The organism is Paenibacillus sp. RUD330 (genome assembly GCF_002243345.2).
Lineage (GTDB): Bacteria > Bacillota > Bacilli > Paenibacillales > Paenibacillaceae > Paenibacillus_O.
Genome location: NZ_CP022655.2, coordinates 4,287,717 through 4,487,500, shown reverse-complemented (window position 1 = coordinate 4,487,500; position 199,784 = coordinate 4,287,717). Strand labels below are relative to the sequence as shown.

Annotated in this window: 167 protein-coding genes, 5 tRNA genes and 4 pseudogenes (2 of these 176 cut by a window edge); 130 read left to right on the top strand and 46 right to left on the bottom strand. The window is 60.3% G+C overall.

Annotated elements, in window-relative coordinates; translation table 11 throughout:
- From CIC07_RS20560 to CIC07_RS20545, 3 genes are all read left to right on the top strand, one after another.
- Nucleotides 1-1,523, top strand: the 3' portion of a protein-coding gene (locus CIC07_RS20560; RefSeq protein WP_076356690.1) for a glycosyl hydrolase family 18 protein. It extends 388 nt beyond the left edge of the window; the window shows 1,523 of its 1,911 coding nt (coding positions 389-1,911); its start codon lies off the left edge, out of view; it ends in the stop codon at nt 1,521-1,523.
- A 137-nt stretch (nt 1,524-1,660) separates the two neighbouring features.
- Nucleotides 1,661-4,021 (top strand): glycosyl hydrolase family 18 protein, encoded by a 2,361-nt coding sequence (locus tag CIC07_RS25230; RefSeq protein WP_094248210.1) that lies wholly within the window; start codon nt 1,661-1,663, stop codon nt 4,019-4,021.
- Between the two features lie 293 nt (nt 4,022-4,314).
- On the top strand, nt 4,315-5,211 hold the full coding sequence (locus CIC07_RS20545) for an NAD-dependent epimerase/dehydratase family protein (RefSeq protein WP_076353380.1): 897 nt from the start codon (nt 4,315-4,317) through the stop codon (nt 5,209-5,211).
- A 65-nt stretch (nt 5,212-5,276) separates the two neighbouring features.
- On the opposite strand, the gene CIC07_RS20540 is transcribed toward CIC07_RS20545, so the two are convergent.
- On the bottom strand, nt 5,277-6,593 hold the full coding sequence (locus CIC07_RS20540) for an MFS transporter (protein WP_076353382.1): 1,317 nt from the start codon (nt 6,591-6,593) through the stop codon (nt 5,277-5,279).
- A 155-nt stretch (nt 6,594-6,748) separates the two neighbouring features.
- On the opposite strand from CIC07_RS20540, the gene CIC07_RS20535 reads away from it, so the two are divergent.
- Nucleotides 6,749-7,609, top strand: coding sequence for a YitT family protein (locus CIC07_RS20535; protein ID WP_076353384.1), 861 nt, complete (start codon nt 6,749-6,751; stop codon nt 7,607-7,609).
- A 73-nt stretch (nt 7,610-7,682) separates the two neighbouring features.
- Nucleotides 7,683-8,867: an SPL family radical SAM protein gene (locus CIC07_RS20530; protein ID WP_076353386.1), complete on the top strand. Its 1,185-nt coding sequence runs from the start codon at nt 7,683-7,685 to the stop codon at nt 8,865-8,867.
- A 3-nt stretch (nt 8,868-8,870) separates the two neighbouring features.
- Here the strand turns inward: CIC07_RS20530 and CIC07_RS20525 are convergent, their stop codons facing one another.
- A complete protein-coding gene (locus CIC07_RS20525) occupies nt 8,871-9,113 on the bottom strand; it encodes a YczO family protein (protein ID WP_076353388.1) in 243 nt (80 codons plus the stop codon).
- A 132-nt stretch (nt 9,114-9,245) separates the two neighbouring features.
- Here CIC07_RS20525 and CIC07_RS20520 point away from each other — a divergent pair, with 132 nt between their 5' ends.
- From CIC07_RS20520 to msrB, 11 genes are all read left to right on the top strand, one after another.
- The gene (locus CIC07_RS20520) at nt 9,246-10,181 is read left to right on the top strand and encodes a helix-turn-helix transcriptional regulator (RefSeq protein WP_076353390.1); all 936 of its coding nucleotides are present in this window, start codon (nt 9,246-9,248) and stop codon (nt 10,179-10,181) included.
- Nucleotides 10,182-10,502: 321 nt separating this feature from the next.
- Nucleotides 10,503-10,952, top strand: a complete 450-nt coding sequence (locus CIC07_RS20515) for a MarR family winged helix-turn-helix transcriptional regulator (RefSeq protein ID WP_076353392.1) — start codon at nt 10,503-10,505, stop codon at nt 10,950-10,952.
- A gap of 22 nt (nt 10,953-10,974) precedes the next feature.
- Nucleotides 10,975-14,169 (top strand): efflux RND transporter permease subunit, encoded by a 3,195-nt coding sequence (locus tag CIC07_RS20510; protein WP_076353394.1) that lies wholly within the window; start codon nt 10,975-10,977, stop codon nt 14,167-14,169.
- Nucleotides 14,170-14,409: 240 nt separating this feature from the next.
- Nucleotides 14,410-15,414 (top strand): aldose 1-epimerase, encoded by a 1,005-nt coding sequence (locus tag CIC07_RS20505; protein WP_076353396.1) that lies wholly within the window; start codon nt 14,410-14,412, stop codon nt 15,412-15,414.
- A 102-nt stretch (nt 15,415-15,516) separates the two neighbouring features.
- Nucleotides 15,517-16,302, top strand: a complete 786-nt coding sequence (locus CIC07_RS20500; protein ID WP_076353398.1) for an SDR family NAD(P)-dependent oxidoreductase — start codon at nt 15,517-15,519, stop codon at nt 16,300-16,302.
- Between the two features lie 99 nt (nt 16,303-16,401).
- On the top strand, nt 16,402-19,182 hold the full coding sequence (locus CIC07_RS20495; protein ID WP_139334396.1) for a CHASE3 domain-containing protein: 2,781 nt from the start codon (nt 16,402-16,404) through the stop codon (nt 19,180-19,182).
- A gap of 65 nt (nt 19,183-19,247) precedes the next feature.
- Nucleotides 19,248-19,580: a LapA family protein gene (locus CIC07_RS20490; RefSeq protein WP_076353400.1), complete on the top strand. Its 333-nt coding sequence runs from the start codon at nt 19,248-19,250 to the stop codon at nt 19,578-19,580.
- Between the two features lie 80 nt (nt 19,581-19,660).
- Nucleotides 19,661-21,118 (top strand): nicotinate phosphoribosyltransferase, encoded by a 1,458-nt coding sequence (locus CIC07_RS20485; protein WP_076353402.1) that lies wholly within the window; start codon nt 19,661-19,663, stop codon nt 21,116-21,118.
- Nucleotides 21,090-22,229, top strand: coding sequence for an alpha/beta hydrolase (locus tag CIC07_RS20480; RefSeq protein WP_094248208.1), 1,140 nt, complete (start codon nt 21,090-21,092; stop codon nt 22,227-22,229). Before CIC07_RS20485 ends, CIC07_RS20480 begins: the two co-directional genes overlap by 29 nt.
- Nucleotides 22,226-22,435: a hypothetical protein gene (locus CIC07_RS20475; protein WP_076353406.1), complete on the top strand. Its 210-nt coding sequence runs from the start codon at nt 22,226-22,228 to the stop codon at nt 22,433-22,435. Before CIC07_RS20480 ends, CIC07_RS20475 begins: the two co-directional genes overlap by 4 nt.
- 114 nt (nt 22,436-22,549) lie before the next feature.
- Entirely contained in the window at nt 22,550-23,506 is a 957-nt protein-coding gene (gene msrB / locus CIC07_RS20470; RefSeq protein WP_076353408.1) for a peptide-methionine (R)-S-oxide reductase MsrB, read from the top strand.
- 95 nt (nt 23,507-23,601) lie between these two features.
- Here the strand turns inward: msrB and CIC07_RS20465 are convergent, their stop codons facing one another.
- The gene (locus CIC07_RS20465; protein WP_076353410.1) at nt 23,602-24,183 is read right to left on the bottom strand and encodes a TetR/AcrR family transcriptional regulator; all 582 of its coding nucleotides are present in this window, start codon (nt 24,181-24,183) and stop codon (nt 23,602-23,604) included.
- Between the two features lie 336 nt (nt 24,184-24,519).
- Here CIC07_RS20465 and CIC07_RS20460 point away from each other — a divergent pair, with 336 nt between their 5' ends.
- Both CIC07_RS20460 and CIC07_RS20455 read left to right on the top strand, forming a co-directional pair.
- Complete coding sequence (locus CIC07_RS20460; protein ID WP_076353412.1) at nt 24,520-26,793, top strand: YhgE/Pip family protein; 2,274 nt, start codon at nt 24,520-24,522, stop codon at nt 26,791-26,793.
- A gap of 345 nt (nt 26,794-27,138) precedes the next feature.
- Nucleotides 27,139-30,813: an S-layer homology domain-containing protein gene (locus CIC07_RS20455; protein ID WP_076353414.1), complete on the top strand. Its 3,675-nt coding sequence runs from the start codon at nt 27,139-27,141 to the stop codon at nt 30,811-30,813.
- Between the two features lie 188 nt (nt 30,814-31,001).
- On the opposite strand, the gene CIC07_RS20450 is transcribed toward CIC07_RS20455, so the two are convergent.
- Nucleotides 31,002-31,919, bottom strand: coding sequence for a LysR family transcriptional regulator (locus CIC07_RS20450; RefSeq protein WP_076353417.1), 918 nt, complete (start codon nt 31,917-31,919; stop codon nt 31,002-31,004).
- A gap of 15 nt (nt 31,920-31,934) precedes the next feature.
- Nucleotides 31,935-32,129: a hypothetical protein gene (locus tag CIC07_RS20445; protein ID WP_076353419.1), complete on the bottom strand. Its 195-nt coding sequence runs from the start codon at nt 32,127-32,129 to the stop codon at nt 31,935-31,937.
- Nucleotides 32,130-32,389: 260 nt separating this feature from the next.
- On the opposite strand from CIC07_RS20445, the gene CIC07_RS20440 reads away from it, so the two are divergent.
- The 4 genes from CIC07_RS20440 (at nt 32,390) to nrdF (ending at nt 37,182) form a co-directional block, all read left to right on the top strand.
- Nucleotides 32,390-33,043 carry a TVP38/TMEM64 family protein gene (locus tag CIC07_RS20440; RefSeq protein ID WP_076353421.1) on the top strand — a complete coding sequence of 218 codons (654 nt, stop codon included), beginning with the start codon at nt 32,390-32,392 and terminating at the stop codon, nt 33,041-33,043.
- A gap of 582 nt (nt 33,044-33,625) precedes the next feature.
- A complete protein-coding gene (gene nrdI / locus CIC07_RS20435; protein ID WP_048747172.1) occupies nt 33,626-33,985 on the top strand; it encodes a class Ib ribonucleoside-diphosphate reductase assembly flavoprotein NrdI in 360 nt (119 codons plus the stop codon).
- Nucleotides 33,972-36,056, top strand: a complete 2,085-nt coding sequence (gene nrdE / locus CIC07_RS20430) for a class 1b ribonucleoside-diphosphate reductase subunit alpha (RefSeq protein WP_076353423.1) — start codon at nt 33,972-33,974, stop codon at nt 36,054-36,056. The genes nrdI and nrdE overlap by 14 nt, the downstream gene beginning before the upstream one ends.
- A 169-nt stretch (nt 36,057-36,225) precedes the next feature.
- Entirely contained in the window at nt 36,226-37,182 is a 957-nt protein-coding gene (nrdF, locus tag CIC07_RS20425; RefSeq protein ID WP_076356694.1) for a class 1b ribonucleoside-diphosphate reductase subunit beta, read from the top strand.
- Nucleotides 37,183-37,507: 325 nt separating this feature from the next.
- Here the strand turns inward: nrdF and CIC07_RS25515 are convergent, their stop codons facing one another.
- Together CIC07_RS25515 and metE are read right to left on the bottom strand one after the other, a co-directional pair.
- Nucleotides 37,508-37,825 (bottom strand): hypothetical protein, encoded by a 318-nt coding sequence (locus CIC07_RS25515; RefSeq protein WP_021880059.1) that lies wholly within the window; start codon nt 37,823-37,825, stop codon nt 37,508-37,510.
- Nucleotides 37,826-38,066: 241 nt separating this feature from the next.
- Nucleotides 38,067-40,397: a 5-methyltetrahydropteroyltriglutamate--homocysteine S-methyltransferase gene (gene metE / locus CIC07_RS20415; RefSeq protein ID WP_076353425.1), complete on the bottom strand. Its 2,331-nt coding sequence runs from the start codon at nt 40,395-40,397 to the stop codon at nt 38,067-38,069.
- 135 nt (nt 40,398-40,532) lie between these two features.
- On the opposite strand from metE, the gene CIC07_RS20410 reads away from it, so the two are divergent.
- The 19 genes from CIC07_RS20410 to CIC07_RS20320 all read left to right on the top strand — a co-directional run bounded on the left by CIC07_RS20410 (nt 40,533) and on the right by CIC07_RS20320 (nt 62,075).
- Nucleotides 40,533-40,736, top strand: coding sequence for a hypothetical protein (locus CIC07_RS20410; protein ID WP_147441736.1), 204 nt, complete (start codon nt 40,533-40,535; stop codon nt 40,734-40,736).
- A gap of 111 nt (nt 40,737-40,847) precedes the next feature.
- Nucleotides 40,848-42,458, top strand: a complete 1,611-nt coding sequence (locus CIC07_RS20405; RefSeq protein ID WP_076353427.1) for a PucR family transcriptional regulator — start codon at nt 40,848-40,850, stop codon at nt 42,456-42,458.
- A 104-nt stretch (nt 42,459-42,562) separates the two neighbouring features.
- Nucleotides 42,563-43,654, top strand: coding sequence for an XdhC family protein (locus CIC07_RS20400; protein WP_076353429.1), 1,092 nt, complete (start codon nt 42,563-42,565; stop codon nt 43,652-43,654).
- The gene (locus CIC07_RS20395; RefSeq protein ID WP_083687852.1) at nt 43,651-44,376 is read left to right on the top strand and encodes a nucleotidyltransferase family protein; all 726 of its coding nucleotides are present in this window, start codon (nt 43,651-43,653) and stop codon (nt 44,374-44,376) included. Before CIC07_RS20400 ends, CIC07_RS20395 begins: the two co-directional genes overlap by 4 nt.
- Before the next feature lie 325 nt (nt 44,377-44,701).
- The gene (locus tag CIC07_RS20390; protein ID WP_076353431.1) at nt 44,702-45,844 is read left to right on the top strand and encodes a BMP family ABC transporter substrate-binding protein; all 1,143 of its coding nucleotides are present in this window, start codon (nt 44,702-44,704) and stop codon (nt 45,842-45,844) included.
- A 105-nt stretch (nt 45,845-45,949) separates the two neighbouring features.
- Complete coding sequence (locus CIC07_RS20385; protein WP_076353433.1) at nt 45,950-47,536, top strand: ABC transporter ATP-binding protein; 1,587 nt, start codon at nt 45,950-45,952, stop codon at nt 47,534-47,536.
- On the top strand, nt 47,533-48,948 hold the full coding sequence (locus tag CIC07_RS20380) for an ABC transporter permease (RefSeq protein WP_234992850.1): 1,416 nt from the start codon (nt 47,533-47,535) through the stop codon (nt 48,946-48,948). Before CIC07_RS20385 ends, CIC07_RS20380 begins: the two co-directional genes overlap by 4 nt.
- Nucleotides 48,949-48,973: 25 nt before the next feature.
- Complete coding sequence (locus CIC07_RS20375; RefSeq protein ID WP_076353435.1) at nt 48,974-49,903, top strand: ABC transporter permease; 930 nt, start codon at nt 48,974-48,976, stop codon at nt 49,901-49,903.
- A gap of 89 nt (nt 49,904-49,992) precedes the next feature.
- Entirely contained in the window at nt 49,993-50,898 is a 906-nt protein-coding gene (locus CIC07_RS20370; protein ID WP_076353437.1) for an FAD binding domain-containing protein, read from the top strand.
- A 310-nt stretch (nt 50,899-51,208) separates the two neighbouring features.
- On the top strand, nt 51,209-53,524 hold the full coding sequence (gene pucD / locus CIC07_RS20365) for a xanthine dehydrogenase subunit D (RefSeq protein WP_076353439.1): 2,316 nt from the start codon (nt 51,209-51,211) through the stop codon (nt 53,522-53,524).
- Nucleotides 53,514-54,158 carry a (2Fe-2S)-binding protein gene (locus CIC07_RS20360; RefSeq protein ID WP_442953330.1) on the top strand — a complete coding sequence of 215 codons (645 nt, stop codon included), beginning with the start codon at nt 53,514-53,516 and terminating at the stop codon, nt 54,156-54,158. The genes pucD and CIC07_RS20360 overlap by 11 nt, the downstream gene beginning before the upstream one ends.
- A gap of 60 nt (nt 54,159-54,218) precedes the next feature.
- Nucleotides 54,219-54,701 carry a nucleoside deaminase gene (locus CIC07_RS20355; RefSeq protein ID WP_076353441.1) on the top strand — a complete coding sequence of 161 codons (483 nt, stop codon included), beginning with the start codon at nt 54,219-54,221 and terminating at the stop codon, nt 54,699-54,701.
- The gene (gene uraD / locus CIC07_RS20350; protein WP_234992851.1) at nt 54,698-55,204 is read left to right on the top strand and encodes a 2-oxo-4-hydroxy-4-carboxy-5-ureidoimidazoline decarboxylase; all 507 of its coding nucleotides are present in this window, start codon (nt 54,698-54,700) and stop codon (nt 55,202-55,204) included. Before CIC07_RS20355 ends, uraD begins: the two co-directional genes overlap by 4 nt.
- Nucleotides 55,205-55,268: 64 nt before the next feature.
- Nucleotides 55,269-55,655 carry a hydroxyisourate hydrolase gene (gene uraH / locus CIC07_RS20345; protein WP_076353443.1) on the top strand — a complete coding sequence of 129 codons (387 nt, stop codon included), beginning with the start codon at nt 55,269-55,271 and terminating at the stop codon, nt 55,653-55,655.
- Nucleotides 55,656-55,688: 33 nt separating this feature from the next.
- Nucleotides 55,689-57,089, top strand: a complete 1,401-nt coding sequence (gene allB / locus CIC07_RS20340; RefSeq protein WP_076353445.1) for an allantoinase AllB — start codon at nt 55,689-55,691, stop codon at nt 57,087-57,089.
- 23 nt (nt 57,090-57,112) lie between these two features.
- Entirely contained in the window at nt 57,113-58,561 is a 1,449-nt protein-coding gene (locus CIC07_RS20335) for a Zn-dependent hydrolase (RefSeq protein ID WP_157741951.1), read from the top strand.
- Complete coding sequence (locus tag CIC07_RS20330; RefSeq protein WP_076353447.1) at nt 58,558-59,898, top strand: pyridoxal-phosphate-dependent aminotransferase family protein; 1,341 nt, start codon at nt 58,558-58,560, stop codon at nt 59,896-59,898. Before CIC07_RS20335 ends, CIC07_RS20330 begins: the two co-directional genes overlap by 4 nt.
- Complete coding sequence (gene ggt / locus CIC07_RS20325) at nt 59,895-61,490, top strand: gamma-glutamyltransferase (RefSeq protein ID WP_076353448.1); 1,596 nt, start codon at nt 59,895-59,897, stop codon at nt 61,488-61,490. The genes CIC07_RS20330 and ggt overlap by 4 nt, the downstream gene beginning before the upstream one ends.
- A 36-nt stretch (nt 61,491-61,526) precedes the next feature.
- Nucleotides 61,527-62,075: a chromate transporter gene (locus tag CIC07_RS20320; RefSeq protein WP_076353450.1), complete on the top strand. Its 549-nt coding sequence runs from the start codon at nt 61,527-61,529 to the stop codon at nt 62,073-62,075.
- A 204-nt stretch (nt 62,076-62,279) separates the two neighbouring features.
- Here the strand turns inward: CIC07_RS20320 and CIC07_RS20315 are convergent, their stop codons facing one another.
- Nucleotides 62,280-65,408, bottom strand: coding sequence for a carbohydrate binding domain-containing protein (locus CIC07_RS20315; RefSeq protein WP_076353452.1), 3,129 nt, complete (start codon nt 65,406-65,408; stop codon nt 62,280-62,282).
- On the bottom strand, nt 65,405-65,695 hold the full coding sequence (locus tag CIC07_RS20310; protein WP_076353454.1) for a hypothetical protein: 291 nt from the start codon (nt 65,693-65,695) through the stop codon (nt 65,405-65,407). Before CIC07_RS20310 ends, CIC07_RS20315 begins: the two co-directional genes overlap by 4 nt.
- 350 nt (nt 65,696-66,045) lie before the next feature.
- Between CIC07_RS20310 and CIC07_RS20305 the strand changes: the two genes are divergently transcribed.
- A complete protein-coding gene (locus tag CIC07_RS20305) occupies nt 66,046-67,305 on the top strand; it encodes a PAS domain-containing hybrid sensor histidine kinase/response regulator (protein ID WP_076353458.1) in 1,260 nt (419 codons plus the stop codon).
- Between the two features lie 96 nt (nt 67,306-67,401).
- Complete coding sequence (locus CIC07_RS20300) at nt 67,402-67,998, top strand: NADPH-dependent FMN reductase (protein ID WP_076353460.1); 597 nt, start codon at nt 67,402-67,404, stop codon at nt 67,996-67,998.
- Nucleotides 67,999-68,226: 228 nt separating this feature from the next.
- Here the strand turns inward: CIC07_RS20300 and CIC07_RS20295 are convergent, their stop codons facing one another.
- On the bottom strand, nt 68,227-69,291 hold the full coding sequence (locus CIC07_RS20295; RefSeq protein WP_076356706.1) for a LacI family DNA-binding transcriptional regulator: 1,065 nt from the start codon (nt 69,289-69,291) through the stop codon (nt 68,227-68,229).
- Between the two features lie 113 nt (nt 69,292-69,404).
- Between CIC07_RS20295 and CIC07_RS20290 the strand changes: the two genes are divergently transcribed.
- The 7 genes from CIC07_RS20290 to CIC07_RS20260 all read left to right on the top strand — a co-directional run bounded on the left by CIC07_RS20290 (nt 69,405) and on the right by CIC07_RS20260 (nt 75,283).
- Nucleotides 69,405-69,740 (top strand): UxaA family hydrolase, encoded by a 336-nt coding sequence (locus CIC07_RS20290; RefSeq protein WP_234992852.1) that lies wholly within the window; start codon nt 69,405-69,407, stop codon nt 69,738-69,740.
- Entirely contained in the window at nt 69,737-70,900 is a 1,164-nt protein-coding gene (locus CIC07_RS20285; RefSeq protein ID WP_076353462.1) for a UxaA family hydrolase, read from the top strand. The genes CIC07_RS20290 and CIC07_RS20285 overlap by 4 nt, the downstream gene beginning before the upstream one ends.
- Before the next feature lie 115 nt (nt 70,901-71,015).
- Nucleotides 71,016-72,227 carry a Gfo/Idh/MocA family protein gene (locus tag CIC07_RS20280; RefSeq protein ID WP_076353464.1) on the top strand — a complete coding sequence of 404 codons (1,212 nt, stop codon included), beginning with the start codon at nt 71,016-71,018 and terminating at the stop codon, nt 72,225-72,227.
- On the top strand, nt 72,227-72,658 hold the full coding sequence (locus tag CIC07_RS20275) for an RbsD/FucU family protein (RefSeq protein ID WP_076353466.1): 432 nt from the start codon (nt 72,227-72,229) through the stop codon (nt 72,656-72,658). Before CIC07_RS20280 ends, CIC07_RS20275 begins: the two co-directional genes overlap by 1 nt.
- A complete protein-coding gene (locus tag CIC07_RS20270) occupies nt 72,655-73,491 on the top strand; it encodes an amidohydrolase family protein (protein ID WP_076353468.1) in 837 nt (278 codons plus the stop codon). The genes CIC07_RS20275 and CIC07_RS20270 overlap by 4 nt, the downstream gene beginning before the upstream one ends.
- A 31-nt stretch (nt 73,492-73,522) precedes the next feature.
- Nucleotides 73,523-74,296 (top strand): SDR family NAD(P)-dependent oxidoreductase, encoded by a 774-nt coding sequence (locus tag CIC07_RS20265; protein ID WP_076353469.1) that lies wholly within the window; start codon nt 73,523-73,525, stop codon nt 74,294-74,296.
- A gap of 84 nt (nt 74,297-74,380) precedes the next feature.
- Entirely contained in the window at nt 74,381-75,283 is a 903-nt protein-coding gene (locus CIC07_RS20260) for a fumarylacetoacetate hydrolase family protein (RefSeq protein ID WP_076353470.1), read from the top strand.
- An 86-nt stretch (nt 75,284-75,369) separates the two neighbouring features.
- On the opposite strand, the gene CIC07_RS20255 is transcribed toward CIC07_RS20260, so the two are convergent.
- Entirely contained in the window at nt 75,370-76,323 is a 954-nt protein-coding gene (locus tag CIC07_RS20255) for a D-2-hydroxyacid dehydrogenase (RefSeq protein WP_076353471.1), read from the bottom strand.
- Between the two features lie 565 nt (nt 76,324-76,888).
- Between CIC07_RS20255 and thrS the strand changes: the two genes are divergently transcribed.
- The 5 genes from thrS to CIC07_RS20230 all read left to right on the top strand — a co-directional run bounded on the left by thrS (nt 76,889) and on the right by CIC07_RS20230 (nt 84,411).
- Entirely contained in the window at nt 76,889-78,823 is a 1,935-nt protein-coding gene (thrS, locus tag CIC07_RS20250) for a threonine--tRNA ligase (RefSeq protein ID WP_076353474.1), read from the top strand.
- Nucleotides 78,813-79,076 carry a cyclase family protein gene (locus CIC07_RS20245; protein ID WP_083688035.1) on the top strand — a complete coding sequence of 88 codons (264 nt, stop codon included), beginning with the start codon at nt 78,813-78,815 and terminating at the stop codon, nt 79,074-79,076. Before thrS ends, CIC07_RS20245 begins: the two co-directional genes overlap by 11 nt.
- 426 nt (nt 79,077-79,502) lie before the next feature.
- The gene (locus CIC07_RS20240; protein WP_076353476.1) at nt 79,503-79,688 is read left to right on the top strand and encodes a hypothetical protein; all 186 of its coding nucleotides are present in this window, start codon (nt 79,503-79,505) and stop codon (nt 79,686-79,688) included.
- A 481-nt stretch (nt 79,689-80,169) separates the two neighbouring features.
- The gene (locus tag CIC07_RS20235; protein ID WP_083687855.1) at nt 80,170-83,628 is read left to right on the top strand and encodes a galactose-binding domain-containing protein; all 3,459 of its coding nucleotides are present in this window, start codon (nt 80,170-80,172) and stop codon (nt 83,626-83,628) included.
- A 297-nt stretch (nt 83,629-83,925) separates the two neighbouring features.
- Entirely contained in the window at nt 83,926-84,411 is a 486-nt protein-coding gene (locus CIC07_RS20230) for a DinB family protein (protein WP_076353478.1), read from the top strand.
- 205 nt (nt 84,412-84,616) lie between these two features.
- On the opposite strand, the gene CIC07_RS20225 is transcribed toward CIC07_RS20230, so the two are convergent.
- Nucleotides 84,617-85,831: an MFS transporter gene (locus CIC07_RS20225; protein ID WP_076353480.1), complete on the bottom strand. Its 1,215-nt coding sequence runs from the start codon at nt 85,829-85,831 to the stop codon at nt 84,617-84,619.
- Nucleotides 85,832-85,954: 123 nt separating this feature from the next.
- On the bottom strand, nt 85,955-86,746 hold the full coding sequence (locus CIC07_RS20220; protein WP_076353482.1) for a TrmB family transcriptional regulator: 792 nt from the start codon (nt 86,744-86,746) through the stop codon (nt 85,955-85,957).
- A gap of 281 nt (nt 86,747-87,027) precedes the next feature.
- On the opposite strand from CIC07_RS20220, the gene CIC07_RS20215 reads away from it, so the two are divergent.
- The 3 genes from CIC07_RS20215 (at nt 87,028) to CIC07_RS20205 (ending at nt 90,020) form a co-directional block, all read left to right on the top strand.
- Nucleotides 87,028-89,031 (top strand): Na+/H+ antiporter, encoded by a 2,004-nt coding sequence (locus CIC07_RS20215; protein WP_076353484.1) that lies wholly within the window; start codon nt 87,028-87,030, stop codon nt 89,029-89,031.
- A 153-nt stretch (nt 89,032-89,184) separates the two neighbouring features.
- Nucleotides 89,185-89,721 carry a GNAT family N-acetyltransferase gene (locus CIC07_RS20210; protein ID WP_234992853.1) on the top strand — a complete coding sequence of 179 codons (537 nt, stop codon included), beginning with the start codon at nt 89,185-89,187 and terminating at the stop codon, nt 89,719-89,721.
- Nucleotides 89,722-89,762: 41 nt separating this feature from the next.
- Entirely contained in the window at nt 89,763-90,020 is a 258-nt protein-coding gene (locus tag CIC07_RS20205) for a DUF2164 domain-containing protein (protein WP_076356712.1), read from the top strand.
- A 151-nt stretch (nt 90,021-90,171) separates the two neighbouring features.
- Here the strand turns inward: CIC07_RS20205 and speD are convergent, their stop codons facing one another.
- From speD to CIC07_RS20180, 5 genes and pseudogenes are all read right to left on the bottom strand, one after another.
- Nucleotides 90,172-90,978 (bottom strand): adenosylmethionine decarboxylase, encoded by an 807-nt coding sequence (gene speD, locus CIC07_RS20200; RefSeq protein ID WP_076353488.1) that lies wholly within the window; start codon nt 90,976-90,978, stop codon nt 90,172-90,174.
- A gap of 296 nt (nt 90,979-91,274) precedes the next feature.
- The gene (locus CIC07_RS20195) at nt 91,275-91,994 is read right to left on the bottom strand and encodes an ABC transporter permease (RefSeq protein ID WP_076353490.1); all 720 of its coding nucleotides are present in this window, start codon (nt 91,992-91,994) and stop codon (nt 91,275-91,277) included.
- Nucleotides 91,994-92,869, bottom strand: coding sequence for a glycine betaine ABC transporter substrate-binding protein (locus CIC07_RS20190; protein WP_076356714.1), 876 nt, complete (start codon nt 92,867-92,869; stop codon nt 91,994-91,996). Before CIC07_RS20190 ends, CIC07_RS20195 begins: the two co-directional genes overlap by 1 nt.
- Before the next feature lie 254 nt (nt 92,870-93,123).
- Nucleotides 93,124-93,783: an ABC transporter permease gene (locus tag CIC07_RS20185; RefSeq protein WP_076353492.1), complete on the bottom strand. Its 660-nt coding sequence runs from the start codon at nt 93,781-93,783 to the stop codon at nt 93,124-93,126.
- A 293-nt stretch (nt 93,784-94,076) separates the two neighbouring features.
- Nucleotides 94,077-95,246 (bottom strand): annotated as a pseudogene (locus CIC07_RS20180) (betaine/proline/choline family ABC transporter ATP-binding protein); the annotation flags it as partial.
- 230 nt (nt 95,247-95,476) lie between these two features.
- Between CIC07_RS20180 and CIC07_RS20175 the strand changes: the two are divergent.
- Genes CIC07_RS20175 through trhA form a run of 4 tightly spaced genes read left to right on the top strand, consistent with a single transcriptional unit; the run spans nt 95,477 to nt 97,992 of the window.
- A complete protein-coding gene (locus CIC07_RS20175) occupies nt 95,477-96,202 on the top strand; it encodes an alpha/beta hydrolase family protein (protein ID WP_076353496.1) in 726 nt (241 codons plus the stop codon).
- Between the two features lie 31 nt (nt 96,203-96,233).
- Nucleotides 96,234-96,971, top strand: coding sequence for a pirin family protein (locus tag CIC07_RS20170; protein ID WP_076353498.1), 738 nt, complete (start codon nt 96,234-96,236; stop codon nt 96,969-96,971).
- Complete coding sequence (locus tag CIC07_RS20165; protein WP_076353500.1) at nt 96,968-97,291, top strand: hypothetical protein; 324 nt, start codon at nt 96,968-96,970, stop codon at nt 97,289-97,291. Before CIC07_RS20170 ends, CIC07_RS20165 begins: the two co-directional genes overlap by 4 nt.
- 53 nt (nt 97,292-97,344) lie before the next feature.
- Complete coding sequence (gene trhA / locus CIC07_RS20160; protein ID WP_076353502.1) at nt 97,345-97,992, top strand: PAQR family membrane homeostasis protein TrhA; 648 nt, start codon at nt 97,345-97,347, stop codon at nt 97,990-97,992.
- 116 nt (nt 97,993-98,108) lie between these two features.
- Here the strand turns inward: trhA and CIC07_RS20155 are convergent, their stop codons facing one another.
- On the bottom strand, nt 98,109-98,750 hold the full coding sequence (locus CIC07_RS20155) for a GntR family transcriptional regulator (protein WP_076353504.1): 642 nt from the start codon (nt 98,748-98,750) through the stop codon (nt 98,109-98,111).
- Nucleotides 98,751-99,144: 394 nt separating this feature from the next.
- On the opposite strand from CIC07_RS20155, the gene CIC07_RS20150 reads away from it, so the two are divergent.
- The 7 genes from CIC07_RS20150 (at nt 99,145) to CIC07_RS20120 (ending at nt 109,165) form a co-directional block, all read left to right on the top strand.
- Complete coding sequence (locus CIC07_RS20150) at nt 99,145-100,389, top strand: ornithine--oxo-acid transaminase (RefSeq protein ID WP_076353506.1); 1,245 nt, start codon at nt 99,145-99,147, stop codon at nt 100,387-100,389.
- Nucleotides 100,361-101,305: an arginase gene (gene rocF, locus CIC07_RS20145; protein ID WP_234992854.1), complete on the top strand. Its 945-nt coding sequence runs from the start codon at nt 100,361-100,363 to the stop codon at nt 101,303-101,305. The genes CIC07_RS20150 and rocF overlap by 29 nt, the downstream gene beginning before the upstream one ends.
- Nucleotides 101,306-101,567: 262 nt before the next feature.
- A complete protein-coding gene (locus tag CIC07_RS20140; RefSeq protein ID WP_076353508.1) occupies nt 101,568-105,977 on the top strand; it encodes a M20/M25/M40 family metallo-hydrolase in 4,410 nt (1,469 codons plus the stop codon).
- A 305-nt stretch (nt 105,978-106,282) separates the two neighbouring features.
- Nucleotides 106,283-107,113, top strand: coding sequence for an ABC transporter substrate-binding protein (locus CIC07_RS20135; protein WP_076353510.1), 831 nt, complete (start codon nt 106,283-106,285; stop codon nt 107,111-107,113).
- Nucleotides 107,114-107,134: 21 nt separating this feature from the next.
- Complete coding sequence (locus CIC07_RS20130; protein WP_076353512.1) at nt 107,135-107,788, top strand: amino acid ABC transporter permease; 654 nt, start codon at nt 107,135-107,137, stop codon at nt 107,786-107,788.
- A complete protein-coding gene (locus CIC07_RS20125; RefSeq protein WP_076353514.1) occupies nt 107,785-108,507 on the top strand; it encodes an amino acid ABC transporter ATP-binding protein in 723 nt (240 codons plus the stop codon). The genes CIC07_RS20130 and CIC07_RS20125 overlap by 4 nt, the downstream gene beginning before the upstream one ends.
- Before the next feature lie 226 nt (nt 108,508-108,733).
- The gene (locus CIC07_RS20120) at nt 108,734-109,165 is read left to right on the top strand and encodes a hypothetical protein (protein WP_076353516.1); all 432 of its coding nucleotides are present in this window, start codon (nt 108,734-108,736) and stop codon (nt 109,163-109,165) included.
- 91 nt (nt 109,166-109,256) lie between these two features.
- Here the strand turns inward: CIC07_RS20120 and CIC07_RS20115 are convergent, their stop codons facing one another.
- Complete coding sequence (locus CIC07_RS20115; RefSeq protein ID WP_076353518.1) at nt 109,257-109,787, bottom strand: DinB family protein; 531 nt, start codon at nt 109,785-109,787, stop codon at nt 109,257-109,259.
- A gap of 255 nt (nt 109,788-110,042) precedes the next feature.
- Here CIC07_RS20115 and CIC07_RS20110 point away from each other — a divergent pair, with 255 nt between their 5' ends.
- A complete protein-coding gene (locus CIC07_RS20110) occupies nt 110,043-112,001 on the top strand; it encodes a stalk domain-containing protein (protein WP_076353520.1) in 1,959 nt (652 codons plus the stop codon).
- A 320-nt stretch (nt 112,002-112,321) separates the two neighbouring features.
- Here the strand turns inward: CIC07_RS20110 and CIC07_RS20105 are convergent, their stop codons facing one another.
- From CIC07_RS20105 to CIC07_RS20090, 4 genes are all read right to left on the bottom strand, one after another.
- Entirely contained in the window at nt 112,322-112,690 is a 369-nt protein-coding gene (locus CIC07_RS20105; RefSeq protein WP_094248205.1) for a helix-turn-helix domain-containing protein, read from the bottom strand.
- 162 nt (nt 112,691-112,852) lie between these two features.
- Nucleotides 112,853-113,683: a lipase family protein gene (locus CIC07_RS20100; protein WP_234992855.1), complete on the bottom strand. Its 831-nt coding sequence runs from the start codon at nt 113,681-113,683 to the stop codon at nt 112,853-112,855.
- A 154-nt stretch (nt 113,684-113,837) separates the two neighbouring features.
- Nucleotides 113,838-115,487: a bifunctional ADP-dependent NAD(P)H-hydrate dehydratase/NAD(P)H-hydrate epimerase gene (locus CIC07_RS20095; RefSeq protein ID WP_076353524.1), complete on the bottom strand. Its 1,650-nt coding sequence runs from the start codon at nt 115,485-115,487 to the stop codon at nt 113,838-113,840.
- A gap of 198 nt (nt 115,488-115,685) precedes the next feature.
- Nucleotides 115,686-115,850, bottom strand: coding sequence for a DUF1328 domain-containing protein (locus CIC07_RS20090; protein ID WP_048746322.1), 165 nt, complete (start codon nt 115,848-115,850; stop codon nt 115,686-115,688).
- A gap of 377 nt (nt 115,851-116,227) precedes the next feature.
- On the opposite strand from CIC07_RS20090, the gene CIC07_RS20085 reads away from it, so the two are divergent.
- Nucleotides 116,228-116,824, top strand: a complete 597-nt coding sequence (locus CIC07_RS20085) for a DUF948 domain-containing protein (RefSeq protein ID WP_076353526.1) — start codon at nt 116,228-116,230, stop codon at nt 116,822-116,824.
- Nucleotides 116,825-116,959: 135 nt separating this feature from the next.
- Nucleotides 116,960-118,117, top strand: a complete 1,158-nt coding sequence (locus CIC07_RS20080; protein ID WP_076353528.1) for a PP2C family protein-serine/threonine phosphatase — start codon at nt 116,960-116,962, stop codon at nt 118,115-118,117.
- Nucleotides 118,118-118,196: 79 nt separating this feature from the next.
- Here CIC07_RS20080 and CIC07_RS20075 read toward each other — a convergent pair whose 3' ends face one another.
- The 7 genes from CIC07_RS20075 to CIC07_RS20045 all read right to left on the bottom strand — a co-directional run bounded on the left by CIC07_RS20075 (nt 118,197) and on the right by CIC07_RS20045 (nt 122,412).
- Complete coding sequence (locus CIC07_RS20075) at nt 118,197-118,406, bottom strand: hypothetical protein (RefSeq protein WP_076353530.1); 210 nt, start codon at nt 118,404-118,406, stop codon at nt 118,197-118,199.
- Nucleotides 118,393-118,749, bottom strand: coding sequence for a YxlC family protein (locus CIC07_RS20070; protein ID WP_076353532.1), 357 nt, complete (start codon nt 118,747-118,749; stop codon nt 118,393-118,395). Before CIC07_RS20070 ends, CIC07_RS20075 begins: the two co-directional genes overlap by 14 nt.
- The gene (locus CIC07_RS20065) at nt 118,736-119,293 is read right to left on the bottom strand and encodes a sigma-70 family RNA polymerase sigma factor (RefSeq protein ID WP_076353534.1); all 558 of its coding nucleotides are present in this window, start codon (nt 119,291-119,293) and stop codon (nt 118,736-118,738) included. The genes CIC07_RS20070 and CIC07_RS20065 overlap by 14 nt, the downstream gene beginning before the upstream one ends.
- Nucleotides 119,294-119,437: 144 nt before the next feature.
- Nucleotides 119,438-120,664, bottom strand: a complete 1,227-nt coding sequence (locus CIC07_RS20060) for a magnesium transporter CorA family protein (RefSeq protein ID WP_076353536.1) — start codon at nt 120,662-120,664, stop codon at nt 119,438-119,440.
- A gap of 149 nt (nt 120,665-120,813) precedes the next feature.
- The gene (locus CIC07_RS20055; RefSeq protein ID WP_094248204.1) at nt 120,814-121,596 is read right to left on the bottom strand and encodes a sigma-70 family RNA polymerase sigma factor; all 783 of its coding nucleotides are present in this window, start codon (nt 121,594-121,596) and stop codon (nt 120,814-120,816) included.
- Entirely contained in the window at nt 121,593-122,054 is a 462-nt protein-coding gene (gene rsbW / locus CIC07_RS20050; RefSeq protein WP_076353538.1) for an anti-sigma B factor RsbW, read from the bottom strand. Before rsbW ends, CIC07_RS20055 begins: the two co-directional genes overlap by 4 nt.
- A 37-nt stretch (nt 122,055-122,091) precedes the next feature.
- Nucleotides 122,092-122,412 carry an STAS domain-containing protein gene (locus CIC07_RS20045; RefSeq protein WP_021880239.1) on the bottom strand — a complete coding sequence of 107 codons (321 nt, stop codon included), beginning with the start codon at nt 122,410-122,412 and terminating at the stop codon, nt 122,092-122,094.
- Between the two features lie 200 nt (nt 122,413-122,612).
- On the opposite strand from CIC07_RS20045, the gene CIC07_RS20040 reads away from it, so the two are divergent.
- The 3 genes from CIC07_RS20040 (at nt 122,613) to CIC07_RS20030 (ending at nt 125,238) form a co-directional block, all read left to right on the top strand.
- A complete protein-coding gene (locus CIC07_RS20040; protein WP_021880240.1) occupies nt 122,613-122,768 on the top strand; it encodes a hypothetical protein in 156 nt (51 codons plus the stop codon).
- Nucleotides 122,769-122,869: 101 nt separating this feature from the next.
- Nucleotides 122,870-123,412, top strand: coding sequence for a general stress protein (locus CIC07_RS20035; RefSeq protein WP_076353540.1), 543 nt, complete (start codon nt 122,870-122,872; stop codon nt 123,410-123,412).
- A gap of 275 nt (nt 123,413-123,687) precedes the next feature.
- Entirely contained in the window at nt 123,688-125,238 is a 1,551-nt protein-coding gene (locus CIC07_RS20030; protein WP_076353544.1) for a DHA2 family efflux MFS transporter permease subunit, read from the top strand.
- A 55-nt stretch (nt 125,239-125,293) separates the two neighbouring features.
- Here the strand turns inward: CIC07_RS20030 and CIC07_RS20025 are convergent, their stop codons facing one another.
- The 4 genes and pseudogenes from CIC07_RS20025 to CIC07_RS25890 form a co-directional block, all read right to left on the bottom strand.
- A complete protein-coding gene (locus CIC07_RS20025; RefSeq protein WP_076353546.1) occupies nt 125,294-126,517 on the bottom strand; it encodes an NAD(P)/FAD-dependent oxidoreductase in 1,224 nt (407 codons plus the stop codon).
- Nucleotides 126,518-126,625: 108 nt separating this feature from the next.
- The gene (locus CIC07_RS20020) at nt 126,626-126,826 is read right to left on the bottom strand and encodes a hypothetical protein (protein WP_094248202.1); all 201 of its coding nucleotides are present in this window, start codon (nt 126,824-126,826) and stop codon (nt 126,626-126,628) included.
- 14 nt (nt 126,827-126,840) lie between these two features.
- Nucleotides 126,841-127,233: pseudogene (locus CIC07_RS20015) on the bottom strand (hypothetical protein); the annotation flags it as partial.
- Nucleotides 127,207-127,332 (bottom strand): annotated as a pseudogene (locus tag CIC07_RS25890) (YtxH domain-containing protein); the annotation flags it as partial. The pseudogenes CIC07_RS20015 and CIC07_RS25890, both read right to left, overlap by 27 nt.
- Nucleotides 127,333-127,594: 262 nt before the next feature.
- On the opposite strand from CIC07_RS25890, the gene CIC07_RS20010 reads away from it, so the two are divergent.
- Complete coding sequence (locus CIC07_RS20010) at nt 127,595-128,659, top strand: asparaginase (RefSeq protein WP_157741950.1); 1,065 nt, start codon at nt 127,595-127,597, stop codon at nt 128,657-128,659.
- A 77-nt stretch (nt 128,660-128,736) separates the two neighbouring features.
- Here the strand turns inward: CIC07_RS20010 and CIC07_RS20005 are convergent, their stop codons facing one another.
- Complete coding sequence (locus CIC07_RS20005) at nt 128,737-129,603, bottom strand: AraC family transcriptional regulator (RefSeq protein WP_076353552.1); 867 nt, start codon at nt 129,601-129,603, stop codon at nt 128,737-128,739.
- Nucleotides 129,604-130,229: 626 nt separating this feature from the next.
- Here CIC07_RS20005 and CIC07_RS20000 point away from each other — a divergent pair.
- The 5 genes from CIC07_RS20000 (at nt 130,230) to CIC07_RS19980 (ending at nt 141,026) form a co-directional block, all read left to right on the top strand.
- On the top strand, nt 130,230-135,647 hold the full coding sequence (locus CIC07_RS20000) for a S8 family serine peptidase (protein WP_076353554.1): 5,418 nt from the start codon (nt 130,230-130,232) through the stop codon (nt 135,645-135,647).
- Between the two features lie 610 nt (nt 135,648-136,257).
- Nucleotides 136,258-137,439: a galactokinase gene (locus tag CIC07_RS19995; protein ID WP_076353556.1), complete on the top strand. Its 1,182-nt coding sequence runs from the start codon at nt 136,258-136,260 to the stop codon at nt 137,437-137,439.
- A gap of 131 nt (nt 137,440-137,570) precedes the next feature.
- Complete coding sequence (gene galE / locus CIC07_RS19990; protein ID WP_076353558.1) at nt 137,571-138,557, top strand: UDP-glucose 4-epimerase GalE; 987 nt, start codon at nt 137,571-137,573, stop codon at nt 138,555-138,557.
- Nucleotides 138,558-138,601: 44 nt separating this feature from the next.
- Complete coding sequence (locus CIC07_RS19985) at nt 138,602-140,260, top strand: UDP-glucose--hexose-1-phosphate uridylyltransferase (protein WP_076353560.1); 1,659 nt, start codon at nt 138,602-138,604, stop codon at nt 140,258-140,260.
- Between the two features lie 313 nt (nt 140,261-140,573).
- Nucleotides 140,574-141,026 (top strand): hypothetical protein, encoded by a 453-nt coding sequence (locus CIC07_RS19980; protein ID WP_076353562.1) that lies wholly within the window; start codon nt 140,574-140,576, stop codon nt 141,024-141,026.
- 81 nt (nt 141,027-141,107) lie between these two features.
- Here the strand turns inward: CIC07_RS19980 and CIC07_RS19975 are convergent, their stop codons facing one another.
- Nucleotides 141,108-141,338, bottom strand: a complete 231-nt coding sequence (locus CIC07_RS19975; RefSeq protein WP_076353564.1) for a DUF1128 domain-containing protein — start codon at nt 141,336-141,338, stop codon at nt 141,108-141,110.
- A 153-nt stretch (nt 141,339-141,491) separates the two neighbouring features.
- Between CIC07_RS19975 and yyaC the strand changes: the two genes are divergently transcribed.
- From yyaC to CIC07_RS19935, 8 genes are all read left to right on the top strand, one after another.
- Nucleotides 141,492-142,127, top strand: a complete 636-nt coding sequence (yyaC, locus tag CIC07_RS19970) for a spore protease YyaC (protein WP_076353566.1) — start codon at nt 141,492-141,494, stop codon at nt 142,125-142,127.
- 124 nt (nt 142,128-142,251) lie between these two features.
- Nucleotides 142,252-143,085, top strand: a complete 834-nt coding sequence (locus tag CIC07_RS19965) for an alpha/beta fold hydrolase (protein ID WP_076353568.1) — start codon at nt 142,252-142,254, stop codon at nt 143,083-143,085.
- A gap of 42 nt (nt 143,086-143,127) precedes the next feature.
- Nucleotides 143,128-143,766, top strand: a complete 639-nt coding sequence (locus CIC07_RS19960) for a DUF6483 family protein (protein ID WP_076353570.1) — start codon at nt 143,128-143,130, stop codon at nt 143,764-143,766.
- A 145-nt stretch (nt 143,767-143,911) separates the two neighbouring features.
- On the top strand, nt 143,912-145,123 hold the full coding sequence (locus CIC07_RS19955) for a class I SAM-dependent methyltransferase (RefSeq protein ID WP_083687859.1): 1,212 nt from the start codon (nt 143,912-143,914) through the stop codon (nt 145,121-145,123).
- Nucleotides 145,124-145,352: 229 nt separating this feature from the next.
- Complete coding sequence (locus CIC07_RS19950) at nt 145,353-146,960, top strand: histidine kinase N-terminal 7TM domain-containing diguanylate cyclase (RefSeq protein WP_234992856.1); 1,608 nt, start codon at nt 145,353-145,355, stop codon at nt 146,958-146,960.
- Between the two features lie 133 nt (nt 146,961-147,093).
- Nucleotides 147,094-148,176, top strand: coding sequence for an HD-GYP domain-containing protein (locus CIC07_RS19945; protein ID WP_076353572.1), 1,083 nt, complete (start codon nt 147,094-147,096; stop codon nt 148,174-148,176).
- Nucleotides 148,177-148,216: 40 nt separating this feature from the next.
- Nucleotides 148,217-149,104, top strand: a complete 888-nt coding sequence (locus CIC07_RS19940) for a hypothetical protein (RefSeq protein ID WP_076353574.1) — start codon at nt 148,217-148,219, stop codon at nt 149,102-149,104.
- A gap of 219 nt (nt 149,105-149,323) precedes the next feature.
- Nucleotides 149,324-151,585: an O-antigen ligase family protein gene (locus CIC07_RS19935; protein ID WP_165895354.1), complete on the top strand. Its 2,262-nt coding sequence runs from the start codon at nt 149,324-149,326 to the stop codon at nt 151,583-151,585.
- Between the two features lie 216 nt (nt 151,586-151,801).
- Here CIC07_RS19935 and CIC07_RS19930 read toward each other — a convergent pair whose 3' ends face one another.
- Both CIC07_RS19930 and CIC07_RS19925 read right to left on the bottom strand, forming a co-directional pair.
- Nucleotides 151,802-152,116 carry a dehydrogenase gene (locus CIC07_RS19930; RefSeq protein ID WP_076353578.1) on the bottom strand — a complete coding sequence of 105 codons (315 nt, stop codon included), beginning with the start codon at nt 152,114-152,116 and terminating at the stop codon, nt 151,802-151,804.
- A 199-nt stretch (nt 152,117-152,315) separates the two neighbouring features.
- On the bottom strand, nt 152,316-152,771 hold the full coding sequence (locus tag CIC07_RS19925) for a cupredoxin domain-containing protein (RefSeq protein WP_076353580.1): 456 nt from the start codon (nt 152,769-152,771) through the stop codon (nt 152,316-152,318).
- Between the two features lie 165 nt (nt 152,772-152,936).
- On the opposite strand from CIC07_RS19925, the gene uptA reads away from it, so the two are divergent.
- From uptA to CIC07_RS19905, 4 genes are all read left to right on the top strand, one after another.
- Complete coding sequence (uptA, locus tag CIC07_RS19920; protein WP_076353582.1) at nt 152,937-153,545, top strand: undecaprenyl phosphate transporter UptA; 609 nt, start codon at nt 152,937-152,939, stop codon at nt 153,543-153,545.
- 88 nt (nt 153,546-153,633) lie between these two features.
- Nucleotides 153,634-154,200 carry a thioredoxin family protein gene (locus CIC07_RS19915; RefSeq protein ID WP_076353584.1) on the top strand — a complete coding sequence of 189 codons (567 nt, stop codon included), beginning with the start codon at nt 153,634-153,636 and terminating at the stop codon, nt 154,198-154,200.
- An 8-nt stretch (nt 154,201-154,208) separates the two neighbouring features.
- Nucleotides 154,209-154,844: an MBL fold metallo-hydrolase gene (locus tag CIC07_RS19910; RefSeq protein ID WP_076356726.1), complete on the top strand. Its 636-nt coding sequence runs from the start codon at nt 154,209-154,211 to the stop codon at nt 154,842-154,844.
- Nucleotides 154,845-155,027: 183 nt separating this feature from the next.
- The gene (locus CIC07_RS19905; protein WP_076356728.1) at nt 155,028-157,211 is read left to right on the top strand and encodes a Tex family protein; all 2,184 of its coding nucleotides are present in this window, start codon (nt 155,028-155,030) and stop codon (nt 157,209-157,211) included.
- Nucleotides 157,212-157,492: 281 nt separating this feature from the next.
- Here CIC07_RS19905 and cmpA read toward each other — a convergent pair whose 3' ends face one another.
- Entirely contained in the window at nt 157,493-157,627 is a 135-nt protein-coding gene (cmpA, locus tag CIC07_RS19900; RefSeq protein WP_094248199.1) for a cortex morphogenetic protein CmpA, read from the bottom strand.
- Between the two features lie 115 nt (nt 157,628-157,742).
- Nucleotides 157,743-158,096 (bottom strand): hydrolase/acyltransferase, encoded by a 354-nt coding sequence (locus CIC07_RS19895; protein ID WP_076353586.1) that lies wholly within the window; start codon nt 158,094-158,096, stop codon nt 157,743-157,745.
- 104 nt (nt 158,097-158,200) lie between these two features.
- On the opposite strand from CIC07_RS19895, the gene CIC07_RS19890 reads away from it, so the two are divergent.
- The 6 genes from CIC07_RS19890 to CIC07_RS19865 all read left to right on the top strand — a co-directional run bounded on the left by CIC07_RS19890 (nt 158,201) and on the right by CIC07_RS19865 (nt 159,334).
- A complete protein-coding gene (locus tag CIC07_RS19890) occupies nt 158,201-158,680 on the top strand; it encodes a SprT family protein (RefSeq protein ID WP_076353588.1) in 480 nt (159 codons plus the stop codon).
- A 33-nt stretch (nt 158,681-158,713) separates the two neighbouring features.
- A tRNA-Asn gene (locus CIC07_RS19885) sits at nt 158,714-158,789 on the top strand.
- Nucleotides 158,790-158,792: 3 nt separating this feature from the next.
- Nucleotides 158,793-158,883 (top strand) — tRNA-Ser (locus CIC07_RS19880).
- A 182-nt stretch (nt 158,884-159,065) separates the two neighbouring features.
- Nucleotides 159,066-159,140: transfer RNA gene (locus CIC07_RS19875), tRNA-Glu, on the top strand.
- 5 nt (nt 159,141-159,145) lie between these two features.
- Nucleotides 159,146-159,221: transfer RNA gene (locus CIC07_RS19870), tRNA-Lys, on the top strand.
- Between the two features lie 27 nt (nt 159,222-159,248).
- Nucleotides 159,249-159,334, top strand: a tRNA-Leu gene (locus CIC07_RS19865).
- A gap of 200 nt (nt 159,335-159,534) precedes the next feature.
- On the opposite strand, the gene CIC07_RS25510 is transcribed toward CIC07_RS19865, so the two are convergent.
- Entirely contained in the window at nt 159,535-159,963 is a 429-nt protein-coding gene (locus CIC07_RS25510) for a DUF4183 domain-containing protein (protein ID WP_076356730.1), read from the bottom strand.
- A gap of 198 nt (nt 159,964-160,161) precedes the next feature.
- A pseudogene (locus CIC07_RS25885) lies at nt 160,162-160,431 on the bottom strand (hypothetical protein); the annotation flags it as partial.
- 321 nt (nt 160,432-160,752) lie between these two features.
- Between CIC07_RS25885 and CIC07_RS19855 the strand changes: the two are divergent.
- The 12 genes from CIC07_RS19855 (at nt 160,753) to CIC07_RS19795 (ending at nt 175,628) form a co-directional block, all read left to right on the top strand.
- The gene (locus CIC07_RS19855) at nt 160,753-161,703 is read left to right on the top strand and encodes an ABC transporter permease (protein WP_076353590.1); all 951 of its coding nucleotides are present in this window, start codon (nt 160,753-160,755) and stop codon (nt 161,701-161,703) included.
- 39 nt (nt 161,704-161,742) lie between these two features.
- Nucleotides 161,743-162,636 (top strand): carbohydrate ABC transporter permease, encoded by an 894-nt coding sequence (locus CIC07_RS19850; protein ID WP_076356732.1) that lies wholly within the window; start codon nt 161,743-161,745, stop codon nt 162,634-162,636.
- Nucleotides 162,637-162,733: 97 nt separating this feature from the next.
- Nucleotides 162,734-164,446 (top strand): extracellular solute-binding protein, encoded by a 1,713-nt coding sequence (locus CIC07_RS19845; RefSeq protein ID WP_442953331.1) that lies wholly within the window; start codon nt 162,734-162,736, stop codon nt 164,444-164,446.
- A 199-nt stretch (nt 164,447-164,645) separates the two neighbouring features.
- Nucleotides 164,646-165,566 carry a response regulator transcription factor gene (locus CIC07_RS25225; protein ID WP_234992857.1) on the top strand — a complete coding sequence of 307 codons (921 nt, stop codon included), beginning with the start codon at nt 164,646-164,648 and terminating at the stop codon, nt 165,564-165,566.
- Nucleotides 165,563-167,380, top strand: coding sequence for a sensor histidine kinase (locus CIC07_RS19830; protein ID WP_076353594.1), 1,818 nt, complete (start codon nt 165,563-165,565; stop codon nt 167,378-167,380). The genes CIC07_RS25225 and CIC07_RS19830 overlap by 4 nt, the downstream gene beginning before the upstream one ends.
- 72 nt (nt 167,381-167,452) lie before the next feature.
- Nucleotides 167,453-168,523, top strand: coding sequence for a M42 family metallopeptidase (locus CIC07_RS19825; RefSeq protein ID WP_076353596.1), 1,071 nt, complete (start codon nt 167,453-167,455; stop codon nt 168,521-168,523).
- A 498-nt stretch (nt 168,524-169,021) separates the two neighbouring features.
- On the top strand, nt 169,022-170,788 hold the full coding sequence (locus CIC07_RS19820; protein ID WP_327205359.1) for an ABC transporter substrate-binding protein: 1,767 nt from the start codon (nt 169,022-169,024) through the stop codon (nt 170,786-170,788).
- A gap of 224 nt (nt 170,789-171,012) precedes the next feature.
- Nucleotides 171,013-171,978 carry an ABC transporter permease gene (locus CIC07_RS19815; protein ID WP_076353598.1) on the top strand — a complete coding sequence of 322 codons (966 nt, stop codon included), beginning with the start codon at nt 171,013-171,015 and terminating at the stop codon, nt 171,976-171,978.
- Complete coding sequence (locus CIC07_RS19810) at nt 171,978-172,955, top strand: ABC transporter permease (RefSeq protein ID WP_076353600.1); 978 nt, start codon at nt 171,978-171,980, stop codon at nt 172,953-172,955. The genes CIC07_RS19815 and CIC07_RS19810 overlap by 1 nt, the downstream gene beginning before the upstream one ends.
- Nucleotides 172,922-173,959 carry an ABC transporter ATP-binding protein gene (locus tag CIC07_RS19805; protein ID WP_076353602.1) on the top strand — a complete coding sequence of 346 codons (1,038 nt, stop codon included), beginning with the start codon at nt 172,922-172,924 and terminating at the stop codon, nt 173,957-173,959. Before CIC07_RS19810 ends, CIC07_RS19805 begins: the two co-directional genes overlap by 34 nt.
- Nucleotides 173,956-174,984, top strand: coding sequence for an ABC transporter ATP-binding protein (locus tag CIC07_RS19800; protein WP_076353604.1), 1,029 nt, complete (start codon nt 173,956-173,958; stop codon nt 174,982-174,984). The genes CIC07_RS19805 and CIC07_RS19800 overlap by 4 nt, the downstream gene beginning before the upstream one ends.
- Nucleotides 174,985-175,226: 242 nt before the next feature.
- The gene (locus CIC07_RS19795; protein WP_200801142.1) at nt 175,227-175,628 is read left to right on the top strand and encodes a DUF2500 domain-containing protein; all 402 of its coding nucleotides are present in this window, start codon (nt 175,227-175,229) and stop codon (nt 175,626-175,628) included.
- Nucleotides 175,629-176,565: 937 nt separating this feature from the next.
- On the opposite strand, the gene lplA is transcribed toward CIC07_RS19795, so the two are convergent.
- The 3 genes from lplA to CIC07_RS19780 all read right to left on the bottom strand — a co-directional run bounded on the left by lplA (nt 176,566) and on the right by CIC07_RS19780 (nt 179,109).
- A complete protein-coding gene (gene lplA / locus CIC07_RS19790; RefSeq protein WP_076353606.1) occupies nt 176,566-177,552 on the bottom strand; it encodes a lipoate--protein ligase in 987 nt (328 codons plus the stop codon).
- A 110-nt stretch (nt 177,553-177,662) separates the two neighbouring features.
- A complete protein-coding gene (locus CIC07_RS19785; protein WP_021879285.1) occupies nt 177,663-177,893 on the bottom strand; it encodes a hypothetical protein in 231 nt (76 codons plus the stop codon).
- 322 nt (nt 177,894-178,215) lie between these two features.
- Nucleotides 178,216-179,109, bottom strand: coding sequence for a phosphatidylinositol-specific phospholipase C/glycerophosphodiester phosphodiesterase family protein (locus CIC07_RS19780; protein ID WP_076353608.1), 894 nt, complete (start codon nt 179,107-179,109; stop codon nt 178,216-178,218).
- 280 nt (nt 179,110-179,389) lie between these two features.
- On the opposite strand from CIC07_RS19780, the gene CIC07_RS19775 reads away from it, so the two are divergent.
- The 19 genes from CIC07_RS19775 to CIC07_RS19685 form a co-directional block, all read left to right on the top strand.
- Entirely contained in the window at nt 179,390-179,800 is a 411-nt protein-coding gene (locus CIC07_RS19775) for a GtrA family protein (protein WP_157741949.1), read from the top strand.
- A 552-nt stretch (nt 179,801-180,352) separates the two neighbouring features.
- The gene (locus tag CIC07_RS19770) at nt 180,353-180,754 is read left to right on the top strand and encodes a hypothetical protein (RefSeq protein WP_076353612.1); all 402 of its coding nucleotides are present in this window, start codon (nt 180,353-180,355) and stop codon (nt 180,752-180,754) included.
- Between the two features lie 148 nt (nt 180,755-180,902).
- Nucleotides 180,903-181,679, top strand: a complete 777-nt coding sequence (locus CIC07_RS19765) for a YveK family protein (RefSeq protein ID WP_076353614.1) — start codon at nt 180,903-180,905, stop codon at nt 181,677-181,679.
- Nucleotides 181,660-182,355, top strand: coding sequence for a CpsD/CapB family tyrosine-protein kinase (locus CIC07_RS19760; protein ID WP_076353616.1), 696 nt, complete (start codon nt 181,660-181,662; stop codon nt 182,353-182,355). The genes CIC07_RS19765 and CIC07_RS19760 overlap by 20 nt, the downstream gene beginning before the upstream one ends.
- 664 nt (nt 182,356-183,019) lie before the next feature.
- Nucleotides 183,020-183,934, top strand: coding sequence for a UTP--glucose-1-phosphate uridylyltransferase GalU (gene galU / locus CIC07_RS19755; protein WP_076353618.1), 915 nt, complete (start codon nt 183,020-183,022; stop codon nt 183,932-183,934).
- 44 nt (nt 183,935-183,978) lie between these two features.
- Nucleotides 183,979-184,878 (top strand): glycosyltransferase family 2 protein, encoded by a 900-nt coding sequence (locus CIC07_RS19750; protein WP_076353620.1) that lies wholly within the window; start codon nt 183,979-183,981, stop codon nt 184,876-184,878.
- A 78-nt stretch (nt 184,879-184,956) separates the two neighbouring features.
- Nucleotides 184,957-186,366, top strand: a complete 1,410-nt coding sequence (locus CIC07_RS19745) for an oligosaccharide flippase family protein (RefSeq protein ID WP_307721816.1) — start codon at nt 184,957-184,959, stop codon at nt 186,364-186,366.
- Complete coding sequence (locus tag CIC07_RS19740) at nt 186,363-187,322, top strand: polysaccharide pyruvyl transferase family protein (protein ID WP_076353622.1); 960 nt, start codon at nt 186,363-186,365, stop codon at nt 187,320-187,322. The genes CIC07_RS19745 and CIC07_RS19740 overlap by 4 nt, the downstream gene beginning before the upstream one ends.
- A gap of 47 nt (nt 187,323-187,369) precedes the next feature.
- Nucleotides 187,370-188,041, top strand: a complete 672-nt coding sequence (locus CIC07_RS19735) for a sugar transferase (protein WP_076353624.1) — start codon at nt 187,370-187,372, stop codon at nt 188,039-188,041.
- Between the two features lie 26 nt (nt 188,042-188,067).
- Nucleotides 188,068-189,006, top strand: a complete 939-nt coding sequence (locus CIC07_RS19730) for a GDP-L-fucose synthase family protein (RefSeq protein ID WP_076353626.1) — start codon at nt 188,068-188,070, stop codon at nt 189,004-189,006.
- A 204-nt stretch (nt 189,007-189,210) separates the two neighbouring features.
- Complete coding sequence (gene gmd / locus CIC07_RS19725) at nt 189,211-190,206, top strand: GDP-mannose 4,6-dehydratase (protein ID WP_076353628.1); 996 nt, start codon at nt 189,211-189,213, stop codon at nt 190,204-190,206.
- An 8-nt stretch (nt 190,207-190,214) separates the two neighbouring features.
- Complete coding sequence (locus CIC07_RS19720) at nt 190,215-191,612, top strand: hypothetical protein (protein ID WP_076353630.1); 1,398 nt, start codon at nt 190,215-190,217, stop codon at nt 191,610-191,612.
- Nucleotides 191,609-192,757, top strand: coding sequence for a glycosyltransferase family 4 protein (locus tag CIC07_RS19715; protein WP_076353632.1), 1,149 nt, complete (start codon nt 191,609-191,611; stop codon nt 192,755-192,757). Before CIC07_RS19720 ends, CIC07_RS19715 begins: the two co-directional genes overlap by 4 nt.
- Nucleotides 192,758-192,773: 16 nt before the next feature.
- Complete coding sequence (locus CIC07_RS19710; RefSeq protein WP_076353634.1) at nt 192,774-193,994, top strand: glycosyltransferase; 1,221 nt, start codon at nt 192,774-192,776, stop codon at nt 193,992-193,994.
- Nucleotides 193,991-194,632: a WcaF family extracellular polysaccharide biosynthesis acetyltransferase gene (locus tag CIC07_RS19705; RefSeq protein ID WP_083687862.1), complete on the top strand. Its 642-nt coding sequence runs from the start codon at nt 193,991-193,993 to the stop codon at nt 194,630-194,632. Before CIC07_RS19710 ends, CIC07_RS19705 begins: the two co-directional genes overlap by 4 nt.
- Nucleotides 194,633-194,700: 68 nt before the next feature.
- A complete protein-coding gene (locus CIC07_RS19700; protein ID WP_076353636.1) occupies nt 194,701-196,059 on the top strand; it encodes a glycosyltransferase family 4 protein in 1,359 nt (452 codons plus the stop codon).
- Between the two features lie 106 nt (nt 196,060-196,165).
- Nucleotides 196,166-197,536: a sugar phosphate nucleotidyltransferase gene (locus tag CIC07_RS19695; protein WP_076353638.1), complete on the top strand. Its 1,371-nt coding sequence runs from the start codon at nt 196,166-196,168 to the stop codon at nt 197,534-197,536.
- Nucleotides 197,537-197,605: 69 nt separating this feature from the next.
- A complete protein-coding gene (locus CIC07_RS19690; RefSeq protein WP_076353640.1) occupies nt 197,606-198,817 on the top strand; it encodes a glycosyltransferase family protein in 1,212 nt (403 codons plus the stop codon).
- Between the two features lie 32 nt (nt 198,818-198,849).
- On the top strand, nt 198,850-199,784 hold the 5' portion of the coding sequence (locus tag CIC07_RS19685; protein WP_076353642.1) for a UDP-glucose dehydrogenase family protein. 409 nt of this gene lie beyond the right edge of the window; the window shows 935 of its 1,344 coding nt (coding positions 1-935); it begins with the start codon at nt 198,850-198,852; the stop codon falls past the right edge of the window.

The following is a 199,784-nucleotide window of genomic DNA, read 5'->3' as shown; positions in this document are numbered from 1 at the left end:
ACGACCCGATCAAGGGCAATTTGAAGCAGCTGTGGAAGCTGAAGGACAAAAACCCGAATCTGAAGACGGTCATCTCCGTGGGCGGCTGGACATGGTCGAACCGCTTCTCCGATGTCGCCGCTACCGCTGCTACGCGTGAAGTGTTTGCGAACTCCTCGGTCGATTTCATCCGGAAATACAAAATGGACGGGGTCGACCTCGATTGGGAGTATCCGGTCAGCGGCGGCCTCGCCGGCAACAGCTACCGTCCGGAAGACAAGCAGAACTACGTTCTGCTGCTGCAGAAGATCCGCGAGAAGCTGGACGCGGCAGGCAAGACAGACGGCAAGCAGTACCTGCTTACGATCGCATCCGGTGCGGGTCCTTCCTACATCCAGAACAATGATCTCAAAGGAATTGCCAATACCGTCGACTGGATCAATATCATGACCTACGATTTCAACGGCAGCTGGAATACGACGAGCGGCCACAACGCTCCGTTGTATTACGATCCGGCAGCAGCCGGCACGGGGCTGACCGATCCCCAGAACTTCAACATCGACAAAGCGGTTACGACGTATCTGGCGAGCGGAGTTCCAGCCAGCAAGCTTGTTCTCGGCACGCCGTTCTACGGCCGCGGATGGGGAGGATGCCCGTCTGCCGGCAACGGCCAGTATCAGAAGTGCGCCGGCATCTCTTCGACAGGCACATGGGAAAAAGGCAGCTACGACTTCTATGATCTTGAAGCCAACTACATCAACAAGAACGGCTATACCCGCTACTGGAACGATCAAGCCAAAGTGCCTTATCTCTACAATCCTTCCAACCAAACGTTCATCAGCTATGATGATGTCCAGTCCATGGGCTACAAGACGGACTACCTGAAGTCGAAGGGCCTTGCAGGCGCCATGTTCTGGGAAACGAGCGGCGACCGCAACAAAACGCTGCTGAACAAGCTGAACACGGATCTAGGTTCCGGCTTCACGCCGACTCCGACACCAAGCGCAACGCCGACTCCATCGGCGACACCGACTCCGTCTGCTACACCAACGCCTAGCGCAACACCGGCCCCGACGCCAACCCCAACCCCTACACCGACCCCGGGCCAATGCTCGGCGGCGGCATGGGTGGCCACGACGGCTTACACGGGCGGCCAGCGCGCTTCCTACAATGGCGTTCTCTATGAAGCCAAATGGTGGACCCAAGGCGATCGCCCCGATCTGAGCGGAGCGGACGGCCCTTGGAAATCGGTCGGAGCCTGCGGCACCGCTTCTCCAACGCCGACTGCGACCCCGACGCCGGCTCCTACGGCAACGCCAACGCCGACAGCGACACCGAAGCCATCGGCAACCCCGACGCCAAGCGCGACCCCGACACCTGCTCCTTCCGCTACTCCCGGAGCCAACGCCTGGAAAGCGGGAGTGGCTTACAAAGCCGGTGATGTCGTCACTTACGGGGGCAAGTCCTATACCTGCCTTCAGCCTCATACGTCCCTGACGGGCTGGGAGCCGTCGACGACTCCTGCCCTCTGGAAGCTGAACTAAGGCCGGCTCCAACCCCGATATCGATCCCGGCGCTCCTGTCCTGCGATAACATCCATGCCTGATTTTGGCTGGCGTGGCGGCAGGGGCGCTTTTTTCCATGCCTGAGCATCGACCATGAACTCTCTGGAGGAACGCGCATGAAAGCAAAAGCAAATCGGAAAGCGATAGGCCAAGCCCGTATTTTGGCCGCGTTGATGAGTCTCGTCGTCCTGCTCCCGCTCTACTCCAGCGCAGCGGGCATCTATTCGCCGATCGCCAAGGCTGCCGGAGGAGCTCCTGCCGATCCCGCTCCCGCACCCGATCATCCCCGCAAAATCGTCGCTTATTTCCCTGAATGGGGCGATCAGGAAAACAAGGGTTTCTACACGGTCGACAAAATACCGTGGGATAAAATCACCCATATCAACTATGCCTTCGCCAAGGTCAACACGCAGACGAACAAAATCGACTTCATGGACCGCAAAGCCGCTATCGAAAAGGATTATCCCGGCCAGCTTGCCAACCTGTCCTTCAAAGGGCATTTCAACCAGCTGGTCAAATACAAGCAGCTGTACCCCGACGTCCGCACGCTGATCTCGGTCGGAGGCTGGTCAGGCTCGGGCGGATTCTATGGGATGGCCAATTCCGAAGCCGGGCGCGAGACATTCGCGAGCAGCGTCGTCGACTTCCTGCGCACGTACCGATTCAACGGCGTCGACATCGACTGGGAGTACCCGTCGGGAACCGGGCAATCCGGCAATCCGATCGATTCCTCCGTTGCGGAGCCGCTGCGCAAGGTGAACTACGACAACTACGTCCTTCTTATGAAAAAGCTTCGCGAGAAGCTGGATGCGGCAGGGGCTCAGGACAACCAGAAATACGATCTGACTATCGCGGCAACGGCCTCCTCCTGGATCCTTGGCGGGATGAAGCTGGGCGAAGCGAATCCATACCTCGACTGGGCGAACCTGATGACGTACGACTTCCATGGAGCTTGGAACGGCTATGTCGGTCCCCACTCGGCGTTGTATCCCGATTCGCGCGATACGGAGACGGCCGCCCTTGGGACGCCGGTATTGAATACGGACTGGGCCGTGCGGTATTATCTCGGAACGCTGCCGCCCGAGAAGATCGTCGTCGGCGTCCCTTATTACTCCCGAGGCTGGAAAAATGTGAACGGCGGCATCAACAATACCGGGCTGTGGGGCAGCGCCGCGACAACCGGAGGCGGCGCCGACGGGGATTACGGCATCTGGAACGATCCGGCACCGGAGCAGCCTGCAGGCGCCAACCCGATCTGGCATATCCTCAATCTGCTCAAGGATCCTGCGAACAGGCGCTATTTTGACTCCGTGACAAAAACGCCCTACCTCTATAATGCGGACAAGAAGATTTTCCTCTCCTATGAGGATACGGAGTCGCTCGGCTACAAGCTCGACTACATCAAGGAAAAAGGGCTGGGCGGCATGATGTTCTGGGAGCTGACGGGCGATTATTCCCAGCAGGCCGACGGCACGTACACGTACGGCAATTCTCTGACCAGCTTCGCCTACGATAAGCTGAAGACGGCATCGCCTCCGGGTGGGGCGGCCAAGCCGCAATTGCCGACCCCGAAAAATTTCACCATCGGCTTCAGCGGCAACTACGACCATCCGAACTATACCTACTCGTTGAAAATAACGAACACCACAGGCGCGGATATCGCTGGAGGCTGGAAGCTGGAGTTCGATCTGCCGACGACGACGTCCCTCACTTCCGCTTGGGGAGCCGGATCGGTGGAACAGCTATCTGCGGGCTGGGATTTCAACCGGTACCGGATTACAGGTACGGCGACACAGACGATTGCGAATGGCGCGACGCTGGATATACCCGGCATGATGAAGCTGGCGTTCTCCGGAGGACCGCAGCGGGTGACGCTGAACGGAAGCTCCTCGCAGCAGGAGTACGACAAGCTTTATGGAGGCGCGCCGACGCCAACGCCTAGCGTCATGCCGACGCCTAGCGCAACGCCGAAACCATCCGCCACGCCGGCTCCGACTCCATCGGCGACGGCTTCACCTACCGCGACGCCGACGCCAAGTCCAACCCCGTCCCCATCTCCGGGAGCATGCTCCGCAGCAGCATGGATATCCACGACCGCCTATACCGGGGGGCAACGGGCATCATACAATGGCGTCCTGTATGAAGCTAAATGGTGGACCCAGGGCGATCGCCCTGACTTGAGCGGAGCCAACGGTCCTTGGAAATCGGTTGGAGCCTGCGGAACGGCAACGCCGACCCCGGCACCGACGGCAACGCCGACCCCGGCGCCGACGGCAACGCCGACCCCGGCGCCGACGGCAACGCCGACCCCGGCACCGACGGCAACGCCTGGCGTCTATGCATGGAAGGCAGGCGTAGCGTATAAAGCAGGCGATATCGTGGCCTACGGCGGCAAGAGCTACACTTGCCTCCAGCCGCACACCTCCCTGACCGGCTGGGAGCCGTCCACGACTCCTGCCTTGTGGAAGCTGAACTGATTCCGGACAAAGCATAGCCGATTCCAGCGCTTTTACCGTGCAGCCTAATCCCCTCCGAAGAGGGAGGCGCGGTAAAGGCGCTTTTTCTGCAAGAGGGAGGCACGGCGGCGCTTCCCATCCCGAAAGGGGGATGCCCGGCTGGGTTGCTGTTCATCCTTTGAAAACAGGACCCGGAATCAACCGCTTAAGTAAGGGGGCAGAGCTTTCTTGCCAGGGACATGCAGGTATTGGGGCAGGTTTTCAGCCTGAGGCGGCGAAGTCTAGAGGATAGAACATCCAAGGAGGATCGAGCCATGAACATACTTGTGCTGGGCGGAACGCGGTTTGTAGGCAAGAGGCTGGTCAATCTTTTGCTGGAGGAAGGCCATGAAGTGACGATCGGCACGAGGGGGAAAACGGATGCGTCCTTTATTCGTCCGGTGGAGCATCTGGTGCTGGACCGCGAGGACAAGGCTTCGCTTGCCGCCGCGGCGGATGGCCGTGCGTGGGATGTCGTCTATGATCAGATCTGCTATTCGCCGGAGGATGCGGCCCTTGCGGTCGAGGTATTCGCAGGCAAAACGAAGCGCTATATCGAGGTATCCACTTTATCCGTATACGAAGAATCGCCGGAAAGGCTTGCGGAAACCGCATGGATGCCGGCAGGCTATCCGGTCACGGGCGGCAGCCGGCATACGCTGAGCTACGGGGAAGGCAAGCGGCAGGCCGAGGCCGTCCTGTGGGAGCAAGACCGATTCGAAGCGGTCATGGTCCGGTTTCCGATTATACTGGGGCCGGACGATTATACGAAGCGCCTGCACTTCCACGTCGACAAGGTGCTCGGCGGGGAACCGATCGGAGTGCCGTCCCCGGAAGCGAGAATCTCGTTCGTGCATTCCGCCGAAGCGGCGGCGTTCCTGTGCTGGCTCAAGGACAGCTCCTTGACCGGACCGGTCAACTGCTGCTCGAACGGGGATATATCCATCCGGGAGGTCATCGGCCTCGTGGAGAAGGCGGCCGGCAAAACGGCCGTCATCCGGGAGCAGTCGGCGGATGAACAGAAATCCCCTTTCGGCATCGGGGAGTCCTGGCACATGGACAACTCCCTCGCTGCTGCGGCGGGCTTCGAGTTCTACAGCCTTGAGCAATGGCTGCCCGAGCTTGCGGAACAGCTCGCTGCCGAGGCGGAGGCTGCTCCTGCCGGAAACTGATCGGCTGTACGGCGAGGCAGCTGTGACATCCATGCCGGTCCGGCATCCATGAAAGAAGAGATAGCCTAGAAGCCGCTCCCTGCCGGAGCGGCCTTTCTGTTCTTGAGATGGCGGAGCAGGAGGGCTGCCGCGAAGGCGCAGAGCAGCGCGCACAAGCCGATGAACAGGAAGCCGGCCTGCATGCCGCGCATCTCCCCGCTGCCGGAGCTGCCGAACAGACGTCCGAAGCCGTCGGTGATGGCTCCGATCAGGAGGTTGCCGGCAACGCTTGCAAATCCGAGCATCGTCACCGTAAAGGTGATGGCCGCATCGCTCCGGCCTGCGTAGCGGACAGCCAGAAACGCCATGACTGTCGGATAGATCGGAGCGATGCCGGCTCCTGCGAGAGCGAACAGCCAGGCTCCCGGCTCCCCCGCGAATACGGCCGCGACGGTGCAAAGACCGGAAAACAGGGAGAAAATGAGAATGGAGCGGATAAGGCCGATCCGGTCGGTAAGAGGGCCAAGCACGAGCCGAGCCGCAGTGAAGCAGACGAAGAAGCCCGAGAGCATCGCGGAAGCGGCCGTCCCGTCCCAGCGGTAGGCTTTTTCCAGAAAGGCGGGAAGCCAGCCTCCGAAAGCCATCTCGGCCACGACTCCCGCGGAGAGGATGGCAACGATAAACCAGGCCACGGGATCTTTCGCGTACTGGCGCACCGAGAGGCCCACAGCTGGTGCGGGATCGCCAGGCTCCGCCTCTTGCTTGCCGGCGGAAGAACGATCTTCGGAGCTTTCCTTGCCGGGGAAGCGTGCGAGCAAAGCCGGGATGGCAGGCAGGATCGAGAGGGCCATGACGAGGGCATACATTCCTCCCCACCCGAGCGGACCGCCGTCTCCAGGACGGAAAGCCATCAAATACGCGGCGGCCAGAGGCGCGGCCATGGAGCTGAGACCGTAAAAGAAATGCGCGAGATTCATCATCGTCCCTGCGTTGCGGGTGAAGATCCGCGCCCCAAGCAAGGACAGGACGATCTCGAGGGCGCCGTTGCCGATGTAGAGGAAGAAGTAGGCGGCGGACAGCGAAAAAAAGCCCGAGGAGGCCCAGATGAACAGCCCGGATACGGCCATCGCCCCGAAGCTGGCGACCGTCGTCGCGCGCATGCCGAGCTTGCGCACAAGCAAGCCGGTGAAGGAGCAGGCGATCAAATAACCGAGGGAATTGAAGGCCAGCAGCAGGCCAACCTGGAATTCGCTGATCCGCAGGTCGGCTTGCATGCGCGGTATGGCGGGGCCTTTAATGTTTTCCGATAGGCCGAAGATGAGATAGCCGGCGAAAACGACGGCGAGCAGCAAAAAAGAATTCCATGAAAACGAGCCGGCTCGCCCGCGCAAAGCATTCAACATCGGTGCCGCACCTCCGGAACTGGCATCCGGTAAGGCCGGACACTTTTCGTACCAATGTATCACACCGTTCGAGGGCCGACAATAACGGGCTTGCTCCGCCGTTTCGGGGGAAGAATGAGAGGATGAGAACATTCAGGCGGAGAGGAATTCACGTCATGAAAAGCACATCCTGGGTAAAGCATGCGAAAAACATAGCCGCCATCCTGGCCGGCTCCGCCCTCATGGGGTTCGGAATCAATGAAATCAATCTGGCGAACGGCTTGGCGGAAGGAGGGATCACGGGCATTGCCCTGATTCTCAACTACGTGCTCGGCTGGAGCCCCGGCTGGTCAAGCCTCATCATTAACGTCCCTATCTTTTTGCTGGGCTGGAGATACATGGGGCGAACCAGTTTTATTTATGCCGTGATCGGCTCGCTCAGCCTCTCGCTGTTCCTCATCCTGTTCGAACCGTTCAGGCTGCCGCTTAAAGACCTGCTGCTGGCTTCCCTATATGCGGGGGCTATCGTCGGAGCGGGGCTGGGCATCGTATTCCGGTACGGGGGCATGACCGACGGGGTCGACGTCCTGGCGATGCTGTGCCGTCGATCGTTCGGCTGGAGCCTCGGAAGGACGATTTTCGTCACCGATGCGGCCGTTGTGGTGCTCTCGTTGATATATCTGGACCTGACAAGAGCCATGTACACGCTGATCGCCATGCTGGTCGGAGCGAGACTCATCGATCTCGTCCAGGAAGGCTCCCATTCGGCCAAGGCAGCGATCATCATTTCCCGGAAGCCGGAGCTGATCTCACGCGAGATTCTGCGCGAGCTCCGCCGGGGAGCGACGTTCCTCGACGGGAGAGGCGCATTCAGCAACAGGCGCGCCGAAGTGATTTACTGTGTCGTCAGCCGCAAGGAGACAGGCCGTCTGAAGAGGCTCGTGCATGAAGCCGATCCCGGCGCCTTTGTCACGTTCAGCGATGTGCACGAGGTCGTCGGCAAAGGCTGGCAGGAGCGGAATGAATCGGACGGCTAGCATTGCCAGACGCTCAACCCTATGATATAGTATAGCTATATGGGAACAAACGTTCTTGTCTGGAGGTAAGCTCATGTGCGCGAAGCGATTGGAGACGGTCGTCGTCAAGCAGGCGATGACCCGGGTCAAGGAAGAGAAGATGCCGTTCGGCTGGTCGATCAATCCATACCGCGGCTGCGCCCATGGCTGCAGCTTCTGTTATGCGAGAGCGTTTCAATCGTTCATCGGTCTTGGAAGCGACGAGTTCCAGGATCATATTCTCGTCAAGGACAATGCCGCCGAGGCGCTTCGCAAGCAGCTGCACAATATGGCTGCTTCCCGGCGCTTCGACCTGCAGGAGCTGGCGAGGGACATCGGCCATATCGCGATCGGCACGGCTACGGATCCTTATCAGCCTGCCGAGAGCAGCCGGCAGGTGACGCGGGAGTGCCTCAAGGTGCTTGCCCGCTATCGAGTGCCGGTATCGATCACGACCCGATCGCCGCTGGTTCTGCGGGATATGGACATCCTGGGCGACCTGAATCTGCTCTCGGTCAACATCAGCCTGAATACTCTCGACGATGAGCTCATCCGGTTCCTGGAGCCCGGCGCGCCGCTGCCGCGGCAGCGGCTGCAGGCTCTGGCCGAGCTCCGAAATGCAGGCTTTCCGGCCGGCGTGTTCGCGGCTCCGATCCTTCCGCTTCTGACCGACTCCCGTCCCCGGCTCGACGAGCTCATGGGAGCGGTCAAGGAGGCCGGAGCGGGTTATATGATGACTTCCTTGCTGCGCCTGACGCCGGACGTCAAGAGCTGGTACTATGGAATGCTTCAGCGGTACGATGCCTCCCTGCTTCCGGCTTACGACCGGATTTTTGCCGGAGCCTATGCGAGCCGCGACTATGCGGAGCGGATTCAGGACATCGTCTCGGAGCTCAGGGTATGGCACGGAATTCCGGAGGACCGATTCTATAGGGAAAGCGCGGGAAGCGTGCGGGAGAACGGAATGGGAACGACTGATGCCATGCTTGCCGTTCCTAGGCCTGAGGGGAGAGCCGTGCCTGTTGGTTCATGGGCCGAGTCCGCGAAGGAAGGGATATCGAAGCTGAATGCAGGGGCTGAGCTTTCTCCGGCAGCAGCGGATGGATATGCGGGGCAACGCCCTCTTTCCGAAGAACCCGGCTTGGCGGGCAAGCTGGCCCGCCTCAGGGAAAACCCCGGCGCGGGATGCACGCCGGGGACGGAGATCGAAGTATTGGAGCAGATGTCTCTCCCTTTCTGAGGCTTAGAAGCCGGTATGATATTTACGGGCGCTGGATGAATCGTTTTTGGTCTTGGTCTTGTCCTTCTCGTCCTGCTGCTCGATCGTCTGGTCTTCCACCGGAATGGAATCCACGTTCATCTGGGATGGATCTCCATCCATCAGGCTTTCCTTCTCCGTCGGCAGCTGCTCCGGATTGTCCCGGTGCTGGATGCTGGAGCCTCCAGGCTGATGGTCAAGCTTTTTCTTAGATGGTTCCGTCATCATGATCACCTCGTTGGATAGGTTGTACTTCTTTACCCGGCCGGACCCGGAAGTGAACCTGGACGATGCCATGACGAAGGGCGGCAGCCTGCAGTCGGCGGCATTCCAAGGATTGAATGCAAGGAGGGAACTCGGTTGAAGCTGGAAAGATTGCTCGGCATCACGATGCTGCTGCTCGGACGCAGGCGCGTCGGGGCTCAGGAGCTTGCCGAGCGCTTCGAAGTGTCGCTGCGCACCATATACCGCGACCTGGAAACGCTGAATATGGCCGGCATCCCCGTCATTTCCTATCCGGGCCTCTCGGGAGGCTACGAGATTATGGAGAGGTATCGTCTGGAGCGGCAATATTTGAGCTGCGATGAGCTGCAATCCATCGTGACAGCGCTGCGCGGAGTCGGGTCAGCCTTGAGCGGAGAGCAGCTTTCTTCGCTGATCGACAAGGTGATCGCCTTGGTGGAGCGATCCGGAAACGGTAGCGGGAGCTCCTCCGGCGAGCGGGTGTTGATCGATCTGCATCCGTGGAAGGAGAAGGAACGTCATCAAGCCATGCTGAGAACCATCCATGAAGCGCTGGATGGATGCAGGCTGCTGAGCATCGTCTATCTCGACTGGCAGGGAACGAGCAGCGAACGGACGGTGGAGCCGGTCGGACTTGCGCTGAAGGGTTATGTTTGGTATTTGCACGCTTATTGCCTGAAGCGCGGCGATTATCGAACCTTCCGCCTCAACCGCATGGAGCAGCTGGATCTCCTGCCGGAGACGTTCACCCGCCGCGATGTCGGTCTGCGAGAGCTAGACAAGCGCATGGCGATTCAAGGCAGCCTCAAAATTGATCTGAAGCTGCTGTTCCACCCCTCGGTCAAGACGAGAGTGCTCGATGATTACGACCGGAGCTTCATTGTCATCCGGGATGACGGCTGGCTGGAGGTCGCGGATCGAGAAGAACAGGGCTACTGGCTCTATTCGCGGCTGCTCAGCTATGGCCCTCATGTCAAGGTCGTCGATCCTCCCTATGTTGCCCGCAAGCTCATGGATCAGGCCGCGGAAATCCAAGCGTTGTACGAAGCCTGATGGACGTCCTGAACTTGGCTGGAACGGCCGATACGGCGCAAGCTGCCTACTAGCGGTGACGCGAGCCGCCTTGCTTGAATGAAGCGAGCCGCAATGCAGGTATAATGCGAGACGCAATGCAGTCATGAAGCGAGCCGCAATGCAGGTAGGATGCGAGCCGCCATGCAGTCATGAAGCGAGCCGTATTGCAGGTATGATGCGAGACGCCATGCAGGTATGACTCAAGCCGCCTTGTCTGTTGACAGGGCGGTTTTTGTCATGATAAAGTTCGATTATCAAACTATTTCAACATCGAACTTGTACAAGAAAGGAGGACTGGCGATGAGGGAAGAGCTGCTGCCGGACATCATCAAGCGGTACGAGGCCGCGAGCTTTGTCGTGACGAGGCGTTTCAACGCCTTGATCCAGGAGAAGCTTCCGGAGGATATGACAAGGGAGCAATTCGGCATTGTCCGTTATTTGAACTCGCGCGGAGAGTCGGGCGGGGGCTGCACTTCAACGGAGCTGGCGGACGCTTTTTGCGTGGGCAAAAGCACGATTACTTCCTTGATTACGCGGCTGGTCGACAAGGAATTGATCCAGCGCCATCCAGACGGCAAGGACCGCAGAGTCACGTATCTGTCGCTCACAGACAAAGGAATTCGGACAGCGAAGGAAACCGACCGGATCATCAAAGAAACTCTCGGACGTTATATCCAGGCATTCGAGGACGATGAAGCGCTGCAGTTCATTGAAACGTTCGAGTTTCTGGCCGACAAACTAAAGACTTGATAACCGGAGGGGAATCATTACTGTGAGAACGATATTGAAATGGCGCTGGGCCATATTGATTGTTTGGATCGCGGCTGCAGCCGGATTGATGCTGTCCGCTCCGGACATGCAGCAGCTCGTCAGGGACAAGGGCCAGATCACCGTCCCGGACGGCTATTCCTCGTCGATGGCTTCCAAGCTGATCAAGGAGAAGAACGCCCAGTCCTCCGGCGCGTCCAAAAAGGATGAGCTGTCGGCCGTCCTGGTGTTCCACCGTGCCGAAGGGCTGAGCGCCGACGATAAATCCGCCATCCGTTCGGGGCTCGACGCCATGAAGCATTCGGGCGGCAAGGAGGGAATCGTGTCGGTCACAGGTCCCTTCGACCAGAAGGAGCTTGAGGACCAGCTCATCTCCAAGGACGGCAAAACGATGCTTGCCCTCGTAGGCATCCAGAAAAACGGCCGTGAAGCCGTCGATCTGCAGGATGCGCTGTACAAGGCGGCTTCCGGCATCAAGACGGAGCATTATTACACTTCCGAATGGATGATCAACGAGGATCAGGTCAAAAGCTCGATGGAGGGCTTGGCCAAGACCGAGTACATCACCGTCATTTTCATCCTTGTCATTCTGTTCATCGTATTCCGTTCGGTCGTAGCGCCGTTCGTGCCTTTGCTTGCCGTCGGCCTGAGCTATCTGCTGTCGCAGTCGGTCGTGTCGTTCCTCGTCCAATACGCGGACTTCCCGCTCTCGAACTTCACCCAGATCTTCATGGTGGCGATCATGTTCGGCATCGGAACGGATTACTGCATCCTGCTGATCAGCCGGTACAAGGAAGAGCTGTCCCATGGACTGGACCGCACGGAAGCGATATTGGCCACGTACCGCACAGCCGGGCGCACGGTGCTGATCTCGGGGGCAGCGGTTCTGGTCGGCTTCGCGTCGATCGGCTTCTCCACCTTCGTGCTGTACCGCTCGGCGGTTGCTGTCGCCGTCGGGGTCGCCGTGCTTCTTATCGCGCTTGTCACGCTGGTTCCGTTTTTCATGGCGGTGCTCGGCAATGCGCTGTTCTGGCCGGCAAGAGGTTCCCTCGAGCATAAAGAAAGCCGCATGTGGGATCGCATGGGCCGCTTCTCCCTGCGCAAGCCGATATGGGCTCTCGTTATCCTCGCTATCTTCATCGTGCCCTTCATGGCCGCATACAAAAATACGATTTCCTTCAACTCGCTGCAGGAAATCGGGGATGATTACCGTTCCGTCAAGGCGTTCAATCTGATCTCCGACAGTTTCGGTCCCGGAGATTCGATGCCCTCGACCGTCATCCTGAAGGCGGATAAAAGCTTCGACAGCAAGGAAGGCCTGGCTGTCGTCGAGCAGATCAGTCGGGAGCTGTCGAAAGTGGAAGGCGTCAAGCTCGTACGCAGCGCCACCCGGCCTGCCGGATCTCCGCTGGAAGACCTCGAGGTATCCAAGCAAGCCGATACGCTTGGCGGCGGCATCGGGCAGAGCACGGATGGGCTCGACAAAATCGGCAAAGGGCTGCAGGAAGCCAGCACCAGCCTCGCGGACAACGCACCGAAGCTGAAGCAGGCTGCCGACGGTGCCGGCGAGCTCGTCACCGGCACCGCCAAGCTGCAGGACGGAGTCGAGCAGCTTGGGCAAGGCCTCGAGCGTATCCGCAAAGGGCTTGTGGACGGGGCGGCCGGCGCCAAGGAACTGAGCGCCGGACTTGCGCAAGCGCAGCATAGCGCCGAGCAGCTGGCGGCGGCAAGCGACAAGCTGCTGGCAGGCTACAAGCAGGTCGGAGGCGGATTGGCGCAGCTGTCTTCCGCTTACGGAGACGCCGCCGCCAGCCAGAAAGAGCTGGCCCAAGGACTTGCCGGATTGGAGCAGGCCTTCCAGGCGCTCGGCGACAAGTATCCGGAGCTGGCGGCCGACGCTCAGTTCCAGGGAGCGATGCAATCGCTCGGCCAGCTGTCCGGCGGAGCTTCACAGCTGTCCGGCGGACTGGAGAAGCTCAATGTCCAGCTGAACTCGGCTGCCAAAGGCATTGCGGATGCCAATGCCGGCTTGTCGCAGGCGGCAGCCGGTCAAGCGGCGCTTGGCGACGGCCTGAAGAAGCTGGCCGCGGGACTGGCATCGCTGCAGCAGGGAATTTCCCAAGCAGCAGCCGGCCAAGGCGAGGTCATCGGCCGCCTGCCGGAGGTGACGAGCGGCTTCAGCTCCCTGCAGGAAGGACAGAAGCAGCTGCAGACCGGCTTTGCCGATCTCGACAAGCAGCTGGGGCAGCTTACCGGCGGGCTTGACCAGAGTGTCGACGGCATCAGCCAAGTATCGAACGGGCTTGGCGAAGCACGGACTTATCTGGATGAGCTGTCGGCACAGCCGGATTCGGGCCTCAGCGGCTGGAACCTGCCGGAGCAGGCTCTTGCCGATGCGGACTTCAAGAAGGCTCTTGAAACCTACTTGTCTCCTGAAGGCAACATGACGACTCTCGATGTCGTATTCTCGACGAATCCGTATGAAGAAGCCACGCTCAATAAGATCCCGGATGTGAACGCGGCCGTGGAGCGCGGCCTGAAAGGAACCGGCTACGAAGGCTCCACGTATGCGGTCGGAGGCATCACGAGCACCCAGCATGATCTCAATACGATCTCGGACGAGGATTATTCCCGCACCGTCATGCTGATGCTGATCGGCATATCCATCATTCTCATCCTTCTGTTCCGCTCGATCGTCATTCCGGCTTACATCATGGCCTCGCTGCTCATTACGTACTATACGTCGATGGCGATCGCCGAGGTCGTCTTCGCCCGGATTCTCGGTTATGACGGAATCAGCTGGGCCGTGCCGTTCTTCAGCTTCGTCCTGCTCATTGCGCTCGGCGTCGACTACAGCATCTTCCTGCTCGACCGCTTCCGCGAATACAAGCATCTGGCTCCCAAGGAAGGCATTCTGCGCGCCATGCGGAACATGGGATCGGTCATTCTGTCCGCCGCCGTCATTCTCGGGGGAACGTTCGCGGCGATGCTGCCTTCCGGGGTGATGTCGCTCATGCAGATCGCCACGATCGTCTTGTGCGGACTGGTCCTGTACGCATTCCTCATGCTTCCGCTCTTCATTCCGGTCATGGTCAGGACGTTCGGAGCGGCGAATTGGTGGCCGTTCATGCAGCAGCGCGAGAAAAGCGCGGATCATGGCTCCGAGGTGCAAGGGGAGCCGTTCATGGCGGACCGGTAGCAAGCTGCAAGGCGTAAAGAGCAGCCAGTGAAGCCTCGCTTCGCTGGCTGCTTTTTTCCCTCTGCATGCGCCTTCCTTCCTGTCGAATGCCGGGTGCCGGAACCGCCGGCGTCAAGCGGCGGAATCGACGGCGCCAAGCTTTTGCTTGCAGGGCGAGAAGCTTGTCAATTCGTATAGAACAGGTCGAAAAAAATATGGTACTCTAGTAGAAGCGGAATTTAGAGAGGAGCGGATATCCATATGAGCAGCGCGAGCAGTGCGTTTGAGGGCATCTATCAGGGACAAAAGGCGATTTATCTGCGGGCGGGAGCCTACGAAGCGGTCATGCTTCCCGAAATCGGAGGCAATCTGGTTGCCTTCCGTGATCTGGTCAACGGATACCGGTTCCTGCGCGAGCCGGCCCATGAGGACATGCAGAAGTTTCGGGAAAATTCCATCGTCTGGGGAATTCCGGTGCTTTTCCCGCCCAACCGGTACGAGGACGGCAAGTTCCCTTGGAACGGCAGAATCTATCAGCTTCCCATCAACGAGCCGGCAACGGACAACCATCTGCACGGATTCCTCTATCAAACCCCTTGGGAAGTAGATAGCTTCGGCCACAAGGGCGACGAGAGCTTCGTGACGGTGTCGGTAAAGGTCGACGAGGACCATCCCGCCTACCGCCGGCTGCCTTTCAACTATACGGTGCGCCTGCACTATTCTCTCGGACCGGACGGCCTGTCCCAACGGGTCACGCTCCGCAACGACGGAAGCGAATCGATGCCTTGCCTGCTGGCGTTCCATACGACGCTCAACGCGCCGTTCTCGCCGGGGAGCAAAGCGCAGGACTGCAAGCTCAAGCTGACGATCGGCGAGCGCTGGGAAATGAGCCCGAGGATGCTGCCTACCGGCTCCTTCATGCCACTGAGCACCGAAGAAGAGAGCATGAAGGAAGATGGAGTCGATCCGTTCTGGACGGCGTTGGACCACCATTACACGGCGATTCCCCAGAATGGCCGCAACCGGATGGAGCTGACCGACACGAAGCGCGGCGTCACGCTCGTCTACGATGTCGGAACGTCCTACAAGCAGTGGATGCTGTACAACAATCAGGGCCGGGGAGAGTTCTTCTGTCCGGAGCCGCAAGTGAACCTCGTCAATGCTCCCAACATGAGCCTTCCAGCCGAAGAGATGGGGCTGTTCGGACTGGAGCCGGGCGAGATTTGGGAAGAGCGAGCCCGCTTCTACGTCAAGGTAGGCCGCTGAGCCGCACAGCCGATCGGGACGACAGGACGCGACATTGACGTCGATTTCCCGGGAAATGTGAGAGCCGATCGGATGCATTGCTATCATCGAAGGAGGTTGGCCATGGATCTCAAGCTGAGCGGAAAACATGCGGTCATTACGGGAGGCAGCAAAGGCATCGGATACGCCGCTGCGCTCACGCTGGCGCGGGAAGGCGCCCATGTCGCCCTGATCGCCCGTACGATAGAGGATCTCGAAGCGGCGGCGGAACGGATTCGGGAGGAGACAGGGGCCGGCGTCCTGACGGCGGCCTGCGATGTTTCCGATGCCGATGGAGTCAAACAGGCCGTCACGGCCATCGCGGAGAAATGGGGCGGAAAAATCGACATTCTTGTCAACAATGCGGGAACGTCTGCGGCAGCCCCGTTCGAGGAGGTCGGCTTCGAGAGCTGGGAGGCCGATATCGGCCTGAAGCTGATGGGAGCCGTCCATATGACACGCGAAGCGCTGCCTTTCATGAAGCAGGCCGGCTGCGGCGCCATCGTCAACGTGACGGCGATCGGAGGAAAGTCGCCCGCGGCGGCTTCGCTTCCTTCCTCGGTGACCAGAGCGGCTGGAATCGCGCTCACCAAAGCGATGAGCCGGGATCTCGCAGCCGACGGCATCCGCGTCAACGCGGTCTGCATCGGCATGATCCGCAGCGATCAGATCGAACGGAAGTGGAGAAGCGACGCTCCCGAGCTCAGCTGGGAGGAGTATGCCCGGGATCCGCGCCATGCCGTTCCGCTCGGACGGATCGGAGATGCCCGGGAGGCAGCGGACGCCATCGTCTTCCTCGTTTCCGACGCGGCTTCCTATATAACGGGGACGGCGCTGAATATCGACGGAGGCAAATCGCCCGTGACCTGATTCCGGAGGACGATTCCGACATCCGTCTCGAACATAGAGGGATAAATCCGGCGCAGGGCCAGCTTGTCGCCTTCGCCGGCCAGAACAGGGGATAGAAAGTTGTCGAGCCAATCGAAGCGGAGAATTACGATCAGAACCAAGATTATCGCCGGTTACGCCGTCATTCTGTTATGCCTGGCGGTTTCGATTCTTGTCGTCTTCACCCAGCTGGACAAGGTCCAGCAAGAGACGAACTACATTACGAGCCATGATATCGAAGTCCATAATCTAACGAACAAAATCGAAAAAAACATGCTGGACATGGAGACGGGGCAGCGGGGATTCATTGTCACCGGCGAGGATAATTACCTGGTGCCGTACCGGAATGGATTTTCGGAATGGCAACTCAATTATGACAGCTTGATGGCGCTTATCTCGGACAATCCCCTGCAGATGCAAACCTTGGAATCGATCCGCACGGTCATCGAGGAATGGCTGGCTATTACGATGCCTGTCATCGACTCCAAGCAAAACGGGGATGAAGAGGCGGTCAGGAAATTCTATGTCATCGACCGCGGCAAGCAGGACATGGACAAGCTCCGGGGAATGTTCGAGGGATTCCGCGGAACGGAGAAAACCCTTACCGCCAAGCGGCTGGCCAATTTGGAGGAAGGAAACAGCATGCTTCGCACGACGCTGCTGTCTCTGCTCGGACTGTCCATTCTCCTGTCGGCTCTGATCGGCTGGCTGCTGTCGCGCTCCATCGTCCGCACGATCCGGAATGTGACGGATTGCCTGGAGGGCATGTCCGGGGAAAGCGAGCAGAGCGCAGCCGACCTTTCGATCCGGGTGCCGGTCTCGACCTCGGATGAAGTGGCCGATCTTGCCGCCGAGACGAACAAGCTGCTGGAGAAGCTCGAAGGCGAGAGCTGGATTCAGCGCTACAGCGTGGAACTAAGCTCCCGTCTGCAAGGCGCGGAGCATCTGAACGAGACGGCCGACATGGTGATCCGCTACATAACGGAGGCACTGAAGGCGCCTTATGGAGCGCTGTATATCTCCGATCCGCAGCTTTCCCGAGCCAAGCTGACGCTTGCCGCGTCCGTCTCGGGCAGCGGATCGGCTCTGGAGGGAGCGGCCGCCTCCTTCGGCTTCGGAGAAGGGCTTGTCGGACGCGCGGCTGCCGAAAAGCTCAAACGGGGCTACACCGTGCCGGAGACGTATATTCGGATCTCCTCCGGACTGGGCAGCGCTCCGCCTTCCCATTTGCTGCTGATTCCGGTCCTGTTCGAAGGAAAGACGCTGGGCGTGCTGGAGCTGGCATCCTTCAAGCCTTTCGAGCACCATCTGGAGACGTTCGCGGAGAAAGCGGCCGACATGCTGGGCAGCGCCCTCAACAGGCTGTTCACGCAAATGCAGATCCAGAGCCTCCTTCGCGAGTCCCAGGCGATGACGGAGGAGCTGCAGGTTCAGACGGAAGAGCTCCAGACCCAGCAGGAGGAGCTGACCGTATCCAACGAGCAGCTTGGACGGCAGTTCGTGCTGTCGGAGGAGAAGAACGACGAGCTGAGCCAAATCCAGGAGGAGCTGAAGCAGTATTCCGAGCGGCTGGAGCAGACTTCGCGCTACAAAAGCGAGTTTCTGGGCAACATGTCCCATGAGCTGCGTACGCCGCTCAACAGCATGCTGATCCTGTCGGAAATGCTGGCCGAGAATCCGGCCGGAAATCTGTCCGAGAAGGAAGAGGAATTCGCCCGCGTCATCCATTCCGCCGGGGAGGATCTGCTGGATCTCATCAACGACATCCTTGATCTGACGAAGATTGAGGCGGGACGCATGGATCTGCATGTGGATGCCATCAACATGTCGGAGCTGCCGGAGAGCGTCTTCTCCGGATTTTCCGGCATTGCCCACAAGCATCAGCTGGACTTCAAGATGAACTGCGGCGAGGATGTCCCTGCGACGCTGTACACGGATGAGAGGAAGCTGCGGCAAATTCTCAAAAACCTTCTTTCCAACGCCTTCAAGTTCACCCCTCAGGGAGGAGTGTCTCTGGAAATTGCGCTCGTCCCCGCTGCAGAAGCCGGGAAGCTGCTTCCGGAAGCGGAAGGGGAGAAGATCGTCTCCTTCAAGATCAGCGACACCGGAATCGGAATCGATCCTTCCAAGCAGGAAGTCATCTTCGACGCCTTCCAGCAGGCCGACGGCACGACGAGCCGCCAATTTGGAGGCACGGGCCTCGGTCTCTCGATTTCCCGCGAGCTCGCCGGATTGCTGCGCGGGCTCATCACGCTCGACAGCAGCCCGGGAGCGGGCAGCACATTCACCTTATATGTTCCATCGCTGTCCTCCTTGGCAAATGACGGCGGCGAAATGAAGAAACCGGCCGAGGCCGGATCGCATTCCTTCCCTGCGACGCCGGAGCGGCGAGGCTCGGAGCCGTCTTCGGCAACGGGAGCAGCCGCCAAGCAGCAGGCTGCCGCGTCATCCGACCGGATCGCCAGCCATCCGGCGCTGGCAGGCCGGCTTATCCTGCTCGTCGATGACGACATCCGCAATGTCTACAGCCTGTCGAATGCCCTGGAGATCGAAGGGGCGGAGGTGCTGACGGCGAACAACGGCGAAGAGGCGCTTCAGCTTCTGGACGAGCGGGAGGATATCGACATCGTCCTGATGGATATGATGATGCCGGTCATGGACGGCTATGAAGCGACGAGGCAGATACGCGAGCATCCCCTGTATCGCGATATTCCCGTCATCGCCCTGACCGCGAAGGCGATGATGCAGGACCGGGATCTATGCCTGGCCGCAGGGGCTTCCGATTACATCAGCAAGCCGATTGCGATCGAGCAGCTGTATTCCCTGATCGAAGTGTGGATGCCGAAGAAAAAAAGGGTTTGAACGGGCATGGCGTCCGGGTAAAAGGGAACAATATCCAATGAAGAGAAGGCATGAGGTGATTTCCGATGAAAACGCAAGGCCTGTTGATATCCGGCTTGGTTTTTGCCTTGCTGATTGCCATATTCGCCGTCATCAACGTCGATCCGGTGCGGGTCAACTTCATGTTCGCGACGACGAGCGCGCCGCTTATCCTGGTCATCCTGATCTCCGCTTTGCTGGGCGGCCTGAGCATTGGGCTTTTCGGAATCATCCGCCAGTACCGGCTCCAAAGGGAGATCAAAGGATTGAAAAGAGAGCTGGATGAATCCCGGGCGCTGCATAGCTCCGACCGGCCCGTCATCCACGATCGGGACCTGCTTGCGGAGCATGACGACGGATTGCTGAAACCCGCTGAATAAATTCCGATGCCCAAAGGCTGCGCCGTTCAAGCGGCGCAGCCTTTGCCATTGGCGAAGCTTGTCCATCTAGGAGGTCAACGATGAACTGCGAGGATTTGACGCTGCATACCGACAAATACCAGGTCAACATGATGTATGCCCACTGGAAGATGGGGACGCACAACCGCAAAGCCGTCTTCGAGATGTATTTCCGCAAGCTGCCCTTCGGCAACGGATTTGCCGTTTTCGCGGGCTTGCAGCGCATTGTCGACTACATCTCCAAGCTGGCTTTCAGCGAAGAGGACCTGGACTATCTCCGCACCCAGGAGGAACGATACGAGGAGGCTTTCCTCGACGAGCTGCGCTCCTTCCGTTTTACGGGCACGCTTGAAGCGGTGCCGGAAGGAACGCTCGTATTTCCGGGAGAGCCGCTGATCCGGGTCGAAGCGAGAATCATGGAAGCCCAGCTCGTGGAGACGGCACTTTTGAATGCGGCCAATTTCCAGACGCTGATCGCGACCAAGGCATCGCGCGTCAAGCAGGCGGCGGGAGACGATACGCTGCTCGAGTTCGGAACCCGGCGCGCCCAGGAAATGGATGCGGCGGTATGGGGAGCGAGAGCGGCTTACATCGCCGGCTTCCATGCCACCAGCAACATGAGAGCCGGCATGATGTTCGGCATGCCGGCAAAGGGAACCCATGCCCATGCCTGGGTACAGGCATTCGACAGCGAGCTGGAAGCCTTCATGAATTACGCCAAAGCGCTCCCGGATGGAGTCACGCTGCTCGTCGATACGTACGATACGCTCAAAAGCGGCGTCCCCAATGCCATCCGGACGGGTGAAGAGCTGCGGAAGGAAGGCAAGGAGCTCCAGGGCATCCGGCTCGACAGCGGCGATCTGGCGGTGCTGTCGAGAGAAGCCAGGCGGATGCTGGACGAAGCCGGATTCCCGGATGTGAAGATCGTCGCCTCCAACGACCTGGACGAGCACATCATCATGAATCTCAAGGCTCAGGGCGCGCGGATCGATACATGGGGCGTCGGCACGCAGCTGATCACGGCTGCGGATCAGCCCTCCCTCGGAGGGGTATACAAGCTCGTCGCCAGAGAGAAGGACGGCCGCTACGAGCCGGTGATCAAAATTTCCGGCAACCTCGATAAAGTGTCCAACCCGGGCGTCAAGGACATTTATCGCCTGATCGATCGCCGAAGCGGCATGGCTGTCGCCGATTTCATGACTTTGCGCGGGGATCCGGCGCCTGCCGAAGGAGCGGTGCTGAAGCTGGTCGATCCGGCCCACCCGTATGTGACGGCAGAGGCGGAGGATTATGTCGCCGTTCCGCTGCTGAATGCCGTCTTCCGGGACGGACGGCTGACGGGTGAGCTGCCCGCATTGGATGAGATTCGGGCTTACCACGCCGGGCAGCTGAAGCTGTTCCGCCAGCCGCATCTGCGCAAGCTGCATCCGGAGCCGTATCCGGTTGCTTTCAGCGAGTCGCTATGGAGCCTGAAGACGGAGATGATCCAGCGTGTCAAGCCAAGAACGGGAGGGCGCTGATTCCGCGAAGCGACCGAACGGCCCCCGCTCGCTGCCGCTCAGGCTGCTGCTGGGCATCGTCCATGCCGGATCCTGGATGACGGGCCTTCCCTTGCCGCGGATGCGCCCTGGCATGAAGCTGTTCATGAAGGGCTTGGATGCCGCCGCAGCCTTGCGGGTGGAGGGCAAGGCTGTCTGGAAGGACATCGCCGTCACAGCCGATGACGGCCGCATCATTCCTGTTCGCCTGTACCGGCCCGAGAGCGCAGGCGAGTCGGACAAGCTCCCGATCGTCTTGTATTTCCATGGCGGCGGTTTCGCTCTTGGCGACCATACCGCCCGGCATCGATACAATCGGGCCTGGTGCGTGCTGAGCGGCTGCATGCTGCTGTCGGTCGGGTACAGGCTGGCGCCGGAGCATCCCTATCCGGCCGGAGTGGAGGATGCCTACGACGTTTTGAAATGGGCCTCGCTCCATGCGTCTCGCTTGGGAGGAGACGGCAGCCGGATCGCCGTAGCCGGCGAGAGCGCTGGCGGCAATATCGCGGCCGTGACGGCTTTGCTGGCCAAGGAGCGCGGAGGGCCGGACATCGCCTGCCAGGCGCTGCTGTATCCGGCGGTCGATCTGACAGGCGGCGCCCGCAGCTCGGCACAGCCTTCGCTGCGGGAAAACGGCAGGCAGTATATGCTGACGCTGCGGCTGCTGCAGCAGTTCGCGTCCGGTTATGCCCCGAAGGAGCATCGAAGCCGGCCAGCCGTGTCTCCGCTGTTGGCGGATACGCTGGAGGGCTTGCCGCCGGCGCTTGTCGTCACGGCGGAGCTGGACCCGTTGCGCGACCAGGGGCATCAGTATGCCGAGCGCCTGCGGCGGGACGGAGTCGCGGTTGAATACCGCTGCTATGCGGGAATGATTCACGATTTTACGGCGATGATGCCGGGCTGGATTCCGGCTGCCGGACATTCGCTGCGGCTGGCGGCAACCTTTGTTCGGCGGGAGCTGGCTGCTGCAGGCGGGAGGATGCCGTTTGATGAAGATCCGGAATGTTCCCCGGGCGAGGAAGAGAGGACGGCGCTCATGGACTACATCTTGAGGGAGCGGAGTCCGGAGCTGATGGTCCAGGAGGAAGGATGAGCGAGATGAACGATGATGTGCGGATGAACACGCTGGAGGAAGAGAACCGGCAGCTGAGGGACCGCCTGTCCCGATGGGAGCAGGAGAAGGCTTCTCTCGAGGCGGAGGTCGCGAGGCTCACGGGGGAGATGCAGCGGCTGCGCCGAAGAATGGGCGGCAGCGGCTCGTCCATGTCGACCAAGCTGCAGGATGCGCTGCGGGAGTAGAGGCTTGGACTTGAAGGGCATGCTTTCGTTATAATAGAAGGAAGAGGACCCAGTATAGAGTCCTTGCAGTATCATTGAAAGCGACAATTACGATACCCCAGGAGGGATTGAGATATGGCAAACGAGCAAGCAGCGACATTCGCCGGAGGCTGTTTCTGGTGCATGGTGTCTCCGTTCGAGGAGCAGCCGGGCATCATCAAGGTCGTCTCCGGCTATACGGGCGGACATAAGGAGAACCCGACTTACGATGAAGTATGCGCGGGCGATACAGGCCATACGGAAGCCGTTCAGATCACTTTCGACGCCGATGTGTTCCCGTACGCCAAGCTTCTGGACATCTATTGGCAGCAGGTCGATCCGACGGATGCGATGGGCCAGTTCGCGGACCGCGGCGACTCGTACCGTCCGGTCATCTTCTATCATAGCGAGGAGCAGCGCAAGCTGGCGGAGGAATCCAAGCGCAGCCTCGAGGAGAGCGGGCGCTTCGACCGTCCGATCGTCGTCACGATCGAGCCTGCGGCAACGTTCTACGATGCGGAGGACTATCATCAGGACTACCACAAGACCCATCCGTTCCGCTACAAGATGTACCGCAAAGGCTCCGGCCGCGACGCCTTCATCAAGGAAAACTGGACGATGAAGAAAAACGAGGACGATCTGCGCACGCGGCTCAACCCGATGCAGTACGAGGTGACCCAGAACAACGGCACGGAGCCCCCGTTCCGCAACGAATTCTGGGATCACAAGGAGGAAGGGATCTACGTCGACATCGTTTCGGGAGAGCCTTTGTTCAGCTCCCTCGACAAGTTCGATTCCGGCTGCGGCTGGCCGAGCTTCACCCGCCCGCTGAGCAAGCAGGGCGTCAACGAGAAGACGGACACGAGCCATTTCATGGTCCGCACCGAGGTCCGCAGCACCCGCGCCGATTCCCATCTGGGCCATGTGTTCGACGACGGTCCGAAGGACCAGGGCGGTCTCCGCTATTGCATCAATTCCGCTGCGCTGCGTTTCATTCCGATGTCGGAGCTGGAGCAGGAAGGCTACGGCGAGTATGTTTCCCTCTTCCGGTAAGGTTTAACCGGCATGCCCAAAACAGCCGCCCGGCGTCATCGCGAGATGATGCCGGGCGGCTGTTCGGCGTTTATTCGGCCAGTTTCAAGTCCGGACTAGCCCTGCGCGGAAACTCCGTTCAGGAAATAGAGCTCGAACATCTTCATGATTTCCTCTTCCTTCATCGGCTGTCCGGACGCGGCCGGCCAGTCGCTGACGAGCGTGATGAACAGCTTGATCAGCACATAGGCGGTAAGCTTGGGATCGCAAGGCTTGATCTCGCCTTTGACGATGGCGTCCTGGACGGCGCCGCTGACAAAGCCGTTCAGCGCTTCTTCGGTCATGCGGATGCCGAAGCCGGCCGCCGCGGTTCCGAATTCCTTCATCTCCAAGGAGAGGCGGACGCTGAGCTCATGCTCGCGGCGGTAGGTGAGCACGTCGAGCAGGCAGCGGTGAAGATTTTCGGCGAACGGCTTGTCCGGATCGATGGCAGCCTCCGCCACCGCGAGGATTTCCTTGATGAAGTTGTTCATGATTTCCTCGAACAGCTGCTCTTTATTATCAAAAAAAGTATAGATCGTTCCTTTACCCACCCGTGCGATTTTGGCGACCTGATCCATTGTAGTGGCCTTGTAGCCGAACATGGCAAAGGATTTGGCTGCGGCGTTGACGACTTCCGTCCTCCGATCGATGGACATGAAAGGGATCGCTCCTTTATATCGGGGTTCCTCAGCCATCACTTCATTGACCGTGGAACTAAAAATGTATTTTGGTCATTCGATACCAATCATAACTTTTCTATACGGAGAACTGCAATGGCCGTTTCGTTTTTATTTGAAGAGACAGCGCTTGCACTGCGGAGGAGCTCTTGCAAGATGCCGGAGGGCGTGTTAAAGTAGGTTTTGACCAACTGACCGAAATTGATTTTTGGTCAGAACTTGGAGGATAGTGCTTCAGTGATCCAGCGGATCCTCGCTGGTTAGCATGCGCAAGCCGACCGAAAAAGATAAACGAAAGATAGGGTGAGGAAAACCATGAAAGCCTTGAACGTCGTCGGCAAAGACCTGAAGGTCATGTTCAAGAAGCCGATGCTCGCGATTTCGTTCATCGCCGTTGCGTTTGTTCCTATTTTGTACAGCGGATTCCTGATCAAGGCGTCGTGGGATCCATACGGCCATCTGGAGAAGCTGCCCGTTGCCGTCGTGAACGAGGACGCCGGAGCGGTGTACAAGGGGAAAACGCTTGACGCAGGACATGATTTCATCGACGAGCTGAAGAAGAACGAGAAATTCAACTGGCAGTTCGTAAGTCCGGCAGAAGCGGAGCAAGGAATGAAGGACAACGAATATTACATGACGATCCGGGTTCCCAAGGACTTTTCCGCGAAAGCGACGACCTTGATGGACGACAATCCGGAGCGGGCCGAGATCGTATTCGAGCCGAACGGCGATTACAACTTCATTGCCGGCCAGATCGGCAACAGCGCGATGAAGGATATCCGAGCCGATCTGAGCTCCGGCATTACGAAGGCTTATACCGAGAGCATGTTCGACCAGGTCAAGGAAATATCGGACGGCTTCTCGGAAGCCAGCAACGGCGCCGGGGAGCTGAAGGACGGAGCCAGCAAGATCGATGACGGAGTGGCGAAGCTTAAGAGCAATCTCGCCAAGCTGGCGGAAGGCACGCAGAAGCTGCAAAGCGGCATGGATCCGCTCAGCCAGGGAGCCGGCAAGCTGAAGGACGGCACGCAGTCGCTCGTCAGCGGCAGCGGAACCCTCGCAAGCGGCCTCGGCCAGCTGCATTCGGCCGGAGGCCAGCTGGAGCAGGGAGCTTCCGCGGCGAAGCAGGGAACCGACAAGCTGGCCGCAGGGCTGCAGCAGTCGGCGGACGGAAGCGCCAAGCTGCAGCAAGGGCTGCAGCAGTCGGCGGACGGAAGCGCCAAGCTGCAGCAGGGCTTGCAGCAGTCGGCGGACGGAAGCGCCAAGCTGGCGGATTCGCTGGCCTCGGCTGAGGAAGCCGGCGCCAAGGTGGCCGGCGGAGCCGAGCAGGTCGCCGCAGGCTGGGAGCAGCTCGTCAAGGCGAATCCCGAGCTTGCGGACAACGAGCAGGTGAAGCAGCTGCTCGCCGCGACACAGCAGCTCGCGCAGGGAAGCAATCAGCTCAGCGCCGCGCAGAAGCAGCTGACTGCAGGCGGCAAGCAGCTGGCTGCCAGCCAGCAGCAGCTGCTTGACGGCGGCAAGTCGCTGAACGGTGCCCAGCAGCAGCTGCTGGCAGGAAGCGCCTCGCTCAGCGCCGCGCAGAAGCAGCTGCTGGCCGGAGCGCAGCAGCTGCAAGCCGGCGCCGGCCACTTGCAGGCGGGCCTGCAGCAGTTCAATGCGAAGCTCGGCGACGCCGTATCCGGCGGAACCAAGCTGGCGAGCGGAGCGAAGGATCTCAGCAGCGGCGCCTCGCAGCTCGCCGGAGGCCTCGGCCAGCTCGCCGGCGGCGTCGGTTCCGTCGCGGACGGAACCGTCAAGCTGGAGAATGGCGCAGGCGAGCTGAAGGACGGCACGACCAAGCTGATCGACGGCTCGGGAGAGCTGCAGACCAAGCTGAAGGAAGGCGCCGACAAAACTTCCGACATCAAGGACGGGCAGCAGACCGTGGACATGTTCGCCGATCCGGTCCAAATCAAGGAAGACGGCTCGCGCAAGATCGAGCTCTACGGCGTGGGCATCGCCCCGTACTTCATCTCGATGGCGCTGTTCGTCGGAGCGCTGTTCTTCACGACCGTCATTTCATCGCGCCATTCGTTCCAGGAGAGCGCGGGCAGGCTCGGACGCTTCATGAGCCGCACATCGGTGTATGTGCTCATGAGCATCAGCCAGTCGGTCGTGGCGACGCTGATCCTGATGTACGGTATGAAGCTGACGATCGCGGATAAGCCCTTGTTCGTCGCTCTCGTTTTTGCCGCAAGCCTTACCTTTACGCTCATCGTTCAGGCTCTCGTCACTTGGGGCGATCAGGTCGGCCGCTATCTGGTCGTCATGCTGATGATTCTGCAGCTCACCTCGAGCGCGGGCACCTTCCCCAAGGAGCTGCTGCCTGAATGGATGCAGGCCGTGAATCCATGGCTGCCGATGTCCCACAGCATCACCGGGCTCAGAGCGGCGATCGGCAGCGGCGACTCATCGGTCATCTACTCGCAAATGGGCTGCCTGGGCATCTACGCGGCGATCGCGCTTGCCCTGACCGCTCTTTACTTCGCGATATCAGGCCGCAAGACATCAAGCATCGACGCGGTGCAGGAACCGGCCGTGCCGGTCTGATCCTTTCGTAATGAATTATGAACTAAAGAGACTGCCCTACCGTCATGACAATGACTGGGGCGGTCTTTTTTTTGTTTTAGCGCAATTGTTCGAGGAGGCATACGCATGCATGAGGCTGAGTGAATGCAGCATGGCGGAATGAGAAGGGCGGCAATCCCACACGGCGAAATGAGAACCAGCTGTAGAATTAATGGGGAAAAGGGGATAATCAGGACTTAAAAAAGGACTTGAAAAAGACTGGGAACACGGATTCGGCAAGCGAAAAATTTCAATTGCCAGGATGTTCAATGGATGGTATAACCTACCTTGGAATCGTTTTTATGCGGATTATATGGAGGAATATGGGTGGGGAACAAGAGAATCGGCATCAGAATTGTGGCTGCAGGACTATCGGGCTTGCTCGCTGCGACGATCGCAGCTCCATCAAGCGGATTCGCCAGCGGGACAAGCGCCGGAACGACAGCAGCGGCATCGGCGCCTTCGGCTTCGAGGGCGAGCGATATCCAGGGGCACTGGGCACAGAGCGAGCTGGAAAAATGGCTGGCGGAAGGCAAGCTGAAAGGGTATGACGACGGAAGCGTGCATCCCAACGATCCGGTCAAGCGCAGCGAGCTCGCCGCTCTGATCAACCGGGCGTTCGGCCTTCAGGGCGCTTCGGCAGCCGGTTTCAAGGATATCAAGCCGGGCAGCTGGGAATATTCCACGGTGGCGACAGCCGTTTACGCCGGTTATGCGGGCGGTTATGAGGACGGCACGTTCCGTCCGTCCGCCAAGGTCACTCGCCAGGAAGCGGCGGTTATGCTGGCGAGCGCATCCGGCAGCAAAGGCGGCGCGGAAGCTCCGGCGGCATTCGCGGATGCGGACAAGCTGGCTTCCTGGAGCCGGGCGGCAGTCGCGTCGCTCGTATCTCAAGGCGTGCTGAACGGCTACAAGGATGGCACGTTCCGTCCTGGAGGCCATCTTACGAGGGCTGAAGCCATCGTCGCGATCGGCAAAGCCGCGCAGGCTGCCGAGGCGGCAAAAGGCACGCTCTACAGCAGCGAAGGCGTCTACGGTCCGCTGGCGGGATCGCGCACGCTCAAAGGAGACGTGTCGGTCACGGCCCCCGGCGTCACGATCCGGAATACCGTTGTCGAAGGAGACCTTGTCCTTGGCGAGGGCATCGGCGAGGGCGACGTCTTCCTTGCCGGAGTCGCCGTCAAGGGAACGACGTATGTGCGCGGAGGCGGCCTTCACTCCGTCCATATCCAGAACGGAACGCTTTCCCGCGTCTTCGTCGAGAAGAAGGGCTCTCCGGTACGGATCGCCGCAAGCGGCGGCACCGTTCTGGATGAGCTGACCTTCCGTTCGACTACGGCAGGCTCGCTTCTTGAACTGAGCGCCGGGACGACGGTCCGCAAGCTTGTTCTGGATGCTCCTATTGAAGCGAGTGGAACAGGCGTTATCAAGGAAGCCCTGCTTGGAACGGGAGCTTCGGCGTCCAAGTTCGAGACGGCGCCTCAAGCCTTGAGCGGAGCCGGTGTCCCAACCCCATCGCCGAGCAGCGCGCCGATCTTTGGCGGGGGAGGCTTCTTCCCGTTCCCGGTGCCCTCAGCGACGCCAGCGCCTACGGCGACTGTTGCGCCGACCCTGAGTCCAGCACCTACGGCGACACCGTCCGTCGCACCTACACTGACGCCAGCGCCGACTATAGCGCCAACGCTGAGCCCTCCGCCAACGGTGGCGCCGACCGTCCAGCCGACGACAACTCCGCCGCCATGGTTTCCCGGGCAGCAGGCCGCTCTTTCTTCCTTGTCCATCAGCGGTTACCCCCTTGCTTGGTGGGGAGACAGCGGCAAGACAGGATTCGATCCGAAAGAGCATGAGTACAAGGTCGTCCTTCCTCTTAGCTATGCAGCCGGACCGCTGCAAGTGAACGCCGCCGCTTCCGGCGATCTGAAGGTGAGCGTAGAAGTTCAGACGGTATATGGAGAAGAGGTAGCTCCCAAGGCGGCTCTGAAAAACGGCTCGTTCACTTATGTTCAAGCTGCGCGCCAAGCCAATTATGTCTATGTCGGCATGGCTGGTCTGGACGGAGAGAGCCTTGGAGGCTATACAATTCTCGTTACCTACGAGCGTACGCTTGCGGAGAAGACGACCGTCAGTCCGGGCTTATTCGACATCAGTGGGCTTAAAGCAGGCGATCGCGTAAGCCTGTTCCTGAATAAATCGGATGAGACGGCATACGATGCACAAGTGGCCACTAACGATTCCGTTTCTCTAAGGGCAAGCACCAGCATGGAAGGAACGGTCTGGCTGAGCCTCAATGGGGGGGAGAAGGAGGCTTGCTCCTACAATTTCTATCCTTTGGAGCCGAACTCCGCCGCTGGTCTGACGGCCTCTCAATTGACCGATGCGGAAATGAAAGACAGACATCTTGACGGCAACTATTCCATCCGGTTGAGCTTTGACGGACAGCCTCTCGGCGTTGCGGGTGCTGTCTACGCGGCAGCCGGCAGCTGGAGAGCCGATCCCGGGCAGCATGCCACCCGCGAGGAGGGCAAACGCTATTTGGCGACGGATGGCGCCCTCCGAAAAATTAATACTCCTTTCACGGAGATTTATTGGGACTGGGGATACGCTCCGAACGATTTTGATACGTACTTCAAGGTCTTTTTCTACGATGCTTCCTATCATGTGGTAGGCTTTGCCGTTGTTCCGCTGCATGTCAAGACGGCAGTCGATCCGGCTGTTGTCAGCGAGATGATCAAACGGATTCCTGTGCCTGTGACATTGGATTTCGAGAGCTTGGTCATCGACGCCCGAGCCGCTTACAACAGGCTCAGTCAAGCGGAGCAGGCTTTGGTGACGAATTCGGCGGACCTGCTCTCCGCCGAAGCTGCGATAGCCAGGCTGAAACAGCCTGAACAGATAGGCGACGTCATCAAAGGCTTGACTGTGGAAGGAATGACGCTCGATAAGCCTTTTGATCCGATGACACAGGTATATGTCGCTTCGGGCGGGATAGCAGGCTCGGCGACTTCCGTAAAGTTCAATTTTGACTTTAATGCAGAAAAAGTTTCAATCCATGCTCAAACGGAAGGCATGGTTCAGGACAAGCAGGTAAAAGCAAAGCTCAACAATGGATCCTTTGAATTTAATTTCGATAGCAGATTCATGAGTACGGTTCGATTTGATGTAAGTTCGAAGACGGGTGATCTCATTAGTTATTCCTTCCTGCTCGCTCCATCTTACCGGCTTGGCTTTACGGCTGCTGGATATTTTTCCGTCATCGGCGCTGGGGCAGATACGGTGGTAAAGGTTTATTCAAGCCCGGAAGCGGTTGAGCCGCTTGTTCAAGGAAGAGGATACAGCGATATAAGAGCGTTCTCGACAAAGCTTTGGAACAGGGATCTCCAAGGGGAGAAAGGAAGCATTTGGGTTTCGATTGCCAAGGATGGGCAAGCCGAATCCCCGAGAATAGAAGCGAAGTACGACTTCACTCCCTTGAATTTCATTCCTGGAAACCAATTCCTGATTGCGACCGACAATCCCAATGGAGACCTGGAAATGATGCAAAATGTGGGATTTTCATTCGTTTCAGCTACTGGATTAAAGGCAAATCCCGCTGCTATGGGCATGAATGTCCGTTATGTTTCGTATATCCAGAGTCCTTTTGAAGGTCAAGGAATAACGGTACAAACGGCCGTTCAAGACGTCTTTTATTCTGATGTCGATAGTTCTCGCGGTATCGTTACCTATAATTCCGACGCCCGCAAGAGAACAATCACGAAAATCGTTGTCATGTACGACGAGAATTTGAACCCCATCGGATTCAACTTCAATGATTATCCGGTCGTCATTCATGTGACGCCTAAAGTAGTCATCACTCTAATCAAGCAAATATCCGTCTTCAACTCGGAAGCTTACTTCGTTGAAATCGCACGGGCTGCCTATGATCTTTTGAACGAGGAGCAAAAGGGCCAGGTTACGAATCTGGCCACGTTGACGGCAGCTGAAGCGGCGTTGAGCCATCCTTAATCGTCATGCAGCGCCGACCAGTCTTCCGGAGTCCGGAATGGCTGGTTATCGAAGCGTAGCCGGCAATCGGTTGATCGCGTTCCAAAGGCAGATATGCACGGGACAAAAAAGACAAGGATGCGGGAAATTCCCGATTCTTGTCTTTTTGCGCTGCTCTCCCGCTTCTGAGATCTCCGCGACGGCAGAGCTCAATGAAGGACCGCCTCGTCCTCGGGAGCTCCTGCCTCTCGGGAGGTCGCGGCCTCAAGCAGCTTGATGAAATGCTGCAAAGCGGGGTTGAGCCATTTGCGCTTATGATACAGATACTGGTTGGACATGGAGATGTCGGGATGGCTGAACGGAAGTTCCTTGAGGATGCCGAGCGCAAGCTCGCGCTCTACCGTGATGCGGGGCAGCAGGCCGACGCCGAGACCGAATCCGACGCACTGCTTGATCGCTTCGAGGCTGCCGAACTCATGATGGATCCGATACTCGATCCCGTGCCGCGCCAGCAGCGCCTCGAAGGCGGAACGGTAGACACAGCCTTGCTCGGTGGCGACGTACGAGAAGTTCTCGAAGCAGGCCAGCCCGCGCTCCGCGTCCTGGAAGATGGGGTGGCAGGGTTCCGCTACGAACACAAGCGGCTCCTCTCTCAGGACGGCGGTATGAAGGCCGTCCTCGCTTACCGGCTTGCCGAGGAACAATCCGATATCCAGGTCGCCGTATCGAACCTTCGGGATGATGCATTCTTCGACAACCGGCCGAACTTGAATGGTGATGTCCGGATAGGCGCGCCGGAACTTCTGGATGACAGGGGGGAGGAAATAGGCGATCATGGACTCAATGGTGCCGATGACGAGGCTGCCCTTCATCTGTCCGGATACGAGCTCCTTGGAGCTGTCGTACAAGGCGAGAATTTCCACGAAACGGTCGAACAGCTGCTCTCCCGCGGAGGTGAGCTTCATATGCCTGCCGTAGCGCTCGAACAGGCTGGCGTTGTACTCCAGCTCCAGCTTCTGGATCTGCTGCGTGACGCTGGACTGGGCATAGCCCAGCTGCTCCGCGGCCTTGGTGAAGCTGTTGCATCGTGCCACCTCGATAAACGTGCGCAAATAATTGAGCTCCATCCTGACACCGCCGTTTCAATTGGGGTTCTTCTTCTGCGCCGTTCTGCCGAGCGCCGGAAGCATGTTCGCGGTGAAGGCCAGCAGGCGGCGGAGCCTGCTCCTGCTCTGCGGGCATGCTTGGGCCGCAAGCAGCTCCCTGTCCAGCATGGTGCTGATTTCCATTTTCTTCTGTTTCGCTAGTGTATCCGCAAAATATTCATGCGACAACATTTACTTTTCCCCCTCGCAGGGCGAGAACGCCATCCGGAATAGATTCAGCGTATCATCATTCCGAGAGGGGGATTCGGCACTCTTTCCGATGTCGGCCATCGTCTCCAACGATGGAAGCGCAATCATGGAATGCCATGGAAAGGCGGCCGTCAGACTGCCATGCATGGCAGAGGATGACTTTGTTTTTGCGCGTGTCATAACGTAAAATGTTAAGTACTATATTAAAGGACCCCTTAATTCGATAAAGAAGCGGTGAGAGCATGTTCGATCGATTGAACGGGTGGATAGACGCCCTGGTCACGTCCAGCGGCCTGGATGGGCCGTATATACTGCTTCTGACGATCCCTTTGGCTATCATTCAAGGGCTGTTCGGCGTCTTTCCCTTTGCTACGATCATCATGCTGCATATCTCGATCCTGGGCATTGCCGGAGGACTCGCGGCCAGCTGGGCCGCAGGCACCGTCTCCGCGCTCGTCGTATACTTGCTGTTCCGCTTTTTCTTCTACGGCAGTGTCCAGCGGCGCTTCCAGGCGCGGATGGACCGCTACGAGCGTTGGCAGGGCAGCCTGGACCAATACGGCGCCTGGCTCGTCATCCTGCTTCGCACGATTCCCATCATGCCGAACAACCTGATTTCGTTCATGTCTGCCGTCGCCCCGGTCAAATTCGGTCCCTATCTGTGGTCGTCCCTCGTCGGAAACCTATCCCATATATGGATGTTCGGCATCATCAGCTCTTCGCTTATTTTTCCCGATGCGGATCTTCGAGTGCTGATTTTGTCGTATTTTATCTTTCTCGGCATTCTCGGCATCGTCTTCCTGGCCAGCAGGGCGGCCAAGAGCCCGCGAGTTCGAAAATGGAGGGGAGAAGGCAAAAAAAATTCTCCGTCCGACAAGCCCGATCTTCCTGTCTAAGCGAGCGGAATCTTGTGGATAATTACCTGAACAAGAGCCCGGGGACACTCTCCCAGGGCTCTTTCGGTTCTTATCAACAGCTGTGAATAAGTCCATTTTCGGAGTGGTGTTTTCAACTTGCAGGCATAAGGGTATATACGTGTCAACGGCTTGACAGCCACAATATATGGTGTTAAATTTAACACCTAGACCTACATATAGCAGTTTGAAGCATGAAGCGGACAAGCTGTCAAGACCCAATATATGCTTCTTCCGGAGACTCCGGAGACGGCCCGGCCACCCCGGGCCATGCTGCGGAGAGGGCCATCGGCAGCGTCGCTGCCGCCGCCCCGAGCGGGAGTCCGGGCCGAGCGATTCGTTTTGCGGGAGGCCGCTTCCGCAGCCAGACACAGACAGGATCAGACAACATGACCATACCGACCGGACACAGCCTGATGGAGCGGCAGCAAGAGCAACAAACTCCAAGCAGGTCCTTTTTATTGTCTTTTCGACAGTAATTTGCAGAGCGGGCCCTCTATAGCCCGTACCGGTTCGAGACACAACATCTAGTCGCCACACATTTTTTCGAAGGAGTGAACCGCCATGCTGATCGCTTACGCCTCGCGCACCGGCAATGTGAAGAGATTCGTCAGCAAGCTGGGATTCCCGGCCGTGAAAATCGACGATTCCACAACCTTGGAGGAGCCGTTCGTCCTCGTGACCTATACGACCGGCTTCGGCCAGGTGCCGCCTGCCGTGGATGCGTTCCTGCAGCGCAGCGGTTCCTACCTTCGAGGCGTGTCGGCCAGCGGCAACCGCAACTGGGGACCGAACTTCGCGGGCAGCGCGGATATGCTGTCCGAGCAATACGAGGTGCCGGTCATTTGCAAATTCGAGCTTTCGGGCACGACGCGGGACGTCGAACAATTCATGCGGGAGGTGCAGCCACTTGCGGCATATTGAGCTGAACAACGAGATTATGAAGCGCGGAGCGGACGGATTCTTCAAGCTGGAGAAGGATCGCGAGGCCGTGGCGGCATTCATGGAAGAAGCGCGGGCGAAGAGCCCTGTCTTCGCAAGCCATAAGGACAAGATCGATTATCTGATCGCGAACGACTATTACGAGAATCTATACAATCATTATACGGAAGAAGAAGCGGTAGCCGTATTCGAGCTGGCGCACAGCCTGGAGTTCGAATTTCCTTCCTATATGGCGGCTTCCAAGTTCTACACGGACTACGCGATGCGCAGCAACGACCGCTCGCAGTTCCTGGAGCATTATCCGGACCGGGTAGCGGTCACGGCTCTGCATCTGGGCCGCGGCGACGCGGAGCTGGCCAAGTCGCTGGCGGTGTCCATGATGGAGCAGCGCCTGCAGCCGGCGACTCCGACCTTCCTCAACGCCGGCAAGAGCCGCCGCGGCGAGATGGTCAGCTGCTTCCTGCTGGAGATGGACGATTCCTTGAACTCCATCAACTACAACCTCTCGACCTGCATGCAGCTGTCGAAGATCGGCGGCGGCGTGGCCGTCAACCTGTCCAAGCTGCGCGGACGCGGCGAGCCGATCAAAGGAGTGGAGGGCGCGGCGAAGGGCATCATGCCGGTGCTCAAGCTGATGGAGGATGCCTTCTCCTATGCCGATCAGATGGGCCAGCGCAAAGGATCGGGAGCGGCCTACTACAACATCTTCGGATGGGACATCATGGAATTCCTCGACAGCAAGAAGATCAACGCGGACGAGAAAACCCGCCTGAAGACGCTGTCGATCGGCCTGATCGTGCCGAACAAGTTCTATAAGCTGGCCGAAGAGAACAAGCCGCTGCATGCTTTCGCTCCCTATTCCGTCTTCAAGGCTTACGGCTCCCATCTCGACGATCTCGACATGGATGAGATGTACGACGAGCTCATGGCCAACCCGGCCGTCAAGAAGAAGCTGATCATGAGCGCCCGCGACATGCTCGTGAAGATTGCCACGATCCAGCTGGAATCCGGCTATCCGTATATCATGAACAAGAGCAACGCGAACCGTAACCATGCCCTCAAGGATATCGGCTCCATCAAGATGTCCAACCTGTGCACGGAGATCTACCAGCTGCAGGAGACGTCCGAGATCGGCGACTTCGGCGAAGCGGACACGATTCGCCGCGACATCAGCTGCAACCTGGCTTCGATGAACATCGCCAACGTGATGCAGCACGGCAAAATCCGGGAAACGGTGCACGAGGGAATTGCCGGCCTGACTTCCGTCAGCGACATGACCCGCGTGTCCAATGCGCCGGGAGTCGTGAAGGCCAATGAAGAGATGCACTCCGTCGGCCTCGGCGCGATGAACCTGCACGGTTATCTGGCGAAGAACAAGATCGCCTACGAGAGCCCGGAAGCCAAAGACTTCGTCCGCACGTTCTTCATGATGATGAATTTCTATTCCATCGAGAAGAGCTCCGACATCGCCGCGGAGAAGAACGAGCGCTTCCGCGACTACGAACGTTCCGAATATGCGAAGGGCACTTACTTCGACCGGTACCTCGCTACCGACTACCGTCCGACAACTGCCCGCGTCAAGGAACTGTTCGAGGGAATGGCGATTCCGTCCCCGGCAGACTGGGCGGAGCTCAAGGAGAAGGTAGCCCGCCAAGGCCTGTATCATGCCTACCGTCTGGCGATCGCGCCGACGCAGAGCATCTCGTACGTGCAGAATGCGACTTCCAGCGTCATGCCGATCGTAGAGCCGATCGAGACCCGCACCTACGCGAACTCGACGACCTACTATCCGATGCCGTTCCTATCGCTGGACAACTTCTTCTATTACAAATCCGCTTATGCGATGGATCAGTTCAAGGTCATCGATCTGATCGCGGAGATCCAGGAGCACATCGACCAAGGCATCTCCGCCGTGCTTCACGTCAACAGCAGCGTGACGACGCGAGAGCTCGCCCGCTACTACCTGTACGCCGCGCACAAAGGGCTCAAGTCGCTCTACTATACCCGCACGAACCGCCTTGGGGTGGAAGAGTGCGTCAGCTGCGCCGTTTGATCTTTCTTTCCATGACCATTTCCGAGAGCCGCATTGATGCGGCTCTCGTTACTTAAGGCCGCCGAGCCGCGATATACAAGGAGGAAACCCCATGAAACCGATCGATCTCGCTACGCAGGATACGCCTTCTGCCTCTGGCCTGAATACGGAAGCCGCCGCTTCGGCTCCGCTGCGCGCCGTCAACTGGAACCGTCCGGACGACGACTACACCGCAACCTTCTGGAGCCAGAACCTCATGCAGTTCTGGACAGATGAGGAGATTCCGCTCTCCGACGACAAGATGAGCTGGATGTACCTGAACGACCAGGAGAGAGACACCTACATGAAGGTGCTCGGAGGCCTCACCCTGCTCGATACCGTTCAGGGAGGAGTCGGCATGCCGAGCCTCGTGGAGCATGTCGACGGCCTGCAGCGCAAGGCGGTGCTCGGATTCATGGGCATGATGGAGCAGATCCATGCGAAATCCTACAGCAGCATCTTCACGACGCTGGCTTCCACGGAAGAGATCGACGCGGTATTCAAATGGGTGGAGAAGCATCCTTTGCTGCAGAAGAAAGCCTCGGTCATCTCGGCTTACTACCGCAACATCGATTCGCCTCGCTCGCTGTACATGGCTATGGCGGCCTCGGTCCTGCTGGAGAGCTACCTGTTCTACAGCGGTTTCTTCTATCCGCTCTATCTGGCCGGTCAAGGCAAGATGACGAGCAGCGGCGAGATCATCGACCTGATTCTGCGCGACGAGAGCATTCATGGCCTTTACGTCGGCGTGCTGGCTCAGGAGGTCCATGCCTCCCTCGGCGAGCAGGAGCAGGCGGAGACGCTGCAGGAGCTGCGGACTCTCCTGACGACGCTGCACGAGAACGAGGACCGCTACACGGATGAGCTGTACAGCGGCATCGGACTTCAGGACGAGGTCAAGACCTTTGTCCGCTACAACGCCAACAAAGCGATGATGAACCTCGGACTCGAGCCGCTCTTCGAGGAAGAGGATGTCAATCCGATCGTGTTCAACGGCATCAGCACCCGTACGAAGCAGCATGACTTCTTCTCCAAGAAGGGCAACGGCTATGTGCGGACCCTCAACGTGGAGCCGCTTCGCGATGAGGACTTCACTTTCAATTTCTAAAATCGGACCGGGCGGTCTTGCAGCTGCGTTCAAGCTGCCTGCCAGCTGCGTTCAAGCTGCCTCCAAGCGCATTGGGGGCAGCTTTTTTTTGTGCGAGAATGCGGCGGCTCGACGAACCGTCCTGCTTGCTTGAGGCTCTGATGGCAGCGAAGCAGGGAGAGACCTCAGGCAGGGAAGGGCTTGCCCATGCGGGAAAAGGCTTATGTCCAAAGAAGCAAGCGGCAGCAGCTCCATAGGCTTGGGCTGTGCTGTAACGAACCCAAAAAAGCTCCAAGCCGATTGCAAGCAATGGCTTGGAGCTTTTTTGGGGGGGCGTGGCCAGCAGTTATTTCAGTTCGATGATTTCATTGATATCCTTGATCTTAAGCGCTTCCGCGATGGAACTGAGATGGTAGATGTTGAGCGTTCCGCGCTGCAGATGGCAGATCTCGGTGATGACATTGGGACGAACCCCGGCCAGGCGGGCGAGAGCGCCTTTGGTGAGTGGTTTGTACAGGCGTTTGGTTTCGCTGCTCAGCTCGGTGTAGGACCGGATGGGGAGAAGCGTGTTGGTCGATTCATCGATGAAATACTGGCGGATCAGCGTTTCCAGATTGCTTTGGATTCGATGCGTGGCTTTGTCATACGTGCTGGTAATGCTCATAGCAAACTCCCTCTCCTGTATATGTAAGTCCATTGACCTAATTAACTCTTATATCGGAAAGAAATCGGGAAATTTGCACTATTTATATCAACATTCGTAAAATTTATTTTTGAATTACCGATTTTATCTTATTCGTTTTGAGAACAAAAAAGAGGCTGTTTTCCATCTCACCTGACGGAGAATGGAAAACAGCCTCTTCATTTGGAGCCGAAAGCATGTCCGCCCAACCAAAAATGGGTGATTATGCCTGCTGCGCTGCCCAGCGGCGGGCGCGAACTTCCCGGGCGGCGGCCACCATATGGGCGAGCGACGCTTCCGTTTCCTCGCGTCCCCGTGTTTTGAGACCGCAATCCGGATTGATCCAGAACAGCTCCGGATCGAGGTTGCGGAGCGAGCGCTCGATCATGGCGGTCATCTCTTCCGTGGAAGGAACCCGAGGGCTATGGATGTCATAGACGCCGAGTCCGATTCCCTTGCCGTACGTGTTCTCCTCGAAGCTGTGGATCAGCTCGCCATGCGAGCGCGACGTTTCGATCGAGATGACGTCGGCGTCCAGATCGCGGATCGTGTCGATGATATCCGAGAATTCGCAGTAGCACATATGCGTATGGATCTGCGTTTCGTCCTGGACTCCCGTCGTGACGAGGCGGAAAGCATCCACAGCCGCTTCGAGCTCTTCGGGCCACAGGCTTTTCTTCAGTGGAAGGCCTTCGCGCAGGGCGGGCTCATCCACCTGGATCATGCCGATGCCTGCCGATTCCAGAGCTTCGACTTCCTTGCGCAGCGCCAGGGCGATCTGGAAGGCGACCTCCGTGCGCGGCAAGTCGTGGCGGACAAACGACCAGTTGAGGATCGTGACCGGACCCGTGAGCATGCCTTTGACCGGATGGCTCGTCAGAGACTGGGCATAGACGGTTTCCTTGACCGTCATCGGCTTCGTCAGCTCGACATCGCCGTAAATGACGGGCGGCTTCACGCAGCGGGAGCCGTAGGATTGAACCCAACCGTTGCGGGTGAAGGCGAAGCCCTCCAGCTTCTCGCCGAAAAATTCGACCATATCCGTACGTTCGAATTCGCCGTGAACGAGCACGTCGATGCCGATATTCTCCTGCACCGAGATCCATTTGGCGATCTCTTCGCGGATGAAGGCCTCATAGGCCGCATCAGGCAGCTCGCCTTTGCGCCAGCGCGCCCGGGCGGAACGGACTTCGGCCGTCTGCGGGAAGCTGCCGATCGTCGTCGTGGGCAGGAAGGGCAGCTGCCATTTCTTCTGCTGGACCGGACGGCGGTCGGAGAAGCTGCTGGAACGGAACGTGCGCGTTGCCGCAAGCCGTTTCGCTTCTTCGCGCACGGCGGCGTTATGGCGCTCCGGCAGGGCTTCGAGAGCTTCAAGCGCCGCGCGGTTGGCGGCCAGGCCGTCCCGGATGCGCTCTAGGCCGGCAAGCTGAGGATTGCCGAGCCCGGCGGTGCCGACGGCGGCTGCAGCGGTCAGAAGCGTCAGCTCCTCCAGCTTCTCATCCGCGCCGGCGAGAGCTCCCCGCAGGCCTTCCGGAAGGCCGGTTTCTCCGCTGAGGCTGACGGGCACATGCAGCAGGCTGCACGAGGGCTGGATATGGAGACGATCGGAAGGGACGACGGAAGCGATCTTCTCCACGAGCGCCAGCGCCTTGGTCAGATCGGTTCTCCAGATGCCGCGTCCGTCGATGACGCCGGCTCCGAGTACGCGTCCGGACGGAAATCCGTCGGAGAGGAGAGCTTGCAGGTTGACGCCGCGGTCATGGACGAAGTCCAGGCCGATGCCGGCTACCGGAAGCGCGGTAAGCGCGGCATAGTCGGCAGGCGCATCGAAGTAGGTCTGCAGCATCAGCTTCAGCTCCGGAGCGGCGGCGGCGAGCTCGCTGTAGATGCTCTCGAGCCGCTTCCAATCCGCCGCTTCCAGCTCGCCCGTGACGGACGGCTCGTCGATCTGCACCCATTCGGCGCCGGCATCGCGAAGCTCAGCGAGCACGCGGCCATAGAGAGGGACCAGCTTGGCGATCCAGCCGTCGAACTCGCCGGCCGTGTAGCCTTTGGACAGCTTGAGGAAAGTGAAGGGACCGATCAGCACCGGCTTGGCTTGCAGGCCGAGCTTTTCCTTCGCTTCGAGGTAAGCCTCCAGCGGGTAGTTGCGCACAAGCTTGGCTTCCGCATGCTGTAGCTCGGGAACGATATAGTGATAGTTTGTATTGAACCACTTTGTCATCTCGCAGGCGGTGGCGTCTTTTCTGCCACGGGCCATGGCGAAATACAGATCGTTCGTCACAGGGCCGCCCTGATAGCCGAAGCGGGCCGGAATAAGGCCGAACATGGCCGACGTGTCGAGCACCCGGTCGTAGAACGTGAAGTCGCCTGCCGGTACGAGGCCGATTCCTGCCTCCGCTTGGCGGCGCAGGCGGCCGATCCGGATTTCCTCCATGCGGGAGAGAAATTCTCCCTCTTCGATTTTGCCGGCCCAAAATGCCTCCAGCGCTTGCTTCCATTCACGCTTGTTCCCGATGTTGGGGTAGCCCAAGCTGCTGCTGATCGCGTTCATTCCGTATCCTCCCGAAAATAAATGTGCGGCGTTCCTGATCTTGCCTTAAACGAAACATAACATGATTGCTCGGATATAGACTAAGGCTTATAAGCTATAGCCAGCCATGCTCTGCGGCTATAGCGAATGGTCTTAATGAGCGAAGCCTGGAGTTCAAGGGAAGGAACCGCAAGGAAAAGGGAAAGAAATCCGAAGGGGAAAGGGGAAAGAAAAACCGAAAGGGAAAGAAACCAAAGGAAAGAAAGCTCGAAGGAAAAAGCTCAAGGGAAAAAGCTCGAAGGAAAAAGCTCGAAGGAAAAGCTAATGATTAAATATGTCAGATTTATGTTAGATATATAGTGGGATGGCGACGGGATAAACAAAAAAGGATTGTTGGATGGGTGATCTCGACTTATAATGATAGATAACCTAACATGTATAAAGATCAAGCCAGCGCGAGGAGGAACCTCAATGCATTTGACCGTCGAAGATGCGCTGTCCGTCTATCCCCTTTCGGAAGGAAAGCTCGTTGCGGGAGCAGCCGGGAAAACCCGCATCGTCAAATCCGTCAATGTCATGGACGCTCCCGATATCTGGGACTGGATCAAGGACGGCGAGATGTTGTTCACGACAGGGTATCTCATCAAGGACGACCCTCAAGGCGGAGCGGGACTGCTGGAGCAGCTGAACCGCAGAGGCTCTTCCGGACTCGGCATCAAGCTGGGCCGATTCTGGGAACGGATTCCGCCTGAGCTTATCCTCATGGCCGACAAGCTTGGCTTTCCCCTCATTCAGCTTCCGTACGAATTCACTTTCTCCGATCAAATGAACGGGCTTTACAGAGCCGAAATGCAGCGGAGCACAAAAGCTCTCCAGGCAGCGATGGAAAAGCAGAAGCGGCTCATGCGCTTCGCCCTCCAAAGCGACCCCATTCTCCAGCTGTTCGAGGAAATCAGCGGAGTTGTCGGCTATCCTCTGGCGGTCGTCAGCGGGGAAGGCAGAGCCCTGTTCAACAACAGCGGCGTTCCCGAAGAAAGCCTTCTGCGGGCATGGCCATGGAAGGGGCGGCATCCCTGGGTGAAAGGGGAAGGCTGGCAATGCTACCGCGTGCCTCTCCAAAGCGGGGGAAAGCCGGCGGGATACGCCTGCTTTGTCACGGGCGAGCCTCTCTTCACGACGCTGGAGGAAGGGCTGTTCCATCAGGCGGCTGAGCTGATCGCCTATCAGATGGAAGCGCGAATTCAGTCCGCGGACAACCGCAGCAGGCAGTACGAGGACCAGATCCGGGCCTGCCTTGCGGGCGCTTTGCCTCCAGCCGAGCTCGCCGCCTACGGAGAGAGCTTCGGCAATCCCGTGCTGAAAGGGGCGTACATCCCGGTTCTGACCTCGCCGGGAGGGACTTCCGACGCTGCCGGGCGCAGCGCCAGAATGGAGAGGATCCGCCAGGAATACGGGAGCCATCCCGTCCTGTCGGCATTAGGGGCTCTTCATCTGGATATGGAAGAGGGCGTCCTGTCGCTGTTTCCCGATGGAGCCGGAGCCGATGAGCTGGCGGAGCATCTCGCGTCCTGCTCCGGCAATCTGCGCAAGTCGGCCGGCTGCGTCGCGCGAGCGGCCATGGGCGGGCGCAGGAGCGGGGAGCAGTCGCTTGCTTCGGCATGGATGGAGCTCAAGGAGACGCTGCGGCTCGCCGCCGAATGGGGAGTGCCGGATCCGGTCGTGCCCTACCGGAGGCTGGAGCTCGCCTATCTGTTCGAGCATTGCCCGAAAGAGAGGATGGCGGCCTTTTGCGACCGGGTGCTGGGCGGATTGCTGCGCAAAGAGCCGGAATACAGGCAGGAGATGCTGCGGACGCTGGAGGTTTACCTCGACAACGACGGCCAGCTGAGCGAGACGGCCAAGAAGCTCTACATCCACCGGAACACGGCTTCCTATCGGATGGATAAGATCAGCGAGCTGCTTGAGGTCGATCTCAAGAAGACGGACGATCTGCTGCGGCTGAAGCTGGCTTTCCAGCTGCGCGGCATGTCGGCGAAAGCGGAGGAGCCGGCTGCTGCGCTGCGAACGGCCGGAAGGAAATAGGGCAGATCCGGCGCTCCTAACGGCCGGCAGGGAATAGAGAGAGGAATAACTGCGGGCGTTCCGCGAGGAACGGCCGTCGGGCAGGACTACGGGGAGGGATGCTCATGGATGCGCATGCGGTGCTTTCATCCTGGGATGGCGAGCGTCCGGCCGTCCTGGCGACGATTGTGGAGGCAAGGGGACATTCCTATCGCAAGCCGGGTGCCTGCATGCTGCTGGGCCGCGGCGGCTGGAAGCGCGGCAGCCTCAGCCCCGGCTGTCTGGAAGCCGATCTAGAGGCGCGGGCCGAGGCTCTGCTCGACATGGGCTCCTCGCCGCCGGAGCCGACGTGGGAAAGGGTGCTGTACGAAATGGAATCGCCCGACGACTTGATGTGGGGCGAGGCGATCGGCTGCGGCGGAACGGTGACGGTCCTCCTGGAAAGGGTGGAAGGGGAGCTGGCCTCCTGCATCCGGAGGGCTGCGGCTCATAACGGCGGGACGGCCTTGCATTTGGAGCGGATGCTGGGCTCGTCAGGACGGGCGATCGAATACCGGCTGCTTGAAGCTTCGAGCTTAGCCGTCGCTGGAATCGAGAGCGACGGAGCCGGACATTATTCCTTTCCGATTCATGCCCGCCCGCGCCTGATCCTCTTCGGGGCCGGAGCGGATTCGCTTCCGGTTGCGCGGCTGGCGGAAGCGGCCGGGTTTCGCCTTGCCGTGGCCGACTGGCGGGAAGAGCTCTGCACGGCGGAGCGGTATCCGGGAGCGCAGCTGGCGCTCGGCACGGCGGATTCCATCCTGCGGGAGCTGAGCGTCGGTCCTGCCGATTATGTGTTCATCTGCAGCCATCAGCTTCAGCGGGATCGGGCGATGCTGGAGCTGCTGTCTCCCTGTCCGCTGCGATATATCGGAATTCTGGGCTCCCGCAAGCGGGTGGCGGCGCTGCTTGACGGCCTGCTGCCCGCAGCTCCCGTCTTCGCGCCGGTCGGTCTCGACATCGGAGCGGACGGTCCGGTGGAAATCGCGGTCAGCGTCGTCGCCGAGCTGATCGCCGTGCGGCGGCTGGCCGAGCGGGAGGCGAAGCCGGCAGCAAGAACCTCCATGCGTCCGAGGCGCATGCTTGTCCCTCTTCCTCGAGACCGCGAGGCGGTTCCGCTCGGAGCGGCGGGAGGAGAAGCAGGCTTCGCCTGCCCGGTTGAGCCTGGAAGGACATGAGGACATCGGGAGAAGAGGCGGAAGATAGGGGAGCTCTTGAGACGAACCGTCCGCTGAAGATAACGGGGATCTGCCTGGCGGCCGGCTTCAGCCGCCGGATGGGATTCCCGAAGCTGCGGCAGCCGCTGCCGGATGGGGAGCCGCTCGGCGCTTCTGCCGTTCGGGCGATGGCGGGCGCGGGGCTGCAGCGGCTGCTTGTCGTCTTGCGGGAGGACGACGATGGCTCCTGGCTGCCGGGAGGGAGCGGCGAAGCGGCCGGCGACGCGGCGGTGGAAATCGTGGCCTGCCGCGACGCCTCGCTCGGCATGGCTCATTCCCTGCGCTGCGGCCTGGCGGCGGCCGATGACGGCGCCTGCGGCGAGCCGCCCGATGCGGTGCTGGTCGCTCTCGCCGACCAGCCGCTCGTCGACGCCGGGCTGCTGGCCAGGCTGGCGGATGTCCTGCTTCGGAATCCGAAGCTCGACTGGGCCGCATGCGCCCTGCAAGGCGTTCCGATGCCGCCGGCGATCATGCGGCGATCCATGTTTCCCGCGCTGGCCGCGCTGGAAGGAGACCGCGGGGCGCGGCAGCTGTTCGCCGGCGCGGGCTTCAGAGGCGAAATGCTCGGGGATGTGGCGGAAAGCAGCCTGTACGATGCCGATACTCCGGAAGATCTGGAGATGATCGCCGGGGCTTGGCTGAATCGCAAGCCGGCGGCGGGCCGGGGCGCGCAGGTTCCATAGCGGATATATAGGGACAGAAGACTCGAATCTCCGTTTCGGAGGTTCGGGTCTTTTTTGCATGAGGAAAGGCCGGATATGGGCAGGACGACCCGATTCGATGGGAGTGTAACATATATATTACATAAAATGAGTCGAAGAGCAGCGCCAAGCATCCTTTTCGTCTCTTGTTCGTGCATCATGCACAATGGAAACCGATACAAACCAGCCTTGATTCCAAATGTATGTAAGGTTAATTGACGCAAACGAATCGCGAATCTTATAGTTGGGATCAGAAAGCCTCTGCCGCGGCCCCGAGCCAGGCAGCCGATCTGAAGGAGGATAAGAGATGAAGAGGGTCATTTCGTTCAAGGCAGCGACGGTCATGTTGATGGCACTTATGCTTGTGACGGCAGGATGCGGGAACAGCTCGAGCTCGAATTCCGGCACGGCGGCAAATGCAGGAACGGCGGAGGGCGGGAGCGCCAAGCCGGCGATCGAGAAGCCTCGGGTCGCCTTTGTCTACATCGGGCCGCCAGGAGACGGAGGCTGGACCTACGAGCATGACAATGGCCGCAAATATATGGAGGAGCAGACCGGCATCAAGGCGGATACCGTCGAGAACGTCCCGGAGAGCGCGGACGCCGAGCGGATCATCACCGAGCTGGCGCAGGACCATGACCTCATCTTCACGACCAGCTTCGGTTATATGGACTACACGCTGAACGTGGCCAAGAAGTTCCCGAACGTGATTTTCGAGCATGCGGCGGGCTATAAAACGGCGGACAACATGGGCACCTACTTCGGACGCAACTATGAAGCCAGCTACCTGTCCGGAATCGCGGCCGGCAAGATGACGAAAAAGAACCTCATCGGCTACGTCGGGGCGTTCCCGATTCCGGAGGTCATCTACAACCTGAACGCCTTTGCCCTCGGAGCGCAAAGCGTCAACCCCGACGCCAAGGTAAGCGTCATCTGGTCCAACACCTGGTACGATCCGACAGCGGAGCGGCAGGCGGCGGTCAGCCTGCTGGACAAAGGCGCGGACGTGCTGCTCGCCTACCAGGATTCCCCGGCTACGATCCAGGCGGCGGCCGAGCGGGGCGCGTTCGCAGGAGGCAACGATTCCGACATGAGCCGGTTTGCGCCGGACAGCTACTTGACCAACCCGACCTGGAACTGGGGGCCGTATTATACGAAGGTCGTCAAGTCCGTCATGGACGGAACGTGGAAGAGCGATTCATACATGGGCGATATCAAGGACGGCATGGTCGGCCTCGCTCCTCTGGGAGCGAAGATTCCGGATGATGTGAAGAAAATGGTCGAGGATGCCAAGGGCAAGCTGCTGGACGGGACACTGGACGTATTCGCAGGCCCGCTCGCCGATCAGTCCGGAGCGGCCAAGGTCGAGCAAGGCAAGTCGCTCAGCCTCGACGAGATTCTCGCCATGGATTGGCTCGTCAAAGGCGTCGACGGAACGATTCCGAAGTAAGGGCAACCGATCATCCGAACCGGAGCAGGCGTGTTCAGATCCCTTGTCCCCAAGGGGTCTGAGCCGTTTTTGCACCCGCGCTTCATACTGAAGGAGGACTGCGAGATGAATGCCATTCCAGCCGTCGATATGCGGGGAATCGTGAAGAGGTTCGGCTCCGTGACCGCCAACGACCATGTGGACTTCCAGGCGGCCAAAGGGGAAATCCATGCGCTGCTCGGGGAGAACGGCGCCGGCAAGAGCACGATGATGTGCATGCTCTCCGGAGTGTACCGCGCTACCGAGGGAGAGATCTGCCTGAGCGGCAAGCCTGCTCGGATCCGCTCGCCCAAGGAAGCCTCCCAGCTCGGGATCGGCATGGTGTTCCAGAACTTCCGCCTCGTGCAGACGCTGACGGCTGCGGAGAACATGGTGCTGGGAGAGAAGGGCCCGCTCTGGAGAGGGCGAGGCTGGCTGAAGCGGAAATCAAGGGAAATCGAGGAGCTTGCCGCTCATTTCGGACTCGGTTTCCCGGTGGACCGGCCGATCTGGCAGCTGTCCGTCGGCGAGCAGCAGCGGGTCGAAATCGTCAAGACGCTGTATCGCGGCGCCGACATCATCATCCTCGACGAGCCGACTTCCGTGCTGACGCCGGGCGAGGCGGAGCAGCTGTTCGCGACGCTGCGGCAGATGCGGGCCGAGGGCAAGACGATCATCATCACGACGCACAAGATGAAGGAGGTCATGAGCGTCGCCGACCGCATCTCGGTCATGCGCAAGGGCAGGATGATCGCCTCGCTCGACAAGGAGGACACGGACGAGCGGGAGCTCGCCCGACTGATGGTCGGCAAGGAGGTCGTGCTGGAGCGCAAGGAACGCGGGGAGGCGGGAACGGAGCCTCTGCTCGCCATCCGCAGGCTCAAGGCGGCCGGACACGGCGGGCGCCAGGCGCTCGACGGACTGGATCTGACGGTGAACCGGGGCGAGATCGTAGGCATTGCCGGCGTTGCGGGCAACGGACAGAAGGAATTGGCCGAGGTGCTCAACGGACTTCAGGAGTGGAAGTCGGGCGAGATCGAGTTCGACGGCAAGAAATGGCGGAACGCCTCGGTGCGGGACACGATTGACGCCGGCATTTCCCATATTCCGGAGAACCGGATGAAGAGCGGCCTTGCGGGCAGCCTGGCGCTGACGGACAACCTGATCGCCAAATCGTACCGGAACGGCGAGCGCTCCTCCCGTCTCGGACTGCTGCGCGGGCGGGCCAACAAAAGCTGGGCGGCGGAGCAGGTGGAGCGCTTCGACGTCCGCACGCCGGACATCGACACCCCCGTCCGGATGCTGTCGGGAGGCAATCAGCAGAAGCTGCTGTTCGCCCGCGAGATATCGAGGGAGCCGAAGCTGCTCGTCGCCGTCCACCCGACGCAGGGACTGGATGTCGGCGCGACGGACAGCGTGCATCGGATGCTCATGGACTTGCGGGAGACGGGAGGCGGCGTGCTGCTGATCTCGGAGGATCTGGATGAGATCCTGCAGCTGTCCGATCGGATTCTCGTCCTCTTCGGCGGCCGGATCATCGGAGAGCTGAAGCATGATGAAGCGGACCGTGCGGTCATCGGCATGCTCATGACAGGCATGGGAGAAGCGGCTGCAGCCGCCGAAGCCGGGCAGGAAGGCAGTCCGGACGGCGACAAGAAGGAGGCGTTGGCATGAGCAGGCTGAAATTCATCGCTGTCGGCGCTTCGGCCGCCGGGGCGGCCATGGCGCAGAGGCACGCTGCGAAGCCGGAGGAACCGGGCAGCGCTTCGGCCGGCGGATCGGATTTGGCGCAGAGGAGGCAAGTGATGCCGGAGGAATCGGGCTCCGCTGCGGCTGCCGGAGCGGCAGCGGAGCGGCGTCGGCAGGAGCAGCCCCCGGCAAGGGGGGCGCAGATGCTGGCTTCCGCCGGGGGAGACATCGTCTATATCCTGGCAGCTCCGATAAAGGCGGCATCGGCGAGCGGATCGGCACAATACGCCGAAGCCCCGCCAGGAAGTCCGAGCGCCTCGGGGGCGCCCGGGACGGATAAGCCGCGCTTTCCGTTCCGGCTGGAGATCGATCCGGCGGGCAAGGGCTCGCCCTGGTGGACGCCGGTCGTCTCCATCCTCATGGGCTTGCTCATTTGCGCCGTCTTCATCGGGGCGAACGGCATGAACCCCGTTACCGTATACGCCAAAATGTTCCGTGGAGCCTTCGGCACCGAATTCGGACTTGCCGAAACGCTCGTCAAAGCGATTCCGCTGCTGCTGTGCGGACTAGGCGTCTCGATCGCCTATCGGATCTCCGTGTGGAACATCGGCGCGGAGGGGCAGTTCCTCGCAGGCGCCATGGGCGCAACCGCGGTTACGATCTACATGCCGGACTTGCCGCTCTGGCTGTCGATTCCGTGCATGCTGGCCGCGGGCATCGCCGCCGGAGCGTTCTGGGGGCTGCTGACCGCCATTCCGCGGACGTATTTCCAGGTCAACGAGCTCATCACTTCGCTCATGCTGAACTATATCGCCCTGCTCGGCCTGAATTACGTCGTCTTCGGTCCGTGGAAGGATCCCAAGGGCTTCAACTTCCCCGGCACGCCGATGTTCGGCGACAACCAGTCGCTGCCGGTGCTGGGCGATTCCCGCCTTCATCTCGGGCTGCTGTTCGCCGTCGGCGCCGTCATCCTGTACGCGGTCATGATCCGCTACACCCGCTGGGGCTACGAGCTCAGGCTGATCGGAGCCAATCCCGACGCGGCGCGGGGAGCGGGCATCAGCATCCGCCGCCATATCCTGATCGTCATGGGCATCAGCGGCGGCCTCGCCGGCATCGCCGGCATGGCGGAGGTGTCGGGAGTCGCCCACCGGCTCATGTACGGCATCTCGCCCGGCTACGGCTATACCGCCATCATCGTCGCCTGGCTCGCCAAGCTTCATCCGGCGGGACTGCTCGTCACCTCGTTCTTTTTCGGCGGCCTCATCGTAGGAGGCTACAGCGTGCAGACGATCGGCATGCCCTCCTCCATCTCTTCCATGATTCAAGGAGCGATCCTGTTCTGTCTCATCGCAGGCGACATGGCGGCCAAGTTCCGAATCCGCCGCACCGCCTGACACCGCGCCGGGAGGCTATCGACCTATGGATTTTCTCATCATGCTGCTTGCAGCCGCCATCGCTTCCGGCACACCGCTGTTGATCGCGACTCTGGGCGGAATTCTGAACGAACGCGCCGGCATCATCCAGCTCGGCACTGAGGGCATCATGCTGATGGGCGCCGTAACCGCCTGCATGCTCTACTTGCGGACGGGGAGCCTTGGCCTGGCGCTGCTGGCGGCAGCCGGCGTCTCGGCGGCGCTTGGCCTGATCCATGCCTTCATGACGGTGTCGCTGCGGGCCAACCATATCGTCACGGGCCTCGCAATGACGCTGTTCGGCACCGGCCTCAGCGCTTACCTCGGCAAGCCGGTCAGCGGCCAGCCGATGCCGGCTCCGGTGCCGAAGGTGAATCTGGCTTTCCTGGACGGCGTGCCGGTGCTAGGCGACTTGTTCGCGCATCTGGATGTGTTCACCTGGGCAAGCTTCGCGCTTGCCGTCCTCTTGCATCTGCTCATCCACCGAACCTCCTGGGGACTGCATTTGCGGGCGATGGGCGACAATCCGGCGACTGCGGACGTCATGGGCATCCGCGTCCAGCTGTCCCGCTACCTGTACGTCACGGCGGGAGCCGTCCTGATCGGGCTGGCCGGAGCGGATCTGCTGCTCGTCTATTCGCCGGTCTGGAACGAAGGCATGACGGCAGGCAGAGGCTGGATCGCCGTGGCGCTCATCATCTTCGCCCGCTGGAATCCGCTGCGCGCCTTGCTGTGCGCCTACTTCTTCGGGGCGCTGGACTCGCTCGGCTTCCGCATCCAGCTGGAGGGCACCGCAATTCCGTCGTATTTCCTGAAAATGATTCCGTACGTCGTCACGATTCTCGTGCTCATGTATCTAGGCTGGCGCAACCGCGGCAAGCCGTCCGGCTCGCCCGAAGCGCTGGGCAGCCCGTACATTCGGGAGCAGCGCCTGTAAGGATATCCAGGACTGAGGGGCCGGGGGTTCGGCCGCGAAAGGCATGCATGGGGCACGGCGTTCATTCCGTGCCGGAAGGAGGAAAAGACATGGCGGTTCAATCCATGCCCGGCATGCAGCCGGCGCTTCTGAAGCCGAAGTCGCTGCAGGAAGCCTGGCTGCTCCGGGCCGGCCGGGGAGCGGCGTCCGTGCCGGTGTCCGGAGGCTCCCTGCTGCGGACGCAGTGGGAAAACGGAGCGCCGCTCCCGCCGTATTTGCTGGACTTGAGAGGAATACCCGGGCTTGCGGACATCGCGGCCGATTCCGAAGGAATCCTTGTCGGCTCGCAGGCTACGCTTGCGGCCGTAAAGCGTTCTGTGCCCATCCGCGAGCGCTGGCCGCTGCTGCATGAGGCTGTCGGCACGATCGGGGGCCCGGGCATCCGCAGCCTCGGCACGCTGGGCGGCAATGCCGCCTCGGCGATCGGGGACTCGCTTCCGGCGCTGCTGGCGCTGGAAGCCGGACTCCTCTGGTATGACGGAGCCGGGCTGGCCGATCAGCCGCTGGATGAATGGCTCGATGAGCGCCGCTCCTCGGCGGAGCCGGAACGGCGGCTGCTGGCCGGAATCCGGCTTCGGCAGAGCCGGGCGGAGCCGCAGGCTGCGGGCGTCTGGCATTGCTGGCGCAAGGTCGGGCGCCGCGAGTCGTTCACTCCGTCGCTCGTCAGCTTCGCCGCGACGGGAACGATGCAACCGGAGCAGGGCGGACAGCCCGCGCTGCGGCTTGCCGCCGGCGGCGGCTCCTGCATCCCGCAGCGGCTTCGCCTTGCGGAGCGGGCCGCTCTCGGCGCCATTGCCGGCGGCGCTGGCGCGGCCGAAGCCGCCGCTGCCGCGCATGCTGCGGCGCTGGCCGAGTTCCTGCCTGCCGGCGACGTCTTCGCGGATGCCGATTACCGGCGGCGGACGGCGGCCAATCTTGCTGCGGCAGCCGTGTGGGAGGCCTGGAGCGGAAGCTGACTTCCGGCTTCAGCCGTAGGTGTGAACGGCGGACGAAGCTGCCGCCCGTACGGAGAGCCTGCAGCCGCAACTGCTGGAGAAGGGATACGGAGAAGAACGGATGTGCTCTGGAGAAGCGGCAGCGTTCGCCTTTGAAGACGGATTTCCCCTTATCAGGGGTGGAAAATCATGAAATCCGTCTTCAACAGCGATCGGAGGAGCCATCCGTTTTCAGAGTTCCAGCTCCGCTCGACAGTCTAGCCATCCGTTTTCGGAGTTCCAGCTCCCGCTCCATAGTCTAGCCATTCGTTTTAAGAAGGAGAGGGACGCGATGATTCTTGACCGTGAGTCCAGCGGAGAGCGCTGGCGGACCCGGCCGGACGGTCCGGACAAGGTGAACGGAAGGCTGACGTATTTGACCGACATGCAGCTTCCGGACGCGCTGTGCGGACGCGTTCTTCGAAGCGCCCATCCCCATGCGGCGATCAAGTCGATCTTCATCGGCAAGGCGCTGGCATTGCCCGGCGTGCATGCGGTGCTTACCCATAAGGACGTGCCGGGCCTGAACCGGTTCGGCATCGCTTTTCCCCATCAGCCCGTGTTCTGCGAGGACCGGGTCCGGTATATCGGGGACGCATTGGCGGCAGTCGCCGCGGACAGCGACGAGCTGGCGGAAGCCGCGCTCGCCCTCATAGAGGTCGACTACGAGCCGCTGCCGGTGCTGAGCGATCCTGCGCAGTCTCTCGAGGAGGACGCCCCGCGCCTGCATGAGGACGGCAATCTGCTGCATCGGACGGAATACAGGACGGGCGATGCGGAGGCGGCTTTTGCCGGATGCCATCATATCGTCGAGAATGTCTATTCCACTCCCCGCCAGATGCATACCTACATGGAAACCGAGGGCGGCCTCTTCATTCCGGAGAAGGATGGCAGGCTGACCGTGTATTCGGCGACTCAGCACGGCCTTATGGACCGGATGCAGCTGGCTCGCATCCTGAATTGGGAGGAGGAGCGGATCCGCGTCGTATCCAGCCCGATCGGCGGCTCCTTCGGAGGCAAGGACGAGCTGAACGTCCAGCCGTACGGCTGCCTGCTCGCGCTGGCGACAGGCCGGCCCGTGCGCCTGCACAATTCCCGCATGGAGTCCGTCCGGGCCGGGCTGAAGCGCCATCCGATGATCATCTCCATGAAGACGGGCATCGGAAAGGACGGCAGGCTGCTGGCCCACCGGGCCCGCATTTTATCCGATACGGGGGCTTACGCCACGCTGGGGGCCGAGGTGCTCAATTTCTCAACCGAGCATGTGATCGGACCTTATCTTCATCCGAACCTCGATGTGGAGGGCTCGGCGGTTTATACGAACAACGGCGTATCCGGGGAATTCCGCGGCTTTGGCGGCAATCAGGCGATCTTCGCCCTGGAGGGGCAGATGGATGAGCTGGCGGAGCTGCATGGAATGGATCCATGGGAGTTCAGGCGCCTCAACATGCGCCGCACGGGGGATCCCGGACCGCTCGGGCAGCCGATCGCGCAGACGGAGGGAGCGCGGCAGGTGTGGGAAGCGTTGGAGCGCAGCCCGCTTTGGAGGCAGCGCCGGCAGACGCTGGAGCGGAAAGATTCAAGCCCACGCAAAAAGCCGTGGATCCGGACCGGCATCGGAGCCGCGATCACGATGCATGGAGCCGGTCTCGGCTACGGCATTCCCGATCCGGCGGGAGGCATTCTGCAGCTTGCTGAGGATGGCGTGATCGAGGCGGTTTTCGGCTACGAGGAATTCGGCCAAGGACTGATCGCCACGCTGCAGGGGATGCTGATCGAGCAGTTCGGGTTCGGGGCCGCAGACGTGCGCATCGTCATCGGAGACACCGACAAGGTTCCGAACAGCGGCTCCAGCACGGCCTCACGCGCGACGAGCATGATGTGGATGGCGCTGCGCAGGCTTCATCCGGAGCTGACGCGGCGCCTCAAGGAAGAGGCATCCGACGCTTCGGGCCTTCGGTCCGAGGAGCTGGAGACCGGCGAGGGAGGAGTCTGCGATCGGCAGGGCGGGCTGGTCCTCTCTTACCGGGAGCTGTCGCAGCGCCTCCGAGCTTCGGGCCGGACGCTGCGCTGCGAGACGACGTTCCATTATCCCGTCACGACGAAAAAGCATGTCGGAGCCCACTTCCTCTACACGTACGCCGCAGTGGCGGCGCGGGTGGAGGTGGACCTGCTGACCGGCCGGGTCAAGGTGACCGACCAGTACCATGCCGTAGCCGCCGGTCCCGTCGCCAATCCGCAAGGCTATCTCGGGCAGATCGAAGGAGGAGCCTCCATGGCGCTAGGCTTCGCGCTGAGCGAGGATGCCGTCATGGAAGAGGGGCGTTACCTGACCCGCAATCTCGATACGTATCTCGTGCCGACGGCGGCGGACAGCGGGCGGTTGACGGTGGAGGCCATCGAGGAGCTGCCCGAGGACGACGCCTACGGTCCCCGCGGAGTCGGGGAAATCGGCTCGGTCGCGCTCGCTCCCGCCATCGCGGCTGCGATCCGGCAAGCGACCGGCATCAGAGCGAGGAAGCTTCCGGTGCAGCCGGAGCTGCTCCAGCGGTCTTTCCAGGGAGAGCTGCAAGCGGAAGCGGAAGGAGGCGAAGCGGATGCTCGATAACAACAGCCCGAGATATCCCGAGGGCGAGGCGAAGCTGGAAATCAAAAGGCATTCGGCAGCGGCTTCAATCCAGGATGAACGGACAGCGGAAGAGAGCGGGCCGCAAGTCCTCTCCATGTCGAAGCCCGCGAAGGAGGGAGACAGCGGGGAGCCGACGTTCGAGCTGAAGTTCCGCCTCAACGGCGAAGAGCGGACGATCGGGACATGGCCCGCCCGCCGCATGCTTGCGGTTCTCCGGGAGGAGCTGGGCCTAACGGGAACCAAGCGCTCCTGCGAGATCGGACGATGCGGAGCCTGCATGGTGCTGCTGGACGGAGAGCCGGTCAACAGCTGCCTGCTGTCGGCCTACCAATGCAGCGGCGCGGATCTGGTGACGATCGAGGGGCTGCAGGGAGAGCGGGCCGGCCGGGTCAAGGCGGCTTTTCTTCAAGAAGGAGGCTTTCAATGCGGCTACTGCACGCCGGGAATGGTCATCTCCGTTTCTTCGCTGCTGGAGCATAATCGCTGCCCGAGCCGGTTGGAGACGGAGGAGGCGCTGGCAGGCAATATTTGCCGCTGCACGGGGTACGGAAGCATATTCCGTGCGGTGTGCAGAGCCTCGGAAGGAATGGCGGAGATGCCGCCCGCCGAATAGGCCGAAGCCGGAAGGGCGGACCGGCCCTATAACGATAGAGAAGTCAGGAGATGAAAAGGAATGGAGCCAAGAGACCATCTGCTTTATTTGCAGCGCGCAGTCGAGGTGTCGAAGCGGGCGAGGGCGGCGGGCAACACGCCGTTCGGTGCGATTCTGGTCGATAAGGAGGGCCGTGTGCTGCTGGAGCAAGGCAACATCGAGATTACGGAGAGCAATTGCACCGGCCATGCGGAAACGACGCTGATGGAGCGGGCCTCCGCCGTCTATGACAGGAAGTTCCTGTGGGACTGCGTCATGTACACGACGGTCGAGCCCTGCGCCATGTGCGCGGGATCGATCTATTGGGGCAATCTCGGAACGGTCGTCTACGGCATCAGCGAGAAGCGGCTGCTGGAAATGACCGGCGACGACGAGCAGAATCCGACGCTCGATCTGCCGTGCCGGGAAGTGTTCGCGGCCGGAAGCAAGCCGGTGACGGTCATCGGCCCGTTCGCCGAAATCGAGGCAGCGGTCGTCGCCGTCCACGAGGGATACTGGTCGTGAGCGCGGAATGGACGCTGGAACAGCTGAACGGATTGCCTGCCGCAGCCTTCGTGGAAGCTCTTGGCGGCATCTTCGAGCATTCTCCCTGGGTAGCCGGGGCAGTGGAGCCGCTGCGGCCGTTCGAATCCGCGGAGGAGCTGCATGCGGCCATGGTGAATGCCGCCCGGAGCGCGCCGGAAGGGAAGGTGCTGGCGCTGCTGCGCTGCCATCCCGATCTCGGCGCGAAGCTGGCGATGAGCGATCTGTCCGTATCGGAGCAGAAGGGAGCGGGGCTGGACAGCCTGAGCGCGGAGGAATACGAGCGGTTCAACTCGCTGAACCGGGACTATATGGGCCGCTTCGACTTTCCGTTCATTTTGGCCGTGCGGGGCAAGAGCAAGGACGACATCCTCTCCTCGCTGGCCGAGCGCGCGGGCAGGGAGCGCGGAGAGGAGCTCGACCAGGCGCTGCGGGAAATCGCGCGCATAACCGGCTTCCGGCTCGCTGATCTGATCTCGGAATGACGGCAGTCCGCCGCGAGAGGGGGAGCAGCCGCGACGAAACAAGGGCGATCGAGGAGGAGCTTGAATGGAAGGCAAATTGACGACCCATGTGCTGGACATGGCCCATGGCGGCCCGGCCGCAGGCATGAAGCTGCAGCTTGCGAGGCTGGAGGGCGCCGGCGGCAAAGGCATCATTCGGGAAAACGCCACGAACGTGGACGGAAGGCTGGATCAGCCTCTGCTCGAGGGCGAAGCGTTGACGCCGGGCATTTACGAGCTGCTGTTTTTCGCAGGCGATTACTTCCGGTCCCTGGAGCGGTCGGCGCAAGGTTTGGAAGAAGGGACTGGAGCGGCCGGGGAGCGGTTTCTGGAGCAGATTCCGATCCGCTTCACCGTGACGGCTTCGGGCGGGAACTACCATGTTCCGCTGCTCGTCGCTCCAGGCGGATACAGCAGCTATAGAGGAAGCTGACGCTATACCATCAAACGAAAAGAGGCGGATGGAATGGGAGAACGCGGATTCCAAAAGATCGTGCGCGGCGGCCTTGTCGTGCTGCCCGGCCATGACGAGCCTCAGCAGGCGGACATCGGCATCTGCGGCGGCAGGATCGCGGCAGTCGGAACCGGGCTGGAGCCGGCCGGAGCGGAAATCATCGACGCCGGGGGCTTGCTGGTCATGCCCGGCGGCATCGACGTCCATGTCCATTTCAACGAGCCGAACATGGGCCACTGGGAAGGGTTTCCGACCGGCTCCGCCGCGCTGACCGCCGGCGGCTTCACCGCGTATGCCGACATGCCGCTGAACGGCTTGCCCGCGACGGTGGACACCGCGGCTCTGGCGCTGAAGGCGGAGGCGGCCGCGGGCAGGTCGGCGGTCGATTACGCCTTCTGGGGAGGGCTTGTGCCCGGCAAGCTGCAGGAGCTCGAGCCGATGGCCGAGGCGGGCGTCGTCGGCTTCAAGGCGTTCGTCTCCAAGCCGGGCGGCGAAGGGGAGGGCCGCTTCGTCGAAGCCGACGACTGGACCTTGTATGAAGGGATGCGCCGGATCGCCTCCTTCGGCGGGGTGCTGGCGCTTCATGCGGAGAACGACAGCATGACGACGGCTCTTGGAGATGCCATGCGGCGCGCAGGACGTACGGGCGCGCTCGATTTTGCGGCGTCGCGGCCGCCGATCGCGGAGCTCGAGGCGGTCAACCGGGCGCTCTTCTACGCCGGCAGGACCGGATGCCGCCTCCATTTCGTGCACATCAGCCATCCCGATTCCGTCGAGCTGATCCACAGCGCCAAGTCGAGCGGGATGGACGTCACGGTGGAGACTTGTCCGCACTATCTGATGCTGACCGTGGAGGATATGGCGAGGCTTGGAGCTGTCGCCAAATGCGCTCCCCCGCTGCGCGGAGCCGAGAGCAGGGACCGTCTGTGGGAGCAGCTTGCCGCGGGCAAGATCGATCTCGTCGCCTCGGATCATTCCCCCTCCCCCTTCGAGCTGAAGGAAGCTCCGGGGCTGAGCTTCTTCGACGGCTGGGGAGGCATCTCCGGCGCCCAGAGCACGATGGAGCTGCTGCTCCATGAAGGCGTGGGGAAAAGGAGGCTGCCTGCCGGACTGGTGGCGAGGGTGCTGTCGCAGGCGCCGGCAGCGCGCTTCGGCTTCGCGGCCAAGGGCGGCATCGTTCCCGGACTCGACGCCGATCTTGCGCTGGTGGACATGGAGCATCGCTATACGCTCGAAAAGAGGCATCTGCAGTACCTGCATCCCCACAGCCCGTACGAGGGCGTGGAATTCGGCTGCAGAGTGGCCGGGACGCTGCTGCGGGGCGAGCTCGCCTATTCCCTGGAAAGCGGCGTCCTGCCGGGAGGCGGGATGAGAGTGCGCGCCGGCCTCGGCAGCTATGCCGGCAAGGCTTGATGGATGGGAAAGGAGGCCGGCTCATGGCCAGGCATAGAGAGGCTGCCGCCGCGGATGGGGCTGCAGCCTGCATGATGGATATTCTGGAGGAGCTGGCCCGGTTCGGAGCTGAAGAGGCCGAGGCGGAACCGCCCAGGATGGAAATGATGGCGGCCGGCGCGGAAGCTCACGCTCCAACGGCTGCTGCGGAGGCTGATTCCGGCGATAGGCCCAGCAACGCGGAAGCCCGGGGAGAGCAGCCGAGCCTAACGGGAGTTCAGCTCGGCGATTCGAGAATAAGGTCCAGCAACGCGGAAGCCCAGCCCGGCGTGACGAGGCTGCTCTACGATGGAGCTTGGCTGGAGGCCCAGCGCCATCTGGAGGCGCGGTTATCCGGCCTCGGCCTGGAGACGCGCTGGGACCGGACCGGCAGCCTGTACGGGCGGCTGCCCGGAAGGGATGGCGGCCGGACGATCCTGACCGGCTCCCATGTGGACACGGTCCGCCGGGGCGGCCGTTACGACGGCGCTTACGGCGTCGCCGCAGGCATCGCCGCGCTGGATGCGCTCAACCGGCTCTACGGACCGCCGCGCCGGACGCTGGAGGTCGTCTCTCTGTGCGAGGAGGAAGGCAGCCGGTTTCCGTTGTCGTACTGGGGATCCGGCAATCTGACCGGACGGTACGCTCCCGCCGATGCGGGCGGATACCGCGACGCGGATGGCGTGACGCTGGAGGAGGCGATGCTTGGCGCCGGCTTCGGCCGGGTGAGCCAGCCGGATCCGCGGCGTCATGACCTGGACGCCTTTGTCGAGCTTCATATCGAGCAAGGCATCGTGCTGGAGCGGACCGGCGGCGATGTCGGCGTCGTGGAGGCGATCGTCGGCCAGCGGCGCTACGCGATGACGCTGGCCGGCGAGGCGAATCACGCCGGGACGACGCCGATGGGGCTGCGGCGCGACGCGCTGGCGGGAGCGGCGGAAATGCTGCTCGCCGCCGAGAAGGCGGCGCGGGCGCATGGCGACCCGCTCGTCGCGACCTGCGGGCGCATAGAGGTGCAGCCCGGTACGGTCAACGTCGTGCCGGGCGAGGCGGTCTTCACGCTGGATGTGCGGCATGACGATGCGGCCGGACTGGACGCCTTTTGCAGCGGGCTGCTCCGCACCTTCGGCGCTATTGCGGACCGCCGCGGCTTGAAGCTGGAATCGACGCTGTGGATGGATGCGGCTCCGGCTCGCATGCATCCCGGCCTTGCGGCCATGCTGGAAGCTTCGGCTGCCGGCCTCGGCCTCGGCAGCCGCCGGATGGCGAGCGGAGCCGGGCATGACGCACAGCTGCTGCAGGGCATCTGTCCGGCCGCGATGCTGTTCGTGCCGAGCCGCGGCGGCATCAGCCATTCCCCGCTGGAATATACGGAGCCCGAGGCGCTGAAGCGGGGGATGGCCGTGTTGATGGACGTATTATACGAGCTTGCTTATGAGGAGAGATTGCCATGAAACGATATGCCGACCTTTCCCCGTCTCCGAGAATCATCATGACGCCTGGACCGGTGGAGGTCGATCCCCGCGTGCTGCGGGCGATGAGCCACGGCATCCTCGGCCAGTTCGATCCGGAGTTCACGGGCCTCATGAACGAGACGATGGAGATGCTGCGGGAGCTGTTCCGCACGACGAACCGCTGGGCTTATCCGGTGGACGGCACGTCCAGATCCGGCATCGAGGCGGTGCTGGCCGCGCTGATTGAGCCGGGAGACCGGGTGCTCGTCCCGATTTTCGGACGGTTCGGCTATTTGCTGCAGGAAATCGCCCAGAGGCTCGGGGCGGAGGTCTATACGATAGAGAAAGAATGGGGCACTGTCTTTGAATCCGATGAAGTGATCGCAGCCATCGAGGAATGCAGGCCGCAGGTCGTGCTGATCGTGCACGGAGAAACGTCGACGGGCCGCGTGCAGCCGCTTGCCGAGATCGGCCGCGCCTGCCGGGAACGGGACATTCTGATCGCCGTGGACGCCGTCGCCACGCTCGGCGGCGTGCCGGTCGAGACCGATGCCTGGTGCCTCGATGCCGTCGTCGGAGGGACGCAGAAATGCCTCTCCGTGCCGTCGGGCTTGGCGCCGGTCACCTATAACGACCGCGCCGAGCGCAAGCTGCTCGCGCGCAAGAGGGTGGAGCGCGGCCTGCAAGCGCCGGCTTCCTGCGCGCCATCCTCGTCAGCGGCATCTGCGCCATCCGCGTCCGCGGCGTCCGCACCAAGCGCAAGCTACGCCACGGCAAGGCGCGCCTTGCCGCTGCCGCCTGCCGAAGCGGAGGGAGGGCGGAGCGTCATCCCCAGCAACTACCTCGATCTCAGCCAGCTGCAGGATTACTGGAGTCCGGCGCGGCTCAACCACCATACCGAGATGACCTCCATGCTGTACGCGCTCCGGGAAGGCTTGCGCCTCGTGCTGGAGGAAGGGCTGGAAGCCCGCTTCGCCCGCCACCGCCTCCATGAAGGAGCGCTCATGGCAGGCCTTGGCGCCATGGGCCACCGCTTCTACGGAGATCCGGCCTGCAAGCTGGCGGTCGTCGCCTGCATCGAGATACCGGACGGCATCGACGGCGAATCGGTGCGGTCCATGCTGCTGGAGCAGTTCGGCATCGAGATCGCGAGCTCCTTCGGTCCGCTCAAGGGCAGGATCTGGCGGATCGGCACGATGGGCTACAGCAGCAGCAAGCGCAACGTTCTGCTGCTGCTCGGCGCGCTGGAGGCGGCGCTGCTGCGCCACGGGGCGGACCTGCCTGCAGGAGCGGCCGTGCAGGCGGCGCTGCGGGCTTACGAGGAGGCGGCGTCATGAAGCCGGTCATGCCGATGGGCTACCAGGGCATGGTGGCGGCTCCGCATTACATCGCGAGCGAGATCGGACGCGACATGATCCGGCGCGGAGGCAGCGCCGCCGATGCGGCGGTAGCGATCAGCGCGTCGCTTGGAGTCGTGTATCCCCATATGACCGGTGTCGGGGGAGACAGTTTTTTCATGCTCCACGATGCGGCGAGCGGCGGGCTGATGGGATACAACGGCAGCGGCCGCGCCGGCAGCGGGCTGCATCCCGGCGTTTATCTCGATGCCGGGGAGAGCGCCATTCCCCCGCGAGGGGTGCGCAGCTCCATCACGGTGCCGGGCATGGTCGACGCCTGGTGGGAGGTATGGCGGCGCAGCGGACGCCTTCCGTGGGAAGAGCTGCTGGAGCCCGCCGTCCAGTATGCAGAGAAGGGCTTCCCGGTCTCTCCGAACCTGCATCGCTGGATGCTGGTCAACAGGAAGGAGCTTGCGGCCTGCGCTCCGCTCGCGGAGATCTACCTCCCTCATGGCATTCTGCTCGGCATCGGCGACCGGCTGATCCAGACGGAGCTTGCCCGCACGCTGCGGGAGCTGCAGGCCGGCGGCCGGGACGCCTTTTATTCCGGCTCCGTCATGCAGAGGATCGCGGAGGGCATGCGGCGCGACGGCGGCCTGCTGACGGAAGGGGACTTCGCCTCCCACCGAGGCGAATGGGTGAAGCCGATCTCCGTCAGCTACCGGGGTTATGACGTTCATCAGATGCCGCCGAACTCGCAGGGGTTCTCGGCGCTCATGATGCTCAACGTGCTGGAGAATACAGATCTGTCGGCCGTGCCGAGGGAATCCGCAGAGTTCTACCATCTGATGGCCGAGACGGTCAAAAAGACGTTCCGCGACCGCGACCGCTATTTGACGGATCCCGACTTCGCGCATATCCCGCTGGAGCGGCTGCTGTCCAAATCCTACGCCAGGCATTTGTATGAGGAAATCGACCGGAGCTTCCCCGCTCCGGCTCCCCATCTGTCTCCGGCGATGGGCCAGGACACCGCGTATGCGGCAGTCGTGGACGGGGAAGGAAACGCGGTATCTTTTATCCAAAGCTTGTATTATGATTTTGGGGCGGCCTACATGCCCGAGGAGACCGGCGTACTCATGCAGAACCGGGGTTCGTTCTTCTCGCTCGATCCGGCGCGTCCCAATGTGCTCGCGCCCGGCAAGCGCTCGTTCCATACGCTGATGCCGGCCATGATCACGCGGGACGGCAAGCCGTACGCCCTCGTCGGAACGCAGGGCGGCGAAGGCCAGCCGCAGACGCAGCTGTCGGTCATCACCGGCCTGCTCGACTACGGCTGCAGCATCCAGGAAGCGCTCGCGCTGCCGCGCTGGATCTACGGCCGGACCTGGGGCTCGGGCAGCGACTCGCTCAAGCTGGAGAACCGCGGCCTGGAGCAGACCGCCCGGACGCTGGAGCAGTGGGGCCACGCGGTCGAGCTCGTCGGAGCCTGGGACGGCGTCACCGGCCAGTCGCAGGGCATCGTCATCAGCGGCGAGGGGCTGCTGACCGGCGCGGCCGATCCAAGAGGGGACGGCCTGGCCATCGGCTGGTAGGCCGGTCGGGTTCAATTTGGAAAGGAAGTTCGTCTTATGATCGCTACGTTATGGAATTTGTTCTACTCCTTCGGCGTCGCCACGCTGCTCGGCTACGGCGGCGGGCCGTCCATCATCCCGATCTACCAGGATCAGGTCGTCAACCGCTACGGCTGGATGAGCTCGGAGGAATTCGGCAAGGCGCTGGCGTTCGGCAACGCGCTGCCGGGGCCAATCGCGACCAAGCTTGCCGGTTACATCGGCTACAAGGTCGGCGGAGTGGCGGGCAGCGCCGTCGCCCTCGTCGCGGTCGTGCTGCCGACGGCGCTTGTCATGGTCGCGCTCTCCGGCATCATGATCAAGCTGAGCGACAATCCCGTCATCAAAGGAATGATCAAGGGCATCCAGCCCGTCATCTTCGTCATGATGGCGATGCTGGCCTATGATTTCTCCAAATTCGCCTTCAAGCCGGCGAACGGGATCGTCAGCTTCCTGCCGTTTATGATCGCGGCCGTCTTTTTCATCATGGTTCAATATCTGAAGCTGAATGCCGTATGGGGCATCCTGCTGTCGCTGGCGGTAGGCGCGCTGTTCCTGCGGGGATAGGCGCTCGTCAGAAAAAAAGGCGGGGCAAGGCAGAATTTCTGCCTTGCCCCGCCTTTTCCTGTAGAGACGAGCCGTCAGCTCCGGAATGTCAACGTCACGCTCGGATCGGCCTGAATTCGGGATCGGGAGCTCCGTTGCCGGATCTGCTTCGCGAGCAGACGCTCCATCGGGATGGCTGAGCGTGCTCGACACATGCCGTGTGCATCACGGTTTGAGATAAGGGCCGTTGTCGCCGATCTTACCCGGAGCCGGATTGCCCGGCAGGTCGAGCACGAACACGCGGAGGTTGCCTTTGCCGGAGACGGAGGCCGTCAACGTCCCGTTGGATACGGCGAGCGACTGTCCCGTTATCGCATCCTTGTAGGTTCCGTTCGGGATTCCGGTGAAGGTAGCGGAGCCGCTGACCGTGACGAGGGCGAAGCTGTCGATTCCGGATGCCGCGTCCGTATACCGCCGCTTGTAGGCCATGGAGCCGCTGACTCCCTCCGTGGAATACTGCCCTTTCTGAAGGGCGGGGATGGCGCGCCGGATCTGGTTCAGCCGCTGGATATGCTTGACGAGCGGATAGCTCAGCGTCTGCGCGACCGTTCCGGTCGCCGAATCGGCCTTGCCGAATGAGGAGGCGCTGACCGAGCCCTCCAGCTTGTCGCCGAAGTAGGCTCTGCGGGTCGTCGACAGCGGACAGGTCGGGCCGCAATCGATCTGCTTGCCGGCCTGGAACTCGATCTCGGAGCCCATATAGAGGGTCGGGATGCCGCGGAACGTCCACATCAGGCTCATGTTCTCCGCCCAAGCATCCGTGCCGCCGGCATAGGCGGTGCTGGACTTGTTCGGACCGAAGTCGTGGCTGTCCACATAGACCATATTGTAGGTGGCGTCGTTGGTCGAATCGTCGGATTCCTTGCCATTGTTGAAGGCGTTCTGCGCTTCGGAGAAGTTCATGTGCATGCGCATGTCGATGATGTTCATGCCGGAGAACTGGCTGTGGTCCGGAGCATGATAGGCATTTCCGTTCAGAAACGCGTTGGAGGACGTCGGTTGATTGCCGGTTCCCAGCTGCTCCTCGTAGTTGTACTGCTCGATGGATGCGGCCGCGTCGTCCGCGCTGTACGTTTTGCGCTCCTTCCAGGTGTAGAACTGTGCCGAGTGGTTGACCGAGCCTCGGTTCCATTTGTCATTGACGAAGGCGCCGACTTCGCCGGCCATATAGAAGTTTTTGCCCTTGTCGCCGAATTGCTGCTGCGAATGCTCCAGGGCGGCGGGCAGAAAGCGGCGGTTCCAGGTTACCCGGGGCACATGGACGGCCGTATCGATGCGGAACCCGTCGACGCCCATGTCGATGAATTTGTTGTAGGCGCCGATGAGATAGTCCTGCACGGGCTTGCTCTCGGTGTTGAAGTCGGCCAGATCCTCATGCAGCCAGCAGCTGCGGGAATCTTCTCCCTCCCAGTTGCCGATCCAGCATTGGTGGTAGTATTCGGCCGGGAACATGCCGGAGGTCGGACTCGGCCATTGGCAGTTGTAGATCGTATATCCTTCCTTGCTTTTATAGGAGGTCGGGGTGCCCCAGTTCAGGCATTTGTTGCCGACCGGCTCGGCCGTGGACCACATATCGCCGTTGTAGGCTTTGGCGGATACGCCTTCCGGCGCGAGCCCGTTGTATTCCTTGCCCGGCACCTTCTCGTCGTAGTACCAGCTCCACTGCGAGTCTCTTACGCCGAACACGGTCGGAGTGAACAGGCCCTTTGCTCCCCAGCGGCTGGAATGGTTGTAGACAACATCCTGAATGATCTTGATGCCTTTGTTGTGGGCGGCATTGATCAGCTCCTGGTAGGAAGCGCCGGGAGACTCGAGACGAGGATCGACGCGGTAGAAATCGTAGCCGTGATAGCCGTGGAAGTCGTAATCCGAGCGGTTGAGCACGACGGGAGTAATCCAGATGGCCGAAAAGCCGAGCGCCTTGATATAGTCCAGCTTGTCCATGAGGCCTTTGAAATCGCCTCTGAACATCGGATCGTTGCCAGCCGCGTTGCCGCTGGACACGTTGAGCTGGCCGCCCATGTTGTTGGAGGAATCGCCGTCGTAGAAGCGGGCCGTCATGACGAAATAAATGGAATCCTCTCTCATGTCGGTTCCGATCGGAGTTCCGCCCGGAGCCGGAGGGGGCGCATCGCCGGTCGTGGCCGACGCGGGAGCGCTGGCGGCGGATTTGTTGGGGGGAGAGGCTAGGTCGAAGGCCTTCACGGTATAGCTGTAAGCCGTTTTGGCTTCCAGGGAGCTGTCCGAGAAGCTTGTGCCCGTCACGACAAACGTTTTGGGGCCGGACGTTCCACCACTACGGACGAGCTCGTAGCCGCCGACGCCGGTGCCGCCGGCATTGTCCGTAGAAGCGCTCCAGGCGATGCGGATCGACAGTCCGGAAGCGGCGGCCGTGACGGACTGCGGCACGGAAGGCGCGGTCGTGTCGGGAGGAGCGGGCGTGCAGGGAACCGGCGCGCCTGCGGTCAACACGCGGTCCTTGATCGTCGTCGTCCCGGCGCCGACGGCGTAGTCGCCGCCGTTGTTGTTGTCCCATGTCCCGGAGCCGTTGTTGAAGGCGGCTTTCATGGAAGCGGACGTTCCGAGGTCGATTTCCTTTTTCCACCATCCATCGCAGGACAGAGCCATCGGGGTGCCCGGAACCGCTGTCCAGCTCCCGCCGCCGACGGCATAGTGGATGTTGACGGCCGTCCATGCAGACGCGGCCTTGTAGTAGACGACGGCTGTTTTGCCAGGAGAAGGGGACGGCGTCGCGGTAGGGCTTGGCGACGGCGTTGCGGTAGGGCTTGGCGACGGTGTCGTGGAAGGAGTCGACGACGGCGTCGTGGAAGGAGTCGACGACGCCGTCGGGGAAGGAGTCGCCGACGATGTCGGACTTGGAGTGGTTGTCGGCGCTGCGCATGGACTTCCGGCGCCGGTCAGCAGCTGGCCGTTCTTCACTTGGTGGACGCCTGCTCCCGCCTTGTAATTGCTTCCGTTGTTGTTGTCCCAGATGCCGGCATTGTTGTTGAAGACGAACTCGAAAGCGCTGGCGGATAAAGTGACTGTCTGCCGCACCCAGTTCGTGCAGCCGGCTTCCATGGCGGTTCCCGGAACCGCGGTCCAAGCGCCGCCGGCGTTATGGTGCAGGTTGGCTTTGCTCCAGCCGGAAGGCAGGTAATAAAAGATTTCGGCGGTCGAAGCTGCCGGCTGGGCATCCGCCGCCGCAGCCGGCGCGGGGAAAGAGCCGGGGCTGAAGACGAGTCCGCACAGCAGGGCAAGAGCCAGCAGCGAGGACCAAAGCGATCGGGTCATTTAAACATCTCTCCTTTTTGGAACGAAAATGAAAAAGCTTGATTTTGGCGAAACCGATGCGAAACAATCCTCTCTCCTTTCGGGAATACAAACGTTTGCATAACAGGCAGTCTCTCTCTGTTGATTACGCTTTCAAGAAGCGGGCGATGAAGTGTGCAAGCGCTACCAAGATCATATTCGCTGCCTTTCTTCTTGTAAAAATAGAAAAAGGCTGAATTTCTCTTTTTTACCTGATTTTCCTTTGCGAAACCGATTTTTAGACGCTCAATCTCTTTGTCACTTCTCATTTCTCGTTCTTATGGCGTTAATGGTTCTTGGGGCAGATAGAATTAAGTCTGGAAGAAGGGGAGAACCGGGGAAGCGTAGGTCTCTATTCTCATGAAAAGAGAGGCGTTCGACAAGGAAGGCCCAGGCGCTGCCAAAACAGGAGGGGATTCATTCCTTCTGGACAAATCAGCTTCGGATCGCCGGGAAGATGCGGCCCGCCGGGAGAACGAAAGCGTCCTTTTTGGAACGGAGATCGCTCCGGATATGACGATCGGGTCTCGTGGCGGCGGGTTCCATGGACTTCCGGTTATGTTCCCATCCGTTAGGTTAATGTCCTGTAACAAATGGAGGACGGAAGGGGGGGCTGGCTGTGAATGAGTGGATCGGCATGTTCTCATGGATGTTCATCCTGGTCATCGTCACGCTGCTGCTGATCAGCTTCAGTCTCTCCCTGGAAAAACGCGCGGCTTGGAGAGAAGCGAGAGGAAGCCGCAGCCGCTACGATTCGATTTTCGAGCATAATCCCGACATGGTCTGCCTGTTCAATCCGGAAGGCGAGCTCATCCGGCTCAATCCAGCCGCCCTCAAGCTGACGGGATACCGATTCGGGGATTTGGCGGGACTTTCGTTCTGGCAGTTGATCCATCCCGATGACGCCATGCGCGCCAGCCGCAGCTTTCTGCGTGCAAGGCAAGGGCAGACCCAGACGGCGGAAGTCAGGATCATTACGAAGGAAGGACGGGAGCTCGAGCTGTCTACGGCGTTCGTGCCGTGGAACGCAGGCTCGGGAGTAGCCGATATTTATACGATTTCCAAGGATCTGACCCCGCGCAACGCGGCCCAGAGGGAGCTGTTAAAGGCGAAAACCGAGGCGGAGGAGGCTTTGAAGATCAAGAGCGAGTTTCTTGCGGTCATGAGCCATGAAATCCGGACGCCGATGAACGGCGTGCTCGGCATGAGCGACCTGCTGCTCGATACGGAGCTCAGCGAGGAGCAGCGGGAGTACGTGCATATCATAAGGGGAAGCGGGGTCAACCTGCTGTCTGTCATCAACGACGTGCTGGATTACTCCAAGATGGAGTCGGGCCATATGGCGCTCGCTTCCGATCCGTTCTCGCTGCGGGACGTCGTGCTGGATTCCATGCAGCTGTACATCGGCAAGATGCGCGAGCGCCAGCTGCAAGCTCTGCTGGAGCTTGATTCCGGACTTCCGGAGATGCTGGTCGGGGATGAGATGAGGCTGCGCCAGATTCTGACCAACCTGATCAGCAATGCGGTGAAATTCACGGAAGAAGGCGGGATTGCGGTCAAGGTCAGGGAGACGGGACGCAGCGGCTCGGAGATTGAGGTGGAGTTCCAGGTCGCGGATACCGGCATCGGCGTGGACGAGGATAAGCTCGATCTGCTGTTCCAGCCGTTCAGGCAGACGGATTCGTCCATCTCAAGGCTGTACGGAGGGACGGGACTTGGTCTTGCCATCTGCAAAAATCTCGTCGAGAGAATGGGCGGCAGCATCTCTCTGAAGCCGCTGGACAAAGGAACGGAAGTCGCGTTTCGAATCAAAGCGGGTTACAGGGACAGCAAAGCGGCAGAAACCGGGCAGGAGGAGAACCGGAAGCAGTCTGTCTGAGTACTATGTAAAGAAATAACTTGAGAAACTAGGGAGTTCGAGTATAATATAAGAAAAAAGCTTCCAGCCTATGGGAGCCGGAGGGATGGAAATAAAATGAATATTGCCGTTATCGCCGGAGGGAACCGGATCAATTCGACGAGCACGCTGCTGCTTCGTTACATGGAGAAGGAGCTGGGCAAGCAGGACATCGAGGTGACGTTCATCGATCTCCACAAGCTGCAGCTTCCGCTGTATTCGGCCGACCAGCCCGGGGTCACGCAGGAGCTGCAGCTTCCGGTCTTCACTTCTCCCGAGACGATCGAGTATTTCGAGAGCAACGTGAGGCAGCTGGTGGCGGCGGCGCAAAACGCCGACGGCATCATCCTCGGCACGCCGGAGTACCACGGTTCCTTCTCCGGTACGCTCAAAAACGGACTGGATTATCTCGGCTCCGCCCAGTTCGAAGGCAAGCCGGTGCTCGTCGCGAGCTCCGCGGCCGGAGCTGTCGGAGTCAGCTCGCTGACGCAGCTGCAGACGGTCGTGCGCAACCTGCACGGCATCAACTGCACGGAATGGGTGTCCATCGGCGGCGACAGCCGCAAATTCGGCGAGGATGGCGAACCCGAGCAGGACAAGGTCAAGCAGCGCGTCCTCTATGCGCTCGAGCATCTGACCCGTCTGGTGCGTCAGCTGAGGCTCTCCGGAGAATAAGCCTCCTGTGCGCGAGCGGCCAGCCTCGCAGCCGAGGCTTGAACGGCGGAGCCGGAGCCTTGCCTCCCGCATGGCCGTTCCTTGCCTCCCCGAGAGGGGTTGGGAACGGACGGGATGCGACCTCGGACGTCGATTGCATTCGGAACGATGACCGGCGGCTATCGCAGCAAAGAACCGCGCTTCTCCTTGATGGAGAGGCGCGGTTCTTTGCGGCTTGGAGCCCAATCGTCATGGGTGGCTGGAACCCGGCGCTCTCCCGGCCGAGGGGGGACCGCTGCAGTCCGCCTGCGAAGGCGGCCCGCTGGATTCCCGTATGATCAGCTCTACGGGCAGCACCTTCGTATGGGGCTCTGTTCCGGCATTCCCTTCGATCCTGGCGATCAGCCTCTCCATGCCGAGGGAGCCGAACCGGTAAGCCGGCTGCGCCGCCACAGTAAGGAACGGATGCAGGGATGAAGCATGGCCGAGATCGTCGAAGCAGACGACCGAGAGATCCTCGGGCACGCGGAGCCCGAGGGAGCGCAGCGACCGGATGATGCCGACGGCGAGGAAGTTGTTGGCCGCCAGCACCGCCGTCGGAGGCTCCGGCTGCCGGAGCAGGCCGTCCAGCGCATGCGGCTGCAGGCCGTCGCGGTAATGCAGATGCAGGATCAGGGAGCTGTCGGCCGGGATGCCGGCTTGCTCCAGCGCCTCCCGGTAGCCTGCCTCGCGGTCACGCACGGTGGAAACGTCGCGGGAGCCGCCGACAAAGGCGATCCGCCGATGTCCCAGCTCCAGCAGATGCCGGACGAGAAGCATGGCCCCCTCGCGGCTTTCCCCGGCGATGCGGTCCGCGGCGATCCCGGGCACTTCGCGGTCCAGCAGGACGTAGGGAATGCCTTGGCGCTCAAGCAGGCGCAGATGATCGCCCGAGCCGTCTCCGGCCGGAGCGAACAAGACGCCGTCCACGCGGGTCGAGAGGATCATGTCGACATAGTCCTTCTCCTTGCCGTAGTCCTCGTCGCTGTTGCCGAGCAGCAGGCGGTAGCCGTAGGTTTTGGCCGTATCCTCGGCTCCTCGGGCGAGCGTCGTATAGAAGGGATTCGTAATATCGGTGATGAGCAGCGACAGGATATGGGTCTTCTGGATGACCAGGCTCCTGGCATTGGAATTCGGCACATAGTGCAGCTCCTCCATGACCCGGCGGACGCGCATGCGCGTCTCGGCGCTGATGCGGCCGCTGTTGTTGATGACCCGGGATACGGTCATGGCGGATACTCCCGCCTCGCGGGCGATGTCGTAAATCGTCGTCACGGTCATTCCTCCTGATAAACCACATTGTAGTCAAGATGGCTGTTGACAGCAAGAAGCGGCGAGATTATGGTAGAGTTATCGGTAACTCAACCTATAAAGGATGTGAATCGAAGTTGGATCATTCCATCAAGCCCGGCGCAAGCGCGATCGTCATGGACGATCGGGACGATGTGGCCACCGCTATCCGGGATCTTCAGGCTGGAGAAGCCATTCCTTATCGGAGAAACGGCGAGACCCTTCAAGTTCTATTGTTGGAAGCGGTTGCATTCGGCCACAAGCTGTCTCTTGCCGCCATACCGGCCGGAGGGGAAGTCCGCAAGTACGGCGATGTGATCGGGAAGGCGACACATCCGATCGAGGCCGGCAGGCATGTCCACGTGCATAACATCGAAGGCATAAGAGGCCGCGGCGACCAGGCTGCGGCAGCTTCGGAGGGGGCTCAGGCATGACGGCGACAATCATGGGGTATCCGCGGGAGAACGGCGACATCGGCATCCGCAATCATCTGCTCATCATTCCGACCGTCATCTGCTCCAACCAGGTATGCAGCCGCATTCAGCAGCTGGTGCCGGGAGCGGTGGCGATTCCGCATCCGCATGGCTGCAGCCAGATCGGAGCCGACAAGGACCGGACGTTCGACGTGCTGGCCGGAACCGGCAAAAATCCCAACGTCGGGGCTGTGCTGATCATCAGCCTCGGCTGCGAGGTCGTCGATCCGCAGGCGCTGGCCGACGCCATCCGGGAGACAGGCAAGCCTGTCGAGTGGTTCGACATCCAAAGCGCAGGCGGCTCCATCAAGGCCATCGAGCATGGAGCGAGGCTGGCCCGCGGCCTGCAGGCCAAGCTGCAGCAGCAGGCCAAGGTGCCCGTCCCGCTCTCCAGGCTCAAGGTAGGCGTCAAATGCGGCGGTTCGGACGCAACGTCCGGCCTCGCTTCGAACCCGGCTCTCGGAGCCGCGGCGGACAGCCTCGTGAAGGAAGGCGGCACGGTCGTCATCGGCGAAACGACGGAGATCATCGGCGCCGAGCATGTGCTCGCCGAGCGCTGCGCCGGAGAAGACACGCGCAGCAGGCTGTATGAGATTGTCGGACGCTTCGAGCGGGAGGTCGAGCGGATGGGAGCAGATATGCGGGGCGGCAATCCGAGTCCGGGCAATATCGCGGGCGGGCTGTCCACGATCGAGGAGAAATCGCTCGGCTGCATCAGCAAATGCGGAACGTCGCCGATTTTGGGCGTCATCGAGTATTCGGAGCGCCTTCCGGAGGGCGGCCTGTATTTCATGGATTCTCCGGGCAACGACATCGAATGCGTATCCGGCATGGCGGCCTCCGGCGCGCATATCGTCTGCTTTACGACCGGACGCGGCACGCCGACCGGCTCGGCGGTCGTTCCCGTCATCAAGATTACCGGCAATGGCCGCACCTTTTCCCTGATGGAGGACAATATGGACGTCGACGTCAGTCCGATGCTCGACGGCACGCTCGATCTGTCCGAAGCCGGGGAGCGGATCTGGCGTGAAATCGTCGAGGTGGCGGACGGCAAGCTGACCAAGGCGGAAATTCTCGGGCATCAGGAGTTCTCGATCAACCGGATCGGACCGAGCCTGTAGGCAGGCTGGAATCTTAAGCAAGCAAGCTTGGTTTTTAGCAGACAGGCGTTGAAAGGAAGAAACCGCAAGTGGCAGGCAAGACAGGCGTTGAAAGGAAGAAAGGTGGCATGGCTGTATGGGCAACAATTCGCTGAGCGCGCTCGATTTGGACTACAAGCCCAAGGTTCCCGGCAACCGAGGCATGGGAATCGCCGTCATCGGAGCGGGAGAGATCGTCGGGGCCTGCCATCTGCCGGCTTACCGGATGGGCGGGCTGAACGTGGTCGGAATCTTCGATCTGCATAGGGGGAAGGCGGAAAAGCTCGCGGCGGAGCATGGGCTGCCCAAAGTGTACCGGTGTCTCGATGAGCTGCTGGAGGATCCTGGAGTCGAGGTCGTGGATATCGCGGTTCCCGCGAAGGCGCAGCCGGCGATCGCCAGACAAGCGGCGCAGGCCGGGCGGCATATGCTTTGCCAGAAGCCGCTGGCCGAGAGCTACGCCGAGGCCGCATCCATCGAGGCGGCTTGCCGCGAAGCCGGCGTGAAGGGTGCGGTCAACCAGCAGATGCGCTGGTCTCCGGGCATCCGGGCGAGCCGCGACATCATCGGCCGCGGCTGGCTCGGCGAGCTGCTGCAGGCGTCGATATCGGTCCGTGTCCGGCAGGACTTCGCGGCTTGGGAGTGGCTGCGCCGCATGCCGACGCTGGAAGTGATGTATCACAGCATCCATTATCTCGATGCGATCCGGTTCCTGTTCGGCAAGCCGGAGTACATTTATGCCGACGGCGCCCGATTCCCCGGGCAGGAGACGATCGGCGAGACGAGGACGATGCTTCACTTGAAGTTTCCCGGCGAGGCGAGAGGGCTTGTCCATGACGACCACAATCATATCGGGGGCGAGGAGGACTGGCATGCGACCTTCCGCTTCGACGGCACGGAGGGCATCATCAAGGGAACGAACGGCTCGCTGTACAATTACCCGACGGGCCGGGAAGACACGCTAAGCTTCCATTCGCGGCGGCTGCATCCCGATTACTGGTTCACGCCTTCCCTGCATGGGAAATGGTTCCCGGATGCGTTTCTGGGGACGATGTGCGAGCTGCTGCGGGCGATCGAGGAAGACCGGGAGCCCGAGAACAGCGTTCGCGACAATTTGGAGACGATGCAGCTTGTTTTCGGGGCTTACCGCTCCATGGCCGAGAATCGTCCGGTAACGCTGCAGGAAATTGCGGAGGAGGCCGTTGATGCCGTGGAGCAGAACACTCCGGAGAGCGTGGAGCAGATTGCTCGGGGGAACGCGGGGAAGATAACTCGGGAGAACGTGGAGCGGGATAGGGAGGAAGACTGATGCTGAAAGGAATCCCACCGATTTTGTCGCCGGAGCTGCTCTCGGTCCTGCGGTCCATGGGACATGGCGACGAGCTGGTGCTCGCCGACGGCAACTTTCCCGCCGCCTCCCATGCAGCCAGGCTCGTGCGGGCGGACGGGCATTCCGTGCCGGAGCTGCTGGAGGCGATCCTGTCGCTGCTGCCGCTCGACGATTACGTCGACAAGCCCGCGGCTGTCATGGCCGTCGTGCCCGGCGATCCCGTCGTCCCGGCCATCTGGGAGCAATATCGGAAGATCTTGAATCGGCATGAGAGCCGGGAAGCCGGCATGGACTGCCTGGACCGGCAGGCGTTCTACGAGCGTGCCCGCAGCGCCTACGCCGTAGTCGCGACGGGCGAGAGCGCCCAGTACGCCAACCTGATTCTGGTCAAAGGGGTCGTCCGTCCATGAAAATCGACGCTCATCAGCATTACTGGAAGCTGCAGCGGGGCGATTACGGCTGGCTTGCGCCTGAGCTTGCGGAGCTGTACCGGGACTTCGGTCCGGAGGAGCTGAAGCCGGCTCTGGAGGCGTCGGGCATCGGACGATCCATAGCGGTGCAGGCGGCACCGACGATCGCCGAGACGGAGTATTTGCTGGCGCTATGCCTGCAGGAAAGCACGCTGGCGGGAGTTGTCGGCTGGGTCGATCTGGAGGACGAGCGTGTCGAGGAGCGGCTGGATTCCCTCCTGTCCTCCGGATACTTGCTCGGAATACGGCCGATGCTCCAGGATTTGCCCGATGACAGGCACATCCTGCGTCCGGCCGTTCTCAAGGGGCTGCAAGCCGTCGCCGATAGAGGGCTGACGCTGGATCTGCTCGTGCGTCCGCGGCATCTGCTCCATGCGGCGGAAATGCTGGATCGGGTCGCCTCCCTGCGCGCGGTTGTCGACCATATCGGCAAGCCGGATATGGAGCGGGGCGACGATCGGGGCGTCTGGGAGGAAGGCATGGCGGCGCTTGCCGCGAACAGCCGGACCGCCTGCAAGCTGTCCGGACTCGTGACGGAGGCGGGCAGCGCATGGAGTCCGGAGCTTATCGCGCCGTATACGGACCGGGCCGTCTCCTTGTTCGGCCCACGGCGGCTCTTGTACGGCAGCGATTGGCCGGTCTGCCTCCCCTTCGCGGGCTATGCGGAGGTGCTGAAGCTTGCGGATAGGCTGCTTCCCAAGCATTGGGGACCATCGGAGAAGGAAGCCGTCATGGGGGGCAATGCCATGGAATGGTATCCCCTCAAGGAATGACAGGATGGACATCGAAAGGAGAATGGAGCTTATGAGATTGGCGGGCAAAATCACCCTCATTACCGGCGCCGGCTCGGGCATCGGACGCTGCACGGCCATGCGGTTCGCGCAGGAGGGAGCAACGGTGATCGTGGCGGACCTGAACGCCGCGGAGGGGGAAGCGGCTGCGGACGAAATCCGGGCGGCGGGAGGCAAGGCGGCGGCATACCCTTGCGACGTCACGGATTCGGACTCGGTCCGGGAGCTGGTCGGGGCTGCGCTCCGGGACCACCGGCGCATCGACGTGCTGTTCAACAATGCGGGCATCAGCGGGGTCGGGGCTCTTCACGAGGTGGAGCCGGATGCGTGGGACCGCGTCATGAACGTGAACATCAAGGGCACTTATTTGCCGAGCAAATACGTGCTGCCCCACATGATGGAGCGGCGCGGCGGAGCCATCATCAACATGAGCTCCTGCGTGGCGGAGATCGGGCTCGCCCGGCGCGCATCGTACGCCGCGACGAAAGGGGCGGTGCTGGCGCTGACCAAGGCGATGCAGGTCGACTACGCCGACTACGGCATTCGCGTCAATGCGCTCCTGCCCGGAACGATCCTCACACCGTTCGTGGAGAAGTATCTGAAGGAATCCTACGACGATCCCGAAGCCGCTCTGGACAGCATCCGCAAGCGGCAGCTTAGCGGGGAGCTCGGCCGTCCCGAGGATGTCGCCGAGGCGGCGCTGTTCCTGGCTTCGGATGAATCGAGGTTCATGATGGGATCGCCGCTTTATATCGACGGCGGCGCCGTTTTCGGCAAGAACGCCTGAGTCGGCAGGCATGCCGTCCGCTCAGGCTGAGCGGAATCGGCAAGCGCCGATGTCCAGTGAAATTGGAAAGGGGAGAATGAAATCATGAAGCTTCTGAATTTCATCAAAGATGGAGCCTATGCCTTGGGAGTCAAGGGACGCCGCGGCGTCCTCGACATCGCGGAGGCGGAGCGGGCTCTGCTCCCGCAGGAAGAGGCGCGGGCTCCGCGCCATATGCAGCAAGTGCTGGCAGGCGGACAGGGAGCCGTGGGCGTCTTGGGCTCTCTGCTCGAGAGGGCGGAGGCGCTGGAGTCCGCCGCATGCTGGCTGGACGAGGACTCCCTGCAGCTCGGTCCTTGCGTGCCGGAGCCGGGCAAGATCATCTGCGTCGGCCTCAATTACCGCAAGCACGCCGAAGAAACGAATGCCGCGATTCCGCTGTACCCGATCCTGTTCAACAAGTTCAACAACGCGGTGGCGGCCCATGGAGAGGACATCCCCTTGCCGCGAGTGTCCGCCGAGGTGGACTACGAGGCGGAGCTCGTCATCGTCATCGGCAGCCGCGCCAAGGATGTCGGCGAGGACGAGGCGCTCGCGAGCGTATTCGGCTACTGCGCGGCGAACGATCTGTCCGCCCGCGACCTGCAGATGCGCACCGCCCAGTGGCTGCTCGGCAAAACCTGCGACAAGTTCGCGCCGATCGGCCCTTATCTCGTGACGGCGGACGAGGTCGGCGATCCGAACGGGCTGGGCATCTCTACCCGTGTGAACGGCGAGACTCGCCAGTCCTCCAACACGTCGGACATGATTTTCAGCTGCGCCGAGATCGTGAGCTACATCTCGCGGCATATGACTCTTGAGCCGGGAGACATCATCCTGACCGGCACGCCGGAAGGCGTCGTGCTGGGGCTGCCGCCGGAGCGGCGGGTCTACCTCCAGCCGGGAGACGTCGTCGAGATCGAGATCGAGAAGCTGGGCGTCCTGCGCAACCGGATGGTCGCCGAATAAGCCGGGAAATCGTCACGAAAAAAAGGCCGCTCCAAGGTGACTTGGAAGCGGCCTCTTGCTGCATGAATCTCGACATCCGGCTTGCCTTAATAGCCCCGTCCGTAGTCCACGATGTTCCGTGCCGGCTTGCCGGCGCGCACATACTCCTTGAGGTTCTCGATGAACAGCGCGGCGATGCGCTCCTTGTAGCGGTCGGTGTCTCCTCCGACATGCGGGGAGATGATGACCTGCTCCAGCTCCCAGAGCGGATGGCCCTGCGGCAGCGGCTCCGGCTCGGTCACGTCAAGTCCGGCGCCGGCGATCGAGCCGGAACGCAGAGCGTCGACGAGGGCGTCCGTATCGACGGATTTCCCGCGTCCGATGTTGATGAATACGGCGGAGTTTTTCATCGCCGCAAACTCCTTCTTGCCGAAGATGTTGTCCGTATCGGGCGTATGCGGCAGCACGTTGACGATGTAATCCGCCCGCTCCAGGACGGAAGCCAGGTCGGAGATGGCATAGGCCTCGTCCATATGCGGAGTCGGCTTGGCCGCGCTGCGGACGCCGATCGTCCCCATGCCGAGCGCCTTGGCGATGCGGCCAAGCTCGGTGCCGATCTCGCCCGCGCCGATGACGGCCAGGGTGCGTCCGTACAGCTCGGTATGGCCGCTGCGCTCCTGCCACTCGCCGCGGGTCTGGGCGCGGATCGACAGATGCAGCTTGCGCGAAAAGGCCAGCATCATGCCGAGCGCCGTCTCCGACATCGGAACGCGATGCACGCCGCTGCCCGTCGTCAGGATGACGCCGGCCCGCTCGAGCTTGTCCAGCGGCATCTTCTCCACGCCGGCAGACCAGGATTGGAGCCATTTCAGGCTGCCTCCCTCGCCGAGCGATTCCTTCTCAACCGCAGGGCTCCAGCCGCAGACAATCTCCGCCTCGCGGAAGAGGGCATCCTCCAGCTCCTTCGGCCGTCCGAATACGATGTTCCAGCCCGGCGCGGCGTCGCGCACCTGCTGTTCGAGGTCTGGCGTGAGTCCGTGCAGGCAAATCATGGTTGGCATAAGGGCTCATCTCCTAACGGGTTTTTGCAGCCGCAGCTGACGGTGGTTCTTATGCTAGTCTATCAACGAATGCGGCCTCAATTCAAACATCGGGCGCGGTCATGCCTTGACTTTGCCGACCCGCCTTTGTAAGATAAACCCTAATCGAATAGAAGACGGCAATGACCGAAGACATGATCTCCGCCGCCGGACGGCACAGAGAGGGAAGCCCAGGCTGCAAGCTTCCCCGGGAACCGGGCGTGGATTACCCCTTCGCAGCCGTCCGCCGAAGCCCGCGCAGCGGGTGGGTAGGCGGCACCGGCCGATCCCCGTTATGGGATTCCATGAGGACTCGCAGCTCCGCACGCAGGGCATTTTTCGCCTTTGCGCCCAGCGTCTGCCTGTCGAACAAGGGTGGAACCACGAGCTGAACGCACTCGTCCCTTTCCAGGGACGGAGGCGTTTTTTTGTTGGGCAAAAAGCGGCAAATCGGCTGCTTTTCCCTTCCTGCGCCAGCGTCCGGCCGCCCCTTGAAGGGCGGTGAACGGCAAGCATGCGTTCCATACTCGGAAAGGGAGGAACAATCGTGGACATCGACATTCGGCTGGCAGACGGAAGCGCAAGGAGGTACCCGCAAGGAACCACAGGCAAAGATATCGCGGAATCGATCGGAGCCGGACTTGCCAAGCGGGCGGTCGCGGCGAGGATCGACGGAAACCTGATGGACCTGGGAGCTCCGGTACAGGACGGCTCGCTCGTCGAGATCGTCACGCTGGACAGCGGGGACGGTCTTGGAGTTTACCGCCACAGCACGGCTCATATCCTGGCCCAGGCGCTCAAGCGGCTGTACGGCGGGGATGCCGTCAAGCTCGGCATCGGGCCCGTCATCGCGGACGGGTTCTACTATGACATCGACATGGAGCGCAGCTTGTCGAGCGATGACCTGGCCTCCATCGAGCGGGAGATGGAAGCCGTCATCCGGGAAGACCTGCCCATCGTACGGAAGGAAATCGGACGGGAAGAAGCGCTGGCCTTTTTCCGGGAGCTGCGGGAGCCGTACAAGGTCCAGCTCATTCAGGATCTTCCGGAGGGTGTCCGCATCACGCTCTACTCCCAGGGCGAATTCACGGATTTGTGCCGCGGTCCGCATCTTCCGTCGACGGGGCTTGTGAAGGCGTTCAAGCTTCAGAGCGTGGCGGGAGCGTACTGGCGCGGGGATTCCGCCGGACCGATGCTGCAGCGCATTTACGGAACGGCTTTCCTCAAGAAGCTGGAGCTGGAGGAGCATCTGCATCTGCTGGAGGAGGCGAAGAAAAGGGATCATCGCAAGCTCGGCAAGGAGCTCGGCTTGTTCATGTTCTCCGAGGAAGCGCCGGGCATGCCTTTTTACCTGCCGAACGGAATGACGATCCGTACGGAGCTGGAGGAATTTGCCCGAGATCTGCAGCGCAAGCGGGATTACGACGAGGTGCGGACGCCGCTCATGATGAACAAGCGCCTGTGGGAGGAATCCGGGCACTGGGACCATTACAAGGACAACATGTATTTCGCGCAGGTGGATGAAGCGGAATTCGCGCTCAAGCCGATGAACTGTCCGGGCCATATGCTGGTGTTCAAAAACAGCCTCCATTCCTATCGCGAGCTGCCGATCCGCATCTCCGAATTCGGCCAGGTGCACCGCCATGAGTTCAGCGGCGCGCTCAGCGGCATGACGCGCGTGCGCACGTTCTGCCAGGACGACGCCCATCTGTTCGTGCGGCCGGATCAGATCGAGAACGAAATCGCGTCGATCATGGAGCTCATCGACTATGTATACACGGTATTCGGCTTCACGTACGAGATCGAGCTGTCGACGCGGCCCGAGGATTCCATGGGCTCGGAGGAGCTGTGGGAGGAGGCGGAGCGTTCCCTGAGGCAGGTGCTGGAGAGCCGCGGCGTGAAGTATCGGCTGAATGAGGGCGATGGCGCCTTTTACGGGCCGAAGATCGACTACCACATCAAGGACGCACTCAAGCGAAGCTGGCAGTGCGGCACGATCCAGCTGGACTTCCAGATGCCGGAGAAGTTCGGCCTGTCCTATGTGGGAGAGGATGGAGGCAAGCATGCGCCGGTCGTCATCCACCGCGCCGTATACGGGTCGATCGACCGGTTCATGGGCATTCTGACGGAGCATTACGAGGGGGCGTTCCCTCTCTGGCTGGCGCCTGTGCAGGTCAAGCTGCTGCCGGTGTCCGACAAGCATCTCGATTACGCGCTGAGGGTTCAAGCACAGCTGCGCGAAGCCGGGATCCGGGTCGAATGCGATGTTCGCACGGAAAAGCTCGGCTACAAGATCCGGGAAGCTCAGCTGCAGAAGATTCCGTATATGCTTGTGCTTGGCGAACAGGAAGCCGCATCCGGCAGCGTGTCTGTGCGAAGGCGCGGGGAAGGCGATCTCGGCTCCATGAGCATGGAGGAGCTGATCCGGAGCATCCGGGCGGAAATCGAGGTCCTGCGGGGAGGAGCGGCGCATGCTGATTGATCTGACCCATGCGGTGCGCCATGAGCTGCCCGTCTATCCGGGCGACCGGGAGACGGTCCTCATCCAGTCCAGCGAGATCGGCCGCGACGGCTGCAACAACCACCTCCTGACGGTCAATATGCATGCGGGCACCCATATCGACGGGCCGATGCATCTGCTCGACGTTCACGATCATCTGAGCGGATATTCACTGGAATCGTTCATCGGGGAAGGCTGCCTGATCGAGGCGGAGGGGCTCGGAACGGAATCCTGATCGCGGAAAATTTGACCGGCTTGGAGAAGCTGCCGGCCAGGGAGCGTTCGAGGTCATCGCTCTTCCGCTCAAAATCGAAGCCGACTCGGCGCCGGCGCGGGTCGTCGCGCGTACGCTTGAATAATAAAGCCTAAAGCAATCGAAGCCCGAATGCCCAGCGATATGCGGCATTCGGGCTTTTATTTATTCTATTTTTCCAAAAATATAGGAAGAGTTGTTACGTGTATACCTAGAAATATGATGTATAAAAAAGGGCATGGACGTTGCTCGATATACTGGACGAATGGAAGGTAGAAGGCGTCCTTCGGCAGAAAGCTGCTCTTCAAGCGCGTCCACGATCCACGAGTGGAAGAAAGAAGCTTAATATGTCGGCAACCCGGTTTATGAAAGGCAATAAGGACGGAAAGCAAATGCGAGAGGACTGCCATGAGTGAAAGCAAGCAGAAAAACCCGGCTATGGACCGGGAGCTGGAGAAAGCCGAAAAGGCTGTTCGAGGCAACGCGAACGCTCATTTTCACTATCGACTTGGCCGAGCTGCGCTCGGATACCCGGTGCGGGCGACGACTTTGCTGCTGATTACCGGCGTTGCGGCCTATTTCCTGTTTCGGTAGACTCAGTAATTCCAAGCTATGCATCGTCCGGCAGCTCTAGGGAAAGCTTCTCTGCTCCGGGATAAGAAAATCAATTCAAACGGCCGCTCGACAGAGCGGCTTTTAAGCATTCGAATGAAAGGTCAGCAAGGTTTCTTTCTCATTTTCCATTCAAACGCAACCCAGTTCCCCCTATGACCGACGAAGCGTTCGTCGCCGCACATTTTTACCTGTTGAGCGAGCCTGCCAGCGTAGAAATGAACATGAGGTCCGTAATTCAGCACATCGCTAAACCGATCGGAGAAGCCCATAATAAATAGGCGAGACCGCTCCGGTGCACAAAGGCTCTAGTCCGAAAGGGGGTAGACAGCCATTCCGGACTGTTATCGCAAAAAACCGCTGCGGGGAGGGTTGAAGGCTGCGGCATGATGCCGCAGAGATTTGTAAGCGTTTACGGCTTGTCTTCTATCATTCTTTCTATTAATAAGGAGGCAATTGACGAATGGCAAAAACGAAACGCGCCTCGATGCTGCTGCTGGCATTGGCGCTGATCTTCGGATCGCTGTCGCTGCGTCCGAATGCGGCCGAGGCGGCGACGAACCTGGCGCTCGGCAAGTCTGTCGCGGCAAGCGGCTACGCGGATGTCTACCAGGCATCGAACATCAACGACGGCAATGCATCGACCTATTGGGAAAGCGTCAACAACGCCTGGCCGCAATGGGTCCGGATCGACCTCGGAAGCTCGCAGAGCGTCGGCCAAGTCGTCCTGAAGCTGCCTTCGGGATGGGAAGCCCGCACGCAGAACATCCTCATCTCCGGCAGCACGAACGATTCTTCTTACACCACGCTCAAAGCGGCTGCGAACTACACCTTCGATCCTGCCAGCGGCAATGCAGTCACCGTCTCGTTCACAGCGGCAAGCGTGCGCTATGTGAAGCTGACCGTCACCTCCAACACGGCTTGGCCGGCGGGCCAATTCTCGGAATTCGAGATCTACGGCGGAACCGCCCCGACACCGACACCAACCCCGACACCGACACCGACACCGACACCGACACCGACACCGACACCGACACCGACACCAACACCGACACCAACACCAACACCAACACCAACACCAACACCAACGGTCACCCCGACCCCGACAGCTACCCCGACCCCGGGTCCCGGCTCGAATCTGGCTCTAGGCAAGCCTATCTCGGCCAACTCGACGGTCTATACCTTCGTGGCGGCCAACGCCAATGACGGCAACACGGCTACTTACTGGGAAGGCGCCGGAGGCTCCTATCCCAACACGCTGACCGTCAGCCTGGGGGCGAATGCAACGCTCAGCTCCGTCGTACTGAAGCTGAACCCGGATTCGTCCTGGGGCAAGCGCACGCAGACGATCCAGGTGATGGGCAAAGCCCAGAATGGAAGCTCGTTCACGAGCCTCGTCGGCGCCAAGGACTATGTCTTCGATCCGGCTTCGGGCAACACGGTGACGATTCCCGTCTCCGGCACGGCGAGCGACGTGCAGCTGGTCTTCACGGCCAACACCGGCTCCTCCGCCGGCCAGGTCGCCGAGTTCCAGGTCATCGGAACGCCGGCTCCCAATCCGGATCTCACCGTAACGAGCCTCTCCTGGACTCCGGCTTCCCCCGTGGAAACGGACTCCGTGACGCTCACCGCAGCCGTCCGCAATATCGGTACGGCATCTTCGGCCGCCACCAAGGTCAACTTCTACCTCGGCAGCGCCTTGGCCGGTACGGCCGATGTGGGCGCGCTTGCAGCAGGCGCTTCCGTCAACGTGCCGCTGAGCATCGGCGCCAAGGATGCGGGCTCCTATCAAGTGACCGCCAAGGTCGACGAGAACAACGCGGTCATTGAACTGAACGAGAACAACAACAGCTTCACGGCCGCTTCGGCGCTTGTTGTCAGCCCCGTTTCGAGCTCCGATCTCATCGCTTCCAGCGTGAGCTGGAGCCCGGGCAACCCGGCTGCCGGCAACACGGTCAGCTTCTCCGTCACCCTCAAAAACCAAGGAACGGCGGCATCCGCGGCAGGCGCTCACGGCATTACGCTGACGCTGTCGGACGCCACGAGCGGCGCTGTGCTGAAAACGCTGACCGGCTCCTACAACGGCACGCTTGCCGCAGGAGCTTCGACGGCTCCGATCAGCCTCGGCACCTGGACGGCCGTGAACGGTAAATATACCGTCAAAACCGTCATCGCCGTCGACGGCAACGAGCTGCCGGTCAAGCAGGCGAACAACACGAGCACGCAATCGTTCTTCGTCGGACGCGGCGCGAACATGCCTTACGACATGTACGAAGCCGAAGACGGCGTGACGGGCGGCGGCGCCTCCGTCGTCGGGCCGAACCGCAACATCGGCGACATCGCCGGCGAAGCTTCCGGCCGCAAGGCGGTTACGCTGAACTCGACCGGCAGCTATGTGCAGTTCACGACCAAGGCCAGCACGAACACGCTCGTCGTGCGCTTCTCCATTCCGGATGCTCCCGGCGGAGGAGGCATCGATTCCACGCTGAACGTCTACGTCAACGGCAGCTTCTCCAAGGCGATCCAGCTGACGAGCAAGTACGCCTGGCTGTACGGCAATGAGACGAACCCGGACAACAGCCCTTCTTCGGGCGCTCCGCGCCATATCTATGACGAAGCCAACATGATGTTCGACACGACGATCCCGGCGGGCAGCACGATCAAGCTGCAGAAGGATGCGGCCAACACGACGAACTACGCGATCGACTTCATCAATCTGGAGCAGGTCGCCCCGATCGCCAACCCGAACCCGGCGAAGTACGTCGTTCCGGCCGGCTTCACGCATCAGGACGTGCAGAACGCGCTGGATAAATTCCGCATGGATACGACGGGAACGCTGGAAGGCGTCTACCTGCCGGCGGGAACGTATTCGACCTCGAACAAATTCCAGGTATACGGCAAGCCGGTCAAAATTGTCGGCGCAGGACCATGGTATACACGCTTCACGGCGCCGGCCGCCCAGGACAATACCGATATCGGCTTCCGCGCCGAGGCGACGGCGAACGGCTCGACCTTCTCCGGCTTCGCCTACTTCGGCAACTATAAGAGCCGCATCGACGGACCGGGCAAGGTGTTCGACTTCTCCAACGTCGCGAACATGACGATCGACAACATCTGGACCGAGCATCAGGTGTGCATGTACTGGGGAGCCAACACCGACTACATGACGATCAAAAATTCCCGCATCCGCAACACCTTCGCCGACGGCATCAACATGACGAACGGCAGCACGAACAATCTCGTCTCCAACATCGAGGCGCGCGCGACGGGCGATGACAGCTTCGCGCTGTTCTCGGCCATCGACGCAGGCGGAGCGGACGAGAAGGACAACATTTTTGAAAACCTGACCTCGATCCTTACTTGGCGCGCGGCAGGCCTGGCTGTGTACGGCGGGTACGGCAACACGTTCCGCAACATCTACATCGCCGACACGCTCTGCTACTCCGGCATCACGATCAGCTCGCTCGACTTCGGCTATCCGATGAACGGCTTCGGCGCTTCGCCGACGACCAACCTGCAGAACATTTCAGTCGTCCGCTCCGGCGGCCATTTCTGGGGACAGCAGGTATTCCCGGCCATCTGGGTATTCTCGGCCTCCAAAGTGTTCCAGGGCATCCGGGTGAGCGATGTGGACATCATCGACCCGACTTATGTCGGCATCATGTTCCAGACGAACTATAGCGGAGGCCAGCCTCAAAACCCGGTCACCGACACGATCTTCACGAACGTCTCGATCTCCGGCGCGCAGAAGAGCGGCGATGCCTACGACGCCAAGTCCGGCGTAGCCATCTGGGCCAATGAAATGCCGGAACCGGGCCAAGGGCCGGCAGTCGGCTCCGTGACGTTCAACAATCTGAAGCTGACGAACAACTTCACGAATATCAAGAACACGACGTCGACGTTCAAGATTAACGTCAACTGAAGCACATCATGAGCCCATCGGGCTCGTGAAAGGTTGGGATTCCGTTCCGCTGAACCTGTCGGATAAGAACGCGGATCGGACCATAGGCCGCCGGAGAGGAATGCTTTCCGGCGGGCTTTTTTTTGCCGTGACAGGCTGAACGATGATCGGCCGGAATTTCCTTGGGCCCGCTCCCTGGCAGGAACGATGGAGAGAATAGCGAATTTAATGGAAAAGTCCCTATCGGCAAGACAGGGGAGCGACATCCGGAGGCTGCCGGCGGACCATGCCGAAGCCCGATGACTGGAGGCGAAGAGCATTCGTAAACTGTTCGAATACAACTGGCAGGTTCGCCGGGATTGGCTGGACTGGTGCAAGACGGTAAACGAGGAAGAGCTGATGAAAAGACGGACCGGCGGCATCGGATTCATTCTTCCGACGCTGTATCACATTGTGGCCGTCGAGTATGGCTGGATTTGCGGCGGAATCCAGGAAAGAGCGGTTGATATTCCTCCGTTCGGAGAAGTGGCGAGCCTTCGGCAACTAACCGAATTCTCCGCCTCCTGCCACGCGGAGCTCGCTCCGTTCGTGCATGATTGGAACGACAGCATGGATGACCGCATCATGATCGACATCACGGATGAAGGAGAGCGTGTTCCCCATACCTACGGCGAGGTGATGCGGCATCTGATCGCCCACGAAATCCATCACGCCGGGCAATTGTCCGTATGGTCGCGGGAGCTAGGAAAAGAGCCGGTTACGGCCAACTTGATCGGCAGAGGGCTGTTCGAAATGCGGGTTTGATCGTACCGACCGGCGCATCCGCATAAAGATTCGATAGCGTCTGCAGCGGCAACAATCGGCGGAAGAGCAAGCCCTGCCGACTACCGGGAAACGAAGCGCTGAATAATCCATTCATGGGAATGAAAAGAACCGGCAAAGAGACGGGCTCGTGAGCCCTTGCTCTTGCCGGTTCTTTTCATTAGTGTTCCATGGATACGGCGGTTGGCTACTTCGATTGGCCGCGCAGCTCCGCATCCTTGGGGAGCAGCAGGGTGAAGATGCCGAGAAGAGGCAGATAAGAGCAGATTCTCATGACCAGGCCGATGCTGGTCGCGTCCGCGATCTCGCCGAGCAAGGCGGAGCCGAGTCCGCCAAGCCCGAAGGCTAGGCCGAAGAACAGGCCGGAGACGAGGCCGATCTTGCCCGGGAGCAGCTCTTGGGCGTAGACGACGATGATCGAGAAGGCGGAGGAAAGCACGAACCCGGCGCATACGCACAGGACAGCCGACCAGAACGGATTCGCATAAGGAAGCATGAGGGAGAATGGAGCGGTTCCCAGGATGGAAAGCCAGATGATGTTGCGGCGGCCGAAGCGGTCTGCAAGCGGTCCGCCGATGAACGTTCCGATTGCGGAAGCGACAAGGAAGGCGAACAGGTACCACTGGGCCGACTGCTTGCCGATGCCGAAATCGTCGATCAGGTAGAGCGAGTAGAAGCTGGTGAAGCTCGACAGGTATACATGCTTGGAGAAGACAAGGAGCACGAGGACGCCGATGGTGAATTTCACCTTTCCCGAAGACAGCTTGGGCATGGCGGCGCTTGCTGCAGCAGCCTTGGGGCGGGGAGCGGCGCTGATGGAGCCGTACCAGCGCGCGACGACGGTCTGGATCGCGATGCCGGCCAGAGCGGCTATCACGAACAGCAGCACTCCTTTCTGGCCAAGCGGAATGAAGATAAGCGCCGTCATGACAGGACCGAGCGCGCTCCCGATATTGCCTCCGACCTGGAAGATCGACTGGGCGAGCCCTCTGCTGGTGCCTGCAGCCAGATAAGCGACGCGCGAGGATTCGGGATGGAAGACAGCCGAGCCGACGCCGATCGCCGTCACGGACAGGAGAATAGCGGCGAAGCTTGGCGCAAGAGAGAGGCCGATCACCCCGATGAGCGTGAAGCAGACGCCGAGCGGCAGGATGTAGGGGCGAGGCTTCTTGTCGGCGAACAGGCCGACGAGCGGCTGCAGGAACGAAGCGGTTATATTCATCATGAATGCGATCAGGCCGATCTGACCGTAGCTGAGCTGCTGCGTCTCGCGAAGGACGGGAAAGAGAGCGGTCACGGTCGACTGCATGGAATCGTTGAGCAAGTGAACCGTGCTGATCATGAATAGAATCGGGAATAGGGTCGCATTCGTCGATAGTTTGCGGGCGACAGCTTGTGACATGGTTTCGGTTCCTCTCCGTTCCAATGGTCTATCATTCAATCTATCTTTCTATTTATCTATCTCTCTGCACTTGCATCGGGCATAACCAGGCACGGTCAGGCTCCATCCCTCGCCGAATTGCCGTCAAGGAATATCCCAGCCATAATCATGGCGGTAGCGGTCAAGCAGCTTCTCATAGTCGGAGCCGTAGGCTTCGGCCAGCTGGGGACCGAAGTCGCGCTCCATGTCCATCATCAGAAGGTCGTGATGGAACGCCTGCAGGAGCATGCCGGATACGGACGGATGATCCGTCTCCAGGGCGGACGGCTTGCCGGGCTCGTTGAAGCTGCCGAGCAGACCGTCCTTCCAGTCGCAGAGGATGTAGAAGCCTCGGGATGTGCCCGGCAGCCACATTTCCATCCGCTTATGGGTGAAGACATGCTTCAGCCCGCTCTCCGCCTTGCCGATCGTAATCACGATCACCGTCTTGCCTCGGCTTTCGGCTTCAGCCAGCATAGGCTCCAATACCGGGAAGTCCTCGCTCCAAATATCGACGACGATGGTGCGGCTCGCCCCGGCGATCAGCCGGCGGATCGCCGTCCGCATATTGCCTTCGCCCGTCCAGCTGTAGAAGCCCGGGGCAGGCGGCTGGGGCTTCAAATCGCGCTCCAGAATGCCGGCATTCTCCTCGAACTCCGAACGCAGCTGGCGGATGACATCCTCGATAGGAATCGCAGCGTACATGGATGTTTCGCCCTCCGATACCCGGCAGATTCCCTTCTCTACGAGCGACCTCAGAGCCGCATAGACATTCGTGCGCGAGACGGACACTCTCTTGGCGACTTCGTAGCCGGACAGGACAGGCTCTTCATGCAGCGCCAGATAACAGCGGGCTTCCAGCTCGGACATGCCGAGCCTCTTGAGTCGATCGATCATCGCAACCTCCTATATGTAGTCGTATTAATGAATACTACTAATTTGAATAAGCTGATTATGCCATTGAATCCAATTTTTCGTCAACAACAAAATGGCCGCCGGCGTCGAACGGCTCCATCCGATTTTTTTTCAGGCAGCTTTCGGTCCAATTCGCAGCATGTCCGTTTTTTTGCTGCCGGCGGACATCGGTTAGGATCAGCCGAAGCACTATGGTAAAGTAATAAGATAACGCACTTCCGCCCTTTAGGGGCAAGACTGTACATAAGGAGCTTGGTTGCCTCATGGAAATCTTCATCATGGTGATGGCGCTGCTGGTCCTGATCGGGGTCTCCAACATCATCAACCGCTTCATTCCGTTCGTCCCGGTGCCGATCATTCAGATCGCGCTCGGCATCGCAGCCGCTTATTTCCCGTGGCTGCATCATGTGCCGCTGAATCCGGAGCTGTTCTTCGTGCTGTTCATCGCGCCGCTGCTGTTCAATGACGGCAAGATCACGCCTCGAGAGGAGCTGTGGAAGCTGCGCTCCTCCATCCTGCTGCTGGCGCTCGGCCTCGTGTTCGCGACCGTGCTCGTGGCCGGGCCGTTCATCCACTGGATGATTCCCGCCATCCCGCTCTCGGCGGCGTTCGCGCTGGCGGCGATCCTGTCCCCGACAGATGCCGTCGCCGTCGGCTCCATCGCGAGCCGGGTCAAGCTGCCGGGCAGCATCCTGCGCCTGCTGGAGGGCGAGGCGCTCATGAACGACGCCTCCGGCCTCGTCGCCTTCAACTTCGCCATCGCGGCGACGGTGACCGGCTACTTCTCGCTGACCAGCGCCGTCGGAAGCTTTTTCGTCATCGCGCTTGGAGGTCTGGCGCTCGGCGCCGCTCTCGGCTTCGCTGTCGTCTGGCTGCGCGTCTGGCTGCGCCGCTGGGGGATGGAGGACGTCACGGTCCATATGCTGATCCTCATCCTGACGCCGTTCGTCATCTATCTCGCGGCGGAGCATCTGCATGTCTCCGGCATCCTGGCGGTCGTGGCCGCAGGCGTCGTCCATGCCATCGAGAGGGACCGGATGGGTCCGTCCACGATCAAGCTCAACGTCGTCTCCGACAGCACCTGGTCGGTCATCATCTTCTGCCTCAACGGCCTTGTGTTCATGCTGCTCGGCCTTGAAATTCCAGAAGTCATCCAGGTGGTCTGGGAGGATCCGAACTACAACAACGGCAAGGTCATCGGGTATATTCTCGCCATTACGGCGCTGCTGCTCCTGCTCCGGATGGCATGGGTATGGGCCAACGAACGCAAGTTCAAGACGTCGCTGCTGACTGCCTTGTCCGGGGTGCGGGGAGCGGTGACGCTGGCGGGCGCGTTCTCCATTCCGCTCTTCCTCGGGGATGGCTCCGTGTTTCCGGAGCGCAACCTGATCCTCTTCATCTGCGCCGGCGTCATCCTGATCACGCTGCTGCTCGCCAGCGTCATGCTGCCGCTGCTGACACGCTCGTCCGAAGACGGCAAGACCAAGGATATGGAGGCGGCGTCCAAGGAAGCGGAGCGCCGCGCGCGCATTCTGGTGCTGGATGCAGGGCTGAGGACTGTGCAAGGGGAAATGCGCGAGGACAACCAGGCGGCGGCTCTTGAGCTGCGCGCCGATTATGTCCAGCGCATCCAGCAGCTGCGGCTCGGCCTCGCTTCGGAGGCGGAATCCAGAAGCGCCGTCGTCGACCTGCGCCTGCACGCTCTCGAGGCGGAGCGCAAGGTTGCCCGCGAATGGCTGGAGGACGGCAGAATCACGCCCGACATGGAGGAGGCCTTCCAGCATTATCTCAACCGCGTCGAGCTTGCCTTGACGAACCGGGTCAAGCTGCTGGCTACGCTGCTCTACGGCTTGTTCCTCCGCCTGTTCACCAAGCGGGGGAGGCACCGCAAGGCCAAGCTGAAGGGAACCCGGAGCAAGGAAGCCTATCTGGAGCTCAAGCAAGCCTCGGTCAAGGCGGCCGGGGAACGGATCAAGGAGCTGGAAGGCCGTTACAGCAAGGATATCGTGCTTGCCATGGTGGCGCATTACCGCGAGCTGGAGCTCCGACTATGCAGCGGCCAAGCCGCGCTCGGCCGCCCGCTGGGCTCCAAGGAAGGACGCAAGGAGCTGGAGCAGAAGGCCGTCCAGGCCGAGCGCAATGAAATCCAGCGCTTGTTCGAGAGCGGGGACATCGACCGGAAGCTTGCAGGCAAGCTGAGGGTTTACGTCAATTACCGGGAAGCAAGCTTGCATGAGAACGACGAAGTGGGGGCTCATGCGCATTAGGCGGATGCGGTTATTCCTGCTCGACATGGGCTGTGCCAGGACACGAGCCTCGTTCGGGCCGGCAACGGAAGAGCGGGAGTCTGGACCGGCAGGGCAGAGGCATTCATGAAAGGGGACTCGAGCCGCATGGACGGAATTCGGGAGCAGAAGCAAATGCGAGAGCAAGTGCAAGAGCAAGTGCAAGAGTCGGAGCCGATCCGGTTTATTCCCATGGACGCCAGCCACTACGACGACTCCATCTCTCTGTGGAAGCGGATGGACGGGCTGGTGCTGAGCGGAGCCGATTCGCGCGAGGCGATCTCGGCCTACTTGGAGCGGAACCCCGGCCTGAGCCTGGTCGCCGCATCCGGAGGCAGAGTCGTCGGCACGCTCATGGCGGGCCATGACGGAAGGCGCGGCTGGCTGTACCACCTGGCCGTAGACCCGGAATTCCGGGGAAGAGGCATAGGCGGCGAGCTCGCGGAGAGATGCCTGCGCGGACTCGGAGAAGCCGGCATCGAGCGTTGTTATCTCATGGTCATGGAGAGCAACGGCGGGGGAGCGGCTTTCTGGACGAAGGCCGGCTGGGAGAAGCGGGACGGCATTCTGCTTTTTTCCAGGGATCCGGAGAAGCCGCCTGCCGGCGCGGACAGATCGGTAGCCTCCGTCTCCAAGGAAGGGAAGAGGGCCGGAAGCAGCTGCAGCTGCTGAGCCTGGCAGGCAAATCCGAACATGGAAGGGCGTGGCGGTTGATGCAGACAACAAAGCTGCCGAAGGAACAGAAGAAGCAGCTCATCGGAGAGCTGCAGCATTATTTCCTCATGGAAAGGGACGAGGAGCTCGGAGAGCTGCCCGCGGAGCTGATGCTGGACTTCATGCTCTCGCTGCTGTCGCCGGTCATCCGCAATCAGGCTGTCGAGGATGCCGTCCGGACCGTGCGCGAGCGGATGGGGGCGCTGGAGGAGGACCTGTACTCCCTTCAGCAAGCGAGCCGGACGGCGCGGAAATGACCCGCAGCTTGGATAGCTACCGTCCGCTTGAAAGGAACGGCGGCTGAAAAACGAAGCTGAACTGAACCGCAGCTGAAAAAGCCGCAATCGGAAAAGAATTCAACAAGCCTGTCCTGCTGCCGGTATATCCAGCGCGGGACAGGCTTGTTTTTCAATACATGTTCTTGCCGTAGAAAATCTCGTCCATCTCGCCCTTGAGCTTCTCGGTGATCTCCTGCTGCTCTTCCCCGCTCAGCTTGTCCTTCGTATAGCCGAACAAGTAGTTGTTGAGATCGAACTGCTTCAGCTTGCACTTCGTGTGGAAGATGTTCTCCTGGTAGACGTTGACGTCGATCATGTGGAACAGGTCCTTCGCCTCGTCCGGAATGTAATTCTGGATGGAGCTGATGTCGTGGTCGATGAACAGCTTATGTCCGGTAATGTCGCGGGTGAAGCCCCGCACCCGGTAGTCCAGCGTCATGATGTCCGTATCGAAGGAGGAGATGAGGTAGGTCAGCGCCTTCAGCGGGCTGATCTCGCCGCAGGTGGACACGTCGATGTCCGCGCGGAATGTGCTGATGCCTTCGTCGGGGTGGAATTCGGGATACGTATGGACGGTGATATGGCTCTTGTCGAGCTGAAGGACGACGTTGGAGGGCATCGGTCCCGGAGATTCGCCGAACGTGCCTTGGGGAACCTGCACGACGGGGCCTTCGGAGACGAGCAGCGTGACGCTGGCGCCCTGCGGCTCGTAATCCTGCTTGGCCGTATTGAGCACATGCGCCCCGATGATATCCGACACATGATGGAGGATATGGTTGAGACGGTCGGAGTTGTACTGCTCGTCAATGTAAGCGAGGTAGGCCTCGCGCTCCTGCTTGTTGCGTGTGTAGCATATATCGTACATGTTGAAGCTCAGCGATTTGGTCAGGTTGTTGAACCCGTGAAGGGCGATGACCTGCTCGTGTGTCAGTTTCATCCGGCAATCCTCTCCTTTGCGCGCCTGTGCCAAGTTATTCGTACTATTACCCCGGCCTGCAAAAGTTTACCCTCGGCCCTTCTTGCCGGTTCCGGGGAGCATAGGGGGAGAAGCGGGAGCGCAGCCAACTACGTCTAGAGCGCCAAGCATGCAAAGGCCGCAAGGCACGCGAAGCAGGCCAAGCCGTTGCCAGATCGGCATGTTGAAGACGAGACGGCTCCCCACCCCAGCTTGCTCCTTCAGCACAGGAGACAGGTTTTTCTCGGCCCAGCCTCAGGTTCGGGGGACAGGCCTTATCAGCCCTGCGCCTTGGGCACGGGCGGCACCGCTTGCTCCGCCTTGCCGCCGCCCCGCCTGCGCGAAGCCCGGTCAGCCGGATCGAACCGCTTCTGCACGTACCCGAGCACGATGTCGGCGACGATGGCGAGCAGGGCGGCAGGAAGCGCTCCGGCATAGATGCGCAGCGAATTCTGGCCGTTGATGCCGGCGTACACTTCGCGGCCGAGGCCGTCGCCGCCGACGAGCGGGGCGATCGTGGCCACTCCGATGGCGATGACGGCCGCGATGCGGATGCCGGTCATCATGTAGGGCAGCGACAGCGGCATGCGCACGCTCCACAGCAGCTGCCAGCGGCTCATGCCGACGCCGCGGCCCGCTTCGAGAAAGCTGCTGCCGACCTGCTGCAGCCCGACATAGGTGTTGCGCACGATCGGGTTGAGGGAGTACAGGAAGAGGCCTGCCATGACGGTCGTGTTGCCCAGACCCATCCAGAGCATGAGCAGGACGAGCATCGCGAGGCTCGGCACGACCTGAAGGATGCCGGTGATCGCCAGAATGATCCGGGCGAGCGGCCTGCTCCTGGTGCAGAGGATGCCGAGCGGCACGCCGGCCGCAAGCGCGAGCAGCACGCCGGCCGCCACCAGCTGCACATGCTGGATGAAATATTCGGACAACAGGCCGCGGTTGCGGTACAGATAGTTCCAGAAGTCGGCAAGCGTCTCTCGCTGCTCCGGCATTATGGAATCAGTCCTTTCTCCTTCAGGTAGGCGAGCGCGACTTCGCGCTCGCTCTTTTTCTCGATGTCGACCTTGTAGTTGAGGCTCACCATCGTGTCCCGGTCCATCGTGCCGAACAGCGGGGCGATCGCTTGCTTGATCTCCGGATGGCGGGCTTCCATGTCCTTGCGCATGACGGCCGACGCATCATAGGGCGGGAAGAAATGCTTGTCGTCCGCCAGCGTGGCCAGATCGAACGCTTTCAGCCGGGCGTCGGTCGAATACGCGAGCACGATGTCGACCTGCTTGTTCTTGACGGCGGAATATACGAGGCTCAGCTCCATCGGATAGGACTTGGCGAAGGAAATGCCGTACGTTTTCTGGAAAGCCGGGTAGCCGTCGCTGACCCGCTCCAGCCAGGAGGTGTCCACGCCGAAGCGCATGGAGGCGGCGTCCGGCTTGATGTCGGATATGGTCTTGTAGCCTTTTTGCTCCGCGACTTCGCGCCGGACGGTGAAGGCATACGTGTTCTCGAAGCCGAGCGGATCCATCCAGTCGAAGCCGAAATACTTGTCGAAGCCTTCCTTGGCTTGGCGCAGCACCTCGGCGCGGTCCTTGGTCGGCTTCACGGGAAAGTGGTTGTTGAAGATCTCGCCGGAATACAGTGTGGCCAGATCGACGTCGCCCCTGTCGAGCGCGCTGAATACGAGCGGGCTGGCCGCCAGGTCGGGAATGACCTTCACCTGCAGATCCGTGCCGCGTTCTATGAGGGCTTTGTACATTTCCGCCAGAATCTTCGTTTCGGTAAAGGTCTGGGCGCCGATCCGCAGGTCCGCCTTGCCCGTGCAGCCCGACGCCGGCAGGAGGAGCGCAAGCAGCAGCGGCAGCGCCGCCATGCGGGCGGCCCTTCCGGAGCATTCCGGCTTCTCCGGCCGGCTTGCCGCCTTCAGGAACGCGGACCGATCCGCCGCCCGCCTCATCGCCTTCAGGAACGCGGACCGATCCGCCGCCTGCCTCATCGCCTTCAGGAACGCGGACCGATCCGCCGCCTGCCTCATCGCTTTCAAGAACTCGGACCAATCCTTTGGCCGGCTTATTGCCGCAAGGCGCGCCATCCAATCCGCGGACATGACTGTCCGATATCTGCTCCTCACGCGGCTGCGCCTCCCCTCAAGCCGAAGCGGCGGGTCAGGGCGCCTTCGATCCAGCCGAGCAGCAGATCGGCTATCAGCGACAGAGCGATCGCACCGAGCGCACCGGCGATGATGAGATAGGGCTGGTTGACGCCCATGCCGGAGACGATGAGCTGGCCGAGGCCGCCGGCTCCGATCAAGGTCGCGAGAGTGGCCCAGCTGATGACGTAGACGGTCGTCAGCCGGATGCCGGACATGATGTACGGCACGGCCAGCGGAAGCTGGACGCGCAGCAGCCGCTGAGCGGACGAATAGCCCATGCCGCGCGCCGATTCCAGCACATGGGGATCGACGCTGCGGAAGCCTTCATAGGTATTGCGGAGCACCGGCATGATGGAGTAGAGCAGCAGCGCCAGCACCGCCGGCTTGACGCCGATGCCCATGAGCGGAATCAGGATGGCGAGCAGCGCTAGGCTCGGAATCGTCTGCAGCAGGTTGGCTGCGAAGAACACAGCGCTGTTCAGCCAGCGAATTCGGTTGTAGACGAGCAGCACGCCGAGCGGCAGTGAGATGGCGCAGCCAAGCAGCACGGCGGCGAGCGAGATGCCCAGATGCTCGCGCAGCGCGGTCAGGATGTCGGGAAAGCGGTCCCGGACAAAAGCAAAGAAACCGCTCATGAAGGATCCTTCCCTTCGTCATCCGAACGCTCCGGCGTCGTCCCTCTACCTTTATCTTTGGCTTCGCCCAAGCTTTCTTGGCGGCGGCTGCGGCTGTCCCACTCCGCATTGCCGCGGGCTCCTGGATCATCCATGTCCCTCTCCGCACTGCCGCGGACTCCTGGGTCTTCCATGTCGCTCTCCGAATCGCCGCGAGCTCCGGGTCCGTCGGAACCGGCGCCGCCGTCCGCAGCGGAACCGCCGTAACCTCTCGTTCCGGTATCCCCGTCCCGCTCCCCGTCGCTTCCATCGCCGAGCGACGGCAGCAGCTCCGCCAAGTGGCGGACGACGCTGCCGCGGGTAATGAGTCCGATGAAGCGTCCGCCCTCGTCCACGACAGCGACGTTATGCAGCCGGTGGCTGGCGAGCAGCTCGACGGCCTGCGCCAGCGGAGTGCCGGACTGGACGACGTAGCGCACGGGCATCATGACGTCGGACACGGTCTTCTCCTCTTCGCCGTACCGGTCCAGAACGTTGTAGATCGACACGCTGCCGAGCAGGCGCCGCTGGCGGTCCACGACGTAAAGGGAATCGACCTTGCGCCGCTCCATCGTCAGAATCGCCTCGGCCAATCCGCGGTTCGGATACGTGACGGCCGGCTGGGTGACCATGACGTCGTTGACGGAAGCGGAAGGGGAATCGATCGCAGCGTTCGCGCCTTCAAGCTGCAGCGCTTCTTCCTGTCCGACACCCGCATCCAGACGCTTCTGCCCGATGAAGGTGCGCACGAAGTCGTTGGCCGGCCGGCGGAGGATCCGATCCGGCGTATCGCTTTGCACGACTTCTCCGTCCTTCATGAGGACGATGCGGTCGGCGATCTTGAGCGCTTCGTCCATGTCGTGCGTGACGAAGATGATCGTTTTGTGCAGCTCCTGCTGGAGCCGCGCCATGTCTTCCTGGAGCTGCTCGCGGCTGAGCGGGTCGAGGGCGCTGAACGGCTCGTCCATGAGGATGACGTCCGGATCGGCCGCCAGCGCGCGGATGACTCCGACCCGCTGCTGCTGGCCGCCGCTCAGCTCCGAAGGATAGCGGTCCCGGTATTGGTCGGGATTAAGGCCGACCATCTCCAGCAGCTCGTCGACGCGGCTCGCGATCCGATCCTTGTTCCAATGCTTGAGGCGGGGAACGGTGGCTACATTGCGCGCGATCGTCATATGAGGGAACAGCCCTACGCTTTGGATGACGTAGCCGATGCTGCGGCGCAGCTCCACGGGATCGATCGAGGCGATGTCCTTGCCGTCGATCGTGATGGAGCCGCTGGTCGGAGCGACAAGGCGGTTGATGAGCCGCATCGTGGTCGATTTCCCGCAGCCGCTCGGTCCGATGAGGACGGTCATTTCGCCTTTGCGGAATTCGAGGTTGATATCTTTGAGGGCATGGAAGCCGTCGTCGTACTTCTTGTTGACATTCTTGATAACAATCATGGCACGCAACCTCCGCCCGATTCCTGAAGTGGTAGTTAAAGTATGGCCTTCCAGCGCCGTTTCATCCGCAGAAATTCCTTGCCGGCGACACTAGGGCCGGCCGGGCCGAAGCCTCCGCATCCGCGGCTGGACACGGTGATTTCGGGCTTCACCCAAGTTGCAGCCGCAGACGTATTGGCGCTGCTTCCCCGGTTAATGCTACAATTTAACTCTAGAGGAGGCGATTTGACGTGGCGTTTTGGCAGCCTTCCAAGTTGACGGTCTATCTGGTCGCCGGCGTCGCGACTTATCCTTCCACGTTTCAGGAATGCAGGCGCATGCTGGATCGGCTCTTTGGCGAGCAGGGCACGGAGGTGTCCATGGAGGTTCTGTTTCCCTATGGCGATTATTCCCGCAAGCTGTGGCGGCAAGTATGGGAGGTCCGGTCGGATCTGACCCGGCTGCTGTTCCCGAGCCGGATCGGAGCCCGCGCTATGATCCGCGATCTCGGGCGCTCCTATGCGGGCGGGCCGGTGCTGCTGCTCGGCCACAGCGGCGGAGGAGTCGCGGCATGCCGGGCCGCGCGGCTGCTGCTGGAGCAAGGCATTCCGGCGGATGACATCCGGGTCGTCCAGATCGGCTCTCCCCGGGTGCCGGTTCCGGATGAGCTGCAGGAGAGCAGCGCGTATTTCTACGCGCTCGACGGCAGAGGCCGGCCGGACGATCCCGTCACGCGGCTCGGGAGCTGGGGAGGCTGGCTGCGGCTGCCTGGCGGAATTCCGGCCTGGAACCGGATGCGCTACGCGCCGGGTTATGTGAAGGGGCTGCCGGTCATCGGCGGGCATACGAACTATTTTCGCCACCAGCTTCCCTATGTGGACGGAGACTCCCGCAGCAATCTCGACAAGACGATCAGCGCCGTGGCGGACTGGTTGAAAGGCGATCTGCCTTCCGTTAAACTGCAAAAAGGTAAGTAAATATATTTCGATTAGAGGAAGGGGCAAGCCCATGTACGAGATTCGCCGCAACGCGGACCGTTCCCATCGCGAGAACGAGTGGCTGAAGAGCAGCCAGAGCTTCAGCTTCGGGGATTATTATGAAGAGAGCAACCGCAGCTTCGGCTCCATGGTCGTGTTCAACGAAGATATCGTCGCCGGCGGCAGAGGCTTCGGCGCCCATCCGCATCGCGAGATGGAGATCGTGTCCATCGTCCTCAGCGGCAGGCTGAAGCACGAAGACAGCTCGGGCGGCAGCGCCGAGACGACCTACGGCGGCGTTCAGCGCATGACGGCCGGGACAGGCATCGTGCATTCGGAGGTCAATCCCGACCCGGACGAGCCGGTCCATTTCCTGCAGATCTGGTTCACTCCTGAGACCAGGAGACTGGAGCCGTCCTACGAGACGAGCTTTTTCGATCCGAAGTCCATTCATGGACAGCTGCTGCCGATCGTCTCCAGGGATGCGGCCGGACCGGGCGCTGCGGGCATCCATCAGGATGTGAACCTGTATCTGAGCGGGCTCGGCGGCGGCCAGGGCATCATCCACTACACGCGCGAAGAGCGCCTGCTGGCACTGTTCGTGCTGGACGGCAGCGTTACCGCGGAAGGCGTCGGCGGCGAGCTGGCCCAAGGCGATATGCTCCGGGCTTCGGCCCTCGACAAGCTGGAGCTGAAGGCGGGCCCGGACGGGACGCGGCTGCTGCTGATCGACATGGCGCCCGTCGGCAAGGGAGGCGATCCGGCATGAGCGGGCGGCTTCTGATCAAGCTGGTCATCGGCCGGACACTTCTCGATACAGGGGCGCATTCCCTTGCGTTCCAGGTGGAGGAGGGCGGCAGGGGATGGATCATCACGGTGTCCAACCTGGCCGCTGCCGACGCGTCCTATATCGGAGACAACATCGACCAGCTGAACTTCTTCCACTTTGTAAGCGACGATTCTTCCGGACTTATCCGCAAGTTCTGGCTGTACGACCTGGACAAGCCTTCATATGTGTACGATCCGGCGATGCAGGAAGCGGTATTCGAGGTGGATTCCAGGGTAGCTTATTCCAACGAGAAGGTGTAACCGCCCAGCAAGCGATTCCATAGGATAGGGAATGAGGAAGGAGGAAGGGCTTCATGGCAAATACGTATACGTATACGCGGCGCGAGGAAGTGGCCAATGCGGTCACGCATGGAATCGGCACGGCGCTGAGCGTCGCGGCACTCGTGCTGCTCATCGTGTTCGCGGCAGAGAAGGGAACGGCGCTGCATGTCGTCAGCTTCACGATCTACGGAGTGGCGATGCTGCTGCTGTATGCGGCTTCGACGCTGGTGCACAGCTTCCGGGAGGGCCGGGCCAAGCAGGTGATGGAGGTGCTGGACCACTCCTTCATCTACGTGTTCATCGCGGGCACTTACACGCCTCTGCTGTTCCACATGGTCGGCGGCAAGCTGGGATGGACGCTGTTCGGCGTCATCTGGGGGATCACGGTATTCGGCGTGCTGTTCAAATCGTTTTTCGTGACGAAGTTCCTGTTCACCTCGACGATCCTGTACATCGCGATGGGATGGCTGATCGTATTTGCCTGGGGTCCTCTCACGGCTCACCTCGCTCCCGGCGGCGTCACCCTGCTCATTGCCGGCGGACTGCTCTACACGGTCGGCACGGTCTTCTATGTATGGCGGGGGTTCCCGTACCATCACGCGGTATGGCATCTGTTCGTGCTGGCCGGCTCGGCCGTGCATTTCTTCGCGATTCTGCTCTACGTGCTTCCGTGGAGCTGATGCCGCCGTGTGCGACACGGCTGCCCGCAGCCGTTCGCAGAGGCAAAACAAAGAGGCTGTCCCGCAAGTCATGAACATGACTGAGGCAGCCTCTTTGTTTTGTCCGGCGCATCCCCCTACAGCATGTCGGAATCGATGATGCGCCAATGGAGGCGCACCGCCTGCTCCAGCTTCTCCGTGTCGCGGCTGCGGAACAGCTCGGCGATCTGGCGGTGCTCGCCGTTGATCTCCTGCAGGAGGGCGGCCAGTCTTTCCTTGTCCTCGCTGGCATAGGATTGGCGGAGGAATCCGTTCTTGAGCGAATCCAGCATCTCGATCAAGGTGGAGTTGCCGCATCTGCGGAGATAGTACTCGTGGAACTGCGCCTGATGCTCATAGTAACGGCTGAAGTCATAGGCATCCAGATCGTCCTGGATCGCCGCGACCAGATCGTCGAGCGCCTCAAGGTCCTTGTCGCTCAAGATATCGACCGCCAGCGTAGCGGCCAGCGAATCCAGCGTCGCGATCAGGAGGGAGTAGTCCTCCTTTTTTTTCTGGTCGAAGGCTTTGACGGTGAAGCCCCGTCGAGGCAGGTAGTCGAGCAGGTTGTCCGAGCTGAGCCGGAACAAAGCCTCGCGGGTAGGCGTCCTGCTGATGTCCAGCTTCTTGCAGATTTCGGCCTCGTTGATCTTGGAGCCGGGAAGCAGCGTTCCTTCCTGGATCCGCTGGGCGATGTACTCATAGACATGATCCTTGAGGGACTGGTATTTCGGCTGCATGCCTTCACTCCTCTATTGAAGCGTTGCTCGTTATCGGTGCATGGATATGCAATTTATTTGTATAAATACTCCATATGACACATATTATCATCGCTTTTAAGCTTCATCAAGGGCATAAAAGGAATAATGATGACAGTTGCATGTTCGGTTTATGCACATATATTCAGCTAATCAAGAAAATCATTGTTGGATTCCAATTTCTATGTTATTATTCCTTTCATACGCGATAAGCGCTTCCATACTTGTATATTGTATACAAATGAAGCGTGTTTTAACCGTCCGGCTCTCTTTTGGCCGGGTGGAGGCAGGGCGCCTGGATGTTTTCCGCATCCGGGATTTTTTATCCGACATATTGTATACAAAATACAATATGCAATTAAAGGAGCGAAAAAACATGCAATCCGCAGAAGCCATCGCTTTATCCGAGCGGCATGCCGCCCGCAACTACCACCCTCTGCCCATCGTCATCGAGAAGGCCTCCGGCGTCTGGGTGCACAGCCCGGAAGGCGAGCGCTACATGGACATGCTGAGCGCTTATTCGGCCCTGAACCATGGCCATCGGCATCCGGCGCTGATCGGGGCGCTGCAGGACCAGGCCGCCAAGGTGACGCTGACTTCCCGGGCCTTCCACAACGACGCGGCGGCCGCGTTCTACGGCAAGCTTGCCGGCTTCACGGGCAAGCCGAGAATCCTGGCCATGAATACGGGCGCCGAGGCGGTGGAGACGGCGCTGAAGGCCGCCCGCCGCTGGGGCTACACCGTCAAGGGAATCCCGGAGGATCAGGCGGAGATCATCGTCTGCGCGGGCAACTTCCATGGAAGAACCCTCGCGATCACCTCTTTCTCTTCGAGCGGGGAATACAAGAGAGGATTCGGCCCCTTCCTGCCGGGCTTCAAGCTCGTTCCTTACGGCGACCTGGAGGCGATGGAGGCGGCGGTCGGGGAGCATACCGCCGCCGTGCTCATCGAGCCGATCCAGGGAGAGGCGGGAATCGTCATTCCTCCGGATGGGTACCTGCGCGGAATCCGGGAGCTGTGCAGCCGCCGAGGCGTGCTCATGATCGCCGACGAGATCCAGACCGGCTTCGGACGCACCGGCAGGCGCTTCGCCTGCGATTGGGAAGAGGTGGAGCCGGACATGTACGTGCTGGGCAAGGCGCTGGGCGGCGGCATCATGCCGATCTCGGCCGTGGCGGCGGATGAAGGCGTGCTCGGGGTGTTCGAGCCGGGCTCGCACGGGTCCACGTTCGGCGGCAACCCGCTTGCCTGCGCGGTCGCCTCCGCAGCGCTGGGCGTGCTGGAGGACGAAGCTCTGGCGGAGCGTTCCGAGCGTCTCGGAGCCTATCTGCTGGAAAGGCTGCAGGCGATCCGGAGTCCCCGCATCCGGGAAATACGCGGCCGGGGGCTGTTCATCGGCATCGAGCTGGACCGTCCCGCGCGGAAGTATTGCGAAGCCTTGATGTCCAAGGGCCTGCTGTGCAAGGAAACGCATGAGACGACGATCCGTCTTGCTCCGCCTCTCGTCATTGCCGAGGAGGAGCTCGACTGGGCGCTCGAAAGACTGGCGGCAGTGCTTGAAGCCGACATCGACCACAAAGGAGACGGTAACGATGATGGACATGACGACCGGCATGAATGAACGGCTGCGGAACGGGCAGCGCAAGATCCAGCTGATTCGGGTGCCTTTCTGGCTGGGCGGGGGCCGTGCGGGCACGGAGCTTGGACCGGAGAGCATCATCGAGGCCGGACTCAAGCGACAGCTGAGGGCGATGGAGCTTGAGCTGGCGGAGGAATGGGAAGTCGACGTGCCGGGAGACGCCGTGGAGCCGGCCCCTTCCGGATGCTTGATGAAGCACAAGGCCGAAGTGGCGGAGATGGCCGGCCTGGTCGGAGAGAAGGTATATCGCAGCGTCAGTTCGGGGGCTTTTCCGCTCGTGCTCGGCGGAGACCACAGCGTCGCCATCGGAACGCTGGCCGGCCTCAGCGGCCATTACGGCAAGCTCGGGGTCATCTGGTTTGATGCGCATGGGGACCTGAACCACGAAGGCACGACACCCTCGGGCAACATGCACGGCATGGCTCTGGCGGCGGCGGTCGGACACGGCTCCTTCACGCTGGCTGACATTCCGGGAGCCGGGCCGCTGATCCGGCCCGGGAATGTCGTTCTCGTCGGCGTCAGGGAGCTGGATCCCGGTGAAAAGGAGTTCATCCGCTCGTCCGGCATGACTTGCTTCACGATGCATGAGATCGACCGGATGGGCATTCATGCGGTCATGGAACAAGCGATCGCCGCCGCCGGAAGGGATGCCGACGGCGTTCACGTCAGCTTCGACCTGGACTGCCTCGATCCGCTGCAGGCTCCGGGAGTGGGGACGCCGGTTCCCGGAGGACTGAGCTACCGGGAAGCCCACTATGCGCTGGAGCTGCTGGCGGAGAGCGGAATCGTCACTTCGTTGGAGCTGGTGGAGGTGAATCCGGTGCTGGATCCTGCGCGGCGGACGGCCAGGGCGGCGGTAGAGCTCGCGGCATCCTTGCTCGGCAAGCGTATTTTATAGACGAAAAGGTTGCGATCCGGGCTGCTGCATGATTATACAGAGCAGCCCTTTGCATAAGGCTTGGTTTTATCGGCTGTTTGGTTGCGGTTTGGTTTATTTCATGACGAAAAATCGCGGAATAAGTCGGTTGCTATCTAGAAATATATCAAATCGTAATAATTAAAAAGATAGATTGAGAGAATAGGATCTCAATGTTATAATTCCTACCATACGTTATACAGTGTTTAGTATATTGTATACATACATAAGGGGGAATGAAATTTTGTCCAGCCGCTTGAAGCTGAACAGAAAGCTGTTGTCTGCCGTTATTGCCGGTTCGATGCTTGCATCGCTGCTGACTCCTGCGGCATCCGCCGCGCTGCCGGGCGCTTATGAGACGGCGGCCGTCCAAACGACTGCCGTAGAAACGAGTGCTCCGCTTGACGGATCTCTTGTGCAGGGAGCGCCGGGGTACGAGGCGTACCGGTACATGCTCAATCTCACGGAAACGATCGGCACGAGGCCGGCCGGTTCCGCCAAAGAAAACGAGGCGCGGGATTATATTCGGGACGAGTTCGCCGCCATGGGATACAGCCCGACCGTCACCGAGTTCGTGTACAACGCCAAGAACGGCGGCAAAAGCTACAATGTCGTCGCCGAAAAGCATGGCGCATCTCCGCGCACGATCATCGTCGGCGCTCATTACGATTCCGTGAAGGCGCCTAGCCGCGGCGCGGACGACAATGCGTCCGGCGTCGCCGTCATGCTTGAGTCTGCTAAAGCGGTATCGCAGCAGACCGTTCCTTATACGATCAAGTTCATCGCATTCGGTTCCGAGGAAGCGGGCCTGCAAGGCTCCAAAGCCTATGCGGCCGCCATGTCGGAGGCCGACAAGGCCAATACTGTCGCGATGATCAACCTGGACAGCCTCGCGGCCGGAGACAACATGTATGTCTACGGATCGGCCGGAAAGGGCGGCTTCGTGCGCGACCAGGCGCTTGCCATCGCCGGCAAGCTCGGGCTGAACCTGCAGACTCAGAACGGAGACAATCCGGAGTATCCGGCCGGAACGACCGGCGACTGGAGCGACCATGCTCCGTTCAAGAGCGCCGGCATTCCTTACGCTTATCTGGAAGCGACCAACTGGGCGCTGGGCGACAAGGACGGCTACACCCAGACCGAGAAGGACGGAGCCATCTGGCATACGGCCAAGGATACGCTGACGTACTTGAACGAGCAGTATCCCGGCAGGGTCGAAGAAAGGCTGAGCACCTTCGCATCCGTGCTGACGAGCCTGCTGCTGGAAATCGAGGAGCCGACCAAGAAGCTGATCTTGAGCAGCGACAAGGCCTCGATCACCGAGAAGCGCACGATTACGGTCGATCTGCCCCTTCCGTCCGGAATTTCAGCGGCGGATGCCGTTGATCTCAATTGGACCTATGGAGGCAAGCCGCTGAGCGACTGGAAGAAATACAACGCGCAGAAGGGCGATTACTCCGGAGCTCCCTTCATTTATCTGGAAGGCGCGCCTGTCGTAAGCGGACGCCATCTGACCGCCAAGATCACGTTCGACCTGCCCTATGACCGCGTCAACGTGTCCGGCAGCCCGTACCGCCAGCTGTATCCGAAGCTGCTCGGGACCAACGAGCTGATGGTGTCAGGCGCGGACGGCGCAGTCGCTTCGGCGCCGATCAAGCTGAACGTCTATGACACCTACCGCACTTATGACGAAATCAAGCCGGAAATCGACCGCATTACGGCCGGCGCGAAGAGCGGCCGCTACATCGAGACCCGGGTGCTCGGCAAGTCCGTCCAGGGCCGCGACATCAACTTCACGATTCTGGCCAAGGACAAGGCGTCCGTCGACCAATATGTGAACGAGACGCTGCCTGCCATGATCGACGATCCCGCCGGGCTGCAGGAGAAGATCCGCAGCGGCAAGCTGACGGACTACAAGGTGCCGGTCTGGATCAACAACATCCATCCGGATGAAGCGCCGGGCGTGGATGCGATCCTGAACTTCTTTGAGGAAATGACCAAGAAGGACACGATCCGGTACGACACGACCGACAGCTCCGGCGCCGCGCGCCAAGTGAGCTTCGACGTGGCGGATGCGCTGGATGATGTCATCTTCCTGCTGAACTACACACAAAATCCGGATGGCCGCTACCTCAATACGAGGGCCAATGCGAACGGCTTCGACCTGAACCGCGACAACTCGTACCAGACGCAGCCGGAGACGCAGATCGTCGCCAGCGAGATCGCCAAGTGGTCGCCGCTGTCGTTCCTGGATTTCCACGGGTTCGTCGGGCAGTTCCTGATCGAGCCGTGCACGCCTCCCCATGACCCGAACATCGATTACGACCTGCTGATCGACAGCATGGTGGAGCAGGCCGATGCCATGGGCCGCGCCGCTGTCGCCAACACGAAGTACGATGTGTACCACATCCCTTATCTGGAAGCCGAGAAAGCGGCCGCAGACCCCAGCTACAAGCCGATCGCCAACGCGACGGGCTGGGACGATGCTTCGCCGGCTTACACAGCCGTATTCGCCATGCACCAGGGCGCTCTCGGCCATACGATCGAGATTCCGGAGCTGAATGAGGATTCGACGACGGCATTGCTGTACACCGCGCTTGCTTCGACGGATTACGTCATGGCGAACAAGCAGAAGCTGTTCCTGAACCAGCTGGAAGTGTACAAGCGCGGCATCGGGAACGTGGACAGCCCGGCTGTCGACAAGTATCTGGTCAATGCCAAGCATGAGTCCATCGGCCGCCCGCGCGTCGAGGGCAAAAGCTTCTTCCCGGAATACTATGTCCTTCCGGTGGACGGGTCCAACCAGAAAAACGCGCTCGAAGCGGTCAACATGGTCAACTACCTGATCCGCAACAGCGTCAAGGTCGAGAAGACGACCGATTACGTCGCCATCGAAGGAAGAACTTATCCTAAGGGCACTTATCTCGTTCCTATGCATCAAGCCAAGCGCAGCTTCGCCAATCTCGTGCTGTACGACGGAATCGATGTGTCCGACTTCAGCGAAATGTATGCCGACATCGTGCAGAGCTTCTCTTATATGAGAGGTTTCGACCGCTACGCGGTCTACGCCGAGAACGCATTCGCAGGCCGAACGGAAGCGGTCGCGGCGGCGGACAAGCCCGTCACGGCGATCAACGGCTCTTATGCCCATTATGTCATCCGCAGCACCAACAACGATGCGATCCGGGCGGTCAACGAGCTGACGGCTGCCGGCAAGGCGGTCACGCTCCTTACGTCTGGAGGGCCGGATTACGAGAAGGGCGACTACCTCGTTTCGTATGCGAACCTCAAGCTCGTCAAGGACAAGTATTCCCTGGTCACCGTTCCTTGGTATTCCGCGAGCTCCGTCCCAAGCGGCAAGCTGCTGAAGTCGGCAGCCGTATCCGCAACCGGGGTTCCGGCATTCGCGCTCAAGGATCTCGGCTTCAAGATCGCGGCCGATCAGGCCGCAGCGGATGTGCTCGTCAATACGTCCGGCAGCAAGGCCTCCATCGAAGCCGGCAAGCCTTTCATCGCATATGGAAGATCGGCGATGAGCACGCTGAAGGGGACGGGACTGCTTCCGGGATTCGATTTCGCGACGACGGGCAGCACCCATGAAGGCCTCATCAAAGCGGTCCTGAACCAGGACAGCGTCATTTCCGCTCCTTATCAGAGCGAGGATTATCTGTACACCCAGTCCGGTTCCTATATCAAATCCGTTCCGGAAGGCGCCGAAATTCTGGCCTCGGCAAGCGCGGCGGAAGACTTCTTCATTGCCGGCTGGTGGCCTGGACATGATGCTGCCAAAGGCAAGGTCATGGGCTTCAAACTGGCCGACAAGGCCTTGAACGTGACCGTCTTCGCCGGCGAGCTGACCAACAAGGCGCATCCTCAGGCTCAATACCGCCTGCTCGCCAATGCCATCTACGCGGCGGCGCCTGCGGCGGCAGCCGCTTCCATGGACGATGGAGACGGAGAGATCCCGGCCACGCCTGCTGCGCCTTGGACGCCGGCGCCGACCGTGGCTCCTACGGCAACGCCTGCACCATCCGCGACACCGGCGCCATCGCCGTCGATTCAGCCATCGGCTTCTCCGACGCCGACGCCTGCGCCGGCTCACAGCTTCCGCGATCTCGAGCCGGTCGGCTCGTGGGCGGGAGATGCGATCGCAGAGCTGTACGCCAAGGGCATCATCAAGGGACTGGATGCAAGCAGCTTCGGTCCTAAAAAGGAAGTCACCCGCGCCGAATTCCTGACGATGCTCGTGCGGGCGCTCAACCTGCCGAGCGGGACGGCGAGCCTGTCGTTCGGCGACGTCAGCCGGAACGCCTGGTACTACGACGCTGTCGCTGCGGCTGTGTCGGCAGGCATCGCCAAAGGCACAGGCGAGGGCAAGTTCGAGCCTGGCCGGGCCATCACGCGGGAAGAAATGGCGATTATGGCGGCCAACGCGCTCAAGCTGGCCGGCAGCATCGTCGCGGCGGATTCGTCTGCGGCGCTTGCAGCCTATAAGGACAGCGGCAAGATCGCTTCCTATGCCCGTTCCTCCGTAGCTCTGCTCAGCGAAAAAGGAATCCTCACGGGAACGGGAGGCGGCGGATTCGAGCCGAAAGGCAAGGCCAACCGCGCTCAGGCTGCCGTCATCATCAGCCGTCTGCTCCACGCGTCCTGACGGATGGAAATGAAAGAGGGAAAGAACGGTTCCGAACCGTTCTTTCCTTGTTCATTTCTTGCTTTTAACCATTTACAGCAAACGTACATGAATAAATATCTTTATTAGTAAACAACTTCATCTTAAAAAAGACGTAAATGGCATCATTTTGAAACTTATGCTTGAAACGTTGTGATTGCTTATTATCGGTGTTATACTGGCTTTCGTAATTATTTATTCGTTTTTTCGCATATTTACTTTTGCTAGCCATCGGAGTGGTTTCAGCCCGCTCCACATCGTATAAAATAGAGGCAGGAGAGATGATGATGAAGAAGGTTTGGACAGTAGCGATTGCGGCCATGCTGGTGCTGACCGCATGCGGCCAGAAGGGCAATGTCGACAGCAATACGGGCGGTGCCGCGAACACGGGCGCAGCCGAGAATACGAATGCGGGCACGGAGCAGAAGACGCTGGTGCTCGGCACGAGCGCGGACTACGCGCCCTATGAGTTCCACAAAACGGTTGACGGCAAGGACGCGATCGTCGGCTTCGACATCGAGATCGCCAAGGAAATCGCCAAGGATATGAACGCGAAGCTGGAAATCAAGGACATGGACTTTGACGGCCTGCTGCTGTCGCTCAATACGGACAAGGTCGATTTCGTCATCTCGGGCATGACGCCGACCGAGGAGCGCGCCAAAGCCGTCGACTTCTCGAAGATCTATTATATGGCCGACCAAGGCGTGCTCGCCAAAAAAGGAAACGAAGGCAGCTTCAACACGCTGGACGATCTGAAGGGCAAAAAGATCGGCGTCCAGAAAGGTTCGATCCAAGAAGGAATCGCCAAGGAAATCGAAGGCGCCAAGCTGACCTCGATCGCCAAGATTCCGGAGCTGATCCTGGAGCTGAATTCGGGCCGCGTCGACGCTCTGATTCTGGAGAAGCCGGTCGCCGACCAGTACGTCAAAGCCCAGGACACGGTCGCGCTTACGAATGTGAAGATCGAGCAGTCCGCCGACGAAGCGGGCTCCGCCATCGCCATCAAGAAAGGTAACCAGGAGCTTGTCGATTCCATCAACAAAACGATCGACCGTCTGAAGGAAAGCGGAGAGATCGACCGCTTCGTCGTCGAAGCGAATGAACTGGTCGGAAAATAAGGAACGGATGGTGCGAATAAAATGAATCTCGATTTTTCCGCACTCAACGGATACTGGTCTTACTTTGTGGACGGAGCCTGGCTTACGCTCCGTCTTTCCGTTTTGGGAGTGCTGTTCGGCACTTTCTTCGGCGTTTTGCTTGCCCTTGTCCGCCTTTCCCGGATCTGGGCGCTCAAATTCCTGGCGGTAACGTACATCGAGATCATCCGCGGAACCCCGATGCTCGTGCAGATTCTGATCATCTACTACGCGCTGCCTACGGTCGGCATCAACCTGCCGGCGTTCGTCGCGGGCGTCGTCGCCTTGACGATCAACAGCGCCGCTTATATGGCGGAAGTGTTCAGGGCGGGCATCCAGGCCATCGACAAAGGGCAGACCGAAGCGGCCCGCTCCCTCGGGATGTCCCGCGGCATGACGATGCGTCTCATCGTGCTGCCGCAGGCTTTCCGCAACATGCTGCCGGCCATCGGCAACGAGCTTATCGTCATCATCAAGGATTCCTCGCTGATTTCGGTCGTCGGCCTCGCCGAGCTGCTGTACAACGCCCGGACGATCCAGGGCGTGACGTTCCGCTCGTTCGAGCCGCTTTTGGTCGCAGGCGGCATCTACTTCATCATGACCTTCACGCTGTCACGCCTGCTTATCTTGCTTGAGAGGAGGATGGGCCAGCGATGATCGAAATTCAAGAGCTCCGCAAGTCGTTCGGCAAGAACGAGGTGCTTAAAGGCATCAGCTCGACCATCAGCAAAGGCGAGGTCGTAGCCGTCATCGGACCGAGCGGCTCCGGCAAGAGCACGTTCCTGCGCTGCCTGAACCGGCTCGAGGAGCCGACGGGCGGCATGATCCGCTTCGAGGGCCGCGATGTGACAGGCGCCCAGAAGGATCTGAACTCCATCCGCCAGAAGATGGGCATGGTGTTCCAGCACTTCAACCTGTTCCCGCATATGTCGGTTCTGGACAACCTGACCGTGTCTCCGCGCAAGGTGAAGGGGCTTGGCAAGGATGAAGCCGAGAAGATCGCGCTGGAGCTGCTGCGCACGGTCGGCCTCGAGGACAAGCGCGATGCCCGTCCCGACAGCCTGTCCGGCGGTCAGAAGCAGCGCATCGCCATTGCTCGCGCGCTCGCCATGCAGCCGGATGTCATGCTCTTCGACGAGCCGACCTCCGCGCTGGATCCCGAGATGGTCGGCGAGGTGCTCGACGTCATGAAGAAGCTCGCCCAGCAGGGCATGACGATGATCATCGTCACCCATGAGATGGGCTTTGCCCGCGAAGTCGCCGACCGCCTGATCTTCATGGACGGCGGTTATATCGTAGAGGAAGGCAATCCCCGCGAGGTGTTTGCGGCACCGCAGCATGAGCGCACGCGCGAATTCCTTTCCAAAGTGCTGTAGAACCTTGAGCCGAACCTTGATAGCCTCCGGGCTTTCAAGGTTTTTTGGCATTCCCGCTCAGCGGGCTGTTCTGAACTCCGCTCCGGCCGCATCAATCCTTTCTTGAAAGGAAGCGCATACAAGGATGCTTGCTTGTGTTAGAATATGGGAAAATCAAGGACATGCTTTATGGGAGGATGGCGGGAGCTCCTGGGGCGATCATCGGATTTCGGAAGGAGTTCATGCCATGGCGGGAAGCGGCGATGAGGCGGGAACTACGGCAAAGAAGTCCTTGGATAGGGAAGGCTCCCATGGCGGCGTGCTGCTGAAGCGTTTCATCCGGGCTGCCGCAGCCCTGGTAGCCGTGGCGGCTGCGGCCGGCTGCGGAGCAGACAGCATGTTCATGTCCCGGCCGGCAATCATCTACATCGAGGAAGCGCCGCTTATGGAAGGAGCCTGTCTGAAGCCGGAAGAGATCCGGCTGGCCGCCTGGAACGCCGTGCCGGAGACGGACAAGCTGACGGCCGTCCGCAGCTGGAAGGAGGCTCCTGTCACGCCGACGGTCGAGAAAGCCGTATGCCGGGTCGATTTCGCGACGGACAATGATCTCATGGAGGGGCCGATCGGCGTATACGTGGATTCCGACCTGAAGATCGTCGGATGGGCGGGACGGGAGTAAGGCGGCGCCGAATGTGGAAGGCGACCGGCGACAACTTGATTCGATGGACGGCTCTGCTTGCGGAGCCGTCCTTTTTGCATTGCCGCGGCCTTTATGAGGAATGCCTCGATGGATCCAGGTTCTGCTTCAGGACCGATTTCAGCTCCTTGATTTGTTCCGCATGCCGCCGCTCATGCAGATGCAGCAGCTCCACCCACTGATCCAAAGGCAAGTCGCCGAACCGGGGATGGTGCACGGCTGCTTCCTTCAAAACGGATTTGTCCTCGACCGAATCCAGCAAGGCCAAAAAATCCGACCTGGCGACGTTCAGTTGCTGGATGATTTGCGGAATTTGAAAGGGACCGTCATCGGGCTCCGAAACCTTGGGGGCTTGATAGTTGACGGAGCGATCGGACACGATTCCGATGGGCCGCCGCTGCGGCCGGGATTGCTGCTTTTGGCGCAGGCCGAATGCAAGAGCTTTTTGAAACAGGATTTCCGTCTTCACCAAATGCTGGCAAATCTGAGCGATGCTCCAAGCATGGTTTTCCGCGGTCTCATTGAACTCGTCTTCGGTCAGGACTGAAATTTCCTGCAGCAGCAGCTCTCTCACAGCGTTCAGACAAGGTTTGCTGTCCTCCATCTCCTATCGCCTCCATAAGCTGACGGTTCTTTCAGCCATTATACATTAAGGTACTAGGACTTGATACTAATATTGGTGGCTGCCTGTCCGGGGAACAACCGGCCGGTTTTCCCCGTCCTACGGCGCGGGTTTTGCATGCAGCCATTGATAAATATCCCAAATTTCGCAACATTTCCATCGGACCTGCGTTTTATTCTAAGTGCGATAAGCGACTCGGCCTTTTTTTACCGATTAGAATCAAAGGAGACCCGATCCATGAAACCGATGAAATGGCTGCTCATGCTTTCCTTGTTATTGCTTCCTGTGTACGGCGGCAGCGCGAATGCCAACCCTCTGGACGGAGCCCAGACGCTCGTTCTGACCAAAAACAGCACCAAAATGATGATCAACGGCGCTCCCTACAACGCGGTGCAGCCGCTTACGATCAGCAAGGACTACTCCTATGCCGCCTTCAGCTCGCTCGCCAAGCTGTACGGCTATCAGGTCTCGTACGATGCCAAGACGAAGGAATCCATCGCGATCAGCGCCAAGGGCGAGATCCGGTTCAAGATGAACACGAAGGATATCCTCGTCAACGGGACGAAATGGACGGGAGAAGCGCCCGCCTACTCCTTGAAAGGCTCGCTCATGATTCCGATCCGCACCTGGGCGCTCATATCCGAGAGCAAGATCGCCTTCTCCGGCAAGACGGTCACGCTGACCTGGCAGCAGTCGACGCCCAGCGCCGCGTTCCAGGTGACGCCGCAGCCGCTGTATGCGGGCGATGCCGTGCAGTATGCGGACCAGTATTCCTCTCCGGCAGGCTTGCCGATGCAAAACGAGGAATGGACCGGACGCCAGGATGTCTTCGCCGCGGCGGGAACGTATACAGTCACAAGGCGGGTCCAGGATTCCGCCGGCGCTTGGAGCGACCCTTACTCGGTCACGGTGCAGGTCCTTCCGGTGAACATGCCGCCGGTGGCGGACTTCTCGACCGACAAGACGGTCTACCGTCAAGGCGAGCAGGTTCAGTTCACGGATCTCAGCACGGACGACAACAACGCGATCGATCCGGCCAAGACGAAATGGACCGGCCGCCAGCTGGGCTATTTCGAGCCGGGAGAAAAAACGATCACGCTGAGCGTGACGGATACGCAAGGCCTCACCTCGACGGTAAGCAAGACGATCACCATAACGGACGAAGAGCTCTACAATGAGACCGAGTTCGGCATGCTGTATACCCCTGTAGGAGAGAAGTACAAGGTGGACGGCGGGGCCGTGCTCAGCATTCCGACGTTGTCTTATGATTTTCAGTCGGAGCCGTCGCGGATGATCCGCAGCAACAGTCCGGAGCTGTGGAAGCAGGAGGGGATCGCGTACGACGACCAGTTCTCCGGAAATATCCGCTTCCTCTTCCACAACAAAAATACGCTCAGCTACAATGTCCGCATGTACCTCGTCGTGACGAATGAAGGCAACATGCCGGCGAGCTTCAGCGTCGGAGCGGTCGGCACCGGAGGACCGGATCCGTCCGAGATCCGCACCGGCAAGCTTTCCACCGTGCGTTACTTGAGTGCGCTGCAGGCCAATGGCGCAGCGGTGACGACACAGGTAAGGCCTGGGCAGTCCGTCAAAGTGCTGCCGCAAATCTCGGAGTCGGCGATCAAGCCGGGAATGGTGTACTCGGCCTACGCGGATGTCGCCGCCGACCAGACGCTGCGCTTCCGCGTCGTCGTTGTCGCGGACGGCAAGGATCCGCTGCAGAACCTGGATTCCATGGACCTGATGCCGGCTGACGGAATCCACACGCGGGGCTCCTTCAACAATACGACGCGCGACATCCAGATCGACGGCGTCCTTGGCACCAAGTCTGAGCGCGTCGTGCTCGGCGACAACGTTCTTGATCCTTATCTGGACGGCTATGACAACACGACCGGAACGCTGCAGTACAATGTCGGCAATTTCGGCGTGCTGTACAAAATGAAGGTTACGCTGGCTCCACGAACGATCGTCTCCCTCAATCCGAGGGGAGGACTGTATGCGGGAGGCTTCCTCGTCAACGGGCAGCTTGTTCCCGTAACGAACAATGACCAGCTGAAAGACCAGAACGAAGCGGCCGTCATCTACCGTTCCGGTAATTCTCAGGAAACGGTGGAGCTTGTCTATATGATCGCATCCGGCAGCAACCTGCCGATCACGATGATGTTCCAGCCGATGCCGGCTGTCAAAGGCTGATCGAGCTGTCGGCTGATCGAGCTGTCGGCTGATCGAGCTGTCGGCTGATCGAGCTGTCGGCTGATCGAGCTGTGAAAGGATGAGCAAAGCTGGATTCAGGTTCATCCAAGGTTTGATCCAATCGTAAAAAACCGTCCGGTTCAGGTTCTCCGGACGGTTTTTTTGGCTTCTTAGGCATATGAAGAGGGGAGCGAACAGCGCCACCAGCTCCGAAGCGGCTGGATGTAGGGGATGCAAGGCTCCCGGCGATTCTCATCTGGCTATGAGACGGCCGCTGGCGTAATGCCTGCCGGCTATTGCCCGGCAAGGCTCCAGCCGGCTTACGTCGATGGCCTGCGTTGCGGCTTGCCGTCTTTCATTTTCAAGGCCATGCGGTAAGCCTCCAGGCTTGCTTGCAGGAAGGCTCCTTCATCGGCAGTCAGCCCCCGGAACCCGGCGGAGAAGGAGCCGGCTGCCGCCTGCAGTCCGAGCAGGTCGTCCGACGGGACCCCGAACAGCCTGCAGAGACGGGCAAGCATACGCAGATCCGGTTCGTTCACGTTGTTCTCGTATTGGGAAACGGTCGATTTGGCGATTCCGAGCATATCGGCCAGCTGCTGCTGCGTCCATTCGCGAACAAGCCGCAGCTCCCGGAGGCGGCCTCCGATAGCCGGCTCCGGAGCGGAGACGGGGTGGTCAGGCTTGGACATGACGCATTCATTCCTCCGATCGAAAAAAGGCGGCCGGAGACGGCCGCTCGCTTTTCTATTGTACCGGAGAACGGGCTGACTTGCGACTGCATCGCGGCTATGGATCGGCCGCTCCGCATCTCTGCTTTTCCGACGGGCGGGGAGATCCGCCCCTTAGCGGGACTATTTCCCGCCTTCGCCCGGCAGGCTCGGAGAAGGACACCAGCCGATCGGATCCATGCACATGGCGTCGACGAATTCGGGCTCCTCCACCGCGAGCGCGCGGAAGTAGCTGCTCAGCACATGGTTCCCCGATATGCCGCCGCCCTTGAAATCAAGCTCGCTGGGATGGCGGACATGCGAGTAGTAATAGATCGTCTTGGTCCGCGGATCCTGATAGACGAGCGGAGGCAGATGGACGACGATATCCTCCTTGTTGGCGATGCGGAAGCTTTGCGGAACCGCCTTGTTGTAAGCGGCGACGAATACCGGATTGCCGACTCTGGGCGCCGCGAACGTATACACGACGGGAGCGGAGAAATCGCCGTTCTCCGCGAGATCGACCGCTGCCAGGGTGGCCAGCGCGCCGCCGAGGCTGTGTCCGGTCACGAACAGCGGATTGCCGGCCGGAACTTGCCGCAGCAGCTCCATGACTTGCGGCCTGGCGCTGCGGTACAGCTCCGTGAATCCGCGATGAGTAGCCCCGCCCTCCGGGATGAGATCGAAGTCCACTTGATCGGCCATGAAATCGGTGACCCATTCCAAGGTGGAACTGGTGCCGCGGAAAGCGAGAATGGAAGCGCGGGCAGACTTTGCGACGAATCCGAACGGCTGGGAATACCCGTTCAAGCCTCCGGCCTGAAACGTGCCGACTAGCTCGTATTCCTCCGGGAGCCGGATCGTTCCCATGCCTTGGAGCTGCATATAAGTCTGCCCGCACATCGCCGCGAGGAACAGGGCGGTGCGTGGATCCATCTCCGGGGAGGCGCTGCTCAGTTTGACCTCTCTGCTCACGCTTCCAACTCCTTTGCCGCTGTATGCTTGTGTATGCAGTATATGCAGACGGTCAAGGATATGCGCCTATGGACGGGGCTTGTGAGCGGAGAATAAGCGAAGGCAGGCTGCCCCGGAATCGAAGCCTGGCAAGAATCCCAATTCTTCTGCAGGCCTACAGATGCTCGATCAGATCTCCGGCGATCAGGGATGCCGGGGATCGGCGCGCGGCTGCGGCGCGGTCTCCCGCCGCACCATGGCGCCAGACCCCTAGAGCGGCCGCGGCTGCCGGGCTCTTCCCTTGGGCGAGAAGACTGCCGATGATGCCTGCGAGCACGTCGCCGGTGCCGCCGGTCGCCATGCCGGCATTGCCGGTCGGATTCACGAAGCAAGTGCCGTCCGGAGCCGCGATGACGGTGCGGACTCCCTTCAGCACAAGCGTGACTCCGTGCTCGAACGCATATCGCCCGGCTGCTTCGATGCGGCTTCGCTGCACTTCTTGCGTAGACCATCCGGTCAGCCGGGCCATCTCGCCGGGATGCGGGGTGAGGACGGCGCCGCCCTGGCGGCGGGGCCAGGAAGCGAAGTCCTTTTCTGCGGCGAGATGGTTCAGCGCATCGGCATCCAGCACGATCGGCAGCGATTCCGGCAGAGCTTGCCACAGCCGGCGCAGCCAGCCGGAAGGAAGCTTGCCGAGGCCGGGGCCGATGACGAGCGAGTCCATCTCCGCCGCTGCGGAAGCGAGCGCATCGGGATCGACATCCTGCCAGCCGCCGCTGCCGCCATCCTCCAGTGACGCCAGCATCAGCTCCGGCCGAAGGCCGATGACGGCTTCCGCCATGCGGTCCGGCAGCGCCCATGTGACGAGTCCGGCTCCCGCACGCAGGGCTGCGGCGGCGCAGAGCAAGCCGGCCCCGCTCATGAGCCTGCTTCCGGCCGCGGTCAGCACATGGCCGTACGTCCCTTTGTTGCTGTCGCCCTCGCGCCGGTCATCGGGCTCCTCCCCCAGCACATTGCGCAGCACAGGCTCCGACAGCATATGGACGGACGGCAAGTCCAAGGCCGCAGGATCGAGAGCGGCGCCGATCGGAGCGACGAGGACGGAGCCGGCCATTCCGGCGCCTGGATATTGAGCAAGGCCGATCTTGGCGAGGCCGAAGGCGACGGTAGCCGAAGCCTGGATGCATGGATCCGACACGGCGCCTGTATCCGGCTCGACGCCGCTCGGCAGATCGGCTGAGACGATCGGCAAGCCGCTGCCGTTCGCTTCGCGGATCAGCGAGGCGACGGGCTCGCGGAGCGGGCCGGAGACCGTACCGGTACCGAGCAGGGCATCCACGATGCCTCCGAACCCGTTCCATTCGATGGCGCCCGGCTCGTACACCCGTTCGTCCGGCTGCAGGGCAGCCGGAAGCTTGTGCAGCAGCCGGCGCTGGCGGACGGCTTCCTCGTCCAGCTGCTCGGGAGGAGCAGAGTAGACGATGCGCACCGGCAAGCCGAGAAGCGCCAGATGCCTGGCTGCCGCCAAGCCGTCGCCGCCGTTGCGGCCCTTGCCCGTCAGGACGGCCCATGGCTGCGCCTCTCCGCTGAGGCGCCGGCTCATCGTATGGTCCCCCGGCCGGCGGCTGGAGCCGCCGCCTATGTCCGGGCTTCCCGGCAAGAGCCGCGCATACGGCCCTTCAAGGTCATGCCCGAGAACGAATCGGCATACCGCCTCGGCCAATGCGCGCCCGGCGTTCTCCATCAGTGCCGCCGCCGTCAGGTGGCCTCCCTCCATCGCTTTTTCTTCCAGGCGCCGCATTTGCTGCGCGGTTGCGAGATTCACCGTTCATCTCCTCCTTCTGATAGGCTGCTGCTTCTACAGCAGTCTTACCCCAGTTCGGATTCCTTCAATAGAAATCCTTGCTCCGGCACGCAAAAAAAGCCTCCGCTTCCCGAAGGAAGCGAAAGCTTTCCAGCGTAGGCTCGTCCGGGATCGGACGGGCTCCGGCTTGCTGCTGCTTATGCCGTTCGCGCTGCCCCGTTAAGGGGTTGTTCTCCGGCCCGTAATGAGCGAGATGACAAACAGGATCAGGAAGATGAAGAAGAGGACCTTGGCGATGCCTGCCGCTGCGCCGACGATGCCGCCGAAACCGAAGATTGCCGCCACGATGGCGATGATAAGGAAAATAACTGCCCATCTTAACATGGGATTCACCGTACCCTTCATAGGTTAGTTTACGGATTCGACAGCCGGCCAGGACTGGATGCCTGCCCTTCTGTCAAACCCGCCGGACGACTGTGCCGTCCGCTGTTGTAGCAGTATTAACCGAGCCTGCAGGGGTCGAAACAACAGAGGGCAAGCCTAAATTTTCCTACATCTAGTACGCGATATGGCGAGAGAGCAGGGCGGGTGGCGCGGCATACGCCTGGAGGCCAGAATGGATATTTTCTTCATAGAGGGAAGGGAAGGAGGCCGCCGCGGATAGGAGAGAGGAAGAAAACGGATTGATTGGATCGGCTGCCTGACGGGTAAAGACGTAAAAATCAAGCGGGCAGTCGCATGACCGCCAAGGAGGAAATGAAATGAGCATGATCTTGGAGATCAGCGTACTGATTATCGCCCTTTCGATCGCCGTTCTCGTCGGATTTCTGGTTCAGACGCTGCGCAAAGCCCAGCATTCGCTGGAAGCGGCAAGCGGAGCGATCCGCGAGGTGCAAGGGGCCGTCAAGGAATGGAAGGGCGATGTGGATGCCCTCGTCGTGAGCGTCAAGGATCTGACCAATCAGGTCAACCACCAGATCGATGCCGTCGATCCGTTGATGGCTTCGGTTCGCGAGGTCGGCAAGACGGTGCATGAAGTGGCGTCGGCCGCGCGGGAGTTCTCCTCCGGCTGGACAAACAAGCTGCGCCGCAAGGCGCATGAGTCGGCCGTCCATGCTCAGCTGGAGGAAGGCGCGGCAAGCGCGGCGGCCGCATCCGAGAAATCTCTTGACGGCGCGGCTGCCGCTTATGCCGGAACGGCGGTCCCGCTGCGGTCCGGCACGCCGGCGACGGGAGAACGCCCGTCCAAGGTTCCCGTTCTTGCGGATGAAACTTCTTCTTCTCCGGCATGGGTAGGCTGGCTGGATGTAGGGATTCAAGCGGCGCGTCTGCTTCGTGCAGGCAAGAGCAAGGCGTAGGCAAGCGGCTGGCCGGCGGAAGGCTTCCGCAACTGGACTTTATCGGCTACATGGGCTACCATTAGGACAGAAAAAAGGCGGCAGGGGGACAAACCTTCCTGCTTTTGCCATGATTTCCGGGGAGATTACATTAACATGCGCATAGTAGTAGTAGACGACAACGCGATGAATATAACGGTCGTTCAGGAAATGCTCAAGCGGGCCGGATACCGGGATATCCGGGCAGCCTCCTCGGGCATGGAGCTGTTCTCGATTCTCGGCTTGTCCGAGACCGGGGAAGAGATGCGCGAAGGCGCGCCTGATCCTGGCGTCGATCTGATCCTTCTGGATATGATGATGCCCCGCATCGACGGCATTGCGGCATGTCTGGCCATTCAGGCATCGGAGCGGCTGCGGGATATTCCGGTCATCATGGTCACGGCCATGGGGGACTCCAAGAAGCTGGCCGAGGCGCTCGATGCCGGAGCGATCGATTACGTCACCAAGCCGATCAACCGGATCGAGCTGCTCGCCCGGATCCGCGTGGCGCTGCGGCTCAAGCAGGAGAAGGATTGGCATAAGGAGCGCGACAGGCGCATCCGGGAGGAGCTTCAGCTCGCGAAGGAAGTGCAGTCGGCCGCATTGCCTGCCCGCCTGGAGGAAAGCGGCATCCGGATCGACGCGCTCTATCAGCCGTCCGAGGAGCTCTCCGGCGACCTCTATGCGTGGAACCGGATCGATGAGAACCGCTACGGCATCGCCGTCATCGATGCGATGGGCCACGGGATCTCCTCCTCTCTCGTCTGCATGTTCATCGCTTCCGTCCTGCGGGACGCGATGGTGACGAGGGTGGAGCCGGTCAGCGTCATGGAGGAGCTCAACCGGCGGGCGCTGCAGCTGCAGTTCGCCGATCAGCTCATCCAGTATTACTTCACGGCTCTCTATCTTGTCGTGGACCTGGCCAGCGGCACCGTCGAGTATGTCAATGCGGGCCACCCGCCGGGCATCCTGGTCCGCTGTGATGCCTCCCTTCCGCAGGAAAGGCTGTCCGGCGGAGGCATGGCGGTCGGAATGTTCGAGGATGTCTCCTTCACCAAGCATGTCCTGAAGCTGCAGCCGGGCGATCAGCTGCTGCTGTTCACCGACGGCCTGCTCGAGCTCGTCACCGGCCCGGAAGAGAGCCGGCTGGATACGCTGCTGGACCATCTGGCCGGCGCGGTGCGCCATACCGGATCGCTGCAGGAGCTGGTGGGCGGAGAAGAAGGACTGGACCGGCCCGATGACTGCTGTCTGGTCCGGATTCAGATCAGCTGACGGCTCATGGCTTCAACTGAAAAAGGCTGCGAGCCTGTCATCCGCGGATGGCGAGCTTGCAGCCTTTTTGGCATCCCGTTCAGCGTTTCTTGATCCACTTGTACCAGACGAAGTAGACGAGAAGGGGAGTAGGGAAATGAAGAAGACCCCAGATTCCCCAAAACCAGCGGTTGCGGCCCCGGCGCCCCGCATCGATGAACAGCCAGGTGCTCTGGGCCAGCAGCAAGGCGAAGAGGAGAATCCAGACATAGATCGAAACATCGCTGATGGATGGGTTATTCCTGCTCATGGGCGGTCGCCTTTCTTCCGGAAGCAAGCTTGAGCACGCAAGCGGCAGCCGCTCCGACGGTAACGAGGAGCTGGGCGGCGAGATAAGGGACGAGCGCGAACGCAGCCGCGCAGAATACAGCCCCCAGCACGAGGGCGGCGACGCCCCAAAACAGGAGGAGATCGCGGAGCAAAGCCTGGCGCTGTCTCGCCTGGACGGTCCGTACAAGCCCCTCCAGCTCGCTCAGTCCGGGATTCCCTTCCTCCGGCAGCTCCCGGTCCATCTGCCGCAGCTCGCGGACAAGCCTCGCTTCGACATCCGCCGACATGTCGTCCGCCGCTTCCTTCCCATCAGATTCCTTCATGGACTTCCAGCTCCTTCCGCAGGCGGGCGAGGCCGTGATGGACGCGCGACTTGGCCGTCCCCGGCGATACGCCTGACATCGTTCCGATTTCTTCGTACGAATAGCCGTAATAATGCTTGAGCAGCACCGCGGCGCGATGTTCCGCCGACAGAGCCTCCAGCGCCTCGAGCAGCTCGATGGACAAGCCGGGACAGGATTGCTGCAATCGCAGCCTTTCGGAATCCCGATACGCCCTCAGCCAGCGGATCCTCCGGTCCTGCTTGCGCCTGTCGTCGAGAAACGCATGGGTCGCTATCTGCAGCAGCCAGGTCGTGAACTTTGCTTCCGCCCGATAGCTCCTGATGCCTTCGATGGCGCGGATGGCCGTTTCCTGAGCGAGATCCTCGGCATGAGGCAGGCTCAGCGTAAGCTTGATCAAGTATTTTTTCAAAAAGGGATAATGCTCGTGAAGCAGCGAAGCCAGCGCATCCGGATTGCCCTTGCGTGCGAGAGCTTCCCGGCTGCCGAGAGGAGTGTCCGCAGCGAGCTTGCTTGAATCCGTCATCTTCGTTCCATCCTGATCCTCCGGCGTTTTTTGGCCCGCATCGGCTTATTTGTTGTCGGCAGTTTAATATTTGTCGCCTGCCGGCGGCGAAACGTTCACCGGGAATCAAAAAAAGAATAAACGCTTTGCATCGCGCAAAGAGGTTTATTCTTCTTCGGATGGAGACCCCGGATAAGGCCGCCGGCTTCGCCCGCCCGCGGAAGGCGCCTTCCGGGACTTGCGGCGTCGGCGGCGCTCGGGAGCCCGTGCGGCCGATCTGGAATTCGGCAAAGCCGAGGAATCGCCAGAAGGAGCCGAAGGGCGGTCGGTGAGCAGATCGCCGGTCCAGCCTTTGTGCCAGAGCCAGGCATAGAGGGCGCAAGTCACGGCGACGACGGCGGCGCACATGATGATGAAGCCCCACTCGGAATTTCTGCCGGGCAGATGGAGAAAGTTCACGCCCCACAAGGTTCCCGCGATGGTGGACGGAACGAACAGGGCGGTGAAGATGGTCAGCGTCTTCATGATGTCGTTGCCGCGGAAGTTCGCGATCGCATCGTCCATGGCGATCAGCGTGTCCATCTCCGACGTGTAATGGGTCAGCAGCGAGTCGATCCGCTCCAGCTTGTAGCTGAGCCGCTGGAAGGAGGCCGACTGCACGATTCCATCCATGAACGCTTCCTTGGCGGCGTCATGCACTTCGCGGACGGGGAGGAACAGATGATTCCAGTGAAGCAGGTCATGGCGACGCTCGAAGATGACGGGCAGCAATGCGGTCCGGTTGCGGTTATGCACCGCATTCTCGAGTCCGGTCAGCCGCCGCTCGAATTCGTCGAGGCCGCTGTGGAACACCTCGAGCGCGGCGCTCAGCAGCACCGCGAAGCCTTCGGGAGCGGTGGCGCAGCGCTCCAGCGAATCGGACCAGGCGGATGTCTGCAGCCGCAGCGGCAGACGCAGATCCTCATGCCAGGTGACGAGGCGCGATTTCTGCAGCCAGAAGTGGAGGGGGCGGGTGTCGCGCCCTTGCTCCGACAGCTGGATCATCAGCGTGCCGGAGAGGATGGAGACGCCGCCGCTCTCCTCCGTGTACGAGACGAGGTTGTGGCGGCGCTCCGAGGCTTCCCGGATCCACGGGCTGCAAAAAGGAAGCTCTCCGCACAGCCTGGCCGTCTGCTCGGCTCGGCCTTCCTCGGCCGCAGCCTCCGCCGCAGCCTCCGCCGCAGCCTCCGCTGCGGCCGAGGGGCCGGAAGGGGGCGCAGCTGTTCGCGACTTGCGGCTTCCGAGAGGAGGAGGAGGCGCTTCATCCGTGCTTCCCGACGCGGCGGAATCCCGCTGCTCCTGAATGATATGCCATTCCCAGCCTGTCGCATAACGGAGCATGCGGTGAATCATCGGCGCGCCTCCTTCCATGATGAATCGATCTTCAACATCATACCCCGAAGAGGTGCGGCTTACAACCGGACTCCGGGCAAGATGAAAAAACCGCATCCGGCAAGCCGGATGCGGCCAGTGAAAGACGATATGAGAACACGAGGCGCGGATCAGGCTTCGTCATAGGCTTGACCGTCTTCCGACAGGAGCCGCTTGAGCTTGTCGATGGCTCTCCTCTGAATGCGCGAGATGCTCATCTGGGAGACGCCAAGGCGATCGGCGATGAGACGCTGCGGAATGCCTTCCTCGAACGCGAGCATCAGCACCTGCTGCTCCTCGGGCTTCAGCTGCTGGAGAGCGGCCTGCAGATCCATCTTCTTGTCGACGGAGTCGAAGTCGTCCGCCTGCGAGCCGATCAGCTCGCCGAGCGTCGTCGTGCTCTCGTCCTCCGATATCGGGGTATCGAGTGAAATATAATGGTACAAGTCGCGGCCGCCGAGTATTTCCAGCGTCTCCTCGGTCGTAAGCTCCATCCGCTCCGCGATCTCTTCTACACGGGGAGACCGCTCCAGGCGTATGGTCAGCTCGTCGATAGCCTGCTGGACGGCAATCCCTTTTTCCTTGATCCGGCGCGGAACCTGAATATACCAGGACTTGTCCCTCAGATAGTTCTTCATATGGCCGATGATGCTTTTCATGGCATAGGGCTCGAACTGCACCCCCATCGAAGCGTCGAACTGGGCGAACAATCGGAGCAGGGCCATCTGGCCTACCTGATACAAGTCTTCGTATAGATCGGGCCGATTCCGCGCGATTTTGCCGGCTGCCATCTTGACCATCGGTTCGTAATGGGTGATAAGCAGCGTAGCCGTATCGTTGTTGGGATTGCTTTGATATTCCAAAATCAAGGCCGTGCCCGCTTGCGGCGATTGGCTAGCCGGGTTCATGGTCATGCCAATTCCCCACTTTTTACCAGACGTTTGGTAAGAACGACCTCCGTCCCGATCTCGCTGCGCACTTCAACCTCATCCATAAGCGCCTGCATCAGGTAGAGGCCGAGTCCTCCCGCCTGAATATCATGGATGGACTTGCCATGCAGAGGTTCAGCCTTCTGAGCGACGGAAGCGGCATCGAAGCTGGCTCCTTCGTCCTTGACGATGATCGACAGCGCATCGGGGGTGCGGACGAAACGGATCTCCATTTCGCCAACTCCGTCCGAGTCCGCATGCCCCGCGTAAGCATAGAGCACAGCGTTGTTGCAGGCTTCGGATACGGCGACCTTCATATCTTCGATTTCTTCATATGTGAAGCCGACTTTGGTCGCGACTCCGTACAAGGTAAGACGAATCAGATCCAGATATTCGGATCTCGCCGGGAGGCGTAGAACAATTCTTTCTTCTGCAGGATTCATATCTTTTTTCGGTCCTTTCTCGGCGCAGGCGGAATTCTTAGGATTTGGTCAAAAAAGGAGTGATTCCGGTCATGTCGAACAGCTTGCGGATACCCGGAGGAATGGCTTCGACCTCGAAGGGTGCGTTCTTGGCATGACGGGCCTTGAGCACGGAGACGAAGATGCCGATTCCCGTACTGTCGATATATTTAAGGTCGCTCAGGTTAAGGATGAGCTCGCGGTCGGTCAGCTCCATAAGGGGAGCCATGGCGGCTCTGAGCTGGGACGCGGAGTCAAGGTCAAGCTCTCCGCTCAGGTAGACGATGCAGCGTCCTTCCTGAGTTTCGGTGCGCAGTTGGAACTTCTCGTTCTGGTTCATAGATCCCTCTCCTGATTAAGTGTCATGACAAAAATGATTTCATTAAATGCTCATACAGGACAATTAACCTGTCCGTGGATGTCTGAAACAGCTTTGAACCGGTTCATCCTGAAATATATTCTTTCCAGCGGCGGTTTTTCCTTCCAGGGGCATGGGTAATGATCCCTAAGCGAAATCGCAAGCGAAGGGAGGAACCGCACATGGATAACCGCAACGTACAGGTCGAAGAGCGGCATGTCGAGCATAAATCGGACTCCAGCATGGTGGCGGCCACATTCATCAAATACGCCGCCTACATCATCATTTTCTTCGGAGTGCTGTACTTCTTGATCCGCTATATCATCCCCATGTTCTGAACCGGTATGCGCCATGACCCGGCGGGGTCCGCATGGGACGGACACCGCGGGGGAATAGTGAGAACAGGTGTTGAAATTCCGAATTGAAGGAGGAAGTCAGAATGAGCAAGACGATCGCTGTTTTCGACAATCAGGAAAATGCCGTCAAGGCGGTTCAGGCGCTCCGCAGTGGAGGATTCGCGCCGGAAGAGATCAAGGTTCTCGGACGCGACCGAGACTCGATCCGCTTCATCGAATCCGATACCGATGTCCATGCCGACGAGCTGCAGGACATCAAGGAAGCACGCCGCAACGACTCGGGAGCTTACCCGCTGGATCGAACGGGCTTTGTCGTCGGCGCCGCGCCGTTCGGCGGCAATACCATTTCCAGCGGCGGAGCGCCGTTTTTTGCCGGAGGATACGTGCTTGCCGACGATGTCATCGGCGGAGATTCGCCGTTCGAGTCGATCTTCAAGGAGCTTGGGCTGAGCGACGGTCTGGCCGAGAAGGCGAGAGACGCCGTCGCCGAAGGCGGAATCGTATTGATCGCCGATCGCAAGGACGGGTCGGACAGCGTCTACGAGGCGGATGGTCCTTCCCAGGATACGCTGGCCGGAGCCGAGACGATCTTCCGTTCCAATGGCGCCACGACGATCCTGACCTAAAGAGCCCTATGAATGCGATGCAGCCGCCTGCGGGCGGCTTTTTTGCGTTCGATCCGATTCGCATTTATATAGAAGAAACAGCCCTTCAGATGCTGTGCGGGGTCAAAAACGAGCCTAAACGGAAGCAGGAGGCCTCTTTTGCGGACAATAGTCCGGTAGGCGGCGGCTCAGCCGGTTTGACGCTCCAAACGTTTTAGAAGTAAAATTTAATTCAATGAGTTAATTTCCGGGACATAGCCTGGATATAGAGAGAAAGCGAGAGTGGTGAAAACCGTATGAGTACCGCAAGTCCAACCGCCGCTGGAGGAGCAGCCGGATTCAAAAGAGCTCCCCTGGTAGCTGCATTGATTATAGGAGCTTTTGTGTCCCTGCTCAACCAGACGCTGATCAATGTCGCCCTGCCGCAAATGTCCGAGGATCTGGGCATCACGACGAACACGGCCCAGTGGCTGACGACGGGCTTCATGCTCGTCAACGGCATCCTCGTTCCGCTCAGCGCCTACTTGGTCGCCCGTTTTTCGACGAGGCTGCTGTTTATTTTATCGATGGTTCTGTTCTGCATCGGCACCGTCGTCTGCGCCGTCGCGGGAGGGTTCCCGGTCCTGCTGACGGGCCGCCTGATCCAGGCCGCCGGCGCCGGCATCCTGATGCCGCTCATGAACGTCGTGTTCCTGACGATCTTCCCGGTCGAGAAGAGGGGCCAGGCAATGGGTATGATGGGCATCGCGATGATTTTCGCGCCTGCCGTCGGCCCGACGCTGTCGGGATGGGTCATCCAGCATTACAGCTGGCCGGTGCTCTTCTACATCGTCCTGCCGATCGCTCTCGTTTCTCTGGTTCTCGGCATTTTCCGCATGCGCAACGTGCTGCCGCAGTCCAAGCCCGTTCTTGACTACTGGGGCGTCGTTCTGTCGACAATCGGCTTCGGCGGCCTTCTGTACGGCTTCAGCGAAGCCGGCACGAAAGGCTGGGACAGCCAGCTCGTCCTCTGGATGCTCATCATCGGGGGCGTCAGCCTGGTGCTGCTCGTATGGCGCCAGCTCGTCATCAAGAACCCGATCCTGGAGTTCCGCGTCTTCAAATTCGATATGTACACGCTGACGACCATCATCAACATTCTCGTGACGATGGCCATGTACGCCGCGATGATCCTGCTTCCGCTGTACCTGCAGAAGATTCTGGGCTTCACGCCGATGAAGGCGGGCCTGCTGCTGCTCCCCGGCGCGATCCTCATGGGCATCATGAGTCCGGTCACCGGCATCATCTTCGATAAAGTCGGAGCCCGCTGGCTGGCGGTCACCGGCCTTGCCATCACGGTCGTGACGACGTTCGAATTCAGCAGGCTGACCGACAACATGAGCTACACACATCTGATCTGGCTGTACACCGCCCGGATGTTCGGCATGTCGATGCTCATGATGCCGATCATGACCGCGGGCTTGAACCAGCTCCCGAGGCGGATGATCGCGTACGGCACGGCGATGTCCAACACCTTGCGCACCGTTGCCGGAGCTCTCGGCACGGCGCTGCTCGTATCGATCATGAGCAGCAGCGCGAAGAGCAAGGGCGCCGAGATGATCACCGCCGCCGGACTTGATCCGAAAGACGCGGCGAACGCCAAAGCGATCCAGCACATCACTCAGGAAGCGACGATCCACGGCATCAACCTCGCCTTCCTGGTGGCGACCTGGATATCCGCGGCCGCGCTGGTGCTGGCGTTCTTCATCCGCAAGACACAGCCGCATGTCGAGGTGACCTCGACCCCGGATAGCTCCGCGAAGCCTGCAGGCTCCGCCCAGACTCCGGCGGCGAGCTCGCAGCAATAAAGAAAAGCAGAAGAAGCCTCCCTTGACCGTTCGCGGGCTAAGGAGGCTTCTTTCGTCATATTCTGCCCGGACGGTCAAGGGCGACAAGATCGGCCAGCGGATGCTCGGAGCCGAGGATGAGATCGCGGAGAATGCATGCCCCCATCATGCTGTATACGGTTCCGTTTCCCCCGTAGCCGAGGCAGTAGTAGACGTTCCTCCAAGCAGGATCGCGGCCGATGAAAGGAAGATTGTCCAGCGATTCTCCGAAAGCCGCGCTCCATTCGTATTCGAGCGTGCTGTCCAGCATGGGAAACATGGAGGCGAGGCGGCGGGACAGCTTGTCCATCCGGCGCAGGCGCTCCTGCTCGTCATGGACGGGAGCGGCCGCCGGCTCGTCCAGGCCGCCGATGACGACTCTCCCCTCGGGAGTCGTGCGGACGTACAGGTAAGGGCGGGCCGTCTCCCAGATCATCATGCGCTCGTGCCAGGCGGAGAACGATGGCTGCACCGGCGTGACTCCGGCAAAGGAGCGGTTGATTTCCGCTTTGAGGAGCTTTCCCCTCAGCTCTTCGGGCTCGTAGCCGACGGCGTAGACGACATGCTCGGCGTCGACGATCGCTCCGGCTGCCGTTTCCAGCCGATGGACTCCATCGGAGCCGGTCGCATGCCGCGCCACCTCGCTCCCTTCATAGACGGCCGCTCCGTGCGCGCACGCTTCTGCGGCAAGGGCATGGACGAGGCGGAAAGGGTTCACTTCCGCATCGCCACGGGTCACGACTGCTCCGGGACCGGAAAAGGGGAAGCGGGACCGGATATCCTCGGGACTCCAGTAATCGACGGAAAAGCCGGCTTCATGCAAGGCTTTGTACTCCGCCTGCACGCCCGCAAGATCCTCTTCCGTGGAAGCGAGGTAGAGGCTGCTGCGGCGGCGGAAGCCGGTGTCCGCCGGAAGCGAGCCTGCCACCAGGGCGAGGCGCTCCACCGAATCCTTGCATGCGCGGTAAAAGCGTACCGCATCCTGCTTGCCGATCTGTTCCATCAGGCGGCAGAGCATGATGTCGTTGGAAAACTGCAGCAGGCCGGTATTGGCCGCGCTGCTTGCTCCGGCTACGGAATCCCTTTCCAGCACGCAGCAAGAGATGCCGCTCCTGGCAAAGAGAAGCCCGCACAACGCGCCGGACATGCCGCCCCCGATGATGGCGGCCTGCACCTTCGCATGGCCCTCAAGGGCGGGATAGGAAGGGACGGCAGCGAGCGTATGCGGCCAGTACAGATTTCCCGCGTGATGGTCTTTCATAGTGGCGCACCTCCCGGCTTAGTATGGAGCGTTCACCCTGAATTCATGAGGGCAAGCCAAAAAGCGGCGCCGTCCATCAATGATGGACGGCGCCGCTGCTTGAGACTATCAATCCTGGGCCGGATCGGGAACGAGCCCATCCTCTTCAAGCTCGGAATTGGTGCGCATCCTTTCCATGTCCTTGCCGAGCCGCTTCATATCCTGCTCGTCCTGAACCATGGAGCCGTTGCGCGCATCCTCGATATCCCGGTGCTTGCTGCCGGCCTGGCCGTCAGGCTGGGGAAATTCCTCCCGGCTGCCTCCGCTCATGGCCATCGGCCTCCTTAGTTGTTGAAGCTGGAGTTGGATTTGGTGATGGAAGGCGTGTCCTTCATCGCCTTGTCATGGTTGTCGGAAGCTTCGCTTTTGATGTTGTCCATATGACGAGCAGTTTCCGAAGCGACCTTCTGCGCATGGTCCTTCACGTCCGTCACGGCGTCCTTCGTTTCTGCGACCGCGGTCGCGGCCGTTTCCTTGATGGCATCCTGCTGGATCAGCGCCGCATCCTTGGCCTTGGCCGCCAGCTCCTGCACCTTGGAGGTGAGGGCGGAAGCCTTCTCTCCGGCCGTGCTTGCGACGCCCTTCGCCTGCTCGGTGAGCATGGCTCCCTGACGCTTGGCGTAATCAGCCGCATCCGAAGATTTGCGGGCGAGATCGGAGCGGAGCTCCTTGCCTGCCTTCGGTGCGAACAGCAGTGCCGCCGCCGCGCCGATCGCGCCGCCGATCAGAAGTCCCTTTGTCATTCCGCCGCTTTTTGCCGTTGTTTCGTTTGCCATATCCGTTCATCTCCTTCAAGTGGTTGTTGTTGAATTTATAAACGTCTGCACGTCCGTTGAAACCTTAATTGCTGGCTGCGGCGGGAGGGTATCTTTGGAAGGAGTGGTGAACGGCCCGCCCGGACTGGTATAATGAATCGTCATGTTGAACGCTGCCGGAGCCGGAAGGTTTGAACCTGCGGATAGCCGGCGGAATATGAAGGTAGGATAACGTCCCGCGGGCAGGCAAATCCGGCCGCGGGGGACGGGAAGGATGCTGAGGATGGAACAACGTAACGAAGCTTTCCGTGACGGCGTGGAGCTGTCGATGACGACGAGAGGGAATTGGAAGGAGAACAGCCATATCGGCCATCTGGCTGCGCGGCATGCGGCCGGCGACCCGGCCGCATGTGCAGGCGATGCCGGGTCGGTCTCCTTCATGCGCTCGACGGCGAAGCCGCTGCAGGCCGCGGCAGGCATCGCGGCGGGCTTGATGGAGCATTACGGGCTCCCTGAAGGCGCGATCGCCTTGATGTCCGCATCGCATCGGGGAGGAGAGCGGCATGTGGAGCTGTTGGAAAAGATGCTGGAGCTGACCGGCGTCCGCGAGGAGCAGCTTGCTTTCCATCCCGATTATCCGCTCGGCCGGAACGAACGGGATGAGGTCATGCGCAGGCAGCTGCCGCCGCGCAAGCTGTACCATACCTGCTCCGGCAAGCATATCGGCCTGCTCGCCTTTTGCCGGATGAACGGCTGGCCTCTGGAAGGATATACGGCTATGGATCATCCGCTGCAGCGGGAGCTGCTCCGCCATATCGCCCTGTTCACGGATCTGGACGAGAGCGCCATCGGACGCGCCGTCGACGGCTGCGGCCTGCCTGTGTTCGTCGTTCCTCTGGAGAGGCTCGCGCTGGCCTATGCCCGGCTGGCGAGTCCCCCCGACGACTGGGCGGATGAGCCGCTCCGTTGCGCCGCCCGGCGGATCTCCGCCGCGATGCTTGCTTATCCCGACCTGGTCGAAGGGCAGGGCAGGCTGGCGAGCGTCCTCCTCGCTTCGGGCATCGTGGCCAAAAGCGGAGCGCAGGGAGTGTTCGCCCTGGCTCTTCCCGAAGCCGGTCTCGGAGTGGCGTTCAAAGTGCTGGACGGCGGAGAGAGCGCATGGCCGGTCATAGCCGCCTCCGTGCTGGAGCAGGCGGCGGATGAGGCGGCCCGCCTTCGCGGCCTCGACGCCGCGAAGCTGACGGAAGCGGCCAGGAAGATCCGCGAAGCCTATCCCGAGGATATGGTCAACGACATGGGCGCGGCGACCGGACGCAGGGAAGCCGTTCTCCGGCTGGAATGGGTCTGAGCGCAGGCAAGCCCTGCCATCCCCCCCAAAAAACGGTCTGGACCTTTTCGGTCCAGACCGTTTTATTTTGCTGCGGGTCAAGGCTCACGCAGGGAATGCCAGACCGACTCCCGGTAATCGGTCGGAGATTCGCCGTGGAAACGGCGGAACTGCCTGGAGAAATACAGGGCATCCTGCAAGCCGACGGACGAGGCGATCTGCTCGACCGTCAAATCCCGCCGTTCTCGAAGCATGCGCCGCCCCTTGTCGATGCGCAGCCGCAGGAGGAACGAAACCGGCGACATGCCGGCATGCTGCTTGAACACCCGGGACAGATAGGCCCGGCTGTAGCCGAACGACTCCGCCATCCCTTCCATGCTGATCGGCTCCGCATACTGAGTGGACAAATACCGGATCATCTGGGAAGCGATGCCCCCGTCGTCGGAGCCTTCGCCGGGCTCCGGCCCCGCATCCCTGCCGCGCGCGGCGGCAAACTCGGCCAGCACGGCATGCAGGCAGGCGACGGCGCCGAGCTGCGCTCCAGCAGGCTGCCGCAGGTAGCGCATGCTCCGCTTGAGCGCAAGCCTCGGCCGGCTGCTGCGCCCCGTATCCGCTGTCGGAGAGGCGATGTCGAACCCGGCGGCCGCGGCGGCATGCGGCGCCCATGGTCCCTGGAAGGCGATCCAGCGGTAGCACCAAGGATCGGCTGAATCGGCTTGATAAGAAACCAGCTGCCCCGGCTCGATGAGGAAGGATTGGCCGGCTTCGAGCCGATGGACGGCGCCGCGGCATAGAAACTCCCCTTTTCCCGACAGCACATGATGAAGCAGATAGAAATCATGCACCTTCGGCCCCAATCGATGTCCGGGCTTCGTCTGGCTCTCTCCTGCGAACAAAACCTCCAGCGGCATCTCCGCGCCTCCTTCGGAAGCGGGAACGACCTTATAGTAAAAGCTCTTCTCCATCCGCCGATTCTCCTTCCCCGTCTCCGATCATGAGCCGCATGCTCTCTAGCGAAAGTGTACCCGAATTCTGCGCCGGGCGCGAGCGATAGAGGACCGGGACGAAGGAGGCATGCCTGCCTGGCCGCTCGCGGAAAGAAGGATGGGCATATCGGCCTTCGGCTTTGCCCGAGATCCCGGCCTTGTCGAATGAAGCCTATGTTCTATTTCCTAGAGGGAGAGGGACTTGGGAATCAATTTTAATTTTAGTAAGAAAATTCCAATAATTTCGATTGTGAATCCGAAAATACGAGACTATACTTGCTTTATTCCAAGACAAGATTCCTTGCCAATCGGCATGATTCGGATAGATCCGCATTTCGCTCGCGCAGCCACCGCAACCGGCCTTGATCCGCCTCCCTCCCGCATTCCCCGCAGACGCTCCCGTTCCAGCGCTGCTTCCTGTCATCGGCTCCCGCAGCTGTCATCCTACTCGTTGCAGCGGCACTGCAGGGTGGGCCAATCCGATCCTTTTGAAGGGGGTGATGAATTCGACCGCCGTCCGGCGGCGGCAGCAGAAACGATGGTCCCATTAAACCAAGTATAGGGAGTGGTTAAGTTTGAATTTTAGAAAGAAAAGCAAGAGACCGATGGCTGTCCTGATGGCCGTCCTGCTCGCCTTTTCGTTTTTGGAGCCGATCCATGCGGCCGGCTCCGCAGCTTCGGACAAGCTTGACCGCAATTCATCCATTCAGAAAGCCGCGGCCGCCAAGGTGGACGGCAAGCTGCTCAAGCAGTTCGGGCAGTCGGAATACGTCACTTATCTCGTCAAAATGAAAGCCCAGGTCGATACGGCATCGGTGTCCAAGCAGGCGCTGCAGAAGGCTTCCCTGCAAAAGGCGACGCTGTCCGCGGCGAAGCTGTCCGCCCGCAGCGCGGTCGTCAGCACGCTTAGGGATACCGCCCTGCAGACCCAATCGGAGCTGGACGACTACTTGGAGAAAGCGCAGAAGAGCGGAAAGGTGAAGAGCTACAAAAGCTACTTCATCGTCAACGCGCTGGCGGTCACGAGCACGAAGGAGGTCATGGAGGAGCTCTCCAGACTTCCGGGCGTCGACAAGGTGCTTCCCGACGAAACCCGTTATCTGCAGAAGACCGAGGTGAAGCCGGACGTGACGGCGCCCGGCGCCGGAGCAGCGGCGCAGCCGGCGGGCGGAGCCAAGACGGCTGCCGCGCCGGGCAGCGTGGAGTGGAACATCGCCCACATCAACGCTCCGCAGGTATGGGCCCAGGGCATCGACGGGACCGGCATCGTCGTCGCCAATCTCGATACGGGCGTGGATTATACCCACCCCGCCCTGCAGCGCAAATGGCGCGGCCTGGACGCATCCGGCGCCGTCGTCCATCCGGAGCTGAGCTGGTACGATCCGCATAGCGGAGCGCAGCTGCCTGCGGACGGCGACGGCCACGGAACCCATACGATGGGGACGATGGTCGGCTCGGAAGCGGACGGCTCCAACCAGATCGGCGTCGCGCCGGGAGCGAAATGGATCGCGGTCCGGATCTTCAATCCGGAGACGACCGACAGCATCATTCTGGACGGGGGCCAATGGCTGCTCGCTCCGGTCGATGCGCAAGGCAATCTGCATCCGGAGCTTGCGCCGGACGTCGTGAACAACTCCTGGGGCGGAGGCGCAGGCATCGACGAGTGGTTCCGGCCGATCGTGCAGGCATGGAGAAGCGCGGGCATCTTCCCCGAATTCTCGGCCGGCAACACGACGCTGACGAACCCGGGCGGACCGGGATCGGTCGCCAATCCGGCGAATTATCCGGAATCGTTCGCGACAGGAGCGACCGACATCTCCGACAACCTGGCCGACTTCTCGCTGCGGGGCCCGTCTCCATACGGCGAGATCAAGCCGGAGGTGTCCGCGCCGGGCGTCAACATCCGCTCCTCGATTCCGGGCGGATATGAAGGAGGCTGGAACGGCACGTCCATGGCGGGACCGCATACGACCGCTCTGGCCGCGCTGCTGCTGCAGGCGAACCATTCCCTGACGGTCGACCAGCTGGAGTCCATCATCATGAATACGGCGACTCCGAGAACGGACAGCGCTTATCCGAACAGTCCCAACAACGGCTACGGGCATGGCGTCATCAACGCGCTTGACGCCGTCGGCTCCGTGCTTCAAGGCATCGGTGCCGTATCCGGCAAAGTCGTGACCGGCGGGGACGACCTGGAGGAGCCCGTACTGGAGCATGTGCCCGTAACGACGGCCTTCACCGGCTTCGACGTTCCGATCACCGCCCATGTCTACGACAATGTGAGCGTGAGCTCGGTCGAAGTATTCGCGCGGGCCAAAGGAACCCAGACGTATGTGTACCTTCCTGCCGAGAGAGTGTCGGGCGATTACAAGGACGGAATCTACTCGGCTTCGATACCGGCGTTCCTCGTGACGAAAGCGGGACTGGACTATTACATCCGGGTCAACGATTACGGCAATAACGGCATTCAATCTCCGGTCTACTCCGTTGAAGTCAGCGACGGCGTGAAGCCTGGCTACGCGCAGGACTTCGAGAGCGGCTGGACGGGCTTCTCCACCGGAGGCGAAGGCCTTCCTTGGCAATGGGGCGTTCCGGTCAGCGGACCGGGCCAAGCCGCTTCGGGGCAGAAGGTCGCCGCGACCAATCTCACGGGCACCTATGCCTCCAATTCCAACTCCTATCTGCTGGCTCCTCCGATCGACCTGACGGACAGCCCGCAGGGCGCCGTCCTGAGCTTCAAGCACTGGTACGACCTGGAGACCAACTATGACAATGGAACCGTCTATATCTCCGCCGCAAGCACGAACAATGAATTCGTGCCGGCCGTTTCCTTCACCGGAGCGAGCGGAGGCTGGAAAACCCAGCACATCGACCTGGCTCCGTACGCAGGCCAGCAGGTTCTGGTCGCCTTCAATCTGTCGAGCGACAATACCCAGAACAAAGCCGGCTGGTATCTCGACGACATCTCCATCGACGGACCGGACAGCCAGGCTCCCGGAGCGCCGACAGGGCTTGCCGGCGAAGCCGACGTGCTCGGCAATGTCCGTCTGACATGGACGCCGCCTGCCGACGAGGACCTCAAGCAATTCGTGGTCTACCGCGCGGAGGAGGGAAGCGCTTCGTTCGAGCGGATAGGCGTCGCGCCGGCGGCTTCCTACACCGATACGGTGACGGCGACGCAAGCGACCTATTCGTATGCCGTAGCGGCCCAGGACTACAGCGGCAATATCGGTCCGAAATCCGATCCTATCACCGTGTCGGTCAGCAGGGCCGGCATCCTGTACGAGGATGACTTCGACGGGGATTCGGATAACGGCTGGACCCATTCCGGCACGAAGGACGAATGGGAACGCGGCATTCCGACGGCTCCGGGACCGTCGGCGGCAGCCTCGTCTCCGAATGTGTGGGGCACGGATCTGGATTCGACCTATGAGTCGAGCGCCGATTACTCGCTCGTTTCGCCGCCGATCGATCTGACCGGGGCCGGCCATGCGTCGCTGACGTTCAATCAATGGTACGAGATCGAGGGCCGCTATGATTTCGGCCTTGTGGAAGCCTCGCGCGATGGAGGCGCCACCTGGACGGAGCTGCTGCGCTTCTCCGACAACACCGCCGGCAAGCAGTGGACGCCGGTCGTCTACAATCTGGATGCTTACGCCGGCTCGACCGTGCAGATCCGGTTCCGGCTCAAGTCGGACAGCAGCGTCGTCAAGGCGGGCTGGTATCTGGACGACTTCCGCATTCTGGATGCGGCGGCCTCCTTGCAGACGCAAGGCGCTGCCCAAGCAGCAGCGATTCCGGGCCGCCAGAAGAACTCGGTCCAAGGCCCGCTTCTGAAAGTCGGCCATACGGACGAAGCCGGCTTCAAGCCGCAGGCGCAGCCTCAAGCTCAGCAGCAGAGCGAACAAGGCAGCATCGGCATTCAGAGCCTTCCGGCGAGCGCGACGGTTACCGTGCTGGAGACGGGGCGCTCGGTCAAGACGGATCCCGCCACCGGCAAGTTCTCCTTCTCCCATGTGGCTGGAAGCTACACGCTGAAAGCCGAGGCGTACGGCTACTATCCGCAAACGAAGCCCGTCGAGATTGCGGACGGCGGGACGGCCAAGGCCAGCTTCAGCCTGGAAGCGGTCCCGCACGGGCAAATCCATGGCGTCGTCCGCGACGAGCGGAGCGGAGAGCCGATCTCCGGCGCCGTTGTCGCCGTCCTGGAAGATGCTGCGGTCGCGCCTGTGCGCACCGCAGCCGACGGTACCTTTGCGTTCGACCTGCTGGAAGGAACGTACACCCTTTCCGTGCAGAGCGGAGATTATTACAGCAAAACGGTCTCGGTCACGGTGCCGGGCAACAAGGCGGTGGAGATCGCCGTCCCGTTGAAGCCGTTCATCGGATTCCCGGGCGAAATCGCCTACGATGACGGAACGGCCGAGAACGCCAGGGCGTTCAACGCCGCGAACAACGCCTGGGCGGTGCGCTTCACGCCGGAAGGCGGGGCCGCCCAAGTGACGGGAGCGTCGCTCCGGTTCTGGAACACGGAATTCCCGAGCCCGGGCGGAACGGCTTTCAAGTATGCCGTATACGACGCATCGGGCTCCGCAGGAGCGCCGGGCCGGCTTTTGGCAGGCCCTTATGACGGAACCGCCCTGCGCAACGATCAGTGGACGACGGTGACGCTTGCGCAGCCTATTACGGTAACGGGCGATTTCTACATCGTTTATATCCAATCCAACGCAGGCCTCAGCTCTCCGGGGCTCGGCACGGACGAAAGCAGCAAAAACGCGCTGCGCAGCTGGCAGCGGGTCAGCGGCGTCTGGAGTCCGTCTCCCGTGGAGGAGGGTAATTACATGATCCGGGCGCAGGTGCGCTATGCCGTAAACGCTCCTGTCATTACGGCTCCGGCAGCGGATACGTATACGAATAATGCCGAGCTTGCCGTGTCCGGCACATTGGCAGCCGACGGCGCCGAGATCCGGGTCTACAACGACGGCCAGCTTAGCGGAACGGGAACGGTAGCGGGCAAGAAGTTCAGCGTTCCCGTCACCCTCCATGCCGGAGCGAATGTGCTGACGGCGGAAGCGGTGATCGGCGGCAAAGCGACGGACCGCTCGGAGCCGGTGACGGTCATTCTGGACCGGACGCCTCCGGCCCTGGCCGTGGCATCCCCTGCCGAAGGCGCCGTGACGAACGCGGAGGCCGTCACGGTAACCGGCACTGCGGCCGATGAGTTCTTCAAGCAGCTCACCGTCAACGGGCAGAAGGTTCAGCCGAAAGCAGACGGAAGCTTCACGCAGAAGCTGCTGGTCGAAGAAGGAGCGAATGCCATTACGGTCACCGCCTCCGATCTGGCCGGCAACGAGAGTACGGTCGTCCGCAGCGTCTATGTCAGCCGCAAGCTGCCGGAGATCACGAATATCCAGCCTGCGCAGGACGTCCATATCCTGTCCGGCCAATCGGTCGCGATTGCTTTCGACAGCAGCCCGGGACTGACGGCCTCGTTCACGATCGAGCTGCCCGCAGCGGCAAGCTCGCCGGCCCGCAGCGGCTTCCCGCTGACGGAGACGTCGCCAGGCCATTATGCAGGAAGCTATCAGACTTCTTCCGCTCTTCAGCTGCAGGGCGGCATCATCGTCCTTGCGGCCAAGGATGCGGCAGGCAACACCGCCGTAACGGAGGCTCCGGGCAAGCTGTATGTCAGCGCTCCGGCGCCGACACCGACGCCGACGCCGACACCGACGCCGACACCGAAGCCGACACCAACGCCGACACCAAACCGTCCGCCTAGCGCAAAAATCAGCGCTCCATCCGTCGGACAGAAGAGCAAGGACATTGCGTTCAATGGATCCGCATCCAGCGATCCGGATGGAAGCATCGCCGGCTACAGCTGGAGCTTCGGCGACGGCAAGAGCGGAACGGGAGTCAAAGCCGTCCATAAGTACAGCAAGGCCGGCATCTACAAGGTGACGCTCACCGTGACCGACAACCGGGGAGCCCAGAGCAGTTCGGAGCATATCATCGTTATTTTCTAGCTTATCCGGCATAGGAGCGATTCGGCGCCAATCGGATCGGATCAAGCGGCCGTCCCCGTTCAGCGGGTGACGGCCGCTTTTTCTCTATTGCCGGCGAGGTCGATCCGCTTGGGATGAGCAGAGCCCATCCCGTCTTTCCCTCTCTGCGCGAACGGCCGCCGACTGTCCGGTCGGCGAGGTCGTTCTGCTTGTCAGGAAAGAGGGATGAGCAGAACCCATCCCGTCTTTCCTTCTCTGCGCGAACGGCCGCCGACTGTCCGGTCGGCGAGGTCGTTCTGCTTGTCAGGAAAGAGGGATGAGCAGAACCCATCCCGTCTTTCCCTCTCTGCGCGAACGGCCGCCGACTGTCCGGTCGGCGAGGTCGTTCTGCTTGTCAGGAAAGAGGGATGAGCAGAACCCATCCCGTCTTTCCTTCTCTGCGCGAACGGCCGCCGACTGTCTGGTCGGCGAGGTCGTTCTGCTTGTGTCACAAAAATCCATAACAACCGCACATCCTGCCATACCATGCCGGCTGCCGCAGCTATATACTGGACCTATAGATGACAGCAAGAGGAGCGGCCGACGACAGCTGAAGCTGGCTCCAAAATTCCTTATGAACAGGATGATCAAAATGGCGGATCTGCTTCAACTGAACCAGCAATTCCTGCAAGCTTTCGGAGAGAACGGGCAAAACATCCAGTATTATTACGCTCCGGGCCGAGTCAACCTGATCGGCGAGCATACGGATTACAACGGGGGTTATGTGTTCCCGGCGGCGCTGACGTTCGGCACGACGCTGCTGCTTCGTCCCCGCGGGGACCGGGTGCTGCGGATGGCATCCGCCAACTTCCCGCTGACGGGAGAGATCGATCTGGACTCCATCGCCTACCGCGAGGAGGACGACTGGATGAACTATCCGAAGGGAGTCGTCAAGGAGCTTCAGAACCGCGGAAAAGGGCCCGCCCACGGCTATGACATGCTGTACAACGGAGAGATTCCGAACGGTGCCGGCCTTTCCTCCTCCGCTTCCATCGAGGTGCTGACAGCCTACGCGCTGCTGGCCGAAGGCGGGCATGACATCGACAGGACGGAGCTTGCACTGCTGGCCCAGAAATCCGAGAACGAGTTCAACGGCGTCCAGTGCGGCATCATGGACCAGTTCGCGGTGGCGAACGGCCGCGAGAACGAGGCGATCCTCCTGATGTGCGATACGCTGGAGCATCGGCATGTCCCGTTCGATTCGGGAGACTGCGTCCTCGTCATCGGCAATACGAACAAGCGGCGCGGACTCGTCGATTCCAAATACAACGAAAGACGGGCGGAATGCGATCAGGCTGTGCAAGATCTCCGCTCCGCCTTCCCGGACCTGACGCTGCTGGGGCAGCTGACCCCGGAGCAGCTGGAACGGGAGTCCGGACGGATAGCGAGCGATACGGTCCGCAAGCGAGCGAAGCATGTCGTAGAAGAAATCGCCCGCGTCCTGGAATCGGTGCGCGTTCTGGAGAAGGGCGACCTGAACGCATTCGGAGCGCTGATGAACGCGTCCCATGATTCCTTGCGGGATCTGTACGAAGTGACCGGTCCGGAGCTTGACGCCATGGTGGAAGCGGCCCGCATGGTGCCGGGCGTGCTTGGCTCCCGGATGACAGGCGCCGGCTTCGGCGGCTGCACCGTCTCCTTGGTGCGCAAGGACAGCGTGGACGGCTTCCAAGCCGCTGTAGCGGACAGCTATGGGAGGAAGACAGGGCTGATCCCGGACTTCTACGTCTGCTCGATCGGCGGCGGCGCCGGCCGTCTGGACGCTCCGGTCTGATCGCTGCCATGCGTGCATGAAGCTTGCGGCCCGGGACAACCAGCATCCCAAGCCGGATGCCCAAGCGGCGGAATTTGTCGTATGATTCAGTAGGCAGCACAATAGACGAGCTTTCGAGAGGAGAGAGAACCATGGCTGTACTGGTAACGGGAGGAGCCGGTTATATCGGTTCGCATGCAGTAGCCGCGCTGCTGGAAAATGGCGAGGAGGTTGTCGTAGTCGACAATCTGCAGCAGGGACACCGCGAGGCGGTGCTCGGCGGGAAGCTGTACGAGGGGGATTTGCGGGATGCCGGGTTCCTGGACCGGGTATTCGGCGAGAACTCCATCGACGCGGTCATCCATTTTGCGGCGAGCAGCCTGGTCGGGGAAAGCATGAAGGACCCGGGCAAATACTACCATAACAATGTCTATGGAACGCTGTGCCTGCTTGAAGCGATGAACCGCGCCGGCGTGCGCCGGATCGTCTTCTCCAGCACGGCGGCGACTTACGGAGAGCCTGAGCAGGTGCCGATCTCCGAGCTGGACCGCACGGAGCCGACCAATGCGTACGGGGAAACGAAGCTGGCGATGGAAAAAATGATCCGCTGGTTCGACCGGGCGCACGGATTCCGGTTCGTATCCCTTCGGTATTTCAATGCCGCAGGCGCTCACGAAAGCGGGCGCATCGGGGAGGATCACGATCCCGAGACGCATCTGATCCCGATCGTACTCCAGACGGCTCTGGGCCAGAGGACTCATATCTCGGTATTCGGCGAAGATTACCCGACGGCAGACGGCAGCTGCATCCGCGATTACATCCATGTCAGCGACCTGGCCGACGCCCATATGCTCGCCGTGAAGCGCCTGCGCCAAGGAGCGGACAGCGCTGTCTACAACCTCGGCAACGGACACGGCTTCTCCGTGAAGGAAGTCATCGGGATCGCTCGGCGGATTACGGGCCGCGATATTCCGGCGGTCGTCGAGCCGCGCCGAGCGGGCGATCCCGCCGTGCTGGTCGCTTCCTCCGAGAGGGCCCGCAGTGAGCTCGGATGGAATCCGCATCGCAGCGATCTGGAGAACATCATCGCCAGCGCTTGGCAGTGGCACCAGGCCAAGCCGCAAGGCTACAACAGCTAAACGGCCTTCAAGACAGGCCGTATTCCCGAGAGGAGAGCATTTCCATGAACGAAATTCCACTTATTCCGCATGAGCAGGATGTCTCGGAAGCAATCGATAGGCTGGTCGCCTTCGCGCTGGAGAGGGGCATGCTGGAGCCGCTGGACGCAGGCGCGGCACGCAATTCGCTGCTGGACCTGCTCGGTCTGGACGCACCTGCGGCCGGCTCGGAAGAGCTTCCGACCTGGGAGCAAGGGCTGCTGGAAGCGCCGAATGGCGCCGACAGGGACAGGCTGGCGGCGGGCTTGCCGGCGGCGGGAGCCGAGGCTCCGGAGCTGCTGCGGCCGCTTCTCGACTATGCCGCCGCATCCGGCATGATCCGGGACAGCGCTACGGAGCGGGATTTGCTGGATGCTCGATTGATGGGATCGCTCATGCCGAGGCCGTCCGAGACGCATGCCCGCTTTCGGGCGGCGGCAGCGGAGCGCGGCATCCGGCAGGCGACGGATGAGTTCTACCGGCTCAATATCGATGCCAACTACATCCGCCTCGACCGCGTCGCGCTCAATATGAACTGGATCCATCCGACGGCTTACGGACCGCTCGAGATGACCGTCAACCTATCGAAGCCGGAGAAGGATCCCGCCGAGATCGCCATGCTCCGAAGCATGCCCCCTTCGGCCTATCCGAAGTGCTTGCTGTGCAAGGAGAACATGGGTTATGCCGGAAGAGCCGACCATCCGGCCCGGCAGAACCACCGGATTCTGCCCATGCGTCTGAGCGGCGAGTCCTGGTTCCTTCAATATTCTCCGTATGTGTACTACAAGGAGCATTGCATCGTCTTCCGGGCCGAGCACAGCCCGATGTCGATCACGCACCGCACTTTCGGCAGGCTGCTGGAGTTCGCGGAGCAGATTCCGCATTATTTCGTCGGCTCCAACGCGGACCTTCCCATAGTCGGAGGCTCGATCCTCAGCCATGACCATTTCCAGGGAGGACGGCATATCTTCCCGATGGAAGAGGCGCCCGTGGAAGAGAGCTTCTCCCATCCGTCCCGGCCGGACATTTCCTATGGAATCGTCCGGTGGCCGATGAGCGTGCTGCGGCTGGCGGGCCGGGACCGGGTGCTGCTCGCCGAAGCCGCATCGGATGTGCTCGACGCCTGGAGAGAGTACAGCGATCCGGAGGCGGAGATCCATGCCCATACAGAGACGGGTGGAGCGCGCATTCCGCATAATACGATTACTCCGGTGGCAAGGCGCAAGGAAGACGGAGTGTACGAGCTTGATCTCGTGCTTCGCAACAACCGGACCAGCGAGGAGCATCCCGAAGGCATTTTCCACCCGCATCGCCATCTCCATCATCTGAAGAGGGAAAATATCGGTCTGATCGAAGTGATGGGGCTGGCCGTGCTGCCCGGGCGGCTCAAGGCGGAGATGGAAATCATCGCGGGCTGCCTATCGGGATCCCTGCAATGGGAGGATGTCGCAGCGGGAGCGGACGGCGCCGCCATGGCTCCGCATGGACGCTGGTTCGCCGAGCTTCAGCATGCATGGGGCAAGGCGATGGATCGCGAAGCCGCTATGAAAGCGGTTCTGGATTCCGCAGGAGACAAGTTCCTGCAGGTGCTGACGGATGCGGGCGTCTACAAGCGGACGGCTGAGGGCATCGCGGCATTCAAGCGGTTTGCCGCCGCTGCGGGGCTTCAGCAGGACAACGGCTGAGCGGAATATATGGAGGCCGACGGACATGGCGGCACAACAAAACGCGGGAAGGCATCAAGCCTTTCTGCGTTATTTTTATGCGCCAAAATAAAAGGGAGAGCGCGAAAGATGTCGAATCGTCTGGAAAAGGTGAACATTTTTTCGAAAGGGCAGAAGCATATGTTCAATAATGGCGAATAATAAGATAAAAATTCACTCATTCAAGCAAAAAAATAATTGTGTAAGTCAATTTTCTATGGTATTTTTTAATATATATTCGTTAATTAATAAATGATAATGAGACACATCATGATATTTGGAGGGGTAAAATTTGATGCCGATTATGCCGCTTGATGAATTTTTGAAGCTGGAATCCGATGAGCAAGTTGAGAAACTTAAGCGCTGGAAGACGGATTACACGCTGAAAGATATCCGGGAAGCTTGGGGCTTCAAGCATTCCGCTCAATATTACATGCTTCTTAAGAAGCTGCGCATTTACGAGCGCGTAGTCAACAAATCCGACAAGTTCTATCCGGACCAGCTGGCAGGCTCCAACGCGGGAGCGGGCGAATTCGCCTATCTGCCGCGCGAGGTCAAGCTGCCGGCCGACCAGTTCGGCTACCAGCTCAACGTATCCCTTACGGGACCGGAGCTCGCCGACAAGCTCGAGCGGCTGGCGCAGTTCCTCCGCGGCGAGCAGAAGCTCGTCAACGTGAAGCTTTCCGTGGAAGCGGCTGCCGAAGAAACGGCCGCCAGCGAAGCCGCACCGGAAAAGGAAGCCGTCTAAACGGCGACAAGCCAAACACCCCCGCATGAATGCATGCGGGGGTGTTTTTTGCTCTCGGGAGCCTTGCGGCCCGGACAGGGATCAGCGCGCAGCGCGGAGCTTGCCGAGCTCGGAGACGAGAGCTTCCACTTCGCTGATGCTGAAGTTGGTTTTGGACGATACGATTTCATAGAGTTCCCGGATATCCTCATAACAGCCCGGTCCGAAGCTGGAGGCCTGCATGGCGGCCGCTGTGGCCATCTTCAGCTTGGTCTTGATGGCTTCGATCATGAATTCTACATTTTCCTGGGTCGGCTGGCTAAGGTCAGTCATGGAAAACCTCCTGCGGATATATGGCTTTCCACCATTGTACCATGAAAGCCATCGCCTTCCCATGCTGCGCCGTCCCGCCGCAAATTGAACGGAGCCTGCTCTTCCGTTACAATAGAAGCAAACTAATCTGCCAGCGCAAATGGGGGCGCGGATATGAAGCGGGAACTGAAGCAAATCCGTCCGGAAGACGCGGCCAAGTGGGCAAGGGTCGACGGGCGGGGTCTGGAAACGTTTTTTGAATCGGTTGCCGGGAAACATCCCCTGCGAGACGAGGTCGTCTTTCTATGCATCGGAAGCGACCGTTCGACGGGCGACTCGCTGGGACCGCTCGCCGGTTCCATGCTGCGGGAAAAAGGCTTTCCCCGGGTGACGGGGACGCTCGAGCAGCCATGCGATTCGGAGCAGGTCGGTCCGATCCTGGCGACACTCAGCGAGGCGGCATGCGTCATCGCCATCGATGCTTGCCTCGGCCGTTCGGAATCGACGGGGCTTTATCTCGTGCGCAGCGGTCCGCTCCAGCCGGGACAAGCCATCGGGCAGCAGCTGCCGCCGGTAGGAGACTACAGCGTCGCAGCTGTCGTCAATACCCAGGGGCATAAGCCCTATTGGATCATCCAGACGACGAGCCTGTACCGCGTAATCGGCATGGCGCAGGGAATCGCGGACGCAGCTGCGGCTGCCTGGCCTGCGGCTTCCTCGGACATGCCCGAGGAGGGCGGGACGGGCGGCGGCCAGTTCGGCTTCGCGAGCAGGTCCGCCAGCAGCCGCAGGGACAATGACGCTTCCTGATGCCGGCTGCAGGCAAGACGAACCATTGAGGGGCATGAGCCGGCGGAACGATGGAAGGATTCAGGTGAAGCGGAGTTCGAATACCGAGTTCAACTTATCAGGCAAAGGAAAGGAATGATCGAAGATGTCCGACCGATCGCTTGCAACCCGCAAGCTCACGCTGAGCAACGGCACGGAGCTGGCCTATAGAGACAATGGAGGCGCAGCGGGGCAGGACGATGTGCTTGTTCTCCTGCATGGCTTCTGCGGAAGCTCCGCCTATTGGGAGAAGGTGCTTCCGATTCTGGAAAAAAGATACCGGGTGCTGACGCCGGATCTGCGCGGCCACGGCGGTTCTTCGGGAGCCCGGGAAGCGGTGCTCGGCATGGAGGAGCTGGCGGACGATGTCGCCGCCCTCCTGGACGCGCTGGAAGCCGGGCCGGCCGTCGTGCTGGGCCATTCGCTCGGAGGCTACGCGGCGCTTGCCCTTGCCGAAAGGCATGCAGTCCTCCTGAAAGGATTCGCGCTGGTCCACTCCACGCCGCTGCCGGACAGCGCCGAAGCGCAAGCCGGGCGCGACAAGGCGGCTGCGGCATTGCGCGCGGACGGCATCAAGCCTTTCGTGGACGGCCTTGTACCGAAGCTGTTCGCGCCTGAGCGGGCCGAGTCCGAGCTTGCGGAACGGGCGAAGGAGATCGGCTACGGCACGTCGGCGGAGAGCGCCGCCGCCGTAGCGCTCGGCATGAAAGTCCGTTCCGACCGCAGCCATGTCGTCGAGCAGTCGGAGCTGCCCGTGCTGCTCGTCGCCGGAGCGAAGGACGGCGTCGTTCCGCAGGAGCGGGTGTTCGCCGCGCGCGGGAGCCGTTCCAGCACGATCGTACTGGAAGACAGCGGGCATATGGGGATGATGGAAGCTCCGGAGAAGCTGGCGGAAGCGATCGAAGAATGGATGCGGGAGAGCTTCCCGGCCAGCGAATAAACAGCCAGGCTGGATGTTCCGGCGGCGGGAAGGAAGACATTCATGTTCCAGCGGGATTATATCATGCGGATGATCGAGCAGCTCGGAGAGGTAGCCGGGGCCGTGCTTGGGCTCAAAAAAGAAATGAGGCATGCCGAGGCGCTCCAGGCGATCGAGGAGCTGCTGGAGAAGCAGTTCCGGCTCAACTCGCGCCTGCTGCGCAGCTTGTCCGACGAGGATCTCGTCGCCATGCTGTCGCGAAGCGGGAATCCGGACCATGCCCAGCTGCAGGTGCTTGCCGTCCTGCTTCGCGAGGAAGCGGACCTGCTGCTGGAGCTCGGACAGGAATCCGCCGCCTTCGCGCTCAGGATCAAATCGCTCCATCTGTTCATGAGGCTGTCCCTGATGGGCGCGGAAGCGATCGCGGCGGATCCGGACGAAGAAGCCGAACGCCAGCTTGAGGCGCTTGCCTCCTACGAGCTGCCCCCGGATACGAAGCGGCTGGCAGCCCGCTGGATGGAACAGCGGGGAAATTATGCCGGCGCCGAGGATCTGATGTTCGAGCTCGAGGAGGACGGGGTGCTGGCGGCGGGAGAGAACGAGGCGTTTTACCGCAGGCTGCTGCTTCAAGACGATGAGCGGCTCGCTGCCGGAGGGGTTACCCGGCTTGAGCTTCTTACGGTTCTCAAGGAAACCGTATAGGATAGGCGGACGTTTCATGAGACAAGAAGCGCTCTGACAGCCATTGCATGAGCAGCTCGGATCCTCCGGACGGGGCCCCGCGCCGGCCTGCCGCCGGAGCGGGGCCCCGCTTGGCGGAACGATTGAAGAAGGAGTTATGGATGACATGAACAAGCAAGAGGAAACGGCCGCCTGGGAGCGGACGATAGCCGAAGCCGCCGAGAGTGGGGAGCTTCTGCAAGCTTCGATGAGCGGTTTGCGCAAAATCACGGACGAGGCCGCGCCGCGAACGGTGGTCCGGCCGGTCAAGCTGAAGTCGGGCTTCCGCTACCAGTTCGAGAGCCATCACAAGACCAAGGTGCTTCACGAGAATCTCGACCCGGAGGCCGCAGCCGCGCGCATCGTCCTGCTCATGAAGGAGCATTACCGCCAGGCGGTCTTCAAGACGCCGGAGGCCGATCTTCAGCTTCTGCTGAGCAAGAAGGGCAAAGCGGCGCTGCTCCGAAAGCCGGCGACCGCGAAGACGCCGGAGGGCGGGCCTGCTTCCCATGACCGCGCAAAGAAGCGGGTGCTGGAAGGCTCAGCGCCGGCGCCGTTCCTGGTCGAGCTCGGCATCATGACGGCCGAGGGCCGGGTGAAGGCGGACAAGCAGGACAAATATCGCCAAATCAACCGTTTCCTTGAAATGGTGAACGATGTGGCCGACCAGCTGCCGGAAGGCCGGGAGCTGAAGATCGTCGACTTCGGCTGCGGCAAGTCCTATCTCACCTTTGCCTTGTACCATCTGCTCGCGATCGAGCAGAAGCGCTCCATTTCCGTCATCGGGCTGGATCTCAAGGAGGATGTCATCGCCTTCTGCTCCTCGCTTGCGGACAGGCTCGGCTATGAGTCGCTCCGCTTCCAGGTGGGAGACATCGGCCGCTTCGGCGAGCTGTCGGCCGCGGACATGGTCGTCACGCTGCATGCCTGCGACACGGCTACCGATGCGGCGCTGGCCAAGGCGGTCGGCTGGGACGCCTCCGTCATCCTGTCGGTGCCATGCTGCCAGCACGAGGCATTCGGCCAAATACGCAGCGAGGAGCTGGCTCCGCTACTGGGCCATGGCCTGCTGAAGGAACGGTTCGCGGCGCTGGCGACGGATGCGGCCCGGACGGCGCTGCTGGAAGCGGCAGGCTATCGGACCCAGGTGCTGGAGTTCATCGACCCCGAGCATACGCCCAAAAACCTGATGATCCGCGCGGTCCGCAGAAACGGCTCGCCAAGCGGCAGGCTCGAGAAGGAGAAGCTGCTGGAGTACCGCCGCTATCGGGACAGCCTCAATCTGGATCCGGCTCTCGAACGGGAGCTTGCGGCCGCGGGAAGGCTTCCTTCGCTGTAGATCCTTTCTTTGCTATTATCGATATGTTCAGAGAGCCCTGTTCCTTTATCGAAACAGGGCTCTCTGTCGCGCTTAATTGAGGGTGGCGGACCCTGCCGCCTGTGATATAATGGAAGACAATGGATTTTTAAGCGAATGGGTGAAGCAATTGGAATCATGGATATGGGCTGATTTCAGTTTGTTCGTGTTTATGCTTGGCCTATTTTTCTATCTCTTTCTCCATAACCCTATGACGCGACTGCATAAGGTATATTTGCTCTTCCACTTCTGCATGATGCTCTGGCCGCTGACCCAATTCGCAGCCAAGACGACGGACAATCCCCATTTCCAGCTGTTCTACATTTCGGCTTCCTTCTCGTCCCTTGCGCTGCAGGGAGCTGGCTGGCTCGTGCTCACCTTCTTCCTTACAGGCCAATCGTATCTGCTTACCCGCCGGGCATCGGCAGCGCTGGCTATTCCCGTCGCCCTGACGGTGATCGGCATACTGGCCAATCCGAGGGGGATATTCGTCCGGACAAGCGGAGACGTATGGTCGCAGAGGGAGTACGGCCCCATTTTCTGGATCCTGTTCGCCGAGATTGTCCTGCTCTGCCTTCTGTCCATGATCTGTATCGTGAAAGCGCTGCGACGGGGGGTGACTCCCAGGCACCGCAGCCAGGTGGGGATGGCGCTCAAAGGGCTGCTGCTCTTCCTCGCCTTCGGCTGGGCCGATCTTCTCGTGAATGTCGCGTTCAACGATTATTTCCCCGATATTCCCGGCATCACCTCGCTTGGTCTCGCTCTTTCGGCCCTCTACTTCACCATGTCGATCCAACGCTACCGCGTATTCGATATCGTGCGGATCGCGCAGAAAGATATCTCGGATTCGCTTGCAGCCGGCCTGGTCGTCATCGATGCGCATGACGTGGTGCTGGAATGCAACCGCTCGCTGGAATCGTATCTGCCGGCGAAGACGGGGGACCGGGTCGATCTGGCGGCATTCCTTCGGGAATGCGGTACGAACACGGCGGATACGGAAGCCTTCATGGCCAAATATGGATCCGTCATACCGGAGCGGGTGCAGATGGAGCTGGCCATTCCAGGACCGGATGCCGTCGGCATGAGGCATGTCCTTCTGGACGCTTCCCCCATCCTCTCCGGGACGAAAGAGCTTCTCGGCAGGGTGATCTCCATGCAGGATGTGACGGAGATCCGCTATTTGGTGGAAGAAAAGAACCGTCAGAACGAGATGCTGCAGCTCCGCAACAGGGAGCTCGTCCAAATTCAGGAGGAGCTGTTCAAGGCGAACCTGAAGCTGGAGCAGATGGCGACGACCGACAGCCTGACCGGCTGCTACAACAGGCGCTTCCTGATGCAGCGGCTGGAGCATGAGATGGCGGCCAACATCCGCTACCATATTCCTTTCGCCGTCATCATGTTCGATATCGACCTGTTCAAGCAGATCAACGACAGCTACGGCCATCTGATCGGGGATGAGGTGCTGTTCGGCACGGCGGAGGCGGTGAAGGGCATCCTGCGCAGATCCGATCTTCTGGCCCGCTATGGAGGGGAGGAATTCGCCATCTACTTGCCCCACACGAACCGGCAGCAGGCGGAGAAGCTGGCCGAACGGCTCAAGGAGACGGTGGAGAGCAACCGCATCGTGACGGGAACATCGGGACTTTCCATATCGATCACGATCAGTGTCGGCGTGTTGTCCGTCGAGGGCCGCCAGACTCCCTCGGAAGCGAGGGAATCCACGGCCTACATCCGGCATTTGTTCGAGCAGGCGGATGCGGCTCTGTACGAGGCCAAGAACAACGGGCGCAATTGCATCGTGGGCCGCAAGCTCGCTTGACGCCCTTATGGGACAGATGACCCCCTTAAAGGCATGACACGACCGCGAATATTCTGATAGAATAGAACCAATTCCTGCAAGTTCGATTTTAGCTGCAAGAAGGCATGATATTCTAAAAGCGGAGCCGTAAGTCATGAGAAAAGTACTAGTTAGCAGCGTAAAGCCGGGCGCAAAGCTCGCAAGGCCTATCTTTCGCGAGGACGGCAACATCCTGCTCGGAGCGGGCATGGAGCTCAGCAGCCGGTATATCCAGCGATTGACCGAGCTTGGCATCGACATCATATTCGTGGAGGATGCGCTTACCGAGGGCATCGAGCCGAGCGAGACGATCCGGGACAGCACCAGGCGCAAAGCGGCGGAAGCGATGCATAAGCTGATGACGGTCCAGATCAGCCAGCCGCAAGCGAGGGGCAGAGCCGCGCTTCCGGAGATGGGCAGGACGTTCCGAACCGTCTTCGGCGATATCATGAACGATGTCCTGACCCGGGAGGACGTATTCGTCGAGCTCGGACAAATTCATACCCACGATTCCTATCTGTTCCAGCATTCCATCAATGTGGCCGTGCTGGCGGGCATTATCGGCATCGCCAAAGGGTTCAACCGCAACCAGCTCGAGGAGCTCGGCATCGGGGCGCTTCTGTTCGACATCGGCATGACCCGCGTACCGAAGACGCTGCTGCAGAAGCCGGGGCCTCTGACGGCGGAGGAACGGAAGATCGTCGAGAACCATACCGTGGAAGGCTTCGATCTTCTCCGCAAGCAGCATGACGTCTCCCTGCTCTCCGCGCACTGCGCTCTTCAGCATCATGAACGTTATGACGGGAGCGGTTATCCCCGCGGGATCAAGAAAGACGAGATCCACATCTACGCCCAGATCGTCGGCATCGCCGATGTGTTCGATGCGCTGACCGCGTCACGGCCATACCGCAAAAGATACACGCCCTCCGAGGCGATCGAATTTTTATTCGCTTCCGGCAACACCTACTTCGATCTTGATCTGGTCCGGCTGTTCTGCAATCATATTTCCATGTATCCCGTCTCCACGACGGTGGAGCTGAACACGGGGCAGATCGGCGTCGTCTCCAAAAACTTCCAGGTCGCCGTGCATCGTCCGATTCTTCGCGTCATCAAGGAAGCAGACGGCTCGGAGCCGTCCGTACCGTACGACATCGACCTGCGGACCGAGCTGCATCTGACCATAATCCGGGAAGTTTAGTTTTTGCCAAGGCACCCTACAGGCTCAGGAGGAATGTTCCATGATGCAAATGCCGGAATCATCGCCGACCCCTCAAGTAGAGTCGGGTCAGCAGTCTGGAGACGACAGCACCTGGCTGGAGCAGACATTGATCCCTTCGCTTCTGCTCGGCAGCCGGACGATCGTCGAGCAAGACGGCTTAATCGAGGAAGGAACGCTTACCTTGATGGAGGGCGACCTCATCGAGGTCGGAGTTGCCAAGCCCCAGCTGTTTCTGCTGGGCAAATCCGTCTGGCTCACCGTAGAGTCGGTTTCCGGGATGTACCGGATGCCTTCGCGGGTGATCGGACGCAGGGACGGTTCCCTCGCCTTGCTGTTTCCTTACGAGCGCTATCTGCTTCCGGAAGAGAAGAGGATCCATCCCCGGATCGAAGTGAACTGCGCCGGCCGTCTGCTCGTCGGAGACCGGAGCGCGAACCGCAAGCCGACCCGCACGGATCTGCTCCGCTTCCAATGGTCGGATGAGCTCCGCCACAACGGGCTCGACGAGGCGCTGCTGCAGAAGCTGGAGAAGCTGATGGACGAGGAGGATCTTTCCCATCTGGAGCAGCAGGACGAGCTTCGCCGCAAGAAGGCGGCGCTGGCCGAAATCACGGTATGCAACATCAGCCTGGAGGGCGTCGGATTCAGGGCGTCGAAGGAGATCGATCTGCCCTGCTCCGGCGAAGTGGAGGCCGTCCTTGACCTCGGATTCGAGCTTCATTGCCGGCTTGAGGTGTTGTGGCGGCAGGACGCCGCTGGCGCGCCATCCTATGGAGCGAGATTGGGAGCGCTGGAGCCCGAAGCGGCCCGTCAGCTCCGCGCTTTCATCGTCCATGAGCAGATGAAGCAATATTATTTGGCCCGCAGAGCCGGACGGCAAGGTTCGGAGGATGGGGCTATCGAATAGGAATCGCCCGAGATCGTCCCGGCCGCTGCGCTTGCAGCGGCCGGGACGATCTTTTTGATCCGAAAGCCTGCTCTGCAGGCTTTTTTTGTGTTTTGGCAGAGAAGAAGGCCATAGACAAGCGCAGCTGTTTTTTGAATGAGAGGGTCGATGGAGATGACCTGAAAATAAGTATGGAGGCCGGGATAGCGGCAACAATGGGAGTAGAAGGGGGGCTGCCGCATGCATTTGGAACCCGGAAAAAACGTGCAGGAATCGGAGGAGACACCTGCATGGAAAAGAGGCAGGAATACGCCTTGGCGCATCCGGATGAACGGGACAGCCTTGCGCGGAGTCGCGGCGGCAGCGGCTTGCGCAGCGCTGCTTGTCTGGATGATGAGCCGGGCGGGAATGTATTTCGACGAGCGCTATTACGGCCTGCAAACGATGCTTTGCCTGGCGGCGGCTTGTCTCCTCGGGGCAGGAATGAGGCGGGGAACGCAGGAAGAGAGGCGGACGGAGGCGAATCGGGGAGCGGGCAGGATGAAGTGGCTGCTGACGGCGGCCTGCCTCCTTGCAACGGCGTTGTCGGCGCTTTGCGTTGTCGGACTGGCCTTCTCGCCTGTTTCGGTGCGCGGCAGCCTGAACGAAGCGCTCCGCTGGAGCGCGCTGGCCGCCCTGATCGTGCTGCTGCGGGCTCGTCCGGCCGGAAGCCGCAGCCTGGCGGGCGGCATTCAGCTGTTCGCAGCCGCCGCTGTGGCCGTCTCTGCAGCCGCGTGGTTCGGCTGGCTTCGCGGTACCGATTATATGTTGTTCACGTCGGATGAACGGCTGTCCGCATCGGGCATGAGACTGGCGGGCTGGCTGCAGTACAGCAATTCCCTCGGTGCTTTCATGGCGGCGCTCCTTGTATTTCAGTGGAAGCTTCTCTCCGCCGGCAATCGCATGCTCCGCTGGAGCGCTGCGCTACTCGCCGCTCCTTGTTTTGCCGTGCTGGTGCTGACGGAGTCGCGCGGCTCATGGGCAGCTGCCGGAGCCGGGCTGCTGCTCGGGCTGCTGTTATGTCCAAGAAACATCCGACTGCGATGGCTGGTGTCGGCCGCCGGGACTTTGGGCGGGGGAGCGGCGCTGACGGGAATGGCCTACCGTCTCGGGCCAGCCGCTTGGGGCATGCCCTCCGCCGAAGCGAGGCTGAGCGAGACGTGGGCTTGGGCCGCTGCTCCGGCCGTGCTGGCTGTGGGCGCATTATTCCTGCTGCAGCTGGTCTCCAGGTGCCGGAGAGAGGAGGCGTCCGATCCTATTTCCGAACCTCCGGCTGAAAAACGATCCGGATCCCCCATCAAAGCTGCTTCAAGCCGGGGGAAGCGAGGCTGGAGGAGCCGGCTTTCGACGAAACCTTTGCTTTGGAGGCTGCTTGCGTCGGGAGGCTTCCTGTTGGCGGCAGCGCTGCTGTGGCTGCCGTTGAGTCCTGTCCATCGGGCGGCCGCTTCGCATGAGACGGGGGCATCGCGGCTGATGTATTACGTGGACGCTCTAAGCATCGCGGCGAAAGCTCCTTTTCTAGGGACGGGAGGGGACTCCTGGCGGAGCCTCTATCGTTCGGTGCAGCGGGTCCCGTATACGGGAAGCGAAGTCCACAGCGGCTACATCGACCAGCTTGTGGATCATGGAGCCGCAGGCCTGCTTCTGATGCTGCTGTTCGCCGCCGTCTTGCTGGCATTGGCCGCTTCGGGAAGAAAGGATGGAGCCGCAGCGCCTGCGGTACTGCTTCTGCATGCCGCGGTGGACATCGATATGTCGTACGGGCTGTTCTGGATGTTCCTTGTTTTCCTGGCTGCCGGAAGCGTCTCGATGGAGGCGGGAGGAGACGGGGGAGAAAAGGTTCGGCGAGAGCGCCATGTCTCTGCCACGCCGGCAAAAGAGAGAGGGGCGCCGATTGTCAGGCGGCGCAAAATGCCAGCCATCGCGCGCCGTGCCGCGCTGCTGCTGTTCGCCTGCTGGCTCGCGGCCGCGGCCGCCGCCAGCCAGCCGGCCGCGCCGCGCGGCTGCGCGAAGCCGCCTCCGGCGCGGCCGGCGCCGCGCGCTTCGCGCTGCTGCGCGCGGCGGTCGAGGCGGACCCGGCATGGACCCGGGTCCGCCTCGACCTGGCGCCTCTCCTCCCGCCTCGCGGGAGGACGGCGCTGCTGGCGGACGGACTGCGCTATGAGCCGCAGTCCGCTCCGCTGCAGTGGGAGCTCGGCATGGCTTATGCCGAGCTCGGGGATGCGCCGCGCGCGGAAGCGCGGCTGCGCGCGGCGCTGCGCCTGGACAAGTGGAACGCGTCCAGGCAGGCGGCCGTGCCGGAGCTGCTGCTCGAGCTGGCGCGGCTGCAGCTCCGGCAAGGAAAGGCTGCGCTGGCCCGAGGCACGGCCAGGCGGGCGCTCGGGCTGTATGCGGACTATGCAAAGCTTGTCCGGCTGGCGCCGCTCCCCGGGACGCCGGCGAATAGCCGCGGCTTCCGCATGATGCCGGAAGCTGCGGCTGCTGCCGCTTCGCTCGCGGAGCTGCTGGACGGCATGCCGGTGGCAGCCATTCCGTAGTCCGTTGCCTCGTTCCTCAGCGCGGGCAGCCATTCCGTAGTCCGTTGCCTCGTTCCTCAACGCGGGCAGCCATTCCGTAGTCCGTTGCCTCGTTCTTCAGCGCGGGCCGCCGCAGCATTCGGGCCGCGGCTTGAATGCTGCTTCAGCCGCCAAAGGCATCGCGGAATGCCGTCTTCAGCTTTTCCGGTTCGGCCTGCCACAGCTCGGCGATTTCGGCGGCGACGTTGTCGTCCCACCAGTCGCACAGCTTTTTGCGGTTGTCGCGGTTCTCGTGGACGAACACGAGATTGAGATAGACCTTGCGCGTGTACAGCTTTTCCGCCTGCTCCATCTGCTCCTTGGAAATGTACCCTTTCAGGCGCTTGGCGGTCCGGTACAGCTCATTGCTGCAGGCGCGCCGGATTTTGCGGGCGGTAGGGAGCTCACGCTGATGCTTGTTGCTCGGCATGCCGTTCATCGAGCCCACTCCTTTCCCCACAATATATGTTCGGGCAGGCAGGATGTGCAGGCCGACGCTTTGCTGCAGCTGCCGCTTCGGTTCCGGCTTGGGGCGGCGATACGCCTTCGGACTTCATGAAAAAAAGCTGCTTCCCCCGAAAGGGAACGCAGCTTTTTCGGCCTTCCAATCGTTTCAAGCATGCCCGGCCACGGTCGGCCTACTGGACGTGGATGTATCCGACCATCGGTCCGCCGTGCTTGAGGTCCGTGTGGGTCATGCAGATGATGGGGTAGGTGCCGGCTTTTTCCGGCGTGAAGCTGACTTCCGTCACCGCCCCTTTTTTGACCTCTCCTTTTACGCCGAGCCCTTCAATGACGAACGGGTGGCTGGCGCCGTTGACGCCGGTGATGCGCAGCGTGACCTGCTCGCCTTTCTTCACCGTGAGGAAGCTGGGGCTCCATTGGTACACTTCGATTTCCTTGCCGTCTGCCGTCTGGCTTCTGAACTCGCCGGTGACCATCTCGAACACTTGCGGATTCGCCGCTGCCGTCGCCGAAGCCGCTTCGCCGGAAACGCTCGGATACAGCCTCCAGCAGGCGACGGCAAGAATGGCGATCGTGAGCGCGAGAGCCGCGAGCCGGAGCTGTTTTCTCGTTACGATAATGGCGTTCATTGCGGTCCACCCCTTCTTGTCCATGTCATCAGCATATTCTATGCATCCGATTGGGCCGCCATGACCGTTTGTCCTATGGCACCATTTGGGAAGCCTATGATAGAATTACCGGGACAAACACCGGTGGCGAAAGCATCGCCGAATTATGAGATTGGAGTGGAATGCATGCACTTGTTTCACGAACTCGTCACTTATTTGCTCGGCATCGTAGAGAAGCTCGGGTATTTCGGCATCATCCTGGGTCTGGCCATGGAAGTGATTCCGAGCGAAATCGTGCTCGGTTATGCCGGCTATATGGTATCCACAGGCAGCATGACCTTCTGGGGAGCGGTTCTTTGCGGGACGATAGGCGCGATCCTGCAGCAATGGATCCTGTACGCGATCGGCTTGTACGGGGGACGTCCGTTTCTGGACAAATACGGAAAATACATCAAGATCAAGCCGAAGCACATCGATATCGCCGAAGGCTGGTTCCAGCGCTACGGTCCGGGCATGGTGTTCACCGCCCGCTTCGTTCCGGTGATGCGCCAGGTCATCTCCATTCCTGCGGGAATGGCCCGCATGCCGCTGTCCACCTTCACGCTGCTGACGGCGATCGCCTCGCTTCCGTGGTCGATCCTGTTCGTCTACATCGGCCGCAGCCTGGGCAGCAACTGGGAGCAGATCAAGGACAAGGCGGCTCCTTACACGATGCCGGCCATTCTGGTCGCCGCCGCGGTGCTGATCATGTACGTGCTGTTCAAATACTTGCGCTCCCGCGGCCGCACGGTCTGATTGTGGCGCAGTCCGGACCTTTGGTACAATGGATGGAAATGAGCCCGAAGCCGCCGCCGGCGGCAAGGAGACAAGGAGTGGACCACCTATGGCCAAGCAAATAGCCGACAAGCTGTCGAAGGGAATCACGCCGCAGCAGTTCCGTGAAGGCATGACGAAAAACAAGGAAGCTTTCGAATCCTGGTACGACCGCTTCGAATGGGAAAGCGAGGACGACCGCGAGTTTTTCGAATCGCTGAACAACCGAGACGATCTGCGCGTGCTGATCCTGATGGCGGATTGGTGCGGCGACGTCGTGCGCAACGTTCCGGCCGTGCTTCGCGCGCTGGAGAACAGCGGCGTGCCCGTCGAAGTGCTGATCATGGAAGAGCATCTCGATACGATGGATCAATTCCTCACCATGGGAGGGCGCTCGGTGCCGATCGTCATCGTCGCCGACACCGGCGGCCATGTGCTCGGGCAATGGGGCCCGCGCCCCGCGCGCATCCAGGAGCCGATGGTCCGGTTCAAGCAGGAGAACACCGACCGCGAAGCGCCTGATTACCAGGATAACCTGGCCGAGACGCGCAAGGAGATCATGCGCCGCTACGGTGAGGACGCCGCCTATCAAAAAGAAGTCGTTCGCGAGCTGCGCGAGCTGTTCTCGTCGATCTGATGGGCACGATGAAGATCGAGAAGTTCGTGCTCGGCCCCATCCAGACGAACTGTTATCTGTTGATCAACGAAGAGAGCGGCCAGGCGGTCGTCATCGATCCCGGCATGGAGCCGAAGCGCCTCGTGGAGCGCATCCGCAGCGGAGGCTTCAAGCTGGAGGCGATCCTCCTGACCCATGCCCATCTGGACCATATGGGCGGCGTGGACGAGGTTCGCAAGGCATTCGGATGCCCGGTCTACATCCATGATCTGGAGGCGGATTGGCTGACCGATCCCGCGAAGAACGGATCCCTGCGATGGAGCCATATGACGCCGCCGCTCGTGACCGACCCGGCCGAATACGCCCTCGACGAGGGCATGAAGCTGGAGCTGGCGGGATTCCGCTTCCGCGTCCTGCACACTCCGGGCCATAGCCCCGGAAGCGTCAGCTTCCTGCACGGCTCGGACCTGTTTTCCGGCGACGTGCTGTTCCGGCAATCGATCGGGCGCACGGATCTGCCCGGCGGGCGCGAGGCGGACCTGTACAACTCCATCCGGTCCAAGCTCTATCGCCTCGATCCGCAGGTCAAGGTCCACAACGGCCACGGGCAGGCGACGACAATCGGGCATGAAATGCAGAACAATCCTTATGTACGAATCGGCTGAGAGCGATTGTCCGCTTCCTTCCGCCCGGCTGTTTCCGCGGCAGGGGCGGTTTTTATTTCCTTCGGCAGCTATTGATTCCTATCAAGCAATGGAAAGGCGGCAATCAGATTGGCGGATAGAATCGGCACGGATACGGACGCAAGGCAAGAAGGGGAAGCGCGGGCTGCGCTTTCGCCGGAGGAGATGGCGGCCGAACAGGAGCGCATCGTGAAGGGCGTCGCCCAGGAGCTCGGCCTTCCACTCGGCAAGGTGAAAGCGGCGGTCGGGCTGCTCGACGAAGGCAACACGATTCCTTTCATTGCCCGCTACCGCAAGGAAATGACCGGCGAGCTGGACGAGAACGAGCTGCGCTCCATCGAGGAGAAGCTGAATTACCGCCGCAGCCTGGAAGAACGCAAGCGGGAAGTCCTTCGGCTCATCGGCGAGCAGAGGAAGCTGACACCGGAGCTGGAGAAGGCCGTGCTTGCCTCCATGAAGCTGCAGGAAGTGGAGGATCTGTACCGTCCTTACCGGCAAAAGCGCAAGACGCGCGCTTCCGTCGCGCGCGAGCGAGGACTCGAGCCGCTTGCCCGGTGGCTGCTGTCGCAGCCCCGTCAGGGAGATCCGCTGAAGCAAGCCGAGGCTTGCGTCCATCCGGACAAAGGCGTCGAGACGCCTGCCGATGCCCTCGCTGGAGCTCAGGACATCATTGCGGAGGAGATGGCCGACGAGGCGAGGACACGGGCATGGGTGCGCAAGTTCACGATGGACCAGGGAGCGCTTCGCACCGTCGTTCGGCAAGCCGGCGAGGAATCCGTCTACGAGATGTACTACGACTATCGGGAGCCGCTGCGCAAGCTTCCTCCGCATCGCGTCCTGGCCATCAACCGCGGGGAAAGGGAAGAAGTGCTCCGCGTCAGCCTGGAGGTTCAGGCCGATCGGATCCACGACTACATGATCCGGCACACGCTGCGCCAGGGCACCTCGCCCGGCGTCAAGGAGGCGCTCGTCGCCGCCATCGAGGACGCCTACAAGCGCCTGATCGCTCCTTCCATCGAGCGGGAAGTCCGGTCGGAGCTGACGGACAAGGCGGAAGAGCATGCGATCGGCATCTTCTCCGCCAATTTGCGGAATCTGCTGCTCCAGCCGCCGGTTCCCGGATACGTGGTGCTCGGCGTCGATCCGGCCTATCGGACCGGCTGCAAGCTGGCCGTCGTGGACGAGACCGGCAAGCTGCTTGAAGTCGCCGTCACCTACCCGACTCCTCCGAACAACAAGGTCGCGGATGCGGAACGGATCATCGGCGGACTGATCGACAAATACGGCGTCACTCTCATCGTCATCGGCAACGGCACCGCCTCGAGAGAGACCGAGAGCTTCATCGCCGGCCTCATCAAAAACCGGGCCGCGGCAGGCAAGAAGGGCGCGGAGGCGCTCCAATACATCATTGTCAGCGAGGCCGGCGCAAGCGTCTATTCGGCTTCCAAGCTTGCCGCGGAGGAGTTTCCATCGCTTGACGTGGCGGAGCGCAGCGCGGTCTCCATCGCCCGCCGCCTGCAGGATCCTCTGGCCGAGCTCGTCAAGATCGAGCCGAAGGCGATCGGCGTCGGCCAGTACCAGCATGACGTCAGCCAGAAACGGCTCGGGGAGACGCTCGGCGGCGTCGTGGAATCGGCCGTCAACCATGTCGGAGTGGACGCCAATACCGCTTCGGCATCTCTCTTGTCTTATGTGGCTGGAATCAATGCGACGACCGCCAAGAACATCGTGAAGCATCGCGAGGAGACCGGCAGGTTCGAATCGCGCGCAGAGCTCAAGAAGGTGCCCCGTCTGGGCGCCAAGACGTATGAGCAGTGCATCGGCTTCATCCGCATTCCCGAAGCGGCCAACCCGCTCGACCGGACCCCGATCCATCCCGAATCCTATTCCGTCGTCTCCGGACTGTTCCGGGAGCTCGGAATCAGCATGGACGCCATCGGAACGGACCGTGCGCGGGAGCGGCTCTCGGCGGCGGATGCTTCCTCGCTCGCCGGACGTCTCGGCGTTGGCGAGCCGACCCTGAAGGATATCATCGACAGCCTGATGCGTCCGGGAAGGGATCCACGCGAGGAGCTGCCTGCGCCCGTCTTCTCCAAGGACGTGCTCGCGATCGAGGACCTGCAGGCCGGCATGGAGCTCCAGGGGACGGTGCGCAACGTCATCGACTTCGGCGCCTTCGTGGACATCGGCATCAAGAACGACGGCCTTGTCCACATCTCCCAGATGAGCGACCGCTTCGTCAAGCATCCGATGGATGTCGTGGCGGTCGGCGATGTCGTGACGGTATGGGTGCTGAACGTGGACTTGAAAAAAGGCCGTGTCGGCCTCACGATGCGCTCTCCGGGATAATCGTCCGGCTGGGCGGGCCTGGTCCCGTTGCCGCATGGAGCTGCATCGGCGGCAGCCCGGCTGCCGTCCGTGAAGCCGGCCAAGCCGAACAAGATGTCCTGCGGGCTGCGGGTCCCTTGTTCGGCTATTTGTCCATGGCGGTGATGGAACGGTTCCATTGATGGGGCGCCGGCAGCGTGAAACTCCGCTCCGGCTTCCATCGGCTTGGCAGCAGGCCTCCAGACTAGGGAAAGACAAAGAGGCTTCCCTCCTGCCGGACGGGCAGAAGGGAAGCCTGGGAATCAGACGGTCGTGGCGGAATCGTCGCGCGGCTCTTTGGTGCGATAAATGAACCAGCAGTCGTTCAGGAGCCGGATCTGCCGGAGGTCCTTTTGCTGGAACGCGCGCATCAGTTGGCTGCTCAGCCATTGCGGCATCGCATTTTCCCCCCTCTGCCAGGAATGGTTCGTATAGCATATGGGGGGGACGGACGGAGCGTGCAGGTCCAGCTTGCCGACGAGCCGGCGGCGTCATCCGCCGCAGCGTTCCGTCCTAGTCCTCGTACTCTTCCTCGTACCACTGCTCGAGCTGGGCTTGCAGCGCAACCATCTCCGTCCGCAAGGACTTGATCGGATAGGCCTTCTCCTCGATGGTGCGGAAGCTCTCCACAAGCTCGTTGAGATAGTCGATGCCGGACTGGACCGGCACCGAGCCGTCATGCAGCTCGAGCTCGGAAAATTCGGCGATGCAATGCGGCAGGCTGGGAACGTTGGCGGCCGTAAGCTTGTCCAGCTCCTTGTGGAGGCGGAGGTTGAGGGCGGACAGCTGGTAGGCGTGGGTTGCGGGCATCTCGACGATGGAGAGCTGCTCTCCCTGCCGGAACAACACATATTTCATGGTAGGCATGGCTTGGGTTCTTGCTCCTCTCCCGCCCGCGGAGGGCGGCAATCTACTTGACAGTGTAGCCCAAGGTGGCTTTACAATTCAAGAGGGAGGGATGTCCAGAGGTGATGGAGGATAAGGAGCTGCAGGCATGGGTGGAGTGGGTATCGCTGGAGGCGTTCGGAATTCCGTTCCGGCACCGCGCGACGTTCAACAGAAGGCTGACCTCGACGGGCGGCCGCTACTTCCTGAAGTCGCATAACATCGACATCAGCGCGAAGCAGCTGGAGATCTTCGGCCCCGCGGAAACCGAGAAGATTATCCGGCATGAGCTTTGCCATTATCATTTGCATCTGCTCGGGATGGGATACCGGCATCGGGATGCGGATTTCAAGGAATGGCTCGCTCGTTCGGGCGGATCCAGGCATTGCCGTCCGCTGCCGGGCAGGGAGCAGCGCAAGCCCCTTCCGTTCCGCTACAAGCTCGTCTGCACCGGCTGCCGCATGGAATACAAGCGCAAGCGCAAGGTGGATCCGGCCCGCTACCGATGCGGAAAGTGCAGGGGAAAGCTTGTTTTGACAGCGCTTGACAGCGCCAGCGAGGCATGATAAATTAGATTTTGTTACCGTTTATTTCATTGTTCCCTGATAGCTCAGTTGGTAGAGCACTCGACTGTTAATCGAGTTGTCACAGGTTCGAGTCCTGTTCGGGGAGCCATTCGGAGAGATACCCAAGTGGCTCAAGGGGACCCTCTGCTAAGGGGTTAGACTGCGTAAGTGGTGCGAGGGTTCGAATCCCTCTCTCTCCGCCATTCTTCTTGACAGAATAGACCGTATCCGGTCTTTTTTTGTTTGAAGCGGGGGCAGCCGGCCGGCGAATTTTCCGTCTTTCCGGATCAAAACTTTTTTTGAAAAAGGGCTTGCACGGAATCGTCTCGTATGATATATTCATTCATGTTGTTTGAAAAGTTCTTCCTTGAAGGACAAGCTGCAAGGCCCGTTGGTCAAGGGGTTAAGACACCTCCCTTTCACGGAGGTAACAGGGGTTCGAATCCCCTACGGGTCACCATATTCGAGCCATTAGCTCAGTTGGTAGAGCACCTGACTTTTAATCAGGGTGTCGAAGGTTCGAGTCCTTCATGGCTCACCATTTTTTCCTAGGTTTTCCCCTATACGTGCGGTAGTGGTGGAATGGCAGACACGCTATCTTGAGGGGGTAGTGGGCGTACGCCCGTGGAGGTTCGAGTCCTCTCTACCGCACCATATCGATGACGACGCCTTCCGTTCGCGGAAGGCTTTTTTGCGTTCAAAAGCAACGGTCCAGACTTAAGACAAGGGGTGCCCGGATTTCGAGGGGCACCCCTTTTCCATGCCGGTGAGGGCGGTCCGCCGCCAGTGCGGCCCGTGCAATGGACGTCGCGTGCTGGAAGGGAGGTCAAGCTTGATTTTTTTGCGCGCAGCGATCAGGAGTTGATTGTCGTCGTGACCGTCAGCGTGGGGGTGGAGGTGCTGGTGGAGGTCGTTCCGCCGTAATTGTGGATGGCCAGGTTGACGGGGGTGCCGGGGAGGATATCGGCTGTCGCCAGGACAAGGCCGGTCGGGCTTGGCGTGGACAGCTCGCTTTGCTGCAGGATGCCGTTGACGTATACGTCGAAGGAGCCGCCGGGGGCGATGGCAGGCAAGCTTCCCGCGGGGACGGGATTCCCGCCGTCGTCAAGGAAGCTCGTCGCGGGAATCGTCGTCGTTCCGGCTCCCGCATCGATCATCGGCGCGGTGACGGCGGCATTGAACCGGGTAGCCGCGTCGACGACATTGGTCGACGTGACCGTATCCACGGTGCCGCTCACAACGCTGCTTGCGGCAAAAAAGGCTTTGATCAAGGACGGAGGCATATCGCCTTCATCTCCTTTCCATTGAGATGTGATAGCGTATGAGCGACTTGTCTTCAAGGCAACAGGCATTTGCTCGTGGCGGATCTTTGTCCGGCGCCTTCTTTTGCGCGGCTTCCGGGACAGCAGGAGGCTCACGCTCTCCAGAAGGACAGGGGCTCCTCGGGGAGGAACATCCCGGCTGAGCAGATGCAGGCTGTTGGGCCCGATCCGGTACAAGCATGGCGGCTGGATGGACTGGTTGACATAGAGGTTGTACCAGCTGACCTGGCTGGGGGCGGGAATGCGGCCTGACCCTCCGCGGGCCGGGCCGAAGTCTCTGCAGACGCCGTCGGACAAGCCGTAGAAATAGATCCTGCTGACCTTCAGAATGCAGCTTGGAGAAGCGGGCCGCGGTTTGCGGACGCTTTTCCTTTTTGCCTGCCTGGAGGCATTGCAGTCCTTTTTTCCTCCTCGCTTGCCGGTTCGCATAGCCATCCCACCTCTCCTTAAGCTTATGCCGATGGAGGAGGAGCCGAAACGGCATTCGTCGCGGTAATCCGATCTTCCCTTGCGGAAGGAATGTGAGGTTACTTCCCTTTTCGACAGAAAGGAAGGTAGCCATGTCAGATGAAAACGGAACCACTTTTATTGGATAGCGCATACATTTCTAGAAGGAATTCTAAAACGTGAATATTTCGGTCAATTATGTGATGTAAAATAACATTTCATTGATTTCTATCATATTTCGTTGAATCAACCCATAGAAAAGGCTTCCATCCCGAACGTACAATGGACGCAGGGGGGAACAACATGGCACAACTGGAAGTCGACCTGCACCAACGCCGCAAAGAGCGGCCCGCGATCATTCGCTTTCTGCGCCAGTGGGACCTGCAATTGATGGTCATACCGGCCTTTATCCTCATTGTCATCTTCTTCTATCTTCCGATGTACGGAACCATAACCGCGTTCCAGGACTACAACATCTTCAAGGGCATATCGGGAAGTCCCTGGGTCGGCTTCAAGCACTTCGAGCGTTTCTTCAACGACCCCGTATTCGGCAGGGTGATGCGCAATACGCTCGTCATCAGCTTTCTGAAGCTGTTCATCTGCTTCCCGGCGCCGATTCTGCTCGCGCTCATGCTCAATGAGGTCCGCAGCCGCTACTTCAAGCGGATCGTGCAGACGATCAGCTACCTGCCCCATTTCCTATCCTGGGTCATCGTTTCGGGACTGGCCATGTCCATTCTTTCGACGGAGAACGGAAGCCTCAACATGCTTCTCCAGTCGGTCAATCTGATCGACGAGCCGGTCGGATGGCTCAACATGCCGGAGCATTTCTGGAGCATCCTCATTTCGGCCAATGTCTGGAAGGAAATCGGCTTCGGCTCCATCGTCTATTTGGCGGCGATCGCCGGAGTGGACCCGAGCCTGTACGAAGCCGCCTCCATGGACGGCGCGAGCCGGTTCAAGCAGATGTTCGTCGTCACGCTTCCGACGATCATGCCGGTCATCATCATCTTCTTCATCCTTGCCGTCGGCAACCTGCTTACGGCCGGCTTCGAGGACATCCTCCTGATTGGCAGCGACCCGGTGCTGAGGCCGGTGGCGGATGTGCTGGAAACCTATGTATACAGGATGGGCATCGAATCGCAGCGCTTCTCCTATGCGACCGCCGTCGGACTGTTCAAGGCCGTCGTCAGCGTCTCGCTGCTCACCATAGCCAATCTGCTGGCGCGCCGATCCGGCAACAGCCTGTGGTAGGATGACATCTTGGATCGAAGGAGGAAGAGAGGCTTGAACATCAGACTCAGCTACGGCGACCGGTTTTTCACCGGATTCATCTATACGTTTTTAGTCTTGCTTTCCGTCACATGCTTGTATCCGTTCTGGAACGCGGTGGTGGTGTCCTTCAATGAAGGAATGGACACCGCTCTGGGGGGCGTAACGGTATGGCCCCGCGCCTTCACGCTGGAAAACTACGAAATCGTGTTCCAGGACAGCCGGATCCTCCATGCGTTTCTCGTCTCCGTGCTCCGCACGATTGTCGGAACCGCATCCGCCATTCTTTGCACGGCCATATTTGCCTTCGGCATGACGCGCAGCGAGCTTGTCGGCCGCAAGTTCTACATGGTCGCCTGCATCATCACGATGTATTTCAGCGGCGGCCTCATTCCGACCTTCCTGCTGATCCGCAGCCTGCATCTGTTCGACTCCTTCTGGGTATTCATCATCCCGTCGCTGATCAGCGTCTGGAACATGATCGTCTTCCGCACGTTCTTCCTGGGACTCCCGGCCGGGCTGGACGAGTCGGCGCGCATCGACGGCTGCGGCTACTGGGGAACCTTCTTCCGGATCGTGCTGCCTCTATCGGGTCCGGTCATCGCGACCTTGGCTCTGTTCACGGCGATCTCGCACTGGAACGACTGGTTCATGCCGAGCATCTACATCAACAACGAGAACCTGATTCCGATCCAGACGAAGCTGCAGCAAATACTCAACTCGAACATCATGACCGAGCAGATGCAGCAGCTCGACTCCGCCGCGCAGGCCAGACTGTCCGCAATGAAGACCATAACGGGCAAATCGCTGTCGATGGCGACGATGATGGTCGCCACGCTTCCGATCATCTGCGTGTATCCGTTCGTTCAGCGTTATTTCGTGAAGGGCGTGCTCGTCGGCGCCGTGAAAGGCTGAGAAGGGTATCCTTGCAGCGACGATTGGTTTTAAGAGCACGCAAGCCCGGCAACGGGCCGTGCATTTAAAATATAGACTTTAGAGCTCGGAAAAGGGGATGAACGAGTTGAGCAAATGGAAAGTGACTGCGTTCAAGAGCATGGCTCTCGCCATGGTAGCCGCAACGGCGCTGGCAGGCTGTTCAGGCAACAACGGAGGCGGCAATTCGGGATCGGCAGCGAACAATGGCGCTTCTCCGGAGCCGGCGGCTTCGACGGCGCCGTCGCCAGACGCGTCGACAGCGCCGGAGGCGGCCGGCTGGCAGGTGGGCAGCGAGCCGCTGGAGTACAGCATGTACGGCCACTATGATTGGTATACGATGCCCAAGTGGGGAGGGGACGTCTCCTCCAAATGGATCATGGACAACATGAAGGTCAACGTCACGCCGATCCAGTCGGGAGGCAACGCCGCCCAGAAGCTGAACACGATGATCGCATCCGGCAAGCTTCCGGACGTCATCTGGCTCGACAAGGGCGCGGATGTCGAGAAGCTGCGCGAAGCCGACATGCTGGTGCCGTTCGACGACTATATCGACAAGTATCCGAACTTCAAGAAATGGGTCGGAGAGAAGAACATCAACATGCTCCGCTCCAGCGACGGCAAGATCTATCAGTTCCCGAACTGGTACAGCAGCCAGCCGTTCGGCAACGCCGGCTACCTGGTCAATAAAAAGTATTATGAAGCGCTCGGCTCGCCGAAGCTTGAAACGACCGACGATTTCTACGCCTATTTGAAGGCTGTGAAGGAGAAGTTCCCGACCGTCGTGCCGTTCAACCCGGATCTGGCCGTAGACGGGCAGGGGCTCGACGTCATCTACAGCGCCTTCGCCGAAGACGCCAATCTGGCCGCCATCGGGAACCGCGCCGCCATCACCGGCGACAAGCTGACCTCGATCTTCCAGGATCCGGTCTACCGCGAGTCGATGCTCTTCAACTCCAAGCTGTTCCGCGAGAAGCTCATGAGCCCCGACGCCATGACGCAGAAGAAGGACCAGGTCAAGGAGAAGGCGTTCACCGGCAAGGTCGCCGTATTTGCCGGCGCAAGCCCGACGGAATACGGCTCGGCCGGAGACGCGGAGCTGAAGAAGGCCGATCCGAACGACGGCTACTTCATGATCTGGCCGATCCACAAGGAAGGCCTGAACAAGGACAAGATTTTCCCCGGCACTTACACGGGCCTGGGCTGGAACGTGAGCGTCATCACGAAGTCCGCCAAGGATCCCGAGAAGATCTTCGCCTTCCTGGATTGGCTGACCGGCCCGGATGGAACCCGCACGCTGATGTGGGGACCGGAAGGCATGTATTGGGAAGGGCATGACGAAGAAGGCTCCCCGATCTTCAAGGATACTTATTTGACGGATGTCAAAGGCCGCACCAAAGTCATGGACGCGACGGTCAACCTGCAATGGGTCGGCAACTCCGCCTTCATGGACAAATCGAAGATGAAGTTCGAGTCGACTCTGCCTGACGACCAGAAGACATGGGAAACAAGGTACCAGAGCACGATTACGTGGAAAACGCAAAAGGACGCGACCGAATTCATCAACCTCGCGCCTGCTCCGAACTCCGAGGAAGGCATCATCCAGACGAGCGTGGAAGAGATCTGGGACGAGTCCCGCGCCAAGGCCCTGTATGCGAAAAGCGACGAGGAAGTGCTGGCGATCCTCGACAAGGCCGACAAGGACGCGATGGCGATCGGCTACCAGCAGCTGCTGGACTACAAGACGAACAAATGGCATGAGAACCAGAAGATCATTGCCAGCAACGGCTGATTTCCATCCCCAAACATGCGTTTGAAAGCTATACTGAAAGCAGGTCCGCCGTCCCGGAGGGGCGGCGGACTTTTTTCTTCATGCCGCCGGTTAATTTCTACATTCCGGCCGGAGCGGCCCATCATGCCTTATCCGCCGACTGCGCGGACTGCCGATCAGAAGGCGGGGCATGCCGCCAGCCGGCAAGGGAGGAGACATCATGTACAAGGTTCTGATCGTGGATGACGAAGAGCTGGATCTGAAGGGCATGCAGACCTTTATTCCGTGGGAGTCGATAGGGCTGGAGATTGTCGGGGCGGTGCACAGCGGCTTCGATGCGTATGAGATTCTTGTCCGGGAGCCGGTTGATATTCTGGTGACGGATGTGCATATGCCCAGCATGTCCGGCCTTGAGCTTGCCGAGAAGGCGCTCGGGCTTCATGAACGGATTCGGGTCATTTTTGTGAGCGGCTATCAGGACTTTCACTACGTGAAGCAGGCCTTGTCGCTCCGCGCATGGGATTATGTGCTCAAGCCGATGGATGATGCGGAGCTGGAGCAGGCGCTGCGCAAGCTGGCCGACCAGCTCGACAGGGAGAAGGCGGCACTCGCGTCGTCGGGGCTGCCGCTGCCTGCGCAGATGCCATCGGCGCAGATGCCATCTATGAAGACGCCGCCGCCGACACAGGAGCCATCGGCGCAGACGCCGCCGACACAAGCGCCATCGGCACAGGAGCCGCCGACACAAGCGCCATCGGCACAGGAGCCGCCGACAGAACAGGGTCAGAGCCTGCCTGCTGCGGCTTCCTCCAAGCCGTCCAAAAACGCCAGGCTGATCGCGGAAGTCGTCCAGTACGTGGAGAGCCGCCTCCATGAGAACATCACGCTGAAGGAGGTTGCGGATGCGTTCGCTTTTTCGCCCAATTATTTGGGAGCCTTGTTCAAGGAAGAGACGGGAATCAACTTCAGCGAGCATCTGATCGACCGGAAGATGAAGATCGCCGGGGAGATGCTGAGGGGGACCCGGCTTCGGATTTATGAGATCGCGGATCGCGTCGGCTATAAATACATGCCGTATTTCAGCCGTCAGTTCAAGGAGACGTTCGGCGTGACGCCTAACGAATACAGGAGGCGGGAATGAAAGGCAGGCGGCAGAGGGGATTCATTCCGCTCGGCATGAAGCTGTTCGCGTCTTATGTGCTTCTTACGATGGTTCCTCTGGCCCTGCTCGGCTGGATCGCGAATTCCATCATGGTCGGCTCCGTACGCTCCCAGACGGAGAACAACATCCGCGGCACTCTAAGGCAGATGGAGGACAACGTCCGCTACCGGATCGACGATACCGTCCGCATCACCGACATGCTCTACCAGGACAGCATGCTGGTCAGGGCGCTCAAGAGCAAGGAAGAGGGCTGGGCCAACTACGACGCGACCAAGAAGGTGCTGCTGCCGAAATTCTGGGAAGCGATCAATTCCACGGACCGCAGCATGAGAATGTCGGTGTACATCAAGAACGAGGTGTACAACGAGATCTATGATCTGAGCAAGGACGGCGAGGATATTCTCAAGTCCAACAACCGTTCCTTTGAAATCCTCCATCTGTCCCGCATCCAGGGGGAGGGATGGTACAAGTCCCTTCCGAAAGAGCAGTACGACGTGACGATGAAGTGGGTCCAGATCGGAGACGACGCCAAGTTCGGAAGGATCTCGCTGATCCGCCGGATTGTGGATACCTACACGCCATCCGATCTGAAGGAGCTCGGCCTGGTCCGGATCAGCGTCTATTTCAACGATTTGTTCGACAGCGTGGACGCCAAGAAAATCATGCCCGGCAGCCGCCTCTATATTGTGGATGAAGTCGGCAAGGTGCTGCATGCTTCGGGGATGGATATCGATAAAGTCCAAGCGCCTGCCCCTGCGTCAGGAGCGGAGGAAGCCGGCAGGGGCAGCCTTGTCATCCGCGAGCCTTTGCCGGGGCTCCAGTACAGCTTGATCGCGGTCATTCCGGAGGAGGTCCTGCAGGCCGATGCCCGCAAAATCACCTGGCTCACCGTGCTCGTCTGCGGCATCAGCATGGTGGCGATCATCGGCGTCGCCCTGTTCGTCACGCGCGCGTTCACGAAGCGGATCGGCAAGGTCATCTCGGTCCTCCAGTCGTTCCGCCGGGGCGATTATCGCCGACGGATCCAGTACAGAGGCCAGGACGAGTATTCCATGATCGCAGATGCCCTCAACGAACTCGGCGCACAGACGGACAACCTCATCCAGGAGGTGTACCTGACGAAGCTGCGCAAAAAAGAGGCGGAGCTCGAGACGCTGCAGGCGCAGATCAATCCGCATTTCCTCTACAATACCCTCTCATCGATCAGCAGGCTGGCGAAGTTCGGCGAAGTGGACAAGCAGCATCAGATGATCATGAATCTGGCCCGCTTCTACCGGATGTCGCTCAACGACGGGAAAACCATCATTCCTGCGGCGGACGAGCTGGATCAGATCCAGGCTTACCTCGCCATCCAGCAGGTCAAATACGGCGACCGCGTCGCAGTCGGCTATCAGTGGGACGAGCGGCTGCTCGGTTACATGACGATCAAACTGATTCTCCAGCCGTTCGTGGAAAATGCGCTGGAGCATGCCTGGAAGGGTGACCGGATTACAATCTCGATATCCGCGGAGCTCAAGACAGGCATTCATCCCGTCATCGAATTCAAGGTGGCCGACGATGGAATCGGGATGCCTGGCGGCCTGGCGGAGGAGCTGCTCAGGGAAACAGGGCGCAGCCGGCAAGGCTATGGCATCCGCAACGTGCATGAGCGGATCCGCCTCTATTATGGAGAGAGCTACGGGATTTCGATCGAAACCGGGATGGGTGGGCAAGGGACGGCGATCCGGATCCGAATTCCGGCACGAAGAAGCCTCGATGCGCCCGATCATCCGCTGCAGGAGCGGCATGGATGATGCGCGCGTGGGCATGCCGCGGCGAATCAGGTATACTGGAATCATTCTGCTGTTATCAGGAGGCAAGGAAAGATGAATGAAGAAACGCTTGAACTGTTCCGGACTTTGACGGAGATGCGCGCCGTTCCCGGCCATGAGAAGGAGCTGCGCAACTATGTGGAAAGCCAGCTGGCCGCCTTCACGGACGAGCTTGTGCGCGACCGCCTGGGCAGCATCTTCGGCGTTCTCCGCGGCGACGAGCAGGGGCCGCGGATCATGGTGGCCGGGCATATGGACGAGGTCGGGCTCATGGTTTCGGCCATTACGGACAACGGCATGATCAAATTCGTCACGCTGGGCGGCTGGAACGCCCAGACGATGCTGGCCCAGCGCATGGAGATCGTGTCCGACAACGGGCCGGTCATCGGGGTCATCGGCTCGACGCCGCCGCATCTGCTGGACGACGCTTCCCGCAGCAAGGTCGTCGACGTGAAGTCGATGTTCATCGATATCGGCGCCGACAGCCGGGAGGAAGCATTCTCCTACGGCATCCGGCCCGGACAGGCGATCGTGCCGGTATGTCCGTTCACGCCGATGGCGAATCCCAAGAAAATCATGGCCAAGGCTTGGGACAACCGCTACGGGGTCGGGCTCGCGATCGAGCTTGCCCGCGAGCTGAAGGGCAAGAAGCATCCGAACGTCATCTATGCCGGAGCGACCGTGCAGGAGGAGGTCGGCCTCAGGGGAGCCCGCACGGCGGCGAATCTCGTTCAGCCCGATCTGTTCCTGGCGCTGGACGCCAGTCCCGCGGCGGATGCGACCGGAGACCGCAATGCGATGGGACAGCTGGGCAAGGGAGCCCTTCTGCGCATCCAGGATCCCGGCATGATCACGCACAGAGGCCTCGCCGAATTCATCCGCGAGACGGCCGAGGAAGGCAACATCCGTTACCAGTATTACTTCTCCCAAGGCGGAACCGATGCGGGTCAGGTCCATCTCTCCGGCATCGGAGTGCCTTCTGCGGTCATAGGCCTGCCGGCGCGGTATATCCATACGGCGGCATCCATCATGCATATCGATGATTATGCGGCGGCCAAGGAGCTTTTGTTCGCGCTCGTGCAGAAGCTCGACAAGAGCGCTTTTGAATCCATTCTAGATCAATAGTCCCCTATGTCGGAAAGCCGTCTCCCCTTCTTGCGGAGATGGCTTTTTTGCTGTCGGGAGGACGGGTTCAGGCGTCGGAAAGGGAAAATAATTCCAATGAAGCGCAATTATTGTTTAACGTATTAATTATATATTGCGTTAAAGCGTTGCATCAAAAAACAATGAAAATCATAAAAAAGTATTGGAAAAAATAATGGTTTAAAGCTCACTCCCAGACTAGTTTCGAATGGTAAAAAAAATCCCGTTTTTTGAGACATTTTGTTTGTTTATCCCCTAAAACGCATACTATCTACAATTCTACTTCCCTTTTTAAAGATGCCACGGACCTTACAGCGGCTTGATTGTAAGCGCTCCCCCCATAAAAAGAATCTATGAATAATTATGCAGTTAATAAAATTTTAATTATTTTCAGAACAATCTATATTCGGACGTTAAAAACCGTGCTACAATTGGAACCGGAAATGACATGTTTTGGCTAGAGCCAAGGAGGAATGTGGAGTGGCAGGTTCATTCAAGTGGAAAACCTTGCTCGTGGGTGTGTCCGTAATGGGGGTTTTGGTTGCAGGTTGCTCCAGCAACAGCAACAACGGCAGCAACAGCAATTCCGGCGCAAAGACAAATACGCCGGCATCGACAGCACCGACCGACAACACGGCTGCGAACGCAGGCGCGACGGATCCGGCCGGTCCTAAAAAGGGCGGCACGCTGACGGTCGGAACGTTCTCCGACATCGTGACGACCAACCCGATTTATGTTGCCGATACTTCTTCTGGCGATGCGGCTTACTTTATGTATTCCAACCTTCTGGACTATGACAAGGACGGCAACATCGTAGCACAGCCTTGGTCCCTGCTCGAAAGCCTTCCGGAAATTTCGGAAGACAGCAAGACTTACACCGTCAAGCTGAAAGCCAATGCGAAATGGAACGATGGCCAGCCGGTAACGGCAGACGACATCGCTTATACGTTCGACACCCTAAAGAACCCGGAAGCTGCTTCCCCTGGCATCAGCTCCTACGACAAGGTGGATAAAGTTGAAGTAATCGATCCGCAAACGGCTAAGATTACCTTGAAATCCGTCTACGCTCCATTCATCAACGTACTGGTCTCCAGCATCGTTCCTTCCCATGTTCTGAAGGACATTCCGCTTAAAGAGCTGGAAAAGAACGCATTCGGCACCGATCCTGCCAAAGCTGTGACAAACGGTCCTTGGAAATGGACGGAATGGAAGCAAAAGCAATATCTGAGCTTCGAAAAAGATGCCAACTACTGGGCCAAGGACGTAAATGACGTCAACATCGACAAAGTCATCTACAAAATTTACGCCGACCAGAACACGAACGTACAAGCCATCATCAAAGGCGACATCGATATGGTCAGCGGCATTCCGGTCACCCAGGTTGAAGCCGTCAAAGCAAAAGGCCTGAACGTCCTGCTTGCTCCGGGCCCGCTGTACGAGTACATGAGCTTCAACTTCAACAAAATGAACTGGGGAGGCAAAGACTCTCCGTTCGCCGGCGAAAAAACCCGTCAAGCGATCGCTTATGCCCTGAACCGTCAAGGCATTCTCGACAATGTCCTGAAAGGCACAGGGCAAGCTCTGAACGCGCCGTTCCTGCCAGGCACATGGGCTGATCCGGGCGCAGACGCGGTCACCTACAACTATGATGTAGAAAAATCGAAAGCCCTGCTTGCTGAAGATGGCTGGGTTGCAGATCCGAAAACGGGAATTCTGTCCAAAAACGGTCAGAAATTCGAGTTCGAGCTTCAATACAATGCCGGCAACAGCCGCCGCGAAGCTGTATCCGCCGTCATTCAGGACAACCTGAAAGCTGTTGGAATCACTGTAACGCCGAAAGCAATCGACTTCTCTTCCTGGATCGAGCAAAACATCAATCCGGGCAAATTCCAGGCGATCCTGCTTTCGTGGTCGCTCAATAGTCCGGATCCGGACAGCGAGTCGATCTTCTCGTCCAAATACTTCCCGCCGAACGGTCAAAACTCCGGCTGGTACAACAACCCGACGCTGGACAAGCTGTGGGTGGACGGCTACTCCACGACGGATCAAGAGAAACGTAAAGAAATTTACAAGCAAGTCGCTCAACAAATTTCCACCAACCTTCCTTATGTCTTCTTGTACCAATATGGTACGCCTGAAGTTCTTGGACCACGCGTGAAATACGCAGCAGAAGACGCTCCTGTAGCTGCTCTGTCCTATGGTTACTTCTTCGGGATCAACAAATGGTGGGTCGAGGATTCCAAATAAGGCACCGAGGCATTCTGTACGGAAATATATTGAAAGGGGGAAGGCCCTGTCCTTCCTCCTTTCTCCTTTCTCGATTTTTACGATTTGATGGTCAAGGAAGACGGTTTTGCCCTGCGCATAACCGGCCGGTCCTAAGCCCGGATGAACACCGGTTCTGCCCGGCGCAAAGCCGGCAGCTGCCCAGCATTCAGTTCAGTTTTGATGTTCCAGAGGAGGATTAAATGATGGGCGAGTATCTTGTCCGCCGGATTTTGCAGTCCGTCGTCGTACTGTTTCTGATTTCGGTTTTTACCTTCGGCTTAATCCATGCCGCACCTGGCGGTCCAACCCAGATCTTCTTGTCCCCAGGCTTGTCAGTTGAGGCCGGAAAGATCAAAGCTCAAGAACTCGGTCTTGATCAGCCTATTCCTGTCCAGTATTTACAGTGGATGGGCAATATCTTAAGCGGTGATTTGGGCTCCACATTCAAGAATAATATTCCTGTTGGCGACATTCTGTGGCCTACCGTCAAAAACACATTGATTCTCATGGGAGCAGCCTGGATTCTGACCTTGATTATCGCGATTCCCTGGGGCATCTACAACAGCACCAAAGAATACGGATTCTCTGACCAGACCGCATCCTTCATTTCTTATACTGGATTCGCGATGCCAGCTTTCTGGTTCGGCATTATTCTGCAGAGCTACTTCTCTCTAAAGCTGGATTGGCTCCCTCTATCCGACATGTATACAATGGGCAAGGAGGGCAACATCCCGGACTTGTTCATGCACTTGATTCTGCCTGTATCGGTGTTGTCTCTCGGCATGCTTGCCGGTTATCTCAAATATGCCCGATCCAGCATGCTTGAGGTGTTGGAGCAGGATTATATCCGTACAGCAAGGGCCAAGGGCGTGAAGGAGAACAAGGTTGTTTTCAGGCATGCTTTGCGCAATGCGCTTATTCCGCTCATCACTCTGTTCGGCCTTGACTTGCCTATCCTGGTCGGCGGTGCAGCCTTGACGGAAGCCGTCTTCAACTGGCCGGGAATGGGACGTTTATTCGTCGAGATGGCCAATTCCCGTGAATATTCCGTTTTGATGGCCATTACGCTTCTCGGAGCCGTCTTTGTCGTCGTCGGCAATTTGATTGCAGACATCTTGTATGCCGTTGTTGATCCGCGAGTTCAGCTGAGCAAAGGAGGCAAGTCTTAATGAGCGCCAATCTGCAGCCTACAAGCAATCCTAGCTTACCTGTCCAGACCGGCGCTGCCCCCAAAGCGGATAAACCGATTGGACCTTGGAGACAGACATGGAACAAGTTCAAGCGCAATCCCTTTGCCATGACAGGCCTGGCCATCTTGCTGATTTTTGTATTGTCGGCCATTCTGGCGCCGTACATCGCGCCTTATGACCCCGCTAAGCAAGATTTGATGAACTCTAATTTGAAGCCGTTTACCGGAAATCACTTTTTGGGAACGGACGAATTGGGCAGGGATATCTTTTCCCGCATTGTCTTTAGCGGACGAGTCTCCTTAACGGTTGGATTTTCCGTCGCTGCGGTGTCTGTTCTAATCGGTTCGTTGATTGGAGCTATATCCGGTTACTTCGGCGGTTGGATTGATGTTATCTTTATGCGTTTGATTGATGTGATGATTTCAATCCCCACGTTGTTCCTGAACATCCTGATTGGAGCCATTTTCGGCACGAAGTTCATTTATATTATTCTTATCCTGTCCTTTACGAGCTGGATGGGAGTGGCGCGTCTTGTGCGAGGGAATTTCCTTCAGCTGCGTGAAATGCAGTATGTGGAAGCAGCCAAAGCGATCGGCGTCACCAGCTGGGGCATCATCTTCCGCCATCTGCTGCGCAATGCAAGCTTTCCCATTATTGTCAATGCGACTTTGATGGTGGGCGGGGCCATTCTGGCGGAGTCGGGCCTTTCCTACCTGGGACTCGGTATTCAAATGCCGCAAACGAGCTGGGGCCAAATGCTCAGCAATGCTCAAGAATTCATGCTTATTGATCCCATCCAAGGCGTATATCCAGGCCTTTGCATCTTTTTAGTCGTGCTGTCGGTCAACTTCATCGGAGACGGCATCCGCGATGCGCTGGATCCTCGTCAAAAAATGCATCTTTCTCCAAGGAGGCTGGAAAAATGGCGCGCAAAATTCTCGAAGTCAACGAAATGAGTGCCGGCTTCCTCGTGAACAAGGAGATCCTGAAGGCTACCGACCGGATTTCGTTCAGCGTGGAAGAGGGCCAGACTCTATGCATCGTAGGAGAGAGCGGCAGCGGCAAGAGCGTCACCTCGCTCGCCGTCATGCGTCTCATCGATTACGCGGGAGGCATGATTCTCGAGGGCGACATCAAATTCAACGGCGAAGTTCTTTCGGAAAAGGATCAGGATGAAATGCGCCGTATCCGGGGCAACCAGATCGCGATGATCTTCCAGGATCCGATGTCTTCGCTCAATCCCGTATTCACGGTCGGAGAGCAGATTGCCGAGAGCCTTCGTCTCCATCAAAGGAAAAGCCCGAAGGACGCTATGAAGATGGCTGTCGATCTGCTTCGCGAGGTCGGCATTCCGTCTCCGGAGGTTCGTGCGCGGCAGTATCCGCATGAGTTGTCCGGCGGCATGTGCCAGCGCGTCGTCATCGCCATCGCTCTTGCTTGCCGTCCGGAGCTGCTGATTGCGGATGAGCCGACAACGGCGCTGGATGTAACGGTTCAGGCGCAAATCCTCGATCTCTTGAAACAGCTGCAGAAGGAAACGGGCATGTCTGTCGTGCTCATCACCCATGATATGGGCGTAGCGGCCGAGGTTGCCGATCGGATCGTCGTCATGTATGCCGGGGGAATCATGGAAGAGGGCTCTGTCGAGGAAATCTTCAGCAAGCCGAGCCATCCGTACACGGTCGGCCTGCTGAAGTCGATTCCAGGATTTGAAGCGAAGACGGATGAAGAGCTCTACACGATCAAAGGCAATATTCCGCGGATCAATCAGCTTCCGGGAGGCTGCCGCTTCCATCCTAGATGTCCGCATGCGATGGATATTTGCCGCCGCGAGGAACCGGGATTCTTCCAGCTCGGCAACGACCACAAAGCAGCGTGCTGGCTGTTCGAGGAGCATTCCGATGAGTCTCCTCTATCCCCAAGGATCAACATCGGCAGTCAAGGGGAGGTAACGGTATGAGCAGGCAGCTGTCCAGCGAAACTTTGATTGAAGTCAAACATATCAAGAAGTATTTCCCGATCAAGAAGGGCTTGCTCAGCCGTGTCGTGGGCCAGGTCAAAGCCGTGGACGATATTTCCCTGGAAATCAAAAAAGGGGAGACATTCGGCCTCGTCGGCGAATCCGGCTGCGGCAAGTCGACGCTCGGACGTGTGATCCTGCGGCTGCAGAGCGCCACGGAAGGATCGGTCGTTTATAACGGAGAGAACATTCATGCGCTTGGGACCAGCAAGCTTCGCGATCTCCGTCAGGATCTGCAGATCATCTTCCAGGATCCGTTCGGCTCCCTGAACCCGCGCTTCCGCGTCAGCGATGTGATCGGTGAACCGCTCAAGGTGCATACGAATATGTCTGCAAAAGATATCGACGCTCGTGTCGTCGAGCTGATGGAGCTTGTCGGCCTTGACGCTTCCCGCCGCAATCGCTATCCGCATGAGTTCTCCGGCGGCCAGCGCCAGCGGATCGGCATCGCGCGCGCGATCGCGCTCAATCCGAAGTTCATCGTCGCGGACGAAGCCGTCAGCGCCCTGGACGTATCCGTCCAGTCCCAGGTGCTCAACCTGCTGGCGAAGCTGCAGCGCGAGCTCGGCCTGACGTTCCTGTTCATCGCCCACGGTCTCAACGTCGTCCGCCATATCTCGGATCGTGTCGGCGTCATGTATCTGGGCAAGCTGGCAGAAGTCGGCCCGACGGAGGAATTGTACAACAAGCCGCTGCATCCGTATTCCGCCGCGCTGCTGTCCTCCATTCCGAAGCCGAATCCGGCTCTTAAGCGGGAGCGCATCATTCTCAAGGGCGATGTGCCTTCGCCGGCTAACCCTCCATCGGGCTGCCGCTTCCACCCGCGCTGTCCGCTCGCGCAGGATCGCTGCAAGGCCGAAGAGCCTCTGCTTCGCGAGGTGCTGCCTGGCCGTCAAGTCGCATGCCACTTCCCGCTTCTTGAGGAAGGCGATCTGCAGCGCATGGCTTCCGGACGTTTGGGTTGAATCGAAGAGTTCACTAAAAAATAGAATAGAAGCTCCCTATGCGGGGGCTTCTATTTGCATGTCAATCAAGTGAAAGTGCCTTCAAGAAGGGGATGAAAACCTTCAACCCAATCAACATCAACGATTCCGACCTCCAGCCCTCGTTAGGACAAGATCCGCCAATCCGGGAGAATAAGCCGGCTCGGCCGTCATACAATGGGACTAAGGTACATCATGGGGACACATCTGGGGAGGGAGCGGGAATGGGGACCGGGATGAGCATGGAATCGATCTTCTCCACGGCAGGAACGGCATTCACGATTCTTATTGCAGTCATTGCGGTGATCATCGGTGCGGGCCTCTGGAAATCCTACTCGGGCTGGAGCCGCAACAACGCCCAGCCTCAGCTGTCGGTGAAGGCGGCCGTGGTCAGCAAGCGGTCCCGAGTCCGCAGCCAGCAGCCCTACGAGGAAGGCTCGCATCAGCATACGCTGACCGATTATTATGCGACCTTTGAAGTCGAAAGCGGCGACCGGATGGAATTTTCCGTCACGGGCAAGGACTTCGGCTTGCTGGCTGAAGGGGATGTCGGAAAGCTCACCTTCCGCGGCTCCCGATACCAAGGGTTTCAAAGAGACAACAACCGTGTCATCCAATTTGGATGATGCTTTCACTGACTTGCTTGTATTCAGGCCGGAATCTCCATCATGGAGCATTTCGGCTTTTTTGATTTGAATTCTGCTGGCTGGATGGGAAAGATGCATCATTAAGCAGGAGAGCAGAAGCGCCGCCGCAAGCAGAATAAGCTGCCATCCTAGAAGAGGATAGCGGCTTGAGTAGACAAAATGGCTGATCATGGCCTGTTTGTCATGGATTTGGACGTCACGACGGCTAGATAAATCGAACCATCTGAGCCAACAGCCGTGGTGTATTTGAACGTCCAGGTACCGACTTGTCCATTGCCCCATGAAGGTTCGCTTGTCACCGCTTTACCTGGCTGCAAGGTCCGATCCAGCCAATTCACATTCTTGGGACTGACAAGATATAGTTTCAATGGTTTCGAGGAATCATTTCGAACATATATTCTTTCCGGTGTATCAACGGTTTTGCTGAATTTGAACGATGTCGATCCTTGGCCTCCATTAATGGCATAATTTCCAGCGTTAACGAGAGTTTGTTGAGGAGCAATTTTAGATGGGGATGCAAGCTGCACCAGGGAAGAAGATTGTGATTCATGGGCAGGAAGAGCACTAGCTGGCACAACCGGCAAGCAGAACGGCTGAAAGTACAGACATCGCCAGAATGAATGAAAGATTTTTCATGTTTTTCCTCCATAGGATATTTTTAATTTATACAAATAATAACACTAATATTTATATCCAAATTTCTTGAATTAAAAAATATTAATGTTTTAATGGCATATTCCCTGTTTACGACATATTTTCTTTATTCATAGAACTATTTAGTGGGGGTAATGGTTTTGAAAACAACAAAAAGGATCCCGGAGTGGAATCCCTGTTTTGAGCATTGGAAAACCGATATGGAAAGCTATTCGGTCAGCAGCAGCCTCTTGAATGCATGCTGGAGAGGAAGAGACTGGAGTTAAAATAGAAGTTCAATGAACTCGTCCAAGCTGACGGGACCTAAAAAAGGCGTCAAATCGGTATCGGACAACGCCTCGCGGACGGATTGCTGTTCATAGCGAACTCCTGCAAGCAACTTCTCAAGGTCGGCAACTTCGCTGGTTCCAAAAAAATCTCCATAGATGGAAGCCTGTTCGATACGCCCGGTCTCAACATTCAGCCGTACATCGAAGGTTCCCGCTGCAAGCCTCTTCACTTGACGCATATTGAAGGCAGGGGAACGCCCGTAGTTCCAATCCCAGTTGCGATAGCGCTCCTCCGAGATTGTACGGACGCCATCCCAGTCCGCATCCGTCAGCTCGTAGGCTTGGACGGGCTGGCCATCATATAAGGTCTCAAGCAGATAGGAGCGGAACTGCTCCACCGTCATCGGCTTCTGCAGGAACTCGGAAATGTTGGCGACACGGCTTCGAATCGACTTCGTCGACTTGGATTTGAACTTCTCCGGATTCGGCTTGAGCGCCGATGCGACATGAGCAATGTCGGACTGGAACAGCAGAGTGCCGTGAGTGAACATGCGGCCTCGTGTCGCGAACTGGGCGTTCCCCGATATTTTGCGCTCGCCGACCTGGATGTCGTTCCGACCGCTGAGCTCGGCCTCTACGCCCAACGAGCGGAGCGCTTGAATGACAGGTTCCGTGAATTTGCGATAGTTGCGGAAGGATTCGCCATCATCCTTGGTGATGAAGCTGTAATTCAAGTTGCCGTGATCATGATAGACGGCTCCGCCGCCGGATAGCCGGCGCACGACATGGATATTCTGTTCCTTGACATAGTCTTCGTTGATTTCCTCCAGCGTATTCTGGTTTTTTCCAATGATGATGGACGGTTCGTTGATGTAGAACAGCAGATAATCCTGATCAGCGGGAAGATGGCGGAGAATATATTCTTCGAGAGCCAGGTTAAGGGATGGATCATGCATATCCCGGTTGTCGACAAACAGCATGGGCGTTTCCTCCTTGAGATCTATGTACGAATTGTAATTCCACTGTACCATAATGGAGCTCCATGCAAAAATGCCGCCTGCTGGGGCAGGCGGCATTGGCATGGAAGAGATCAATAAAGGGAAATCGTTAGCGTGTCTTTTTCATTGATCGTATGGAGAGTGGCTTCGCTTCCCGAGATTTCGACGCTGATCAGGGAACGTATGGAGCCTTTAAGAGCATTTTTGCCTGTGGAAAGCTTGCGGTTCAATACCTCGCCTAACTTGTCGAGCGCTTTTTTATTGTTTTGTTCGGCGATATATACAGGAATCTTCTTGTTTTGGAAGGAAATCAGAGTTCTCATGTTCTTATCACTCCAATCAATTCGAATGGTTGAGTATATTGTACCCAATCAAGATTAATAGATTCTTAAAAAAGGGTTATGAATTCGTTACAATTAGCCCGGAATCAAGCTTTTCCGTTCTTAAATCGCATGCAATCTAATCCTTTAGTAAAGTAAGTATAATCATTGAGTGCCTTGGATGCAACCCATAGCCCCAAATTTCATGGCTAAAAAAGGTTCCGTGTTAAACGTTCTTCATGTGGCTGCGCATTCCTGCCTGCGAATACGAGGAAGGGGACATATCTTTTCCCCGATAATCTGACAGATTATTGCCGACAAGGAATTACTTGCCTTCCGGGATGGAGATGCCGGCGGCAGCCATCCTCGCATAGGTCATGGAGTCGCTGTATACGCCATGAACACCGGAGGCAAGGAGCGAGCGAATCGCTTCGAGATCATTGACGGTGTGGGCGTACACTGGAACCTGGAGCGAGGCGAGCTGCTGAACCAGCTTGACGGATTTGCGTGCGCGGTCCTCCGGCATCGTGACGGCATCGATGGATTCCGTCCGCCGGACGAATTCGAGCACTTGGCTATCCGTATCGGGAGATTGATAAAGCGTGTATATATAGGAAGAGAAGGAATGAACCTGTTCAATCCAGACGTACATCTCCTGGCTGTAGACCTGGGGAATGATCCGGCTCAATACTTCCGTATCCGTCCCGGCTGCTCTCATCAAAGCCTGGAACGATGCCTGGGCTTCCTCCGCCGTGGAACCCTTCGTGTCCGTAATGATCCACATATCGGTATTCTTGCGCATGAGATCGCAGATCTGCTCGAAGCTCATCGCATGATAGTGGTCCAAAATGGGCAGATCGAGGATCGTTTTACGGCTTGTCGGCTTGTCCATTTCCGAGCGGGGCAGCTCCTGGCGGAATCGGTCGTAGAGATAGGAGCCCCAGTCGTGACGGCTGATCAGATATCCGTCTGTCGTAAGCTGCAAATCGACCTCGAACAGCCGGTAGCCCTTCTCATAATTCTGTTGGAAGGCTTCGTATGAATTCGTAAAAAAATGGTTGTCCACCGAGCCCAAAGCATGAGCGGCCAAAGTTTCATCGGTCCAGGCAGGGGCGGGGTCCCGTCCGGCAACAAAAGCGGATTTGGCTCCGGAATACAGGGGAGCGGCGATGATCAGAACGGAGATGGAAAGGATCATAACGGATGTCCATTTTTTCATGCTGACGATACCTCTTTCGGATGCTATTCGCTAAGTCTATGCCTGAGTCCATTCATTACCCGTTCAAGGAGCGGATGAAATCCATCTTGACTTGACTGGATAAAGATACATGGGATACTCTTCTAGGTATCACTACCTTCTCTATGACAGGCACTCCATACAAATCGGAGAAATACCCTTTTAATTGAAGGGCATCGCTTGAATCCGATGTCATCGCTTGCTTCAGTAGAGACGTACAAGGATTGGGTGGATTACGATGGGAATGTTAATGAAATACGCATTGACCGGCGTATTGAATACGGTTCTGGATTATGCGATTTTCGGCCTTCTGAACGCGGTTTTTGGTGTCCACTATTTGATCGCGCAGACGATCAGCTACGCAGTCGCGACAATCAACAGCTATCTGGTCAACCGAAGCTGGACATTCAGAAGCTCGGAACCGGGACGCAAAGGCGAATGGCTCCGGTTTCTGGCCGTGAACCTGTTCACATTCGGAATTTCGACCGCTGTATTGGCTGTTTTTCACGGCGGACTAGGTTGGAATACGCTGATTGCGAAAGGAATTGCCGTTGTCGTTGCGACCGGAGCCGGATTTGCAGCCAATAAATATTGGGTATTTCGCGTCAAGGAAGTTTCTTCGGACGTGACCAAAGTCTCGAATTCTGTCGAATCGGGCCTGGAAAAACCTTGAACGACATCATCATTTCGTCCTGTCGTTCCTAAGTCCCTGAATGCGGTCGTCTGTTATAGGACTACTGTCGGGGCGCCGAAACAAGAAGGAACAGAGACAAGAACAGGAAAACCGCTCAAGAGAGCGGTTTTTTGTTCTTTCACGGACCTGGAGGCGACTGCGACAATAGTCTGCTTCATGGAAGCCCTGCGGAAGCTTCCATGGATGAGGACGATAACGCATACATTTCCATGAAAACGTGAACAAGTCTGAATATTCCTACCATTTATTGCATGAAAACTAGGAGCAGGGTACTTGAAAACAGGACCTGAAAATGAACAGGAAAGACTAATCCAAACACATCTTTCTTCCCTCTAGCTTTTGCGACGAACTGTGTCATAATCGAACCAACAAGCTGAATAGCAGCGAAACTGCTGGAAGGCTGACTGCAATCCCCTGGCAGCCCGTGTCTGAAAATACCGAATGCTGAAGCTTTGATCTGACAACAGACGCGCTTATCATCCACGCATGGCGAGCATCGATGGAAGCGACGATACAGGGAGGGACAAAGGGATGGCGGTCCGCAAACTATCGCTTGTCACGGAATATGAGGGACTGAACGAGCAAATCCAGAGAACAAGGGAGAGCCTGCAGGCATTTATGGAGATGGAGCAGAAAAAGCTGAAATTGCGCCAATTCCTTCAGGTGCTCGCGGAGGATGACAGCCTCGGTCTCGCCAATCAATCCGATTCGCTTGCCGAGCTGCTGTATGTGACGGAATATCCGCTCCGCCGTGAATTCGTGTTCGACTACAAGAAGAACCGCTATGTGCCGGGAAGCCAGAAACCGCGCATCGATCTGGCCGAGCTTCTGACGCTTCTTCTGGACAAGAAGGGCATCGATAAGAGCTTCGAGGATCTGATGGAGCATATTCTCCACGGCGGAAGCCTGGATGATTTCTTGGACAGAAACTAACAAGCCGCCAAAAGATAGAGGAAGCAAATGGGCAATCCGCTCTTTTTTTTTCTTCAAAAGTTCTCGAAATGAATAATTAAAGAAAATTAATAATTCGAATAGGAGTCTGTTCTCGTATTTTCAACCATTTTTTACTGGAGGGAACATCTTGGAAATCAAACATTATGCCTACATCATCCGCAAGCGGCTATGGCTGATCGCAGCCATCGTCATCGTGAGCTGCTCGCTGGCCGCAACCTACTCGTATTGGTACGCCAAACCCCAATACGAGGCGTCGGCCAAGCTGCTCGTCGGACAGGTCAAGGACGGCGGCGGTTTGATGTCCAGCATCGACCTCAGCATGATCAACAGCAATATCCAGCTGATCAAGACCTACAAGGAAATCATCAAGACGCCGCGCATCATGCAGATCGTCGCCGAAGAATATCCGCAGCTCCACCAAAGCGCAGGCGAGCTGGCCGGGAAGGTGACGGTGACATCGGTCAACGACACCCAGGTCATGTCGGTCACCGCCAGAGACGAGTCGTTCGCCGGGGCAGCGAATATTGTGAATGCCGTCTCGCTCGTCTTCTCCAAGGAAATTCCCAAGCTGCTGCAGGTCGACAACGTCTCGATTCTGAATCAAGCCGATCCTGCCGCCGGGGCCGCGCCGGTCGCCCCGAACGCCAAGCTCAATATCGTCACGGCGTTCGCGCTTTCGCTGCTGGCGGGTCTGGGGCTGGCCTTCCTGCTTGAGTATCTCGACGACACGATCAAGTCCGAAGAAGATGTCCGCGATGTCCTTGGACTTCCTGTGCTTGCGGCGATACCGAAGTTCAAGGAGAGAGAGGCGACGGCCAAGGGCGGCAGCAATCTGAACAATACGGGAACGATACCGGCTTCCGGCCATGTGGGGAGGAAAAGCAATGTCTCGCTTGACGCGTAACTGGACTCTAATAACGGCGAGCAATCCGAAGTCGCCGATCTCGGAATCTTACCGGATGCTGCGCACCGGAGTGGACTACGCCGGAGTCGACGATCCTGTCGACCTGCTGATGGTCACCTCTTGTCGAGCAGGAGAAGGCAAAAGCACGACTTCGGCCAACATGGCGGTCACCTTTGCCCAGGCGGGGCAAAAAGTGCTGCTGATCGATGCCGATATGCGGAAACCTTCTCAGCATCATATCTTCTCCCTCAGCAACCGGGGAGGACTCACCGGAGTGCTGCAGGGGCGCAGCACGCTCGAGCAGGGGGTTCAGGCTTCGGAGGTGGACAATCTGGACATTTTGACAGCGGGTCCAACTCCTCCCAACCCTTCCGAGATGCTCGGATCGAGAGCGATGGCCGCTCTGCTGGAGCTGGCCAAGGAACAGTACGACCAGGTCATCGTCGACACGCCTCCGATTCTGGCTGTGACGGATGCCCATATCGTAGCCGGCAAATGCGACGGCGTCGTGCTCGTCATCGATGCCGGCAAGGTCAAGAGCGATACGGCGCGCAAAGCGAAGGAAACGCTTGAAAATGCCGGGTCGCGGATGCTTGGAGTCGTTCTCAACAATGTCGACCGGGATGGCAACAGCGGCTACTACTATTACTACTACGGCAGCGAGGAGCAGGCTTGAGCAAGGAGGGTGGACGGATTTTTCCCGCAAGCGGAAATGGAGCCGCCTCCAGCCATGAGGATTGGCCGGCAAGTCGGGCGAAGCGGTCCGAATCAAGCCAAGGTAATGTCTCCTGCACCTCTATCACCGGAGGCACTCGGTCATGCTGTGGGCCAGCGGCCTTAGACGTTCATCGTCGAGGGCATGACGTGAGGCGGGGTTCGATGCCCCTGTGTTGATTTGGAGATTACCGGCGAGGCTTCACCGATGCGTCAGCAACGGAGCTGTGTTAGAAACGAGCGCGGCGGATATGAACTTGTTTCGGCGAATGGCGAGTGTCGCGAGCAAATCAGGCTTTTCAAGCGAGGAATTGAGCTGTTAGCGGAGGAACGACGTTTAGGTTTTTGTGAGAGCTGATAGCGGAAGGGACGGAATCGTTCTGGAGAAGCGAGAGCGTTCGCCTTTGAAGACCGGATTCCCCCAAAGGGAATAAATTCAAGGAATCGGGGCTTCAACAGCGATCGGAAGAATGATCCGTACCTGCAGCGATTTTGCTGGAACAATGAAGATCCGTACCTGCAGCGATTTTGCTGGAACAATGAAGATCTGTACCTGCAGCGGGGTTTGCCGAAAAGGAAGAGTATTCAAGCAAATGAAACCATTCCATATAGATAGGGTGAGCGTCATGCAAAAAGTGAGAAAAGCGATCATTCCCGCCGCCGGCTTAGGAACGCGATTTTTGCCGGCAACCAAAGCGATGCCGAAGGAAATGCTCCCGATCGTAGACAAGCCGACGATCCAGTACATCGTCGAGGAGGCGATCGAGTCCGGCATCGAGGACATTATCGTCGTCACCGGCAAGGGCAAGCGGGCGATCGAGGACCACTTCGACATCGCGTTCGAATTGGAGCATACGCTCCAGGAGAAAGGCAAGCTGGACATTCTGGAGAAGGTCCGCCGCTCATCCAACGTAGAGATCCACTATATCCGCCAAAAAGAAGCGAAAGGTCTTGGCCATGCGGTCTGGTGCGCCCGCAACTTCATCGGCGACGAGCCGTTCGCGGTTCTGCTCGGGGACGACATCGTGCAATCGGATGTGCCTTGCACGCGGCAGCTGATCGAGCAGTATGAACAGACCGGCAAGTCGGTCATCGGGGTCCAGACCGTAGGCGTCGAGCAGACGCATCGCTACGGCATCGTCGATCCGATCGGCAATCTGGATCACCCGCTCAGCAGGCTGCACGGCGTCAACCGGTTCGTGGAAAAGCCGGCACCGGGAGAAGCGCCTTCCAACCTGGCGATCATGGGCCGGTATGTGCTGACGCCGGAAATTTTCGAATTCCTCGGCAGGCATGAGACGGGAGCGGGAGGAGAGATCCAGCTCACGGACGCGATCCAGCGGCTCAACGAGCATCAGGGCGTGCACGCCTACGATTTCGAAGGAATCCGTTATGATGTCGGCGAGAAGCTGGGGTTCATTCTTACGACGCTGGAGTTCGCAATTCGCAACCCTGAGCTTCGCCATCCTCTGCTGACCGAGATGGGCGAGATGCTGGAGCGGGAGCTCGGCAGGGGGCTGCTGGCGGCACGCGGCGAATAGGCTGCCCGGGAGCTGGAGGACCATACGGAAACGGAGTTGGAAGCATGAAGGTAACGGTTGCAATCTGTACGCATAACCGCGCCGAAGACACAAAGGAAGCGGTCTGGAGCGTGCTCCGGCAGCAGTTCGATTTCTCGCAGTACGAGGTGCTCGTCGTGGACAACAAATCGACGGACGGCACCTGGGAGACGATGCTGGAGCTGCAGCGCACGGCTGGCGTCGGACCGGAGCGGGTGCGCTGCGTGCGGGAGGAGACGCTCGGCTTGTCGGCGGCGAGGAACCGGGCCATCAGGGAAGCGAGAGGCCGATACATCCTCTTCCTGGACGACGACGCCGTGGCGAAGCCGGGCTGGATGGGAGCGATCGTCGACGTGTTCGAGCGGGATGCCGGCATCGGATGCGTAGGCGGCAAGATCGACCCGGTATGGGAAGGCGGCGAGCCGGAGTGGCTGCCGGATATGTTCAAGACACTGTACACGGTGCTTGATTACGCGCCGGGCGTCACGGAGATGGAAGCTCCGCGGATTCCATTCGGGGCGAACGTCGCTTTCCGGGCGGACGTATTCAAGCGCCATGCCCCGTTCCGCGAGGATCTCGGCCGTGTCGGCAGCAATCTGCTGTCGAGCGAGGAGAGCGAGCTCATCGACCGGATCCGGGCGACGCATAAAGTGTGCTACACCCCGCATGCCGTCGTCGACCATAAAATCGCCAAAAGCCGCATCAGCCGCAAATGGTTTCTGCGCCGGGTATATTGGCAGGGCATAAGCGATGCCGCCCGCAAGCAGCGCGGCCCCGGATATCTCCTCAAGCAGGCGGTGAAGGTGCCGGTATCGGCACTGCTGCTGCCGTTCGCCTTGGCTGATCGCCGCAAAGCGATCGTCCAGCTGCGCCGCATCCAGTACAGCAATGGCTATATCGCCGGCTGCCTCGGATTGTACAAGTAATCGGAAAGGCTTTCTCTTTTTTTACCCTGGAGGTCGCGTTATGAATAATAAAATGAAAAAAATGAGAGGCGTCGATCTGTGAGCGCGGGCATCGCCGAGGAGGCTTCCGTCCCGAACGGAAGGCTGGCCAAGGCGCTGCGCCAGCTGAGAGGCAACGGAATGGCGGCGACGATCGCCAGGACGAGCGGCACGAACATGCTGATCATGCTGCTCGGCACGCTGACCTCGATCCTGACCGCCCGGATGTTCGGGGTGACGGGGAAAGGGGAGCTGGCCGCCATCCTGTTCTGGCCCGCCTTTCTGGCGGGACTGACCGGTTTCGGCTTGCCGACGGCGCTGATCTATCAGGTCAAGCGGGGCGCATCGATGGCGGGCAGCCTGGCGGTCAGCCTGGCGGTGCTCCTGCCGGCGAGCCTCCTTACCGGAGCGGTCGCCTGGATCGGCCTTCCCCATTGGATGGACGGATACAGTCCGGAAGCAGTCGCTTCCGCCAGGCTGTACACGGTGATCGCCGTGCCGATGGCGCTGGCCGTCAATCTGATCGCCGCCGCGGCGCAAAGCGCGGGCCGCTTCCAGGTGTACAACGGCATTCGGCTGTATGTGCCGCTGCTCAATCTGGCCGGGCTGGCCGTCCTGTGGGCGGCAGGCAGGCTGACGGTGCCTTCGGCCGTCATCGTCTATCTCGTCACGACGGCGGCCGTCATCGCGCTGGCTGCGATGGGCATGCGCCGCGAATTCGCCGCGATGAGCTGGAGACAGGCGTGGAACCGGAAAGTCGCCGCTCCGCTGCTGTCGTACGGCAGCCGGGTGTTCGGCACGGACCTGCTCGGCACGCTGTACGGCCAATTCGACAAGCTCATCATCCTCTCGCTGCTCACGCCCCGGGATTTCGGGCTGTACTCGGTCGTATACGCCCTCTCCCGGATGTTCAACGTCGTGCAGACGGCGATTACGAGCGTTGTGTTTCCCAAAGTAACGGGCGAGGGCCGGGAAGCGGTCATCTCCACCGTCAGCCGGGCGTTCCGGCTGTCGATGCTGCTGATGCTGGCAGCAGTCGTGCCCGCGATGCTGATCGGAAGCAGGCTGATCGGGCTTGTATTCGGCCCTGTATTCCTGGAAGCGAGCGGAACGTTCTATCTGCTGTCGATCGAATGCATCATCGGCGGGGGATCGTGGATTCTCGCCTCGGCTTTCAATGCGATGGGGCGTCCCGGGATGGTGCTGATCCGCCAGATCATCGCTCTTGCGGCAACGGTGGCGCTGTTCTTCGTCCTGACGCCGCTGATGGGGCTTGAGGGACTTGCGCTGGCGCTGCTCTGCGGAGCGCTGATCCGCATGGCGGTGTCCATCGCCTCGATGCGGCTGCTGTTCGGCGTTCCTCTGCGCCGCATCCTGTACGACCGCGAGGACTTCCGGTTCCTCCTGAACCGGATCCAGTCAAGAAGAATGGCGGCTGCGGCCGCCGGAGGAGGAACGAGAAAGGCATGAACAAGCTTGAATCCTATTCGATGGAGCAGCTGAAGGAGCGCCTCTCGCTTATTACGAGAAGCATTCCAAAAGGCTCTGAAATCATCTATATCGACTATCCCGTGCACAGCAACGGCGGGGACATCCTCATCATGAAGGGCACCGAGGCGTTCTTCAAGGCTTACGGCATCCGCGTCCGCGCCCGCTACAGCGTGCTGGACTTCCCGGACGGGCTCAAGGTTCCGCCGAGCTGCATCCTCGTGCTGCACGGAGGAGGCAACTTCGGGGATCTCTATACGAAGCATCAGCTGCTGCGGGAAAAGATCGTGGAGCAGTACCCGGGACATCGGATCGTCATGCTGCCGCAGACGATCTTCTACAAGAGCGAGCTGAACTTCGGCCGGACCGCGGCCGTGTTCAACCGGCACCGGGACCTGCATCTGTACGTGCGGGACACGCTCAGCTACGAGATGGCCCGCAAGAAGTTCAAAAACATCAAGGTGTTCATGTCCCCGGACATGGCCCACCAGCTGTATCCGATCGCCTCATCCTCGCCTCTGGCGGGCGAGACGCTGTTCTTTCTCCGGAACGACATCGAGAAGACGCCTCATCAGGAGCGGCTTGAGCGGTCGGGAGGAGCAAGCAGCGCGGCCAAAGACTGGACAAGCCTCTATACGGCGGCAGAGCGCAAGGCGCTTGTCGTCATGATGAAGCTCTATCGGCTTCCTGGAGCGCGGGGGCCGCTGCAGCGGATCTGGTACCGGTACTCCCAGTTCCTCGTGAACAAGGCGATCCGCGAATTCGGCGCCTACGGCAGCATAGTCACTTCAAGGCTGCACGGCCATATTCTCGCCTGCCTGATGGACAAGCCGAGCGTCCTGCTCGACAATTCCTACGGCAAAAATACGAGCTATTACAATGCCTGGACGAATCGGGTGCCTGGAGCCGAGCTGTCGGCGGAAACCCTGGCCAACTAGAAGCGTCTTCGGCAGCCTTAATCCAAATGAGCGGAGGATGATTTCACTTGGCATTTCACGACAGAAGCGAGGAAGCGGTCGGCGGGGGCTGTCCGGCGCAAGCGCGGCAGCTGGCGATCTACGAGCAGCTTAAGCGGTCGGTCGACATCGGCTGCTCGCTGGCCGGCCTGCTGCTGCTGAGCCCGGTATTCGTCCTGATCGGGCTGCTGATCAAACTGGAGGATCCCCGCGGCACGGTGTTCTTCTACCAGACCCGCGTCGGCAAGGACGGCAAGCCGTTCCGCATGTACAAGTTCCGCTCCATGGTATCGAATGCGGAAGAGAAGCTGAAGGAGCTGATGGCGCAGAACGAGGTGCAGGGGGCGATGTTCAAGATGAAGAACGATCCCCGCGTCACCCGCGTCGGCCGCTTCATCCGCAAGACGAGCATCGACGAGCTTCCCCAGCTGGTGAACGTGCTGCTCGGGAACATGTCCCTCGTCGGCCCAAGGCCGCCGCTGCCGCGCGAGGTGGCGGAATACACGCCGTATGACCGGCAGCGCCTGGACGTCACGCCCGGCTGCACCGGCTTGTGGCAGGTCAGCGGACGCAGCAGCCTGAGCTTCGAGCAGATGGTGGAGCTGGACCTGCGCTATGTGCGGGAACGCTCTCTCGGCATGGATTTCCGGATTCTGCTGCGGACGGTGAAGGTGCTGGCGGGCAGCAAGGACGCTTTCTAAACAACCCCTACTGGAGGAGAACGGATATGGACAAGCAAGCAGCGATATACGTAGCGGGCCATCGCGGCCTGGCGGGATCCGCCATCTGGCGGGCGCTGGAAGCGAAGGGCTACCGCAATCTGATCGGCCGCACGAGCCGCGAGCTCGATCTCCGCGATCCGATTCAAGTGGAAGCCTTCTTCGGCAGCCAGGCGATCGAGTATGTGTTTCTCGCCGCTGCCAAGGTCGGCGGCATCGTCGCCAACAACGATTTTTGCGGGGACTTCATCCGCGACAACCTGATGATCCAGACGAATGTCATCGAGGCTTCGCGCCGGCATGGCATCAAGAAGCTGCTGTTCCTCGGCTCGACCTGCATCTATCCGAAGCTGGCGCCTCAGCCGCTTCAGGAGGACAGCCTGCTGCGCGGCGATCTGGAGCCGACGAACGAGGCTTACGCGATCGCCAAGATCGCCGGCATCAAGATGTGCCAGGCGTACAACCGCCAGTACGGCACGAAATTCATTTCCGCGATGCCGACCAATCTGTACGGGCCGAACGACAACTTCGACCTCGAAACGTCGCATGTGCTCCCGGCCTTGCTGCGCAAAATCCATGAGGCGAAGGAGACGGGCTCTGCGGAGGTGGAGATCTGGGGAACGGGTACGCCGCGCCGGGAATTCCTCCATTCGGACGATCTCGCCGACGCCTGCATCTTCCTGATGGAGAATTACGAAGGCGACGACATCGTGAACGTCGGCGTCGGGGACGACATCAGCATCCGCGAGCTGGCGGAGATGATCGCTTCGGTCGTCGGTTTTGAAGGCCGGCTGGCATTCAATTCCTCGCGGCCGGACGGGACGCCGCGCAAGCTGGTCGACACGGGCCGCATCAACCGCCTCGGCTGGAGGGCGGGAACGCCGCTGCCGGAAGGCATCCGCAAGGTCTATGCCGCTTACCGCCAAGCGGAGCCGGCGCTGGGCTGACCGCCGAGGCGCCCAGCCGCACGGCCCGCCGCGGACTCGGGAGCCTGGCGTCCAGGAAGTCTGATTCAACATCGGGAGTGGAAGCAGCATCACCGCCGCACAGAAGCGCGAGAGAAGCGCATGGCGGTGCGAACAGGCATGAACCGTACTGTCGCCGTCCGGAATGGACGGCTCAATCTAACAACCTATTGGGGGATGCGGAAGATGAAGAGAGCGCTAATTACAGGAGTAACCGGTCAAGACGGATCGTACCTGGCGGAGTTCCTGCTGTCCAAGGGCTACAAGGTGTACGGCATGCGCCGCCGCACGAGCACGCCCAATTACGAGAACGTGGAGCGGATCAAGAACAGCATCACGTGGCTGTCGGGCGACTTGACGGATCTGGCTTCGCTGATCGAAGCGGTGCGGGCTTCCGATCCCGACGAGGTGTACAACCTGGCGGCGCAATCGTTCGTGGCCGCATCGTGGCCGCAGCCCCTTGCGACGGCCCATCTGACCGCGATCGCTGTGACGAACATGCTGGAGGCGGTCCGCATCGTGAAGCCGTCGGCCCGGTTCTACCAGGCGTCCAGCAGCGAGATGTTCGGGAAGGTCGTCGAGACGCCGCAGAAGGAGACGACGCCGTTCTATCCGCGCAGCCCATATGGGGTGGCCAAGGTGTACGGCCACTGGATCACCGTGAACTACCGCGAAAGCTTCGGCATGTTCGCCTGCTCCGGGATTCTCTTCAACCACGAGTCGCCGCGCCGCGGCGTGGAGTTCGTCACCCGCAAAGTGTCGGACGGCGTTGCCCGCATCAAGCTGGGCCTGGCGGCCGAGCTGCGGATGGGCAACCTGGATTCGCTCCGCGACTGGGGCTTTGCCGGCGACTACGTCAAGGCGATGTGGCTGATGCTGCAGCAGGACGAGCCGGATGATTTCGTCATCTCTACCGGCGAGATGCACTCGGTGCGGGAGCTGCTGGAAGTCGCCTTCTCCCATGTCGGCCTGGACTACCGGGACTATGTCGTCATCGATCCCGAATTCGAGCGTCCGGCAGAAGTCGACCTGCTGCTCGGCGACTGCACGAAGGCGAAGGAGAAGCTCGGCTGGGAGCTGGAGGTCGGCTTCAAGCAGCTCATCACCATGATGGTGGATGAGGACCTCAAGCGGGTCGGCCTGGAGAACGCGTACCTTCATGCCATGAGCGTGAACGCTTAGGGGCTGCCATGAAGACGAGGCAACCGGCGGCCGCCGGTTCCGGCGCCGTCCTGGAAGGCGGGGTTCCGGAGCCGGCGGAACGCAAGTGGATGGAGAGGGGCATCCTGCTGTACCTGATTTTCGCTGCGATGGCTTATCTGCCCGAGGCGCTGAACGACATTCTGAACGCCAGAATCTCCTACGCCAAATTCTCCATCAACGAGCCGCTGTTCGGATTGAACATCCGGTACTTCAAGGACGTCATTCTGGTCCTGATGACCGCTGCGTTCTTCGCCCTGGATGCCCGGAAGGGAGAGCGTTATCGGCTTGCCAAATGGTATTTGCCTGTACTGCTGCTGCTCGCTTACGGCACTTGCGTTCTCGTCTTCCGGGAGGCCGGCCTCAATGTGTACCAGGTCGCTGCGGGAGGGAGGTCGCTGCTGCTGATCGTGTTTTGCTTGAAGGCAGCGGCTTACGCGGGCCGTCCCGCATTCGTGCGCAGGCTATGCCGCTGCGTTGCATGGCTGCTCGTCATCGAGTTCGCGGTTCTTGTCGCCCAGTATGTATTGTTCACGGGAAGGTTCGGCGTCGTTAATCCGTTCTCCCTGCGTCTGATCGGAACCTTCGGCGGCATATCGATCTCGGGTTATATGGCGCTTGGCAGCTCCATTCTCCTCTATTCCGCGAGGGGACAGCTCGACAGAACCATGCTTCGCCTGTCTCCGCTGCTGCAGCTGCTCTGCCTGGGCATCGCCGGCATTTCGGGAACGCGCTCGGCCATTATCGGCTGCTTCCTCATCCTGTTTTTCCTGCTGGTGGAGAAAGCGTTCGGCGGCCGCAAGCTTCCGGGAAAAAGCCTGCTTATGCCGGCTGTCGTCTGCTTCTCCATGCTGGTGCTCATGGCGGGCATACAGGCCGCGACGCTGATGGCGGACCGCGGCAGTATCGTGGAGGCTCAGGTCAAGGGAGGCAGAATCGACATGGTCACGGGCTTTTTCACAGACAACCCGCTTTCCGTCGTGCTGTTCGGAGACGGCATCGGCTACGGCACCAACAGCGGCGTTAACCTCAACAAGCAGCTTGACGTGGATCTGGAGCACAAAATCATGGATGGAACGATCAACTCCATTCTGACCCAGTACGGCTTGTTCGTCCTGTGCATGCTGGCTGCCGCTGCGATCGCGGCAGCGCCAGCCGTGCTCCGCAGGCTGAAAGGCCAATCGATGCAGCTGTATGTGCTTCTCGTCGTCAATGTCGTGTTGTGCATTTCGACCAACATCCTGGAGCAGTTCGTGTATTTGTTCCTGCTCGCCCTGTCGGCGGCCGTATTGGCCCGCCGGAATCAACAAGCCGCCGCGAAAGAGGAGCCGTCCTCCGGGACGGAAAGCCTGCTCTCCAGCGGACGGATGAAGGAGAGTCTTACATGAAGCCGCTTGTGCTGCTGTCCGACGCATACGGGGGACATGGCGGCATCGCCAAGTTCAACCGGGATCTGCTGACCTCGCTCAGCTCGTATCCGGGACTGAGGGAGGCGACCGCGATTCCGCGGCTGATGCCGTTCCCGCCGGAGCCGATTCCGTCCAACCTGAGCTACGTCACGGACGGGCTCGGAGGAAAGGGGCGTTATCTGAGCGCCGTGCTGCGCTCCGTCCTTGGCCGGGCGCGGAAGAGCGATCTCATCGTATGCGGCCATATCAATCTGCTGCCGTTCGCCGTCCTGGCCAAAAAGCTGACGGGCGCCAAGCTCGCCCTTGTCATTCATGGGATCGACGCATGGGATCCCGTTACCCGCAAGGGAACAAGCTATTCGCTGCGCCAGGTCGATGCGGTCATTGCGGTGAGCAAGCTGACGCTGGATCGCTTCCAAGGCTGGGCAGGCCTGGAGAGCGTACCCTCGTTCGTGCTTCCGAACTCCTTCGAGCCGGGGCTGTTCGTGCCTGGACCGGCCCCGGAGGGGCTTCTCGGCCGATACGGACTGCAACGGTCCGATCGCATCTTGATGACGCTCGGGCGGCTCGCAGGCGAGCAGCGCCGCAAGGGCTTCGACGAAGTGCTTGAGGCGATGCCTTCCCTGCTGCGCGACGAGCCCTCGCTGAAATATCTCATCGTGGGAGACGGCGCCGACCGCGGCCGGCTGGAGCAGAAGGCGGCCAGCCTCGGCCTGGAGGAAGCCGTCGTGTTCACAGGCATGATCAAGGAGGAAGAAAAGGCGGATCACTACCGCCTGGCCGACGGCTTTGCAATGCCAAGCCACGGCGAAGGCTTCGGCATCGTGCTGCTGGAGGCGATGGCCTGCGGCATTCCCGTGCTGGCGAGCAAGGCCGACGGCAGCAGCGAGGCGCTCATGCGGGGCAAGCTGGGCATCCTGGTGGATCCTTCGGTTCCATCCGAAGTGGAGCTGGGCATCCGGCGGCTGCTGAGCAAGCCAAAGGGCGAGGTTCCGGAGGAGCTCGGTTACTTCTCGTTCGGCAATTACACCGCCCGGCTCCACGATATCCTGGACCGGCTGGGCAAGCCTGCGATTCCACGCCAAGGCCGGAATACGGGAAGGCTGTCGGGCTCCATTCATTGAAAAGGGGGAAGCAAAGATGAAAATCCTGCATGTCATCGCAAATCTGGCCCCCCGTTACGGAGGGCCGGCCAAGGCCGGGCTGGAGATGGCCGCTGTGCTGGCGGCCAAAGGACATGAAGTGACGATCTTCACCACCAACCAGGACGGCGACGGCGTCCTTGACGTGCCCGTGGATACGCCGGTCGTTAAAAACGGGGTGACGATACGCTATTTCCCGGTCATCCAGCCAAAATTCTGGAGAACCTCACCGGCGATGGCGCTTGCGTTGAACAAGGAAATTCCGAAGTTCGACATCGTCCATATCCATTCGCTGTACCTGTTCCACGGCATGGCCGCAGGGCATTTCGCCCGCAAGCACGGCGTGCCTTACATCGTGCGGCCGCACGGCACGCTCGATCCGGTCATGTATGCCAGGCACCGCGGCCGCAAGCGGATCATGGAGACGCTGTTCGAGAACCGCAACATCAGACTCGCCGACGCCCTCCACTACACGACGGAGGAGGAGCTGGTGCTTGCCAAGCCTTATGTCCATGGCAGCTCCGGCTTCGTCGTTCCGAACGGCGTCAACACCTCCGAATACGCGGACCTTCCGATGAAGGGATCCTTCCGCCGCGGCTACCGCCTGCTCGACGGCAAGAGGATGCTTCTGTTCTTCAGCCGCATCAACTTCAAGAAGGGTCTCGACATCCTGGTCGAAGCCTTCCGCGAAATCCATCGTCGCCATCCGGATACGGTGCTTGTGGTGACAGGCCCGGACGACGAGAACTATGGCCAGAAGGTCAAGGAATGGCTGGCCAAGGCGGACTTAAGCGACTTCGTCATCTTCACGGGGATGCTGACCGGCAGGGACAAGCTTGCCGTGCTCCGGGATGCGGATGTCTTCATCCTCCCTTCTTATACGGAGAATTTCGGCATCGCGGTTGTAGAGGCGATGGCCTGCGAAGTGCCGGTCGTCATCTCGGACAAGGTCAACATTTGGCGCGAGGTCGTGCAGGAAGGCGCCGGACGCGCCGTTCCATGCGATCCGGGGAAGGTAGCGGAGGCGGTATCGGAAATTTTGAGCCATCCGGAGCTTGGAGCCGAAATGGGCCGTCAGGGCAAGCAGCTCGTGGAGAAATATTACGAGTGGAGCCAGGTTGGCGCGCAATTGGAGCAGGAATACCGGCAGCTGATCGGCAAGAGCGGACGGCAACAGGCAGAACGCTCTGCCGGCGCCGCTCTGGAGATGACGAGATGAACCGCATCCGCCTGGATCGGTACAACCAGGACGGGTACTCCCGGGGCCGCAGCGGTCCCGTCGTGCTGCTCTGGTGGCTCGTGCAGGGAAGCCTGTTCCGCTATTCGCTGCATCCGATGTACGGCTGGAGAAGGTTCCTGCTCCGCCTGTTCGGAGCCCGCATCGGCAGCGGCGTCCAGATCCGCTCCACGGCCCGCTTCACCTATCCGTGGAAGATCAGCATCGGAGACTGCTCCTGGGTCGGCGACGACGCCGAGTTCTACAGCCTCGATGAAATCAAGGTCGGCAGCCACTGCGTCGTCTCGCAGCGCAGCTATCTGTGCACCGGCTCGCATGACATCGGGGATACGAGCTTCGGCCTCATCACCAAGCCGGTCGTCATCCGCGACGGAGCCTGGATCGCCAGCGACGTCTTCGTCTATCCCGGCGTCACGGTCGGCACGATGGCGGTCGCCGCGGCCCGCAGCACCGTAACCCGGAGCATTCCGGACGGAGAGGTGCATGCCGGCACGCCGGCCGCATTCGTGAAGCGCCGATTCGCGGAGGAAGCTGCGGACAACGCTGGGGGCAGCGCGGCCGTCGCCGACAGCGGGCTGCCGCCGAGACATAGCGGTCATGCGGGCAGAAGCGCCGGATAGCCGGACAGAGGGAACAGGGAGTCCGGCCGCAGCGCCGGCCAGCCCGCAAGAAAGGAGGCCTGGAGAAAGTGAGCAAGCCGCGCATCGTTTTCGTCATCAATTACTTTTATCCCGACTATGCCTCGACCGGCCAGCTGCTGACGGAGCTGTGCCTGCATCTGCAGCATGACTTCGACATTACGGTCATCGCGCAGCAGCCGGGCTACGCCGGCGAGAAGAAGGACGCCAAGGCGGCCCGCTTCGCCGAGGACCGGCTGGAGAACATCACCATCCTGCGGATCCGCCTGCCGGAGGTGGACAAGCGCAGCAAGGCAAGCCGCCTCAAGTACATCGCCTCCTATTTCTTCCATGCGGTACGGCTGCTGCTGCGCCAGCGCAAGGTCGACTTCATCTATACGATCTCGCAGCCTCCCGTTCTGGGCGGGCTGATCGGCACTATCGGCAAGCTGGTCAAGCGGGCCAAGCATATCTACAACATCCAGGACTTCAATCCCGAGCAGGCGCAGGCGGTCGGCTTCATGAACCATCCGCTGATCCACCGGACCGCGCTGGAGCTCGACAAGCTGAACTGCCGCCTGTCGGATCACATCATTACGGTCGGACAGGACATGAAGGAGACGCTGGAGCGCCGGTTTGCCGGACGCCGGGTGCCGGCGCATACCGTCATCAACAACTGGACGGACGAGCAGGACATCGTACCTCTGCGGCGGGACGATCCCGGCGTGGCCGCATTCCTGCGGGAGCACGGACTGGAGGACAAATTCGTCGTCATGTACTCCGGCAACCTGGGCCTCTACTACGACCTTGAGAATCTGATCCGCATCGCGCCGCAATTCCGGCAGATGTCGGACCTGATGTTCGTGTTCATCGGAGAGGGAGCGGTCAAGCCGCTCATGGAGCAGTTCGTCGCGGAGCATGGGCTCGACAACGTGCTCTTCCTCCCTTATCAGCCGAAGGACAGGCTCCGCTACTCGCTGAACGCGGCCGACGTGCATCTGGTCGTCAATCAGAAGGGCATCAAGGGCGTGTCCGTTCCGAGCAAGATCTACGGCGTCATGGCTGCGGGAAAAGCAGTCATGGGCGTCCTGGAGGAAGGCAGCGAAGCCCATCGCCTGATTATGGAAAGCGGGTGCGGCAGCTCGTCGGAGCCGCAGCGTTACGGAGATGCGGCGCGCCAGCTCACGGAGCTGTACGCGATGGGACGCGGGGAGCTGTCGAGGCGAGGGCTCGCCGGAAGAGCTTACCTCGAGCGCCATCTGCGGCGCAGCCTCTCGCTGGAGAAGTACCGGCAGCTGCTGCTCTCGCTGTATGGCAGCGGCGGACGGCGCGGGCGCCGGGTCCGCGTCGCTCCGGCCCCGCTCGCCGAGCTGCGGCGGACGACGGCCGAGAGCGGAGCGGCGAGCCGGGCGGAGCCGGCGGGACGCTGAGATCCGGCCGCGGGCAAGCGGCTTCAAGCCGGCAGCAAGAGCATGCACCGACAGGCGCAAGTCATTCAGCGGCATGGCCGCAACAGGAGAAAGGTGGAGGATTACGATGAAGCTCGTTCTTTTGTCCGGAGGCTCCGGCAAGCGGCTGTGGCCGCTTTCCAACGATCTGAGATCCAAGCAGTTCCTGAAGGTTCTGGAAGATGAGGAGGGCTCGCGAGTTTCCATGGTCCAGCGCGTATGGGGGCAGATCGAGGCGGCCGGCTTCGGCGGCTCCGGTTATATCGCCACCGGCAGCAGCCAGACGGAGCTCATCCGCAGCCAGCTCGGACCGGATGTGCCGATGATCGTCGAGCCGGCCCGCAGGGACACGTTCCCCGCGATCGCTCTCGCGGCCGCATACCTGTTCTCCGTCGAGGGAGTAGGCCTGGACGAGACGGTAGCGGTTCTGCCGGTCGATCCTTATGTCGAGGAGAGGTTCTTCGAGACGGTGGCCAGCCTGGACGGCGTGCTCAGGAACACAGGCGCGGACCTCGCTCTGATCGGGGTGAAGCCGAGCTATCCGTCCGAGAAATACGGCTACATCGTGCCGGAGCAGCCGGCTTCGCCGGGAGACGAATCGTTCCGCGTGGGCGGCTTCCGCGAGAAGCCATCCGTAGAAGCGGCGGCCGGCCTCATGGAGCAGGGTGCCCTCTGGAACTGCGGCGTCTTCGCATTCCGGCTGGACTATATGCTCGCCATCATGGAATCCAAGGGCATTCCGCTCGTCTACGACCAGCTCGCCCAGGAATACTCCAGCCTCGAGAGCATCAGCTTCGATTATGAGGTCGTGGAGCGGGCGCGCAACATCGCGGCGGTCGCCTACGACGGCTACTGGAAGGATCTCGGCACCTGGAACACGCTGACCGAGGAGATGCGGGATCCCAAGATGGGGCGCGGCATCGTCAGCGGAGACTGCGTGAATACGCATCTGATCAATGAAACGGACATTCCCGTCACCGTGCTCGGCCTCTCGAACATCGTCGTCGCCGCCAGCCCGGACGGCATTCTCGTCACCGAAAAAGGAGCCAGCACGAGGCTGAAGGAATTCATCGGCCACGATCAGCGGCCCATGTACGAGGAACGCCGCTGGGGCTGGGTCCGGGTTCTCGACGACAGCCTGTATGCAGACGGAACCTGCGTGCTGACCAAGCGCGTCGGCATCGGCAGCAGCCAGAGCATCGGGTACCGGCTGCATCAGCATCGGGAGGAAGTATGGACGATCGTCAAGGGCGAGGGAGAGTTCATCTGCAACGGCACCTACATGCAGGTGAAGGCAGGGAATGTGCTGCATATCCCGATGAAGACGCTGCATGGCATCCGCGCCACGAGCGATCTCGAATTCATCTCGGTCCAGACCGGCCGCCATGAGCAGGAGAACTACATCATGGAGCTGTACAGCAGCTGGGAGGAAATCCAGCAGAACTGCATGAGAGCGTAGTTCGGCGAGGCCGCCGGAAGGAAGCACCTCCGGCCGGCCAGCCGGCAGAGGCCGGAAGGAGGATGCGGCATGGCCGTGAAGATCGCCTATTACATTTCGGATTACGGATACGGTCATGCCGCCCGCAGCATCGCGGTGATCAGGGCGATGCTGCGGCAAGCCTCGGAGCATGGCCTGCCGCTGAATCTCCATCTGGTCAGCGGCCGCGCGCTTCCTTTTCTGGAGCAGTCGCTCCAGGCGGAGTTCGAAGCGGCGGGCTGCCGCGGACATCGACTTCAGCTGCGCTACATGGACTCGGGTCCGGGCTACTCCCTGAGGCAGGGCACCTGGCAGGCGGATATCGGGCTGCTGCGGCAGGCCTACATCGCGTATGCCGGCAAAATGCCCCCCCAGATCCGGAAAGAAGCCGCATGGCTGGGAGGAGCGGGCATCCGGCTGGTCGTCTCGGATATCGTCCCCGAGGCGTTCCCCGCCGCCGCCAAGGCCGGCATTCCCTCCGCAGGCATTTCTAATTTCACCTGGTACACCGCCTATCAGGACATGCTGCCTGCGGAGCTGCTGGCTCCTCTTGCCAAAGCATACCTCGACATGGACCGGTTCATCGCCCTTCCCGGAGCGCGCGAGCCGGCGTGGGCCGCAGAGCCGAGCATCCATGCCGGATTCTTCTCCCGGGAGGCGGGAGCCGCCGAGACGGCCCAGCTGAGGAAGCGCCTGGATCCGGGCGGCGAGCGTAAGCTGGTCTGCTTGTTCCCGGGCAGGGACACGGGCAAGGTCGATCTGCTGCAAAGCCTGCCGCTGCTGAGCGACCGGAGATGGCTGCCCATCGTGTCTTCGACGATGGAGCTGCCCGAAGGCTCGGGGCCGGTCGTGCGGATTCCGGCCGAGGCGACGGAATCCCAGCTCTATGTCGCCGCGAGCGACTTGGTGCTGACCAAGCCGGGATGGGGCACCGTGGCGGAAGCGGTCGCCTTCGGCAAGCCGCTGGTGCTGCTGGAGAGGCCGCTGTTCCGCGAAGACCGCTGCACGATGGAGGCGCTGGCCGGGCTTCACCCCCATCTGGCGATGAGCGAGGATCAGCTCATGCGGCCGGATCTCGGCGGCCGGCTGCTGCATTGGCTGGAGGCGGCCGCCTTCTCCGGCCCGCCTGCCGCGGCAGGCCGTCCGGACGAGGCGGGGCTCATCGCGGCCCGCCTGCTGGGCTGGGCTTTGACGGGAGCCGTCCAAGAAGAAGGGAGATCCGTCCAGGCTCCTTTCGGGGAGATGATCGAATCGCAACGCTGAACGCCAAATTTCGCATAACGGGAGTGGAAGCCATGAAGATTACGGTAGTAGGGACAGGATATGTCGGGCTGGTGTCGGGGGTCTGCTATGCGGAGCTCGGGCATTCCGTCATTTGCGTGGACAAGGATCCTCTGAAAATCGCCACTTTGCAAAACGGAGATATTCCCATCTATGAGCCGGGGCTTCAGGAGCTGTCCGTCCGCAACGCGGAGCTTGGCCGGCTGAGCTTCACCTCCAGCCTGGATGCGGGAGTCAAAGGCGCCGACCTCATCGTCATCGCTGTCGGAACGCCGCCGCTGCCGGGAGGCGAAGCGAACCTCGCCTACATCGAGCTGGCTGCCAAGGAGATCGCCGACGCGATGGAAGGCTACCCCGTCGTGGCCATCAAAAGCACAGTGCCCGTCGGGACGAATGAAAAGGTTCGGGACCTGATCCGCAGCCGCACCGAATGCCCGTTCGACAGCGTCTCGCTGCCGGAGTTCCTGCGCGAGGGCTCCGCCGTTCCGGATACGATGCATCCGGACCGGATCGTCGTCGGTACGGATTCCCCGCGTGCGGAAGCTCTGCTGCGGGAGCTGCACGGCGGACTCGGGGGCGCTTTTGTCGTGACGGACATCCGCAGCGCCGAAATGATCAAGTACGCCTCCAATGCGTTTCTGGCGACCAAGATCTCCTTCATCAACGAGATTGCGAACATCTGCGAGAAAGTCGGAGCGGATGTGACGAGAGTCGCCGAAGGCATGGGCTACGACAAGCGGATCGGCTCCTCGTTCCTGAAGGCGGGAATCGGCTACGGAGGCTCCTGCTTCCCCAAGGACACGCAGGCGCTGATCCAGATCGCAGGGCATTTCGACTACGAGTTCAAGCTGCTGCGTTCCGTCGTCGAGGTGAACCAGGACCAGCGCTTCAATATCGTGCGCAAGCTCGAAGCGATCTTCGGCGACCTGGAAGGACGGACGATCGCGGT

Excerpts from the sequence above, each read along its gene's own strand:
- CIC07_RS20380 (WP_234992850.1), top strand. The coding sequence starts at position 47,533 with ATGAGCAGGCTGAAATTCATCGCTGTCGGCGCTTCGGCCGCCGGGGCG.
- CIC07_RS19760 (WP_076353616.1), top strand. The coding sequence starts at position 181,660 with ATGTCTCGCTTGACGCGTAACTGGACTCTAATAACGGCGAGCAATCCG.
- CIC07_RS20155 (WP_076353504.1), bottom strand. The coding sequence starts at position 98,750 with ATGCAGCCGAAATACCAGTCCCTCAAGGATCATGTCTATGAGTACATC.
- CIC07_RS25225 (WP_234992857.1), top strand. The coding sequence starts at position 164,646 with ATGTACAAGGTTCTGATCGTGGATGACGAAGAGCTGGATCTGAAGGGC.
- CIC07_RS20080 (WP_076353528.1), top strand. The coding sequence starts at position 116,960 with ATGCGCATAGTAGTAGTAGACGACAACGCGATGAATATAACGGTCGTT.
- CIC07_RS20185 (WP_076353492.1), bottom strand. The coding sequence starts at position 93,783 with ATGAGCGGTTTCTTTGCTTTTGTCCGGGACCGCTTTCCCGACATCCTG.
- CIC07_RS19955 (WP_083687859.1), top strand. The coding sequence starts at position 143,912 with ATGAACAAGCAAGAGGAAACGGCCGCCTGGGAGCGGACGATAGCCGAA.
- CIC07_RS19805 (WP_076353602.1), top strand. The coding sequence starts at position 172,922 with ATGGCGCGCAAAATTCTCGAAGTCAACGAAATGAGTGCCGGCTTCCTC.
- CIC07_RS19950 (WP_234992856.1), top strand. The coding sequence starts at position 145,353 with ATGACGCGACTGCATAAGGTATATTTGCTCTTCCACTTCTGCATGATG.
- CIC07_RS19810 (WP_076353600.1), top strand. The coding sequence starts at position 171,978 with ATGAGCGCCAATCTGCAGCCTACAAGCAATCCTAGCTTACCTGTCCAG.
- CIC07_RS20120 (WP_076353516.1), top strand. The coding sequence starts at position 108,734 with ATGGCGGGAAGCGGCGATGAGGCGGGAACTACGGCAAAGAAGTCCTTG.
- CIC07_RS20085 (WP_076353526.1), top strand. The coding sequence starts at position 116,228 with ATGAGCATGATCTTGGAGATCAGCGTACTGATTATCGCCCTTTCGATC.
- CIC07_RS20310 (WP_076353454.1), bottom strand. The coding sequence starts at position 65,695 with ATGAGAAGTGACAAAGAGATTGAGCGTCTAAAAATCGGTTTCGCAAAG.
- CIC07_RS19720 (WP_076353630.1), top strand. The coding sequence starts at position 190,215 with ATGAAGACGAGGCAACCGGCGGCCGCCGGTTCCGGCGCCGTCCTGGAA.
- CIC07_RS19940 (WP_076353574.1), top strand. The coding sequence starts at position 148,217 with ATGATGCAAATGCCGGAATCATCGCCGACCCCTCAAGTAGAGTCGGGT.
- speD (WP_076353488.1), bottom strand. The coding sequence starts at position 90,978 with ATGAAACTGACACACGAGCAGGTCATCGCCCTTCACGGGTTCAACAAC.
- CIC07_RS20475 (WP_076353406.1), top strand. The coding sequence starts at position 22,226 with ATGAGCGAGATGAACGATGATGTGCGGATGAACACGCTGGAGGAAGAG.
- CIC07_RS20035 (WP_076353540.1), top strand. The coding sequence starts at position 122,870 with ATGAGCAAGACGATCGCTGTTTTCGACAATCAGGAAAATGCCGTCAAG.
- CIC07_RS20385 (WP_076353433.1), top strand. The coding sequence starts at position 45,950 with ATGAATGCCATTCCAGCCGTCGATATGCGGGGAATCGTGAAGAGGTTC.
- CIC07_RS20535 (WP_076353384.1), top strand. The coding sequence starts at position 6,749 with ATGAAAAGCACATCCTGGGTAAAGCATGCGAAAAACATAGCCGCCATC.
- CIC07_RS20400 (WP_076353429.1), top strand. The coding sequence starts at position 42,563 with ATGGATGCGCATGCGGTGCTTTCATCCTGGGATGGCGAGCGTCCGGCC.
- CIC07_RS20210 (WP_234992853.1), top strand. The coding sequence starts at position 89,185 with ATGCGAGAGCAAGTGCAAGAGCAAGTGCAAGAGTCGGAGCCGATCCGG.
- CIC07_RS19800 (WP_076353604.1), top strand. The coding sequence starts at position 173,956 with ATGAGCAGGCAGCTGTCCAGCGAAACTTTGATTGAAGTCAAACATATC.
- CIC07_RS19890 (WP_076353588.1), top strand. The coding sequence starts at position 158,201 with ATGGAGGATAAGGAGCTGCAGGCATGGGTGGAGTGGGTATCGCTGGAG.
- CIC07_RS19715 (WP_076353632.1), top strand. The coding sequence starts at position 191,609 with ATGAAGCCGCTTGTGCTGCTGTCCGACGCATACGGGGGACATGGCGGC.
- CIC07_RS19695 (WP_076353638.1), top strand. The coding sequence starts at position 196,166 with ATGAAGCTCGTTCTTTTGTCCGGAGGCTCCGGCAAGCGGCTGTGGCCG.
- CIC07_RS20090 (WP_048746322.1), bottom strand. The coding sequence starts at position 115,850 with ATGTTAAGATGGGCAGTTATTTTCCTTATCATCGCCATCGTGGCGGCA.
- galU (WP_076353618.1), top strand. The coding sequence starts at position 183,020 with ATGCAAAAAGTGAGAAAAGCGATCATTCCCGCCGCCGGCTTAGGAACG.
- CIC07_RS20405 (WP_076353427.1), top strand. The coding sequence starts at position 40,848 with ATGCATTTGACCGTCGAAGATGCGCTGTCCGTCTATCCCCTTTCGGAA.
- CIC07_RS20075 (WP_076353530.1), bottom strand. The coding sequence starts at position 118,406 with ATGAGCAGGAATAACCCATCCATCAGCGATGTTTCGATCTATGTCTGG.
- CIC07_RS20505 (WP_076353396.1), top strand. The coding sequence starts at position 14,410 with ATGAGCAGCGCGAGCAGTGCGTTTGAGGGCATCTATCAGGGACAAAAG.
- CIC07_RS20440 (WP_076353421.1), top strand. The coding sequence starts at position 32,390 with ATGTTCGATCGATTGAACGGGTGGATAGACGCCCTGGTCACGTCCAGC.
- CIC07_RS19960 (WP_076353570.1), top strand. The coding sequence starts at position 143,128 with ATGTTCCAGCGGGATTATATCATGCGGATGATCGAGCAGCTCGGAGAG.
- CIC07_RS20270 (WP_076353468.1), top strand. The coding sequence starts at position 72,655 with ATGAAAATCGACGCTCATCAGCATTACTGGAAGCTGCAGCGGGGCGAT.
- CIC07_RS20280 (WP_076353464.1), top strand. The coding sequence starts at position 71,016 with ATGGGCAACAATTCGCTGAGCGCGCTCGATTTGGACTACAAGCCCAAG.
- msrB (WP_076353408.1), top strand. The coding sequence starts at position 22,550 with ATGGCAAACGAGCAAGCAGCGACATTCGCCGGAGGCTGTTTCTGGTGC.
- CIC07_RS20320 (WP_076353450.1), top strand. The coding sequence starts at position 61,527 with ATGATCGCTACGTTATGGAATTTGTTCTACTCCTTCGGCGTCGCCACG.
- CIC07_RS19710 (WP_076353634.1), top strand. The coding sequence starts at position 192,774 with ATGAAAATCCTGCATGTCATCGCAAATCTGGCCCCCCGTTACGGAGGG.
- CIC07_RS20150 (WP_076353506.1), top strand. The coding sequence starts at position 99,145 with ATGCAATCCGCAGAAGCCATCGCTTTATCCGAGCGGCATGCCGCCCGC.
- CIC07_RS20170 (WP_076353498.1), top strand. The coding sequence starts at position 96,234 with ATGTACGAGATTCGCCGCAACGCGGACCGTTCCCATCGCGAGAACGAG.
- CIC07_RS19985 (WP_076353560.1), top strand. The coding sequence starts at position 138,602 with ATGAACGAAATTCCACTTATTCCGCATGAGCAGGATGTCTCGGAAGCA.
- CIC07_RS20205 (WP_076356712.1), top strand. The coding sequence starts at position 89,763 with ATGCAGACAACAAAGCTGCCGAAGGAACAGAAGAAGCAGCTCATCGGA.
- CIC07_RS20020 (WP_094248202.1), bottom strand. The coding sequence starts at position 126,826 with ATGAGCGGAGGCAGCCGGGAGGAATTTCCCCAGCCTGACGGCCAGGCC.
- lplA (WP_076353606.1), bottom strand. The coding sequence starts at position 177,552 with ATGCTGTTTGTCGACAACCGGGATATGCATGATCCATCCCTTAACCTG.
- CIC07_RS20490 (WP_076353400.1), top strand. The coding sequence starts at position 19,248 with ATGAAAACGCAAGGCCTGTTGATATCCGGCTTGGTTTTTGCCTTGCTG.
- CIC07_RS20055 (WP_094248204.1), bottom strand. The coding sequence starts at position 121,596 with ATGACCATGAACCCGGCTAGCCAATCGCCGCAAGCGGGCACGGCCTTG.
- CIC07_RS19945 (WP_076353572.1), top strand. The coding sequence starts at position 147,094 with ATGAGAAAAGTACTAGTTAGCAGCGTAAAGCCGGGCGCAAAGCTCGCA.
- CIC07_RS19740 (WP_076353622.1), top strand. The coding sequence starts at position 186,363 with ATGAACAAGCTTGAATCCTATTCGATGGAGCAGCTGAAGGAGCGCCTC.
- pucD (WP_076353439.1), top strand. The coding sequence starts at position 51,209 with ATGATTCTTGACCGTGAGTCCAGCGGAGAGCGCTGGCGGACCCGGCCG.
- CIC07_RS20260 (WP_076353470.1), top strand. The coding sequence starts at position 74,381 with ATGAAGCTTCTGAATTTCATCAAAGATGGAGCCTATGCCTTGGGAGTC.
- CIC07_RS20355 (WP_076353441.1), top strand. The coding sequence starts at position 54,219 with ATGGAGCCAAGAGACCATCTGCTTTATTTGCAGCGCGCAGTCGAGGTG.
- CIC07_RS20530 (WP_076353386.1), top strand. The coding sequence starts at position 7,683 with ATGTGCGCGAAGCGATTGGAGACGGTCGTCGTCAAGCAGGCGATGACC.
- CIC07_RS19795 (WP_200801142.1), top strand. The coding sequence starts at position 175,227 with ATGGGGACCGGGATGAGCATGGAATCGATCTTCTCCACGGCAGGAACG.
- CIC07_RS20370 (WP_076353437.1), top strand. The coding sequence starts at position 49,993 with ATGGCGGTTCAATCCATGCCCGGCATGCAGCCGGCGCTTCTGAAGCCG.
- CIC07_RS20450 (WP_076353417.1), bottom strand. The coding sequence starts at position 31,919 with ATGGAGCTCAATTATTTGCGCACGTTTATCGAGGTGGCACGATGCAAC.
- CIC07_RS19705 (WP_083687862.1), top strand. The coding sequence starts at position 193,991 with ATGAACCGCATCCGCCTGGATCGGTACAACCAGGACGGGTACTCCCGG.
- CIC07_RS20060 (WP_076353536.1), bottom strand. The coding sequence starts at position 120,664 with ATGATTCACCGCATGCTCCGTTATGCGACAGGCTGGGAATGGCATATC.
- CIC07_RS20515 (WP_076353392.1), top strand. The coding sequence starts at position 10,503 with ATGAGGGAAGAGCTGCTGCCGGACATCATCAAGCGGTACGAGGCCGCG.
- CIC07_RS19690 (WP_076353640.1), top strand. The coding sequence starts at position 197,606 with ATGGCCGTGAAGATCGCCTATTACATTTCGGATTACGGATACGGTCAT.
- CIC07_RS20005 (WP_076353552.1), bottom strand. The coding sequence starts at position 129,603 with ATGGAGAAGAGCTTTTACTATAAGGTCGTTCCCGCTTCCGAAGGAGGC.
- CIC07_RS19975 (WP_076353564.1), bottom strand. The coding sequence starts at position 141,338 with ATGACTGACCTTAGCCAGCCGACCCAGGAAAATGTAGAATTCATGATC.
- CIC07_RS20220 (WP_076353482.1), bottom strand. The coding sequence starts at position 86,746 with ATGATCGATCGACTCAAGAGGCTCGGCATGTCCGAGCTGGAAGCCCGC.
- CIC07_RS20130 (WP_076353512.1), top strand. The coding sequence starts at position 107,135 with ATGAATCTCGATTTTTCCGCACTCAACGGATACTGGTCTTACTTTGTG.
- CIC07_RS20225 (WP_076353480.1), bottom strand. The coding sequence starts at position 85,831 with ATGTCACAAGCTGTCGCCCGCAAACTATCGACGAATGCGACCCTATTC.
- CIC07_RS19935 (WP_165895354.1), top strand. The coding sequence starts at position 149,324 with ATGCATTTGGAACCCGGAAAAAACGTGCAGGAATCGGAGGAGACACCT.
- CIC07_RS20240 (WP_076353476.1), top strand. The coding sequence starts at position 79,503 with ATGAGTGAAAGCAAGCAGAAAAACCCGGCTATGGACCGGGAGCTGGAG.
- allB (WP_076353445.1), top strand. The coding sequence starts at position 55,689 with ATGGGAGAACGCGGATTCCAAAAGATCGTGCGCGGCGGCCTTGTCGTG.
- CIC07_RS19780 (WP_076353608.1), bottom strand. The coding sequence starts at position 179,109 with ATGAAAAAATGGACATCCGTTATGATCCTTTCCATCTCCGTTCTGATC.
- CIC07_RS20525 (WP_076353388.1), bottom strand. The coding sequence starts at position 9,113 with ATGATGACGGAACCATCTAAGAAAAAGCTTGACCATCAGCCTGGAGGC.
- CIC07_RS20285 (WP_076353462.1), top strand. The coding sequence starts at position 69,737 with ATGACGGCGACAATCATGGGGTATCCGCGGGAGAACGGCGACATCGGC.
- CIC07_RS20135 (WP_076353510.1), top strand. The coding sequence starts at position 106,283 with ATGAAGAAGGTTTGGACAGTAGCGATTGCGGCCATGCTGGTGCTGACC.
- CIC07_RS20040 (WP_021880240.1), top strand. The coding sequence starts at position 122,613 with ATGGATAACCGCAACGTACAGGTCGAAGAGCGGCATGTCGAGCATAAA.
- CIC07_RS20070 (WP_076353532.1), bottom strand. The coding sequence starts at position 118,749 with ATGAAGGAATCTGATGGGAAGGAAGCGGCGGACGACATGTCGGCGGAT.
- CIC07_RS19895 (WP_076353586.1), bottom strand. The coding sequence starts at position 158,096 with ATGCCTACCATGAAATATGTGTTGTTCCGGCAGGGAGAGCAGCTCTCC.
- CIC07_RS20215 (WP_076353484.1), top strand. The coding sequence starts at position 87,028 with ATGGAAATCTTCATCATGGTGATGGCGCTGCTGGTCCTGATCGGGGTC.
- gmd (WP_076353628.1), top strand. The coding sequence starts at position 189,211 with ATGAAGAGAGCGCTAATTACAGGAGTAACCGGTCAAGACGGATCGTAC.
- CIC07_RS20195 (WP_076353490.1), bottom strand. The coding sequence starts at position 91,994 with ATGCCGGAGCAGCGAGAGACGCTTGCCGACTTCTGGAACTATCTGTAC.
- CIC07_RS19830 (WP_076353594.1), top strand. The coding sequence starts at position 165,563 with ATGAAAGGCAGGCGGCAGAGGGGATTCATTCCGCTCGGCATGAAGCTG.
- CIC07_RS20395 (WP_083687852.1), top strand. The coding sequence starts at position 43,651 with ATGAGGACATCGGGAGAAGAGGCGGAAGATAGGGGAGCTCTTGAGACG.
- CIC07_RS20540 (WP_076353382.1), bottom strand. The coding sequence starts at position 6,593 with ATGTTGAATGCTTTGCGCGGGCGAGCCGGCTCGTTTTCATGGAATTCT.
- CIC07_RS19855 (WP_076353590.1), top strand. The coding sequence starts at position 160,753 with ATGGCACAACTGGAAGTCGACCTGCACCAACGCCGCAAAGAGCGGCCC.
- CIC07_RS20110 (WP_076353520.1), top strand. The coding sequence starts at position 110,043 with ATGAAACCGATGAAATGGCTGCTCATGCTTTCCTTGTTATTGCTTCCT.
- CIC07_RS20065 (WP_076353534.1), bottom strand. The coding sequence starts at position 119,293 with ATGACGGATTCAAGCAAGCTCGCTGCGGACACTCCTCTCGGCAGCCGG.
- nrdI (WP_048747172.1), top strand. The coding sequence starts at position 33,626 with ATGCTGATCGCTTACGCCTCGCGCACCGGCAATGTGAAGAGATTCGTC.
- CIC07_RS25510 (WP_076356730.1), bottom strand. The coding sequence starts at position 159,963 with ATGCCTCCGTCCTTGATCAAAGCCTTTTTTGCCGCAAGCAGCGTTGTG.
- CIC07_RS19930 (WP_076353578.1), bottom strand. The coding sequence starts at position 152,116 with ATGAACGGCATGCCGAGCAACAAGCATCAGCGTGAGCTCCCTACCGCC.
- CIC07_RS19815 (WP_076353598.1), top strand. The coding sequence starts at position 171,013 with ATGGGCGAGTATCTTGTCCGCCGGATTTTGCAGTCCGTCGTCGTACTG.
- CIC07_RS20460 (WP_076353412.1), top strand. The coding sequence starts at position 24,520 with ATGAAAGCCTTGAACGTCGTCGGCAAAGACCTGAAGGTCATGTTCAAG.
- CIC07_RS20000 (WP_076353554.1), top strand. The coding sequence starts at position 130,230 with ATGGCTGTCCTGATGGCCGTCCTGCTCGCCTTTTCGTTTTTGGAGCCG.
- CIC07_RS20375 (WP_076353435.1), top strand. The coding sequence starts at position 48,974 with ATGGATTTTCTCATCATGCTGCTTGCAGCCGCCATCGCTTCCGGCACA.
- CIC07_RS20255 (WP_076353471.1), bottom strand. The coding sequence starts at position 76,323 with ATGCCAACCATGATTTGCCTGCACGGACTCACGCCAGACCTCGAACAG.
- CIC07_RS20245 (WP_083688035.1), top strand. The coding sequence starts at position 78,813 with ATGCTGATTGATCTGACCCATGCGGTGCGCCATGAGCTGCCCGTCTAT.
- CIC07_RS20485 (WP_076353402.1), top strand. The coding sequence starts at position 19,661 with ATGAACTGCGAGGATTTGACGCTGCATACCGACAAATACCAGGTCAAC.
- CIC07_RS19965 (WP_076353568.1), top strand. The coding sequence starts at position 142,252 with ATGTCCGACCGATCGCTTGCAACCCGCAAGCTCACGCTGAGCAACGGC.
- CIC07_RS20500 (WP_076353398.1), top strand. The coding sequence starts at position 15,517 with ATGGATCTCAAGCTGAGCGGAAAACATGCGGTCATTACGGGAGGCAGC.
- CIC07_RS19785 (WP_021879285.1), bottom strand. The coding sequence starts at position 177,893 with ATGAGAACTCTGATTTCCTTCCAAAACAAGAAGATTCCTGTATATATC.
- uraH (WP_076353443.1), top strand. The coding sequence starts at position 55,269 with ATGGAAGGCAAATTGACGACCCATGTGCTGGACATGGCCCATGGCGGC.
- CIC07_RS20390 (WP_076353431.1), top strand. The coding sequence starts at position 44,702 with ATGAAGAGGGTCATTTCGTTCAAGGCAGCGACGGTCATGTTGATGGCA.
- CIC07_RS20010 (WP_157741950.1), top strand. The coding sequence starts at position 127,595 with ATGGAACAACGTAACGAAGCTTTCCGTGACGGCGTGGAGCTGTCGATG.
- cmpA (WP_094248199.1), bottom strand. The coding sequence starts at position 157,627 with ATGCCGCAATGGCTGAGCAGCCAACTGATGCGCGCGTTCCAGCAAAAG.
- galE (WP_076353558.1), top strand. The coding sequence starts at position 137,571 with ATGGCTGTACTGGTAACGGGAGGAGCCGGTTATATCGGTTCGCATGCA.
- CIC07_RS25230 (WP_094248210.1), top strand. The coding sequence starts at position 1,661 with ATGAAAGCAAAAGCAAATCGGAAAGCGATAGGCCAAGCCCGTATTTTG.
- rocF (WP_234992854.1), top strand. The coding sequence starts at position 100,361 with ATGATGGACATGACGACCGGCATGAATGAACGGCTGCGGAACGGGCAG.
- CIC07_RS20335 (WP_157741951.1), top strand. The coding sequence starts at position 57,113 with ATGGCCAGGCATAGAGAGGCTGCCGCCGCGGATGGGGCTGCAGCCTGC.
- CIC07_RS19925 (WP_076353580.1), bottom strand. The coding sequence starts at position 152,771 with ATGAACGCCATTATCGTAACGAGAAAACAGCTCCGGCTCGCGGCTCTC.
- CIC07_RS19825 (WP_076353596.1), top strand. The coding sequence starts at position 167,453 with ATGAATGAAGAAACGCTTGAACTGTTCCGGACTTTGACGGAGATGCGC.
- CIC07_RS19845 (WP_442953331.1), top strand. The coding sequence starts at position 162,734 with ATGAACGAGTTGAGCAAATGGAAAGTGACTGCGTTCAAGAGCATGGCT.
- CIC07_RS20445 (WP_076353419.1), bottom strand. The coding sequence starts at position 32,129 with ATGTTGTCGCATGAATATTTTGCGGATACACTAGCGAAACAGAAGAAA.
- CIC07_RS20545 (WP_076353380.1), top strand. The coding sequence starts at position 4,315 with ATGAACATACTTGTGCTGGGCGGAACGCGGTTTGTAGGCAAGAGGCTG.
- CIC07_RS19980 (WP_076353562.1), top strand. The coding sequence starts at position 140,574 with ATGCCGATTATGCCGCTTGATGAATTTTTGAAGCTGGAATCCGATGAG.
- CIC07_RS19915 (WP_076353584.1), top strand. The coding sequence starts at position 153,634 with ATGGCCAAGCAAATAGCCGACAAGCTGTCGAAGGGAATCACGCCGCAG.
- CIC07_RS19995 (WP_076353556.1), top strand. The coding sequence starts at position 136,258 with ATGGCGGATCTGCTTCAACTGAACCAGCAATTCCTGCAAGCTTTCGGA.
- ggt (WP_076353448.1), top strand. The coding sequence starts at position 59,895 with ATGAAGCCGGTCATGCCGATGGGCTACCAGGGCATGGTGGCGGCTCCG.
- CIC07_RS20125 (WP_076353514.1), top strand. The coding sequence starts at position 107,785 with ATGATCGAAATTCAAGAGCTCCGCAAGTCGTTCGGCAAGAACGAGGTG.
- CIC07_RS19905 (WP_076356728.1), top strand. The coding sequence starts at position 155,028 with ATGGCGGCCGAACAGGAGCGCATCGTGAAGGGCGTCGCCCAGGAGCTC.
- CIC07_RS20165 (WP_076353500.1), top strand. The coding sequence starts at position 96,968 with ATGAGCGGGCGGCTTCTGATCAAGCTGGTCATCGGCCGGACACTTCTC.
- CIC07_RS20330 (WP_076353447.1), top strand. The coding sequence starts at position 58,558 with ATGAAACGATATGCCGACCTTTCCCCGTCTCCGAGAATCATCATGACG.
- CIC07_RS20190 (WP_076356714.1), bottom strand. The coding sequence starts at position 92,869 with ATGGCGGCGCTGCCGCTGCTGCTTGCGCTCCTCCTGCCGGCGTCGGGC.
- CIC07_RS20315 (WP_076353452.1), bottom strand. The coding sequence starts at position 65,408 with ATGACCCGATCGCTTTGGTCCTCGCTGCTGGCTCTTGCCCTGCTGTGC.
- CIC07_RS19770 (WP_076353612.1), top strand. The coding sequence starts at position 180,353 with ATGGCGGTCCGCAAACTATCGCTTGTCACGGAATATGAGGGACTGAAC.
- CIC07_RS20030 (WP_076353544.1), top strand. The coding sequence starts at position 123,688 with ATGAGTACCGCAAGTCCAACCGCCGCTGGAGGAGCAGCCGGATTCAAA.
- CIC07_RS19730 (WP_076353626.1), top strand. The coding sequence starts at position 188,068 with ATGGACAAGCAAGCAGCGATATACGTAGCGGGCCATCGCGGCCTGGCG.
- CIC07_RS20410 (WP_147441736.1), top strand. The coding sequence starts at position 40,533 with ATGAGCGAAGCCTGGAGTTCAAGGGAAGGAACCGCAAGGAAAAGGGAA.
- trhA (WP_076353502.1), top strand. The coding sequence starts at position 97,345 with ATGGCAAATACGTATACGTATACGCGGCGCGAGGAAGTGGCCAATGCG.
- uptA (WP_076353582.1), top strand. The coding sequence starts at position 152,937 with ATGCACTTGTTTCACGAACTCGTCACTTATTTGCTCGGCATCGTAGAG.
- CIC07_RS20045 (WP_021880239.1), bottom strand. The coding sequence starts at position 122,412 with ATGAACCAGAACGAGAAGTTCCAACTGCGCACCGAAACTCAGGAAGGA.
- CIC07_RS20265 (WP_076353469.1), top strand. The coding sequence starts at position 73,523 with ATGAGATTGGCGGGCAAAATCACCCTCATTACCGGCGCCGGCTCGGGC.
- CIC07_RS20235 (WP_083687855.1), top strand. The coding sequence starts at position 80,170 with ATGGCAAAAACGAAACGCGCCTCGATGCTGCTGCTGGCATTGGCGCTG.
- CIC07_RS20465 (WP_076353410.1), bottom strand. The coding sequence starts at position 24,183 with ATGTCCATCGATCGGAGGACGGAAGTCGTCAACGCCGCAGCCAAATCC.
- CIC07_RS19910 (WP_076356726.1), top strand. The coding sequence starts at position 154,209 with ATGAAGATCGAGAAGTTCGTGCTCGGCCCCATCCAGACGAACTGTTAT.
- yyaC (WP_076353566.1), top strand. The coding sequence starts at position 141,492 with ATGAAGCGGGAACTGAAGCAAATCCGTCCGGAAGACGCGGCCAAGTGG.
- CIC07_RS20275 (WP_076353466.1), top strand. The coding sequence starts at position 72,227 with ATGCTGAAAGGAATCCCACCGATTTTGTCGCCGGAGCTGCTCTCGGTC.
- CIC07_RS20360 (WP_442953330.1), top strand. The coding sequence starts at position 53,514 with ATGCTCGATAACAACAGCCCGAGATATCCCGAGGGCGAGGCGAAGCTG.
- metE (WP_076353425.1), bottom strand. The coding sequence starts at position 40,397 with ATGAACGCGATCAGCAGCAGCTTGGGCTACCCCAACATCGGGAACAAG.
- rsbW (WP_076353538.1), bottom strand. The coding sequence starts at position 122,054 with ATGAATCCTGCAGAAGAAAGAATTGTTCTACGCCTCCCGGCGAGATCC.
- CIC07_RS20105 (WP_094248205.1), bottom strand. The coding sequence starts at position 112,690 with ATGTCCAAGCCTGACCACCCCGTCTCCGCTCCGGAGCCGGCTATCGGA.
- CIC07_RS20025 (WP_076353546.1), bottom strand. The coding sequence starts at position 126,517 with ATGAAAGACCATCACGCGGGAAATCTGTACTGGCCGCATACGCTCGCT.
- CIC07_RS20115 (WP_076353518.1), bottom strand. The coding sequence starts at position 109,787 with ATGGAGGACAGCAAACCTTGTCTGAACGCTGTGAGAGAGCTGCTGCTG.
- CIC07_RS19750 (WP_076353620.1), top strand. The coding sequence starts at position 183,979 with ATGAAGGTAACGGTTGCAATCTGTACGCATAACCGCGCCGAAGACACA.
- CIC07_RS20300 (WP_076353460.1), top strand. The coding sequence starts at position 67,402 with ATGAATATTGCCGTTATCGCCGGAGGGAACCGGATCAATTCGACGAGC.
- CIC07_RS25515 (WP_021880059.1), bottom strand. The coding sequence starts at position 37,825 with ATGAGCATTACCAGCACGTATGACAAAGCCACGCATCGAATCCAAAGC.